The organism is Rhodoferax sp. PAMC 29310, from assembly GCF_017948265.1.
Lineage (GTDB): Bacteria > Pseudomonadota > Gammaproteobacteria > Burkholderiales > Burkholderiaceae_C > Rhodoferax.
The window spans coordinates 2,743,375-2,972,288 of record NZ_CP072852.1 but is presented as its reverse complement, the minus strand read 5'-3'; the positions used below and the strand labels follow the sequence as shown (position 1 = coordinate 2,972,288).

Below are 228,914 nucleotides of genomic sequence, written 5' to 3'. Positions count from 1 at the left end.
GCCCCTTAAAAAAAAGCGGTAGCAGCTATTCATAACGTAGCAAATCCGCGCCTTTGATTTGATTCATAGCACCCGCCTGGTGTTGTGCTCGTCTGTGACTGCAGGGGTTGGGTGTTGATCGTGCCAACTCGGCCTTGTTTCTGCGGTAAGGTTGCCCCTTTTAGCTAGCTTCCAGAATCAAGGATCGACCATGATGTCAGACAAACGCGAGGTGGTGTACGGCACCGAGTACCTACTGATCAGCCTGTGCAACTCTGTGACCAAGGTCCTGAATATCGCCACACTGGGGGAAACCCAGTATTCCGGCATGGTTCAGCGCATTTCCAAGATTGGGCTCAAGCCCGACATCGGTTGCTTTGTGCTGTTTGATGGCGGCTTCAATGGCCTGGTGGTGCTGAACTTCGAGGGTAAGACCGCCATGGAGATTTACACCAAGTACATGCTCAACATGGGCATGCCCGCGGACGAGTTGGCCAAGTCTCACACCTCAGACGAGGTGAGTAATATTCTGGGCGAGCTGATGAACCAGATCGTGGGCGACTTCACCGGCAAGATTCGCCGTGAACTTCAAACCAATATCACCCAGAACCAGCCCAAAATGCTGGTGCTCAACAAGCAGGTGATGCTCAGTGTGGACACGCCGCTGGACCGGCCGGAAATGCGCCGCGTGACGTTCTACACCGAGAGCAACAATATCTTTTACTTGGAACTGGCCATCGACCGCACCGAGTTCATCAAGTTGGTGGATTTTGATGTGAACGAGGTGCCCGACCCGGACGCCCTGATCGCCATGGAGGACGCCAGACAAGGCGCGCCCAGCGTGTCGCCTGCCACCGCTACGGAGGTTGACGACAACGAAGCCCTGATGCGCTCGCTGGGCATGTAACTCACTTCGCCTCCACTTAATCGACCTTTGCCACGGCAACCCAACACTTCATCATGAACATTCACCTGAGTTTGACCCCTTTGATCTCCTTGGTGGCCGGGATTTTGATCTTGGTCATGCCTAAATTGCTGAACATCATCGTCGCCATTTACCTCATTGTCATCGGCGTCATTGGCTTGGTTGGCCCCAGGATGCTGTCATTTAACTGATCATTCTTAGGCAGGTACGGCGTACCTGCTGCACCGGCCGGCCAAGGCGTGATTGAGGTTATTCCTGGCCTTAGCCCATGTGCTGTATGCGTAGGCAGCTATCGATTAAATAGCTGAATTTCCAGCCTTCCCATCAAATCACTCTCTTGCGAAGGCCATGGCTCTGCGGTGTCGACACGTCTTGCGAGCCCCTGCGCAGATGATTTTTGCCTGCTGATGGCCAATGGTAATGAAAACTATTATCGTTCGCATAATTGATTTCAGCAGGAGTGTGTTTCATGATTGTGTGTGTCTGCCATCGCGTCAGTGACAAGGCCATTGCGCAGTGCGCGCGTTCGGGCGCCAGCTTTGACGACATTCAATTGGAGTTTGGTGTGGCCACGCAATGCGGTCAGTGCGAGCAGGGTGCGCGCCGCATCTGGGCCGAGTGCTGCCCCTCCACCACCCTTGCGCATCTGCGCAATGAAAACACGCCACCTGCCTCGCTCATCGCCTGACCAACGGCTGCACTGACTTCAATGCCGCGTAAGTGGCTTCAGTGCAGCCTGGCTGTCTTATCGGCCTCGCGGGCTTCACCGCCGGCCCAATCTCCCTTCCAAAGAAAGAACCCCCATGAATTTTCGTCACACCACGCTCGCCCTGTCCATTGCCCTGGGCGCTCTGGCGGTAAGTGCCACGCCAGCGCAAGCGCAAGCGGCTACACCCACGGCCAGCGCGGCGGCTTCTGTGAACATGAAAGCCGTGGTGGGCCACTATGGCGCGTTGGTGCACGCCACCTACAGCGACACATTGGCGGCTACGCGAGACATGCAGAGCGCGATTGCCGCTTTTGTGAAAACCCCGTCGGCTGACACCTTGGCGGCAGCCCGCACCAGCTGGTTGGGGGCCCGCGAGTTCTAAGGCCAAACCGAGGCCTTTCGGTTTTACGGTGGCCCGGTGGATGACGACAACGGCCCAGAAGGCCGCATGAATGCCTGGCCCATGGACGAGGCTTATGTGGACGCGGTTGAAGGCAAGCCGCAATCCGGCCTCATCAACAACCCCAAATTCAAGATCACCAAAGCCAATCTGGCCAAGTTCAACGAACGCGGCGGCGAGGAAAACATCAGCACCGGTTGGCACGCCATCGAGTTTTTGCTGTGGGGGCAAGACCGCAGCGAGACCGGCCCCGGTGACCGCTCGTTCACCGACTATGTGGACGGCAAAGCCCTCAATGCCAACCGCCGTCGCCAGTACCTGACGGTGTCGACAGCCTTGTTGGTGGACGATCTCTCCGCCATCACCGCGCAGTGGACGCCAGGCGCCAAAAACTATCGCGCCCAATTTGAAAAAGGCGATAAGGAATCGGTGCGGAAAATCATCGTCGGTCTGGGGTCTCTCTCTCGCGGCGAGTTGGCCGGCGAGCGCATGGAAGTGGCGCTGAATTCGCAGGATCAGGAAGACGAACACTCCTGCTTTTCCGACAACACCCACCGCGACATCGTGAACAACGCTAAAGGTATCCAGAACGTGTGGCTGGGCCAGTTCAAACGGCGCGACGGCACCCTGTTGCAAGGCCCCGGCGTGGCCGATCTGGTCGCGTTAAGCCAGCCTGAGGTGGCTGCCCAAACCAGCGCCCAGTTGGCCACCTCGGTGGCAGCTGCGGAAGCCACGGCGCCGTTTGACCGTGCTGTGATTGGCGGCAAAGACGCGCCAGGTCGTGTGCGCATTCAGGCCACCATTGACAGCCTGGTGGCGCAATCCAAGTTGCTGGTCACCTCCGCCACCGCGGTGGGCATCGTCAAGCTGAACCTGGCACAGCCTTGAGTTGTTCATGGCTTTGAAAATATTGTCGCTCCGCCGCCTGGCGGTGGTCGCCACGCTATTGGTCGGCGGCCTGAGTGCCGTCTGGCTGCAAGCGGGCGAAAACCCGGACCCCTTGGGCGAGAAAACCGGTGGTGCGACCACGGTGTACGCCAGCGGCAAAAACGCCTTCTCATTCCCTTTGGCCACGCTAGAGGACGAAGAGCGCACCCGCTTTGCCATTGGCAACTCCTTTTTCAAGCGCAACTGGATCGAGGCACCGGCCTCGACCACCGCGCGTGACGGACTCGGCCCGCATTTCATTTCCCGCGCTTGTGCTGGCTGCCATTTGCTGGATGGGCGCGGTGCGCCGCCGGACTGGTCGCGCACGTTGGGGCCAGACCCTGACCCCACAGTGGCGCTGTTGCTGCGTCTCTCCGTGCCCGGCACACCCGGGCCACACGCGGGTGTGGTGCCAGAGCCCACCTACGGCGACCAGTTCAACAACGCCGCCATTCCCGGCGTCAAGCCCGAAGGCCGGGTAGAAATCACCAGCCAACCCATTCACGGCCGCTTTGCCGATGGCACGCGCTACATCTTGCAGCAGCCCAGTTACCACTTGGTCGATCTGGGTTATGGCCCCATGGCCGCCAACGTGATGGTGAGCCCGCGCATTGCACCGCAGCTCCCCGGCGTGGGCTTGTTGGAGGCCATTCCTGAGGCCGACATTGAAGCCAATGCACGCACTCAGGCGGCCTCAGCAGGCCCCGTCAAAGGGCAGGTCAACCGCGTGTGGGATGCGTTTGCAAAGGCCGAGCGCGTGGGCCGGTTCGGCTGGAAAGCCAATGTGGCCAGTCTGGCGCACCAGACGGCAGGCGCGTTCAACGGCGACATGGGCATTACCACCAGCGTGTTCCCGCAAGAGGGCTGCACCGCCGTGCAGGCAGATTGCCTGGCCGCGCCCAGTGGCGGCCCCACCCAGGGCAAGGCACCCGAGATTGACGACGACAACCTGGCCCAAGTGGTGTTTTACCAAGCCACTCTGGCCCCGGTCGCGCGCCGCCAGGTCAAAGACTCGCAAGTGCTGCGCGGCCAGGCCTTGTTTGCGCAAGCCCAGTGCACCGCCTGCCACCGCCCCAGTTATGTGACCGGCGAGGAGCCGTTTCCGCCGTTGACCAGCGCCAAACTGGCGCGCCAGCGGATTTGGCCCTATACCGACTTGCTGTTGCATGACATGGGCGCCGCGCTGGCCGATGGCCGGCCTGACTTTCAGGCCAGCGGCACCCAGTGGAAAACGCCACCGCTGTGGGGTGTGGGCTTGATCAAGTCGGTGAATGGCCACCAGCGTCTGCTGCACGACGGCCGCGCCAACGGGGTGTTGGAAGCCGTGCTGTGGCATGGTGGCGAGGCCAAACCGGCCCAGGAACAGGTCCTGAAAATGAGCCAGGCTGAGCGCCAGGCCTTGGTCAAATTTGTGGAGTCGCTTTGAACTTTGTGAATCGTTTACCAACTGCGGCCACGCTGGTGTTCGCCCTGTGCGGCGCCAGCTTGTGCGCTGCCCAAACCGCAACCCCAATCGGCGCGCCGGTGTATGCGCCCGTGAACGCCATGCCTTTCTATGGCCTGGAAGACGCCGTACAGGGCATCTATGCCTTCCAGATTCCACCACTGGCGCAGCGTATTCGGGCGCAAAGCGCGCAGCTGGTTCAAGAGACGGACAGCTTCTGTCAGGGCGACACCACCCTTGGTGGCCGTGCGCAGCCAGTGGCAAAACACACAGGTGAGCTGGGAGGTCTTGCTGACGCCGTCAGTCGGCCCCTTGGTGTCGCGGCGTTCGCAGCGCCAGATTGATTTCTGGCCAACCCGTCCCGAACTCATCGCTCGCGCCCTCAAGACCGACCCGCAAACCTTGGTGGACATGGAGCGTGTCGGCACGCCCGCCAAAGGCCTGCCGGCCATGGACTGGATGCTGGCGCAGTGGGCTGCGCCAGGGCAGGGCAAGCCGAGTGCCCGTGACTGCCGGTTTGTGAGTCTGGTGGCACAAGGTATTGCTGAAGAAGCGCTGGCACTGGAAAGCGAGTTCGCGACGCTGGCGACCAAAGACTGGGCTAGTTCGCCCGATGAGGCCACGGCCGCCATGGCCGAGTGGGTGAACCAGTGGTTGGCCGGCCTGGAGCGCCTGCGCTGGGCGCACATCGAAAAACCCATCGTCACCCATCAAACCAGTCAGGCCGACAAAAAGGGCGCGCAGATTATGTTCGCCCGGATCAGCCGCGGGAGTAATCTGGCCGGCTGGCAGGCGCAGTGGCACAACTTGCTGACGCAGGCGCGTTTGACCGAGGCGCAGTACCGCAATCCACCGCCCCTTGGCCAAGCCTTGGTTCCGATTGAAGCCCTGTTGTTGGGCAAAGGGCACCTTGCGCTGGCGGGGCGTTGGGCAGCCGCGCTGGACAAGGTCAGCGCGGCCATGGCGGGGCTCAAGCCGCAGGCCAGCACCGCGGAGTTGTTGGCGGTGACGCAGTTGATGAAAGCAGTCACCGTGCTGTTTCAAAACGAAGTGGCCACTGCGCTGGATATTCCACTGGGGTTTTCGGATGCCGATGGCGACTGAGCGCACTCCCATTACCCCTTCGCGGCGGACCTGGCTGAGCCAGGCTGTTTTGGCGGGACTCGGTCCCTGGCTGGGAAACCCGGTTTGGGCCAGCCCAATTGAGGCCCCGACCACGCTGCTCGCCACCTGGCAAACGCCGGATGCCCATCACATTGGTCTGGTGGATGTGGCTGCAAAGCGGTGGCGCGTGAATCGCTCGCTGGCGGTGCCCACCCGCGCCCATGGGGTGATGGTGGAAAGCAGCGACAGCGTGCTGGCCCTGGCCCGGCGCCCTGGCGACTGGCTGCTGCGCTGGCATCCCCGCACCGGCGAAACGCAGTGGCATTGGATCGGGGGTGAGCGCCGGTTCAACGGCCATGTGGTCGCCAGCCCGCAGGGCGACACCCTGTGGACGACCGAAACTGATCTGGAAACCGCACAAGGCCGCCTCGGCGTGCGTGACAGCCGTAGCCTGGAAAAAACAGACGAATGGGCCACCCACGGCATGGACCCGCACGCCTTGATGGTGCTGCCGCAGGCGTTGGGCCGCATTCCCGCAGGCAGCCTGATGGTGGCCAACGGTGGCATTTCCGCGTTGCCGGAGACCGGTCGCGCCAAACACGACTTGGGGCGCATGGATGCGTCACTGGTCGCCTTGAATCCACAGACCGGCGCGGTGCTAGGGCAATGGCGGCTGGTGGACTCCTATCTGAGCATTCGCCACTTCGCCTGGGACGCGGTCTCTAAACGAGTGGGTATTGCCCTGCAGTCTGAAAACCCTGACGGGGCACAGCGGCAAAGTGCTCCGGTGTTGGCGGTTTGGGACGGGGAACAGCTTCTGCCGTCCGTGGGGCAGCCTGTTTTGCAGGGCTATGGTGGCGACATTTGCGCCCGCCCCGGTGGCGGCTTTGTGGTGAGCTGCCCACGTGCCAACGCCTTGGCATTGTTCACCCCGGCCTCGGCTTGGTCTGTGAATCTGCCTCACCGCGACACCTGTGCGCTGGTGGCTCAAGGCGACCAATGGTGGGCAAGCGGGCCGGACGGCATCTTGAGCGTGGCACCGCATCACGACAATGAGGTGGCCCTGGCTGCGGCGCCCGAAGAACGACTTCAGTTTGACAACCATTGGCAAATCTGGCCCCTAGCGTGAAAGCGCTTCGCCCGGTTTGACGAACTGCGCTGAAGCGGCGTATCGTTTCCCTGTTTAACCTCTACTCCAACACCAAAAAAGGAAATCCCTATGACCGGCGACAAACAAGCCATTGGCCACCTGCAGGCGCAACTGAAAAACGAGCTGACCGCCATCAACCAGTACTTTGTGCACTACCGCATGCTCAAGCATTGGGGCTTTAAGAAGCTGGCGAAAAAGGAATACGCCGAATCGATTGGCGAGATGAAGCACGCGGACCTGCTCATGGACCGCATCTTCATGCTTGACGGACTGCCCAATCTGCAAGACCTGGGCAAGATCAACATTGGTGAAGATGTGCCCGAGATTTTGGCCAGTGACCTCGCGCTGGAGCGTGGCGCCCAAGCCACCATCAAGGACGGCATTGCCTACGCCGAGAGCGTGCGTGACTATGTGTCCCGCGACCTGCTGTTGAAAATCCTGGACGACACCGAAGCGCACGTTGACTTTCTGGAAATCCAGATTGAACTCATTGCCAAAGTAGGGTTGCAAAACTACCAGCAAAGCATCATGGGTGAGATCGAGTAAGCTGGCGGCCTGGACGGTACTTCTGTAAAGAAAATAGGGCGCGAGAGCCCGTGTTTCCTGCGGAAGCCACTCTTTTTTCAATAGCAAAACAGGCCGCAGAATGCGCTCTCTAAAAGAGGGGGTTGGCGGTCTCGTGAAGGATTCTTGTGATCAAGTTTTACTACAACACCGCGCCTAACCCGGCCAAAGTCGCCCTGTTTCTGGAAGAGGCGGGCCTTCCCTATGAAGTGCTCCCGGTGGACACTCGCAAAGGCGAGCAACATGCCCCAGCCTTCACTGCGCTCAATCCCAACGCCAAGGTGCCCGCCATTGAAGACGATGGCGTGGTGGTGTTTGACAGCAATGCCATCCTGCTTTATCTGGCTGAGAAGACGGGCCAGTTTCTGCCCGCCAACCGCCCACAAGACCGCGCCAACATGCTGTCCTGGTTGATGTTTGTGGCCAGCGGCATTGGACCTTTTTCCGGCCAGGCCGTGCACTTCAAACACTTTGCGCCCCAGCCCCAAGAGTACGGGGTCAACCGCTTCGATTTTGAAGCGTGGCGCCACTGGACGATTCTGAACGAGCACCTCGCCACCCACCACTTCATGCTGGGTGATGACTACACGCTGGTTGACATGGCGGTCTGGGGCTGGGCCCGCGCTGCACCCTTTGTGTTGGGTGCCGACGCCTGGGACAAGCTGCCTCACGTCAAACGCCTGCTCGACGAAATCAACGCTCGGCCTGCCGCCCAACGCGCTGAAGCGCTCAAAACCAAGTTCACCTTCAAGGCCGAGATGGATGACGACGCCCGCAAAGCCATGTTCCCGCAAAACGACCGCCTCAAGGCGTGACAGGAGCCGGCGCTTGACTGGTCTTCTGGAACCCGGGCCCGGTGCGGCGCCTGACAAACCCAACGCCCGCACCGAAGCCGCGCTGGCGCGCTTGAGAGCCGCTATGCGCGACATCGAGGCCGAGGTGGCGGCGCACCATGGCGTCTACCCCTACAACCATGGGCGGGTCACCCAGTCCGAGTTGTGCCGCCGGGCCGATGTGAAGAAAGCCACGCTGCAAAACCCCGTGCACAAAGACACCACGCGGGTCGAAATCATGGCCTGGCTGGACACCCTTGCCGGGCAACTGAGCGAAACCCGCGACAGCACCCGCGAACGCGTGACCGCCGCGGCCGATGACCTGAGTGCGCAGGTGCAGGAACTCACCCAGTTGCTGCAAGCCAGCCAGGCCGAACTGGCGGCATTGCGCCAGGAGCACGCCGAACTGACACAAGCACTGCAACAGGCCCGCAGCGGCGCCACTTTCAATGCAGTGCCGCCACGCGGCTGAAGGCCCCATTGCGCAGGGTCTTTCGCTTGAAGGCATCATCGTCGCATGACTCACCTACTTTCATCCGGCTTCACCGCTGTGGTTGTTGGCGCCAGCGGCGCCATCGGACAAGCGTGGCTGGCCGAGCTGCAGGCTGACCCGCGGTGCGCGCGAGCGGTGGGTCTGTCACGCCACAGCACCCCCTCGCTGGTGCTGGAGGACGAAGCCAGTTTGGCGGTCTGCGCCAAAAGCCTGGCCGCCATCGGGCCACTGCACCTCGTGCTCGATGCCACGGGGGCGCTGCATATCGATGGCCGAGGACCGGAGAAGCGGTTGGATGAACTGGACGGCGCTGCGCTTTTGCGCGCCATGCAAGTCAATGCTGTGGGGCCGGCCTTGCTGATCAAGCACTTGGCGCCCCTGCTGGCCACGGGCCAGCGGGTGGTCTGGGCCAAGTTGTCGGCCCGGGTGGGCAGTATTGAGGACAACCACAAGGGCGGCTGGTATGGCTACCGCGCCTCCAAGGCCGCCCTCAATATGTTCCTGCAAACAGCAGCCATCGAACTGGCCCGAAAGCGCCCGCTGGCTGTGGTGGCCGCTTTGCAGCCAGGCACGGTGCGTTCTCGCCTTAGTCAACCCTTTGTGGGCGACCAAGCGCTGGACCCGCAGGTCTCCGCTCAACGGCTTCTGGCCGTACTGGATACTCTGGCCCCCTCAGGCCGCGCCCACTTTGTGGACCACCTGGGGCAGGCGATTCCCTGGTAGGCCGGCATTCCGGCAGCCACCAGGCTGCGGCGCCCGACACCCACGCCTTTGTCGAGATGGCTATTCGCTTCCGCTCCAAATGTGTCTCAGCACATCAAACGCACAGGCAATGCCGGGCTCTTGGCGGCGTTCAGCCAGCGAGATAAAGCTCAGCGAGCAGGGAATCTCCAACGTGCTGTTGACCACCACGCCGTTGCGGTGTTTCTCGGCCAGCGCCACGGAATCGCGGCTCAGGCTCAAGCCCACGCCCGAACGCACCATGGCGAGCATGGAGCTTTCCTGATCCACCATGGCTACGTAATTGGGGGATGTGCCAAGCGGCGCAAAGACCGTTTTCAGGAGCCGATGGTGCACCGACTCGGCCACGGTGCCGACCCAGGGCAGCGGCGCCAAGGCCTCCCAGCTCTTGTCCACGACTCGGCTCTCCCAGCCTGGCGGCGCAATCACCCGATAAGAAAACTGAGTGAGCATTTTTTGAAAGAAAACTGGATCGTTGCTGACGGTCGCCGGCAAGGGTCCCAGAAAGAATCCCGCATCGACGATGTCATGCAAGATCCAATCCGCCACGTTGCCACTCATACCTTGGCGCAGCTCCTTGCCGAGCATGGGAGCGGCCTCTACCAATCCACTCAAAAACGCGCCCAAGCGGGTGAACTCTGGATCGATCACTGTACCGATTCGAAGCTTGCCCCGGACGTGGCCATGCATGTGGTGAATGGTGCGCTGCAAGTCACCCATGGCGTTGAGTACCTGCGTCGCTTTGACATGAAGCGCCAGGCCGTCGGCGGTCAAATCCAGCCCCTTGGCGGTGCGGGTGAACAGCTTCAGGCCGGTCTGCTCGCCCAGTTGTTGCAAACGCAGGCTTAACGCCGGTTGGGTCATGTGAAGCACATCGGCCGCGCGGGTGACATTGCCAACCTCGGCGACGGTGGCAAAACACTGCAAAGTCTTAAAGTCGATCTGACGGCTCACATTATTAGTTTTTCAAATAAAGATCGGTCAATTATTCATTGGATGTCGATGTGGGTCAAGCCTAGACTCCGCTCAAAAACACACTAGGAGACTTATTTTGACCCCCTCAAACATCGATCACTATATCAATGGGCAAATCATCTCTGGCGCCAGTGGTCGCCAGCAAGATGTGTACAACCCCGCCAGTGGCGAGGTAACTGGCCGCGTTTCGCTGGCCAGCTCGGACGAAGTCAGCCTGGCGGTCGCGGCTGCTCAAGCCGCGTTCCCGGCTTGGAGCGCGATGCCCCCCATCCGTCGTGCGAGGTTGATGAACAATTTCCTTGGCTTGCTCAACAAAAACAAAGACGCCTTGGCCCGTGCCATCACACTGGAACACGGCAAAGTGTTCACCGATGCGGTGGGCGAAGTCGAGCGCGGCATCGACATCGTCGAATTCGCCTGTGGCATTCCCCAATTGCTCAAAGGGGACTACACCGAGCAGGTGTCCACCGGTATCGACAACTGGACCTTGCGCCAACCGCTGGGCGTGGTGGCCGGCATCACGCCGTTCAACTTTCCTGTGATGGTGCCCATGTGGATGTTTCCGGTCGCGATTGCGGCGGGCAACACCTTCGTACTCAAGCCTTCGCCGACAGACCCAAGCGCGTCGATGATGTACGCCGACCTGATGAAGCAGGCAGGTTTTCCGGATGGCGTGTTCAATGTGGTCCACGGTGACAAGGTGGCAGTCGATGCGCTGCTGGTGCACCCGGACGTGAAGGCCATCAGCTTTGTGGGTTCCACACCCATTGCCAATTACATCTACGAGACCGGTGCTCACCATGGCAAGCGCGTGCAAGCGCTGGGCGGCGCCAAGAACCACATGCTGGTCATGCCCGATGCAGACCTTGAGAAAACGGTGGATGCCTTGATGGGCGCCGCCTACGGATCGGCCGGAGAGCGTTGCATGGCCATCTCGGTGGCCACCCTGGTGGGCGACGTGGCCGACAAGATCGTGCCAATGATCGCCGAGCGTCTGAAGTCGCTCAAAGTCAAAAACGGTATCGAGCTGGACGCCGAGATGGGTCCTATCGTCAGCGCCGCTGCCCACGCCCGCATCACCGACTACATCGCCTCCGGCGTTGAAGACGGCGCCACGCTGGTGACCGATGGCCGGGGCCTGACAGTTCCGGGCCATGAGAAAGGTTTCTTCATGGGCGGCACCTTGTTCGACAACGTCACGTCTGAGATGAAGATCTACAAGGAAGAAATTTTCGGCCCTGTGCTGGTGTGCGTTCGCGTCGCGAACTTCGCTGAAGGGTTGGACCTCATCAACGCCCACGAATTCGGCAATGGCGTAAGTCTGTTCACCCGTGATGGCAACGCCGCCCGCGAGTTTGCACGGCGCGTGCAGGTGGGCATGGTGGGCGTGAATGTGCCGATTCCCGTGCCCATGGCCTGGCACGGCTTTGGCGGCTGGAAGAAGAGTCTGTTTGGTGACATGCACGCCTATGGCGAAGAGGGCGTGCGCTTCTACACCAAGCAGAAATCGGTGATGCAGCGTTGGCCAGAGAGTATTGCCAAGGGTGCCGAGTTCACCATGCCTGTGGCACGCTAAAGGAGTCCGCCGTGAGCGCCACTGAATACGACTACATCATTGTGGGCGCTGGCACGGCTGGCTGCCTGCTGGCGAACCGGCTGAGTGCCGATCCAGACAAAAAGGTCTTGTTGTTGGAAGCCGGCAAGAAGGACAACTACCTGTGGATTCACATTCCGGTGGGTTATCTGTATTGCATTGGCAACCCGCGCACTGACTGGCTCTACCAGACCGAGCCCGATGCCGGACTGAATGGGCGCCGACTGGGCTACCCGCGTGGCAAGACGCTGGGGGGCTGCTCGTCGATCAACGGCATGATTTACATGCGGGGTCAGGCCCGCGACTACGACAGCTGGGCCGCACAAACCGGGTTGCCGGACTGGACTTGGGAGAATTCCCTGCCCGACTTCATGGCGCATGAAAACCACTACCGGCTGGACGCGGGGTCGGATTCATTGACGACGGATGGCGGCGGGTTTCGCCAACGTCACGGCCATGGCGGCGAGTGGCGTGTGGAGAAGCAGCGCCTGCGCTGGGACATTCTGGAGTCCTTTGCCGACGCGGCGGTTGAGGCCGGTATTGAACGCACCGCTGACTTCAACCAGGGCGACAACGCGGGTGTGGGCTATTTCGAAGTGAACCAGAAATCGGGCTGGCGCTGGAATGCCTCCAAAGCATTTTTGCGCCCGGTGCAGTCGCGCCCCAACCTCACCATCTGGACCGAAGCCCATGTGCAGAAGCTGAATTTCAGAACCGGCACCGGTCAACCGGTGTGTATTGGTGCGCAGGTCTTGCACCAAGGACAGAAGGTCGATGTGTCGGCCCGTGCCGAGGTCATTCTCTCGGCCGGTGCTATTGGCTCGCCCCAAATTCTCCAGCTCTCGGGCATTGGTGACGCCACGCACCTGCGCCAGCTCAACATTCCCGTGGTGATGGATTTGCCGGCCGTTGGCGCCAACCTGCAAGACCATTTGCAGATTCGGGCAGTCTACAAAGTGCAAGGTGCCAAAACGCTCAACACGCTGGCCAACAGCCTGTGGGGCAAGGCCATGATTGGCATGGAGTACCTGTTCAAGCGCTCGGGGCCCATGAGCATGTCACCCAGTCAGCTGGGCGCGTTCACCAAGTCGGATCCGTCGCAACCTTACGCAAACCTCGAATACCACGTGCAACCGCTGAGCCTGGGTGCGTTTGGCGAGGACTTGCACAACTTTCCGGCCTTCACAGCCAGTGTCTGCAACTTGAATCCGACCAGCCGGGGCACGGTGCGCATCATCTCGCCCCAAGCGGCGCAGGCGCCTGCCATTGCGCCCAACTACCTGAGCACTGACGAAGACCGGCGCATTGCGGCTGAGAGTTTGCGCCAGGTGCGCCAAATCGTCAGCCAACCGGCTCTGGCCAAGTACCAGCCGGTGGAGTGGAAGCCGGGCATCGAGTTCCAGTCTGACGAAGCACTGGCCAAGCTGGCCGGTGACATTGCCAACACCATATTTCACCCGGTGGGCACCGCAAAGATGGGGCGGGAAGACGACCCCACAGCGGTGGTCGACCCCTTTCTTCGGGTGCGCGGTGTCAAGCGGCTTCGAGTGGTCGACGCCAGTGTCATGCCAACGATCACCAGTGGCAACACCAACTCGCCGACTTTGATGATTGCGGAAAAAGCCGCTCGCTGGATTCAGCAAGCGCAGGCGTACGAGGCTGCGCACAGCTCGTCCCTTTGACTACTTTCATCGTCAACCCGCTCTCTAATATTTGCTGTGAACCATCAACGCCATGATTGCATCAGACACCTCCTTACTTCCCCTACGCGATGTCAAAGTTGTTGACTTTGGCCAATACATGGCGGGCCCCGCCGTGGCCATGATCCTGGCGGATCTGGGGGCCACCGTGGTGCATATTGATCCTCCGGGCGGCCCTTTGTGGAAGACCCCGGCCAACGCGACGCTGAACCGAAACAAACTCATCGTCACGCTGGACCTCAAGACCCCGCAGGGGCTGGAGCAGGCGCTGGCGCTGATTGAAGAGGCCGACATTCTGGTGGAGAACTTTCGACCCGGGGTGATGTCCCGCATGGGCATTGACCTGGCCACCCTGCGCGTGGCGCGTCCTGAGCTGATCACTCTCTCCATTCCCGGTTTTGCCTCCAACGACGAATTGCGCCGCGACTGGCGTGCGTTTGAAAGCGTGATTGCTGCCCAGTCGGGTGTGTTCACCGACATGGGCTTGAACCGCGTGCTGATGGGCATCAACCCCTCGTTTTCGCCGCTGCCGCTGGCGTCAGCCTACGGCACCATGCTCGCGGCGTCCGCCGTGGTGCTGGCCCTGCAGGCGCGAGAGCGCACCGGGCTGGGTGATCAGGTGGAGGTGCCACTGGCATCGGCGGTCATGGAGGGCCTGAGCTACAACTCCATCAAGATTGACAATTACCCTGAGCGCTACAAGACACAGCGCGAGAAAGAGATTGAGCGCCGGCGCACCGAAGGCCTGCCCATGAACCTGACGTATGACGATTTGCAGGAGTTGCTCGACCCCTTTTACCGCAGCTACAAATGCAAAGATGGCCGCATGTTTTATGTGGTGTGCCCCAGCCACAAGCACCACGCCAAGCGCTGCTTGCAGGCGTTGGGCTTGTATGACGAACTGGTGGCCGAAGGCCTGAGCGAGGAAGAGGACACCTATCTGCCCCTTAGCGAGTGGAAAAGCGATGTTTCGTTGGGTGTCTATCCTTTGCCCAAAGCCTGGGCCGACCGGATTTCCGTGCGCATGAAAAACGTGTTCATGACCCGCACGGCCAAGGAGTGGGAGCGCATTTTTGGGCGCGGCAAATTTCCCGGCGCCCCCCACCGCTGGTTGCAGGAGTGGATCAATGACGACCATGCGGAAACTGCTGGCCTGATGATTGAAGTGGACGACCCCGAGTACGGCCCCATGACCCAACCCGGCCCCATGGTCTGGTTGGAGGAAAGTGCGGCTGCCATGGTTCACCCCAAAGCGCGTCGCGCGGTGAGCTATGACGAGGCTTTGAGAGTCTTGTCGGCCATTGAGACCAAGCTGCCCCGGGTGCGACAGAAAAATGCCCGCGATGGGTGGTTGGATGGGGTTCGCATTCTGGACCTTTGCAACGTGATTGCCGGGCCCCATTCGGTGGCCTATCTGGCGCGTTTTGGGGCCAAGGTGATCAAGCTTGACCCCGCCAAGCCGTTTTACGATTGCTGGAATACGGTCATCTTCGGTATGTCGCACATGCGGGGCAAACGCTCCATGCTGACGGACATCACCCAGCCAGAAGGCCGAGCGATTTTGGAGGCGCTGGTCAAAGCCAGCGACGTCATTGTCTGGAACGCGCCAGACCGGCAAGTCCAGTCCATGGGGCTGGATACCGAGAGTCTAAAAAAGCTCAACCCCGATGCCATTTTCTGCAAGCTCGACTGTTTCAGCGGCCCGCTGCCCGGCCCGCGTTCCGGCTACCTGGGGTACGACGATCTGGTGCAAGCCACGACCGGCATCATGACCCGATTCGGTGGCTCGATGGACACGCCCGAGGAACATGCGCACGTGGGCACGATTGACGTGATGTGTGGCTTTGGCGGCTCATTGGGCATTGCGGCGGCGCTCTACCAGAAGCTCAAAACCGGGCGCACCGGGCGCCCGCGCACCTCGCTGTCCGCTTTGAGCAATCTGGCGCAACTGCCGTTTTGCTACGACTACGCCCGCCGCGGTCTGTTCGATGAGCCGGCCGGCCGCGAAGTGGTGGGACACGACGCTTTATCGCGCTTTTACTACACCTCGTCCGACCGCTTTGTGCTGCTTAGCGCTTATGAGGCCGACTTGCCGCGTCTGGAGCAGGTGCCGGGGCTGGAGGGCATCTCTCAAGTGCCCGCCGACGGGCGTGCGGCGTTTTTGGCACAGGCCTTCATGGGCGCCCGTGCTGCCGACTGGGTGGAGCGACTGCAGGCCGCCGACATCGGTGCGTCGATTTGTGAAAACTTGGAAACCATTCGCGCCTACAACAGCCGCCCGGCCGACGGCACACCAGGTACGGAGCAAGGCAGTTACGCCTTTTCGGTATTTGCGGACCATCCCAGCGGCCATACCGTCACTCAGTTAGACCCTTTCGCGGTGCGCCCGCGTCGCGGCAAGATTTATGCGCTGGAATCGGCCGAAAAATACGGCGCGTCGACCCGTGCCGTGCTGCAGGAGTTGGGCCACAGTGAGGAGCAGATCGACGCCTTGATGGCAGCTGGTGTTGTGAGTGAAAGTTGGAGCGCAAGCTACCTGCCCACCTAATGCAGCGGCGCCTGGCATGCGTCCTCAAACGTAAAAACCTATAAAGATGGAGATATTGATGCAAAACCCCTACGTTAAATTTGAAGGCGTCCAGAAGACCTACGACGGTGAAAATCTGGTCGTCAAAAACCTGAATCTGGACATTGCAAAGGGCGAGTTTCTAACCCTGTTGGGCCCATCAGGGTCAGGCAAGACCACCACGCTGATGATGCTTGCCGGATTCGAGACTGCAACGGAGGGGGAAATCTATCTCGATGGAAAACCGATCAACCGACTGGCACCCGAGCATAGAAACATCGGCATGGTTTTCCAGAACTATGCGCTCTTCCCCCACATGACCGTCGCCGAGAACCTGGCCTTTCCGCTCAAGGTGCGCAAGTACGGCGCCAAAGATATCGACGACCGAGTCAAGCGAACCCTCGATATGGTCGGGCTTGACGGGTTCGGTAACCGACAACCAGCGCAGATGTCTGGCGGCCAGGCACAGCGGGTTGCTGTGGCGCGCGCGTTGGTCTTTGAGCCGAAACTGGTCTTGATGGATGAACCGCTTTCTGCGCTGGATAAGCAGCTGCGAGAGCAGATGCAATATGAAATCAAGCACCTTCATGAAAAACTCGGCATCACCATGGTGTATGTGACGCACGACCAAGGTGAAGCACTCACGATGTCAGATCGTATTGCCGTATTCAATAACGGAGAAATACAGCAGCTCGATACCCCCAATGCTCTGTATGAGGCACCGAACAGCGCATTTGTTGCCAGTTTCATTGGTGAAAATAACCGTTTGATAGGCAAAGTAAAGCATTCAGAAGACCGGCGCGTTGAAGTTGGATTGGATGACGGATCAACTCTTGCAGCGCTTCCTGTCAAAAGTTTTTTGGCGGGGCAAAAATGCATGCTCTCAATCCGCCCTGAGCGAATTTGCATTCAACCGGAGCCCGGTAAGTACGCCAACACCGTTCAAGCCACAGTACGGGAATTGATCTACCTGGGTGATCACATCAGAGTGCGCGCCGAAGCCCTTGGGCGCCATGACTTTATTGTCAAAGTGCCTAACGCCTCCAGCGACAGAAAAATCAGCCTGGGCGACTCCATCGGTTTGGGTTGGCATCTTGACGATTGCCGAGCGCTAGATTGCCCATAACGTTCAATGAACCAAACACTAAGGAGTCAATTTATCGAAATACTTGCTTGAGGATTTAGGAGACAAACCATTTTTGAAAAAAAAGGATCAAAGAAATGAAAACATTCAAAGCAAAAAAACTGACTTTAGCCCTGACCATTAGTGCGGGCCTCGTTACCACCTTATGCACCAACGCAAGTGCCGCAGAAATTGTCGTGGCGTCTTGGGGCGGTGCCTATAGCCAGGCGCAGACTGAGGCGATGGTCAAACCCTTCACGGCCAAAACGGGCACTAAAGTGCTGATGGCTGATTACAACGGTGGCCTGGCCGAGATGCGCGCCCAAGTGAAGACCGGTAACGTGAAATGGGATGTGGTCGACGTTGAGCTGGCCGAGGCGTTGCGCGGTTGCGATGAAGGTCTGTTCGAAAAAATTGACCGAAGCAAACTGCCCGCTGGAGCCGATGGAAGTCCCGCGAAAGACGACTTTTACAAGGGATTGCTGACAACCTGCGCAGTGGCAACAATCTCTTACGCCAACGTTTACGCCTATGACAAAACCAAATTTTCAACAGGCGCACCCACCACGCTAGAAGATTTTTTTGATCTGAAAAAATTTCCAGGCAAACGTTCGCTCAAGAAGAGCCCTACCGTGGCGCTGGAGTGGGCGTTGATGGCAGACGGCGTGCCCGTAGAAAAAGTTTATGAAGTATTGTCTACACCTGCAGGCGTAGATCAAGCGTTCAAAAAGCTCGACACCATCAAATCATCCGTAGTTTGGTGGACAGCAGGAGCCCAGCCGCCACAGCTTTTGGCAAGTGGCGAAGTCGCATTGGCTGCTGTGTACCACGGCAGAATTTACGATGCAGTTCATAAGGACAACAAGCCTTTTGCCATCGTTTGGGACGGTCAAATCGATACGCCCGATCTGTTTGCTGTTGTCAAAGGGTCACAGAACACGCAGGCCGCTTTGGACTTTGTTCATTCAGCGACTTCCACCAAGTCGTTGGCGGACATGACCAAATACCTTCCCTATTCGCCGGCCCGCAAATCGTCCATGAAATTGGTCGACGAAAAAATCATCCCTTGGCTGCCCTCGTCACCCCACGCCGGTCGTTCTATGGTTCTCAATGCCGGATGGTGGTCTGACCATGCTGACGAGCTAAACCAACGCTTCGCCAACTGGCTTGCCAAGTAATTGATCCCTGGCACCGCTAACTCTTTATTGATATAGAACCTTGGCGTACGCATTTCAAGCGTACGCCATTGCGAGGCTCAGATGACACCCACTAGCACCATAAATTCGGCAAATCTCAAGAGTCAACTCAAACGGGCGGAGCGACGTCATCTGATTCGCTCATACAACCTGATTCTTCCACTATTTGCTTTTATTCTCATCAGCTTTTTGATTCCGCTCGGGATTGTTTTTTACAACAGTATCTACGATCCACAAGTGGCCACAGGTCTGCCAAAGACCGTTGAATCACTAAAAGACTGGGACGTTCGCAGCACGCCCTATCCCTCGGAGAATTCGTTTGCGGCCCTTGCCGCCGAAATGAAGACTGCCAGCGACAACCAGACCGCCAGCGGTATTGCGAGTCGGTTGAACTACGAAGGAAGTGGCTTGCGCACGCTGTTCATGAAAACGAGTCGAGAGGTTGAAGACGTCGACGACGGACCTTGGCAAGAGAAATTTATTGCGATTGACAAGAATTGGGCTCAGCCAGAAATATGGTCGGTTATTCGTCAAACTGGTAGTTTCTATACTTCGGGGTATTACCTGAAAGCGCTGGATATGCAGCGAGACCCATTCGACAATATAGAGAAACAACCGGCTGACGCAAGAATATACATTGATGTATTTGCAAGAACCTTGTTCATCAGCGGCTTGGTCACGGTATTTTGTTTTTTACTAGGCTACCCCATTGCCTATTTGCTATCAAAGTTACCCGCTCGCACCAGTAATTTGCTGATGATTTTTGTTTTGCTGCCATTTTGGACATCGATGCTAGTGAGAACTACAGCATGGATTGTTTTGCTTCAAAAGGGGGGGGTCATTAATTCCACGCTGCTTTCCCTAGGGTTGATTTCCGAGCCATTGGATCTGATGTTCAACCGCTTTGGTGTCGTGGTCGCCATGACTCATATTCTTTTGCCCTTCATGATCTTGCCTCTGTTCAGTGTCATGAAGTCGGTCCCTTCTACCTATGTCAGAGCGGCTCGCTCATTGGGGGCGTCACCATGGACCGCATTTTGGAAAATTTATTTCCCTCAGAGCATGCCCGGTGTAAGCGCAGGCGGACTACTGGTCTTTATTTTGGCGATCGGCTACTACATCACACCTACTTTGCTTGGAGGTGCAGGCGACCAAATGATCAGTTACTTTATTGCCGATAACCTAAGTCGATCTCTCAACTGGGGACTAGCGTCAGCTCTAGGCTGCATTTTGCTGGCTGGAATCTTGGTTTTCTATTCCTTTTACGAAAAATATGTAGGGGTGTCAAATGTCAAACTTGGTTAAAGCGCCAGCGAAGTTTTTACCTTACGTTGGGTTGGGTGGGAAAATTTGGCATTATGGATTTCGTGGTGTATGCGCTGCCATATTCTTTTTCCTGCTGGCACCTGTCTTTGTGATTGTGCCTCTCGCCTTCAATTCTGAACCCTATTTCAATTACCCGATTAAATCGTATAGCTTGAGATGGTTTCAATATTTTCTAAATAGCGAAATGTGGTTTATGGCGATTAAAAATAGTATTTTAATCGGCGTATCTGCAACCATAATTGCTACAATTTTAGGCACCATCGCAGCTATCGGTCTGAGTCGAAGGAATCTACCTTATAAAGCGGTAATCATGGCGGTATTAATATCTCCAATGATTGTCCCCGTTGTTATTACTGCAGTTGGAACTTATTTTTTCTACTCTAAGCTTGGTATCGCAAATAGCTTGTTGGGAATTATCTTGGCTCACGCGGCGCTCGGTGTTCCATTTGTTGTTATTACAGTCACAGCCACATTGGTCGGGTTCGATCAGACCCTGGTGCGCGCCGCACGCGGCTTGGGTGCCTCACCGTTTCTATCGTTCAGAAAGGTGACACTACCGCTGGTGTGGCCAGGCATTCTCTCGGGCGCGCTATTCGCATTCACAACATCGTTTGACGACGTGGTTGTTGTATTGTTTTTGGGCGGTGTGCAGGAGCGAACCATACCGAGGCAAATGTGGACCGAATTGCGCGAGCAACTCAGCCCCACTATCTTGGTGGTTGCAACTATTCTCATCGCTCTTTCCGCGCTGCTTTTGGTTACGCTGGAACTACTGCGTCGTCGCAACGCGCGCATGCGGGGTCTGGCCGAGTAAGTTATTTCCCGTCGGGCGCTACATCCGCCGCTTGACCGCCCTGGCAATTTGCCGCAAAGCTTTGGGGCGCTCGGACTCGGCGCCCGCCTTCGGGGTGAGCTGGCGCAGCACGCGGTCAAAGCCGCAGGCCTTGTCCTCCTGGTTGCGCCACCAGGCCCACCAGCCAAAGGTGCGCACGCCCCAAAAGATGGCGCGCTTGCGGATGGCCCCCACCTTCATCACGCCCATGGCCTCCAGAAACACCAGGTCACAGGCTCTTCTGGGGCGCATCTGGTCCCAATACAGGTAGTCATGAATCACAGCCGCGTTGCCGTACTTGCCCCACTTGGGCAGCCACCATTGCATAAACGGCGGAATAGAGGCGAAATCGGTCATAAAGCCGACAGCGACATCAACAACGTCAACCGAGTCTTCCGCGCCCACTTCATAACCAAAATCGCGCATCACCACCCAGGTGTCGCCATCGTCCATGGGGCTGACCAGCAGCACTTGGGTGAAGCGGCTCATGGCAGAGATGGCCAGGCAGCCGTGCTCAACAGAGGGCATTGCGGTGGGCCGCTTGGGTGGCGGGTGTGGTTCATGCGCGAGACTCCTATAGATCAAAGGTGATTGGCGTCACAAGGGGCTGCGCTTCTTGACAGAGACATCGTCCTGGTTCCTTGTCAGCGCGGGCTTGACCGGCCGGTCTGGAGATTCTCACCCGATCGATGCGAATTGACCAGTCTTCGGATTCGCGAGGGGGGTGCAGCCGCTGTGGCTCTCAGTTCAAGCCATTTGTGACTTCAGCCCTCGTGAAGTGATTGCAGATTGCTATGAATTCAGGAGTTGTTGACAGCGACTTTGCTTTGCTCCGAGCATCACATTGCTGTATATCAACTCATCGTCATCGGGCGCCCAGCCCGCCATCACGGCAGCAGGCACACTGCCTGTAGGCGGTTCTGATCGCTCGCATCGACGAGGCCTTTCCCTTGTTGAGCCCGTTGTGCGTTGGGCAGATACGCATGATCGCTGTATGCCCGAGGGCGCGCAGATCGGGCGTTTTTTGGAGCACATCAGCTCCGCAAGCGGGCGGCCGCTGCGGGGTAGGCGGCGCCCGCGAAAGGGCCCCGCAGTTTTCCGGCCAAGGGCTTGATCAATCCAGTGATTCGGTGGTTCAAGCTTAGACACCAGGGGTGTTTAGACATGCTCAACCCATGCCATACTTCGTCTCATGCCGTTGAATTTCTTATCCGTGGACCTTTTGTTGGCATCCACCGGCGAGGGCATCTATGGGGTAGACCTGGACGGCCAGTGCGTGTTCATCAACCCGGCTGGCGCACGCCTGATCGGCTACGAACCCCATGAAGTGCTTGGCCGCAACATGCACGAGCTGACGCACCATGCGCGGTCCGACGGCTCGGCCTACCCTGAAGTCGAGTGCCCGATATTCAATGCTTTTCGCCATAGCCTGCCCTGCCGCATCGATAGCGAAGTGTTCTGGCGTCGCGATGGCACGTCCTTTCCGGTGGAGTATTCGAGCCATTCCATCGTGCAGACTGGCCTGGTCTTGGGGGCGGTGGTGACCTTTGTGGACATCACCGAGCGGCGACGCGCGGCCGACGCCTTGCAGCGTGCCAAGGACGGCCTGGAAGCCAGCGTGCGTGAGCGCACACTGGCGCTGGAAACCGCCTTGCAGCGCGTGCGAGAGCTGGCCGCCTGGTCGGACACGGTGCGCGAAGAGGAGCGAACCCGTATCGCGCGCGAGGTGCACGATGAGCTTGGCAGCCTGCTGGTGGCTCTCAAGATGGACGTGAACTGGATGGACAAGCGCTTGGCCGAGCAGCCGCAGCGCTCGCCCGAGGCGGCGACTGATATCCGCGAGCGCATGCGCTGCAAGTGCCAGAGCATGAGCCGCCTGATCGAGACGGCGGTGGACAACGTGGGCCGCATCATCACCGACCTGCGCCCCAGCATTCTCGACCACCAAGGGCTTTGGGCAGCCTTGGAGTGGCAAGCCCAGGAATTTGTCCAGTCGGCCGAGCTGGAGCTTGACTGGCAGTTGGCGGTGGACGAGGTGCTGAATGGGGCGCTGGATGTTCCTGAGCCGCTGGCCATGGCGGTGTTCCGCATCTTTCAGGAGATGCTGAGCAATGTTGGCCGCCATGCCCGCGCCCATCGGCTGCAGGTGCACATTGCCGTGCAACGTGGCCTGCTGACGCTGGCGGTGCAAGACGACGGCCAAGGCGCGCACCCGCAAGCCTTCGAGGCGGCCGACGCCTACGGGGTGATGGGCATGCGCGAGCGCGCGGGGCACTTCGGCGGCCGCATCGACATCACCAGCGCGCCGGGCGCGGGCACGCGCATGTGCCTCTCGGTGGCGATCCCAATGGAATCCTCCTCATGACCGCAAACGAACCTGGCCTCATGTCCGGCGCCATCCGCGTGCTGATCGGCGATGACCACCGCATTGTGCGCGAGGGCCTGAAGCAAGTGCTGGCCGATGCGCCCGATGTGGCCGTGGTGGCCGAGGCGCCCACCGGCCCCGAGGTATTGGCGCAGGTGGCGGCCTTGCTGGCGCCCGACGGGGCGGGTCTGAGTCTGGTGCTGCTCGACATTGCACTGCCCGGCATCGATGGGCTCGACGTGTTGCAAACCCTCAAGCGGGAACACCCGCGGCTCCCGGTGCTCATGCTCAGCACCTACCCCGAGAAGCAATACGCGGTGCGCTGCATCCGCCTGGGCGCCAGCGGCTACCTGAACAAGAGCGCCGATCCTGACGACATGCTGGCCGCAGTGCGCAAGGTGGCGGGCGGTAGTGTTTATCTGACCGAAGCCACCGCCGAGGCCTTGGCCATCGCGGTTGGCCAGGCCAGGGCGCAGGCCGGGCCGGAAGCGCTGTCGCACCGCGAGCATCAGGTCTACCGCCTGCTCTCTCAGGGGCATAGCGTGGCCCAAATTGGTGCGCAATTGGGCCTGGCGTCCAATACGGTGAGCACTTATCGTGCACGCATCCTGGAAAAAACCGGCACCAAGAACGATGTGGAGCTCGCACTGTATGCCGAGCGCCAACTGCGTGCGGACGTCCTGCGCCCGACCTGAGCCCTGCTCGCCCCGTTTTTGTAGGGCCAGCCCTACAGCGCGTCATGATTGCTGCTGCGAAATGCGGCGATAAGCGGCAAAATTCCGCGCAACTCACCAAGTTGGCCCAGCGCTTGCTCAGCACCCTTGTCTTTAACTCAAGAGGTGTGCCATGTCTGAATTCTTCGATCCCTACAACGCCGACCGTCCGCTCATGATGAAGTGCAGTTGCGGGCGCGACCACACCGTGGCCGAGCACAAGGCTGAACAGAACGGCGCAGAGCAGGCTACCCGCACCCTGCGCGAGCGCAGCGAAACAGCCGAGTTCGAGGCCTACAGCAACGAGTTCATCGAGGCCACGCTGATGAAAGCCTTGTTCCCGCAGGACGAAGTGCGCCGGCGTTTTCTGCGCGCAGTGGGCAAGGGCACGGCGATGGCCGCGATCTCCAGCCTGCTGCCCGTGGCCAGCCTGCAGGCCATGGCCCAGGACAACAAGGGTTCGCTGGAAAAGACCAAGCTCAAGATCGGCTTCATCCCGATCACTTGCGCCACGCCACTCATCATGGCCAAGCCGCTCGGGTTCTACGACAAGCAAGGCCTCGACGTTGAAGTGATCAAGACGGCCGGTTGGGCGTTGATCCGCGACAAAATGATCAATAAGGAATACGACGCCACGCACTTTCTCTCTCCCATGCCGCTGGCGATCTCGATGGGCGCGGGCTCCAACGCAGTGCCCATGAACGTAGCTACGATCCAGAACACCAACGGTCAGGCGATCACGCTGCACAACAAGCACAAGGACAAGCGCGATCCCAAGCAGTGGAAAGGCTTCAAGTTTGGTGTGCCGTTTGAGTTTTCAATGCACAACTTCTTGTTGCGCTACTACCTCGCCGAGGCGGGCATCAACCCGGACACCGACGTGCAGATCCGCGTCGTGCCGCCGCCTGAAATGGTAGCCAACTTGCGCGCCGGCAACATTGATGGTTACCTCGGCCCAGACCCATTCAACCAGCGCGCGGTGTACGACGAGATTGGTTTCCTGCACATCTTGACCAAAGACCTGTGGAGCGGTCACCCTTGTTGCGCCTTCGGCACCAGCACCGAGTTCATTCAGCAAAACCCCAACACCTTTGCGGCCTTGTACCGCGCTGTGCTGACCGCCGCCGCCATGGCGCGCCAAGCGAAGAACCGAGAGTTGATCGCCAAGGTCATTTCGCCCCAGGCCTACCTGAACCAACCCGAGACGGTTGTGGCACAGGTGCTGACCGGCCGTTTCGCGGATGGCTTGGGCAATGTTCTGAGCGTTCCCGATCGCGCCGACTTCGACCCGATGCCCTGGCAGAGCATGGCCGTGTGGATGCTCACGCAGATGCAGCGCTGGGGTTATGTCAAGGGCGAGGTGAACTACAACCAGATTGCCGAGAAGGTGTTTCTGATCACCGACGCGCGCAAGCACATGAAGGACCTGGGCATGCCGTTCCAGGCGGGGTCCGGCTACACCAAGCACACCATCATGGGCAAGGAGTTTGATCCGGCCAAGGCAGCAGCCTACGCCAAGAGCTTTGCGATCAGCAAGGCATGAAACACCACCACCGCGCTTCGCGCGCTCCACTCACTGAGGCGATGCCTGCGTCCCGGCGAAGCCGGTCCCATGGCATTGCTGGGTTGAGACACTTCGGGCTGAACGAGCCCATCTTCTTCGTTGCCGAATGTGCGTCAAGCGCGCGAGAGGTTGCCCCATGAAAACACTCAATCTCAATTTGCGCGCCGGGTTGGTATCCGCGATCCTGTTCGTGCTGTTCATCGGGACTTGGCAGCTCGCAACTGACGCCCCATCGGTGGGCGGCTCGAGCGCCGGGATGACGACTGAAGAGATCGAATACGCCAAGCTGCTGGGCAAAGACCCAGGCGCCGAAAAAACCACTGGTTTCCCCCAGCCGCTGGAAGTGGCCAAGGCGAGCTGGGGCCATCTGGCGGACCCGTTCTACGACAAAGGCCCAAACGACAAGGGCGTGGGCATCCAGCTCGGGCATTCGCTGGCGCGCGTGGCGGCGGGCTTTCTGCTGGCCATGGCAGTGGCCATCCCACTGGGTTTCTTGATTGGCATGTCGCCGCTTCTGCACAAGGCGTTTGATCCGTTTATCCAGGTCTTGAAGCCCATTAGCCCCTTGGCCTGGATGCCACTGGCGCTGTACACGCTCAAGGACTCCAACGTGAGCGGCGTGTTCGTGATCTTCATCTGCTCGATCTGGCCGATGATGATCAACACCGCTTTTGGGGTCGCTTCGGTCAAGCGTGAGTGGCTCAATGTGGCCAGTACGCTGGAGGTGAGTCCGATGCGCAAGGCCTTGCAGGTGATTCTGCCTGCGGCGGCACCCACGATCCTCACAGGCATGCGCATCAGTATGGGCATTGCCTGGCTGGTGATCGTCGCGGCCGAAATGCTGGTCGGGGGTACCGGCATCGGCTATTTCGTCTGGAACGAGTGGAATAACCTCTCGCTCACCAACGTGATTTTTGCGGTGCTGGTGATTGGCGTGGTCGGCATGCTGCTGGACCTCATGTTTGCCCAATTGCAAAAGGCGGTGACCTATGTGGAGTGAATCCAACGATCGACATATCGCCCCCCTGACATCCCCGCGTCCCGTCGCAACCACCCTGGTAAATGCCATGTCCGGTTTTCTGAAGGTTGAGAAGCTGGCCAAGGCCTACCAGGCCGACAAGCCGGTGTTTGCCGATGTCTCGTTCACCATCGACAAGGGCGAGTTCGTCTGCATCATCGGCCACAGCGGTTGCGGCAAGACCACCGTCCTGAACGTGCTCGCCGGCCTCGACACCGCCAGCAGCGGCCACTGTTTCATGGACGGCCGCGAAATCGCTGGTCCCAGCCTGGAGCGCGGTGTGGTGTTTCAAAGCCACGCTCTCATGCCCTGGTTGACTGTGCGGCAAAACATCGGTTTTGCGGTGAAGTCGCGCTGGCCCGAGTGGCGCAAGTCGCAGGTCGCCGAGCAAGTGGAGAAGTACGTGTCCATGGTGGGTTTGGAGTCTGCCATTGAGAAAAAACCCAGCCAGCTCTCGGGCGGCATGAAGCAGCGCGTGGGCATTGCGCGCGCGTTTGCTATTCAGCCAAAGATGCTGTTGCTTGACGAGCCTTTTGGTGCGCTGGACGCGCTCACACGCGGCAGCATTCAGGAAGAACTGATGAGCATCGTGCGTCAGACACAGCAAACCGTTTTCATGATCACGCACGACGTGGACGAGGCTATTTTGCTGGCCGACCGAATTCTGCTCATGACCAATGGCCAGGAACTGCCCGGCGGCGGCTACGTCCCTGGTGGGATGGCCGAGGTGGTGGTCAATCCACTGCCGCGCAGCCGCACACGGGCGCAGTTGCACCATCTCGACGGCTATTACGAACTACGCAATCACATCGTGGACTTTCTTGTGTCACGTGCGAAAGCTCACTAGCCCCTATGCCGCGCTGCGCCCGACCCCCAAAGGGCGGCGCTGGCCGACTTGTAAAGCCGGTCCCGCGCCGTCCGGGATTGGGCTGTCTTCGCGCCAGTGGCTGTTCTATTTATTCGGTTTTCTTTTTCTATTCATCAACAACGAGGCAACACCATGACCCGACTCGCCGTCACTGAAAAAATCATCTCCACCAAAGTGTCAAAAGGCCTGCAATGGGCCGATGTGGCCAAGAAGGTGGGCCAGTCCAAGGAATGGACCACAGCCCTGTGCCTGGGCCAGATGACCGCCACACCGGTCCAGGCCAAGGTGCTGGGCGAGATCTTTGGTCTCTCTGTCGAAGATCAGAAGTGGCTGCAGGTCGTGCCCTACAAGGGATCGATGCCCACCGCGGTGCCCACCGATCCATTGATCTACCGGTTCTATGAATTGATCAGTGTCTATGGCACCACCTTCAAGGAACTCATCCACGAAGAGTTTGGCGACGGCATCATGAGCGCCATTGACTTCAAGATGGACATGAAACGCCAAGCCGACCCGAATGGTGACCGGGTGAACATCGTCATGTCGGGCAAGTTTCTGCCGTACAAGCAGTATTGATAACAGATGCACCCACCCCCGCGCCGCCAGCTTCGCCACCGCTATCGAGCGGGCGATGCTGGCAGCCCGGCAAAGCCGGGTACGGCGGCATCCTTGGTCACCGCACCGCACCGCACCGCGCGCCGTACCTGTACCTGTTGGCGTGAACCCGTCGCTTGCTTGAAGGCCTGCGCATCATCGAAAGTTGAGTGACTCATGGAACTTCGCCCACCGCTTGCGCCTTTCACAGCCGAGACTGCCGTGCAGAAAGTGCGCATGGCCGAAGACGCCTGGAATTCGCGCGATCCTGATCGTGTGGTCAAGGTCTACACCGAAGACACGCGCTGGCGCAACCGGTCAGAGTTCCCGCATGGTCGCGAGCAGGTGCATGCTTTTCTGGTGCGCAAATGGGCCAAGGAGATGGACTACCGGCTCATCAAGGAACTCTGGGCCTGCGCTGACAACCGCATCGCCGTGCGCTTCGTGTACGAATGGCACGACGACACGGGCCAGTGGTACCGCTCCCACGGCAACGAAAATTGGCAGTTCAACGCCCAGGGTTACATGGAGCAGCGCCACGCCAGCATCAACGACCATCCCATTGCCGGTAGCGAGCGCCTGTTCCACTGGCCGCTCGGCATCCGCCCAGACGACCAGCCAGGCCTGAGCGAGCGGGGGCTCTGACCCTGCAGCGGCCCCGAAGCCGATAACCGGTTGATCCGGCAACCCAATCCACCACTGCTTGGTGGCCGTCAGCAGGCTCGGCTTAACGGGGCATTTTTTACCTGTCACTGTCAATTGACCAGCCCCGGCAGGGCAAAGGCTTTTGGCAACGAATAGGAAATTCAACCGCATGAGGCCAAGTATCGCCCCTTGGAAAAGCCCTCGCCCCACGTAGAAACCCGCACCGCGCCCGCAGTAAGGCCGTGCCACCGCCAAAATGCGCTGTTCACAAGAGAGATTAGCGGTGCGCCGGGTATGCCGGGCGCATAGCTACCCGCCAGCGAGGCTGAGTCACCGTTTTGGCAAAACCCCAAGTCCAGGCAAAACCCCAAGTCCAGCCAGTTCACCAGTTGATGCGCTGATCGACATCGTAGTCGGGTGCCGGTTGCGCTGCCAGATCCCAGTCTGCTGGCTCGATTTGCGCCCCGCCATCCATCTTCGCATCCCCACAGCCCTCCCACAACGGTGGCCCGCGCGCCGGGGAAATGTGCGGACGTTCTGAGTCCACCCCGATGTGATCAAGGATCTTCCTGATCTGCGTGCCCTCGGTAATGAACGCGATCAGGCGCATTTGCCCATCGCACATCGGGCACAAGAGCGGGAACACTTCGTAAATACGCGCGATCAGCACCGCCCACAGGTAATGCGCCAGTGAGCGCTTGGCTGGTGGCGCAGGCTCGGGCGTGGGTGGCATCGCGTGGCCCAGCGGTGTCACTCCAGGTGTGCCCTTGCTCATGTTGGCTGGCTCGGTTTGCCTCGTAGGCGGTGGCACCAGCGCCGCAATGCGGGCTATCAGTTCCAGCGGCGTGAGGTGTAGCTCGTCGACTTTGGCGCCACGCTTGTCAGAGCCAGGCTCGCTGTGCTGTTTGGCGCAGCGGTACACCAGCGCTGCACGGTCGTGCGCTTCGATGAGCACACCGGCATCAACCGAGAAGCCGCTGTGCTGGTAGCCCTGCATCTCTTTGGCGTCACAACTCTCCAGCAGGCCCCGACCCACGAAGGCGCGCAGAATGCGTCGGCGAAAATCGGTCTGCACTTGGGCCACAGCGGTCTCATCGATAGCACTGGCCGGGTGAAAGACGATGCCCGGCGGCGAGGATTGGGCATCGGCCTCACCCTCCACCGCCACCGCCACTTCCTCAAACACGCCATCGACCACACAGACGTGGAAGTGCACATGCCCGTTCAGACTGGAGCCGAAGCGATGGATGAAGGCGACTGCGCCAATCTGCAGCGTCGCCTTGTCCACACTTGCCGCACCAGGGCTATGGTCCTGCAGGCTTTGCGCTATGACCCGCAAGAAAATGCGCAGCACCATGCCCAGCACTGCCCCGTCACGCTGCATGAAGTAGCGTAGCCGCTTTGGTACCGAGAGCACCCACTGGCGCACCGGCAGGCGGGGAAAGACGTGGTCCGTCAGATGCGCCGCTGTCTCCACAGCGCAAGCGTGTTGCACGAGGGGCAGGCGCCCCGGCCTTTGCAGGAATAGGCGACAAAGTAGTCGTGTCCACAATCATCACACCACGCCCTGGCAAAGCCGTGGGCAAAGATGCCGCATTCGAGGTATTTGCGAAAGGCCTGACGCACAAAGGGCTTGGGCGTGTGGTTGTCACCCTGGCCGTCGAACTGGCCGCAACTGGCGAGTTCATGCCAGGTCTCGAAGTGTTCGGCTATGGTTTGGTAGAGCAGAGTCCGCTCGGGGTGGCGTGGGTTGTAGAGCTCGGGCTTTGCACCGGCTTGTCCACCCGCATGAGAATGCGCTTGCGTTGGGCGTGCAGTGGCGGGCATGGGGCAGTGCCAGCGTGGGCTGAGTGCCTGATTATACTGGGTTTATATCCAGCTTCTGCGCGTACAGTGCCAACCATTGGGTGCGCCAGATACTCCTGAGTTGATAGCTGTCTGCGCATTCTCCACGCGGGCTGCAGCCCGATTTGACTCAAAAAATACGGCGCTTCTACCCGGGTCATCTTGGGAGAGTTAGGGCGTTCCGAGGCCGAGGTCCAGCGCCTGATGGCCGCCGGCGTGGTCAGCGAAAGTCGGAGCCGGGAGTACCTGCCTTCCTGACGAAGCCAGAGGCTGTTGTTGGTCGTGACGGCCGGATGGGGCGAGTTGGCTCAACCTCGACGAAGGCTTGGCATTGTTTGGCGATGCGTCGTTTGACGTGGTGCTGCAAATCGACACGCTCCAGCACCTGCGAAACGCCGAAGTCATGCTGCGCGAGACCGCTCGCGTCGGCCGCATCGGCATCGTGGCGTTCCCCAACTTCGGCCATTGGCCCAACCGCCTGGCGGCGCTGCGCGGTAGGATGCCTGTGACCAAAGTGCTGCCGTACCAGTGGTACGACACACCCAACATTCGCGTCGGCACGTTGCAGGACTTTGAAGCACTGGCCGTGAAAAACCAGCTTGAAATTCTTGACCTGTTTGGTTTGCAGGACGGTCGTGAAGTCCGCTTTTGGCCCAATGCATTGGCGAGTCGGGCGGTGTTCAAGTTCCAAGGACAGTAGACGATGTCGGGTCAAACAGTTGACTAAGCGCCAGCAGCAGCGGCTTCCTTTGCCCAAGCCTTGCGGTTTTGGCTACAACTGGGCTTCATCAGCTTTGGCGGGCCTGCTGGGCATATCGCCATCATGCACCGCGAGCTGGTTGAACGCCGCCGCTGGATTTCTGAGAAACGCTTTTTGCATGCGCTGAACTTTTGCATGCTGCTGCCCGGCCCGGAAGCGCAGCAACTGGCCACTTACCTTGGCTGGCTGATGCACCGCACCTGGGGCGGCGTGGTGGCGGGCACGTTGTTTGTGCTGCCATCGCAGGTGCTGCTGATTGGGCTGAGCTGGATTTACATAGCCTTTGGTCAGCAACCCATCGTGGCGGGTATTTTTTACGGCATCAAGCCTGCGGTGGTAGCGATTGTGCTGCATGCGCTGCACCGAATCGCGAGTAAATCATTGGGTAATCCATTCATAGCGCCCGTTACATGGGTTCTAGCAGCTATGATTTTTATAGCTGCTTGGTTGTTCAGGCTGCCTTTTCCGCTGGTCGTGCTGATGGCGATGTTGATTGGTGTGGTGCTGTCGCGGGTTGCGCCGGGTGCTCTTGGCAAAGGCGGCGGACATGCAGGCAAGGCCGGTGGAGCGCATGAAGCCGCACTGATTGACGACGACTCACCAACACCGCCGCATGCCAAGTTCAAGCTGTCTCGCTTGGCGTGGGTGCTGCTGGCAGGCGCGTTGCTGTGGCTGCTGCCAATGGCGCTGCTGTTTTTCAATTTTGGCTGGCAAGGCACGCTGACACAAATTGGCTGGTTTTTTACCAAGGCAGCGTTGCTGACTTTTGGTGGCGCGTATGCCGTGTTGCCTTACGTGAACCAGGCAGCAGTCGAGCATTACCAGTGGTTGACCACCGCGCAGATGATGGACGGCCTGGCTTTGGGTGAAACCACGCCCGGCCCGCTCATCATCGTCGTGGCGTTTGTCGGGTTTGTGGCCAGCTGGGGCAAGGCCGTGTTTGGCCCCGAGGCGCTGTTTTTGGGCGCTGCGCTGGGCGCTTGTGTGGGCACCTGGTTCACGTTTTTGCCATCGTTCATTTTTATCCTGGCGGGCGGACCTTACGTGGAGTCAACCCGTGGCAATCTCAAGCTTACCGCGCCGCTGGCGGCAGTCACGGCTGCTGTAGTTGGTGTGATTGCCAATTTAGCTTTGTTTTTTATAGCTGCCGTCGCCCGTCCTTCGGGTGCTGCTGGGCTTGTTGACTGGGTGGCGTTGGGCATGGTGTTGGTTGCAGCGCTGGCGTTTTGGGCCTTGAAGTGGGGCGTGATTCGGGTGATCGTGGCGGCGGCGGCGGCGGCGGGCCTGGTGCTGCGTTTGCTGGGTTGGGCTTGAAGCGGCATTAAGCTAAAGCCCATGCAAGGCGCATCACAAATCCGCAACATCAGTATCTGGCAACGCTTGTTGGGTGACTGGACGTCCACCGTCACGCTCACCACGCTGCGTGCCGATGCGCTGGCGGGGCTGCTGGGCGCGGTGCTGGTCTTGCCGCAGGGCATTGCATTTGCCACACTGGCGGGTTTGCCCCCTGAGTACGGGTTGTAAACGGCGGTTATCCCCTGCATCATTGCTGCGCTGTTTGGCTCCAGCTGGCACGTCATGTCGGGGCCGACCAATACCATTTCACTGGCGCTGTTTGCCATGCTGTCGCCGCTGGCGCTGGCGCTGGCCTTCACGCCTGCCTATGTTCAGTTGGCGCTGGCTGACACGCTGATGGTGGGTGTCATGCAGTTTTTGATTGGCGCGTTGCGCCTGGGCAGCCTGGCCAACTTTATTTCACCGGCAGCACTTTTTGGCTTTACCTCAGGCGCCTCGGTTTTAATAGCGATTTATGCGTTGCCAGAGTTTTTGGGCTTGCCACCGGCCATAGAGCGTGGTGCATTTGCGGTGTTGATGCATGTGGCCACGCTGCTTGGGCAGATCGACCAGGCTTCGTTGCTGGCTGGGGTGACAACGGTGCTGGTGGCGCTGGGTGTGCGCTCCCTGCGCCCTGGCTGGCCCTACATGCTGATCGGTTTGGCCGCAGCAACCGCGCTGGCTTCAGCCACAGGCATGGCGGTGCGCACCATTGGCCAAATCACCACCCCCTGGCCGCACTTTGTACTTCCTCAAATCAGTTGGGCATCGGTGTCCGAGCTGCTCGGCCTGGCCTTTGCGCTGACGATTGTGGCGCTGGGCCAAGCTATTTCAATTGCCAAGGCTGTGGCTGCCAAGTCAGGCCAGCGCATTGATGGGAACCGGGAGTTTCGTGGCCAAGGCTTGTCCAATATCGTCGGTGGGTTTTTCTCTTGCTACGTGTCATGCGGCTCCATGAACCGGTCCATGCCCAACCTTCAAGCAGGCGCACGCACGCCGCTGGCGGCCGGTTTTGCCGCGCTCTTGTTGCTGGTATTGGTGGCCGCCAGCAGCGCGGTGCTGGCCAAAATTTCGATGGCGGCATTGGCCGGTTTGTTGCTTTTGGTGGCGGTGTTTTTGTTTTACTCACCGCGCTGGCGCGAGCTGTTGACGTTAAGCCGAACCGAGTTTGCTGTAGCGCTGGCCACGTTGGTTGCCACCTTGACGATTCGGCTGGAGATGGCGATATTGCTGGGCACGCTGTTGTCGCTGATGACTTTTTTGTACCGCACGTCCAAACCCGCCATACGCACGATGGGGTTTGACACCACAAGCGACAACCGACAGTTTGTCGTGCTTGACGACGCCACTTCAAAAGGCCGCAGCGACGGACCGCCCCTAGCAAGGCCAGCTCCCCCGGGGCTGGAGCCTGCGGCTCCGAACCTGCTTGAGCAGGTTTGGACAGGCTCCAGAAGCGAAGCCTCGGGCAAGCGGCGGCCTGCAAGGTGCAGCGAATTACGCGAAGCGAAGAGCGTGGGGGCCAACCATTTACCCGAATGCCCACAACTCAAACTACTTCGGATGGAAGGCGAGGTTTATTTTGGTGCCACCCAGCATGTGGCCGGCAAGTTGTACGCTCTGCGCCACGAGCCTAACCCGCAAAAGCACCTGCTCGTGATGGGCAAAAGCATGAACTTCATTGATCTGGCCGGTGCTGAGCTGTGGGAGCAAGAACTCAACGCGCGCCGCGCCATAGGCGGCGATTTGTACTTTCACCGCCCGCGCCCAGAGGTGCTTGCGATGTGGCAAACCACAGGCTTCACGCGGCTGCTGGGGCCCGAGCACCAGTTCTCTGACAAGCGGGTGGCGATTGCTACGATCTTCCCCAAGCTCGACCCGACCATTTGCAGCACCTGTACGGCACGTATCTTTTGGGAATGCAAAAGTCTGCCTCATTCACCTGATTCGACCCCATAAAATAACCCGATGCATCCTCGTTTAGCCGTTCTCCCCCAGTATCTCACCCCTAACCACGCCATCAACGTATTTTCAGGCTGGGTCGCTGGCGGTGAACGTGGTTGGGTCACCACTGAAATCATTCGCTGGTTTGTGGGTAAGTACAACGTCAACATGGATGAGGCACTAAACAGCGACATTGCCAGTTACGCCAGCTTCAATGGCTTTTTTACCCGTGCCTTGAAACCTGATGCACGGCCCATTGCTCAGGCTGATCTGATCTGCCCGGTCGATGGCGCGATCAGCCAGTTTGGCCCGATTTCAGGCGACCAGATCTTCCAGGCCAAAGGCCACCGCTATTCCACCACCGCACTGGTGGGCGGTGATGCTGCATTGGCAGCGCAGTTCAACGACGGCAGTTTTGCCACGCTGTACCTCAGCCCCAGGGACTATCACCGCATTCATATGCCGTGTGACGGCCGCCTGACGCAGATGATTTATGTGCCGGGCGATTTGTTCTCCGTCAACCCGACCACCGCGCGCGGCGTGCCGGGTTTGTTCGCACGCAACGAGCGGGTGGTGTGCGTGTTTGAGTCTGCACGTGACCCATTTGTGTTGGTGCTAGTGGGCGCGACCATTGTCGGCAGCGTGGCCACCGTGTGGCATGGTGTGGTTAACCCGCCGCGCCTGCCGGATGTCAAAACCTGGAACTATGCAGATCAAAAGGTGGAACTCAAGCAAGGCGACGAGATGGGCCGATTTTTGTTCGGCTCTACCGTCGTCATGCTTTTCCCCAAAGCACCCTTGGCATTCAATTCGGTTTGGCAGCCAGCCCGCCCAATTCGTTTGGGTGAAGCCATGGCTCAATACCAAGACATTCAGGAGCCCAAATGACCGCACCACTACACAAAGAAATCCCCGCTGACATCCTCAATGCGGCGCAAGCTTTGAGCCAGGTCAGCGCCAAGTGGGACGGCGACATCGTCCAGCAAATCAGCGACTACATCGCCATCCCTGCCAAGTCGCCCGGCTTTGACGCCGACTGGAAGGCGCATGGCTACATTGATACGGTGATGCGCAACGCAGCCGCCTGGGTGGAGGCGCAAAAGGTGGAAGGGCTAATGCTCGAAGTCATTCGTCTTGAAGGCCGTACCCCGGTTCTGTTTTTTGAGATTCCGGCGACACGCGCTGATTCGACGCAGACGGTCTTGATGTACGGCCACCTGGATAAGCAACCTGAATTTACCGGCTGGCGTAGCGACCTCGGGCCGTGGACTGCCAAGTATCAAGACGGCAAACTTTACGGACGCGGCGGTGCTGACGACGGTTATGCGGTGTATGCCAGCATTGCGGCGGTGCAAGCGCTCAAGGCGCAAAACGTGCCGCACCCGCGCATCGTCGGGTTGATTGAGACCTGCGAGGAAAGCGGCTCTTACGACTTGCTACCGTACGTGGACGCGCTGCGCAAGCGCTTGGGCGACGTGGCGCTGGTGGTGTGCCCGGACTCAGGTGCAGGCAACTACGACCAGCTCTGGCTGACCACCAGCCTGCGCGGCATGGGCGGCGGCGTGCTGAAGGTTGAGGTGCTGGACGAAGGCGTGCATTCAGGCGACGCCAGCGGCGTGGTGCCGTCGAGCTTTCGCATCATGCGCCATGTGCTTGACCGGCTGGAGGACAGCGCCACGGGCCGCTTGCTGCCGCAAAGCTTTCACTGCGCCATTCCTGCTGACCGCCTAGCCCAGGCCAAAGTCACCGCAGCCACGCTGGGCGTCGAGCTGTACAAGCGCTTTCCGTGGGCGCACTATGACTGCGAAGGCTCAAGTGCCTTCACGCTGCCGATGACGACTGACCCCGTCGAGGCGTTGCTGAACCGCACCTGGCGCCCCACCTTGAGTGTCACGGGCGCTGAGGGGTTTCCAGCACTCAAAGACGCTGGCAATGTGCTTCGGCCTTACACCGCCTTTAAGTTGTCGTTGCGCTTTCCGCCGCTGGTGGATGCCTCCCAAGCCGTGCAAGAACTTAAAAGGCTGCTGGAAGACAACGCCCCCTACAACGCCAAAGTCACCTTTGAAGGCGGTGGCGGTGCCACTGGCTGGAACGCACCCAGCACCGTAGATTGGTTTGAAAACGCATTGAACGACGCATCGCAAAGCTTTTTCGGCGCACCTTGCGGCACGATTGGCCAAGGCGGCACCATACCGCTCATGAACATGCTGAGCAAGGGCTTTCCCAAAGCACAAATGATGGTTTGCGGCGTGCTCGGGCCCAAGAGCAACGCGCACGGCCCGAACGAGTTTTTGCATGTGCCGTATGCCAAAAAACTCACCGCCGCTGTCGCTCATGTGATGGCGCGTGTGCCGGGCTAGTGCGGAACCTGGGTGTGTTAACAATTAAACGGGCGAGTATCAACCCCCTTGACTGCCTGAGACGGCGATAACCTCGCCTGCTGGGTGGTCGAGGGGAGTGGACGCTCTCACCTCTTGCCCAACCAACCCTTTATCAAGTCGCACTTCGAATTTGAACTCGCGATATCAACCGAGCCTCACCATGTCACCCATCAACGATACCTGTCACGCCTTTTTGCCCTACCCCGATGCGGTTGTGCCGCACGCTGCAACCGGGCCTTTGGCAGGACTTTGCTTTGGCGTTAAAGACTTGTTCGACGTGGCCGGTTACCCCACCGGCGGCGGCCAGCCGTTTGTATTGGCCATGTCGGGTATCAAAACCAAAACCGCACCCGCAGTGCAGCAATTACTGGATGCGGGCGCAAGGTTTGTAGGCAAAACCGTGACCGACGAGCTGGCGTTTTCGATGAACGGCAACAACGCGCACTTTGGCGCACCCATCAACGGTGCGGTGGCTGAGCGCATATCGGGCGGCTCATCGTCGGGTTCGGCATCGGCGGTGTCCAACAACTTGTGTGACTTTGCCTTGGGCAGCGACACCGGTGGCTCCGTTCGCGCCCCCGCCAACCACTGCGGCTTGTACGGCATTCGCCCCACGTATGGGCGCATTAGTTTGGCAGGTGTTTTAGATTTGGCACCTAGCCTGGACACCTGCGGCTATTTTTCGCGTGATGCTGAAACTTTTGCGCGCGTCTCTAGCGTCTTGCTGGGTGAAGACCAGGTTGCCATGCCGACAAATATTCGGCTGCTCAAGCCGCTGGACATATGGGCCATGCTGGACGAAGACGTGATGGCTGCTCAAGCCGATCCCTTGGCGCGTATCGAGGCGGCGCTTGGCAAGGCCACTGAAACGCGGGTCATCCAGGGCGATCTTCAGGTTCCTTACGGGTGCTTTCGTCACATTCTGGGGTACGAGGCTTGGACGGTGAATGGCCCGTTGATTGAACGGTTTTGCCCGCCGCTGGGCCCCGGCATTGCAGAGCGCTTTGCGTGGTGTAAAACTGTGACTGACGAACAGGTAGCCGCAGCGAACGCCCTCCGCGAGCAGTTTAAAAAACAGCTGGCTGACTTGCTAGGCACTGATGGCGTGTTGGTTTTGCCCACAGTCGCTGACATTGCGCCTTTAATCACCGATGGTGGCGAGAAAATGGAAAGCTTTCGTAACCGCTCGCATCAACTGCTGTGCGTGGCGGGTTTGTCGGGGTTTCCGCAAATATCTCTGCCGCTGGGCCAACGCTTGGGTGCGCCGCTCGGCTTGTCGTTGCTGGGCCCGGCGGGCAGTGACATGGGTTTGGTGCGGCTGGCGCAGCGGATCGCAAACGCCACTCAAAGCTAGTTCCTTGCGAAGGCTTTGGCCAGCTCCTGCACACCCGCATCAATCAGGTGGCCGGGTATGGCTGCGTAACCTAGGCGCAAATATGACTGGCTGACGGTTGATGATTTTTTGAAAAAAATATCACCCGGCTCAATCAGCACGCTCCGCGCGGCGCAGGCCTCGGTCAGCAGTTGTGTGTTCAACCCGTCGGGCCCTTTGATCCACGCGCCTGAGCCGCCCTGCGACGGCGTGATGTCAAACTGCGGCAAGTGCTTTGCGAAAGCCTTGGTCAACAGCTCGCGTCGTTCCCGATAGGTCACATTCAATTTGCGAATGAACGCATCATGGTGGCCCTGCGCAATGAACAAGCTGGCGATGTGTGCGTTGTTAGCAGGCGTGTGCCTGATGATGAGGCGGCGCAAGGCCCGCAGCTCGCGTATCAGCTCGGCAGGTGCCACGATGTAGCCAATGCGCAAGCCATGGGCCAGGGTTTTAGACAGGCTGCCAAGGTAGATGACCCGCCCATCGGTGTCCAGGCTTTTTAGCGCCGGCAGCGGCCTGCCAGAAAAGTTCAGCTCGCTTTCGTGGTCATCTTCAAACAGCACCACGTCACGTTTTCTGGCCAGCTCCAAAATTTCTTGCCGACGCTCAAGGGGCATGGTGACCGTCGTTGGGCACTGGTGGCTTGGCGTGACATATACATAGGCGCACTGGCCCATGGCGCGCGACGCAATCAAACCATCTGAATCAATCGGCAAAGCTTTGACATGGTCACTGCGCAGCAAAAAGTTGTTGCGTGCATCCGGGTAGCCGGGGTCTTCAATGCCCACCACCGTTTTGCGGTCCAGCAGCACATTGGCCAACAGGTAGCAGGCCATTTGCGCACCTGCGGTGACCAGGATCTCATCTCGCCTGGCCATGATGCCGCGCGCCGGCAGCAGCCGGTGCTGTATCTGGTCCAGCAGCGCTTCAGAGTCACGGTTGATGTGGTCTTGCGCCCACTTTCTCACAGCGGGTACAAACAGCGCCTGGTGCGCGCAGGCGCGCCAGTCCTTCAATGGCACCAGGCTGGGATCAAACTGGCCATAGACAAACGGGTAGGCAAAGTCTTGCCAGTTGGCCGGCTTGACGATGTTGCGCTGCTCTGCAACGCTGGAGACCAGCCGGGCCTGCCACTGCATGCCGTTCGGTGTGGCCGCTTGTGGCGAGGACTGCAAAGCCTGCCCGAGCAAAATATCGCCATTGACCACCAGCCCACTGCGCGGCGCGGCGATCAAAAATCCCTTGTCCACCAGCACTTGCAAGGCCAGCGACACCGTGTTGCGCGACAAACCTAGAGCGATTGCCAACGCGCGGCTGGTGGGGACTTTGGCACCCGCCGGCACCAAGCCCATCAGGATGGAATGCACCATCATCTCTTTGACCCGGCCTTGCAACGTTGCGCTGCTGCCCGAGAACTGCGGGAATAGTTTGGCCCAAATGCCTGTGATTTCCTGTTTTTTTCGCACCGCGGACCCCTTCAAAAAACGTAGTTCTACTGCACCGTCTTGGCGTTTTGCACCAACAAAGGGTATTCCCGCAAGCGCCTTGGCAACCACATGGTGCGTTTTCTGACGGCGCGATAAAAAACCCTAGGTGTTTTCATTTTGGCACTAAAACAAAATCAATCTGGCACTATTTTTGAAAATCAGATTTGCCTACTATTCGCGTTGGTCACTTGCGCGTTTGCAGGTGCGCCCCTTTCAAACCCAACCACGTCTGCAACTTCTTTACCTGGATGACACCATGAAACACCTGCTTAAAACACTGCTCATCGGCTCGGCCTTCACGCTCACCATGCTTTCGCAAGCCGTGGCTCAAACCAAAGTGGTCATTGGCCACTTTGGCGACCCTGTTCCCTATAAAGCGCTAATTGCCAACGGAGCGCTTGAAAAAGCCACGGGATGGACCATTGAGTGGCGTCAGTTCGCCTCAGGCGCTGAGGTCAATGCGGCCATGGCCTCTGGCGGTATTCAAATTTCTGAAATCGGCTCTACGCCCCTGTCAGCCGGCCTGAGCTCTGGCCTGGACTATCAAATGATTTCTGTGGGCAAAGTCATTGACAGCTCAGAGGCATTGGTTACCCGCAACGGCTCAGGCATTGAAAAGCCAGCTGATTTGAAAGGCAAGAAAATTGCTGTGCCAATTGGTTCAACCGCGCACTTCTCGCTCTTGGGCGCTTTGAAAATGTACGATTTGACGGAAAAGGATGTGACGGTCATGGGCATGTCGCCTTCTGAAATCGCTGCCGCTTGGGCTCAAAACGCGATCGACGCAGCTTTTGTTTGGGTTCCCGTTCAAACCAAATTGCGTGAAAACGGCAAGGTCATGGTCACCGCTGGTGCGGTTGCGAAAACGGGCTTTTCGACCTTCAATGCCTGGGTTGCCACTAACAAATTTGCTGCAGCCAACCGTGCGGGCTTGGTCAACTTTTTGAAGGCCATGAACGAAATCAATGGTGACTACATGAAGAATAAAGCCGCGTGGAACGCTGACTCAGAAAAAATTAAAGCGGTCGCTGCCAGCGTAGGTGTCACGCCAGCTGCTGTCGTGCCCATGCTGGACGGCACCACTTACCCTGATGGCGATTTGAACATGTCAGCAGCCTGGATGGCCGGCGGTGCGGCCACCACCATCAAGTCCACCGCCGACTTCCTCAAGGGTGCCGGCCGTATCAGCGCAGCGGCTGACAGCTACACCAAGTTTGTCAACGCTGAGTTTGCCAAAGCGGCTGCAGGCAAGTAATCCGTCTTGCTCACTTCGCGTGCTGACCTGTTCAGGTAGCAGGTCAGCGCGTGCTTTTAACCCTTGGGGCTCAGCATGTCAGCACTCGCCATCAAAAACGCATCTGTGTTTTATCCGGTTCCCGGTAAACCGTCTGTTCACGCGCTCAAAAACATCAACCTTGAGATTCATGAGAAAGAGTTTGTGGTGGCACTGGGCGCCTCAGGCTGCGGCAAATCAACACTTCTGAACTTGATTGCTGGATTCATGGCACCCAGTGAGGGTGAAATATCTTTGAATGGCCGCGTCGTCACGGGCCCTGGCGCAGACCGCTCGGTGGTGTTTCAAAAGCACGCCTTGTTGCCTTGGTTAAACGTACTGGACAACGTGGCCTTCGGTCTGAAAATTCAAGGCCACGACAGACCCAAGCGCGAAAAAATCGCCAGAGAATTTATCAAACTGTTGGGGCTGGAGCAGTTTGAGCAATCGGCTACTTATGAGCTGTCGGGCGGCATGCAGCAGCGGGTGGGTATTGCCCGGGCACTGACCAGTGACCCGGCTATTTTGCTGATGGACGAGCCGCTGGGCGCGCTGGACGCGCTCACGCGCGAGCGCGCGCAAGAGTTGATTTTGAAAGTCTGGCGCGACACCGGCAAGATGGTATTTTTTATTACCCATAGCGTTGAAGAAGCCCTGTTCATGGGCACCAAGCTGATCGTGATGTCGCCGCGTCCTGGCCGTATTTCACACGTCTTCGACTTGCCATTCAGTCGGCGCTATTTTGAAACTGGCAATGCTAGAGAGATCAAAGCGTCCGCAGAATTTATTGCCCTCAGAGAAGAGATTTTGCAGATCATCTTTGCCGACGAAGCAGGAGCCATTCATGAGTAACACCCCCGAAAATTCTGGCAACGGCCTGTGGGCCAGCCTCATGAAGGCCAAGCCAGCCAAGCCCGGCGAAATATATGGCGTGCCTGGTCAAGGCGACAGTTTGAAAATCAGCGCCGTGGTCATCGCCAGCTTGCTCCTTTTTTGGTGGTTTATTACCTATATCGGTTTCGTCAAGCCTCTTTTCCTGCCGTCCCCAATGGCCGTGATCGACGCTTTTGTGACCATGCTCCGAGATGGTTTTACCGGTGCCAGCTTTTGGGAGCACACCTGGGTCAGCACGTTGCGGGTGTTTGGCGCGTTCTTGCTGGCTTGTGCCATCGGGATTCCGCTGGGTATTGCCATGGGCATGAGCCCGGTTGCACGCGGCATTTTTGACCCGCCGATTGAGTTCTACCGCCCGATTCCGCCACTGGCTTACCTGCCGCTGATGATCATCTGGTTTGGGATTGACGAGTTGTCTAAGGTGCTGCTGATTTTCCTGTCGGTCCTCGCGCCGATGGCTTTGGGCGCGCGTGCGGGCGTCAGGTCGGCCGCCATTGAGCAGATTCACGCCGCCTATTCGTTTGGTGCCACCCGCTGGCAGGTGGTTCGCATGGTTATTTTGCCGTCTGCCATGCCCGAAATATTTACCGCCATGCGTGTGGGCATCGGTTTTGGCTGGACCACGCTGGTGGCGGCCGAAATGGTTGCCGCAACGTCTGGCCTGGGCTACACGGTGTTGTCAGCCTCCCGGTTTTTACAGACGCCCATCGTCATCATGGGGATTGTGGTGATTGCCATCATTGCTTATGCCTTTGACCACCTCGTGCGCTTTGTTGAGCGCCGCGTCGTACCGTGGAAAGGTCGCGGTTAAGTGCGCACCAGATTGATCTAAATCATTGAAAGTTTTTCATGACGATTGAGTATTTAAAGAAAGCCACGCCGCCACAAGCGGCGATTGACAGCGCGACGTCTGAAACGGTTGAGCGCTTGCTGGCTGACATTCAAAAAAATGGCCGTGAGGCGGTTGAAAAATATGCGCGGGATTTTGATGGCTGGCATGGCGACATCGTTGTGGGTGAAGATGACTTTGCCAAAGCCAGCAAAGCCTTGAGTCAAGGTACCAAGGACGACATCGCATTTGCCCACGCCCGCGTCAAAGACTTTGCCCAGCGCCAGCGCGAGTCATTGCACGAGTTTGAAGTGGAGCTGATTAGTGGTTTGATTGCCGGGCAAAAGTTGATCCCGGTCAACACTGCGGGTTGCTATGTGCCGGGCGGGCGTTACGCCCATGCGGCATCGGCCATCATGAGCGTGTGTACCGCCAAGGTGGCTGGCGTGCCCAATATCGTCGCCACCTCCCCAGGCCATAAAGAGGCAGGTGTGAACCCTGCCATCTTGCACACCATGAAGCTCTGCGGCGCTGATACGGTCTTGGCTCTTGGCGGCGTGCAGGGCATTGCTGCCATGGCGTTTGGTTTGTATTCACCCAAACCTGCCGACGTGATCGTGGGCCCCGGCAACCGCTTTGTGGCTGAGGCCAAACGCACCCTGTTTGGTCGTATCGGTATCGACGTGGTGGCCGGGCCGACCGAGTCCGCCATCATTGCTGACGACACCGCCGACGTGAACCTGGTGGCTGCTGACCTGGCAGGGCAGGCCGAGCACGGCCCCGATTCACCGGTCTGGCTGTACACCTCATCGCGCGAACTGGGTATGAAGGTGATTGAACTGATGCCGTCTGTGATTGCAGCCCTGCCCGAGCTGGCACGCAACGCCGCCACCGCTGCTTGGCGCGACTATGGCGAGGTGGTGCTGGTCGGCAGCCGTGAAGAAATGGTTGAAGTCAGCGACCAGTACGCGCCTGAGCATTTGCAGGTATTTGCCAAAGACCTGGACTGGTGGTTAGCCAACCTTACCAACTACGGCTCATTGTTTCTGGGTGAAGAAACCACCGTGGCCTATGGTGACAAGTGCGCTGGCCCCAACCATATTTTGCCGACCCGTGGTGCAGCCCGTTACTCGGGCGGACTGAGCGTGGGCAAGTTCATCAAAACGGTGACGTACCAGCGTCTGACGCGTGGAGCCAGCCGCGAGGTGGGCCAGGTAGCCGCCAGAATTTCACGACTTGAAGGCATGGAAGGCCATGCCCGCACGGGTGACATTCGCCTGAAGAAATACTATCCGCATGAAGCGTTTGAATTGGGAACACTTGCTGGACATCAACACTGATTCCGTGATGTCTGCAACACTGACAGACGCCACACCAACCACCATGTCGCGCGCACCGGATGGTTTGTGGTTTGGCAAAGACCTGAGCACGCCCGAGCCGATTTCTGAGGAAGCGATTGAGCGCGCGGTGGCGCTGATGCGCTCGGGCAGGCTGCACCGCTACGGTGAGCAGGGCTCAGGCTACCCCGAGCCTTCGCTGCTGGAGCAAGACTACGCCGCATACGTGGGCAGCAAGTACTGCGTCGCGGTCAGCTCGTGCGGTGCAGCGATGTTTATTGCGCTCAAGGCGCTTGGCGTGAAGGCGGGCGACAAGGTGTTGACCAGCACTTTTACCCTGTCACCTGTCCCCGGCGCCATTGCCCATGCGGGCGCTGAAGCTGTACTGGTTGAAGCCAGTGGCGACTACATGACCGACATGGCCGACCTGGAGCGCAAGGCAGCCACCAGCGGTGCCAAAGTGTTTTTGCTCTCCCACATGCGCGGCCACATTGCCGACTTGCGTGCGGTGCGGGCCCTGTGCGACAAGCATGGTATCGCCATCGTTGAAGACTGCGCCCACACCATGGGTGCCAAGTGGGACGGCCAGCACACCGGCACTTGGGGGCGTGTAGGCTGCTACAGCGCGCAAACCTACAAGCACATCAATTCTGGCGAAGGTGGCCTGCTCGTCACCGACGACGACGATGTCGCAGCCCAAGCTATTTTGATGTCGGGCTGCTACATGATGTACGACCAGCATATTTTGAAGCCCGTATCCGAGGTGTTTGAGCGCTGGAAATACGTCACGCCCAACTTCAGCATGCGCATGTCCAATCTGGCCGCCGCCTTGCTGCGCCCACAAATTGGCCAATTGGCTGATCGCGGGCGGCGCTGGAATCATATTTACAGCACGCTGGGGCGGGAGCTGACCAAAGCCGTAAACGTGTCTGTTCCTCCGCGCGATGCGAAGGAAGAATTCATCGCCAGCTCGATTCAGTTCACGCTTGATTTAGATCCGCCTCAGATTGAGCGATTCCTCAAAGAATGCAGTTTGCGCGGCCTGTACATCAAGTGGTTTGGCACGCCAACCCCGGTGGCGTTCACCAGCAATTACGAGCACTGGCATTACCTGCAAGCTAAGCCAGACATTCCCAATTCGAAGGCGGTTTTAAACCAGTTGATGGACTTGCGCACGCCGCTGTCATTGACTGACGCCGACTGCCTGCTGATCGGCCAAATCGTCGCCGTCGCAACGGCCATTGCTGGCACTTCAAATTAATTTTCAACCCATTTTAACCACAACAGAAAGTACCCCATGAAACTCACCAACTTCCCCCGCGTTCACATCACCCACGGCCCGACGCCGCTGGAGTTCATGCCTCGCATGACCGAAGCCCTGGGCGGGCCTAACCTGTACATCAAGCGTGACGACTGCACCGGCCTTGGCTCGGGCGGCAACAAAACCCGCAAGTTGGAGTTTTTAATGGCTGATGCCGTCAAGCATGGCGCAGACACCATCATCACGCAGGGCGCCACCCAGTCCAACCACGCGCGCCAAACGGTGGCTATCGCCGCCAAGATGGGCATGAAGTGCGAGATTTTACTGGAAGACCGCACCGGCTCCAAAGTTGAAAACTACAAGCAGTCGGGCAACGTCTTTCTTGACCATTTGTATGGCGCTAATGTGCAAGAATTACCCGGCGGAACCGACATGAACGCCGCCATGGCCAAGTTGGCTGACGAGCTGCGTGCCAAGGGTCAAAAGCCTTACATCATTCCTGGCGGCGGCTCTAACCCGATTGGCGCGCTGGGCTATGTGGTGTGCGCGTTAGAGATGGTCAACCAGTTCAACACGCAGGATTTGCGCATCGACTGCATCACCCACGCCACCGGCAGTGCAGGCACGCAAGCGGGCTTGGTGGTCGGTCTTGAAGGTACCCGTAGCCAGATTCCCGTGCTTGGCATTGGCGTGCGCGCACCCAAAGAAGCGCAAGAAACCAGTGTCTACAACCTGGCCGTTAAAACCGCTGAACTGCTGGGCGTGCCCGGCAGCGTCAGCCGTGAAAGCGTCATGGCCAACTGCGACTACGTGGGCGGCGGCTATGGCGTGCCGACCCCCGGTATGGTTGAAGCCGTGACCATGATGGCGCGTCTCGAAGGCATTTTGCTGGACCCGGTGTATTCAGGCAAAGGCATGGCCGGGCTGATTGACCTGTGCCGCAAGGGTCATTTCAAGAAGGGCCAGAACGTGGTGTTCTTGCACACTGGCGGCTCGGTGGCACTGTACGGCTACATGGATGCGTTCAGTGGTTTGAAGCCGCTTTAAAAATCTGCCCTGATGACAACACTCACGCCGCCAGCGGCCATCGCGTTCGCGAAAACGCTCATCCCCGGCCTGCTGGTCACGGCCCTCGTAGCCATGGCAGCCGCTTTTTTGGGCAGCCACTACAAAGGCTCCATGCTGTTGTTTGCGCTGCTGCTCGGCCTGGCTTTGCATTTCATCAGTGAAGACAAGCGCTGCGCAGCGGGCATCCAGTTTGCGTCGAGCACGGTGCTGCGCCTTGGCGTGGCGTTGCTGGGTTTGCGGCTGACAATTGACCATGTCGTGGCGCTGGGCTGGCAAACCGTGGTGGCGTTGATGGTTGCTGTCACGCTGACGATTGCACTTGGCTTGCTGCTGGCACGGCTGTTCAAAGTCGAAAGCAGTCTGGGCGTGCTGATAGGTGGCGCAACCGCTATTTGCGGTGCATCGGCGGCGTTGGCTATCTCCAGCGTGTTGCCCAAAACCCCCCATTTGGAGCGCGACACCACGCTGACCGTGGTGGGCGTTACCACGTTGTCAACTGCTGCCATGGTGGTCTACCCGCTTATCACGCAGTGGCTGGGTTTTGACGCGGTGATGGCCGGCCAATTCATTGGCGCGACGATTCATGACGTAGCGCAGGTCGTCGGTGCGGGCTACAGCTTGTCGCCCCAGGCGGGCGACGCCGCCACCATCACCAAGCTGATGCGGGTGGCGTTTTTAATGCCGGTTCTGGTGGTTATTTCATTGGTGGTGCGCAAACGCCTGGCCGATGCTGGCAGCGCCGTTAAAACACCGTTGTTGCCCTGGTTTACAGTCGCGTTTGTGGTGCTGATGCTCGTCAACAGCACAGGCTGGGTGCCTAGCGCAGTTCAGTCTGGCGCATCTAATGTGTCGCAGGCGTTTTTGGTATTGGCCATTGCTGGCGTGGGCTTGAAAACATCTTTGAAAGACGTCACTCAGCTTGGCTGGCGGCCTGTAGCAATGATTTTTTTGGTCACGCTTGGCTTGGCATTTTTGACAGGCGGTTACTTGATGGCGACCCACTGACACGCATTAAATGGGGCTGGCAACATGATTGGTGTTTTAGGCGGCATGGGGCCCTTGGCCACGGTTGATTTTTTCAGCAAAGTGCTCGCTGCCACGCCCGCCAAAGGCGATGCAGACCATGTGCCGCTGCTGATTCAGTCAGACCCGCGCATCCCCTCACGGCCTCCCGCTATTTTGGCTGGCGGACGCTCCCCACTCCCCGAGCTGCTGGCCGGGCGTGACCGGCTCATTGCCGCCGGCGTAACGGCTCTGGCCATGCCCTGCAACACGGCTCATTATTGGGCTGCCGATTTGGTGAAAGGTTGCAGCGTGCCTTTCATCAGCATCGTCACGGCCAGCATCGCAGAAGTAGGTAAGCTGGCCGCGCCGGGCGTAACCATCGGCATCATCGCCACCCGCGCTACGCTAGCGGCCAAGATTTTTGATGCGCCGCTGCAAAACGCGGGCTACAGAGCTCTGCTGCCAGATGACGCCACGATAGACTCGTTGATATTGCCTGGCATTGACCTCGTCAAGGCTGGCCAGGCCGCGCGGGGTGGCCAACTGATACAGCAAGCCGTGCAGGCTCTGTTAAGCCAAGGCGCAGGCGCGGTGGTTTTAGCCTGTACTGAAACGCCCCTGGCGTTAGATGCGGTTCAGTCACCCCTGCGCGCCCAGTGTGTAGACACCACCTCTGCACTGGCGCGGGCTTGCGTGGCCTGGTGGCTGGCCGAGCTGGCTAAAAATCGCAAAAACGCCTTCCCCGCCTGATTTTGGGTGTTTTTACCTATCATTTAGCCATCTAGACCAATGAATACGTGCGTAAGTAACTACTGAATTAATAGCAATTAGTTTGTTTTTGCTGGCTTGTTGCGGCGACCTTATCTGCACCGTAGACCCGCATATTGGCCTGCCATACCCGCTGGATCCCCGGCTTGAGGGTGTTGTCTGACTTGGCATGTACGCAGCGCAGCTCAGGGTTGGGCTGCCGGGCACCATGGCGACGGTAGCCTGACGGGGCAATCTGCAGAACTTTGCAGATGGGCTCGACCCCGTAGGTATCGCGATGTTGGTCTACAAAGCCTTTTAAGACTTGAGTCGGCGGCCCGTCTCCGCCAATGCAAAAAAAGCGCGCGCCAGCTTCAGGATTTCGTTGGCTCGGCGTAATTCCTTGACTTCACGCTCAAGTGCTTTGACCCGTTCACGTTCGTCGCTGGTAACACCTGGAGGGGCTCCGGCGTCAACTTCATGCTTGGCGGACCCATTCCTTCAAGGTTTGGGGAACACGGCCAATCTTGGGGGCAATGGACTCAATGGTTGCCCATAGCGAGGGATATTCCCCTCGATCTTCGAGCACCATGCGTACAGTGCGTTGGCGCACTTCAGGTGACGGCTTGTTTGACTTGTTCATGGCCAAATCCACGCAGAGATTTGAGCCTCCACGAAACCTGGGGCGATACGAATAGGAAATTCAACCGCATGAGGCCAAGTATCGCCCCTTGGAAAAGCCCTCGCCCCACGTAGAAACCCGCACCGCGCCCGCAGTAAGGCCGTGCCACCGCCAAAATGCGCTGTTCACAAGAGAGATTAGCGGTGCGCCGGGTATGCCGGGCGCATAGCTACCCGCCAGCGAGGCTGAGTCACCGTTTTGGCAAAACCCCAAGTCCAGGCAAAACCCCAAGTCCAGCCAGTTCACCAGTTGATGCGCTGATCGACATCGTAGTCGGGTGCCGGTTGCGCTGCCAGATCCCAGTCTGCTGGCTCGATTTGCGCCCCGCCATCCATCTTCGCATCCCCACAGCCCTCCCACAACGGTGGCCCGCGCGCCGGGGAAATGTGCGGACGTTCTGAGTCCACCCCGATGTGATCAAGGATCTTCCTGATCTGCGTGCCCTCGGTAATGAACGCGATCAGGCGCATTTGCCCATCGCACATCGGGCACAAGAGCGGGAACACTTCGTAAATACGCGCGATCAGCACCGCCCACAGGTAATGCGCCAGTGAGCGCTTGGCTGGTGGCGCAGGCTCGGGCGTGGGTGGCATCGCGTGGCCCAGCGGTGTCACTCCAGGTGTGCCCTTGCTCATGTTGGCTGGCTCGGTTTGCCTCGTAGGCGGTGGCACCAGCGCCGCAATGCGGGCTATCAGTTCCAGCGGCGTGAGGTGTAGCTCGTCGACTTTGGCGCCACGCTTGTCAGAGCCAGGCTCGCTGTGCTGTTTGGCGCAGCGGTACACCAGCGCTGCACGGTCGTGCGCTTCGATGAGCACACCGGCATCAACCGAGAAGCCGCTGTGCTGGTAGCCCTGCATCTCTTTGGCGTCACAACTCTCCAGCAGGCCCCGACCCACGAAGGCGCGCAGAATGCGTCGGCGAAAATCGGTCTGCACTTGGGCCACAGCGGTCTCATCGATAGCACTGGCCGGGTGAAAGACGATGCCCGGCGGCGAGGATTGGGCATCGGCCTCACCCTCCACCGCCACCGCCACTTCCTCAAACACGCCATCGACCACACAGACGTGGAAGTGCACATGCCCGTTCAGACTGGAGCCGAAGCGATGGATGAAGGCGACTGCGCCAATCTGCAGCGTCGCCTTGTCCACACTTGCCGCACCAGGGCTATGGTCCTGCAGGCTTTGCGCTATGACCCGCAAGAAAATGCGCAGCACCATGCCCAGCACTGCCCCGTCACGCTGCATGAAGTAGCGTAGCCGCTTTGGTACCGAGAGCACCCACTGGCGCACCGGCAGGCGGGGAAAGACGTGGTCCGTCAGATGCGCCGCTGTCTCCACAGCGCAAGCGTGTTGCACGAGGGGCAGGCGCCCCGGCCTTTGCAGGAATAGGCGACAAAGTAGTCGTGTCCACAATCATCACACCACGCCCTGGCAAAGCCGTGGGCAAAGATGCCGCATTCGAGGTATTTGCGAAAGGCCTGACGCACAAAGGGCTTGGGCGTGTGGTTGTCACCCTGGCCGTCGAACTGGCCGCAACTGGCGAGTTCATGCCAGGTCTCGAAGTGTTCGGCTATGGTTTGGTAGAGCAGAGTCCGCTCGGGGTGGCGTGGGTTGTAGAGCTCGGGCTTTGCACCGGCTTGTCCACCCGCATGAGAATGCGCTTGCGTTGGGCGTGCAGTGGCGGGCATGGGGCAGTGCCAGCGTGGGCTGAGTGCCTGATTATACTGGGTTTATATCCAGCTTCTGCGCGTACAGTGCCAACCATTGGGTGCGCCAGATACTCCTGAGTTGATAGCTGTCTGCGCATTCTCCACGCGGGCTGCAGCCCGATTTGACTCAAAAAATACGGCGCTTCTACCCGGGTCATCTTGGGAGAGTTAGGGCGTTCCGAGGCCGAGGTCCAGCGCCTGATGGCCGCCGGCGTGGTCAGCGAAAGTCGGAGCCGGGAGTACCTGCCTTCCTGACGAAGCCAGAGGCTGTTGTTGGTCGTGACGGCCGGATGGGGCGAGTTGAGTTCATTTTAGGTCTATAGCCCCCGTACTGACTGCGCGAGCAGCTATGAATTCGATAGCGGATTGAGCAGCTCCGCCAGATCGCCTTCGGTGAACAAGGGCTGTTTGCGCCCCGTCGAGCCACTGTAAATGCTCTCGCCCAGGGCGGCTTTGCGCTCTTGCAGGGCGAGGATGCGCTCTTCAATCGTGCCCTGGGCCACGAGCTTGACCACCCACAGGCTTTGCGTCTGGCCGATGCGGTGGGCCCGGTCGGTGGCCTGGGCTTCAGCGGCGGGGTTCCACCAGGGGTCGAAGTGAATCACGGTGTCGGCTTGCGGCAGGTTCAGGCCCACGCCGCCGGCTTTGAGGCTGATCAGGAACAGCGGCACCTGCCCGCTGGTGAACTGCTCGATCAGCCCGTCGCGCTCCTGGCTTTGGCCGGTGAGCTTGACCCATTTGATGTCGCGCTTCTTTAGCTCGGCCTCAATCAGCGTGAGCATGCTGGTGAACTGGCTGAACAGCAAAATCTTGCGCCCCTCGGCCAACATCTCGGGCAGCATCTCCATGAGCTGCTCCAACTTGGCCGAGGCTGTGACCTTTTGCGCCGCTTCCAGCTTCAGCAGTTTTGGCGAACAGCAGACCTGACGCAGCTTGAGCAGCGCGTCCAGGATGGTGATGTGGGACTTGGCGAGGCCCTTGCTGTTCAGCGCCTCGCGCACGGTTTTTTCCATGCCCAGGCGAATGGTTTCGTACAGGTCAGCCTGCTGGCCGGCCAACTCCACCCGCATGATGGTTTCGACCTTGGGCGGCAGGTCTTTGGCGACCAGTGCCTTGGTGCGGCGAAGCATGAAGGGCGTGATGCGGGCGCGCAGTTGCATCAAACGCTCGGGGTCGCCCTGGCGCTCAATGGGGTAGCGAAACAACTCATTAAAACGCCCCTGGCTGCTCAGAAAACCGGGCATGAGAAAGTGGAACAGGCTCCAGATTTCGCCCAGGTGGTTTTCCATGGGCGTGCCCGACAGGCACAGGCGGTGCCGGGTTTGCAGTTGGCCCACCACTTGCGCGGCGTTGGTGCTGGCATTTTTGATGTTTTGCGCTTCGTCCAGCACCACCAGATGCCACTTGGCCTCCAGCCAACGGTCGCGGTCGCGCTGCAACAGCGAATAGGGCGCAATGACCAGGTCGTACTCCCCCATGCCGGTGGCGGCTTCGTGCCGGTCTTTGCCGTGCAACACCACACAGCGCAGTTCCGGGCAGAAGCGCTCGGCCTCCTTGCGCCAGTTGCCCATGAGGCTCACCGGCGCCACGATGAGGGCCGGGTGGGTGAGGCGCCCGGCGTTTTTCTCGACTTGAATGTGGGCCAGCGTTTGCAGCGTTTTGCCCAGACCCATGTCGTCCGCCAAGATGCCGCCCAGACCGTGCGCACTCAAGAACTGCAGCCAGTTCAGGCCTTGTTGCTGGTAGGGGCGCAGGCTGGCCTGCAGGTTGGCCGGGGGCGGCACATGCGGCAGTTCTTCGCGCCCGCTGAGTTGCTGCACCATGGCGCTTAAAGACTGGGCGCCTTCCCACTGCGCGCCTTCACCGAGGGCGGCGCCAGTGCGCAAAGCGTCCAGGCGAGAGAGTTTGAGGCTCTCGGCGTTGAAGTCGTGGCCGCGTTCACCCACCAAGTCCAGCAGCGCGGCCATCCAGGGCTTGAGGCCATCGGTGGGCAGGCGCACAAAACCGTCGCTCACGGGCGAGGGCAAATACACATAGGGTGGAATGGTCGGCAGGCCCGTGACCGGGTCCAGCGGGCTGGATGCGGCGGCGGCAATCAGGCTGGGCAGCAGCGGCAAAATGTTGTGGCGCTGGCCACCAATCTCCATGCCCAATGACAACTCAAACCAGGGCGAGGTTTCTTCCTCTTCGGCCTCGGGCTCCAGCTTGACAGCAATGTTGTCGGCGTGGGTGATCCAGCCTTTGAGGGCGTCTTCCATGGTGACGCGAAAACCAGCCTCAATCAGCACGTCAAAGCCGTTGTCGGCCCATTGCAGCCAGTCTTGCTGCTGGCCTTCCAGCGGAATGCCAAACAGGCAGTCCTCGCGGGCGCGCAGGCCCAACTCAAACAGTTGGGCCATGGCGTCCAACTCGGCCTCGCTGTCGCGCTCCAGCAAGGCGCGCCCCTGAGGCGTGGTGATGAGCACTGAGTGGCCCTGGCCCGCCCACCAGCCCCGGTGGCCGTCGTAGTCAAAGCGCAGGCGCGCCTGTAGCAGGCCCAGATAGGGGACTTTGTCCGGCGGTGCGGGTGAAATGTGCAGGCAGGCCGTGGGGGTAATGCCTTTGAGGGTGGTGAGCGCCTCCAGTACCGGCGGTAATGGCAGTGCGCCCAGATGTTGAATCAAGCTGGCTTGGTGTTTCTCCAAAGCCGAGAGTTTGAGCGGCGGGGATTTCACCAGTACGTCGAGCTGGGCCGCCGAGAGGCCCTCTGCGGTGGCTTGGCCCACCAAACCATGCGCGGCGTCTAGGTAGAGCGGCGGGTGGTTCAGACACAGCTTGGCGCTGGGGTGGTTGAGCTTGGCCTTGAGCACCCAGCCAGCCTCGGTGCCAATGGGGCCGGGCACCTCTTGCCAGTGCCAGTTCAGGGGCTGGGGCGGGCCCCATTGAATCGGCTCGCCTGGGCAACTGTCGCCATCGTCCAAAAACAAACGACCGGTGCTGGCCGCCTGCTGCAGGCCCAGCAAACCGGCCTGCCCGTTGGGGGTGGCGGACGAGCTGAAGGCGTAAGTGAAGCGACTCGAATCGGGCATGGCGCGCATGAGCTGCAGCACCTGCCGATCCGCGTCCAGTGCCTGGTCGTACACCGGCTGGCCCTTGTAGGGCGGGGTTTTGATGGTGCGGGGCTTGGCCCAGCCGCCGGTGAGCTTGGTGTAGGAGATAACCGCTTCCATCACCAGCTGCGGCGCGGGTCCGTGGGTGCCAATGATGCTGAGCAGGTACAAGAATTGGTCGGCCCGCTCTCGCGCCGCGCCTTTGGTGGGGGAGGGCTGGGGCTGGCCGCTGGCGTTGTCTAGCGCCTGTAACCAGCGCAGCAGTTGGGCCTCGGCTTGTTCGCGGGCGGCTTCCTGCGCGCGGGCTTGGGCGGCGGCGCGAGCGACTTCCAGTTGTTCGGCATTCGGCGGGGTGAGCAGATCGCTCACGACGCTGGCAATGCCGCTTTCTTCCAGCAGCTTCAAGCCCTGGTCGGCGGCTTCCAGCATCAGCGCCACACCGTGCTTGCATTGGCTGCCCACTGGGCAATTGCAGTCGCTTTCCCAGAAGTCGACCTCGCCGTCGGGCATCAGCGCCATCTCCACCGAAACCTCGTAGGGCAGGCGCTGCGTGCCCTGCACCTCGCCCAGCAGCTGCCAGTGCAGGCGCACGGGTTCAATGTCAAGCGCCACCACTTTTTTGGCGCGGTAAAGCATCAGGCCGCGCTCCCAGGTGGCGTCATTCACCATGGGTTGCAGGGACTGGGGTTGGAACCACAAACCTTGGTTCAAGAAGTCTTTATCAGGCAAATATGGCTCCAGCCCCCGCGCAGTAAGCGCAGGCCGCTATTGAATCAGAAGCAGATCAGGCGACAGTTGTGCCCATGGCGTGGCTGGCCTGCACATCGGCGTGGTAGCTGGAGCGCACCATGGCGCCCACGGCGGCGTGTTTGAAACCCATCTTGTAGGCCTCGGCCTCGAACATTTTGAAGGTGTCGGGGTGCACGTAGCGCTTCACGGTGAGGTGGGAGCTGGTGGGGGCGAGGTACTGTCCGATGGTCAGCATCTCGATGTTGTGGGCGCGCATGTCGCGCATGACCTCCAGAATCTCTTCGTCAGTCTCGCCCAAGCCCACCATCAGGCCGCTCTTGGTGGGTACGTCAGGAAACATGGCCTTGAATTTCTTGAGCAGGTTCAGGGAGAACTGGTAATCCGAACCCGGGCGCGCTTCTTTGTAAAGGCGGGGAATGGTTTCCAGGTTGTGGTTCATCACGTCTGGCGGCGCGGCTTTCAGGATTTCCAGCGCACGGTCATCACGGCCGCGGAAGTCGGGCACCAGCACCTCAATTTGGGTGTTGGGCGAGAGTTCGCGGGTTTTGCGGATGCAATCGACAAAGTGACCGGCACCGCCGTCACGCAAGTCGTCGCGGTCCACGCTGGTGATCACCACGTAGTTGAGCTTGAGCTGGGCAATGGTTTTGGCCAGGTTGTCGGGCTCGTTCACATCCAGCGGGTCCGGGCGGCCATGGCCCACGTCGCAAAACGGGCAGCGTCGGGTGCACTTGTCACCCATGATCATGAAGGTGGCCGTGCCCTTGCCAAAACACTCGCCAATATTGGGGCAGCTGGCTTCTTCACACACGGTCACCAACTTGTTGGCGCGCAGTGTTTCCTTGATTTCGTAGAAACGGGTGGAGGGTGAGCCGGCCTTGACACGAATCCAGTCGGGCTTTTTCAGCACCTCGCCCTGCACCACCTTGACCGGGATGCGCGACAGCTTGGCCGCAGCTTTTTGCTTGGCCGAAGGGTCGTAGTTCTCAAGGGTCTGGGTGTCGCGGACGGTGTCTGACGTGCTCATGGGATTCTCGGTGTTGGGTTCAAGTGCTCAGGGCGCCAGGTGGCTGGCCAGCTTCAGGCTGAAGAAATCGGCCGCCTCCTGCCAGGGCACAGAGACCCCGATTGTAGAAAGGTCCACGGTTTGCAGCCCGGAGTAACCACAAGGGTTGATGCGTGAGTAGGGTTCCAAGTCCATTCCCACATTCAGCGCCACGCCGTGGTAGGTGCAATTGCGGCTCACCTTGATGCCCAGCGCGGCAATCTTGCCTAGGCCAAAGAAGTCAGGGTCGGCACCGCCTGCCATGTTGGCTTTGGTCGGGCGTTGCGGTAAAAGCGCGTGTGCAAACGGGTCGTCCAGCAGCACATAAATGCCCGGCGCCCCGGTGACGCGGTGGCCGGTGACGCCAAAGTGCGCCAGCGTGCGAATGACGGCTTCTTCAATGCGGTAGACGTATTCTTTGATGAAGTAGCCCGCCCGCTTCAGGTCAATCATGGGGTAGCCCATGACTTGGCCGGGGCCGTGGTAGGTCACTTGGCCGCCCCGGTTGGTCTGCACCACGGGTATGTCAGCAGGGTTAAAAATATGTTCCGCTTTGCCCGCCAGCCCTTGTGTATAGATCGGAGGGTGCTCGCAAATCCATAGCGCATCCAGTGTCTCGGCCGTGCGCTGGGCCGTGAACGCCTGCATGGCCGCGTAAGTGGGCAGGTAGTCCACCCGGCCCAGGTGATGGGGGGAGAGGGTCACAGCGGTTTTACAAGACCACTTTGACCATCGGGTGGGTGGACAGCGTGCGGTAGAGCTCGTCGAGTTGTTCGCGGCTGGTGGCGGTCACGGTCACGGTTACGCCCATGTATTTGCCGCCCTTGCTTTCACGCAGCTCGATGGTGGAGGCGTCAAAGTTGGGGTCGAATTGCGCCGCGATGTGGGTCACTGCCTGCACATAGCCGTCCACCTTGAGGCCCATCACCTTGATTGGGAACTGCGACGGGTACTCGATCAGGGACTCGGAAGGAGGAATATCAGTGGGCGCGGTCATGGGGGCGGTTCCTTGTACAGAGGCGGCAGACATCAAGCGGGAGTGCCGGGCTGCGCTTTGGCCAGCTGATAGCCAGCCAGCAATTGCGTATAGATGGGGCCGGGACGGCCGTTTCCAACGGGCTGGCCGTCCAGCAGGGTCACCGCCAGCACCTCCTTGGTGGCGGAGGACAGCAAGACCTCGTCGGCGGCCAGCACTTCGGCGCGGGTGATGCGCCGCAACTTGAAAGGAATGCCCTGGGTGCGGCAAATTTCTTCAATCAGGCCAAAGCGAATGCCTTCCAGCACCAGGTGGTCTTTGGGCGGGCCCATGACAACGCTGTCTTTGACGATCCAGACGTTGCTGGCGGCGGCTTCGCTGAGGTAGTCGCCACGGAACATCACGGTCTCGATGGCGCCAGCGTCAAAGCTGATCTGGCGGGCAAACACAGCGCCCAGCAGACTGGTGCTCTTGATATGGGCTTTTTCCCAGCGGAAGTCAGGGGCGGTAACGCAAGCCACGCCTTCGCTTCGCTGCGCAGCAGTGGGCGGTTTCATGACATTTGTCATGACAAACACGGTGGGGGTGATGTCGGTGGGCATCACATGGTCGCGCATGGCCACACCGCGGGTGACTTGGATGTAGATCAATTGATCAGTATTTTCAACCTTGGCGCCCGCAGAGTCTGCGTAGTCAGCTACTAATTTAAGAGCAATTTCTGCCCATTTCGCGTGGGTGAGCGGGTTGGCCATGCGCAACTCGGTCAGACCCCTGTCGAGGCGGGCCATGTGCTGTTTGAAGCCAAATAACTGGCCGGCATACACCGGCACCACTTCGTACACGCCATCGCCAAAGATGAAGCCCCGGTCCATGACACTGATCTTGGCGTTGGGCAGGGTGGTGAAGTCGCCGTTGAGGTAGCAGGGGAGTGCGGGCAATTGGGTCATGGGTGAATTATGGACGGCAAGGGTGAATGAAGCGTGGCGTGCGGCAAGGCTGGACATGATACAAATGTTTCGTTAAGATAAAAATGAATCAACTGTTTCACTGTTTTGACTTTGCCCTACCGACACCTTACCCAATTGCTGGACAGCCGCTTCGAGAGCCTGAGCCCCGAACTGCAACGCGCGGCCCGCTGGGTGCGGGAGCATCCGGCGGAGCTGGGTTTGCAGTCCATGCGCCAGTCGGCCCAAGCTGCCGGCGTGTCGCCGGCCACCATGACGCGACTGGCCCGCGCCTTGGGGTTGGACGGATTTGAAGCCATGCGACGGCCTTCGATGGCGGCGTTTGCGCAGTCCGTGGCGCGGGGTACCAATGGCCAAAACGAGCCCGAGTCCGTGATTGCCGCTGACGCCACGCTGGACCGGATGCGTGTGGCGCAAAGTGCCAACCTGGCCTCGGCCCATGGCCGCAACAGCGGCCCCGACTTGCGGGCTGCGGCGCAGTCCATTTTGAAGGCGCGCCAGGTGCTTTTTTTGGGGTTGCGTGCCAGTTTCGGCATTGCTTACCATCTGCACTACAGCTGCGACTGGCTTCGGCCCGACACCCGCTTGGCCAGCGACGCCGCCGGCGCTTGGATGGACCAGGTGCTGGCGCTGACGTCGAGTGACTTACTCGTGGCGGTGAGCCAGGCCCCCTACACCCGCCAGACCGTGGAGGCCGTACAAGCGGCCCGCCAGCAAAACGTGCCCGTATTGGCATTAACAGACAGCCCCTTGTCACCTTTGGGCCGTGTGGCGCAGCAGGCCTTGTTGTTTGACGCGGCGTCTCCCTCGTTTTTTCACTCCATGACGGGTGCCCAAGCCTTGGCCGAGGCCTTGATGGCCTGCGTGGCCGAGCAGGGCGGCAACCCGGTTGTGACGCGTCTGACCGAGCGCCAGCAGCGTCTTCAAAGCGCCCAGGCCTACTGGGAAAAGCAGGCGCCACCCCGAGCCGAACGTGTTTTGTTCCCTTCGAAATCACCTGAACCCATATGACCACAACCCCTACGTCCGTCAGCGCGGCGTCTACCAAGGTCTTCCACCGCCAGTTGCACCATGACCTGCCCGTGGCGGTGTTTGGCCAGGGCATCAGACTGACCGATTCCAATGGAAAAACCTATCTGGATGCCTGCGGCGGCGCGGCCGTGTCTTGCCTGGGCCATGGACACCCCGAGGTGCTCGCGGCCATGCACGCCCAGATCGACAAACTTGCCTATGCCCACACCAGCTTCTTCACCACCGAAGTGGCGGAGGAGCTGGCCGATGTGCTGATCGAGTCCGCCCCTGCCGGCATGAGTCACGTCTACTTTGTCAGTGGTGGCTCGGAGGCCATGGAGGCGGCGCTAAAAATGGCGCGCCAGTATTTCGTGGAAATCGGCCAGCCACAGCGCGAGCACTTTGTCGCACGCCGGCAGAGCTACCACGGTAACACCTTGGGCGTGTTGGCGGTGGGCGGCAATGAGTGGCGCCGGGCCCAGTTTCGTCCCTTGTTGATCGATGTGGCCCATGTGTCGCCCTGCTATGAGTACCGGGACCGCGTAGCCACCGAGACCCTCGAAGCCTACGGCCAGCGTTTGGTGCGCGAGCTTGAGGAGACCTTTGAGCGACTCGGCCCCGAGAACGTCATGGCTTTTGTGGCCGAGACGGTGGGCGGTGCCACGGCCGGTGTGCTGACGGCGGTGCCGGGTTATTTCAAAGGCGTGCGTGAGTTGTGTGACCGCCATGGCATCTTGTTGATCCTCGATGAGGTGATGTGTGGCATGGGCCGCACCGGCACTTTGCATGCCTGTGAGCAAGAGGGGGTGGTGCCTGACCTCATGGCCGTGGCCAAGGGCTTGGGCGGTGGCTACCAGCCCATTGGCGCTGTCATGGCCCAGTCCAAATTGGTGGAGACTTTTCGCCAAGGCAGCGGCCTGTTCCAGCACGGCCACACCTACCTTGGTCACGCAGTGGCCTGTGCTGCCGCGCTGGCGGTGCAGAAGGTCATTCAGCGCGACGGTTTGTTGGCGCAGGTGCAGGCACGGGGCACGACTTTGCAGGGCTTATTGCAGGGGCAGTTCGGCAGTCACCCGCATGTTGGCGATGTGAGAGGCCGTGGCTTGTTCTGGGGCATCGAGCTGGTAACCGACCGAGAGAGTAAGCAGTGGTTTGATCCCTCCTTCAAGCTGCACGCCCGCATCAAGCGCGAGGCCATGACCCAGGGTCTGATGGTCTACCCGATGGCGGGCACGGTGGATGGAAAGAATGGCGATCACATCTTGTTGGCGCCCCCATTTGTGGCCAGTGAAGCCGATTTGGCAGAAATCGTCACCCGGCTGTGCACCGCCATTGATGCCGCGATTTCATCGTGCCACGCATAGGCCGTCGCATGCCAATATTAGAAATATTAATGTCAAACAACCATTTTTCACACCGCGGGATTACCCGCTTGCCGCAGAGTCGTATCGGAGTAGCATCGACCTTCACTGTGGGTGTGCAAGGCGCCAGCAACGCGAGTTCAGCGTTGTCAACTCAGTACATGGACCGCATAGCCGCCTATCTACTGAACAGGCGTTCAGCAGTTCCCGCCTCACTTGTCATCAAGTGGGGCCTGGGAATCTCCCCTTAAAGGCGCGAGCCTTTCCATCCTGAACAACAAGGAGTCACTATGAGTACTTTCCTGAAATCTTCCGCATCTGGCTTGAGCCTGATTGCTGCAGCTATAGCCATGGTTGCCCCTGTCGGCACTGCACAGGCGCAGCAAAAATTCATGACCATTGGCACCGGCGGTGTGACTGGCGTGTACTACGCGGCCGGCGGCTCCATCTGCCGTTTGGTCAACAAAGACCGTGCCCGCCACGGCATTCGTTGCTCGGTCGAGTCGACCGGTGGCTCCGTGGTGAATGTCAACACGATCAAGGCCGGTGAGTTGGACTTTGGCGTGGCCCAGTCCGACGTGCAATACAACGCGGTCAATGGCAAGCAGCAGTTTGAGAAAGACGGCAAGCACAGCGATTTGCGTGCGGTGTTCTCCATTCACCCTGAGCCCTTCACCGTGTTGGCGCGCAAGGAAGCCAACATCACCAAATTCGAAGACTTCAAAGGCACTCGTTTCAATGTTGGCAACCCAGGTTCTGGCACGCGCGCGGCGATGGACCAGTTCCTTGAAGGCATGAAGTGGAAGATCAGTGACTTCGGTCTGGCCTCAGAGCTGAAGGCGGACGAGCATGGCGCCGCTTTGTGCGACAACAAGATCGACGGCTTTTTCTATGGCGTGGGCCACCCTTCCGCCAACATTCAGGACCCCGTCACCACCTGTGGTGCCAAGCTGGTTCCTTTGACCGGCCCGGTGGTTGACAAGTTGGTCAAAGACAACAGCTTCTACGCCAAGGTCAATATTCCTGGTGGCTTGTACGCGGGTCACCCTAACCCAACACCTACCTATGGCGTGTTGGCGTCGTTTGTGACATCGGCCAAGGTGCCTGATGCCACTGTTTACGAGTTGACAAAAGCCGTTTTCGAGAATTTTGACGACTTTAAGAAGTTGCATCCCGCTTTTGCCCATCTGGACCCAAAAAACATGATCAAGGATGGTTTGTCTGCGCCGCTTCACCCTGGCGCTTTGAAGTACTACAAAGAAAAAGGCTGGATGTAAGTCCGGTTTGCTGAAGTCAATTTGACTGAAGCCGCAAAAAGCTCTGACTCGTCAGAGCTTTTTGCTTTCGATGAACAGAACAATAAAAAGTTACCGAGAAAAGAGGTGCCCATGAACACGAAAACTGCAAGCACGGCGGCGGCCGACGCTGATGTTAATAAACTGGTTGCTGAAAACGACATTGGCGCGCGCTCCCCCGGCCCCGTCATGAGCCGCTTTTTACTGTATGTGGCGATTGCCTGGTCTGTGTTTCAGCTTTGGATTGCGTCGCCGTTGCCTTTCAGTACAGGCGTGCTGGTTTTCAATGACACCGAAACCCGGGCAATCCACTTGTCCTTCGCCGTGTTTCTGGCCTACATGGCCTACCCGGCTTTCAAGGGCTCGCCGAGTGATCGCATCCCGGTGAGTGACTGGGTCTTTGCCTTGGTTGGTACCTTTTGCGCCGCCTATTTATTTGTTTTCTACCGTGAGCTGGCGACGCGTCCGGGTCAGCCGACCATGATGGATGTTTACACCGGTCTGGTTGGAATGGTTTTGCTGCTGGAGGCCACGCGGCGCGTGCTCGGCTTGCCCATGGTGATCGTGGCACTGGTCTTTCTGGTGTACACCTTTGGTGGTCCGTACATGCCGGACATGATTGCGCATCGCGGCTTTTCACTTAACCGGGCCATGAGCCACCAGTGGTTGACGACTGAAGGCGTCTTTGGTGTGGCGCTGGGTGTGTCAAGCAGTTTCATTTTCCTGTTTGTGTTGTTTGGCTCCTTGTTGGACAAGGCCGGCGCAGGCAATTACTTCATCAAGTCTGCATTTGCTTTGTTGGGTCATATGCGAGGCGGGCCGGCCAAGGCGGCGGTGCTGTCATCGGCGGCCACCGGCATCATTTCGGGTTCGTCCATTGCCAATGTGGTCACCACAGGCACGTTCACAATTCCACTGATGAAGCGTGTGGGTTACCGCGCTGACCAAGCCGGTGCTGTGGAGGTCTCCAGCTCTGTCAACGGTCAATTGATGCCCCCCGTCATGGGTGCTGCTGCATTTCTGATGGTGGAGTACGTGGGCATTCCCTACATTGAGGTCATGAAACACGCCTTCCTGCCGGCGATCATTTCTTATATTGCTTTGCTTTACATCGTTCACCTCGAAGCCTTGAAGGCCAATATGGTGGGGCTGCCGCGCCGAGATACGGGAACGACGAGTTCGCGACTGGTGTCATTTGGACTGACGATTGCCGGCTTTATTGTGCTGTCAGGCGCCGTTTACTGGGGCATTGGCTGGATCAAGACCGTCATGGGTGGCGGCGCCGTCTGGGTGATTGGTGTTGGCCTGTTGACGGCCTATGTTGGCTTGCTTTGGTTTGGCGCCAAACAACCAGAATTGGAGCTGGATGACCCAGACGCGCCAGTGTTTGAATTGCCGGAGACAGGCCCAACAGTGAAATCTGGCTTGCATTACCTGCTCGCGGTCGTCGTGCTGATCTGGTGCTTGATGGTCGAGCAAATGTCGCCCGGATTGTCCGCTTTCTGGGCCACCTTGTTCATGATGTTTGTCATCGTGACTCAAAAGCCAATCATTGCCTACTTTCGTGGCCACGGGGGCGTGGAGCAAGCGACCAAGCAAGGCGGGGCTGATCTGGTGGATGGACTGGCTGCGGGCGCGCGGAACATGATTGGTATTGGCGTGGCCACGGCCGCCGCCGGCATCATTGTGGGTACCGTCTCACTCACAGGTGTGGGCCTGATCATGACAGAGGTAGTCGAGTTGCTGTCGGGTGGCAACCTGATGTTGATGCTGATTTTGGTGGCGTTTATCAGTTTGATTTTGGGCATGGGTCTGCCGACAACCGCCAACTACATCGTGGTGTCTACCCTGATGGCGCCAGTGGTGGTTGAGCTGGGCGCGCAAAGTGGCTTGCTGGTTCCACTTATCGCGGTTCACCTGTTCGTCTTTTACTTCGGTTTGATGGCCGACGTGACGCCGCCGGTGGGGCTGGCGTCGTTCGCGGCGGCGGCCATCGCCAAGGCGGACCCGCTGAAAACGGGTGTTACAGCCTTCTTTTACAGCATGCGGACTGCGATCCTGCCATTCCTGTTCATCTTTAACACGCAGCTACTGCTGATGGACCTGACCGGGCCCATGCATCTGGTCTTGACTGTGGTGAGCGCGACAGTAGCCATGCTGGTGTTCGCGGCGGCAACTCAGGGCTACTTTATTGTTAAGTCACGCTGGTATGAATCGCTGGCGCTGCTGCTGATCACATTCACCCTTTTTCGCCCAGGCTACTGGTGGGACATGGTCTATCCGCCTTACATGGAGGTGCCGGCCTCACAGATGGGGCAGTTGATCGAGGAGGCGCCTGTCAATACATCCAAACGGCTGTGGATAGAGGGCACGAATTTGGATGGGAAAGACATCCGAAAAGGCGTCCTGTTGCCCTTGGGTGAACAAGGCACGGCCCGGGAGCGAATGGCCAGTGCGGGTGTCAATGCCCTGGCTCAAGGTGACGCCATGCTGATTACTCAGGTCAAGTTTGGCAGCAAAGCAGAAAAACTTGGCATGGAGCAGGGCTTCCGTATCGTTTCAGCCGAAATTCCAGCGGACCGTCCGGAAAAGGAGTGGATGTTTATTCCAGCGATTGCCTTGTTGGCCTTTGTGGTTCTCTTGCAGCGTGCTCGCAAGCGCCGCGAGCCAGGCGCTGCGGCAAACCTAGGCAAGACCACTCCCGCATGATGCGCGTTGCCCTCATCCATGCGCTAGCTCATTCGGTAGCGCCTATTAACGAAGAAATGGCGCGCGAGTGGCCGCATTGCGAGCGAATGAATCTGCTGGATGACAGTCTTTCAGCCGATCTGGCCAGAAATGGGGGTGGGTTGGATGCAGATATGCACCGCCGCTTTGAGGATTTGGCCGCCTATGCTGAAAGGACGGGAGCAGCGGCCATTCTGTTCACCTGTTCGGCATTTGGTTCTTGTATTGAGGCTGTCGCCGCGCGTCGGCCCGGAATGCCTGTCCTCAAGCCCAATGAGGCCATGGTTGCAGACGCGGCTGGCGTCGGGCGTCGGGTGGGGTTGATCGCGTCCTTTGCCCCGACCTTGGTGTCCATGCCATCGGAGTTCCCGGCGGGCGTGGCGGTGATTTCCGATATGGCCGAGGGTGCCATGGAGGCGCTCAATAGGGGGCAGACCGAGCGTCATGATGAAATCGTCACCGCTTCAGCGCTGCGCTTGATAGCGCAAGGTTGCGACGTGATTGCATTGGCACAATTCAGCATGGCACGCGCACAAGACGCTGTTCGCAGGGCGGTGAGAGTGCCAGTACTGACCACTCCGGGGAGCGCAGTCGCGTCCTTACGGCGGCGTCTTGGCGCCTAATGGCGACTAAATTGCCCTGAAATAGGACGCCGAGGTGGGTTTCTACGTATAATCGAAGGCTTTGCGGGAAGCGCCGGATGTAACCAGCGCGTAATGTTGGAAGATGATAATGGCGCCTGATGCTGATTTAGACTCAGATGGGTCTGATGATCTGGACTTCAAGCGTCTAACCGCAGAAGAGGTCGAGACATTGCGGCGTTCGTCGCGACCCGTGTCGGCTTGGCGGATTGTTGGTTTGCAGGTGGTGGTTGGCTTTGCGGTTGCTTTGCTGGCTTGGGTAGGCACTGGCTCGCAGGTGGCGGGTTGGTCAGCTGCTTACGGGGCGCTGGCTGTGGTGTTGCCTGCGGTAATTTTTGTTCGTGGCTTGGCTCGCCAGCAGCGAGCACCCGATGCGGGGTCCGCTTTAGGCGGATTTTTTGTGTGGGAAGGGGTCAAGATTGTCCTAACAGTTGCAATGTTGTTTGCGGCGCCAAGGGTGGTTTTGGATTTGAATTGGTTGGCGTTGCTGGCTGGTTTCGTGGTGACGATGAAGGTGTACTGGGTGGCCATGTGGCTGCACTCAGCGCGCAATAAATTGGTCACAAAGATTCATTGAATAGGTTGATTGGTGACATATGGCTGCTGCTGAAAATGCTGGAACACATGGCCCTAAGGCAGGTGAATACATCCAGCACCATTTGCAACATTTGCAGATGGACTTCTCGTTTCAAGGTGTCAAACAAACCAGTTTGGTTGACTTCAGTCTCTTTAATCTCGATTCGCTGTTTTATTCGGTGATTCTGGGTGTTCTGGGTTGTTTTTTCATGTGGCGCGCAGCTCGAAAAATGACATCTGGTGTGCCGGGGCGTTTCCAAGCGGCCGTTGAAATTTTGTCAGAGATGGTTGAGACCCAAGCCAAAGGCGTGATTCACAACGCGGCCAGCCGCAAGCTGGTGTCTCCGTTGGCGTTGACAGTGTTTGTCTGGATTTTCCTGATGAACGCCATGGATATGTTGCCCGTGGATGCGTTGCCCGCCCTGTGGCATAGCGCGGGGCCAGCAATGGGTTTCAAAGACTACATGCGTGTTGTTCCAACCGCTGACCTCTCGACTACCTTGGGTTTGTCGACCAGTGTTTTGCTGATTTGCTTGTTTTATAGTGTCAAAATCAAAGGCTTGGGCGGCTGGTCGCACGAGTTGGTTGCTGCACCATTTGGTGACAAGGTTTATTTGTACCCCGTGAATTTCTTGATGCAGCTGATTGAGTTTGCTGCTAAGACGGTTTCTCACGGTATGCGACTGTTCGGCAACATGTTTGCCGGCGAACTGATTTTCATGTTGATTGCCCTGATGGGTGGCACATGGGCCTGGCAATTCAACCCGCTGGCAGGTGGGTTTTGGCTAGGAATTGGGCATGTGGTCGCTGGAACTGTGTGGAGTCTTTTCCATATTTTGGTGATTACGCTGCAAGCCTTCATCTTCATGATGTTGACGCTGATTTATGTGGGTCAGGCCCACGATTCACACTGATCGTTTTTCTCTTTCTTTATTATTTTTTTCTGTACTTAGGAGCAATCATGGAAAACATTCTCGGCCTCGTGGCACTGGCTTGCGGTTTGATCGTTGGTTTGGGCGCATTGGGCGCATCTATCGGCATTGCGCTGATGGGTGGCAAGTTTCTTGAAGCTTCGGCACGTCAACCAGAGTTGATGAACGAACTGCAAACAAAAATGTTCATTTTGGCTGGTCTGATCGACGCGGCTTTCTTGATCGGTGTAGCTATCGCTCTGCTGTTTGCATTCGCCCAGCCTTTTTCCATCTAATTTTGGCTAATCTTTCACGCTTGAAAGGGCATAAGCTGTGAACATCAACGCAACCCTGTTCCTGCAGGCGATCGTTTTTGCGATTCTGGTTTGGTTCACGATGAAATTCGTGTGGCCTCCGATCACAAAAGCGCTGGACGAGCGGGCACTGAAAATCGCCGACGGATTGGCCGCTGCCGACAAGGCTAAATCAGAGTTATCTTCCGCTAACAAGCGTGTCGAGTCTGAATTGGCAACATCGCGCACCGAAACTGCAGCCCGTTTGGCAGACGCCGAGCGGCGCGGACAGGTTATTGTTGAAGAGGCGAAAGTCAAAGCAACAGAAGAGGGCCAAAAAATTATCGCCGCCGCCAAGGTGGACGCAGAGCAGCAAAGTATCAAAGCACGCGAGGCTCTTCGTGAGCAAGTGGCTGTGCTTGCTGTGAAGGGTGCCGAGCAGATTCTCCGTAAGGAAGTCAATGCTGGTATTCATGCGGACCTACTTGGCCGTTTGAAGACCGAGCTGTAAGAGGATAACCATGGCTGAACTCGCCACTATCGCAAGACCTTACGCTGAAGCCTTATTTCAGGCTTCAGTGGCCGACTTGAATGGCGCGGCGATTTGGATTGACGAGCTGAAAGAGATTGCGGGAAATCCGCAGCTTCAACAGTTTTCTCGCAGTCCAAATGCCAGAGCAGAGCAAGTATTTGAGCTGATTTCAGGAGTGGCCAGTAACGCCCTGCCTGAGATGGCGAAGAATTTCCTGCGCACGGTGATAGCCAATGGTCGGCTGAGCGCATTGCCGGAAATTGCCCGCCAGTTTCGGGCATTGAAAAATGCACAAGGCGGTTCGTCGGATGCAAAGGTCTATAGCGCATTTGCTATCGACGATGCGGCGCTGAAGGATCTTCAGATCAGTCTCGAAAAGCGGTTTGAACGGACACTTAACGTGTCGGTTGAAATGCAGCCGGAATTGATTGGTGGCATTCGTGTGGTAGTGGGTGATGAGGTCCTTGACTTTTCTGTCAAAGCCCGTCTGGAACAAATGAAAGCGGCGTTGACTGAGTGAGGCGTAAGCCCTCCACGTCACGCCCAACTAAAGAAAGAAGGAAAGAGCCATGCAACTCAATCCCGCAGAAATTTCTGAGCTGATCAAGAGCCGTATTGAAGGCCTGTCTGAAAGTGTCAACATTCGCAACCAAGGTACGGTCGTCTCCGTGAGCGATGGCATTTGCCGTATTCATGGTCTGTCCGACGTGATGCAGGGCGAGATGCTTGAATTCCCGGCAGGTAGCGACGGTCTTCCCACCTACGGTCTGGCACTTAACCTCGAGCGTGACTCGGTAGGTTCCGTGATTTTGGGCGAGTACGAGCATATTTCCGAAGGCGACACCGTCAAGTGCACGGGTCGAATTCTGGAAGTGCCGGTCGGTCCTGAGCTGAAAGGTCGCGTGGTCAATGCCTTGGGTCACCCCATCGACGGCAAGGGTCCCATCAATGCTAAGATGACCGACGTCATCGAAAAAGTGGCTCCTGGCGTGATCGCCCGTGAGTCAGTTAGCCAGCCAATGCAAACAGGCTTGAAGTCAATTGACTCCATGGTGCCTATTGGTCGGGGTCAACGTGAATTGATTATTGGTGACCGTCAGACCGGTAAAACAGCTGTCGCCATTGATGCCATCATCAATCAAAAAGGTCAGAACGTCACCTGCGTTTACGTCGCGATTGGCCAAAAGGCCTCTTCCGTCAAAAACGTCGTGCGTTCCCTGGAGCAGGCTGGCGCGATGGAATACACCATTGTGGTGGCCGCCACAGCGTCTGAATCTGCCGCAATGCAGTTTGTCAGCGCTTACTCTGGTTGCACCATGGGCGAGTACTTCCGTGATCGCGGCGAAGACGCCCTGATTGTGTATGACGATTTGTCGAAACAAGCCGTGGCTTATCGCCAGGTGTCGCTGTTGTTGCGTCGCCCACCAGGCCGTGAGGCTTACCCAGGCGACGTGTTCTATCTGCACAGCCGCTTGCTTGAGCGCGCAGCTCGTGTGAATGCTAAATACGTCGAAGACTTCACCAAAGGCGAAGTCAAGGGCAAGACAGGTTCTTTGACGGCATTGCCAATCATCGAAACGCAAGCCGGTGACGTGTCTGCTTTCGTCCCAACCAACGTGATTTCAATCACTGACGGTCAGATCTTCTTGGATACCTCGCTTTTCAATGCCGGTATTCGTCCTGCGATCAATGCTGGTATTTCGGTGTCCCGAGTCGGTGGCGCTGCGCAGACCAAATTGATCAAGAACCTGTCCGGTGGTATTCGTACCGACTTGGCACAGTACCGCGAATTGGCTGCTTTTGCCCAGTTCGCCTCCGACCTGGACGAGGCAACACGCAAGCAGTTGGATCGTGGTGCGCGAGTAACCGAGCTGCTGAAGCAGGCTCAGTACAGCCCACAGTCGATTTCTTTGATGGGTGCGACCTTGTTTGCAGTGAACAAAGGTTTCTTGGATGATATCCCTGTGAACAAGGTTCTGGCCTTCGAGCACGGACTGCATAGCTACCTCAAGGACAAGAGCGCTGCGCTGTTGGCCAAACTGGAAGCAAGCAAAGCCTTGGACAAAGATTCTGAAGCTGAATTGAACGCCGCTGTCGCTGCGTTCAAGAAAACGTTCGCTTAAGGCGACCTGAAGTAACAGCGAAGGACCTTTTTTATGGCAACAGGCAAGGAAATACGCGGCAAGATCAAAAACTTCGAAAGTACGAAGAAGATCACCAGGGCCATGGAGATGATTTCTGTCTCCAAAATGCGTAAGGCACAGGAACGCATGCGGGCTGCAAGGCCCTATGCTGAAAAGGTGCGCAACATCGCTGCCAACTTAGGCCAAGCCAACCCAGAGTACGTTCACGCATTCATGAAAACCAACGACGCCAAAGTCGTGGGCATGATTGTGGTGACAACGGACAAAGGTTTGTGCGGTGGTTTGAACACCAACGTCCTTCGCAGCGTTACTGGCAAACTGCGGGAATTGCAGTCGGCCGGCATGTCCGCGAACACGGTTGCCATTGGCAACAAGGGCTTTGGTTTTTTGAACCGTATTGGAGCCAAAGTTGTGTCGCATGTCACCCAGCTGGGAGACAAACCTCATTTGGATCGCTTGATTGGCCCGGTAAAGGTGCTTCTCGACGCGTATGCCAATGGCGAGATCAGCGCGGTGTACCTTTCGTACACCAAGTTCATCAACACCATGAAGCAGGAGGTCGTGCTCGAGCAACTGTTGCCTTTGTCCGCAGCAAAAATGCAGGCTGAAGCCCAATCGAGTGAAAGCATTTCAGGTGTCAAGCATGGATGGGACTACATCTATGAACCTGACGCGCAATCCATCATCGACGATCTTCTGGTGCGCTACGTTGAGGCGCTGGTTTTTCAGGCAGTTGCAGAAAACATGGCTTCCGAGCACGCAGCTCGTATGGTGGCCATGAAGGGCGCAACAGACAACGCGGGGAATGTGATTAGCGAGTTGAAACTGGTCTACAACAAGACCCGTCAAGCGGCGATCACCAAGGAACTCTCCGAGATCGTCTCCGGAGCTGCGGCAATCGGCGCGTAAGCCCATTGCCTATCAGCTAGCAAGATTCAAATTTATTGGAGCAAAAAATGGCTCAAGCCCAAGGAAAAATCGTTCAGTGTATCGGCCCAGTGGTTGATGTGGAATTTCCACGTGACCAAATGCCAAAAATTTATGACGCCCTCAAACTCGACGGCTCTTCATTGACGCTGGAAGTTCAGCAACAGCTCGGTGACGGCGTTGTTCGTACCATCTCACTGGGTTCGTCCGACGGCTTGCGCCGTGGTTTGATTGTGACCAACACCGCTCAGCCAATCATGGTTCCTGTGGGCACCGCGACCTTGGGCCGCATCATGGACGTGCTGGGTGCGCCGATTGACGAGCGTGGACCGGTTGCTGCTGAAAAGTATGCATCGATTCACCGCAAAGCGCCTTCTTATGACGATCTCAGCCCCTCGCAGGAGTTGTTGGAAACCGGAATCAAGGTGATTGACTTGATTTGCCCGTTTGCCAAAGGCGGTAAAGTTGGCTTGTTCGGCGGTGCTGGCGTTGGCAAGACCGTTAATATGATGGAGTTGATCAACAACATCGCCAAGGCACACTCCGGTTTGTCCGTGTTTGCCGGCGTGGGTGAGCGTACTCGTGAAGGAAATGACTTCTATCATGAGATGGCTGACTCAGGTGTTGTGAATTTGGAGAAGCTCGAAGACTCCAAAGTTGCTATGGTTTACGGTCAGATGAACGAGCCTCCAGGCAACCGTCTGCGCGTGGCCTTGACCGGCTTGACAATTGCGGAGTCCTTCCGTGATGAAGGCCGGGATGTTCTGTTCTTTGTGGACAACATCTATCGCTACACCTTGGCCGGAACAGAAGTGTCGGCTTTGTTGGGTCGTATGCCCTCAGCTGTCGGTTACCAGCCAACATTGGCAGAAGAAATGGGCCGCTTGCAAGAGCGTATTACATCGACCAAAACCGGTTCGATTACGTCCATTCAAGCTGTATACGTGCCTGCGGATGACTTGACCGATCCGTCACCTGCCACGACATTTGCACACTTGGATTCAACTGTTGTGTTGAGCCGCGATATTGCGTCGCTTGGTATCTACCCCGCGGTGGACCCATTGGACTCGACCAGCCGTCAGTTGGACCCTAACGTTGTTGGTGAAGACCACTACGAGACCGCCCGTGCGGTGCAGGGAACGCTGCAACGTTACAAGGAATTGCGCGACATTATTGCAATTTTGGGTATGGACGAGTTGGCTCCAGAAGACAAGCTCACCGTGGCTCGCGCTCGCAAGATTCAACGTTTCTTGTCTCAGCCATTCCACGTCGCTGAGGTGTTTACCGGCTCCCCAGGCAAGTACGTCACTTTGGCCGAAACAATTCGCGGCTTCAAGATGATTGTGGCTGGCGAGTGTGACCACCTGCCTGAACAGGCGTTCTACATGGTTGGCACGATTGACGAAGCCTTCGAGAAAGCCAAGAAGATCTAATATTGCGTGGAGCGGTCGCCCGGCATGCCGGTTTGACTGTTCCTGCTTGACCAGGAAACGACATCATGAACACCATCCACGTTGATGTGGTCAGTGCTGAAGAGTCCATCTTCTCCGGAGAGGCCCGCTTTGTGGCGCTTCCCGGCGAGGCTGGTGAGCTGGGCATTTATCCACGCCACACGCCGCTGATCACACGCATCAAGGCGGGTTCAGTTCGTATTGAAAAAGAAGACGGCAGCGAAGAGTTCATTTTCGTTGCTGGTGGCCTTTTAGAAGTACAGCCCAACTGCGTCACGGTGTTGTCTGACACTGCGATTCGCGGTAAGGATCTGGACGAAGAGAAAGCCAATGCTGCGAAACTGGCCGCTGAAGAAGCGATCAAGAACGCCAAGACTGAGATCGATTTGGCCCGTGCGACCTCGGAGTTGGCTGTCATGGCTGCTCAGATGGCTGCGTTGCGGAAGTACCGCCAGAAGCGATGAGAGAATGACAGGCAGCAACGCCTGTGTCAGAGAGAAGGCCCGCTCGTAAAAGAGCAGGGCCTTTTTTTATGGGCTCCGTCTGGGACGGGTTAGTTGACGATGGGAGCGTCGGGTAGTTCGTTTGGATTGCGCTCACCGGCGCTTAACGGAAAGTGCTGCATCAGTACGGCGGAAACCTCCTCCAATGCATGGGTAAGCCCCCCTTCGTAGTCTCCGCGTCTAAAAGCCCCGCTCATGTTTGTGACGAGACGGCTCCAAGTCCCGGCATTCAACCATGAATTGAGCCCCCTATCCGCCACCACCTCGATTGAATGTTCGACCGCCAACAGATAGATCAACACGCCATTGTTATTGGCGGTGTCCCACACGCGTAGATTTGAAAAAATCTCCAACGCGCGGTCCCGAACCAACTCAGAAGTTGGCGCATTCCGATAGAGATACTGCAAGGGCAATAACGTTTCTACGTAGATACGAATTTCACCAGAATGCCGCCGCTCACTCGCACCAATCCGTTGCTCCAACCGATGCAGTAGCTCAGACGGCAGGACTTGCCGTGTAGTCGCCTCGTTGACCCAACGGTGCTTAAAAAAACGTTTTAATCGCACCATGCTCACCAGCCTCCCGACGCGCCGCCGCCACCAAAGCTACCGCCCCCGCCTGAGCTGAAGCCACCGCCACCAAGGCTCCCACCAAATCCGCCACCAGCTCCCCCCCCGAATCCGCCGCTTCTACCATGTCCTCCGCCGCCACCATGGTCACCGAGGTGGCGGGTGCCAGCAAAAAGCGAAAGAATAAAGGCGGCCATGGCAGCCAATACCGCGACCACCACGCTCGTCGTCACCAGCATGGCAATGCCGCCGGCAACGCCAGCAGTAGCCAAAGAGCCCAGTTGGCTGCCAAGCATGCTGCGTGCGATGCCGCCAACCACCGGCACGGCAATGAACATGAAAATAGCCAAGTTCATCCATTCAAAGCCCGCTTCTGTGGCTCCCCCTGCTGCGGGCAGCGGCAAAGCCTCTCCCTTAATCAAAGCGATGATCTGGGTCACACCCGCGTCCACCCCTCCGGCAAAGTTGCCCTGCTTGAACAGGGGTGTGATTGCCTGATCAATGACGCGGCTGGCCATGAGGTCTGGAATGGCCCCCTCTAGAGTTCTGGCCACCTCAATTCTCACTCGCCGATCTTCTTTGGCAACGATGAGAAGCAGGCCGTCGCCGATATCCTTTCGCCCAATCTTCCAAGCGCTCGCGACTCGATTGGTGTAGCTGGCGATGTCCTCTGGCTGTGTGGTTGGCACCATCAGGACAACCACCTGTGAGCCATGGCTCTGTTCAAACGCAGTCAGTTTGCGTTCCAGCTGCTGGATCTGGGCCGCCTCCAATGTGCCTGTAGTGTCGATCACATGGGCGGTTAAGGCGGGAACGGCCAACTGTGCGAAAGCAACCGTGGGGGCGAGCAGCAGGAAGCCCCACGCGATGGCCGTCGCCATTCGTTTCACCAACGAGTGAACCGCAATATGGCATGACATGGTCAAGAGGCGGGACAAGTAAAGTGCTACTTCTTGGTGAAATCAACCACCGGTGGGGCGGAGATGGCTGCTTCGTTTTGAACCGTAAAGGCTGGCTTGGTTTGGTAGCTGAGCACCATCGCCGTCAAGTTGCTAGGAAAGCTGCGGGTCAGAATGTTGTATTCCTGAACCGCTTTGATGTAGGCGTTCCGTGCCACGGTCACGCGATTCTCTGTTCCTTCCAGCTGCACCCGCAGGTCAGAGAAACCCTGGTTCGCTTTCAGGTTGGGGTACTGCTCAGCCACCACCATCAGGCGGCTCAAAGCGGAACCCAATTCTCCCTGCGCTGACTGAAACTTCTGAAATGCCGCCGGGTCGTTGAGAGTCTCCGGGGTCACCTGTATCGAGGTTGCTTTGGAGCGCGCCTCAATCACCTTCGTCAACGTGTCTTGCTCAAATGCCGCCTCACCCTTGACTGTTGCCACAATATTGGGGACCAGGTCAGCGCGGCGCTGGTACTGATTCAGCACCTCACTCCAGGACGATTTAGTCTGCTCATCCAAACGCTGAAAATCGTTGTAACCACAGCCCTGTAGAGCAACAACCGCCACAAATACAATCAACCAACGTGCCATAAATCCTCCCACATTAAGCTGCAACGGTAGCATAAAGTCGGCAGTACCCCATCCAAATTCGAGTCCTTCCATGAAGGGTGTGCTGGCCGGACTTACAGTCGCTGCAAAATGGAACCCTTCGACGCGTCTTCCTCCATATGCCCAACGTACTTTCCGTTCGTCAGCCCAGTCTGTGTGCTCAGAACAGCGTTGCTATGCCTGTTGCCATCACATTGATGCCACGGGCGACAGCTGTGAAGTCTGAGGGGCGAATGCGAGCAGACCCCTTCTCTGAAAAGGCTTGGATGCTATGAACTATGTAGCACCACGGTGGCTGCCAGGTGGCAATTTGCAGACCATCTGGCCTGCGCTCTATTCCCGGCGGGTCGCGGGCGAGCCACCAACTTACCATCGAGAGCGGTGGACAACGCCAGACCATGACTTTATCGACGTCGATTGGCGCCCAGGCCCCACCGGCGCCCCTCTCATTGTCAACTTCCATGGTCTGGAGGGGTCGTCGGGAAGCCACTACGCGCAGGCACTTGCAGATTTTTCCGCGGCGCGGGGATACGGATTCGTTGTTCCCCATTTCCGTGGCTGCAGCGGTGAAATGAACCTGGGTCCACGGGCCTACCATTCGGGCGACTTTGAGGAAATCGGTTGGATTTTGAACCGTATCCGCCAGCGCCATACCGGCGCCATCTTGGCCGTTGGCGTTTCTCTGGGAGGCAACGCCCTGCTGCGCTGGGCGGAAGAGATGGGGCATGACGCAGCGCGCGTGGTCGATGCAATTGCCAGCGTCTCCTCGCCGGTTGACTTGTCAGCCAGCGGCGAGGCCATTGGCCGAGGTTTCAACCGATGGGTCTACACCCGCATGTTCCTTAACTCGATGAAACCCAAAGCGATGGAGAAATTAAAACAGCATCCGGGTTTGTTTGACGGCGCGGCATTGACCGCGGCAAGCGATCTTTATGAATTCGACAATATCTTCACTGCCCCGTTGCACGGCTTCAAAAATACGCAGGACTATTGGACACGCGCGTCGGCCAAACCTCACTTGAGTCAAATCCGCATTCCCGCCTTGGTAGTCAACGCACTGAACGACCCCTTTGTGCCAGCCTGGAGCTTGCCTCAACAAAGTGAAGCTGGACAATGGGTCACACTATGGCAACCTAAAGAGGGTGGCCATGTCGGCTTTCCGCAGGGTGGCCCGCCGGGTAATGTGCGCTGGATGCCAGGCGCTGTTGGCGGATGGTTGGCCGCACAAGTTTCAGCGCACAACGCATCGCTTACGGAGACAACGACACATGGATGACATCGTCAAACAAGCCTTGTTGAAATGGCCTAATGTGCCTGCCTGTTACGGCTGGTTGGGACTCGACGCAAGGGGAAACTGGTTCATGCGGGACGATCAGGCGCAAGCTCAGGGGCCATTCGCAGGGGGCACGCAGGCAAGCAAAGGCTCACAATTGAAGCATGAGAAGTTGATTGACTTCATTGCTCGCAACTACGATGCGGACGACAAAGGGCAGTGGTTTTTCCAGAATGGCCCGCAGCGGGTTTATGTGGAGTTGGAGGCTACCCCGTTGATTTGGCGAGTGGGCAATAACTTCGCCGTCGAAGATCACCTAGGCCGCTCGGCAACAGTCAAACGCTGTTTGGTGGACGAGGTGGGGTGCGTCTACTTTGAGACTGACATTGGCTTCGGCCTTGTCCACACCGCCGACATGAATGACCTCGCCAATGCCGTCGAGCAAGGGGTTTGGTCCCCTGAGTTAGTCAGTAGGGATAGTTTCGAGGCGCAGTACGGTTTTCGAAAAAGTCCTGAGGTATTGCAAAAACAATAGCAGTCAGAGCTTGTTTTGACTGGGCTCAAGTTCAATAGGGCATAAAAAAACCGGCCAACGGCCGGTTCGTTGCAGGCGTCGGTAAGAACTACTTTCCTTCAGCCGGCGCTACGGGGGCCGTAGGCGCTTTGGGTTCTTCCAGTGAACCACCCGAAGCATTTGTCATATAGACCAACGCGCGACCAATCTCGAGTGTCTCGAAATCACCGCCGCCCTGGGCTCCCATGGCGCCTTTGCCTTTGAGGGCTGAGTTCAATAGTGCCTCATACCCGGTTGAAATTCTGGGCCCCCAGGCTGATGCGTCGCCTACCTTGGGGGCGCCGGCCGCGCCCGTAACGTGACAAGCAGCGCATTGCGCCTTGAAAACTTCTTCGCCGTTTTTGAGGACGCGATTTGCGTCACGAATTTCGATCGTTCCGACTTTCTGAATGCGCGCAGCCAGAGCCTTCTCAAGGTTGACAGCGCCGGCCGCTGGTTTTTTGTCAGAGGTCACGTAGTACACCAAGCCAATAATGGCAAAGATGGGAACAAGGAACGAAAAGAAGACCGCCATCAGCAGTTGCTTTGGGTTCTTGATTGGACCTGTGTGGTCTTCCTCGTGCGCTGTGGCCTGGTTGTTATCGCTCATGTTGTCCTCTAAAAATCGGGGCGTGGAAAGCAGCCAGTAATTATAGCGGGCGACATTTCGAATGCACTTACAATGCAGGCTCACGAGTGCGGCTGTAGCTCAGTGGATAGAGTATTGGCCTCCGAAGCCAAGGGTCGTGGGTTCGATCCCCGCCAGCCGCACCAATCTTTCAGATGGCCAGACCAGTTGTTTCTGAGTCTGGTTGACCTGCCCCAGGGCTAAAAAGCCAAAGCGCTTTGATCCTGAATTCAACGGCTTTCACGTTGCCCCTATGAAACCACCCAGCAGACTACAGTCATTGATTGACGAGGGCCTTATTGACTCCGTTGTTCGCCAGTTGATGAGTGGCAAGGAGGCCATGGTGTTTGTGGTGCGCAACGGGTCGGAGACGATGTGCGCGAAGGTCTACAAAGAAGCGACCCAGCGCAGCTTCCGTCAGGCCGTCGATTACACAGAAAACCGCAAAGTCAAAAACTCACGACAAGCGCGTGCCATGGCCAAGGGCACTCGGTTCGGACGACAGGCCCAAGAGGCCGCCTGGCAAAGCGCCGAAGTTGATGCGCTCTATCGCCTGGCAGACGCGGGTGTTCGTGTTCCCAAACCCTTCAATTTTTTTGAAGGAGTCTTGCTGATGGAGTTGGTGACCGACGAGCATGGGGACTCGGCCCCCCGGCTCAATGACATGGACTTCACGCCTGACCAGGCCAGGGGTCATCATGCCTCGCTGTTGTTGGAGGTGGTAAGAATGTTGTGCGCAGGGGTCGTACACGGCGATCTGTCCGAGTTCAATATCCTGCTGGGCGCTGATGGGCCGGTGATCATCGATCTGCCCCAAGCCGTGGATGCGGCGGGAAACAACCATGCCCAGCGGATGCTGTACCGTGACGTTGACAACCTGCGCGTCTTTTTTGGCCGCTATTGCGCCGAATTGCTGGCGACCGACTTCGGGCCGGAAATGTGGGACTTGTACGTGCGCGGCTTGTTGTCCCCCGACACAGTTTTGACGGGGCATTTTGAGCGCAAGGCGGGTGCGGTTGATGTAAGCGCTGTGATTCGGGAAATTGACGACGCTCAGGCTGAGGAGCAGGCCCGTCGCCTTCGGATGTCAATCGCCAAGCCTGTCTAGCGCTCACTGGGTGGTGTAGTCATCCAAAGCGCGGGCGCTGCGCAGACTGACTTCAGTGCCGCAATGAAGGGCTGGATGTCCCAAATCATTCTTCTGTGTTTTCTTTTTTCCAAGCCAGTGCGGTGTCATACAGGGTGTTGCGGGACGCACCGGTGATGTCTGCTGTGAGCTTGACTGCCGTCTTCAGCGGCAACTCCTCCAGTAGTAGTTTCAAAATACGGTGTTCCGGGCCAACCTCCACAGCCGCCCTAACAGGGTGGAGCACCAACACAAACTCTCCACGGCAGCGATTGGCGTCGGCTTTCAGCCAGGCGGGGAAGTCCTGAGCGGCGACGTTGGCAATGTCTTCAAACTGTTTGGTCAGTTCACGCCCGACCGTCACGGTGCGTTCCCCAAGGGCCGCCAATGCAGCGGCAAGGGCCTCAATGCGATGAGGCGCTTCGAGTAGAACCACGGCACGGGTTTCACTCGCCAGGCCTACAACGGCTGCAATTCGTTCGGTTGATTTGGGGGGTAAAAAACCTGCGAAAACAAAGCTGCCCTGCTCTGCCCCAAGATCAGTGATGCCCGCAACGCTCAGCGTCGTGGTCACACTGCTAGCGCCGGGCAGGGGCAGGGCTCGCAAGCCAGCGCCACGCACGGCAGCCACCAGTCGCGCGCCTGGGTCACTGATGGCAGGGGTACCGGCGTCACTGACATAGGCCACACGAAGTCCTTGGCGCAAGCGGTCGATCACCGCATGGGCGGCTTCTGCTTCGTTGTGTTGGTGGACCGCCAGCAATTGTGATGTTGGCTTGTCTATGCCGTAGGCGCGAAGCATCGACTGCGTGTGTCGGGTGTCCTCGCAGGCGACCACATCGGCGATCTTCAGCACATGGAGGGCGCGCAAGGTGATGTCCGCCAGGTTTCCGATCGGCGTGGCCACCACGTACAAAGCGCAGGGCGGATAATTCTGCCCACCTGCAGCATCCTGGGCGGCATTCAAGGCGGAGGCGTAAGTAGAAATCAATGGTTTTTCCTCAAATCAAGGCGTTCATTCAGGCCCGCACCAGCAAACAGGCGGGTGACGCGGCCGAAGACGCGGCGCTGCTTCATCTTCAGCAAGCCGGGTTGCGGCTATTGGAGCGCAATTATCGGACGCCCGGACGAGGCGGGGGTGAAATTGACCTGATCATGCGGGCGCCTGACGCCACCGTGGTGTTTATTGAGGTGCGACAACGCAAGAGTGCCTCCCATGGCGGCGCGGGCGCCAGCGTAAGCGGTGTCAAGCAGCGCCGTGTTGTGTTCGCAGCGCGCCATTATTTAATGCAGTTGCATGAATTGCCCCCATGTCGCTTTGATGTCGTGCTGCTAGAACAGGGGAAGATTGAGTGGCTGCGTGCGGCTTTTGATGCGGCGTGAGCACAAGCTTGCAGGTGGGCGAGTATCATCCAGCCATGCTAGAGCAACGTATTGAACAACACTTTATCGACAGCGCGGACTTGAAATATCAGGCCGCGCAAGTCTTGAGCAAACCCATCGCAGCTGCTGTACAGGCCATGCTGACCTGTGTCACAGGAGGCGGCAAGGTGCTTGCCTGTGGCAACGGCGGATCAGCCGCAGACGCCCAGCATTTCTCTGCCGAGTTTGTGGGTCGTTACGAACGCGAGCGCCCAGAACTGGCGGCGATTGCGCTGACGACGGACAGCTCCATCATCACCGCCATTGCCAATGACTACGACTTCAACGTGATTTTTTCGCGGCAGGTCCGGGCTTTGGGCCAGCCAGGTGACGTCTTGCTGGCAATTTCAACCAGCGGCAACTCGGCCAACGTATTGGCAGCAATTGAGGCGGCCCACGAACGCGAGATGGTGGTTGTGGGGCTGACGGGGCGTGGCGGCGGAAAAATGATGCAGGCCTTGCGGGACACCGATGTTCATATCTGCGTGCCGCATGAGCGTACCGCGCGGGTTCAAGAGGTGCATATTCTTGCGCTGCACTGCATTTGTGATGCAGTGGACGCCCAGTTGCTTGGTGACCAGGACAATTAATGATGAAATTCAGAGTTCAGAAACGTCTTGCTTTGGTTTTGGCCGTGGCCAGCCTGGCTGGTGCACTGAGCGCGTGCGCGCCATTGGTGTTGGGAGGCGCGTTGGTGGGCGGCATGATGGTCTCCGATCGCCGCACCTCTGGCTCTCAAGTGGAAGACGAGGGCATTGAGTTGCGAGCCAGCAGCCGTATCCGGGAGAACCTGGGTGAGCGCGTGCACGTGAACGTTACAAGCTACAACCGTCAAGTGCTTTTGACCGGTGAAGTCCCCAGCCCTCAGGACAAGCAGTTGGTCGAGCAGGTGGTTGCGCGGGTTGACAACGTGCGCTCCATCGTCAATGAGCTGGGTGTGCTGGGCAACTCCACGTTGACGCAACGCGCGTCCGATACGTTGGTGACCGGCAAAGTGAAAGCCAGCCTGCTCGATGCCAAGGATTTGTTCGCCAATTCGTTCAAGGTTGTCACCGAGCGCGGAACCGTCTACCTCATGGGCCGAGTTACCCAACGCGAGGCGACCCGGGTGACTGACATCGCCCGCGGCACTGGGGGCGTGCAAAAAGTCGTCCGCGTGCTGGAGGTGATTAGTGAGGATGAGTTGAAAAACATGGGCGGTGACTCGACGATACCCGCTCCTCAATAGGTAGTCAACGACACCAGCCGGGATCCGAATGGGCCCCCGGATCAGGTTATCGCAGCCGTTTGATCAGACTGGACGTGTCCCAGCGCTGGCCACCCATGTGCTGGACGTCGGCGTAAAACTGGTCAACCAGAGCTGTTACTGGCAGGCGAGCGCCATTGCGCTTGGCCTCTTCCAGCACCAGACCTAAGTCTTTTCGCATCCAATCCACGGCAAAACCAAACTCGAATTGATCGGCCACCATGGTTTTTCCTCGGTTGTCGAGTTGCCAGCTTTGTGCAGCACCCTTGCCGATCACTTCCAGCACCTGATTCATGTCGAGCCCGGCTTTCTGGCCAAAAGCGATTGCTTCGCTCAGGCCTTGGACCAGTCCTGCGATACAGATTTGGTTGACCATTTTGGCGAGCTGACCTGCGCCACACTCGCCGAGGCGGGTGAAGGCCCTGGAGAACGCCATGGCCACGGGTTGAACCGTGTCAAAGGCGGACTGGTCGCCGCCACACATGACGGTCAGTAGCCCGTTTTCCGCACCCGCTTGGCCGCCGGACACGGGGGCATCAATAAACTGAAGCCCTAGGTTTTTGGCGGCCTGATACAGCTCACGGGCCACACTGGCAGATGCTGTGGTGTGGTCCACAAAAACAGCACCCGGCTTCATCCCCGCGAAGGCGCCGTCGGCGCCCAGGGTCACACTGCGCAAGTCATCGTCGTTGCCAACACAGCAAAAAACGATGTCCGCATCATTGGTTGCAAGTCGTGGTGTTTCGGCATATTTCGAGCCGCTGGATCCCGAAAAATCATTGCACCATGCTATCGATTTTGATGAGGTTCGGTTGTAAACCGAAACTGACTGCCCGGCTTTTGCGAGATGGGCCGCCATGGGAGCCCCCATGACGCCGAGACCCAGAAAGGCCAGTCGACGGGGGGTGACGGGGGCGTAGAGTTTGTCGGCAAGGGTAGTTTTTTTCATACGATGGCAAAGCTTTCGGTATCAGAACCAGGGTGCTGGGTTTTTCCGCGTTGGCTGTTGAGTTTGATTTGCAAGCGCAAATCATTGAGTGAGTCCGCGTTGCGCAACGCGTCTTCGTAAGTGATCGTGTTGCTTTCATAGGCGTCAAACAGGGCCTGGTCAAAGGTTTGCATGCCCAGGTTTCTGCTCTTCTTCATGATCGACTTGATCTCGGTGACCTCGCCCTTGAAAATCAGGTCGGAAATCAATGGGGTATTTAGCATGATCTCCACCACGGCGGCGCGGCCCTTTCCGTCTTGTTTGGGAATCAGTCGCTGAGACACCATGGCTTTCAGGTTGAGTGACAAGTCCATCAGCAGCTGGGATCGCCGTTCTTCCGGAAAGAAGTTGATGATGCGGTCCAGTGCCTGGTTGGCGCTATTGGCGTGCAGCGTGGCGAGGCACAAATGCCCGGTTTCCGCGAAGGCGACTGCGTGCTCCATGGTTTCGCGATCGCGAATCTCTCCCATCAGAATCACATCAGGTGCTTGGCGCAGCGTATTCTTCAAGGCTGCACCCCAGCTGTCTGTGTCCAGTCCAACCTCGCGTTGGGTGACCACGCAGTTCTTGTGCATGTGCACAAACTCGATCGGATCTTCAATGGTGATGATGTGCCCAAACGAGTTGTCGTTGCGCCAGTCCACCATGGCAGCAAGCGAGGTGGATTTGCCGGAGCCGGTGGCGCCAACCAGAATGCACAAGCCGCGCTTGGACAAGGCGACATCCTTCAGAACCTGTGGTATGCCCAGGCCGTCAATGGTGGGCAAAGTAAGCGGAATCACGCGGAGCACCATGCCTACCTTGCCCTGCTGAATGAACGCATTCACACGAAATCGGCCAACGCCGGAGGGTGCGATGGCGAAGTTGCATTCTTTGGTGCGTTCGAACTCGGCGACCTGCTTGTCACTCATGACCGAGCGCGCCAAAGACATCGTGTGCACGGCGTTGAGTGGCTGGGCAGACACTTTGGTGATCTTGCCGTCCACCTTGATGGCCGGGGGAAAGTCCGCGGTGACGAACAGGTCGCTGCCATTGCGACTGACCATCAGCTTAAGCAAGTCGTTGATGAATTTGGTGGCTTGGTCGCGTTCCATGGTGTGCTTATCCCTGCTTATTGCTTGTTATGTTTGATCGGTGAGGCGGGCACTGACCACACGCAGACGAAGCGACAGCTTGCGAGCCAAAAGGGCAATGAGGTTGGCGGCCAACAACGGGTCATCGGACAGCATTTCGTCCAGGGCTTGTGCGCTGATGACGGCCACCTCGCACTCGGTCAGGGCCGTGCACGCGGAAAACCGGTTGCCACTGTCCAGGAGTGACATCTCTCCCAGCAGTTCCCCGGGGATCGCTTCGGCCAGACGCAAACGAGCGCCCCACGGCTGCATGCGGTCGACGGCGATGCTGCCAGACAACACCACCACCATAAAGTTGCCGTACTCGTCTTGGCGAATGATGTCCCGATTGGATGGCACCGTGGCGAAGTCAATATAAGCCTCCATCCGGGCGATCGCCTCGCTGTCCAGGTGGTGCATGAACTTGTCTTTTGACCAGAGGCTTTGCAGCATTTTGGTGCCACGACCGGGCTTCATTCGGGTGGCCCCGATTTCTACCGCGCGGGCCTCCCAGGGAATCAGGAGCGTGGCGTCTACACCAAGGCCGGCAAAGGCAGTGGTAAACAGCACCGAGTCGGACTCCTGTTCGCTGCGGACCGGTTTGAGCCGAAGGCGCAGGTATTCGAGAATGCCTTTCATGGGTAACTCCTGGCGTGGTCGTTGGCTTATCCGGGGAAGTTCTCGGGAATCTTCGCCTTGGCGCGGGCTTCGGCCGGGCTGATGATGTTTCGCTTGACCAGGTCGCTCAGGTTTTGATCCAACGTTTGCATGCCGACACTGTTGCCAGTCTGAATGCTGGAGTACATCTGGGCTACTTTGGCTTCGCGAATCAGATTGCGAATAGCGCTGGTGCCCAGCATGATCTCATGCGCGGCGACCCGGCCCTGCCCGTCTTTGGTCTTGCACAAGGTTTGGGAGATAACGGCTTGCAAGGACTCTGACAGCATCGCTCGAACCATTTCCTTCTCGCTTGCAGGGAACACGTCAATGATCCGGTCAATAGTCTTCGCTGCGCTGGAGGTGTGCAAGGTGCCAAACACAAGGTGGCCGGTCTCGGCCGCCGTCATGGCCAAGCGAATGGTCTCCAGATCCCGCATCTCGCCCACCAGAATGGCGTCTGGGTCTTCGCGCAAAGCAGATCGCAGGGCGGCGGCAAAACTCAATGTGTGCGGCCCCACCTCGCGTTGATTGACCAAACATTTCTTGGATTCGTGAACGAATTCAATGGGGTCTTCGACCGTGAGGATGTGGCCAAACTCGGTTTCATTCAGGAAATTGACCATGGCCGCCAGCGTGGTGGACTTGCCCGAGCCGGTAGGGCCGGTTACCAGCACGAGGCCGCGGGGTTTGAGCGCGAGGTCGGCAAAAATCTTGGGAGCGTTGAGTTGCTCCAGCGTCAAAATCTTGCTCGGAATGGTCCTGAACACGGCGCCTGGCCCGCGCTGGTGGTTGAAGGCATTGACCCGGAAGCGGGCCAGCCCTTCAATCTCGAAGGAGAAGTCAATCTCCAGAAATTCCTCAAAGAGCTTGCGCTGTCCGTCGCTCATGATGTCGTACACCATGGCATGAACTTGTTTGCTGTCCAGCGGTTCTACATTGATGCGTCGCACATCACCATGCACACGGATCATGGGTGGCAAACCTGCCGAAAGGTGCAAGTCAGACGCCTTGTTTTTGACGCTGAATGCCAGCAATTGAGTGATGTCCACGAAAGCTCCCTGTCTTTTGTTACGCTTGCGACGATTATGACCATGATTGAGACCAAGCTACAAGGAGTTCACGACCGCATCGAGGCCGCCTGCCGGGAGGCCGGGCGTGCTGCGACCGATGTCAGTCTGCTGGCGGTGTCCAAGACCTTTCCGGCCGCCGCCGTCGAGGACGCGTTCAGGGCAGGGCAGCGGATGTTTGGCGAGAACTACATTCAGGAGGGCGTAGAAAAAATAGCGGCGCTGCGGGCCTTGCCAATTGAATGGCACTGCATTGGCCCTATTCAAAGCAATAAAACACGGCTGGTGGCTGAGAACTTTGACTGGGTGCACACCGTGGACCGCTTCAAAATCGCCCAACGCCTGAGTGAGCAGCGACCGGCAGGGCTGGCACCGCTGCAAGTGTGTATTCAGGTCAACGTGGACGCAGGGGAAAACAAATCTGGCGTGACCACAGATGAGGTGTTGGTACTGGCAAAGCAAATCACTCAGCTTCCCGGTTTGAGACTGCGAGGTCTGATGAGTATTCCTGAGCCTGCTCCTGATTTTGTAGCTTCTCTCGCTGTTTTGACAAGGGTTAGAGCCTTGTTTGATGTATTAAATCAGGAGGGGCTGGCTTTGGACACCCTGTCCATGGGCATGAGCGCCGATTTGGAGCCCGCGATCCATGCCGGCAGCACCCTTGTTCGGGTAGGCTCCGCCATTTTTGGCGGGCGGGATCGGCCAGCCTAAGTTTGACCCTGCCTACTTGGTGGCGCTCAAGGGCTTGATCGCACCACATTCGGGGGACACAAACTGACCGCTGGCCTGCAAGGTCATGGTCTCTGGCTTGCCCTTGCCCTTGGCCTGGGTTTTGACGTTCATTTTCAGGGCGTAAGACTCTGGGTTCACAAACGTGACTTGGCCCTCACCCGAGGACGCCGGCTTGCTGCACGCGAAAGTGAACTTCATGGTGTTGCCGGCGCGGGGGAGCGCGGTGTGTTGGCAGTCGCCCTGCTGAGCGGTCATATCATTGCGCTCGATCATCTCTTTGGTCATGCAGACCTTGACGGTTGGGCTGCCTGACCCGGCGTTCATGGTGATGCCTTGTTTGGCCATCATGTCTTCAATCATTTTTCGTTGATCGGCGGGCATCTTGGCCAGCTCCTGCTGCGCCACGGCCTGACCTTGCCCTCGAAAAACGTATCTCTTGCTGAGTGTGTAAATTCACGCAAGGAGAACGGAAATGACGAAGACAGCAAGAGCGCGCTACACGCTCGAATTCAAGCAAGAAGCAGTTCGACTGGTCGAAGGTGGCCAGAGCATTGCAGCCGCGGCACGCACGCTGGGAGTGGTCGACCAGACGTTGTTCAATTGGGTCAAGGCGCAGCGCCAGGGCCAGCTCAAGGGAGCTGACAGCAAGGTATTGGTCAGCGCCGAGCAGATGGAGATCAGCCGGTTGCGGGCCGAGCTGGCGCGTGTGAAGATGGAGCGTGACATTCTGGGAAAAGCGACGGCGTACTTCGCAAAGGGATCGATTTGAAGTACGCCTTCATCCAGCGCCACCGCAGCACATGGCCGATCTCGGTACAGTGCCGCGTACTGGGGGTGAGCATCGCCGGGTACCACGAACACTTTGTGCGACTGGCCAGTCCGGCCCAGCTCCGCCACCTGAGCGATGACGCCTTGCTGGTGCACATCAAGGCCATCCATGCCGAGACGCGAGGCGGCTACGGCTGGCCACGCACCTGGAAGGAGCTGCTTGCCCGTGGCATCCGTGTGGGCAAAGAGCGCGTGCAAAAGCTCATGCAGTTGCACGGCATCCGTGCCAAGGGAAAGCGGCGCTTCAAGGTCACCACCGATAGCAATCACGATCTAGCGATCTCACCCAACCTGCTCAACCGGGAGTTCGATGTGGCAGCACCCGACAAGGTCTGGGTGGGTGACATCACGTACATCGCCACGGACGAAGGCTGGTTGTTTCTGGCCGTGGTGATTGACCTGTTCAGCCGCCAAGTAGTGGGCTGGTCGTTACGAGAGGAAATGACGCGGGACATCGTCATTGATGCGCTGCGCATGGCATGGTTCAAGCGGCATCCGGGCAAGCAGGCTGGCCTGATGTTCCATAGCGACCGCGGCAGTCAGTACGCCAGCAAGGACTTCCGGGAAGTGCTCAAGGAGTACGACATCACCAGTTCAATGAGCCGGCGCGGCAACTGTTGGGACAACGCCTGCAGCGAGACGCTGTTTGGATCATTGAAGGTGGAACGGTTATACGGACAGAAGTTCAAGACTCAGCGGGAGGCAAAGGATGAAACGATTGCTTGGATGCTTTGGTATAACCGGACTCGACTGCATTCGACACTGGCCTACGTCAGCCCGGTGCGGTTCGAGCAAAACTGGCTTGCTAATCAGCCCAAGCAAGCCAACTCATGATCTCGGTTATGGGATACGGATTCCAGGGGCAAGGTCAGCCATCGCTTTCTCCATGTCACCTGAACCGGTACTCATATTGTTTTTGATTTCCCAAAGACCCGGTTTCAAGGTTTGCGCGGAGACGCTCAAGGCCGCCCCCGTCAAGGCCAGGGTCAGCAAGATGTGGTGACGTGTTTGCATGGTGACTCCCCAAAAAGTGGAGGAGTGATTGTCCGCAATGTGGGTGCCCCAGGCAAGACCTGCCGGGCGCTGTCAGTGGGGTGAAAATGCCTCAGCGCAGTGGCAGCCGGGTGGAATTTTTGACTTCCTCCATGACCGCATAGGTTCGGGTTTCGCGCACGCCGGGCAGTTGCCAAAGCACGGTGCCCGCAAACTCGCGGTAAGCGTTCATGTCCGACATCCGGGTCTTCAGCAAGTAGTCAAAACCACCAGCGACCATGTGGCACTCCATGATTTCGGGGCGCACCTGGGCAGCGGCCTTGAAGGCGTCGAACACATTGGGGGTGGTGCGATCCAGCAGCACTTCGACAAACACCATCAAGCCAGCGCCGAGCTTGAGGGGATTCAGTCTCGCCTCGTAGCCCAGGATGTAGCCGTCTTTGGTAAGTCGCTGCACCCGCGCCAGCACGGCTGTTGGCGACAGCGACACGGTTTCCGCCAATTTGAGGTTGGAGATGCGCCCGTCTAGCTGCAAGGCGTCCAGGATCTTCAGATCGATGCGGTCAAGGTCAGAGTAAGCGTCAGTCATGACAGTCGGTAGGTTTCAAGATGGATACTGGTTTCGGTGTTGCTGATGCCCCGGATGAGGCGAATGCGCTCCAGCACCTGCGACAACTCAGACAGGTTAGCTGCCCGCAGCTCGGCCAGCAAATCCCAGCGGCCGTTGGTGTCATGCAAGGTAGCGACGCCGGGTTCACCCAAGAGGCTGGCGATGACGGAGCGGGTCTCGTTGCCCTCAACGGCAATGCTCATCCAAGCGCTTATTTCACTCGGTTGGGCGTCGGGGCGAAGGCGCACGGTGTAGCCAACGATGACGCCCGCGTCCTCCAGTTTGGTGACCCGGTTCGTGACGGTTCCGCGAGACACCCCCAGCTTGTTGGCCAAGGTGGCCACACTGGTGCGGGCGTCTTTGCGCAAGAGGGATAAAAGTTGTTGGTCAGTGGCGTCCATATTGGCGTATTGTCATTTGCAGCTGACTAAATGGCAATTATTTGTGTGAAATGATTCATTTTTGTGGATTTACATTGCCAATGCAACTGGGGACACTGTGGTTTCGTCACTTGGGCCTGGATCTAAAAATAATTCACGAACGGGCCCCGGCAAGCCGTCTATAGAGATTCCATCGAGGAATTCATGGCAGTTTGCTGCCAGGGTGAGGAGACAAGTCTTTTATCGTTATCAGCAACGGCCAGGGCCTCGTCTTGGCCCATCAAAGGAACTTTCCATGAAAAAACTTCTGCTGGCCATCGCCATCGGTTCACTGAGCCTGACCTCCTTTGCCCAAGGCAAAGACCTCAAGGTCGCCATTGACCCCACCTACGAACCCTTTACCTTCAAAACCGCTGACGGCACGCCCACCGGCTTTGATGTGGACATCGCCAACGCCCTGTGCACCGAGCTCAAGCGCAAGTGCGTGTTTGTGGAACAAGTCTGGGACAGCATGATCCCTGGCCTCATGGCGCGCAAGTACGACGTCATCATCAGCTCCATGTCCATCACCGCTGACCGCTTGAAGCAAGTTGACTTCTCCGACAAGTACTACAACACGCCAAGCCGCGTGGTGGTGAAGAAAGACGTGCCCTTCTCTGGCCCCGCTTCCATCAAGGGCAAGAACATTGGCGTGCTCAAAGGCAGCACCCAAGAGAAATACGCCATGGCTGAACTGAAGCCCGCTGGTGTGAACGTAGTCGCCTATGAAGCCCAAGACCAGGTCTACCTGGACATCCGCTCCGGTCGACTGGACGGCACCGTGGCCGACATCCTGGAAGTGGGCGGTGGTTTCCTCAGCAAGCCCGAAGGCAAGGACTACACCCTGGTGGGCCCTGAGTTGTTCATTCCCAAGTACTTTGGCACCGGCGCCGGTGTGGCTCTGCGCAAAGGCCAGGGCACGTTAAAGAACGACATCAGTGCTGCCATCAAGACCATCCGCGGTAACGGCGTCTACAAGACGATCAACGACAAGTACTTCAAGTTCGACGTTTACGGCAGCTAAAGTCCAACACGCCCACCCATGAATGACTACTACCTAGCCATCCTGCAGGGCTCCGTGCTCACGGTGGGCGTCTCGCTTTGCGCCCTGCTGGTGTCCATTGTCTTGGGCCTGGCAGGCGCAGCGGCCAAACTCTCGGGGCGACCGGTGCTGGTCGCCCTGGCCACGGTCTACACCACCGTGATTCGCGGCATCCCTGAGCTGGTGCTGATGCTGCTGGTCTTCTACGGGGGCACCATTGGGCTCAATAACCTGATCGAATACCTGGGCAGCGACAACTACGTCGATGTCGACCCCTTCACCGCTGGTGTGATGACCATCGGCTTTATCTACGGCGCCTTCATGACCGAGACCTTTCGCGGGGCCATACTGGCCATCCCCAAAGGTCAGATGGAGGCCGGCTGGGCCTTTGGCATGGGACGCGTGCAAACCTTTATGCGCATCACTGCCCCCCAGATGGTGCGTTATGCGCTGCCCGGCTTCACCAACAACTGGCTGGTGCTGATCAAGGCCACCGCCCTGATCAGCCTGATTGGCCTGCAAGAGATGACTTACCTGGCCAAGCAGGCCAGCGCGGCGACCCGCTCCCCCTTTGAGTTCTTCCTGTTCACGGCCGCTTTGTTCCTGATCTACACCACCTTGTCCCTGGTGCTGCTGCGCAAACTCAACGCCCGCTTCAGTCTGGGCACCCAACGAGGGCAGCTCTGATGCAATGGGCCATCATTTTTGAGCCCCAGAACCTGGCGCTGTACGGCACCGGCATTCTGACCACCCTGAGCCTGTTGGCCTCGTCCCTGGTCGTGGGGGCCGTCTTGGCCCTCATCTTTGCGCTGATGCTGACCGGACCCATCAAGGCCTTGCAGTGGCTGGTCAGCGGCTACACCTTTGTCATTCGCGGCACGCCGCTGCTGATTCAGGTCTACCTGATCTATTACGGCTTGGGCCAACTGGAGTGGATTCAGGCGCGCTGGGACGATGTCTGGCCCTGGACCCACTTCAAAGAGCCGTTCTTCTGCGCCTTGCTGGCGTTTAGCCTGAACACGGCCGCCTACACGGCAGAGATGCTGGCCGGTGCCATTCGCGAAACCAGTGCCGGCGAGGTCGAGGCCGCCCAGGCCTACGGCATGAGCCGCTTCAAGGTGATGCGCTACATCGTGCTGCCCAGCGCCATGCGCCGCACCCTGCCGGCTTATAGCAATGAAGTCGTGATGATGCTGCATGCCACCAGTCTGGCCAGTGCTGTGCCCTCTCTGATTGATGTCACGGGCGCGGCGAGTCGCATTTACTCGGACTACTACCTGCCGTTTGAGGCCTACCTGGCCGCCGCTGGCATTTACCTGGTGGCCTCTTTCTGCCTGATCGGCTTCTTCAAATTCAGCGAGGGGCGTTTGTTGGCTTATCTGGCGCCGCGCCGAAAGTGAGTCTACGCCCCCCCCCCGTTGAGCTGGCTGTAATGCAACCCAGCTAAGTCCTCTATTGATCCCTCTCCATCCCCACGTCATGACATCCAAGCCCCTCAAACTCCAGGTCGAGAACATTCACAAGCGCTTTGGCGCCAATGAGGTGCTCAAAGGTGTCTCGTTGAAAGCCCACGCGGGTGACGTAATCAGCATCATCGGCAGCTCCGGCTCCGGCAAAAGTACTTTTTTGCGCTGTATCAATCTGCTGGAAAAACCCCATGAGGGGCGCATTGTGGTGGCCGGGGAAGACATCAAGCTCATTGCTGGCAAAAACGGTGATCTGGGCGCGGCCGACCCCAAGCAGCTGCAACGCATGCGCACCAAGCTGGCCATGGTGTTCCAGCACTTCAACCTGTGGGCGCACCTGACGGTGTTGCAAAACATCATTGAGGCCCCGGTGCATGTGCTGGGCATGGAGCGTGAGGCTGCCATTCAAGTGGCGCGCAAGTACCTGGAGAAAGTGGGACTGCAAGGCAAAGAAGACAGCTATCCGGCGCATTTAAGCGGTGGCCAGCAGCAGCGCGTGGCCATTGCCCGGGCGCTGGCCATGGAGCCTGAGGTGATGCTGTTTGACGAGCCCACCAGTGCGCTGGACCCAGAGCTGGTCTCGGAAGTGCTCAAGGTCATGCAAACACTGGCGCAAGAGGGGCGCACCATGGTGGTGGTCACCCATGAGATGGGCTTTGCCCGTGAGGTGGCCAACCACCTGATCTTCTTGCACAAAGGTTTGGTTGAGGAAGAGGGCAACCCGGCCGAGGTTTTGTCAAACCCCAAGAGCGAGCGCTTGGCGCAGTTTTTGTCGGGGAGTTTGAAGTAAGCAGTTAGTCTGAACTGACGCCGGATTGCAAGGCTCGCTTGGCCGAAGCTCTTCGGTACAAGACTGGCAGCAACGGAAGCAGCTGCACGCTCAGCATGCTGAGAAGAATCAGCCCACAACCCGCGACGCCCGCCGCATTCAGCCGCTCATCCATCATCAGGTAGCCAAACAAGGCGGCAAACAGCGTTTCCGCCGACAGAAAAATGGCCGCATCGGTGGCCTGGGCAAATCGCTGCGCCACCACCTGCAAGGTAAAGGCCACCCCGACGGACAGCACGCCGGTGTAAAGCAAAGGCCATATCGCCGCGTTCAGACTTTCGTGAGTGATGGGCTCATATGCCAAGGCCAAGCCACTGGCCACTACGCCGCAGACCAGAAACTGCCCGCCGGCCACCAGAAATGGCGCCGACAGGCGATCCGCCACACGGCCAATCAACAGCACATGCAACGCCCAAGGCAAGGTTGAGGCAATGACCCAGGCGTCTCCGGAGACGAAGGACAGCGACCGCACCCCTGACAATAAATAGGCGTCGCCCAGACAAGCCAGTGCGCCAGGCCAAGCTGACCAATGAGGCCTCTGGCGCAGCAACAGCCAGCTCAGCAGAGGCACCATGGGCACGTACAACGCGGTTAAAAAACCTGCGTTGGTCACTGTGGTGCTGACAATCCCGATCTGTTGCATCGCCGCGCCCAGCAACAACAAACTGCCCAGCCCGGCAATTTTCAAACCGTCAATACCCTTGAGCGGTTTGGCGTTCACTCGCAACTGCCGCCACTCCCACCCCATGACCGGTGCCACCACCAGTGCACCGATCAGAAAACGTACGCCGGTGAAGGTCATCGGACCGATATGGGCCATTCCAATGCTCTGCGCCACAAAGGCGGAGCCCCAGATCAGGGCAACAAGAATCAGAATGAGGTTGGCGTTCAGGCGGGACATAGGGAGTTGGAATGGGGGAGTCGTATTGAGAGTGGACGCACCCACTGCGCGACGGCCTACTTACAACCGATCCCACCACCACGATGCTATTGAATAAGTAGCTAAGAAATCAATGGGATAAGACACGGCCCCAAAAGTATTTCAATAGCTTCAGTGTGAACCGCCAAAGTCGGGCGCCCAAACGTCGGCAAGAAGTAGTTTTTGCAAATTGCCATTTAAAACTGGCTAAATGACAAAAAAATGTCAAAAAGCAAGCACTATTGACGATTTACATTGCCATCGATCTTGGGGACACTGGATGTTCATAACCGAGCACTTCATCATGATCTCTACACCTTCTGTCCAAACCCAGTTTCTCAGCGCCCAAGACGTGGCCGCCATCGTAAACAAGCTGGGTGCCTCCGTGGCCTTGAGCCGCATGGCCGATTACATCCAGGAAGACTACCTGCGCTGGGAAGATTTTGACAAATGTGCCCGTGTGGCCAGTCACTCGACCGAAGGGGTTATTGAGCTCATGCCGATTTCCGATGCCAAGACCTACGCCTTCAAATACGTCAACGGCCACCCCAAAAACCACCGCGTGGGCTTGCCCACCGTGATGGCCTTTGGCGTGCTCGCTGATGTGGATACCGGTATTCCTGAATTGTTGAGCGAGCTTACCCTGACCACCGCCTTGCGCACCGCCGCGATGTCGGCCGTGGCGGCACGGGCATTGGCCCGCCCTGGCAGCAAGCGCATGGCCTTGATCGGCAATGGCGCGCAAAGCGAGTTTCAGGCACTGGCGTTTCACCACTTGCTGGGTATTGAGGAAATCTGCCTCTTTGACACCGACCCTGAGGCGACCGCCAAATTGATGGATAACCTGAGCCACACGGCCTTGCGCCTGACCGCTTGCGTCAGCATTGCCGAGGCCGTGCGCGGCGCAGACATCGTGACCACGGTCACGGCGGACAAAACCAATGCGACCATTCTCACGCCGGATCTGATTGAGCCCGGTATGCACATTAACGGGGTAGGCGGTGATTGCCCTGGCAAGACGGAGCTTCACCCCGGCGTGTTGCTGGGCGCCTCGGTGTTCGTGGAGTACGAACCCCAAACCCGTATTGAAGGTGACCTGCAGCATCTGCCTGCTGACTTTGCTGTGACAGAGTTGTGGCAAGTGCTGAGTGGCCAGGTGGCCGGTCGGGCTGACGAGCAGCAAGTTACTGTGTTTGACTCAGTGGGGTTTGCGCTGGAGGACTATTCCGCCCTGCGCTTTATGCGCGACACCGCGCTGGCCTTGGGTGTGGGACAGGCGGTATCCTTGATCCCCGAACTGGTCAACCCCAAAGATTTGTTCAGCCTGATTCGTCCGGCTACAGCGGCCGCCCCACTCTCCAATACCGCCGCATCAGCGGCCATGGCATGACTACAAAAGCTTCGACTTCTCTCGTACCCGGTGGCGTCAGCCTGATTGGCGTGCCGACCGACATTGGCGCTGGCACCCTGGGTGCCCGCATGGGCCCCGCCGCCTTGCGCGTAGCAGGCATCTCTCAAGCCATCGCCCAGTTTGGGGTGGATGTCAAAGATTGCGGCAATATCGATGGCCCCATGAACCCGTGGCTAGACGCGGTGGATGGCTTTCGCCACTTGCCCGAGGTGGTGCAGTGGAACCAATTGCTGCACGACGCCATGTACGCAGAGCTGAAAGACGGCCGTTTGCCCATCATGATGGGCGGTGACCACTGTCTGGGCATTGGCTCCATCAGCGCGGTGGCCAAGCATTGCCGCGAAACGGGCAAGAAGCTGCGTGTGCTCTGGTTTGACGCCCATGCCGACTTCAACACCGCCACGCTGACGCCAAGCGGCAACATTCACGGCATGCCGGTGGCGTGCTTGTGTGGGCATGGTCCCCAGGCCTTGATCGAGATTGGGGGTCATATTCCTGCGCTCAACGCCAAGGACATTCGCCAGATTGGCATTCGCAGTGTGGACGAGGGCGAGAAGCGCTTGGTGCACGACGCGGGCATCGAGGTGTTTGACATGCGCTACATCGACGAGATGGGCATGCGCCACGCCATGGAACTGGCGCTGGTCCTGGTGGACTCGAACACCCATTTGCACGTCAGTCTGGATGTTGACTTTTTGGACCCCTCGGATGCTCCTGGTGTGGGCACCACGGTACGTGGCGGCCCCACTTACCGTGAGGCGCAGTTGTGCATGGAAATGATTGCCGACACCGGACGCCTGGCGTCATTGGACTTGGTGGAGCTCAACCCCGCGCTGGATGTGCGCAACCAGACCGCCGAACTCGCGGTAGACCTGATCGAGAGCCTGTTTGGCAAAAGCACGCTGATGCGCACCAGTAACGGCCGCTAAGCCGCGGCGGAAGAGCGCATCTAGGCAAGGCGACCAGACAGGTCGCCTTTTTTTGACATTCGCCGGTGCCAGCGGTATCGCAGGATTTTGATGAGTTTTCAGGCCTCTGCGATGGCATTCGGATCTTCCACCAGTCGAATGTCGCTGACATTCCATGGTTATCAACGGTGATCGATTCTGGTGGCAGATTGTTCCCATTGAGTTTTTGACTCTAAAGTTGCTGAATATTGGACAAAAATTAATCCGATTGCGTCGAGAAATGGCGACTTCACTCCTCATTCATGGGGTTCTCATGCGCTTGTCCAATCCGTAGCGTCGCGAGCATCGAGTTGTGTCCCGCCACCTTGGTGGCCTCGCCCGCGCATTGAATTGGCCTACCGCGTCTAAGCTCCCGTGGGTGCACACAAAGGCCTGCTGGCTTACCTGGTGCGCCGCTTGTTGGAAAACGGTGCTAACTCCTCCTTTGTGCACCAACTCGCTGACGAGTCGGTGGGCATGCAAGAGTTGCTGATGGCGCCACTGCGGTTGACCTCAGAGAGTGCATTGCCCCTGCCCATCGACCTGTTCGGCACCGATCGTCAAAACCATACGTGAGTCTCTGTTGGCGGCCTATAACGGTCAAGGTGCCAGTGGTGCCTGGGTTTGATGTCAAATCGACCGCTAGCGCTCTAGCTACCAGAGTAAGCAGCTATAAAAAATGAAGCAAAGTGGCCGTCACAGAACGGGTTGCTGTATTGTGCCGCGCTGTCAACGAGATGGAAAAACAGACGCTCTTCTTCTGCGCCTTGCTGGTCAAAGAAGCGGTCACGACCAAGGGAGATGCGATCAGCGAGGTGCGTGAGGCAGTTGATTTCTTGCGTTATTACGCCAGTGAAGCGACGCGCACCAGGAGTCCGGTTGCCATGCCCGGCCCGACGGGTGAGACCAATGAGCTGCGTCTGATTGCTCGCGGCCCCGGGGATGTATCAGTCCGTAGAATTTTCCGCTGGCCATGGGCAATACTGTGTTGGCCAGGCCTGCCGAGGAGACCTAGGGCGTGGCGCTGGAAGCCATCAAACTGATGCACGCAGCCGGTGTGCCGGAAGGTGCGTTGCAGCTCTTGCATAGCCCGGGCGAGACCATGGGCGCTGCCTTGGTGGCCGCACCCGGCGTGGTGTTCACAGGTTCCACGCAGGTGGCCAAAATTATCAACCGGACCCTGGCTGCCAAACGAGCCGGCGACGTGGACAGCGCCATCGCCAACCTGATTACGTCGCAGGCGTTTGAAGTGAACTCGATTGCCGACATGCAACAGGAGATTTTTGGCCCCGTGCTGCACATCGTGCGCTGGAAGGGCGATCCACAAGCTGTCATCGACCAAATCAATGACCTGGGTTACGGCCTCACGATTGGCATCCAGACTCGCATCGACAGTCGCGCCCAAGCCTTAGCCAAAGCGGCGCATGTGGGCAACGCCTATCAACCGCAACCAGATTGGCGCTGTGGTCGGTGTGCAGCCCTTTGGCGGCGAAGGCCTCTCTGGCACCGGCCCCAAGGCCGGCGGCCCGCACTACCTGTACCGCTTCTGCGCCGAGCAAACCATTACAGTGAACACCACGGCGGCGGGTGGCAACGCGGACTTGTTGGCGGTTAAAACATTGCGAGCGTCGGTGCGTGGGCTTGCGACGATGCGTGGATCGCGGTGATGTGGGACTGGCTTCTGGTAAAACAGCGGCCAACAGGAGTCCCCCTATGACCGAATTGACCAAAACCGTTTTGTTCACTGACACCGATGGTGTCGCCCGCTTTCGCGAAGAGCGTGTGGCCTTGAGCGAAGGCAAGCCTGCCGCGCAACTCTCGCCGGTGATGCCATCAACCGGCTATCAGTTGCGCCAAAGCCCGGTGGGTTTCCGTAGTGAATTTCATTGCACTGGGGCACCACAGTGGCTGTTTGTGCTGGAAGGGCAGATGGACATCGGCCTGCGGGATGGCAGCTGGCGCAGTTTTGGGCCGGGTTCGCATTTTTACTCGGCAGATACGCTGCCCGACGGCGCGACGTTTGACGCCAGTCTGCACGGCCATTGCAGCCGCCAAGTGGGCGATGTGCCGCTGGTGACGCTGTTCGTTCGCGGCTAAGGCAGGCTCAAGCTGCGGTCACGGCCCTCAAACAGGTGGTCGTTGAACACCTCCACCCGGCGTACATCACCGAGCGCGTTGCGGCTGGTTTGAACAAACTCTTCGCTAACCAGAATTTGATCCAGCACCACTGGGTAGCCTTGGTGAATGTGGGAGTAAGCCACGTCGCGGCGCAGGGCGGCTTCGCCTTGCACATCCCAGGCGCTGTACAGCGCGGTGTCGCGGGCGCTTCGGTCATAGGCCACTTGTGAAGTCGCGGCAATCAATTGCGTTGTCACACTGTGCGGGCTGTCGTTGAGGTCGCCCCATGAGCACCAGCGGCGCGCGCGTGCGATGCAGCAGTTCAACCACCTTCAGTCGCAGAGCCAAGGCTTCGCCCGCCCGCCCGCATGAGCAGGGCGCGCAGTGAGGCCACGGCCTGCACCTTTGGGTCGTCGGTGTCTTCGGCCAGTTTGCCGTCGGCACCTTGCAAAAACTTGGGGCGTTTGGATTTCAGGTGGGCGGTGATGGCATGAAGTTCTTGGCCATGTTTCATTTGCAACGTCACCAGCAGAGGCGGGCGCTCAAACTGGGTGTGAGGCCCCATGCCAGGCACGTCCACCACGGCGGAGTGGGAAAAGTCGGTCAATGATTCAACGCCCAGCACTTTCAGGCGGGTCGCCAATCCGACGCGAGGTGTTCCTTGGGCGCCTGGTTGATTGGGACCATTTTCCGCACCCGGCGCGGCCACAAAGTCATAGCGCAAGCCGCTTTTGGCCACGGCAGTGCGCAGGGCGTTTTCGTCCCACACCTCTTGCACAGCGAGCACATCGGCGTTCAGGGTTCTGAACCGCTGACCCAACCAGCGCAGCTTGGCGTCAAATTCCCGTTGGCTATAGGGCTTTTGACCGTTATAGAAGTGGCGACCCGGCTGCGCCAGGTTCAGCACGTTACAGGTGGCCACCATCAGCATGGCGTAGCGATTGGGTTCAGCAACTTTGCTCATGGGGTCACTTTAACCACAAGAAAATGACAAGGCCTTGACTTCCCTACCCCCGTTTCGGTGGCGCGCCGGGCACAAAGGTGGGCAAGTCGAGCGTCACGCAAGTGCCCCCCTGGGGCGACGGGCCAACGTTGACCTGGCCGCCGTGCATTTCCACGATGCGTTTGACGATGGCCAGTCCCAATCCCTTGCCACCCTCGCCGGTGGCGGGTGCAGTGCTTTGGCGGCTCTGGTAGAAGCGGTCAAACAGATGGGGCAAATCAGCAGGCGCAATGCCGGGGCCGGTATCGACGACCTTCACTTGCACCCTGTGCCCCATGGGTTGCACTTCCAGGCAAATTCCATCGCCCGCACGACAGAACTTCAAGGCGTTGTCCACCAGATTGGCCAACGCCCGTTCAAAGAGCTCCACGTCCACGGCGGCAAAAGTGATTCCGTCCGAGTGCGTCCAGGTCGCGGGTGAGAGCGCCGGATTGGCCTCCAACTTGACGTTTTGGCGGTTGGCCCGCTCGGCAAATCGCAACACCACGTCGTCAAGTAATTCGGACAGGTCCATCACCTCGGTGCGCAGCTTGAATTCGGGTTCATCGAGTTGCGCCAGGTCACCCAGTGACTGCACCATGCGCGCCGCGTTGCGGGTGTTTCTCAGGGCAACTTCGACCAACTGGCGATCGTCACTGCGTTGTTCATTGCCAGTCCACCGTGTTTCCAATGTTTCAAGGCATGCGGCAGTGGCAGTCAAAGGCGAGCGCAGATCGTGTGACAGGTTGCTCACACCTTCGCGGCGAAAGTGGTCCAGACGGCGCAGCATGCTCCACTGGGTGTGCACGGTGTGCAGCATGGCCTGGATGCCGCCGGTGAGTTGCCCAATCTCGTCGCGGGCAACCGCGGAGCCGCCGTTCAGGTTGGGCGTTCCGCTCGCACTGGTGGTGTTGGCCCAGTCCTCCAGCCCATTGCGGGTGACCTCGGCCACCGAGTCGGTCAGCTTCTTCAATGGTCGTGTGACGGCCGCTGTCACCCACGCCGCCAGCAGCGTGCTTAATGCCACCACAGCCAGAATCAACACCAACGTTGGGCGAGACAAACTCCCTTGCAGCGCTGCCAGATTGCCCTGCTGCAAGCCCTTTTTTCGGCAAACCACATAGAGGTAACCGTTGGAACCTGGCTCTTGGCGAATCAGCGAGCGATGCACTACTCTGGCCGCAATCACCGTCGGGCCGCCCATGTTTTCCGGGTCGTCGCCCAGCACATAAGGCATGGGCGTGGGGTTGGCGGCTTCCATGACCGGACCCATGGCCACCTTGAACCCCACTGGCAAAGCCACTTCGCTGGACGAGGCCACCACCGTACCGCTGGCGTCCAGCAAATAAATTTGGGTGTCGGGCTCAAACAGCACCAGATTGGCAAGGAAGCCATTGAAGTCGCTCTGGAACCGCTCCTGCATGGCGAAAATGTCGGTGTGCTTCTGCAGCACACGATCCAAAAAAGCACTGGCACGGTAGTAGGTGGTCTCGTGCTCAAAACGCTCAAAGGCGTAGAACACAGTCGTGATCACGCCGATGGAGGTCAACACCCCCGTGAGGAAAATAGTGAGCGCAATCTTGAAGCGAACGGTCATGGGCGGCTTACAGCGGCGCGTCGCGCATTTTGTAGCCGGCGCCGCGCACCGTCAAAATCATTTCCGGACGCAATGGGTCAGTCTCCAGTTTGGCTCGCAAGCGGTTAATGTGGGTGGTCACGGTGTGCTCGTAGCCGTCGTGGCTGTACCCCCAGACGGAGCTTAGTAACTGACTGCGAGAGAAAACCTGACCCGGGTGCTGCATGAAATGCAGCAGCAAATCAAACTCCAGCGCGGTGAAATCCAGATCTTTGTCATTCATCTGGGCTTGGCGTCTCGAAGGCAGCAGCGACAGTGCGCCATTGCGCAGCGGCGCTGCCCCGGTTTGGGCGACCTGCGCCGCTTTCAGCAACTCGGACCGCCGAAGCAGCGCTTTGACGCGTGCCAGCAGTTCAGCCAGTGAAAACGGCTTGGTCAGGTAGTCGTCTGCCCCCAACTCCAATCCCAAAACCCGGTCCAACTCCGTGGATTTGGCTGTCAACATCAGGATAGGTGTGTTGCATTCCCGCGCCCGCAGGGTCTTGCACACCTCCAGGCCATCCAGGCCGGGCATCATCAGATCGAGGATGAGCAAATCGTTGCTTTGGGCGGTTTCGCTGGCCAGCGCGGCCAGTCCGTCGACCACGTCTGTGACTTCGTAGCCCGCGCTGCGCAGGTTCAGCACCAGCAGGTTGCGGATGTCGGCCTGGTCTTCCGCGATAAGGATTCTTTTCATTTCCATCGTCCTAAGTCACATGGCGGGAGATTTTCTTACCTGAATGTTAGGTGATTGTGATGTTTGGACAGGCTCTCGTGATCTTGGGTGATCACAGTCAACCCATCGACCACCAACCTGACTCACACCATGATTGCAGCACAACCCGCCCACGCACCCTCCACCTTGTTTGGAGTGCCCCAGTTTGATGGCTCCCAGCCATTGGCGCTGCACTGGGACGACTTGCTGGAGCATCGGGAGTATTTGATCCGCTTTGCCAAACGCAAGTTGCAGGACCCGGCACTCGCCGAAGACCTGGTGCACGACGTCTTTGAAGCCGTGGTCACCGGGCGCGCCACCTTTGCCGGTCGCTCCGCCCTGCGCAGCTGGTTGACGGCGGTGCTGAAAAACAAGATTGTTGACGTCATCCGCCAGCGGGTTCGGTACGACAGCCTGGACAGCGGCGGCGTTGACGACGAAATCACGGAGGTGAGCAGCGATTGGGCGGGACCCGACGCGCTGGCTGAGCAGCGACAACTGCTGCAGCACACCTTGCAGCGCATCGACATGCTGCCACAAGGGCTGCGCGATGTGATGCAGTTTCGGGTGCTTCTGGACGAGTCCTCCGAGGAAGTGTGTGAGCGGCTGAACATCTCCGAGTCGAGCCTTTTTGTGCGCCTGCACCGGGCTCGCAAGCAGTTGCTTTGCTAGATCGATGTCGTTTGTAAGAAAACGGGCCGGCGGGGGACTAACCGTTATGCCAACGCGTTCCGCTGGGGCGCCATCAAATAGGGCCAATATGTGGAGGAGCGCCATCATGTTCAGACGATTGAAAGCCATTGCCTTGGCGGGGCTGGTCTCGCTGGGCCTGCTCAGTCAGGTGGCCGAGGCCAAAGAGGCACCGGTTTACACCTCATTTTTCAGTAGCGTCGCCGTCAGCGGTTATGACACAGTGGCCTACTTCACTGACAAGAAAGCGGTACTGGGTGATGCCAAGTACAAGGCCAACTATCAAGGGGCGGAGTGGCGGTTTTCCACCGCAGCGCATCGGGACGCTTTTGTGGCCGATCCTGAGCGCTATGCGCCGCAGTACGGCGGCTATTGCGCTTGGGCCGTGGCCCAGGGCTCCACGGCCTCGGCAGATCCTTTGCTCTGGCGCGTGGTGAACGACAAGCTCTACCTGAACTATGACGCCGATGTGCAGACCAAGTGGGAGGCGAATATGCCCGCGTTTATTCAACAGGCCAATAAAAATTGGCCAGCGGTGCTCGGGCAGTAGCAGGTGGTCATGACGTATTGCGCCACTTCATCCTCGCAAGCGACGCTTCTGTTCGTGTGCCTTCGGTCACGCGCGGTTGGGTGTCTGGCCTCGACCGACTTCGCTGCGTTGACACCGACATGAGCATCGCGCAAACCTTCAGCGCGTTGGCGGTCGTGGCGACCACGCTGGGCTGTAGCCCACCCAGACCTCGTCTGCCGGCTGAAGGCACGGATGCCTTGCGGCATTCGGTGCGCGTCGGCGCACCACTGAATGCGGCAGTGAGCTACTTGATGGCGGGCGCGGGCCAGCGCATGATTTTCATTCACGGCACACCCGGCTCGGCGCAGGGCTGGGTGGACTACCTGAGCGAACCACTGGCGGAGTCGCAATCGATGGCGCTTGACCGACCCGGTTTTGGCGCCAGTGGCCCCTCTCAATCCGTTGCCAGTCTGGCATCGCAAGCTGCGGCGGTTGTTGCACTCTTGCCGGCCGATGGCGGCAAGGCGGTGCTGGTCGGACACTCCTTGGGGGGCGCGGTGGCCGCCTGGGTGGCGGCGGAACACCCGGACCGGGTCTTCGCTTTGGTACTGATTTCGGCGTCATTGGACCCCGCACAAGAAAAAACTCACCCCTTGCAGCACTTAGGAGAGGTGTGGCCCGTGAGCGCGTTGCTGCCGCGTGCCATGCGCAACGCCAATCAGGAGTTGCTGGCGTTCAAAGAGGAGCTGGAGATGCTGGCGCCGAAGTTGGCACACATTTCGGCCCCAACCGTGATTGTTCACGGAACCGACGATGCCTTGGTCCCTCTTGCCAACGTTGCCTACATGCAGGACAAGCTGACCGGGAGCGCGCAAGTCAAAACGATGGTGCTGCAGGGCCAAAACCACTTTCTTCCCTGGAATTCGGAGTCCAGCGTGCGAGAAGCCTTGTCTTGGGCCTTGCATTCAGGTGCTTGACATGTTGCCCGCTTTTCTTTCCCCTATCGCCACCTGGACCTCCGCCGCGTTGAGCGGCATGGCCGAGCCGTGGATCATTGTTGCTGCTTTGGCCCTGACGACCTTGCTGCTGGAAGACGTGGCCATTGCCGCTGGCGTGGCGGTTGCCACACAGGGCGCGTTGTCGTGGGAGTGGGCATTTGCGGCGGTGGCGGGGGGCATTGCGCTGGGTGATTTAGGCCTCTATGGTTTGGGTGTGGGCGCTAACCGGATTCCGTTGTTGCGTCGCAAATACATCGATGGGCGGGAATCCAAGGCGCGGGACCTGCTTGCGTCGCGCCTACCCAGCGCGGTCCTGATTGCCCGAGTGGTTCCCGGCCTTCGCTTGATTACTTACACCGCTTGCGGATTTTGGCGGGCGCCATTGTGGCCCTTCACGGGCTGGGTCTTTCTGGCTGTGGCTTTGTGGACTGCAGGACTTTTTTGGTTGAGCTCAGAGCTGGGCGATGTGATTGCCGATGCCCTCGCCATTCCTGCGCCGCTCGCTGTGGCCCTTCCCGTCATTGCGCTGGCGCTGGCCTTTCCGCTATGGCGTTGGCTGAGGCACAGTGCGTCACGGGATTAAGAATTTATGGAAACCTTCACTGCCCCCATGCCACCCCTCGAGCCGAAGCCGCATCAAGGCATGCCGCCTTTGGATCAGAGCGGCTCACCCTTGAGCTTCTTTGAGTTCTGGCCCATGTGGGCGTTTTACCCGCCGGTATTTGTCTATGTTTTGTGGCTGATGGTTCGCTACCGCGGCGTTTTGCTGCCCACGGTAGCGAATCCTTCCTTTCCCGGCGGGGGCTTCTTTGGTGAATCCAAGGCCGAGATTCTGGATCTGGCGGTCACCCATGCGCCCGATTGGGTGGCGCCCTTTGTGACGATCGACCGGCCGGATTTTGGCGGGAACGACCAAGCACTGGCGTCCTTGACACAAGCGGCACTGGCTAAATTGATGCAGGCGGGCCTCTCCTTGCCGGTCGTGGCGAAACCCGATCTGGGTTGCCGGGGCGCTGGCGTGAGACTGGTTCGAACGGAGGCGGCCTTGCGAGACTATTTGTCCGCGTTCCCTGCCGGGGCGCGCCTGCTCTTGCAGCGCTATGTGGCGTTTGAAGGCGAGGCCGGCGTGTTCTATTGCCGTCACCCGTACGAGCGGACGGGACAAGTCCCGTCAATCACCCTTAAATATTTCCCCTATGTGCATGGCGATGGCGTTCGCACCCTGCGCGAATTGATTCTGGCTGATCCGCGCGCGGGCAGATTGGCGCACCTCTACCTGCCTCGCCACGCGGCGCGCCTTGATACGGTGCCTGCCAAGGACGAGCCTGTTCGTCTGGCCTTTGCTGGCAGCCACAGTCGGGGCGCTATTTTCCGCAATGGAACCGATTTGGTGACCCCCGCCATGGCGGCCCGCTTTGACATGATTGCCAAAAGCATTCCCGAGTTTTATTTTGGACGTTTTGACATTCGGTTTGAAGACTTTGCCAGGGTCCAGCAAGGTGAGGGTTTCACCATTGTGGAAGCCAACGGCGCAGGCGCCGAAAGCACCCATATCTGGGATCGAAAAACGAACCTGCTTACTGCGTGGGCAGATTTGATGAAGCAATACCGTTTGCTATTTCAAATCGGGCGCGCCAATTTGGACCGGGGCTTCAAGCCTTTGTCCATCGCCGAATTTCGGCAATGGCACCGGCGCGAAAAAACACTGACGCCTCTTTACCCCTCGACGGATTGATCTGATATGCCCACCCCCTCCCACTCCCCCCGCCCCATTGATGCACTCTGGCAGTACAACATGGCCCTGTTGGCCCAAACCATGGCGATGGTTGATGCCCTGCAGGCAGACGCTGCACCCACGTTTCAATACGCACAAGCGGTGGGGCCGCATGTGCGCCACATCCTTGAGCACTACCAAGCCTTGATTGCGTATCTGGACTCCCCTGCGCGGTCATCAGTGGATTACGACGCACGGGGCCGTGACATGCTGGTGCAGAGCCAACCGGAGTCGACCCGGGCCAAAGTGCGGTGGGTGCGGGAGCAACTGGGGGCATTGGCGGCGCGGCCTGACCTGGTGCTCAGTACACCGCTTTCAACGCGCTTGAAAACGGGTGAGGGGGGTGACACGGAGTTGACGGTTCCCAGCACTTTGGGGCGAGAATTGCTCTTTTTGTCGTCTCATACCGTGCACCATTTCGCACTACTGGGGCACTACTGCAAGGCCGCCGGTGTCGAGATGGGCGCCGATTTTGGCAAAGCCCCGGCGACTGTGGCGTTTGAACGCCTCGCGGCCTGACTTTTGAAGGAGAGCGTTGCGCAATGTGTTTGATCGCCTGGCATTGGCAGCCTGATCATGAAACCCCCTTGCTGCTGATTGGCAACCGGGATGAGTTTTATGCCCGTCCAACACAGGCTTTGCAGTGGTGGGAAGACGCCTCGGTTTTGGCGGGGCGTGACCAGCAGGCCGGGGGCACGTGGCTGGGGGTGAATCGGCGAGGCCAAATGGCGGCGCTGACGAACTACCGCGACCCGATGACCCTCAGAGACAACACGCCGTCCCGGGGCGCGCTGGTGGCTGATTTCCTGGAAGGAGACTGGTCGTCGACGTCCTATCTGGACGGATTGGTCGGGCGATGCGCCGACTACAACCCGTTCAACCTTCTGGTGTTTGACGGCTCGCAACTTCTGGGGCTGGAAAGTCGCCATGGGCGCGTGTTGTCAATGCGTCCTGGCACGGGCGCGGTCTCGAATGCCGACTTTCACACGCCATGGCCCAAAGTGAATGGCCTGCAGCGTGGTCTTGAAGCCGCCTTGGCGGGCGACCAAACCCACGACAAGGCGTTGTTGAATCTGTTGCACGACGATCGCTTGGCGGCAGATGATGTGCTACCTCAAACAGGTATTGGTCTGGCGCGGGAACGTGCGCTTTCTTCGGCGTTCATAGCCGCGCCGGGCTACGGGACGCGGGCGTGCAGCATTGTCAGAATTGGCCGCGATGAGGTCAGCTTTTTCGAGGAAAGTTTCAGCGCGCAAGGCCCCATTGGCGTGGAGTTGCAGGTGTTCAGACCACGCGTTTAGCCGATGCCAAAACGCTTTCGACGCTGGGCCATTTCGGGTGATTGCAAATCCATTAATGTCAAAAAATCGATGGTTTTGAAGGTGCGGTCGATGGCGGGTGCGCCACAAATCCAGGCGCCCAGTGCGAGGTAAGCGGATAGCAGTTTCGGCACTTTGATCGAGCCCGAATGGGTCGTGGTCAACTCACAGGCATAGGCGTCAAGCGGGTGGGTGCGCAAGGCTTTTGGCGCCAGGTGGCCTTGCAATTGGCGGTAGGCAGCCGATGCGTCAGCGTGGCTTTGGGAGGTCAGCGAACTGCACCCGAGCAAGTACCGCGCACCGTTGTCTTGCGCGAACATGGCAATGCCGCGCCACAACATACTCAGCACCGAGTAATTTCGATGATCCGCATGAATGCAGGCGCGTCCAAGCTCCAGAATCTCGCCGCGATGCACTTCGAAGGGGGAAAAGTCGAACTCCTGCTCGCAGTAGTAGCCCAATGCACTCGCTGCGGTGACGCCGGTTTGCATGCGGTAGGTGCCGACGATTTGCCCCGTCGAGCGGCGTTCAACCAATAGGTGACGGCAAACTGCATCAAAGGGATCGCAGTCCAGGCCCGTCTCATAGGCGCTGTTCAAGCCTTCATTCAACTCCAGATTGAACACCTGGAATCGAAGCTGTTGGGCCGCTTGTAAATCGTTCAGGTTGGCGGCGAACCGGAGCAGATAGGGCGACTGAGTGGCCGTACGGAGTGACGCCAAGGATCGGGTCATCAGGTTTTGCATGGTAAGTTCCTCGTCGATAACGCCTCGTGGCGTTGCCAGGTCTGAGAATTTTTGTGTGTTTATTAGTCTGCAGTCAGCGTTTTTTCTTACATCGGCGCGGCACGCTGCTGGGCCGGACAAGGTGAGATGGAGAAAATTTCTGAAGACGCGCGGGCGGTTGGGCCGCTGTGGGGGAAAACTCGGTATCCTTCGCGGGATATTGATTTGTTGGGACTCCTTGAATGAAAACAAAAGCGATCGACGCGATCACCAGCTTGCCCTGGGCGCAGGTGCGCCAACTGGGGGCGCGCGTTCGAAGACCGCTTTCCGATGGTCGACTGACCCAGTGGCTGGGGAAGCTCCGAATCGCGGAAAACATGTCGGTGCGGGCCAGCCTTTTGTTGTCCTTTCTTTGCCTGCTGCTGGGCTCTGTGGTCATCGGTGTTTTTTCTCTTGCACAGATGGGGCGCTTGAACGCATCCACACAAACCATTTACGAGCGCGAATACGCAGCGGGCTTGGCGGCCGAACAGGCGCGAAGCCATGTGCTGCGAGTCAGTCGAGCGCAGAAACAGCTCTTGACCGCGACGACTGCCCAGGAGCGGCTGGACTTGGGCAAAGATATAGAAGCGGGTCTGGGCAACATCGCAGCCCAGGTTGCTTTGATCCAAAAGTTGTCTGATAGACCTCAGACACTGGGGGCGAGTCAGAAACTGACCGACGCCACCGGGGCGTGGGCCGGGCGTTTGCGCCAGTTCGTCGCCATGGTGCAGGCACAACCTTTTGCACAACTGGAAATGAGTTGGGAGGTGCCCTTGGCCGACGCCGGCCTCCTCAACGACACTCGAAAGCTGGAGAAACTCGTGGATGACTTGGTTGAGTTGCGTTCGCAATCTGCCCAGGCCACCATCGCCAGTGCCGCGCAGATTTACCAGTCCTCAGTCGCCTGGGTGGCGGGCATCACCCTGGGTTTGGTGTTACTTGCTGTGCTGGTTGGTAGCTGGGTGGTGCGACGACTGGCTCGCCAATTGGGTGGCGAGCCGCTCTACGCCAAATCCATCGCGCATCGCATTGCCGGCGGCGATTTGACGATGAAGATCAAGCTGGCACCCCACGACACCGAAAGCCTTTTGTACGCATTGGGCGAGATGCAGCAACAACTGGCCCAGACCATGTCGGAGATTGCGGGCAGCTCCAGCATGGTGGCCAATGCGTCCCGCGAGATTTCGCTGGGTAATCTGGACCTGTCGCTCCGCACCGAACAGCAATCGGCCTCATTGGAGAAAACCAGTGGTCACATCGGGCAGATGACGGCCATTGCCAAACGATATGCCGAGAGTGCCACCAAGGCGGCCGAGTTGTCCCACAGTGCCAGTCAGGCCGCCGTGCACGGCGGTGCCGTGGTCGAGCGTGTGGTCGCCAGCATGAACCTTATCAGCAAGAGCACCCAGGCCATTCACGCCAATATCGATGTGATTGAGGGTATCGCCTTCAGAACCAATATTCTGGCCTTGAACGCCGCTGTGGAGGCCGCCCATGCGGGTGAGCAGGGGCGCGGCTTTGCAGTGGTAGCGGCCGAAGTGCGGGAGCTGGCCAACCGCAGTGCCAGTGCGGCCAAAGAGATCAACGCCTTGATTGGCCGGTCCACGCAGCAGGTCAAGGAGGGCGAGCAGCAAGCCCGGGCGGCGGGGCAAACCATTCAGCAAATGGCGCAAACAGTGCAGCAAGTCAACACCGTGATGGTCGAAATTTCGGGTGCGTCGCGCGAACAAAGTGCGGGTATTGAGGAGATCAATCAGGTGGTCTCCGAGTTGGATCAGTCCACGCAGCAGAATGCGGCGCTGGTCGAGGAAAGCGCCGCGGCAGCTCAGTCGCTGGAGGAGCAGGCCCAATCATTGGACCAACTTGTCAGTCGGTTCAAGCTGGACGGAAGCGACGAGGACCGCCGGTATTGACGCCCAATTCATGAAAAAAGCAGGCAATTGGTGAGCCCCAAGTTGCGCAGGCTCAGCAGCCTGGCTTGAAATGAGTTCAAATGCGGGTCTTTTTGCCTGCCGGTGAGGCTGGTCATTTTCTGAACACCGCCTGAGCATGGCGCGCCGGCCATCTCCTTTTCCATGAGACGTCTTTTTTCCATTGGGGCTCTGGTGCCCCTGCTGGTGGCCTGCACGGCCTACAGCACACTTCAAAATCGTCCGGTCGAAGACAAGGCGCTAACCAGTGACTACTCCCTCCACCGGGTGGTCCACAACCCCCGATCAAGCGACGTCACCTTGGTGCTGGCCTTCTCGGGCGGCGGCACCCGCGCCGCGGCATTGGCTTATGGGGTGTTGCAGGAGTTGCGGGATACCGAAGTGGTGCTGTCGGGGCAGCCGCGCCGGTTGCTCGACGAAGTCGATGTGATCAGCTCGGTATCCGGTGGCAGCTTCACAGCCGCCTATTTCGGCTTGTATGGCGATGGCGTTTTTGAGGACTTTGAGCGCAAGTTTCTGCGCCGCGATGTGGCCACTGAATTGGTGTCAGCCCTCGTCAGCCCATTTTTCTGGTTCTCCCGTCAGGGGCGGTCTGACCTGGCGGCGGACCTGTATGAGCGCAGCGTGTTCCAAGGGGCCACTTTTGCCGATCTGCAGCGTCGGGATGGGCCCCTGATCATCATCAATGCCACCGACTTGGGCAGTGGCGTTCGCTTCTCGTTCTTGCAGGACTATTTTGATTTGCTGTGCTCGGATTTGAGCAGTTATCCGGTAGCCCGGGCCGTGACCGCCTCGTCGGCCGTGCCCATGCTGTTTTCACCGGTGGTGCTGGAGAACCACGCCGGCTGCGACAGCAATGCCAAGCGTGCCTTGCAGGTGGCACGCCAGCGCCCAGGAAATTCGCCTCAACTCAAGCAGTTGGTGTCAGGCCTCAGCAGTTATGCCCGCAAAGATGAACGAAAGTTCATTCACCTGGTGGACGGTGGCATCACCGACAACCTGGGCTTGCTGGCATTTCAAGAAACCATTGATGTGGCTGGTGGCGCGCGCGCTTTTCTGGAGCATGTCGGTGGATCGGCTGCCCCCAGGTTGGCGGTGATCTCGGTCAATGCCTCCACCAATTCTGGTGCGGCCATTGATGCCAGCTCCTTCAGTCCGACGCTGGAGCAAACAGTGAACGCGGTCACAGACATTCAGTTGCACCGTTCCAATAACGCAACCGTTGAATTGTTTGGTCGCAGCATGAAGCGCTGGGCGGCCGAACTGTCCACAGATGACCACCCCGTGGAGTCCTACTTTGTTCAGGTTGAGCTGCAGGCGGTCACGGAGCCGGTGCAGCGCGCCTTGCTGCAAACCATTCCAACGACGCTGTCATTGGACAGTTTGCAAGTCGACAGTCTGATTGCAGCAGGCCGGCAATTGCTGCGGGAGAACTCGGAGTTTGTTCGCTTTCGACGTGATTTGGCGACGCACAAATAGGGAACTGCCGTGCTTAGCCAGGTAGGCGTTTCTGGGAATGGTTGTTGCCCGCCAGTTGAGGTGTCCTCACTTTGGCGTCGCCTGAACGATCCAGTTTGAAGGTGCTCACCACCTGTGCCAGTCGGCTGGCCTGATCGCTCAAACTTTCTGCGGCGGCGGCACTTTGCTCCACCAAGGCGGAGTTCTGCTGCGTCATTTGATCCAGTGCCGTGATAGCGGAGTTGATGTCGTTGATGCCCTCGCTTTGCAAAGCGGCCGATGTGGTGATGTCTGCAATGGTTGCGTTGACTTTGCTGACCGAACTCACGATGTCTGTCATGGTGTGACCCGCGTCGGCCACCAGTTGCGTGCCGCGTTCCACCCGCTCCACATTGGCACTAATCAGGTCCTTGATTTCCTTTGCCGCCTGAGCGGAGCGTCCGGCCAGACTTCGCACTTCGCTGGCCACCACGGCAAAGCCGCGCCCCTGCTCCCCGGCACGGGCCGCTTCTACGGCCGCGTTCAAGGCCAGAATATTAGTTTGAAAGGCAATGCCGTCAATCACACTGATGATGTCTGAGATTTTGCGAGAACTGGTGTGAATCTCGTTCATGGTGGACACCACCTCGGCGACGACCGAACCCCCTCGGGCGGCCACAGTGGCTGCCGAGTCAGCCAGTCCGTTGGCCTGGCGAGCGGACTGGGCGCTGAGTCGAACGGTGGATGTCAATTGCGCCATGGATTGCGCGGTTTGCTGCAAGCTGGCGGCGGTTTGCTCGGTGCGATGGCTCAGGTCCTGGTTGCCAGCCGCCACCTCCGAGCTCGCCACCTGAATAGAGTCAGACGCCTCCCGAATCCCACCTACAAGCGCGCGCAAGCGAGCCTGCATGGCGCGAATGGCTTCCAGAAGCCGCCCCGTCTCATCGTGAATACGAACTTCGATTTCTGAAGACAGATCGCCGTTGGCAATGCGTTCGGCCACCACCACGGCGCGGCCAATAGGCTGCGTGACACTGCTCGTGATTTGCCAGCTGATCACGCCGCCCAGCATTAGTGCAAACACGACGAGAGCGGCTGACACCAGCTGCGCCCTGTGCTCCAGGCTGATCACCGTGTCGTTGGCCTCGGTGGTCAGCTTTTGTTGCAGCACCACCAGTTCTTCGACTTTGGCTCGCATTTTGACTTCCTCGGGGCGAACCTGGTTGATCAGGGTCAGGACCGCAGCCTCTGTTTCCCGGTTGGCCCCTTGTTGAATCGCCTCTCGGATGGCCGGGATGGCGACTTTGGCAGCAGCCGCCACTTCGGCCAGCAAGGTACGCTCCGCGTCGCTGGCCTTCAACTCAACCAACAATGCACTCAGTTGCTGCTCGGTTTTCAGGTAATTGGCCTCGGCCGCCTGCGCGAGTTTCACGCCGGCTTCGGCCTGCGAGCCATCCAGGTCGGTTTCCATGTTGGCAAACAAGGCCACCGAACGAGACTGGATGGCGAGGGTGTCAATGCGGGTTCGCAGGTCGTTGGCCAGATCAGTCTTGGCGTTGTTCACTTGCACGATGGTTTGCACCTGCTGGCCCAGGCTTCTGACGGCGTAGGCTCCAGTGAGTGCCACGGCAGTCAGAAGGATCAGGATGCTGGAAAAGCCAACAGTCAGTCGTTTGGCCAGAGACAGTGAGCGTAGTGTGCGAAACAGCAATCGGGTCTCCTTGGGTAGATCGCGCGGGCAGGGTCCACGCGGTTTGGCCTTTCAGTGTAGTGGCAAGGTTGGCGAGAACTTCCGAACGATTTAGCGGGTTTTCCCCAAATTAGATTGAGTGAGTAGCTATGAAAATAATAGTGTTCTGTCAATGACGAGAGGACATGCCAGTAGCGCCGACAGGTGGGGATCCGCCCCTTCTTGCGGGGAAAAAAGAGCCTCCGCTAAACTCAAGCGACAAAAAAGACTGGCTTCGGGCCTGAACCAGGTATGGGGCAGGCACTGCGGTTGGATATGACTCCCTGACTTGGACGACTCCTGATTCATGACTCTTGACCAACTGGAAAACTGGCTCGTTCAACTGACGGATGGGGATGCCCGTCTGGCATTGGCACTGCAAATCTTCATCGTTGTTCTGGCGGTGGTGGTTTTCAACTTCTTCTTGCGTCGTATGCTGAAGAAGCTTGAAGATCGCACCCGCCTGACAACAACGCCGTGGGACTATGCGCTGGTTTCGGCGGCGCGCAAGCCGGTGACTGCGTTGGCATGGATCATCGGCATCGCCTTTGCCGCGCGCATTGTTCAGGCCGAATCCAGCTCTGCGGTGTTCGAGGCCATTGCGCCGGCGCGCACGGTCGGTGTGATTGGGTGTATCACCTGGTTTTTGATCCGCTTCATTCGCAATGTGCAAGACGGCGTCATGGCCGCTCGCGAAGCCCGTGGTGAGGGGCTGGACCGCACCACGGTGGATGCGATCGGAAAACTGATGCGTGTCTCGGTGTTGATTACCTCCGTGCTGGTGGGGCTTCAAAGTCTGGGGTTTTCGGTTTCGGGCGTGTTGGCCTTTGGTGGCATTGGCGGTATTGCGGTGGGTTTTGCCGCCAAAGATTTGCTGGCCAACTTTTTTGGCGGGTTGATGGTCTACCTGGACCGGCCCTTCGTGGTGGGGGAGTGGATTCGTTCCCCCGATAAGGAGATCGAAGGCACAGTCGAGGAGATTGGTTGGCGCTTGACCCGCATTCGCACCTTTGACAAACGCCCTCTGTTTGTGCCGAACGCGGTTTTTGCACAAATTGCGGTTGAGAACGCCTCACGCATGTCGCACCGCCGTATCAAGGAGACCGTCGGGGTGCGTTATGACGATGTCGCCGTCGTGGCGCCTATTGTGAGCGATATCCGGGCCATGCTCCGAGCCCATCCAGACATTGCCCAAGACCAGACCCTGATCGTGAATTTTTTGCAGTTTGCCGCTTCGTCGCTGGACATCATGATCTACACCTTCACCACGACCACCAAGTGGGTCGAGTTTCATGAAGTCAAACAAGACGTGATGCTGCGCATCGCGGACATTGTGGCCAGCCACGGCGCGGAAATGGCCTTCCCGACCCGGACCTTGCACGTGATGGGTCAGGGCCATGACGCCGCAGCGGTTTCGGACCAGATGCCATGAACGACCAGCTGGACTGGCGCGGCACGACTGTTTCCTTTCGCCCCGGGGAGACCATTGCGGCGGCCCTGCGCCAATCAGGCATCCAGGATTTCGGACCGGCCATTGGGGGGCTTCGACTGCGCTACTTCTGTGGCATTGGGGCCTGCCAAGCCTGTTTGGTGTCCATCAACGGGGGAAGCCCCGTAGAAGCGTGTTTGACTCCGGCGCGTGCGGGCATGCAGCTGGACTTTGCCACCCCCTTTGCCAAAGTGGTGAGCCATGATTGACCCCGATGTGTTGGTGATTGGCGGCGGACCCGCCGGGGTGGCTGCCGCGACTGAGCTGGCCGACCTGGGTCGGCGCGTGGTGCTGGTGGAGCAGCGGGACCGGCTGGGTGGTGCGATTCACCGGGCGTACGTCGGGCCCGGTGCCAATCCCCTGCAGGGGGTGGCGCGTCACCGCCGAAATTGGGAGGACCTGGCGCAGCGCCTGGTGCAAGCCGGGGATCGGATCGACACCCACTACGAATCGGTTTTTCTGGGCGTCGACGGCGATGGCCGGTTTTTGCTCGACGAGCGGGCGGGCGGACGGGTGATTGCGCTGCGCCCGAAAGCAGTGGTGTTGGCCGTAGGGGCGATGGAGGTGGTGGTGCCGCGCCCGGGATGGGAACTGCCAGGTGTGACCACGGCAGGCGGCTTGCAAGTTCAGATGAAAGAGACGGGCCGAGCCCCGGACGGGCTCATTTTGGTGGCGGGCACCGGGCCTTTGCCTTTTGCCTTGGCCGCGCAGTTGGTTGCCGCAGGCAACCCACCCGTGGCGGTGATGGAGCGGGGACAACCGGGTCGCGCGGCGTGGCATCAACCCCGGGCGGCGCTGGATGGACTGCGCTCGATCGCCAATGTCAAAGACGCGCTGGGCTATGGCGCGAGTTTGCTGCGTGCCGGGGTGCCTTACCTTCAGGGATGGGCGGTGGTGGCGGTTGAAGCCGTTCCTGATGGCTTGCTGGTGACAAGTCAGCACGTGGGTGGCGAAAGAAAGCAGCATCGTGTGCGCCATCTCGCTTTGCACGATGGCCTGGTGCCTCAAGCGCATGGCCTGCCGACCCAGGAGATGGTGGGTGTGCCGGTGATTCGCGCTGGCGACTGTCGGGAAGTTTTGGGCGCCGATGGGGCCCTCAGCGATGGCAGACGGGCGGCACACGCCGTCGCCCGCCTGCTGGGTGTGGCGGTGCCCGAGGGGCGTTTGGAGCAGACCCTGTCTGCGGCGCGGCGAACCCAGCATGCCATGGCCACGTTGTGCGCGGTTGCTGTGCCGTCGCCCGACGCTGAGACCGTGATATGCCGCTGCGAAGGCCTTCGGCGCGGCGATCTGGATGCCTTAAAGGGCGCACAGTCGGCGCGTGAAATTCGCTTGGTGGGGCGATTTGGCATGGGCGTGTGCCAGGGCCGCTTTTGTGCCAGGCATGTGGCTCGACTGGCCGCGGAAATGGACGTGAACTTTGATCCGGCGGACTTGGCGGGTGACGTGCCTCGTTGGCCGCTTCGCCCCGTGTCCCTCAGCGCGCTGGCGGCGTTCAAGGGCGACTAAGCGGCCGCTCAGTTGTCAATACTGGCCAACGAGAACCGCGTGGGCGAGAGCGCTGACAAATCCTGAGTGGGCTCCAGATCGCAAGCCAGGCGGGCGACGGCACCGCCCACCATGGGACCCAGGCAAATGCCATCGCCTTGCATGGCTGTGGCAATGATGAGACCTTCCAACGTGGGGTGCCGGCCAATGATGGGCAGTCCGTCCGACGTGGTGGCTCGAATGCCCGCAAACGTGCGAACTACGCGCTGCCGTGCCAGCGCCGGGTACACGTCCAGTGCCTCTCGCAAAATGGCTGAGACCGTGACTGCATCGGTCTGCCGGTCAGTCAGGCCTTCCTCCCGGCTGCTACCGATCAGAAACTGGCCCGTGGCCAAGGGATCAATCACCAAATTGACGCTGCGTTGGCCCGGCACGGTGGAGCGCTTGGCGGCCAGATAGCCGGCTGACATCAACGGGCCGGGAAAGGCTGCGCCACCCATGGCCGCCCGGTCGGTGACGATGAGCTGTCCCTTGCGGGGAATCATGATGTCGCTCAGTCCCAGCAAGGGGCCGGAGTCAATGCCGGCGGCCACGACCACCCGGTCAGCGAGAATACGACCGGCATCGGTCTCGACCCCAATGACCCGCCCCTGGGACACTGCCAGACGACGAACTGCTGTGTGGCGCTGGGGTGTGATTCCGGCGGCGGCCAGCAGGCGACTCACCACCTGGTAACCAATGGCGTGGCCATCTTGTGGAACTTTGAGACCGGCCAGCACCCGATCGCCCAAGCCGGGGACTTGGCTCAGGAGTTCGGCACGGGTCAAGGCTGTGGTTGGTTCTCCCTCCCCCGACAGGTCTCTCCCCTGGGTGTGAATCAGCGTCACTTCCTCTGGGGTGCGGGCAAACAAATAGGTGGGACGGGTATGGAAGGCGCCGGCCAGCACGCCGTCGGTTACCAGTTGTGCGTACAAATCCCGGGCTTCCCGGGCGAGATGCATCATGGTGCCGGGGCGCTTGCTGGCCACCGAAACGGCCCCATCCGAGGCACCGGTGGCGCCCGACGACGGCGTTCGCGCATCCAGCAGGGTGACGCGAGCCCCGGCCAGCGTCAGGTAGTACGCGGTGGCCGTCCCCACAATGCCCGCGCCAACGATCACAACATGGGGGAGGGCAGTAGAAGGAGTCATGTCAGAAGCGGGCTGAAAAATTCCATTATCGGGGTCAGGCGGACGGCATCCTGGGCGGTCGATGGGTCACGCGAGAGGGGTGGCGCAGCGCGTGCGCCGGGATGTATTCTGTTACTGATCTTGCACAAGCAGTGGAGACTTGGCGGAGGGGAAAAACTACCATGGGTCTTTCAAGGAAATTTCATGGCAATTACTCCCGGCTTCTTCAATAAACGCGATCCTGAGGTGGCGACTCCCCGTCATATTCCGAGCACTCATAACAATGCCAGCTACAGCCCCACGGGCTCGCCCGTGACCCAACCGGCGACGTCGGCGACACCCGCACCTGTTTCGGCGAGCGAGGCGGCCACGGCCCCTGAAGGCGGTAGCAAACTCACAGTGGGGCCCAACATCAAACTCAAAGGGGTTGAGATCACTGATTGCGATACGTTGGTGGTTGAAGGACTGGTTGAGGCGACGATGGATTCGCGCGTCATTCAAATTTCGGAGCGTGGTGCGTTCAAAGGCGCAGCTGAGATCGACATTGCGGAAATCCATGGCCAGTTTGATGGCAATCTGACCGTGCGCCAGAAGCTGACGATCTTCTCAACTGGCAAGGTCAGTGGCAAGATTCGCTATGGCAAGGTGGTGATCGAAGAGGGCGGCCAGCTCACTGGCGAAATCCTCTTTGGCGCTGCCACCCCGTCACCCAAATCCAGCAGCCAGGAAAAACCTGTTTTGTCGGTGGCTAACGGCGCTTGATTGCCCCGCCCTGCGGTTCGACTTGTGCGTGCGCCTCGCGCACGCAGTCTTCCAACTCCGTGAATGCATCCGCCAGATAGTCACCCAGACGGGCAAGGTTGGGGAGCTCGTCGGTGGCGATCAATCCAAAGTACAACTCATCGGCATAGCTGAACAAGGTGATGTTGAGCAGGTTGCTGGGCGGCAAGGTGCTGATCGGGTGCATCTCCTGCATTCTTGCGCCCTTTAAAAACAAGGCGTTTGCCGGCCCCGGTACGTTGGAAACCAAGGTGTTTCCTGTCGGGGGCAGGCGGTCGCTGAGCTTCAGCATTTCGGCAATCTGGCCAAACACCCCGGTGATCAGGGTGTAGGACTCAATCGCATCCGGGCTCACGCTGTCAATCATGGTGCGCACATTGCGCAACGAAAAACCAATGTTGCGCAAGCGAACATAGGGGTCGTCAGTGGGCGCGGAGAGTTCGACCTGGATGATGCCAATCTTGTTGCCCGCAGATTTTTCCCCCTCTTGACGCAAATTGACTGGCATTTGAATCGTGATGGGGCGATCGAGCTGGACGCCCTGGTCTTTCAGGTAGCGGTGCAGGGCCGCGTCCACGCAAGTCAGTGCCACGTGGTTGAGGGTCGAGCGGGTGCGTTCCCTGATGTGTTTGACCCGGGCCATTGACACGGCTGCCGTGGCAAATTGCCGCCCTGATGTGACCTGCCCCGTCAAAGGCGTATCGGCGCTGGCCAGAAAGGGCAGCGCGATGGCGTTTTTGGTGAGCTTGACGCTTTCGAGCAGCAACATGGTGGCCAGGCGACCAATGCCGAGGACGCGTTTGCTGTTACGTGTGACCTGCGTCCAGGCCGATTGGATCACTTCTGCCTTGTGGCGCAGGCGCAGCGGCCCGCCCGTGCCGTGGCGAACGGTCCACACGGGTTGCAAATCAAGATCGTCCGCGCTGGCGGCCAAGCCTTGCGCAGTCCAGCGGGCCATGGTCACTCCGTCGGCGACGGCATGGTGCATTTTTTGATACAGGGCGAAGGTGGCATTCGGCAGTCCGTCGATGACATGCATCTCCCACAGCGGTCGGCTGCGGTCCAGACGCGGTGTGTGCAGCTCGGACACAAAGGCGTACAGCGCCTCCCGGTCGTTCGCGTCCTTGGGAAGCTTGTGATAAAAAATATGTTGCGACAAGTCCACTTCATCCAGAGCCCGCCAGCGCGGCATGGCGGTAAGTGAGAAGTGAATGACCCGGTTAAAGGGGGGCTTCACGTCAGTGAGGCTCAAATACTCCTGGTACAGCTTCTTGACGAAGGTCGCACCCGCTTTGGCCGGCTTTTTGAACAGCAGCAAGCCGCCGACATGTTTGGGGCTGGCGTCAGACTCGGCGATAAAGAAGGCCAGGTCTAACAGGGACAATTTGCTCATATCGGCTCCAGGTCGGTATCAAAAGGGCACAGCCAGCACGCGGGGCGCGGGTCTTAATTTGTTTGCAATTGAAACACGGGTCGGCGCTCGCCCACCGTCAATCCTCGGGCATTGCTCAGCGTGGTGGCTCTCCACGGCGCCAGCGCCTCGCGCTGCGCGTCGTCCAGCCAACCCAGTTGATCCAGCGTTGCGACCGTGGCCGCAAACAGGGCCGGTTTGTTGGCATCAATGATTTTGATCGCCAGGGCCTCACCCCGGCTTTTGCTGCCGACGACCTGAACGCCATCGGCGCCTACCTTGGTGACCCAGTCGCCGCGCCCCGCCTGCATGAAGGCGAGGTCATTCCTGCCCGCGCCTGAGACCAGATCCGGGTGGGTGGTCATGGCTTCGCTCAAGGTGGCAAAGCTGGCGCCAAACTCGGCATCGCGTTCACCACTTGCGAGGCGGGCATAGCCGTAAGCCAGTCGAGACAAAGGCATGGCGTAGTTGGGCGCAGAGCAGCCGTCAATGCCCATGCGAAGGTCTTGCTCATCCATGCCCACCGCACGTGCAACGTCCCGCCGCACGGCTTGCTGCAATGGATGGTTCGGTTCAATGTAGTCGTCCAGGCTTAGCCCGTGTTGTACGCAGTAGGTGAGAAACCCTGCGTGTTTGCCGCTGCAGTTGTTGTGGCGCTCGTCATACACCAGGTCGGTCGGCGGTGCTTGCTCAAGTGTCGCGAAGATACTGGGCACATGGCAGCCGCAACGAAGTGCTTTGTAGGTGAGGCCTGCTTGGTCCAGCATGCTTTGCGCGGTGGACACATGTTTGGCTTCACCGTTATGGCTGGCGCACAGCAGAGCCACTTGTTCCGTGGAATAGCCGAACTGCCGATGCCCACCTGCCTCCAGAAAGGGCAGTGCCTGCAGGGCTTTCAAGGTGGAGCGCGAAAAGGTCAGCCAGTGAGGGTCGCCGGCGTGGGCGGTCAATTTTCCCCGGGTGTTCACCACGGCGATGGCGCCAAAGTGGATGCACTCCAGCGTGCCTCCACGGGTCAGTTCAATCAAGGGAGCGAGATTCATGAGGTGATTGTGGCCCAGCGTCTGGACGATGTTCGGGCATTCCAGTCTAAACCGGGATATCAGGGCGCATGAAGCCTGCTTATGTTCTACTTCGCTCCTTCACCATGCTCCCTCCTACGCACTGACTTTGTTGTCACTTTCGCCATGTTCAAAGACCTTTTTAAAGGGGCGCGCGCGCCGTTGTCTGAGTGGTCCCTGTCCGAGGCCGAGCAACAGGTGCTGGGCACCTTTCCAAGTCGGGAAGATGTCGCCGTGCAACTGGCCAGCGCCACAACCTGGATGCCCCTGAGCCTGGCGCAAGCCCGATTGGTGGTGCTTCATATGCGGCCACGCCGAATGGCGCTGGGCACCGTCTTTATTCAGGAAGGCGACGCCACCAACACCGGGCTCATGTTTTTTGTGCTGAGTGGCGAGGTGATCATTGAGGCCGTCGAATACACCCGGGATGACCCCATGACCGTCACCGTACTGGGTCCGGGCAGCATGTTGGGGGAGTTGGCTTTGCTGGATGGATCGCCGCGGTCGGCGTCATGCACGGCCGGCGCTGAATTGTGTTGCGTCACATTGGATCGACCCGGGCTGCAGGCGCTGCTGGCGGAGCAGCCTGAAATCGGCGCCCGACTGGTCATGGCCATGGCCATGCGTATGGCCGAGCGACTGCGTGACAACACCGTCAAACTGAAAAAATATGTGCAACTCACGCGCATGCTTCAAGACGAGCTGGAGCATCGAAAACTTCGAACACGCTGAGCATGCGGCGACCTTCACTTGCGTTCACTCAGACCAGCTCGCGTCTGTTGCTGTTGGCCGTGCTGCTGGCAACGCTGGCTTTGTGGGTGCTGGACCCCATTGTCTTGAGCAAGTTGCGGCTCGCTCAGTTTGACCAGTTTCAACGCTGGCAGCCGACCCAGGCCGCACCCAGTGCCGTGCGGGTGGTGGATGTCGACGAGGCTAGCCTGGCTGCCTACGGCCAGTGGCCCTGGCCGCGCACCCGGTTGGTGGAGCTGGTGCAGCGCTTGCAAGGCGCAGGCATTGCTGCCATTGCATTTGACGTCTTGTTGGCAGAGCCGGACCGAACGGCGCCCAAAGCCATGGCCCGGCTCTGGCAAAGCGCACCCGCCAACACTCTCCTTCAAACAATGCCAGACCCGGATGAGGCCCTGACTCAGGCCTTGCGTGGCGCCCCAGTGGTGTTGGGCAGTAGCTTGTCCAACAGCGCCTCAATGGCCGCGGGGCATGCGCCCGCCCTGCCGTTTCGCGTGGTCAATGCCGGCACACCGCCTCCCTGGATGCCTGACTTTGGCAGCGCTGTGTGGCCGCTCTCCAATCTGGCGGCGCAGGCGGGTGGCGTGGGCGCCATGAATTTTGCCGCGGACGCCGATGGCGTTTTGCGTCGGGTTCCGCTGATGTTCCGTCTGAACGGGCAATGGGTGCCCAGCTTGAGCGCTGAGACCTTGCGCGTGGCGCAGGGCGCGCGCAACTATGTGGTGCGAAGCAACGAGGCAGGGGTGGAGGAGGTGCGTATTGGCGCCATAGCCGTGCCCACGACGGCGCAGGGTGAGATCTGGTTGGATTTTGGGCAGCACATGCCGGACTTGCTCGTTCCGGCGGCGCAAGTCCTCTCCGGCCAGTTGACCGACGGACAGTTGAAAGGCCATCTGGTTGTGATTGGCAGCACCGCGGCGGGGCTGATGGATGTGCGCAGCAGCCCCTTGGGCCACCTGATGCCCGGGGTTCAGGCCCATGCCATGGCATTGAGTCAAATGCTTTCAGGACAGTACCTGTTGCGTCCGGCCTGGGCGCGGGGCGCTGAAGGGCTGGCGTTGTTACTGGGCGCATTGGTTGCCGGTTGGGTGGCCTTGCGTGTGCCGGTTCGCCGGTCGGCCACGCTGGCGATCGTGCTGGTGGTGGCCTTGTTGGCGGCTGCCTGGTGGGCCTTCATGCGATAACGCTTGCTGCTGGACGCCACCAGCCCGGCGCTGGCGGTACTGCTCACCTTTGGTCTGGCCAGCGGCGTGCGCCACCGCGTGACCGAACGGGAACAACGGTGGCTGCGCCAAGCCTTTTCCCGCTATGTCTCACCGAATCGGGTCAAGCACCTGATGGCCCACCCCGAGCAACTCATCCTGAGCGGAAAACGCCAACAGTGCGCCTTTGTCTTCACCGACCTGGAAGGCTTCACCAGCATGATCGAGGCCAGTGACCCGGCGCAGATTGTGGGTGTGATTAATGATTATCTGGACGCCATGCTGGCCATCATCTTTAAACACGAAGGCACGCTGGACCGCTTCATGGGCGACGCGCTGGTGGTGATGTTTTCCGCGCCCGTACCGCAGGCCGACTATCGTCAACGGGCCCTGGATTGCGCGCTGGAAATGCATGCTTTTGCGTCCCGCTATGCCCGTCAACAGCAGGCCCGGGGGCTGGCTTGGGGGTCGACTCGCATAGGGGTGCACAGCGGCGAGGTCATTGTGGGCAACTTTGGCGGTAAAAACTTGTTTGACTACCGTGCTTTGGGCGACCCGATCAACACCGCAGCCCGACTGGAAAGTGTCAACAAGCATCTGGGCACTCGGGTGTGTGTTTCCGGGGCCATTTTGGACGGCTGCCTTGGTACGGCGGCACGACCGGTTGGGCGCCTGCTGCTCAAGGGCAAAACGGAGGCGCTGCAGGCCTTTGAGCCCGTCGCCGCTATGGACGCTGCTGCGTGCGCCTCACCGGCGGACTATGGCGTTGCCTTTAAGGCACTGCAGCATGGGGCCTTGGCCACCGCCCTGGCTCACTTTGAGGCGTTGGCGGCCCGCCACCCGCTTGACCCGCTGGTGGGTTTGCACCTGGCGCGTTTGCGCCAGGGCGAGTCCGGAGACCTGATCGTGCTGACCGAGAAGTGAGCCCGACCCTATCTCAGGGTGATCTCGACTCTGCGATTGCGCGGCTCGGCCACTTCATCGGCCGTGGGAGCCAGCAGGTTGCGTTCGCCATGCGACTCCACCGCCATCACGGCATCTTGCAGGCCCAGGCTTCGAAGTTGCTCGGCCATTGCGTTGGCGCGTTCCAGTGCCAGAGCCTGGTTAGCGGCACTCGCGCCCTGTGTATCCGTGTGACCGATCACCGAAATGTCCAGCGACGTGCGGCTTTTGGCGCGCGCCAGCAAACGTTCCAGCACCAGTTTTGACTCCGCGGTCAATTCGCTGCCCTGGTTGAAGTACAGCAAAAACTGCTCGGGCAACGGGGGGCGGGCGGCCAAGGCAGCTCCAAAATCCTTTTGGAGCTGCTTGGGCGTAACTTCAAACGGCGGGGTACTCCCATCCAATGCTGCAGCCGTGTGGTCTTGCGTGAGGACTTGCGCGCCTTGCGCGCCAGTCAACGTCACTTGGCCGAGGGTCCCATCGGGGCTGGTTAGCAGCGCCACGTAAGAACGGGGGCCCGCACAAGCACTCAAAAGCGCAGCCAGCGCCAACACCAGAACGGTTTGGGCGGAAATTTTCAAGGGATTCATTGTGCGTCCTCCACTTTGGCCACGAACTGGGTGCCGCGTACGCCAATGATGCCGGTCGGTGTTTTGACCGAGACGGCCGTGGGTTTGAGTTTGGCAATCACGCCAGAGACGTAATTCAGGCTACCTCGCGTCAGCCGGGTGCTCAGCTTCAAGTCGCCCTGGGCTGGGGCGTAGAGGTACTCGTCCACCGTCATCTCGGTGTCGGGCCCAAATGACATGAGGGTGTTGTCCTTGAACGTGACCCCCATGGCCGACGCTGGCATGGTTTTGAGCAGACTGCCCAACGACACCGCCGTGCCCGGTTGCGCCTTGACCGACTGCCCGGCCGTGATCACGAAGGCCTCACCGGTGACCGTTTTGACATAAGCCACGGGCTCGGGGGCAGACTGGGCTGAAGCCGAAAAACGGTGCGCCAGCCAAGATCAGTCCTGAGAGCGTGCGCCAAGTGAAGGGTGAATGTTGCATGGACTTCCTTTGTGTGACGGGGTCTATTTTCACCCGATTGCCGCGCGGCGTGTTTGGGTGTGAAGACGAGAGCCCGGTTGAGTCGGCTCAAAGCAATTTGAGCCCCGGCGGCAGGGCGTCGCCGAGTATTCGGCGTTCGGTGGCTTCGTCCAGTTCGATGTGCTCACGCACCATCGTTACCCAAACCTCGGGCGCGCCCACCACATGCAGGCGCTGGATGATTTGCTCGCGCAACTCCAGCGGCAGATCGCGTGTGCGGTCGTCGGTGACGCGTGCCAGTTGGGTGGCGGCAAAGGCCGCGGGTTCCAGTTGCTTCCAGTCCAGCACCAGCAGAGATTCGACCCAGCCAGCCACCGTGTCCACCGGGACCACGTCATGCAGGTGACCATGAAAGGGCTGGCGTGCGCCAATGCGCCCGAGGGCCCACAAGGTGCGGGCGTCCACGGTCAATTCCTGGGCGCTGGGGGCGGCTTCGCCCGGCGGACCACTGTGCAAGCGCCCGAATAGCCAGGCCCCAATTTCGGTTTTGTACGCCACCGGAATGCGCTCCAGCGAGGCGCCCAGACGCAGCATGTCTTCATCGCTGCCGGGCACGGGCGTGGCGCTGCCGTCGTCGTCCCCGTGTTCGTTGATATGCAGGTTGAAGGCAAAGTCGTCCAGCAGGCGCAGCTGCTCCGTGGCGCCCAGGCCACCGGCCACACGCCGCCACAGTGTCCACCACTCGGCGCAGACCTGTTTGTCCTGCGGGTGTTGCACACCAGCCGGAAACAGGGCCCACAGTTGCTGCAAGCGCCACTCGTCCAACGGGTCGCCAAAACCGGGGCGCAGGCAGTAGCCCATCAGGTTCAGCCACACGCGCTCGTGTTCAGGCGAACGGCGTCGGCCGCGCGCGCGGGGCAGCAGCGCGTCAAACAGCAGGCGAAGGGCGGGGGTGGCCCAGCGCTCACGGTCGCCCAGCTGCTTTTCCAAAAACTGGCGCAGCTGCCGCACTTCTTTCACGGGAACGGCTTGGGTGTTGCTGCCGAAGATGCGGTCAATCTGCGTCACGGCTTGGCGCAAAGCCGTGGCTGGGGCATCCACTTCTGCTTCGCCGTCTTGCGGCTGGTGGCGCAGGTCAAACTCCAGCTTCCAGCGTTGTGTGGGGTCGCTCAGGCTCACGCAGTGCAATTCAAGCGTACCCATTTCGGTGAGGGTCGTGACCAGTTGCACCGGCAAGTTCTGTCGCCCAGCGCTCGCCGCCTCACGTTGCAAAACGGCGGCAATAGGGGGCAAGCGATCAAAGTGCTGCGGGTCCAGGTCCACCAGATCACCGGCCACGGGCGCCGCCGCGTGGCGGGCTTGTGCCAGCGCGCTGAGCAAGTGAAAGCGCACGGGCTGACCAAGGCGCAGCGCAAACTGGCGGTCTTTCAGCAGCACCTCCTGGCCCGGCTCAGTGCCGCGCGGCAGGATGCAAATGCCGTGCGGGGCGGACTGGTTGCCCGCCTCTTCCAGCAGCAGGTAGTAGCTGCGGGCCGCGCCGCCGCCAATCTTGGGCGCCAGGCCTTGCTGGGCCAGCGCGTAGGCCACGGCGCCGCGGGCCACGGCCACATCAGGGTTGTCGTTGTGCAGCAGGCGCAGGGGGGTGCCGCGCCAGTCGGCCAACGTGGCTTGCAGCCGCTGCGCGATGGCGTCGGCGCGAAACACGCCGCCATTGAGCAGCAGCGCGTCCGGCAAGGCGAGGGTGTCTGGGGCGTTGGACTCCGGCAGGCCCAACGCCTGACGCATGGCCGGCGCGTGTTGGCGCAAAAAGTCGGCCAAATGGCGGGTGATGGCCGCGTCCCGAGCGTAGGGCAGGCCGAAAGCGACGATGCCGCTACGCGATTGTTGGGCCTGGTCGGTGGCAGCCACTAGGGGAAAGAAGCCGTCTACTACCCATTGCCGGACTTCGTCGCGGGTCAGGGTGACGGAGCGGCTGGCACCGATCAGGCGCGAACCGCTGCCCAACAGGGTGACGCGCACCTCCAGCGGCGCATCGGCGGCCAGCAGTTGCTCTTTGGCCACGCGACAGCGTTCCATCAACTGCGCCAGTTGGGCGGCTGAGAGGCGGGCGCTGCCGCTAGCGGCGCCGGTGTTCATGCGGCTTTCCACCCAGTGCGCCAGGGCGAGATCCATGTTGTCGCCGCCCAGCATCAGGTGTTTGCCCACGCCAATGCGGGTCAAACGGGGCTCGCCTTCATGCAGTTCAACCTGGATCAGGCTGAAGTCGGTGGTGCCGCCGCCCACATCGGCGACCAACACAAGCTTTGTCGCTCCCAAGGCCGGACTGAGGTCGGCCCGGTGGCGCAGGATCCAGTCGTAAAACGCGGCCTGGGGCTCTTCCAGCAGGCGCAAGTTGGGCAAGCCCGCCTCGCGGGCCGCCTGCAGGGTCAAGGCGCGGGCGGCTTCGTCAAACGAGGCCGGCACGGTCAGCACCAGATCTTGCTGCGTCAGTGGGCTTTTGGGGAAACGGGCGTTCCACGCCGCGTGCACATGGCGCAGGTAACTGGCGCTGGCCGCCACGGGTGAGATTTTGGGCACATCCGCCGCAGCCCCCCAGGGCAGGATGGGCGCGAGCCGGTCCACCCCGGTGTGGGACAACCAGCTTTTGGCGCTGGCCACCAAACGACCAGGCACCTGGGCGCCCAGGTGGCGCGCCCATCGGCCCATCACGGCCGGCGTGGCGTCTGCCGGTTCGGCAGGCGGCCAGGGCAGATGCAGGTCGGCGTCGGCCAACTCACCGGGCGCCGGGTGGTAGCGCACCGAGGGCAGCAAGGGCAGGGCGGCGACTTCGCCCGGCGCCACCAACTGCTCGATGTCAAACAGCTGAATCGGTCCCGCTGGCCCCGCTTTTTTGCGACGACCGGCGCTGGCTTGCGCCGCGTAGGCCACCACCGTGTGGGTGGTGCCCAAGTCAATGCCAACAATGTAGTCGCTCATGCTGGGGTGTGTCAGGCCTTGCCGCGCACGTCGAACTCCACCTTCCAGCGTTCGTCGCTCTGGCTGGCCAGGGCGGTGAGGGCCAGGGTGCCGGTCTCGGTGGCGACGGCGCGCAGGGTCACTTGCACCACCTCGCCCACACGCCTGCCTTCCACCGGCAGGGTGGCTTGAATCTCGCCCAGTTCTTGCAATTCTTCGGGCTGCCAGAAGTCCAGCAAGGTGCCCAGGGTGTCCTGGCGCCGCACGGATGAGCCAAAAAAGCGCAGGTGAACGGGCTCGCCCACCACCAAGCCAAATTCCTGCGTCTGCAAGTCAGCCTCGGTGCCTTCTTCCATGCCAAACGGGGCAATGCACAGGGCCTGAATGGGTGGTTCCATGCCGGGAATGGCGGGCATGCTGGACTCAACTGCCACGTAATAGGCGCGGGCCGTGCCGCCGCGAATGCGCACGCCCTGGCCGCGCCGCACATAGCCGTAGTAGGCCGCACCACGGGCCACCGCCAGGTCCATGTCGGCGCCGGTGAGCATGCGTGCGGGCGCGGCTTGTTCGGCGGTCAACCAGGTGTTGAGGGTGTTCAGGGTGCGCTCGGCCAGCACATCAGATTTGAAAACACCGCCGTTGAAGAGAACGGCCGTGGGGTGCAGGAAGCTCGCGTCGGCGTTCACCGGGCCGGCGAAGCCTTCGAGTTCGGCCGTGGCGCCCGCTTGGCGGCCCAGCAGGGCGGCCAGGTGGCGGGTCACGCCCGCGTCTTGGGCGTAGGGCAGGCCGAGCTGGGTGAGGCCGCTGCGGGTGCGCGTGGTTGGGCGGGCTGCGGCGTCCACGGCCGGGAAGAAGCCTTCCAGAATGGTGTTGCGCACATCGTCCTGGGTGAGCTCCGTGCGGATCGAGCCACCAATGAGCTTGGAGCCGCGGCTGGGCACCACGATGGAGTGCGTGGCCAGCGTGGCGTCGCTCAGCAGCGCTTCTTTGGCGCTGCGGCAGGCGTAGGTGAGGGCGCGCATTTGCCAGGGGTCCAGCGTCTTGCCGTCTGCGGCCAGCTTGCGGGCCACGACGTGGGCCAAAGTCAGGTCCATGTTGTCGCCGCCGAGCAGGATGTGGTCACCCACGGCCACGCGGTGCAGCTCCAGTTGGCCGTCGCGTTCCAGCACGGTGATGAGCGAGAAGTCGCTCGTGCCGCCGCCGACGTCAATCACCAGAATGATGTCGCCCGGTTTGACGTCTTTGCGCCAGCCGCCCGCGCTGGCCTGAATCCAGTGGTACAGCGCCGCCTGAGGTTCTTCCAGCAGGGTCAGGTTGGCGTAGCCGGCTGCGCGTGCGGCCTCGGCGGTTAGCTCACGCGCAGCCGGGTCAAACGAGGCAGGAATGGTGACGGTGACGTCTTGTTGGTCAAACGGCGCGTCAGGGTGAGCCTGGTCCCAAGCTTGGCGCAAGTGCGCCAGGTAGCGGGTGGAGGCCTCCAGCGGGGAGACGCGGGCGACCTCGGGTGGTGCGTCGTTGGGCAATAAGGCGGCCCGCCGGTCCACACCGGGGTGGCACAACCAGCTTTTGGCGCTGGACACGAGTCGAATGGGTGTCAGTGCGCCCCGAGCGCGGGCAAATTCGCCCAAGGCAAAGTCCTGCGTGCTGGACCACGGCAGGTGCAAGTCGCCCCCGGCCAGTTCAGATTCGTGGGGCAGGTACAAAAACGAGGGCAGCAAGGAGCCGCCGTCCACGCTGCCCGGCGCAGTGAGCTGGGGGATGTCGAGCACGCCATAAACAGTGTTCTCACCCTCGCTGGCCTCAATGTCCACGTAGGACAGGGCGCAGTGGGTCGTGCCCAGGTCAATGCCAATGGCGAAGCGGGGGCTGCTCACAGTTCCACCTCGGCTTGCGCCAGCACGGTGGCGTCATGGCCTTCGGCCAGCTTGGGCAGACGTACTTCGGTGGCGCGCCAGCCGCGGTGGCTGAGCTGGCCGGTGAACGGCGCTTGGCCCACCACATTGCCGGTCAGGCGGACGGCGCGGGCGTCAAAGCCCTGAGGCAGGGTCACGCGGCTGCCCTCGGCCTCAAGGCGAACCGGGGCCAGGCTGAAGTGTTCGCGCAGGACTTTGCTGCAGCCCTCATGCATCACGCGGGCGGCGCCGCCAATGTCGGCGTCGGAGTAGCCGCTGAGGTCTTCCTGGGTGAAGTCAATCAGGCGGGCATCACGCTGAAGCAGGGCCAGCAATTGCAGGGCCGCGTCGGGGCTGGCTTCTTTGAGGATCACAGGCGCAGCGGTTGGAGCCGGAGCCGCTGCAGGCGTGGGCGCTTCGGTCGGGGGCGCGGCGGCCTGGCGCAAGGCCAGCACCTGCCCTGCAAAGGCTGGGTTTCCCAGCGTGCTGAAGAAGGCGCCAAAGGCCAGAGGCAGGCGCCGGAAGAAGGACGGGGTTGGGGTCATGGAGGGCTCCAGTGAAGTCCGGCGACAGGCCGGAAGGAAAAGTTGTTGCCCACCCGCCGGGGCTCTGAAGCGCTGGTCACCGGGGTGTCGGCGTCATGGACCACTGCGGGTGGTGGGCGGTTGTGTGGGGGCGCTACGGGCCGCGCGCCTGCCAAAGGCAAATACGGGCCTACCGGCGCAATCCAGTGTAATGCCTGAGGCTGGTCGCGAGGGGAGCCGTGGCTAGGCGTTCAGGGGGCGTGCAGGCGCAGCCAATTGTCAATTTCCAGTACCGCGGCGTCCGTGGCCGCGGTGAGCGCTTGCACGCCGCCTTTGGCGTCGGCACTGGGGGCAGGTCGCCGGACCACCACGCTGTGCTGAATCACGCGGGGTGTTTGGCTGGGTTGGATCAACGTGGCCCGCAAGCGAATCAGGCCCACACTTTGCGCCGGTGCCTCAAACAACTGGCTGAACTCCTCCAGATCAATGCGCAAGGTGGCGGGCGCAGCGGTGCCGGCCAAGCCACTTTCGCCTGGATTGAGAATGGCGCGGGTTTGGCTCAATTGCTCGCTCAAGCGCTGGCGGATGAGCTGGGCTGGTGCCATGCTCCAGCGGGCATGTGCATAGGGTTTGAGTTGCTGACCATTGGCGTAAGACAGCCGGTAGTGCAGTGCCAGGCTCTCCAGTGCGGGGGTGGACTCCACGGTGCCCATGATCAGTGGGGCGCGAGTAGCGGCACTGCTGGCAGCAGTGCCGGTCACAAGGCCGGGGCCAAAGTCATAAACCGCCGGGCGCACCGGTTGAATGGAGTTGGCACAGCCACTCAAAGCCAAAGAAAATACAAGAAACAGGCCTCCAGCCCAGGAGGAGTGGACGGGAGTAGCTATAAATTTTGCAGTGTTCATGGTTGTCCTTGCAGACCTTGTTGTACGGCTGGGGCGGTGAAGCCAGTTTCACCGGGGCCGGGGGCGACAGGGCCATGGCCAAAGATTAACGATTGGGGGTTGTCATTCACGGCGTTGACGGCGCGGCTGACCTGGCGAGCGGCCCGCGCGGTGTCGTCCACAGCCCGGTTCAGGCGGGGCAAACTGGCTGCATTCAGGGTTTGGCCAGTGACGGCCAGCGTCTCCACGCCCAGAGCCAGCTGGTCAAGCGTGCCGCCCGGCGCACTCATGCGATCGGTGACCTTTTTGAAAGCAGCTGCCGAGCGGCGAGCTTCGTCGGCACTGACGCCCACCCGCTCAGACGTGCTTTGAACCACCTTGAGCGTGGCCCGGCTTTCCCCAATCAGCGCGGGCAAGTTTTTGTTGGTGTTGTTGACAAGCTGTTGCAGGCTGAGGGCTGCCTTGCTCATGTTGTCGATGGCACTCATCAAGGTTTTCTGGTTGTCCTCAGACAGCAAAGTGTTGACTTTGTTGCTGCCCGTGATCAGCTGGCCCAGCAGGTCTTCGCCTTGGTCGCTCAACTTGGTCATGAAGTTGCGCCGCATCGGGATGCGCGCAGGTGGCGTGCCGCCCCGAGGTAGCTCGACAATGGATTCACCGGTGTCATCCAATTGCACAAACGCCAGGCCAGTGACCCCCTGAAAACCGAGGGTGGCAAAGCTGGACTCGGTGATGGGGGCTTGGCCGTCAATCGCCACCTGAATCAGCACGTTGCCAGGCTTCTTCGGGTCAAGCGTGATGGCCGTCACTTTGCCGACATTCACGCCCTTGAATCGCACCGAGGCCTGCGGCTGCAGGCCGGTCACGGCGTCGGGGCTGGAGAGTTCGTAGATTTGCAGGTCGCGGGTGTCGCGAGTCAGCCAGACCGACAAGGCGATGACCAAGGCCAGCAACAACACCACAAAGGTGCCGGCCGCAAGGGCGTGGGATTTGTTTTCCATAAGAGGCTCTTTTTACACGCTGGCAGGGGTCGGGCGCAACAGCACGCTGGCGCGCTGGGCCCGTTCACCCTGAAAGTAGTCGTGGATGAAAGGATGGGGATGGCGCATAACGGTCAGCGGTTCGTCACACACCACGATGTGTTTGTCGGCCACCACGGCAATGCGGGTGCTGAGTTCAAACAGGGTGTCCAGATCGTGCGTGACCATCACCACGGTCAGTCCCAGCTCGCGGTGCAATGAACGCAGTAGCTGACAAAACCCGTCCGAACTGCCAGGGTCCAGCCCGGCGGTGGGCTCGTCCAGCAGCAGCAGGGGCGGGTCCATCACCAGGGCACGCGCCAGCGCCACGCGCTTGACCATACCGCCCGACAAATCGGAGGGCATTTTTTGCGCTTGGGAGGGGTCCAAGCCCACCATCTGGAGCTTGACCATGGCCACGTCGTTGATCAACGCCTGCGGCAAGGTGCCGAGTTCTCGCAGGGCAAAAGCGATGTTTTCTAACACGGTGAAGGCGGAAAACAGGGCGCCGTGCTGAAACAGCATGCCAACCCGGCTGGCTGCGCCGTGTGCGCCCATTTGCGAAGCAGGCTCGCCCAGCACGGTGACCGTGCCCCGGGCCGGGCTGGTGAGGCCGAGGATTTGGCGCAGCAAGACGGTCTTGCCGCTGCCCGAACCGCCAACAATGGACAGAATCTCGCCGGCCTCGATGCGCAGGTTCAGGTCTTTGTGAATCGTGAACTCACCCGTGCCGCTTGGGAATGTGGACCACAGGCCCTGGATGTCGACCAAGGGTGGGGCGCTGTGACTCATATGCCAATCTCCTTGAAGACGATGGCAAATAGCGCGTCCACCAAAATCACCATGGTGATGGACGTGACCACCGAGGCCGTTGTGCCGGCGCCCAGACTCTCGGTATTGGGTTTGACCCGCAGACCGTAGTGGCAGCCAATCAGGGCAATCAGCAGGCCAAACACCATCGACTTGCTCAGAGCCAGCGTCAGGTTGGCAATGTCGACCGCGCGCGGCAGGGCTGAGAAGAAATAAGACGGTGTCACGCCCATCACGAGGTCAGCGGCCAGCATGCCGCCAAACAGGGCGGCCATGGTGGTCCACACCGTGAGCAAAGGCATGACCAGCGCTAGCGCCAGCGCCCGTGGCAAGACCAGACGGGCGCCGCGGGGAATGCCCATCACCCGCATGGCGTCCAGCTCTTCGGTGACCCGCATCACCCCAATTTGGGCCGTGATGGCCGAGCCGGAGCGCCCCGCAATCAAAATCGCGGCCAGCACCGGACCCAACTCCCGAATCAGGGATACACCCAAAATGTTCACGATGAAGGTGTCAGCGCCAAACTGCCGCAACTGCAGCGACATCAGGTAGGCCATGACCACGCCAATCAGAAAGCCGACCATGGCCGTGATCGGCAAGGCGGTGGCGCCAATGCGGTAAAGGTGGCCAGATACATCCCGCCACGGCCCCTTGCTGGGTGCCCGTATGAGTTGCACCAAATCCAGCAGCAGCTGTCCAGCCAGCCGCGTCATGTCCCGTAGATGCTCAACCACCACCCACACCGCGGCGCCCAATCCTAGAAATAATTGCCAAAGTGTTGCCGCGGGGACAGCGGGTGGGTCGACGGTGTACTGCGCCACGCGTGTCAGCATGGCTTGGTGAGACTCGTCCATTTGAAGGCCGGCAGGCCATTGGCGTCCCCAGGCGTTCCACAACAATTGCGCGCCGGTATGGTCGAGGCGTGCAAGCCCTCGCAAGTCCCATTGGATTTGTTGATTTTTGGACCCGCCGTGGGCAGACAAACCCGCTTGTATCGGCCCCCAGGCACTGGGCTCAGCCAACCGCGCCGCTGTCCAGCAACCGGACAAAAGCAAGCCGGGTCCATTTGGTGTGGTCTGGGGTGAGAGGCGAGGGGGGGCGTCCGTCATGAAAAGCGTGGAGGGCGGCGAGAGGCCAAGAGTGAGGGTGGGTCATCGTAACGCCAAAGTATCAACATCTAGCCAGGCCGTGACCATGCACGCAGAGGCGCCCGGGGGTCTTGGCTCAAAATCGGGGGGGCAACGGGTCCCGCCAAAATATACGGTAACCCATACATTGGAGAGACATCATGAGTAAGGCGAATCCAAAAAAGACGAGGACGGTGCCCGTATCCACGGCAGAAGTGGTTGCAAAATGAGCTAGTCATTCGACTACATCGTCATCGGTGCCGGGACAGCGGGATGCCTGTTGGCGAATCGGCTGTCAGCTGATGCCACCAAACGGGTATTGCTGATTGAGGCGGGGCCTAAGGACAACTACCACTGGATTCATGTGCCGGTCGGCTATCTGTATTGCATTGGCAATCCGCGCACCGACTGGTTGTTCCACACCGAGCCCGATGCCGGGCTCAATGGTCGCACCCTGCGTTACCCGCGCGGAAAGACGCTGGGCGGCTGTAGCAGCATCAACGGCATGATCTATATGCGGGGCCAGGCCCGTGACTACGACCAGTGGGCTCACCTCACCGGCGATGCAGCTTGGGCCTGGGACCAGGTTTTGCCCAGATTCAAGCAGCATGAGGATCACCACAAGGGCGCCACCCCGCTGCACGGTGCTGGCGGCGAGTGGCGCGTGGAAAAGCAGCGCCTGCGCTGGGATGTGCTGGACGCCTTTGCACTGGCGGCGCAGGAAGCCGGCATTCCGGCCTCCACCGATTTCAATCAAGGGGACAACGAAGGGGTGGGCTACTTCGAGGTGAATCAGAAAGCCGGCTGGCGCTGGAACACGGCCAAAGCGTTTTTGCGGCCAACCTGTGTCGATCGGCCCAATTTTGAGATGTGGACGTCCGCCCAGGTCGCGAAACTGTTGCTGGAAACCCAGGCAGATGGCACGAAGCGATGCACCGGGGTCAGTGTCTGCGTGAATGGCGAGATGGTGACGGCCAAAGCGCAGGGCGAGGTGATTTTGAGCGCGGGCAGCATTGGGTCACCTCACATTCTGCAACTCTCCGGCGTTGGCCCGGCGGCGTTGTTGCATGCACACGGCATCGAGGTTCAGCATGACGCGCCGGGTGTGGGGGCCAACCTCCAGGATCACTTGCAGATCAGGGCCGTTTTCAAAGTTTCGGGTGTGCAAACCCTCAATACCCAAGCCAACTCTCTGTGGGGTAAGGCCAAGATTGGGCTGGAGTACGCTCTGAAACGAACCGGCCCCATGAGCATGGCGCCTTCGCAATTGGGCGCGTTCACCCGCAGTGACCCGGCCCAGACACACCCCAATCTGGAATACCACGTGCAGCCCCTGAGTCTGGATGCGTTTGGTGAGCCGCTGCACAGCTTCAATGCCTTCACTGCCAGCGTCTGTAATTTGAATCCCACCAGCCGGGGCTCGGTGAGACTCAAAAGCCCACACTTTGACGCAGCGCCGGCCATTGCCCCAAATTACTTGAGCACCGAGGTGGATCGCAAGGTAGCCGCGGACTCGCTGCGGGTGACGCGCCACATCGTTGCCCAGCCGGCGCTGAAAAAATACCGACCCCAGGAGTGGAAGCCGGGCACGCAGTTTCAAACGGACGAAGAACTTGCCAATCTGGCGGGCGACATTGCCACCACCATCTTTCACCCGGTTGGGACGACCAAGATGGGCCGGGCGGATGACCCGATGACGGTGGTTGATTCCCGCTTGCGGGTACGAGGCCCAGGTGGTTTGATTGCGGGCTTGCGTGTGGTCGATGCTGGCGTCATGCCAATGATCACCAGCGGCAACACCAACTCGCCGACGCTGATGCTGGCCGAAAAGGCGGCGCAATGGATTGTTCAGGATGCGCAGCAGGTCAGCTAAGTGGGACTGTTTTTGAGGGTAAGTCCTGATGTCAAAGCGCCGCAAATTGATTAAATTAACCCCATTCGACGACGGGCCTATGGCTTGCTGAAGGAAAGGCCCGGGAGACAAAGCCCACAGGGTACAAAAAAAGCGCATCCCAGACGATGCGCTTGAATGAAGGCACCGCTAAAACCGGTGCCTTTTTTCATGCCTTTTTGCCTTCAAGCCCTTGATTTTCATGCGTGACTCGCTATTGAATTTGTAGCGACTGCCCAGCTGATCCGGGTGCGACAATCTCATGATGGATATGTTGATTGTTTCAATGGCTTCGCTGATGGCCGGGTTTGTGGACTCGATCGTGGGCGGTGGCGGCCTGATTTTGACCCCCGCGCTGTTTGCCACGTTTCCCGCCGCTCACCCAGCCACCCTGTTTGGCACCAACAAAGGGGCATCCGTTTGGGGGACCGCCTTTGCCACCTTGCAATTCAGCCGGCGGGTTGAAATGCGTTGGGCGGCGTTGTTGCCTGCTGCGGGGGCGGGCTTCGTGGCCTCGTTCGCAGGCGCCTGGCTGGTCACCATTGTTTCGCCCGAGTTCTTACGAAAATTGTTGCCCGTCATTTTGTTGGCCGTGCTGGTCTACACGTTGGTAAACAAACGCTTGGGCCACACTCACGCGCCGCGTTATGCGGGGTCTCAAGAGGCCTACATTGCCGCTGCCATTGGCGCTGTTATTGGGTTTTATGATGGGTTTTTTGGGCCGGGAACGGGCAGTTTCCTGGTTTTTTTGTTTGTGCGCCTGCTGGGCTATGACTTTCTCAGTGCCTCGGCTGCGGCCAAGCTGATCAACACGGCAACCAACGTCGCCGCCTTGGGGCTATTTGTCATCAAGGGTCACATCTGGTGGCATTTTGTGGTCGTGATGGCCGTGGCGAACGTGGTGGGGAGTTTGCTGGGTACGCGCATGGCACTCAAGCACGGCACGGCGTTTGTGCGCGTCTTTTTCATCATGGTAGTGGGAGCCCTGATTCTTAAAACAGGCTACGACGCGTTTCTGCGCTAAGTGAGCGTCATGTCAGGAATCAATTTGTAACGCGAGATATCATCCGGGATCAGATTGGGAGGGTTGTTCGGACGAACGGCCTGTTTCGCATCAAGAGGCTTTAAGCCCCCGCGGAGAGTAAATGCGTTATCAAGAGTCAAAAGAGCAAAGCGCGGAGTTGCTGCGCCAAGTCATCGCCCTAATGGGGCAGCATGACGCACCATTCAATCCGATTTCGTTCACCGTCTGGTATGAATATGTCTCGGGGATGAATTCCTGGTTGACCCAAGCGGTGGCTCTGGCCATGGCATCCGAGGCGCGCCTGAGTGGGGCGACCCTGCTTCGGCTTTACCAGGAGGGCGTGGCTGAGGTTGACCCCTCGACCATGTACAAGATCGCCAATGAACTGCAGCAAACCATGGCGGGGATGGGCGAGCAAGCCTCGAAAACCGCGCAGCGCGCCGGCCAGTTTGATGAGCAGTTGCAAGGGTTGACGACCGCGTTGGGCAACAGTGATGCCGCAGGCGTCACCACCCTTATCTCGCAGGCGAGGGAAGGAACCGCCCTGATGCGGAGCTCCGTGGGCGAGTTGGAGCAACAAGTGACGGCTGGCCGCCATGAAATAGCGCGGCTGCAAAATGAGTTGGTTCGGGTCCGCGATGAGGTCTTGCTGGACCCCCTCACACAGATTCTCAATCGCCGCGGCTTTGACGAGAAGTTGGCTGTGATGATCGCTCAGGCCCCTGAGCCTGGTTGTTCACATGGTTTGGTCATGCTTGACATCGATTTTTTCAAGCAAGTCAATGACACACATGGCCACGTGATGGGCGACCGTGTGCTTCAAGCCATAGGGGATGTGTTGCGATCCTGCGCCGCTGAAAAAGCGTACTCGGTGGCGCGGTATGGTGGCGAGGAGTTTGCAATTTTGATGCCCGACGCGTCCCTGGAACAGGCTCAGAAGATGGCCGAGTTGGTCCGCCAGCGCACGCGGGCCATGCGGATTCGAGATCGTCGAACCAAGGAAGTGGTGCTCAGCGTCACGGTGTCCGGTGGGGTTGCCGTCATGCAGCTAGGCGATGACAAGCAGCGTTGGATCCATCGGGCGGACTCTGCGCTTTACCAGTCAAAAAAAGCGGGGCGGGATCGCGTGACTTGCGCCTGAGCGCCCGGTCAGCGAGCGGTGCGAGTCGCGTCTGTCGGATCCGGCAGCTTCTCTTGTGGCGGCGTATCAGGGCGGAGTGGCGGCCACGGAATGTCAGCCGCTAATCGCTGTTTTCCAGCAGGGGCGCCAATTTTTCCGATTTTGACGGCGGCCATGTCTTCCTCGCTGGGGTATTGGCCCAAGAGCCAGTAGTCAAAAACGCGTCGCGCGATGGGGGCCGCATGAGCCGAGCCAAAGCCGGCGTTTTCAACAATCACTGCCACGGCAATTTTAGGGTCATCCGCCGGCGCAAACGCGACGTAGAGCGAGTGATCACGCTGGTGCTCCTCCAGCTTGGCGGCGTTGTATTTGATTTTTTTACTGAGTCCCACGGCCTGCGCGGTGCCCGTTTTACCGCCCGAAAGATAGCCAGCGCCAGCAAACACGAATCGTGAGGTTCCGTCCTGCGTCACGCCGACCATGGCTTTTTGAATGACATCGAGGTTTTGCTGTTTGTATCCCAAATCCAGTGGCGGATCCGCACGTACCTCCACCTGGGCGTGGGTGCTGGCGTCACGAGTTGCGATCACGAGTTGCGGCTTTCGGGAAATGCCATTGCCGGCCACAGTGGCCATGGCGTGCGCCAGCTGCAGCATGGTGAAGCTGTTGTAGCCTTGCCCAATGCCCAGTGAAATCGTCTCTCCGGCATACCATTTCTGTTGGTCGCGATTTTTGTAATAGGCGCGTTTCCAGTCCTGGCTGGGCAAAATGCCTCGCACCTCGCCATTGATGTCGATACCGGTGATCTGCCCAAAACCGAGCGGCTTCATGAAATCATGAATGGTATCGACGCCCATTTCATTGGCCAGCGTGTAGAAGTACACGTTGCTCGACTCCACAATGGCACGGCGCATGTCCATAATGCCACCTCTTTCATTCTCCGGGCTGCCAAATCGACGACCCCCGAACATGAAAAACAGCGGGTCGTTGATCAAAGTGGTGGCGGACCTTTTTCCTGTTTCCAGCGCCGCCAGCGCCATGAACGGTTTGTACGTTGACCCAGGGGGGTAGGTGCCGCGAAGCGCTCGGTTGAGCAGCGGCTTGTCGGGCGACTCATTCAGGCCTTTCCAGCTTTCGGAGTCAATGCCGTCCACGAACAGGTTAGGGTCGAATGTGGGTTTGCTGACAAAAGCAAGCACCTCTCCCGTCTTGGGATCCAAAGCCACCAAGGCGCCTCGGCGATCACCAAACATTTCCTCGATCATGCTTTGTAGCTTGATGTCGATGGATAGCATGACCGTGTCACCCGGTGTCGAAGGCGCACTGGCCAAGCGCCGCGTGGCATAGCCACCCGCCGATGTCTCCATCGAGTCCACTCCGGTGGTGCCGTGCAGTCGCGTCTCAAAGCTTTGTTCCACACCGAGTTTTCCGATGTACTCGGTGCCACGGTAGTTGGCCTGTTCTTCCGAGTCATCAAGCCGGTCCTTCTCAGCCCGGTTGATTCGGCCGATGTAGCCAATGACGTGACTCGCCAGTTCGCCAAAGGGGTAGTTTCGAAACAGGCGGGCTTTGATTTCCACGCCAGGAAACCGATAGCGCTGTGCTGCAAAGCGCGCCACCTCTTCGTCGCTCAGGCGATTGCGCAAAGGCAAAGACTCAAAGCTTTTCCCCTCGTCCCGCAAACGCTTGAAGCGACGCCTGTCACGCGGCGTGATCTCCACCAGTTGGGACAACTCGTCAATCGTCTTTTCCAAGTCACCCACACGAGATGGCGTGATCTCCAGCGTGTAAGCCGAGTAGTTGGTGGCCAGGACGACCCCATTGCGATCCAGAATCAAGCCACGATTGGGAACCACGGGAACCACGGCCGTGCGGTTGCTCTCGGCCTGCTCAAGCAGATCCTGATGTCGAACCACCTGGAGGTACACCAAGCGCGATACGACGAGCGAAAAGCAGAACACCACGAGCAGGCTGGCGGCCGCGACGCGGACTCGAAACCGCGATAGATCGGCTTCGACGTTGCGCAAAACTGTCATGGATTGACCGTCACCATGTCAAAGTGGTCGATGTGCATCGGGGTTGGGGGCTCTCCTTTGCGGCACCAGCAAAAGAACGCTTATCACGGGCCAGAGCATCGACTCAATGGCGGGTGCGAGCAAGATCCAGAGGCCTGGGAATTTGCCAGCGGCCAGCAAGCGAACCACCAACTCGATGGCATGGGCCGCCACAAACAAGGGCAGCACTTGCAGGGCTTGCGACGGCACGCCGAACCAAAGCAGTCGACGATGGATCGAAATGGCCAGAAAACTCAACACGGTATAGGACAGTGCGTGCTGCCCCAGCATGGAGCCTTGGTGCACGTCAACCAGTATGCCAAACAGAAACGCGGCGCCAATGCCCACGCGTCGCGGCTGATGGACCGTCCAGAACACCAGCGTCAGGGCCAAAAAGTCAGGCATCCAGGCGGCGCGACCCCACAGCGCCATATTGAGAAGCATGCTGAGTGCCAGTGCGAATAGCATGCTGCCCCAAATAAACAAGGGATTGACGGGCAACAAGAGTTGCTGCCCAGGGCGCATGATCATGAGCGCAGCCCTCGCAGTGAGGTGGGTCCGGCGGCGGGACTCTGGGGACGTGGGGCAATTTGGGTACCCACAGGCGTCAGAATCATCACATGCCGCACACCCGTCACCAGCGCCAAGGGCGCACAGGTGATTCTTGCAAATGCGGTGTCTGCGCGACGTTCGACCTTCTCGACACGGGCTACGGGCAAGCCAGCGGGGTAGACGCCGTCGACACCGCTGGTCGTCAACTGATCGCCTTCCTGAACATCGGCGCTGGCGGCCATGAATCGCAATTCCAGGGAGTTGGCCCGAGCGCTGGGGTCACCGAAGACCAGTCCACGGGCGCCGGTGCGGGTGTTGAGCACGGGAATGGCCTGGTCGCGGTCGATGATCAGGGTCACCTCGCTGATCATGGGGTAGACGCGGGTCACCTGACCCAGAATACCGTGTTCATCCAGCACCGGTGAGCCGGGCAAGGTGCCGTCGACCGAGCCCCGGTCCACAATAACTTTGTGGCTGTAGGGGTCTGCGGCGTCGTAAAGTACTTGCGCTGTTTGTGCGGGTGTTGTCAGTCGATCGCGCAATCCGAGTAGCTGTCTCAGCCGTGCGTTCTCCAGTGCCAATTGTTCGGCTTGGTTGGCGCGCTGAGATTGAAGGGTAAGTTGGCGCTGAGCGGTCTCCTCATTGGCTTGTGCCAGCTTGAGCGACTCAAAATATTGGCCGCCTGTTTGCGCCCAGATCACCGGTTGCATGACGGTCCATTGGACGGGGTAGAGCACAGTGGCCACGGCGACGCGCAGTGGTTGGGCAATTTGCAGTCGAGTGTCGGCTACCATCAGGAACAACGCCAGCGCGCTGAAGAACGTCAGTTTGGACAGGGCCGAGGGGCCCTGTCTGAAAAATGGGGGAGGTGCTCCGTCCAGCGTACCAAGTGGCATCGCCGCTTCCCGACGTTATTCGTGGGTGAAAATGGAGCCCAAGCGGTCCATTTGTTCCAATGCGATGCCGCAACCGCGCACTACGCAGGTCAGCGGGTCTTCCGCCACGAGGACGGGCAGACCTGTCTCTTCGTTTAACAAGCGGTCCAGATCGCGCAGTAGCGCACCACCACCGGTGAGCATCATGCCCCGGTCAGCAATATCTGCACCCAGTTCAGGGGGTGTCTGCTCCAGCGCGTTTTTGACGGCTGAAACGATGTTGTTGATGGGGTCGGTCAGAGCCTCCAAAATTTCGTTGCTGGAGATGGTGAAGCTGCGCGGCACTCCCTCGGAGAGATTGCGACCACGAACTTCCATTTCGCGAACCTCGCTGCCGGGAAATGCGGAACCAATATTTTTCTTGATGGCTTCGGCGGTGGGCTCGCCAATCAGCATGCCGTAATTGCGGCGAATGTAGTTGATGATGGCGTCGTCAAATCGATCGCCGCCCACCCGGACACTGCCCTTGTAAACCATGCCACCCAGGGAGATCACGCCGACCTCGGTCGTGCCGCCGCCGATATCCACCACCATGGAGCCACTGGCTTCACTAACCGGCAAGCCCGCGCCAATGGCTGCGGCCATGGGTTCTTCAATCAGGTAGACATCTCTGGCTCCGGCGCCCAATGCCGATTCACGAATGGCGCGGCGCTCTACCTGTGTGGAGCCGCACGGGACGCAAATGATGATGCGGGGACTGGGCCGAAAGATGCTGCGCGGGTGCACCATCTTGATGAACTGCTTGAGCATCTGCTCTGTCACCGTGAAATCGGCAATGACGCCGTCTTTCATGGGGCGAATAGCTTCAATATTGCCTGGGACCTTGCCCAACATGGCTTTGGCTTCTTTTCCGACGGCCTGAATGGTCTTTTTGCCCTGAGGTCCGCCTTCGTGTCGGATGGCGACGACGGAAGGTTCGTCAAGCACAATGCCTTTGTCACGAACGTAGATCAGGGTGTTGGCGGTGCCAAGGTCAATGGCGAGGTCAGTGGAGAAATACTGACGAAATGCTCCGAACATTAAAATTCCTCTCGGGTGTGACTTGCGCTTCGGCGAGCCACCACCACTGGTTGACGGGTTCAAAATTAGTATGCTTCTGGCCAGAAATTGCACTTTTTCAAGGGCGCGACCAAAGGCGGGATAATACCTCATCCCTTATAAAAAACCCGACCGGCCGCGCTTCTTTGCAAGCGCGTTACACCCGGTTTCCATTGAAAATTTGCCATGTCCCTGACTTCTAATGACATCGCCCGCATCGCCAATTTGGCAAGGCTTGAGCTCAAACCCGACGAGAGTGAGCGCATGCTGACTCAAATTAACGGATTTTTCGAAATCGTGGAGAAGATGCGCGCTGTCGACACCGCGGGCATCGAACCTTTGGCGCACCCCGTGGCGGTCATTCAGGACATCGCACTGCGCTTGCGCGATGACGTGGTGAGTGAACCCAACAACATCGAGGCAAACCAGCGCAACGCGCCCGCCGTGGAGCAGGGGCTGTTCCTGGTGCCCAAGGTGATCGAATAAAAAGAACGCATGATGACGAACGACACATCGGAACTCCATCACCTGACCGTCACGCAATTGGCTCGCCAACTGCGTGATCGCAAGGTCTCAGCCGTCGAAACGGCAAAGCATTTCCTGACGCGGGCGAAGGTCCATGCCGACTTGGGTGCCTTTCTTGATATCAACGAGGAAGCAACACTTGCCCAGGCGCGTCAAGCCGATAATTTGTTGTCAAAAGGACAGGCTGACACGCTGCCAGCCTTGATCGGTGTGCCGTTGGCCCACAAGGACATCTTTGTCACGCGTGACTTTGTCACGACCGCTGGCTCCAAAATGCTCACGGGCTATCGCTCACCGTTTGACGCCACGGTTGTCCAGCGACTGGCGGCTGACGGCGTCGTCACGTTGGGTAAGTTGAATTGTGATGAGTTCGCAATGGGCTCGGCCAATGAAAACTCGGCTTATGGCCCCGTCAAAAATCCTTGGGACACGACCCGGACGCCGGGTGGATCATCTGGCGGCAGTGCTGCGGCGGTGGCAGCCCGGTTGGCGCCGGCATCCACCGGCACGGACACAGGCGGCTCAATTCGCCAGCCCGCCTCGTTTTGCGGCATCACCGGCATCAAGCCAACTTACGGGCGCGCGTCGCGTTACGGCATGGTGGCTTTTGCATCCAGCTTGGACCAAGCCGGTCCCATGGCGCACACGGCCGAAGACTGTGCCGTGTTGCTTTCCTCCATGTGCGGCCCCGATCTGGACCGCGACTCCACGTCGCTTGATGTGCCTGCCGAGAATTTTGGTCGTCACCTGAACGACCCGTTGGACGGATTGCGAGTGGGCGTGCCGGCGGAGTTTTTTGGCGACGGTCTGGCGCCCGATGTGCGCAGCGCCGTGGATGCCGCCTTGAAGGAGTTGGAAGCGCTGGGGGCCCGCTTGGTGCCGATTTCGCTGCCGCGCACGGAGTTGTCGATTCCGGTTTACTACATCATCGCACCCGCCGAAGCGTCCAGCAACCTCAGCCGATTTGACGGCGTCAAGTTTGGCCACCGGGCAGACAAGTACACCGATTTGATCGACATGTACAAGAAAACCCGTGCTGAAGGGTTTGGCGACGAGGTGAAGCGCCGCATCATGACTGGCGCTTACGTTCTGTCTCATGGCTACTACGACGCTTACTACCTGCAGGCGCAGAAGATTCGTCGCATGATCGCCGACGATTTCCAGCAAGCCTTCAAAGTCTGCGATGTCATCGCCGGGCCGGTGGCGCCGACGGTGGCCTGGAAGCTGGGTGAAAAAAACAAGGATCCAATCGCCAATTATTTGGCAGACATCTTCACCTTGCCCGGCTCACTGGCGGGCCTGCCGGGCATGAGCTTGCCGGTGGGCTTTGGTGCGGGCCATATGCCTGTGGGGCTGCAGTTGATTGGCAACTATTTTCAGGAAGCGCGCCTGCTCAATGCGGCGCACCGTTTTCAGCAAGCCACCGACTGGCACACACAGACGCCGGAGGGCTTTTGACATGAGTGAAACCGTAAATCCATTTGAAGCCCAACAACAGGGCCGTCCGACCGGCCCACTGGTGTCCGGCTATGAAGTCATCATCGGCTTCGAAACCCACGCCCAGTTGTCCACCGCCAGCAAGATATTCAGCCGGGCCGCCACTGCGTTTGGTGCTGCGCCCAACACCCAGGCCTGTGCCGTGGATTTGGCATTGCCGGGCACCTTGCCCGTGATGAACAAGGGCGCGGTTGAGCGCGCCATTCAGTTCGGCTTGGCCGTCAACTCCCTGATTGCGCCGCGCAGCATTTTTGCGCGCAAGAATTACTTTTACCCGGATCTTCCCAAGGGCTACCAAATCAGCCAGTTTGAAATCCCAGTGGTGCAGGGTGGGGATGTTGAGTTCTTTTTGGGCGGCGAAAAACGTTCCGTCCGTTTGGTGCGTGCCCATCTGGAAGAAGACGCCGGCAAGTCTTTGCACGAAGACTTTATTGGTCAGACCGGCATTGACCTGAACCGTGCTGGCACGCCCTTGCTGGAAATCGTGACCGAGCCGGATATGCGCTCCAGTGCCGAGGCCGTGGCTTATGCCAAAGAGCTGCACAAAATTGTGACCTGGATCGGCATTTGCGACGGCAACATGCAAGAGGGCAGCTTTCGCTGTGACGCGAACGTTTCCGTGCGCAAGCCAGGCGAAGCGCTCGGCACCCGGCGTGAGGTCAAGAATTTGAACAGCTTCAAGTTTATGCAGCAGGCCATCGATTACGAAATTCGGTGGCAGATTGAGCAGATTGAAGATGGCCACGCCATTCAGCAGGCCACCGTGTTGTTCAACCCGGACACAGGCGAGACGCGTGCCATGCGCACCAAGGAAGATGCGGCTGATTACCGCTACTTTCCTGACCCTGATTTGCCGCCCTTAGTGATTGCGGATGAGTGGGTGCAGCGGGTACGATCAGAAATGACGGAGTTGCCGCGCGTCATGGCACAGCGTTTTGTGGCGGACTACGGGCTGTCGGAGTACGACGCCAATGCCTTGACGCAATCGAGAGCCATGGCGACTTATTTTCAAAGCGCCGCTGCCATTTGCGGGCAACCCAAGTTGGCTGCAAATTGGACGCTGGGGGAGGTCTCTGCCCTGATGAATCGACTTGACGTCGATATTGATGACGTGCTAATTCCCATTCCAACGGCGCTGGGTGAGCTGCTCAAGCGAGTCGCCAATGGTGGTTTGACCAGCAGCTCAGTCAAAGTGGCATTTGCCGAAATGTGCACGCGGCAGATGTCCGCGATTGACGATCTTGCAGCCTTCATTGATCAAATCATTGAAGACAAAGATTTGAAGCCGATGAACGACTCTGGCGAGTTGGAAAAGATCGTTGACGACGTGTTGGCGGCCAACCCGAAAAATGTGGAAGAGTACAAGGCCGGCAATGGCAAAGCATTAAACGCCTTGGTCGGTCAAATCATGAAGGGCAGCAAAGGCAAGGCCAACCCGCAACAGGTCAACGACCTCCTGCGCAAAAAACTGGGTTGAAATCTGGCGTCCTGCCCAATGGGCGGGGCGCGCCAGCTTATTTGGCGGCGGAGGAGTGAAGACTCCACAACTGCTTCAGACGCACCAATTCTTCGTCAAACCGGGCGTTGATTCGCCGTGTTTCAGCGTCCAGGTCGCTCACAAACCGTCGCTGGACGACCAAGCTCTGGGTGAGGTCTTCAGACTGCCGGCGAAGGGATGGCGGTGCCTTGCTGGGGTCTTTGGCGTAAAACTCGAATTCGGTGCCCAGGGCAGCTTGTTGGCGCAGCAGTTCTTCCATGCGGCTTTCTACTGCGTGCCTGACAACGCCGACTTGCGTCTGTGCTTCCTGCCGCTCTTTGTCGTGGACGGATTGGTTGGGGTAACGAATTAACAGCGCCTTGTCCCGGCGCTTTTCTTCATTCAGCCGCGACCGCTCCTCCAATTCAAGTTTGCGCTTGACCTCCAGCTCGTTTCGTTCCTGGGCGGTCAGGGTAGGGCCAACGCGCGATTTCACAGTGCCGCTGGGGTTAAGTACGACTTGCTCCCGGTCATTGCAGGCAGCAATCGGGCGGTCGGAGGTGAGCTTGCGGCCTTGGGCGTCCGTACAGGTGTAGATGCCTTGTATGGGGGTGGACTGGGCCATGGCGGGCACTGAGCCAACGACACCCATCAGCAGCACACCTTGACTGGCGCTCGCGAGACCGCGCCTCAACAAAAGCATCACTGATCGGGGCATGTCTATCCTTCGGTTACACCATAACGTTGACGGTAAGCCATCACGCGCTGATGGTCGGCGGCCAAGCCGTCAGCACTGTGGCTTTCCAGATATTGCATTAGATCAGAGAGCTTCGCAATCGCGCAAACCTGCATGCCCAATTGGTTCTTGACGTACTGCACTGCGCTGTGATCCACGTCCTGTCCGTTTTCGGTGGCTTTCTCCTGGCGGTCCAGCGCAATGACCACCGCGTGGGCTGTGGCGCCAGCGGCTTCGATGATGCGGATGGATTCCCGCACCGCGGTGCCGGCAGACATCACATCGTCAACAATCAGTACGCGGCCTTTCAAAGGCGCGCCGACCAAGGTGCCGCCTTCGCCGTGGTCTTTGGCTTCCTTGCGGTTGTAGCTGAAGGGCACGTTGCGTCCCAGGCGTGCCAACTCAATGGCGAGCGCAGCGCCCAACGGGATGCCTTTGTAGGCGGGGCCAAAGATCATGTCGAATTCGATACCGCTGGCCAACAGGCGCTGCGCATAAAATTGGGCGAGTCGGCCCAGTTTGGAGCCATCGTCGAACAGGCCGGCATTGAAGAAGTAGGGGCTCATGCGACCCGCTTTGGTTTTGAATTCTCCAAAGCGAAGCACGCCACCTTCTATCGCAAACTGCACAAAATCCTGGGCCAGCGCATCATGTGATGGGGTGGCCTCAGCGCTAGTTGTCACACTCTCAGACATGAGGAAATCCTTGTTTAAATTAACCAGCCTCAACCTCAACGGTATCCGCTCTGCCACCACCAAAGGCCTGGAGGCCTGGATGACCAGCGTGAACCCGGATTGTATTTGTGTGCAAGAGGTCAAGGCGCAAGCCGCCGACGTTGAAGGCCGCTTTGAAGCCTTGGCCGGCCTGAATGGCCACTTCCATTTTGCGCAGAAGAAAGGCTACTCCGGCGTGGGCGTCTACACCCGCCATGAGCCCAGCGACGTCATCGTGGGTTACAACTCGCCCGAGTTTGACTTGGAGGGTCGCTACGTGGAGTTGCGCTTCGACACGCTCTCAGCCAAGCGCTCCATCATCAGTTGCTATTTCCCTAGCGGTTCTTCCGGGGACGAGCGTCAGCAGGCCAAGTACCGGTTTTTGGACGAGATGTACCCGCATTTGCAGCGACTCAAGGCCGAGCGCGAGTTTGTGTTGTGCGGCGACATCAATATTGCGCACCACGAAATTGATTTAAAAAACTTCAAGGGCAACCGGAAAAACTCCGGGTTTTTGCCCGAAGAGAGGGCCTGGATGACCAAGCTGCTGGACGAAGTCGGCATGGTGGATGTGTACCGCAGCCTGCACCCAACGACGACCGACGAGGCCTACACCTGGTGGAGCAACCGGGGTCAGGCCTATGCCAAAAACGTGGGATGGCGGCTGGATTACCATTTGGCGACACCAAGTTTGGCGTCGGGTGCTAAAACCGTGGAGATATACAAGACTGAAAAGTTCTCAGACCACGCGCCGCTGACGATCGAATACGACTTCAAGCTTTAACGGCGAAGGTTGGGGTGCGCCCAGCGCAGTTTCGACCCATCAGGAACGGCCGTGTCGGCTAGCTAGAGCGCAGGCCATGGGGTGCCCGGCTGATGTTGGCGCTGCGCAGCGCAGCGCAGGGCGATGACAGGTTCCGACCGAGAGCGGCCTGTCAGCGCGTTGCCATGATGGCTCGGCTTAGACATACATCAGCCATTCGTCGGCGGTGTCAGGAGCAAGGGAGCTGTCATTTAACGGAAGTGCGCACATTTTTCAACGGCCCCGTTCGAGTGCCGTGACAGCGGGGCATCGCGGCTTCGAACGACTGCTACGCCTTGACCGAGAGCGTGTCAAAACGTTTGTAGAAATTTTTCAATTTGTCGCTGCGCCGGTTATTGACGCTAAAACGATCTGTCAACATCGGCGTTCCAGCCCGCTGCCGGAGATTTCAGTGCCAAATCCACATGATCCATGAACTCGTCGAGCTTGACTGGCTTGGTCAGGTAGCCGAAAAAACCAGCCGCAAGGCTCTTCTCGATGTCGCGGGGCAGTGCGTTGGCGCTGAGTGCAATGATAGGAATATGCGCTGTCGACGGGTCGCTTCGCAGGACTTTCATCGCTTCAAGTCCGCCGATGCCGGGCAGGTTGATGTCCATCAGGATCACATCCGGCTGATAGGCGCGCGCATATTCGATGCCTAAATTGCCGTCCGCCGCGCTCAGCACCCGTAGGTCGGAGCGTCGGGCAAGGAGCTGCTCGATCAGCTCTAGGTTGGCCGGATTGTCTTCCACATAGAGCAGCGTGCGCGCCTGCGTTCCCTCTGGCACCGGTGGCCGCGCGAGCACCACCTGCGCGGCATCCTCAATGTCAAGCTGACGTGCCGTTTTCAGCTTGAATTCGATCCAGAACGCGCTCCCCACCCCCACAGCGCTCTCCACGCCAATAGTGCCCCCCATCAGTTCCACCAAGCGCTTGGCCACGACCAGGCCGATGCCCGTGCCTTCTTCTGGGCCGGACTCCCTTCCGAGACGATTGAACGGCTGAAAGAGCTGCGCCATCTGTTCGGGCGTCAGTCCAGTGCCAGTGTCCTGGATGTTGATACGAATCGAGTTTGCAGCCACCACGGCGCACGTCAAGATGACCGAACCACCCGGTTTGTTGTACTTGATTGCGTTTGAAAGAAGGTTGATCAGCACCTGTTTCATCCGGGTTCGATCAGCCTCGATGAAATAGGCGGATTCAAGTGGCGAAAACGTCATTTTGATACAGCGTTTGGTGGCCAGCGGTTCGACCATGGCGCGACATTCGTCCATGACTTCGACCATAGAGACCGGCTCCAGCGACAACACGATCTTGCCCGATTCGATCTGCGCCAGATCGAGGATCTCGTTGATCAGCTCCAGCAGGTACCAACCCGCAATGAGAACCTGGTCCAGACTTCGTTTCTGACTCACCGTCGGCGCAGGCGAGTCGGATTCAATAAGCTGGGCAAAACCGAGAATTGCGTTGAGCGGCGTGCGCAATTCATGACTCATGCTGGATAGAAAATCTGATTTCCCCAGGTTCGCTTTTTCCGCTGCGGCCGTGGCTCGCTCCAGCTCAGCGTTCTTCTCATGCAGCACCTGATCTAGCAATTTGCGCTCGGTGATGTCGCGTGCTGCGGCGAACACGCCAAGGACCATGCCCTTGGCATCCGTGTATACGGCGGCGTTGTAGAGTACGTCCATGATCCGTCCAGTCTTGTGACGAATGGCGAGCGGGTAATTGCGTACCAATCCCTCCGAGAAGGTCCTTTGATAGCCCTTGCGCGCTTCTTCGGGCTCGGTGAAGTAGCTTGAGAAGTCCGTGCCAATGAGCTGCTCGCGTGGCACGCCGGTCGCCTGCACGGAGGCGTCATTCACGTCGGTTATCTTGCCTTGCGCGCTGATGGTGACCAAGGGGTCCAGACTCGCTTCAATCAAGCTGCGGGCGTACTGAGAAAGCGATTCGGCGACGACCTTTGCTTTCGTCAGTTCGGTGGTTCTTGACAGTACCTGTTCGGCAAGGTTGTCGCGGTGTTTTCCAAGTTCCACTGCGGCCGCCTCGACGCGCTGGATCATGGCGTTGAACTCCTCAGCCAAGTCGCCGATCTCATCGTTTTGAACCAACTTCAAACGGTGTGCGTAATTGCCAGCCGCCAGCTGTTTTGTCCCTTGTTCAAAAATACGCAAAGGTTGCAGGATGCGGCGACTGACAAGAAGCCAGACAAAGACGATGAGTGCGCCCATTGCCAGAATGACCATTCCGATCGACGTTTGCATACGGAGCAAGGCCGTCTTCGCTTGCTCCCGATTGCCGCGAATCAGTTCATGTGCAATATCGATGACTTCCTGGGTCACCACCAAGAGCGAAGCAACGGCGCGCGTCTCCATCGCCACCTCAAGCTCTGAGCCGGGGGTAGTGGATCCATCCGGGGTTGAACGCGTTCTACTCGTCAGTCGCGGATAGATGATTTGCATCAAATCAATCTTCTTCCGAAGGCGCTCCAAACTCGACTCCTCAAGGGTCGTCGTGGTGGGCATACGGTCAATCTCACTGCTGATACTGGCCATCTTGCGCTGCCATTGGTCTTGGCTACGCAACTCATGAAACAAGGCGGTTTCCACCGCGACTTGGCGCAACTGGGTGGCGCTGTTGATCAAATCCTGGCCGGCACTGATATCACTCGTTGCTTGGTCAACATTGCGCACCGAGATCAACGTTATGCCAATCGAGCCTGAAATGGCGAGGGCCGCTATTACCAGCAAGCCGTTGATCTGGGTGCGTATCTTCAAGGCAACTCCTAGTGCACGACCGTCACCGCGGCCGGCAGCACAGCTTCGAGATTTTGATACTTCATGGAATTCAGATAATTTGGCGTTGGCCCAGGTTTCACGAGTCCCTTTTGCATCGCCCAGCGCGTCTGGTCATCCAGCGCCAGCAGCATGGCCTGGTCGAGGGAGAGGACGTAGTCTTCAGGTTCGAACAGTTGCGCCATGGTGGCGTCATCAATCTTGGTTGCGTCCCCAATTGCCCGGCGCGCCGCGACCGGATTGGTGCGAATTGACTGATTGGCAGCAACCAGCGCGCTTAATATCCGGTTAATTTCCTGCGGATGGCTATCGATGTACGAGGGCTTTCCCACCAGAAGGAACCGGAACGCATAGATATCCTCCCCATAAAACACCTTCATGTGCTCGCCCATCTTCTCTTTGAGTTTGGCCAAAAACGGTTGATACACCACGGCTGAGTCGATTCCACCATCCTCAAAGGCGCTGGCTAGCTCATCTGTCCTAAGGTCGACCAGATTGACCTTGTTGCTTGGAACGCCGTGGACTTGCAGCATGGCGTCCAGGAAGTAGGTCAAGTTGGTACCGAGGGTCACGCCGATGGACTTGCCACGCAGGTCTTCGACTTTGTCGATGCCACGGTCACTGTGCACAATGATCGCCAATGCCCGACGGGCCTGCGAAATACCGGCGAGCATGGCGATATCGGAACCATTGAGTAGCGCGAATACGACAGGGGTATCGGCCACCACCGCCAGATCCGAATTCCCATCGAGAAGAGACTGCAAAGCGTCTTTGCCCAGCTCGAAGGGTTGGCTAACGACATCCACGCCAGAGTCAAGGAACAGGCCCTGAGCCGAAGCGACAAGCATCAGCGCGCTGTTGATCTGAGTTGGCACCGCGATCGTCACCTTGGTTCCCGCCATGGGGGGTGCAACGGGCGAGCGCAACGCCAAGAACGTCACCCCCCCGGCAACCAGTGTCGCGAGAACCAGCAGGACACCACGCCATTTCAGTGCCCCTGTATCTCCATCGTGGGAAGCTATTTTCATATTTTTGCCTCCTGTACAGTCAAAAAAACAGGCTACAGAATCCCGGCTAACGCGCCACAGATTCATATAGACCGTCGCCCAAATTGTCACACGATGCGCCAGTTGTAGGGAAAATAATGGATCGAGGGCAGCCAACTTCAAGAGACTGGCGGATGTGATCCAGTTTGGTTGCAGACCTCACGGCGACTTGAAACGAGCAGAATGATGTCTGTAGAAGACTGACAGGCTGAAATCTTGCATGACACCGACTTTTTCGGTAGGAATACTGATGAATTGGGAGGTTGGCGTCGGGGGCTAAAGCCGTGGAAATCCACAAAACGGAAAAATTCTCAGACCACGCATCGCTGATGTGTTGAATACACTGGTCGCTTTAAGCGGTTTAAGCCGCCTGCTTGGGGTGGATCGGTTCTCCCGAGCGGCTGGGCATCGTACAAAGGAGGGGCATGAAGGTTGGCGTATTGGCCCAAATGACAGGGACTCAAATCGATACCATTCGCTACTACGAGCGCGAAGGTTTGTTGCCGGTGGCTGCGCGAACGGAGGGCAACTACCGCATCTATGACGAGGTGCATGTCGAGCGCTTATCCTTTGTGCGGTATTGCCGCAGTCTGGACATGACGCTGGACGAGATTCGTGTGCTGCTGCGTTTCAAGGACTCGCCCGCTGACAACTGCGCCGCCGTGAATGAGCTGCTGGACGAGCACATTGGCCACGTCGCTGAGCGCATGCGAGACCTGAAGCAACTGGAGAAACAGCTAAAGACCTTGCGTGCCCAGTGTCAGGACGCCCAGGATGCGGCGCACTGCGGCATTTTGACGGGCTTGTCCGGCATGGCGCGTCAGTAACCCGCCCTCAAGCCCGGCTCGACGGGCCACGTTCATGGCGCTCACCGAGGGTGTCCCGAATTTTGTGTAAACGGCGGTTAAGTTAGACGCGCGGCATGCGCTCGTCAAACTGAATGGTAAAGCGGTTCAGAGCAGCCTTCCAATCCCGAATCGGCATCGTCCATTTCTGGCTGATGTTGTTCAGTGCCAGATAGAACAGCTTGAACACTGCGTCCTCAGTTGGGAACGAGCCGCGGGTCTTGGTTATTTTGCGCAGGCTCATGTTCACGGACTCAATGGCGTTGGTCGTGTAAATCACTTTTCGGATGTCTGGCGGGTATTCAAAGAACGGTATCAAGCGTGTCCAGTTGCGCCGCCAGGAGCGCCCAATCGGAGCGAAGGAATCGTCCCATTTGACCTCGAATGCCGTGAGTTGTCGCTCAGCTTCGGATTCAGTGGGCGCAGCGTAAATCAGCCGCAAATCCGCGGCGACTTCCTTGCGCTGTTTCCACCCCACGAAGTTCAGGCTGTGACGCACCATGTGAACAATGCAAAGCTGCACCGTCGCCTTGGGGAAGACTGCCTCAATGGCGTCAGGGAAACCTTTGAGCCCATCTACGCAGGCGATAAAGATGTCAGCCACGCCCCGATTCTTCAGTTCAGTCACCACCTGCAGCCAGAACTTGGCCCCTTCGGTTTGGGCCATCCACAGGCCCAGTACCTCTTTGAGGCCGTCCAGGTTGACGCCAATGGCCAAGTACAGGGCCTTGACCCGCACAGTACCGTTGTCGCGCACCTTGACGTGAATGCAGTCCATGTAGACGATGGGGTACAGCGCCTCCAAGGGGCGCGACTGCCAGGCTTTGACCTCGTCCATGACGGCGTCGGTCACGGATGAAATCAGGGTAGGAGACACTTCGGCGCCGTACATCTCCTGCAGATGGCCTTGAATCTCGCGTACCGTCATGCCTCGGGCATACAGCGACAGTATCTTGTCGTCAAAGCCGCTCCAGCGGGTCTGGTGTTTGCCAATCAGTTGGGGCTCGAAGGTGCCGGCGCGGTCACGGGGGATTTCTATGGGTAGCTGGCCAAAATCGCCTTTGAGCGTTTTCTTGCTGCACCCGTTGCGGGTGTTGCCCGCTTCATTGGCAACCAACTGGTTCTTGCCGTGACCCAGGTGGCCGGTCAATTCGGCTTGCAAAGCTCGCTCGACCAAGGCTTTGGTGAGCGGCGTCAAGAGGCCATTCTGGCCAATCAGGTCTTCGGGCTTTTTGTAGTCGGCCAACAGGGCGTCAATCAGCTCGGCGGGTAAGGGTTTCATCTCTACGGTCATCTCGGCTCCATGCAAGACAGCAGTTTCCTGCCAAATAACCGTTTACACAAAACTTCTTACACCCTCCGCTCACCCCGGCGGGATGCCGGCTCATGTCGTTCGCAAGGGCAGCGACACCTCCAGTTGACGCGTTGTCGAGCGATCAGTCTGGCGTCGGGTAGCCGTGTGTTTTATGCATCATTCTTGCCGCTTACCTCCGTCTATCAAGCGCAACTCGCTATTGAATATGGAGCAAATCGGCAATCGGTTCCATGGGCTGAGCAAGCCGTCAATACAAGCCTCGGCCCCGCGCGTGCAGTCTGGCCAGGCCCAGCAAGGCATCCGTGAAAGGCGTGGCGACGCCGGTAAGTGTGCCCAGTTCCTTGACCACGGTGACCAGTCCGTCCAGTTCCACGGACTTGCCCGCTTCCACGTCTTGCAGCATGGAGGTTTTGAAGGCCCCCAGTTTTAAGGTGACCGCATGGCGGTCTTGAGGCTGTTGGTCGATGGGGATGCCAATGCGCGCGCCAATCTCTTTGGCTTCCAGCATGACGCGAGACACAAAGTTACGCACCAACTCGTCGCCCAGAATCAGGTCGGTGGTGGCGCCGGTGATAGCGCTGATCGGGTTCACCGTCATATTGCCCCACAACTTGTACCAAATGTCCTTTTGGATCTGTTCGGACACGCTGGCCTTGAAGCCCGCTTCGTTCAGCAAGGCTGCCAATTGCACCACGCGGGGTGACTGGCCGCCAGCGGGCTCGCCAATGATCAGGCCATTGCCAAAGTGGTGGCGAATCACGCCGGGTGCGTCGATGGAGGAACTGGCATGCACCACACAACCCACGACGTTGGCCGCGGGGATGGCCTGGCCGATTTCGCCCGTCGGATCAATCGCCTGCAGCGGGGTGCCGGCCAGCGCTTGGCCAAACCCGCTGAAAAACCACCATGGCACGCCGTTCATGGCTGTCAGAACCACCGTGTCTGGCCCGATCAGTGGGGCAATTTGCATCGCCACATCGCGCAATGCAGGTGCTTTGACGGCAATGACGACGAGGTCTTGCACGCCAAGTTCAGCCGGGCTGGCGCTGGCTTGCACCGGCACGGTGCGCGCTTCACCCGCCTCTTGCAGTTGAAGCCCGTTCTGCTGCAGGGCCTGCAGGGTCGCGCTACGCGCCACGACGCTCACCTCACAGCCCACTTGGGCGAGCTTGACGCCGATCCAGCCGCCAATGGCACCCGCGCCATAAATGCAAACTTTGGTGAATGATTTTTGAGTCATTTTTTTCTTAAGCCCTTTGTGGATTTGCACAAGCAGCTATAAAAATAATAGCTGTTGGCGTTTGAATCAAGTTGAGTGCTGAGGCCATTCTTGCAGAGGAGATGGTGGAGTCGCTTTGGATGGCCTTTGTTGACTGTTAATTCATACAGTATCATGCCTGCCATGGCCAAAGATAAATCCGTTTTCGTCTGCTCAGAATGTGGCGGCACCAGCCCCAAGTGGTTGGGCAAGTGCCCCAGTTGCAACGCCTGGAACACCTTGGTCGAGTCCGCGGCTGAAAGCAACGCTCCCGCTAAAAACCGCTTTGCGGCGCTGGCCAAAACCGCCGAGATTGCCACGCTGGGCGACATCGATGCCGTCGACATGGCGCGCACACCCACCGGCCATGAAGAGCTGGACCGGGTGTTGGGCGGCGGCATGGTGGAAGGCGGCGTGGTCTTGATTGGCGGCGACCCCGGTATTGGCAAGTCGACCCTGTTGCTTCAGGCGCTGGATTCCTTGCAGCGAAGTGGACAGAGCACTTTGTATGTGACAGGCGAGGAAAGTGGCGCCCAAGTCGCTCTGCGTTCCCGCCGACTGGGCCTGGACAACTCGCAGGTCAAGGTGCTGGCTGAAATCCAGTTGGAGAAAATTCTCGCTACGCTGGATGCCATGCGACCGGACATCGCGGTGATTGACTCCATTCAAACCGTGTACTCCGATCAGCTGACTTCCGCCCCTGGCTCGGTGGCGCAAGTCCGTGAATGTGCCGCGCACTTGACCCGTGCCGCCAAATCCAGCGGTGTGTGCATTGTGTTGGTGGGCCATGTGACCAAAGAAGGCGCGCTGGCCGGCCCGCGTGTGCTGGAGCACATGGTGGACACCGTGTTGTACTTTGAAGGCGACACGCACAGCAGCTTCCGCTTGGTGAGGGCGATCAAAAACCGGTTTGGCGCTGTGAATGAGATTGGCGTGTTCGCCATGACCGAAAAAGGGCTGAAAGGGGTTTCCAACCCCAGTGCCATTTTTCTAAGCCAACACTCGGAACCCGTGCCGGGAAGCTGCGTCATGGTCACGCTGGAGGGCACGCGCCCTATGCTGGTCGAGATACAAGCGCTGGTTGACACCGGCGGCCCATCACCCCGGCGCCTGAGCGTGGGGCTGGACAAAGACCGCCTCGCCATGTTGTTGGCTGTGCTGCACCGCCACGCCGGCGTGGCGTGCATGGACCAGGATGTGTTTGTGAACGCCGTGGGCGGCGTGCGCATCAGCGAGCCCGCCGCCGACTTGGCCGTGTTGCTCGCCATCACGTCCAGCTTGCGGGGCAAGCCGCTGCCCAAGGGATTCTTTGCGTTTGGAGAGGTGGGGTTGGCCGGCGAAGTGCGACCGGCGCCAAGAGGTCAAGAGCGACTGAAAGAAGCGGCCAAGCTGGGGTTCAGTGTGGCGGTGGTGCCAAAGGCCAATGTGCCGAAAAAACCGATTGACGGTTTGACCATTCACGCCGTCGAGCGGGTCGAGCAAGCGATGGAAGTGGTGCGCTCTCACACGTGAGAACTTTGGCGAGCGAGCCATCACGCGATGGCTGCAGGTCGATTCAAGAGGGGATCAGTGCTGGCTCGGAGCTGGGCCACGACCGGCCAAGTGGCGGAATGTGATCCGACCCTTGGTCAAGTCGTAAGGCGACAACTCCAGTGACACTTTGTCGCCCGCCAAAATACGGATGTGGTGCTTGCGCATTTTTCCGCCGGTGTAGGCGATGAGCTGGTGGCCGTTGTCCAGGGTCACGCGAAAACGCGAGTCTGGCAAAACGTCGGTCACCATGCCGCTCATCTCAATCAGTTCTTCCTTAGCCATTGTCTTTACTCCGTTAAGTCTTAAAAATCTCATGCTCCGGCTTGGGCCAGACCATTGGGTCAAATTATTCGGGGCGAGCCAGCACCACCAATTTGGCAGTGCCCGCAGGCCGCTTAAACTCAGTTTAAACGCTCATTCACCCAGATCACGCCTTGTTGAGTGGCGTAATTCAGGGCCGCTGTGTCGCAGCCAAAGCTAGGCGTGAAACGCATTACCCGGTCATGTGTGCCGCGACCGCGACCCGACCGGATGGAGACCGATGCGGCAAAACGCCCGTCATCGAGTTGTTTGCTGAGAGGCGAGACGAGGTACTTGCCCATCTCGATATTACTTATCATTTTATTCATTCATCCATGCGCCGTGACACTCCGTCACGGTTAGCAACTAAAAAAACTGGAAATTCGGCCTGTTTGAGGCCGCTACGTACTTGGTCCGGATCATTTTTGCCACGTTTGTGAGCCAACGTGGCAGCCCTTGAATGGCGTGATGTCAACGGATGTACGGTTGGCAATGCTGATGTGGCAATCAGCAATGGAGGCATTTGGGTGGCGCTCCGTGCACTGTGTCATCCGGGAAGTTGGAGATGCTGGGTTTGCTATGGTGCAAACCAGAAAATTGTCACGCTATATAAGCGATAAACCTAACCAGGTGGCGGATTATACCCTTTGGCGCCTAAGGTGGCAATGCGGGGGCGTTTGGCTGCTTTGATGTCACCACTTTCGCCGGGCTAACATTGACGCAACGACGGAGAACAGCATGGGAAATGAGGATCGTGAGACGCGACGGAGCGTGCCCGAACACAGCCGGCGCCTTAGCAGCCCGTCAAACAGTCTGAAATGGGGGCCTTTGGGCATCGTTGTTTTTTGGATGGTCGTGATGGGCGCGCTCTATCTGGCCATGACGCATTACCTGAAGCCCAGTCCAGTGATTGTGTCGGCCACGGGGGACTTGATCATTCCCAGAGCCCGCGACGGGCATTTTTACGCCCTCGGCGCCATCAACGGACAAGCGGTCACCTTTTTGGTGGATACAGGGGCATCGCTGGTGACGGTCAGTGAAACGTTTGCGCAATCCGCTGGACTGGCGCCAGGCATGCCCACCGTGTTTCAAACGGCCAATGGCACGCTCAACGGACGCACGGTGCCCGACGTTCCCGTCACACTCGGGCCCTTGACGGTGTCGGGCGTTCGGGTGGGCGTTGGCTTGGTGGGCGGCGTGCAGGACAAAGCCCTGCTGGGTCAGAGCTTCCTGGCGCGGTTTGACATCACCCTGACCAAAGAGCAGATGATTTTGCGGGCCCGCTGATCGCCGCGCCAAGCCGCTCCATGCCCCGTAAAATGGTGCCCAACCTGCAGCCTCTGTCCATCCACAAGGAATTCACATGAACCCAATGCCCCCCTCTATGTCTGACCGCGATGGAAAAATTTGGATGGATGGGCAGATGGTGGACTGGCGTGACGCCAAGGTCCATGTTCTGACCCATACGCTGCACTACGGTTGCGGTGCGTTTGAAGGCGTCCGCGCCTACAACGGTGCCAATGGCACCGCCATTTTTCGGCTGGCAGAGCACACCGAGCGACTGTTCAACAGCGCCAAAATCCTGAGAATGAAGATTCCCTTCACCCAAGCCGAGGTCCATGAGGCTCAAGTTGCGGTGGTGCGTGAGAACAAGCTGGGGTCCGGCTACCTGCGTCCGCTGACCTGGATCGGCGACAAGAAACTGGGTGTGAGCCCCAAGGGCAACACCATTCATTTGATGGTCGCGGCCTGGCCTTGGGGCGCGTATCTGGGCGATGAGGGGATGAAGCGCGGCATTCGCGTGAAAATTTCCAGCTACACCCGTCACCACGTCAACATCACCATGACGCAGGCCAAGGCAGTGAGCAATTACACCAACTCGATTCTGGCCAATATGGAGGCCACAGACGACGGCTACGACGAGGCCATGCTGCTGGACGCCAACGGCTTCGTCTCAGAAGGCGCAGGTGAGAACCTGTTTGTGATCAAAAACGGCGTGGTTTACACCCCCGACCTGTCTGCGGGAGCCCTGAATGGGATCACCCGCAATACGGTGTTCCACATCTGCAAAGACCTGGGGCTCGAAGTCGTGCAAAAGCGCATCACCCGCGACGAAGTCTATATTTGCGACGAGGCCTTCTTCACCGGAACGGCGGCCGAAGTGACCCCTATTCGCGAGCTGGACCGTATCGAATTGGGGCGGGACGATTACGTCGGCACCCGCGGCCCCCTCACCGAAAAAATTCAGGCGGCGTACTTTGACATCGTCAATGGCCGCAACCCCAAGTACGCCCACTGGCTGACCCCGGTTTAAGCCGTCCTGCCACCATGAGGGCGTTCAGCGCGCGCATGGCTTCAACCCCCTATTTTGAGTAAAAAAATGAGCAAATCAAGCATTGAACTGTTGGCCAAAGACCTGAATCTCCAAGGGGGCGTGTATTGCCCCAGCCCCTTGGCCGATATGAAAATCTGGAGCGGCCACCCCAAGGTCTATCTGGACGTGGCGCGCACCGGTGAGGCCAAGTGCCCCTATTGCGGCACGGTTTACAAACTCAAGGAAGGCGAGCACTTCGCCGCTCATTGAGTCGTTGGTGAGCGCACCCAAGTCCCTCATCATTGCGCCCCAGTGGATTGGCGACGCGGTGATGACCGAGCCGCTGATGCGCCGACTGGCTGCGCGCGGCGAACAGCTGACGGTGGGTGCTTTGCCGTGGGTGGCGCCGGTGTACCGGGCCATGCCGCAGGTGTCGGCCGTGATCGAGTTTCCGTTCGCCCATGGCGGGCTGCAATTCAGTGCGCGTCGTCGACTGGCCAGCGCCATGGAGGGCGAGTTTGATATCGCCTATGTGTGCCCCAACTCCCTAAAAAGCGCGCTGCTGCCGTTTTTGGCGAGCATTCCAAAGCGAGTGGGCTACTTGGGCGAAGCGCGAATTGGCCTCTTGAGCCATCGGCTGAAGAATCCGCCCAAGACCAAACGCCCTCCCATGGTGGCTTTTTACTCGGCTCTGAGCGGCGCCACGTCAGAGCTTGCGAATGACACCCCGCAGTTGCACTTCGATGCCGCGGACGTTGAGCACGCTTTGGGCTCGATGGGCCTGGTGCGGGGCCGGTATTACGTGTTCGCGCCCGGCGCGGAATTTGGCACTGCCAAGCGATGGCCTGCGGCCCACTTTTCAGAACTGGCCCTCCAGCTTGATTTGCCGGTCGTGTTGCTGGGGTCCGGTAAAGAGTTGGCACTGTGTGAGGAGATTGCGGCGCCAGTCAACCAGGCGCAAGCGGGTCAATGCCTGAATCTGGCGGGAAAAACATCGTTGGCCCATGCGTTTTCGGCCATCGCGGCAGCGAAGGCCGTGATCAGCAATGACTCCGGACTGATGCATGTGGCTGCGGCGTTTGGTGTTCCGCAAGTCGCCATTTTTGGGTCGAGCAGCCCGCTGCACACCCCGCCGTTGAATGGCCACGCACAGGTTCTGTGGTTGAAAAATGACCCTGCCTACCAGCCTGCGCTGGACTGTGCCCCCTGCTTCGAGCGCACCTGCCCCTTGGGCCACACTCGCTGCCTGAACGACGTCACTCCCGCAAAAGTGCTCTCTCTTCTATAGCTTCTTGTGCAAATAGATCAAGGGCCAAAAGCCAGTTTGGCATAAAAAAAAGCCACCCGAAGGTGGCTTTGTAAAAGTTCCCGAAGGAACGTCGTTGGACTCTTAAAGGTTTGAAACTCGTTTCCCTCTCTGGTCGGTTTCAATACTTGATCACTGTGACAGCAGTGGTGCAACTTTACTAAGTCCACCGCGCTGCGACCATCCCACATTTGGGGGATACTGCGGAAATTTTCCACAAAAGTGTCTCATTTTGAGACTATTAGCGACTGTTTTTGGCTGATAAAGGCAAAGACACCACAAAACAGGCGCCGCCGCCCGATCGGTTCTCGCAGGCCACCGTGCCACCGTGGCGCAGCACGATTGATTTCACCAAGGCCAGCCCCAATCCCACGCCACCGTCGCGCTCGGTCGCCCCGGGCAAGCGGTAAAACGGCTCAAAAATTCGTTCCTGCAAGGCGGCAGGCACGCCAGGTCCGCGGTCGCAAACCCGAATCACCACTTGGTCGCCCTCTTGCGCCAGCGTCACAGCAATCTCTCCCGCCGTGTGGCGGCGGGCGTTCTCCAGAAGATTGCGAACGGCGCGCCTCAGCAGCTTGGCCACGCCTTGTACCGGCAGGTCTTCAAGCGCGGGTGCTTGTTTTGCCTCGCCAGCGGCTGACGCCTGCTGCACGTCCAGGTCGGCATCGACCCGGGCGCACTCCTCGGCGATCAAGCCCAAAAGGTCCACTGACTCGATGGTCCCCATGTCGGCCTCGCGGGCGTCCAGGCGACTCGCCAAAAGAATTTCTTCAATCAACTGGTCCAACTCGGTAATGTTTCTCTCAATTTCCGTCCTGAATGCGGGTGACGGGGAGGCGCCCATCAACTCCAGCCCCATGCGAATGCGGGTCAGCGGTGAGCGCAGCTCGTGTGAGGCGTTGGCTAACAGTGATTTTTGTGAGGCCAGCAGAGATTCGTGCGACTTGACCAGGGTCTCCACCCTTTCGGCAGCCACATTGAACCGTTTGGCCAAAAAGGCCACCTCGTCTTGTCCCGCTTCGGGAATGCGCAGCGACAGGTCGCCCGCTCCCCATTGCTCTACCCCGTTCTGCAGCTTTTCAAGCCGTCGGGTGAGTTTGCGGATGATGGGGTAGGTTGCCAGGGCCACGGCCAAGCTAACCAGAGCGAGCATCCAAAAAAAACCAAACGGTGGTCGACTCCAAGAGGGCGTCGGCGCGCGTGGCAAATGCAGCAAGACCGTTTGACCGTCCAGCATGCGGACCAAAAACTCAGGGCCAGAGCCGTAACGTCCACGCGGTTCGGGCCAGTGCGCGGTCCCCTCTCTATCATCGTCTTCCTCGGGGCGTGCTCCCATCGTTCCTGATCGCCTACCGTCTGGCGTGCGCATCCGGCGCGGATGGCCACTGCCGATGATTTGCCCCTGCGCGTTGCGGACAAAAACATCGCGAAGCGGCGGTTCAGCTGCCAAACGCCAGGCCCAGGCCACCAACAAGGTCAATACCGCCACTGCCAGCACCACCGCTAGCCAGATCCGGACATAGAGCTTGTTGAACATGCTCAGTCCTGCTGGCGGGCGAAGACATAGCCAACGCCCCGCACCGTGAGGATGCGTTTCGGATTCTTGGCATCCTGCTCGATGGCGGCGCGGATGCGTCCCATGTGCACGTCAATAGACCGGTCAAAGGCGTCCAGCTCCCGCCCCCGAACGGCTTCCATGATCTGGTCTCGACTCAAGACCCGACCGGCCCGTTCCGCCAAGGCCACCAGCAAATCGAATTGATAGGAGGTCAGGTCACAGGGCTGCGAGCCGACGCTGACGGTGCGCGCATCTCGGTCAATTTCCAGCGTGCCAAAAAGAAGGGTCTGAGTGCTCGTTGACGGGCCATCCACGCGGCGGCGCAGCACGGCTCGAATGCGGGCCAGCAACTCGCGTGGCTCAAACGGTTTGGGTAGGTAGTCGTCGGCCCCGATCTCCAGACCGATGATTCGGTCCATCGGATCCCCCTTGGCCGTCAACATCAACACCGGGACCTGCGCCAGCGGTCCGGGCAGGGTTCGAATGCGCCGGCAGACCTCAAGGCCCTCCATGTCGGGCAACATCAGGTCAAGAATCACCAGATCAGGGGGCGTGGCCTCCAATGCCGTCAAGCCTTGCTGCCCGTCACCCGCCACGCGGACGCTGAACCCGTTTTGGGTCAGGTACTCGCTCACCATGCTCGCCAGTCGGGCATCGTCTTCAATCATCAAAAGGTGTTGGCTCATGCGCACAGTCTAGAGGGCACTCGCATCGGGCGTTTAAAGCGTCCGTAAAGTTTTCGTAAACCTCTATTGACCGTCCAGCGCCTGGATGCGCCAAATCTCGCTCGCGTATTCGCGAATTGTCCGATCCGACGTAAAGGCGCCCATGCCAGCAATGTTGTGAATCGCACTGCGTGTCCACGCGGCAGGCTGGCGATACAGCTCATCTACCCGCTCCTGGCAAGCCACGTAGGCCGCGTAATCGGGCAGTAGCTGGTAGTAATCGCTGTCCAGCAACACCTGTGTCAGATGGCGGTAGCGATCGGGCTCCTCGGGGGAAAACGCGCCCTCGGCCAGTCGGTCAATGGCATTGCTGAGGTCAAAATTGGTCTCGTAGTAGCTTCGGGGGGCATAGCCTTGACCCCGCAACTCGGCTACCTGCTCGGTGCGATGGCCAAAGATGAAGAAGTGCTCCAGACCCACGTGCTCCGCCATTTCGATGTTGGCGCCGTCCCAGGTGCCGATGGTCAGGGCGCCGTTGAGGGCGAACTTCATGTTGCCGGTGCCCGAGGCCTCGGTGCCTGCTGTTGAAATCTGCTCTGATAAATCCGCCCCCGGGATGATGACCTCGGCCAGCGACACGCGGTAGTTGGGCAGAAACACCACCTTCAGTCGGTCGCCCATCAGTGGATCGGCGTTGACCACCCGGGCGACGTCATGAATCAGGCGGATGATGAGCTTGGCCATGTCGTACGCAGATGCCGCCTTGCCGCCAAAAATCACGGTACGCGGCACCCAGGGGGCCTGCGGCTGCGCCAAGATGAGATGGTAGCGGGTGATGACGTGCAAGACGTTAAGCAACTGTCGTTTGTACTCGTGAATCCGTTTCGCCTGCACGTCAAACAAGCTGGTGGGGTTCACCTGAATGCCCGTGCTGCGGGCGATCAGCTCAGTCAGACGTTGCTTATTGTGTTGCTTGGCGTCTCGCACAGACTCTTGAAACTGGGTGTCGTCGACCAAAGGTCGAAGCTGGGCCAGTTGATCGAGGTCGCCCCGCCAAGTCGGGCCGATATGGCGGTCGATCACGGCCGACAAGGACGGATTGGCTTGCGACAGCCAGCGGCGCGGCGTGATGCCATTGGTCTTGTTGCAAAAGCGCTCCGGGTACATCTGCGCAAAGTCAGAAAAAATGGTGTCGACCATGAGCTGGCTGTGCAGTGCAGAGACCCCGTTGACCTTGTGGCTGGCGACCACGGACAGGTGCGCCATGCGTACCCGCCGGACACCGCGTTCCTCAATCAGCGAGGTGCGGCGAAACAAGGCGTGATCATGCGGAAAGCGGTGATGCACCTCAGCCAGAAAATGCGCGTTGATGTCGTAGATCAACCGCATGTGCCGGGGCAACACGCGGTTAATCAGTTCAATTGGCCAAGTCTCCAGCGCCTCCTCCATGAGAGTGTGGTTGGTGTACGAGAAGATCTGGGTGCAAAGGGTCCACGCCTCCTCCCACTCCACCTTGTGCTCGTCCAGCAGCAAGCGCATCAGCTCTGGCACGGCCAGTGCCGGGTGGGTGTCGTTGAGGTGAATGGCGACCCGATCCGCCAACTGGACGAAGTCACTGTGCTTCTTTATGTGACGTCGCAAGATGTCTTGTAAAGACGCGCTGACGAAAAAGTACTCTTGACGCAAGCGCAATTCGCGCCCATGGTCGGTGCGATCGTCCGGGTACAGCACGCGGGACACGTTCTCTGAATGGTTCTTGTCCTCCACGGCTTGGATGTAATCCCCTCGGTTGAACGCGTCCAGATTGACCCCGCCAGACGCCCGTGCTGACCACAGGCGCAGGGTGACCACGCTGCGCATCTCATGGCCCGGCACACCCGTGTCATAGGCCGTGGCAATGACGTCGTTGGTGTCCTCCCACACGCATTTCTCACCCTTCAGTACCAAGTGCCCGCCATACCGAATGGTGTAGCTGAACTCGGGCCGCATGAGCTCCCAGGGATAGCCGTTGACCAGCCAGTAGTCGGGCTCCTCCACTTGCTGGCCCAGTTCGATGCGCTGCGCGAACATGCCGTATTCATACCGAATGCCGTAGCCCATGCCAGGTAGGCCCAGAGTGGCCATGGAGTCCAGAAAGCAGGCCGCCAAACGACCCAGGCCACCGTTGCCCAAGCCCGGCTCCGGTTCGATATCAATCAGCGCGTCGAAGTCCACGCCCAGCAAGGCGCAGGCCTCCTTGAGCGGCTCAAAGATGCCGGCCGACAAGATGGCGTTTGTCAGGGCTCGCCCGGTAAGAAACTCCATGGATAGGTAATAGACCCGTTTGGCATTCTGCGCATCGGCGCTTGCCAGCGACTCTCGCCAGGGGTTCATGATGCGGTCCCGCACCACATGAAAAACGGCAAACAGCCAGTCCCGCTGTGTGGCTGATGGCCGGTCTTTGCCCACTGCATAAACCAGCCGGTCGGCAATGGCGTGGCGCAAATCCTCGACGGTGTTGCCGGGTGGCTCAATTTGAAACAAGTCTGCGTCAGGCATGGTCACTCCTTGTTTGGCAGGTTGTGAGGGCCAGCGCTGGCTGACGGCCGCAGTGCCTGGTACAAGGCCAGGTACTTCTGCGCGGCGCTTTGCCAGTCGAACCGCAAAGTCATTCCTTGTTGCTGCACCTGCGCCCACTCCGCTGGTCGGGCAAACAGCACAAATGCGCGGCGCAGGGCACTGGACAAGCCCTGCGCACTCAACTCGTCAAACACAAAACCGGTGGCGCTGCCATCGTCCAGGTTTTCCAGTGAACAATCCGCCACCGTGTCTGCCAGGCCACCCACACCGCGCACCAGTGGCAACGTGCCATATCGCAAGCCATATAACTGCGTCAAACCGCAGGGCTCAAACGCAGATGGCACCAGAATCACGTCGGCACCCGCCATCACGGCATGGGCCGTGGCCTCGTCATAACCAATCTGCACACCTACTTGCCCCGGATACAACGCCTTGGCCTGAATAAACGCCTGCTCCAGCACCGCATCCCCCTGTCCCAACAAAGCCAACTGGCCGCCCCTGTGAACTAGGTCCGCCAGCACTTCGGGCAGCAGGTGCAAGCCCTTTTGCTCGGTCAGGCGGCTCACCACACCAAACACCAGCGCCTTCGCAGACACCTCCAAGCCCAGACTGGCCTGCAAGGCGGCTTTGGCCACCGCCTTGTTGTCAAGCGTAGCGCCGTCATACGGGGTTGTCAAAAAGGCGTCGTTCTCAGGGCTCCAGATGGCATAGTCCACCCCGTTCAAGATGCCACTGAGTACATGGGCGCGCTCGCGAAGCAGGCCGTCGAGACCGCAGCCCTGCTCCGGCTGAGTGATCTCACGGGCATAAGTGGGGCTCACGGTGGTGAGTCGGTCGCTGTAACGCAGCGCGGCTTTCAGGAAAGACACCTGACCAAAGTACTCTAGGCCATCGACATCAAAGCAAGACGCTGGCAGACCCAGCGCGCGAAGCGAGGTGGCCGTAAACAAACCCTGGTAAGCGAGGTTGTGAATGGTGGTGAGTGTTGCCGGTGTTGCCTCTCCCGCGTCGGACCAGGCCTGCACATAGGCGGGCGCCAGGCCAGCATGCCAGTCATGGCCATGAATTACATCGGGGGTCCAGTCGGGGTCCAGGCCTTGGCCCAGGCAGGCCGCCGCCCAGCCCAGCGCGCCAAAACGCAAGGCGTTGTCCGACCAGTCCCGCCCATCCGGCCCAAGGTAAGGGTTGCCCGGCCGGTCAAACAGGGCCGGGGCGTCCAGCAGGTAGACCGGCACCGCCAGTCCTGGCAACTCGGTGCGCACCACGTCTGCCATTGGCAGGACCGGCGCCGGGCCCCACGGGGTTTCATCGCCGGGCAGCCGGGCGACCGCGTGGCGCTCGGTCACGACGGACATGAGGGCTGGAAAGCCGGGCATCAGCACCCGCACGTCGCAACCCAACGCGCGCAGGGCGGGAGTCAGACCCGCGCTGACGTCGGCCAATCCGCCGGTTTTCAGAAATGGATACAGCTCAGCGCAGACGTAGAGAACTTTCACAAGGCCTCTCGCTTCAGAATGTCCACCATCGCGCTGGTCACCAGCACCACCCCCGCTTCGCTGCGGTAAAACCGCCGGGCATCGGCCTGCGCATCAAACCCAATGGTGGTGCCCTCAGGCAGATGGCAGCCTTCATCCACAATGACCTTGCGCAAGCGGCAACGCCGGCCAACCTCGGCGCCGGGCAGGATGATCGACTGGTCCACCTCGCTGTAGGAATGAACCCGTGCACCGATGAAGAGAACCGAACGGCGCACCAGCGCGCCGGATACGATGCACCCGCAAGCCACCAAGGTATCCACCGCCATGCCGCGTCGCCCATCGTCGTCGAAGACAAACTTGGCCGAGGGCAGGGTTGGCTGATCGGTCCAGATCGGCCAGGACTGGTCGTACAAGTCCAGCTCGGGGGTGGTGGCCGTCAAATCAATGTTGGCCGCCCAATACGCGTCCACCGTGCCCACGTCGCGCCAGTAGGAGGGGGCCTCGGTGCTGATCTTGACGCAGGACATGGCAAACGGGTGGGCCACTGCATCGCCGCGCGCCACCATGGCCGGGATCAGGTCTTTGCCGAAATCGTGGCTGGAGGCGTCGTTCGTCACGTCTGCATTCAAGGCGGCAAACAAGTAGTCGGCATTGAACACATACACACCCATGCTGGCCAGGGCATGGTCGGGGCGCTGCGGCATGGGGGTGGGGTGTTCGGGTTTTTCGTGAAAACCGACGATGCGCCGGGTGTCATCCATCGTCATGACACCGAAGGCAGACGCTTCCGCGAGCGGCACCTCAATGCAGGCCACTGTGCATTGCCCGCCCTGGGCCACATGGTCTTCAATCAGGCTGGCGTAATCCATCTTGTAAACATGGTCCCCGGCCAACACCAGAATGTAACGGGCACGGTGGGTGGCCAGGATGTCCAGGTTCTGGAACACGGCGTCGGCTGTGCCCTGGTACCACGAGCCATGGTCATCGCGCTGCTGCGCGGGGAGCAGGTCAATGAATTCGTTGAATTCGTTGCGCAGGAAGGACCAGCCGTGTTGCACATGACGCATCAGGCTGTGGGACTTGTATTGGGTCATGATGCCAATCTGGTGCACCCCCGAATTCAGACAGTTGGACAGCACAAAGTCGATGATGCGGAACTTGCCGCCAAACGGCACCGCCGGTTTGGCGCAATGCTCGGTCAGGCCCTGCAGGCGCGACCCCCGCCCGCCCGCCAACACAAGGCCAATGGTGTGTCGAACCGGGTGGTGGGGGTCATCGATTTTCATGGTCGTCACTCCTTGGAGGAATCAGTAAGCGCTCACCGGTGAGTGGGCAGGTTTCGCCCATGGGCGCGGGTCATTTCTGCCAGGCGGCGGGCGGGTTCATTCATCACTTGGGACCAGTTGAAACGCCACTCCCAGCAATCCTGCGCCATGCCGGGCGTGTTCATGCGGTGCCCTCCATCCAGGCCCAGTACGTCCTGAAAGGGAACCACCACCGTGTTCGCCACAGACTGCGAGAGCGACTGAATCATGGCCCAGTGAATCTCGGTGTCCGCCAGCGGCCCCAAGTAGGCGCGGGCCGCTTGCCGTTGAAAGGTCTGAGCGCTGTTCCACCAGCCCACGGTGGTGTCGTTGTCGTGTGTGCCGGTGTAGGCCACCGTCTGGCGCTCGTAGTTGTGAGGCAGGTAGGGGTTGGCCGACGTGTCATCAAACGCGAACTGCATGACCCGCATGCCGGGAAATCCACAGGCCTCGCGCAGAGCGGTGACCTCGTGTGTGATGAGTCCCAAATCTTCGGCAATCACCGGCAAGGTCGTGTACACCCCGGCTGAGCGGGCCAATGACTCGAACAGTACCGTGCCGGGCCCCGCGCGCCAGTGCCCGGCCATCGCCGTGGGCTCGGTCGCGGGAATCTCCCAGTAAGTCTCGAACCCGCGAAAGTGATCCAGCCGAACCACATCAACCAGTTTGAGCAGGCGACGAAGTCGGCCTCGCCACCAGTCATAGTCATCCTCTGCCATGGCCTCCCAGCGGTACAGGGGGTTGCCCCATCGCTGACCCGTGGGACTGAAATAGTCGGGTGGCACACCTGCCACCACGGTGGGCTCGCCTTCGGCATCGAGCCGAAAGAGCGGGGCATTGAGCCACACATCTGCACTGTGATGCGCTACAAAAATAGGAGCATCTCCCGCAATCAAAACGTGGCGTTCATGTGCATAAGCCTTCAAACTTTGCCACTGCATCATGAAGCGCCACTGAGTGAAACTGAAAAACCCTAAATCGTCCAGCATGTGACTACCGGCTTCGGCCAATGCCTGTGGCTGCGCGCAGGCCAGTGACCGGGGCCACTGTGTCCAGGGCTTGCCATGGCGCAGTTCCAACGCCATGAACAGCGCATAGCCCTCGAGCCAGTCGGCCTGCTCGATGCGAAATTGCGCCAGCTCGGCCTGCTCAGCTGGCAGCGCCCGTTCGGTGAAGCCCCGCCAGGCGTCCCGCAGGCGGGCCATGCGGTAAGGACCGATTCGGTCGAAGTCGCAGCGACCGGCCTCGAACCGGTGCTCGGTGCCAGGGGTCAGCCAGCCCCGGCGAACCAGGTCATCCAGGTCAATCAGCAAGGGGTTTCCCGCCGAGGTGGATGGGCTGTTGTAAGGCGAATGGCCTTGCCCCACAGGCGAGAGCGGCAGAATTTGCCACAACGTCTGCCCGGCTGACACCAACCAGTCAACAAAATGGTAGGCGGCCTCGCCCAAGTCACCCGAGCCGTGCGGGCCTGGCAGTGATGTGATGTGCAGCAACACGCCGCTGCGCCGCTGCGAAAAAATGGGGGAAGTGGCGTGGTTCACGGTTTGTTCCCTGTGTCGTTGGTCGGCAGGGTTTGCACCCACCCCGCCACACAACGGGGTGGAACCAGCGCAGTCCCTCGACAGCGAGGCGTGATTTCCCCACAGTCCTGGGGCAGTGCCACGGCCGCGGCGCTGTTCAGCGCCCAATGCCACTCGCCAGGCGGCAAGGCAAAAGTCACCGCCTCGTTGGCGGGGTGAAACGCCAACAACCAGCGCTCCACCGGCGCTTGTCCCGCATGTGCCCCCTCGTGAACCTCCACCAGACAGGCAAAGCTGCGTGACTGGGTGTCATCCCAATCTGCGGCGCTCAGGGCCAGGCCATCGGGCCGGCGCCAATGAATGTCTGCTGGCTCGCCCGCGTCCAGTGCGCCAGCCCCGGCGAACCAACGCGCATGGTGCAGTGCCGGGTGCGCATGGCGCAGGTGAATCAGTTGAGCCACAAACGCAGTCAGTTCGGTGTCCACGTTCGTCCAGTTCAACCAGCTCGTTTCGTTGTCCTGGCAATAGGCGTTGTTATTGCCGTGTTGCGAGTGACCCAGCTCATCGCCTGCCAGCAACTGGGGCGTGCCCTGGGCACAAAACAGGGTCGCCAGTAAGGCGCGTCGCCATTCGCCTCGCACTGCAAGCACGGTGGCGTCACTGCTGGGTCCTTCCACCCCGGCGTTGGCGCTCAGGTTGTGGTCGTGCCCGTTCTGATTGCCCTCGCCGTTGGCGGTGTTGTGTTTGTCGCGGTAGGCGGTGAGGTCGGCCAGCGTCATGCCATCGTGGGCGGTGATCAGGTTCACGCTCGCCAGTGGACCCCGGCCGCTGGGCTGAAAGCGGTCGTTGGAGCCGGTCAGTCGGCGTGCCATGTCCCCGCGTGTGCCGGAAAAGCCCAGCCAGAACGCCCGGCTGGTGTCCCGAAATCGGTCATTCCACTCCTGCCACGGCGCGGGAAAATGGCCCAATTGGTAGCCTTCCGGGCCCATATCCCAAGGCTCGGCAATCAGCTTGATGCCTGCCAGAACCGGGTCTTGTGCCATGGCGGCGAGCAAGGCCGAACGCGGGTTAAAGCGCTGGCCCAGCGCTGGATCACGCCCCAGCGAGGTGGCAAGGTCGAATCGAAACCCATCCACGCCAAAGGCCTGTACCCACCAGCGCAGGCTGTCCATGACCAGTTGCACCACTCCTGCTTTTCCCATATCAAAGCTGTTGCCACAGCCGCTGAAATTGAGGTGTTGTCCGTCTCCATCCCGCGCATACCAACCTGCGCTGCCCAGGCCGCGCCAACTCAAGGTCGGCCCAAAGGTGTCGCTCTCGGCGCTGTGGTTGTAGACCACATCCAGCACCACCTCCAGACCCTGCTGGTGCAACTGGTCCACCATCCAGCGAAACTCGGCACGCTCGTCGGTGAACTCGCCACTGGCGTACTCGGGCATGGGAATGAAATAGCCCAGTGTGTTGTAACCCCAGTAGTTGCGCAGGTCCTTGTGAAGCAAATGCGATTCCGTGATGTGAAGCTGCACGGGTAACAGGCACAGCGTGGTGATGCCCAGCCGCTGGTAATGCGCCAGCATGGCGGGGCTCGCCACGCCGGCGAAGCAGCCCCGCCATGCTGGCGGCACAGCTGGGTTCTGGCAGGTGAGCCCTTTCACATGCGCCTCATAAAGCACCGCACGTGCGGGCGGCACCTGCGGCCTTGGCGCCACTGCCGCACCAGCCTGCAGTTCTTGCGCCCAGTCCAGTACGCGAGCTTTGGGCACACGGGCGGCATTGTTTTCAGGGTCGGGGCGGGCGTGCAGCACTTGAGCGTTGGGCGCGGGGAGGCTCTGGTAATCGCGCTCCAGCGACAGCAGGGCAGTGCCACCCGCCATCGCACGCGCAAAGGGGTCGATGAGCAGCTTGGCCGGATTAAAGCGACGCCCGTGCTCCGGTTCATAGGGCCCGTGCGCCCGCAGGCCGTACAACTGCCCGCACACCAGTCCCGGTGCAAACCCGTGCCAGACGCCACCGGTCCTCGCGGGCAGCGCAAAGCGAGCGGTTTCCTCGTGGCCTTGCTCGTCGAACAGACATATCTCTACTCGCTCGGCGTCCTCGGCATACACCGCGAAGTTCACCCCGGCCGCGCCCTGTTGCGACACCAGACTGGCGCCCAGTGGCCAAGGCTGCCCCATCCCGCACGGCACCTCCTGGGCGGGTGTGCGGGCAGGGATCATACGGCGCTCTCAGGGGCTAGCCAGAGTACGCCCAAAGGAGGCAAAGTCAGCAGCAGAGAGTAGGGTTGTCCTTGCGCGGGTTGTGCCTCAGCGTGGCAACCGTCGCCGTCGCCGTCGCCGTCGCCGTCGGCTCCACTGGCGAGGCCGCTGCCGCCAAAGTAGCTGGCTTCGGTGTTCAGTAGTTCCTGCCAGCGACCGGCGTGCGACACGCCTACCCGGTAGCCATGGCGGACCACGGGCGTCAAATTGCAGACCACCACCACTTGGTCTTCGGGAGTGTGGCCGCGGCGTACCCAGCTGTAGATGGAGTGCGCCTGGTCATGCACATCCAGCCAGGCAAAGCTCTCCGGCTCGTCGTCTCGGGCATGCAGGCCAGGGTGGCTGCGGTACAGGCGATTGAGTTCGCGCACCAGTCGCTGAATGCCCGCATGCTCCGGGGTGTCCAGCAAGGCCCAGTCCAACTCAGCGTCGTGGTTCCACTCTCGCAGCTGGCCCAGCTCCGCCCCCATGAAGAGTAATTTGCGCCCGGGGTGGGCGTACATCAAAGCGTACAAGGCACGCAGGTTGGCTCGCTTTTGCCACGGGTCGCCCCACATCTTGCTGTACAAGGAACCCTTGCCATGCACGACCTCGTCGTGCGACAAGGCCAGCACATAGTGCTCGCTGTAGGCGTACATCATGGCAAAGCTGACGCGGTGATGGTGGTGCGCACGGTGCACCGGGTCCAGGGAAAAGTAAGACAGGGTGTCGTGCATCCAGCCCAGATTCCATTTGTAGTGAAAGCCCAAACCCCCGCTCCAGGGCGGCGCGGTGACACCGGCAAAAGCGGTGGACTCTTCGGCCAGGGTGATTGCGCCCGGCGCCTCCTGGCCCAGCACCCGGTTGACTTCGCGCAGAAAGGCAGTGGCTTCGTAGTTTTCCCGGCCACCGTCCTTGTTGGGAATCCATTCGCCCGGCTTGCGGCTGTAGTCCCGGTAGAGCATGGAGGCCACGGCATCCACGCGCAAACCATCAATCCCGTAGCGTTCAATCCAGAACAGGGCGTTTCCCACCAGAAAATTGCGCACCTCATGGCGGCTGTAGTTATAAATCAGGGTGCTCCAGTCCGCGTGCACCCCTTCGCGCGGGTCCGCGTGCTCAAACTGGGCCGTGCCATCAAACCAGGCCAGCGCATGGTCGTCGTCCGGGAAATGCGCGGGCACCCAGTCCAGCAGCACCTGCAGGCCGGCATCGTGGGCCGCTGCCACAAAGTCCCGGAACGAGGTCATGTCGCCGTAGCGCGCCGTGGGCGCGTAGAGCCCGGTCGGCTGGTAACCCCAAGAGCCGTAGAACGGGTGCTCGCTGATGGGCAGCAACTCGAGGTGCGTAAAACCCAAATCTGCCACATACGGCACCAGGGTTTGCGCCAGAAACTCCCAATCCGGCCAATGGCCATGGGGGCGCCGCCAGGAGCCCACATGCACCTCGTAAATGCTCATGGGCGCGGTCAATGCGTTGGCGTCGGCGCGTTGGCCCGGCGGCCGCTGCACCGGTTCGGGCAGCCGGCTCACCACGCTGGCGTGGCCTGGGCCGGGCTCGGCACGCAAGGCATAGGGGTCGGCCTTGAGGGTGGACAGGCCGTCGGCGCCCAACACGGCAAATTTGTAGAGTGCGCCCACTCCAACGCCGGGCACAAAGAGCTCCCAGGCGCCGCATTCAACGCGGTGACGCAGGGGGTGCTTGCTGTCATCCCAGCGATTGAAATCGCCCACCACCGCTACCCGCCTGGCATTGGGCGCCCAGACGGCAAAGGAGGTGCCGGCTATGCCGTCACGCGTGCAAGGGTGCGCGCCCAGCTTTTCCCAAGGCCGCAAGTGCTGGCCCGCCGCCAGCAGCCACATGTCTGTCTCGCCCAGCCAAAACTCACTGGGGTGCGTGGTGGCAGAGTGGTTCAGCATGGTGTGGGGCATGGCGGTTAATTTGCTAGGGTCGTTGAGTTCGGGAAGCCAGCCAGATCAGCACCAGCACTGGCACGCCCAGCAATGCCGTGGCCGTGAAGAAATTCTCATAGCCAAAGGCATCCACATACCGGCCGGAATAACCAGCCAGGAACTTGGGAGCCAACAGCATCATGGAGCTGAATATGGCGTATTGCGTGGCCGAGTAGTTGATATTTGTCAGACTGGATAGATACGCAATAAACGCCGCCGATGCAATACCGCTCGCCATGTTGTCGGCAGAGACCACGAAAATGAGGGCAGTCAGGTCATGTCCACGGGTGCTCAGCGCCGCGAACAGCAGGTTGGTGGCGGCACTCAAAACGGCCCCCAGCATCAACACCCGCATCACGCCAAAGCGCATAGACAATACGCCGCCCAAAAAGGCGCCAACCAGGGTCATGATGACGCCGTAAATCTTGGTGACCGCCGCCACCTCGTCTTTGGTGAACCCCATGTCCACATAAAACGGGTTGGCCATGATGCCCATCACCACGTCACTGATGCGGTAAATGGAAATCAGGGCCAGGATCAACAGCGCCTGCTTGCCGTAGCGGGTCAAAAAGTCGGCAAATGGCTCAATTAAGGCACCTTTAAACCACTCTGCCATGTTTCGGGCCGGCGTGAGCACGCGGTGAATAGGTTCTGGCGAGAACAGCACGGTCAGCATGCCCAGCGACATGCTGGCCGCCATCACCAGATAGGCCATTTGCCAAGCGTCTTGCTGGTACCCAACGACACCTGCCACCTCGGCACGGGCCGCCAGCCATAGCGCGCCGGCGCCGGCCCAAATCATGGCCAGCCGGTACCCGGTCTGGTAGGCCGCCGCCAACGCCGCCTGGCGGTCGACGTCGGCCGACTCGATTCTGTACGCATCCAGCGCAATGTCTTGTGTGGCCGATCCAAACGCCACCGCCAGCGCCGCCCACACCACAGGCTCCAGCGCGACCTTGGGGTCGTTAAAAGACAAGGCCACCAGGCCCCCCATCACCATCAGTTGCGCCAGCAACAGCCAGCTGCGTCGGCGCCCCAGCCAACGGGTCAACAGCGGGATCGGCATGCGGTCTACCAACGGAGCCCACACCCATTTGAAACCATAGGCCAGCCCCACCCAACTCAAATAACCAATCGTGGTACGGTCAATTCCAGCCTCCCTTAGCCAGAAACTCAGGGTGCCAAACACCAGTAACAAGGGCAGGCCGGCCGAGAAGCCCAGCAGCAGCATGCGCATGGTGGGGGGCTCTAGATAAACCTTGAGTGTGGCGCCCCAGGAGGGTTTTATTTGTGGCAAATCGGTGGCTGAGGACGTCATGGACGAATAATACGCGCCGCACCCCTCTCTTTTTGACGGAGAACATCCATGAATCAATCGCTGACCCGCTGGCTCCCACGTCGCTTGACCTTGCAATGTTTTGCCATGTTGTTGGCCCTCTCCGCCGCCACTCTGCCGGTGGCCTTGGCCCGAGAAGGCGTGAATGTCGGTGGCAACTCCGCCTTTAGTAAACTGGTGTCGGCCGACAACGTAGAGCAGTCTGCCGCCCAGGAGTACGCCAGCATGCTGAAAAAGGCTGCCGCCGAGAATGCCTTAGTCAGCTCGGGGGACCGCCAGGTGCGCCGTCTGCGTGCCATTGCGGACAAGATCATTCCCTTTGCCAACGACTGGAACCCCCGCGCTCGACATTGGCGCTGGGAAGTGAACCTGATTGAAGGCAAGTCCATCAACGCTTTTTGCATGCCGGGAGGAAAAATTGTCTTTTACACCGGCCTCTTGAACCAGCTCCAACTCAACGACGCCGAAGTGGCCATGGTGATGGGCCATGAAATTGCCCATGCGCTGCGCGAGCATGCCCGGGCTCGCATGGGCAAAAACGCCGCCACCGGCATTGGCGCCAGCCTGTTGGGCCAGATTTTCGGGTTCGGTGACATAGGCCGCACCGTGACCAACTACGGCGCGCAATTGCTGACCCTGCAGTTCAGCCGCACTGACGAGTCCGATGCCGATCTGGTCGGCATGGAGCTGGCCGCCCGGGCCGGCTTTGATCCCCGGGCCGGTGTGACCTTGTGGCAAAAGATGGCGGCAGCCAATAGCGGCGCGCCCCCGGAGTGGCTGTCCACGCACCCGTCAGGAAATACCCGAACTGACGACATCGTGAGCAACTTGCCCCAAGTGATGCCTTTGTACGAGCGGGCGCGCGGCAAGTAGTTTGCCGCCATCGGCCATCCTGCCAACGAGGTCGGAGGGGCTCCGCGACTGCGACTTGATCTTGCTCTTTATTTTGTAGCTGTCTGCGCTTGATTCACCTGGGTAGCAGGCCCAAAAGGCATATAAGGCATATGTTTTTTGAGGCTGAGGGTACACGGCCGCCTTGTTTCTCCTCCCTCTGGGGCTCTAGAAGGTCGGATGGGCCTGAGCAGCAAAGGTGCTACTTAATCAATAGCTGTTCTCGCATGGTTTAACTGGGCTGCAGCCATATACGCCACATGAACTTTGAAGGCGGAAGCAGCCGGTGTGCGTCCCCTTTTTTGCCGGCAACCTCCGTAAGGACAAAGTGGGGCGGTCTGCGGGAGGTGGTGGCTATGGCTACCATAGGCGGCCTATGAATGAACAACTTCAAAAAACAATGGAACTCCTGACAGGCACCCTGTTGGGCTATGGCATGAATGTGGTGGGCGCGATCATCACGCTGATCGTGGGCTATCTAATTGCGGGTTGGTTAAGCCGCCTGGTGGGCCGCGCGGTGCGCAAGTCCGACAAGATTGACCCGGTGTTTCACGGATTTCCGGGAAAATTGGTACGGGTGGGCGTGCTGGTGTTCACGTTGATTGCGGTGTTGAACCGTTTCGGCGTGGAGACGACCAGCTTGATTGCCTTGCTGGGCGCCGCAGGACTGGCCATTGGCCTGGCCTTGCAGGGCACGTTGAGCAATGTGGCCGCCGGGGTGATGTTGCTGTTTTTCCGCCCCTTCAACGTGGGCGATGCGGTTCGGATCAATGGCGAGGTGTATGTCATTGATGCCCTTGGGTTTTTCATCTGCAAGGGACATTTGCCGGACGGGCCGGCGGTGTTTTTGCCGAATTCACAAATATGGGGCCATACCATCGTCAACCTGTCGGTGACCGACAAAGACATTCGCCGCCTCGACGAGGTGTATGGCATTGCCTATGGCGACGACATCAACACCGCCTTGGCCATCCTGAACCAGATCGCCCTGGACGAGCCGCGCGTGCTGCGCGACCCGGAACCACTGATCAAAGTGGAAAGCCTGGGCGACAACTCGGTGAACATCATGTTTCGCGTCTGGACCGCGCGCACGGACTGGTGGGCCACCAAATTGGACTTGGTGCAGCGTTGCAAAGAAGGGCTTGAGCAAGGCGGCTGCTCCATTCCTTACCCACAGCGTGACGTGCACCTGCATCAAGTGGTCGCCAAAGCCGTTCCTTGAACGTGATACGGCGCTGGCCCGGTTCGGTGTGAGTGCTTGATATTCGTCAATACTGGTGATGCTCCCCTTGGTCAAAATGAATTTGACCAAGGGGAGGGTTTGCATGATCGGTATCAGTAGCGTCGGGGCCGAAGCCCGGCTCCATCAAAACAGTGTTGAACGACTGAAGCCCGCAACCCAGCGGGCTTTTGTGTCTCAGTTTATCTTTTGCTTTCGAATTCTGCTGCCGGTCTTTACTGGGGCAGCGCCCTGTCTGGGTGCGACGCCCGTGAACCCCTTGTGACAGATTCCATGAATCAGAACGACGATGCCGGCTTGAGCGCGCCTGAAGCGGCACAGCGACTTCGACAGGACGGACCGAACGCTTTGCCCTCGGCGCAGCGCCGAAAGTGGCGCCACATCGCGCGCGAAACGCTGCAAGAGCCCATGTTCATGTTGTTGCTGGCCGCCGGCACCCTGTATTTGTTGTTGGGAGATTTGCACGAGGGGCTGGTGTTGTTTGGTCTCGTGCTGGTGGTGCTGGCCATGACTCTGTATCAAGAGGGCAAGACGGAGCGGGCGCTGGACGCATTACGGGATCTCAGCAGCCCCCGTGCGATGGTGCTGCGAGACGGCCAGCCGGTTCGAATTGCCGGCCATGAAGTCGTGTGTGGCGACGTGTTGTTGCTGGCCGAGGGCGACCGGATTGCCGCCGACGCGGTGCTGATCGATGGCAGCGAGGTGCGAGTCGATGAATCTCTTCTGACCGGGGAAGCGGTGCCCGTGGACAAGGACGCCCGTGCCGATGCCGCCCTGTTTTCTGGCACGCTGCTGGTAAGAGGGCATGGCCGCGCCCGCGTGACGGCGACTGGCGAGCGCAGTGAGATTGGCCGTATCGGCCACGTGCTGGGCACCCTGGGCAATGAGCCCTCGCCCCTGAAGCAGCAAACCGCTCATTTGCTCAAGGTGCTGGCACTGCTGGCACTGGCCGCCAGCGTGCTGCTGGTGCTGGCGCATGGCTGGATACGGGGCGACTGGATGGCGGCCCTGCTCGCTGGTATTGCGCTGGCCATGGCCATGTTGCCGCAGGAGTTCACGGTGGTTTTGACGGTGCTGCCGGCTTTGGGCGCCTGGCGCCTGGCGAAGAAAAATGTCTTGACCCGGCGCATTGCCGCCATCGAGACGCTGGGGGCGACCTCGGTTTTGTGCGTGGACAAAACCGGCACCTTGACCGAGAACCGAATGACCGTCGTTGAGCTGTATGCCCAGGACGGTGCGGCGGCGCCAGCCGAGTCCCTGGTTGTGGACTATGCCCATTCGAGCGAGCTGCCTGAGGCGTTTCACACCCTGGTGGAGTACAGCATTCTGGCCAGCGTGGCGGACCCGTTTGATCCGATGGAAAAAGCGTTTCATCGGCTGGGCCAGCACTTTCTGAAAGACACGGAACACCTGCACCATGACTGGACCCTGATGCAGGAGTATGGGCTCACGCCCGAGCTTCGCGCCATGTCTCATGTGTGGCGGGCAACGACCGGTGAGGCGCATGTGGTGGCGGCCAAGGGCTCACCCGAGGCCATTGTGGATTTGTGTCATTTGGGAAGAGACGCGCAGGCGCGCATTGCCCGTGCCGTGGAGTCCATGGCGGCCAAAGGTTTGCGGGTGCTCGGGGTGGCTCAGGCACGTTTTGTGGGTGAGCATTGGCCAGCCGTTGAACATGACTTTGATTTCGAGTTCATTGGTCTGCTGGGTCTGGCCGACCCCTTGCGGCCCGAGATCGCTGCGGCCGTGGCGCAATGCCACACTGCCGGCATTCGTGTGTTGATGATCACCGGGGACTACCCGGCGACTGCCCGAGCTATCGCGGCCGAAGCGGGGCTGGTATCTGCCGGGGATGCTTTGGATGGCGTGTTGACCGGTGAGGAACTGGCCACCCTGAGCGATGCGGCCCTACAGGCTCGCCTCCAAGCCGTGGCCGTGTGCGCACGCATCGCGCCAGCGCAAAAGCTGCGCATTGTGCAAGCCCTTCAAGCCACGGGCGAGCGGGTGGCGATGACCGGCGACGGGGTGAATGATGCCCCCGCCCTGAAGGCGGCCCATGTGGGCGTGGCCATGGGCGGGCGGGGGACCGACGTGGCGCGAGAAGCCGCCTCGTTGGTGCTGCTGGATGACAACTTTGCCTCCATCGTGGGGGCCATTCGACTGGGTCGGCGTATTTTTGACAACCTGCGCAAGTCCATGTCATACATCCTGGCCGTGCACGTGCCGATTGCGGGCATGGCGTTGCTACCCGTTCTGTTCGGCTGGCCAACGATGTTGTATCCTCTGCACATCGCGTTCCTTGAGTTGGTGATTGACCCGGCCTGCTCCATGGTGTTTGAAAACGAACCCACCGAGGGCGATGTGATGCAACGCCCGCCTCGCGATGCGCAAGCGCCCTTGTTTGGCGGTGCGGCATTGGGGCTGGCTTTGGTCCAGGGAATTGGGGTGTTGTTGGTCGTACTGGGCGCCTACGCCTGGGCTGCCGATGCCATGACGGAGGACCAGGCACGTGCTTTTGCCTTCGTCACGCTGGTCAGCTCCAATCTGGCGTTGATACTGTCCAACCGCGCCCGGGCTCGCTCGCTGTGGGCGTCCCTTTGGGTGCCCAATCGAACTTTATGGATTGTGATTGGGGTGACCCTCGTCCTGCTCGGCGTAGCCGTCTACTGGCCGGCGGCCGCCACCTTGTTTGCCTTTGAGCCGCTGGTGGGGGTGGGTCTGGGCACGGCGTTGTTGCTGGGCATGGCCAGCGTGTTCTGGTTTGAGGCCATCAAGTTCAGTCGCCGCCGCACGGCCTGATTACAGCGTGCGCGTGGCCAGCGCCTTGATTTCCTTGCGCACCTTCTCCAGGCTGACCTTCACCTTGATTTTTTCGGCGTTGACCGGGGCCTGAATGGCGAACTGGGCGTCTCCCGTGTCGCGGGGCACGTATTTGCTCAGCGGCATGCCGTTGGGCTGGATGATTGTCAGCACCTGCGGGGTGTTGGCACGCAGGCCGCGGGCGATGGCCACGGCCGTTTCGCCATTGACCAGCTCGACGTAAGTGCCTGGCGGGTAAAAGCCAATGGCCGTTGTCATGGCAGAGCCCAGTCGCTTGGCGTCGTCGGCGGTGTTGAGAAACAAGGCCTTGGCCGCGCCCAGCGGGGAGGTCGCCTGGCGGGTTTTGCGCGGCGCCATTTTGGCCACAAAACTGTCGGCCGTGCACAAAATACGCTGGCTCAAGGACTCTTTGACCTGGCCAGTCGTGGCGTCCTGCTCATGGTGCCAGCGCACGATGTCGAGCTGGTCTTCGTCCATCAGTCCAAACGCACGCAGGATGTGCAGACTGCGTTGCGGATGTTCCTTGATTAGCTTGCGCTGTGCGTCGTTGGGCGGAGTGCTCTGGTTGGCCAGGCTGTCCTGGTCGCGCGCCATGCCAATGTTCATGATGAGCGCGGAGCGGAACAACACCTGCCGGTTGGACAAGGGCATGTCCATTTTTTCGGCGGTCAGTTCACACACGACTGCAGTCAGCAGGGCGTGGGTCGCGCAATAGCCTAGGGACAACTCGGGCAGCGCCTGAAACAGGGTGAACAGGCATTCGTCGGGCTCGCTGCGCAACAGTTCGCGTGCACGCTTTTCAATGCCTTCCAGCCGCTCCAGCGCGTTCAACGTGGCCTCGCCTTGGTACAGCATGCCGCGCAGCAACTCCTGCAAGTCCAGCCAGCCACCTTGTACCTCTTTGCCCACCACGTAGTCAATTTCCTCGATCACGGCGGGCAGGCAGAAACGCGAAATGGCCTCCCCCGAGGCGCCGTCACGCAGCATTTGACGAATCACCCGCTCGTGGCTGCGTTGCCAGGCCCGGGCGTCGGCCTCGGTGGTGCTGGCTTGGTGAACGCGCAGCAGGTCTTTGTCGGCGTCGGAGTCGATGCTTTGCCCGCGCTTGAGCAACAAACGGCCATCGGGCGCCCACACATCCACGGGGATGGGTTGGTTCAGGGCCAGCAACTCGACGGTGATTGGGACGTACTTCATCAGTCCGCCACCACCACGGGCACGCGCTGGGCCAAGCGGCACATCAACTCATAACCGACCGTGCCGGCACACGCCGCCACCTCGTCAATGCAAAGCACGGTGCCGTTGGCGGCGCGGCCCCATAAAGTCACCTCACTGCCAAAGCCGGCGGGCACGCCGGCTTTGGTGAGTGGGTCGAGGTCTACCGTGATCATGTCCATGCTGACCCGGCCGACGGTGCGAGTGCGCACACCGTTGACTAGCACTGGCGTGCCAGTGGGGCAGATGCGCGGGTAACCGTCAGCGTAGCCGCAGGCCACCACGCCAATGCGCATGGCTTGTGTGGCGGTGAAGCTGGAGCCGTAGCCGACGCTATCGCCTGCCTGCAGGTCTTGGGTTGCAATAATTTTTGCACTTAATGTCATGCCCGGCTGCAAGCCCCAGTGGGCGGCGTTGTGCTCGGGGTGGTCGGGTGAGCTGCCATACATGGCAATGCCGGGGCGAACCCAGTCCGAGGCGACCAGCGTGTCCGGGTGCGCGCTGGCCTGCGCCGCGCTGATCGGGAAGCGCAGCGTGGCGGCACTGTTGCTCACGGTGCGCTCTCCGGGAAGGTCCCGGGTGACGCTGGCAAACGTCGCCATCTGGTCGGCCACGCCCGTTGCACCATCGGCGTCACTGAAGTGGGTCATGAGCGAGATTTCGTCAACCTGGGGCAGGGCGTTGAGCCGCGTCCATGCCGAGCGGTAGCGCTGCGGCGTGAAGCCCAGTCGGTTCATGCCCGAGTTCATCTTGAGGAAGACCCGGTGCGGCACATTGGTTTTGTGGGTGGCCAGCATGTCCACCTGTTCGTCGCAGTGCACGGTGTGCCACAAGTCCAGGCGCGAACACAGCTCCAGGTCGCGCAACTCAAAGACACCTTCGAGCAGCAGGATCGGGCCGCGCCAACCCAAGGCCCGAACACGCTTGGCTTCGTCCAGGTCCAGCAGCCCAAAGCCGTCGGCGCCGCGCAGCCCCTCAAAAGCGCGCTCGATGCCATGGCCGTATGCATTCGCCTTGACGATGGCCCACACGCGGGCGTCGGGTGCAGCCTGTCTGGCGCGGCCCAAATTGTGGCGAAGCCCTTCAGGATGGATTGTGGCGAGGATGGGGCGTGGCATGGCGCATGTAAGGAATTGAAAGAGACGCAGGATTTTGACATTGGGCGGCGTGCTATAAACCCCCACCGTTCGGAGCATCACAATAACACCTACCGTGTCAGAGCAACTGATGCGCGACTTGAGACAATGAAACGCGGCTTTTACACCATCATGTCGGCGCAGTTCTTCAGCTCGCTGGCCGACAACGCCTTGTTCGTGGCCGCTGTCCAGTTGCTTCGGGGAACCCATTCCCCTGAATGGCAGCAAGCGGCATTGGTGCCTATGTTTGCCCTGTTTTACGTTATTTTGGCGCCTTTTGTCGGCGCTTACGCGGACTCCAAGCCCAAAGGGCAGGTCATGTTGATGAGTAATTTCATCAAGGTGATTGGTTGTCTGATGATGCTGTTTGGCTCCCACCCGCTCATGGCTTATGCGATTGTGGGCCTGGGGGCTGCGGCCTATTCCCCGGCCAAATACGGCATCCTGACCGAGCTGCTACCCGCCTCCCAGCTCGTCAAGGCCAACGGCTGGATCGAAGGGCTGACCATTGCCTCAATTATTTTGGGCGTGTTGCTGGGGGGGCAACTGGTGGGGCCCGTCGCCTCAACCTGGTTGTTGTCCTTTGATTTCCCCCTAGTCTCCACGGGAATCGATACACCGCCCGAGGCCGCCATTTCGGTGCTAATCTTTATCTACCTGCTGGCGGCCTGGTTCAATACCCACATTCCGCTGACCGGTGTGGAGATGCGACCCATGCCCAAGCGCATCACCACCTTGCTGCCTGACTTCTGGCGCTGCAACCTGCGCCTGTGGCGCGACAAGCTGGGTCAGATTTCATTGGCGGCCACTACCTTGATCTGGGGCGTGGCTGGTAATTTGCGCTTTATCGTGTTGGCTTGGGCATCGGTGGCCCTGGGGTATTCGGTGACGCAGGCCTCGGCCCTGCAAGGGGTGGTTGCTATTGGTATGGCCGTGGGCGCCGTCGTTGCCTCCATGCGAATGCGTCTGGAAGACGGTCCGCGGGTGATCACTCTGGGCATTGTCATGGGCCTGTTGATCATCATGCTGATCTTCATCACCAACGTCTGGGTCGCCGCACCCTTCCTCATCTTGTTGGGCGCCCTGGGTGGCTTTTTGGTGGTGCCCATGAATGCGCTGTTGCAGCACCGCGGCCACAACCTGATGGGTGCGGGGCGCTCTATTGCGGTGCAAAACTTTAATGAGCAGGCCTGCATTTTGTTGCTGGGCGCGGGCTACAGCTTGTCCACCGGGCTGGGCCTGCCCACTTTCGCGGCCATCACCGGGTTTGGGGTCATCATTGCTGGCTTCATGTGGTTGATCAAGCGCTGGTATGACCGCAATTGCATCGTTCACCGCACGGAGATCGAGCACCTGATGAACATCGCCCGCCACGACAACCTGCACGGCTGATGTCCGGCAGTGCGCTGGCGGCGTCGGCCCTGCTGCTGAATGCCTTTGTCTATGGTGTCTCTTGGTGGCCGCTGCGCCTGCTGCAAGCTAAAGGCTTGCACCCGATGTGGGCCACGGCCCTTATTTATGTCTTTGCTCTGATCGTCTTGGCTCTGGTGCGCCCGCAGGCGTGGCGCGGTTTGGTGAAGCACCCGGCCCTGTGGTGGTTGGTGCTGGCCTCGGGCTTGACCAACGTCGGGTTCAACTGGGCGGTGACGGTGGGCGACGTGGTCCGTGTGGTGCTACTTTTCTATTTGATGCCGGCCTGGGTGGTCTTGCTGGCCTGGCCTTTGCTGGGCGAAAAACCCAGTGCCCCCTCTCTGTTGCGCCTGGCTCTGGCGCTCACCGGGGTGGTGATTGTGCTGAAAACGCCGGAGTCCGCCTGGCCCGTTCCCCAAAGCATGGCGGACTGGCTGGCCTTGATGGGCGGGTTCAGCTTTGCGCTGACCAACATCTTGCTGCGCAAATTGAACCAGACGCCAGAGGCCTCGCGCATGCTGGCCATGTTTGGCGGTGGCACCATCATGGCTTTGAGTGCCGCCACACTGGGTATGGGGCTGGGCGTGGTCACACCGCCGCCGCACGTTGGGTCATGGATCGGACTGGCCCTGCTAGTCAGCGTGGCGTTTTTGGCGGGCAACTTGGCCTTGCAATATGGGGCGGCCCGGCTCAACGCCAGCACCACCTCGCTCATCATGCTCGCCGAGGTGGTGTTTGCCAGCGTGTCCTCCGTCATTCTGGGCGCGGGCGACCTGTCGGCCCGCACCGTGGTTGGCGGCAGCTTGATCCTATTGGCCTCACTGCTCGCGGTGTTGTCATTTGCACGACGCTGATTCACGGGCCACAGTGAGACACTAGGCGTATCACCAACAACCGGGGAAAGAGCATGAGCACTGTGTACGACTTCGAGGCCCTTCAAATCAACGGCAAGTCCGTGGCGCTGAATCAATTCAAGGGCAAGGTCATGCTGATCGTGAACACCGCCAGTGCCTGCGGCTTCACACCACAATTTGCCGGGCTGGAAGCGTTGCATGAAAGCTATGGCAAAAAAGGACTCGTGGTGCTAGGCTTTCCCTGCAACCAGTTTGGCGCGCAAGACGCGGGAGACAACGCGGAGATCGCCGAGTTTTGCCAACTGAACTACGGCGTCAGCTTCCCGATGATGGCCAAGATCGATGTCAATGGTGAGGCCGCCCACCCGCTGTACCAATGGCTGTCCGCCGAGGCGCCGGGCTTGCTGGGCAGCAAATCCATCAAATGGAACTTCACCAAATTTCTGGTGGCCAAGGATGGCACGGTGCTCAAACGCTATGCGCCCACTGACACGCCGGAGAGCATGAGCGACGACATCGAGGCGGCACTGGCGGCCTGAGGACGGCTACTTCTATCAGCCGCTTTGAGGGCGGGAGCAGTCCCACGCGATGGATTCCCCTCGGACTGGTCTGGGCCACTGGTTCATCGCCACTCTCAGCCTGAACGTTAACTACCGGGTGATCAGCATGGAGCGTAGCTGAGTTAACCCAAGCCCCGACGGGCCAACCTCTGCATGGCGCGCGCCTATGCGGGTACTGTGATGCTGTAGGGCACAGCCCTCAGCGAAGGTCACAGCACTACTCGGCCGCTGGAGCTGTTCGGCGCACCGTCCACGAACACGTGGGCCAGCTCGGCGCCGGGATCCAAGTCCACCGGGAAGACCCCACGCAACACAACCATGCGGCCGTCCGGCCCTGGTGGCCGAGCGTTCCCCATTCATTCTCTTTTGAGGTTGAGGAGCACTCCTATGGGTGAAAACACTCATAGCCGCTGGGGACGCTCGCGAGATATCCTTGCGTTGCTTTATTCTTGAAGGTGAGCGCGCTTACAGTCAAGGCAAAGCGAACCACCTGCCCGGTTCCCTATGGCCTACTTTTGGCCTTTACCGAAGTCAATATCCACCCAAGGAGCTACTCATGATGAACCGTCGCCAACTCGCCCCAATCCTGGCTGCCTTGACCTTGGCCACCGCCACCTTGAGCCCAGTGGTCCTCGCTGCGCCGGCGGTCGCGTCTGCCGACGCAGAAGAAAAGGTGGTCTATCACATTAATGACAGCGCCAACGCCATTGCAGCGATGCGCAATGTCGGCAACCACATCGATGCCAGCCCCAAAGTCAAGATCGTGGTGGTGACCCACAGCCAAGGCATTGATTTTCTACTCGCCGATGCCAAAGACAAGAACGGCAACCCCTACGAACCCATCGTGCAAAGGCTGAAAGACAAAGGAGTCGATTTCCGGGTCTGCAACAATACCTTGGTCAGTCGGAAAATCGATGCCTCCAAGGTCATCGCTGAGGCGTCGATCGTGCCTTCAGGCGTGGCCGAGATCGGGCGCTTGCAGTCCAAAGAAGGCTATGCCTACCTGAAGCCTTGAGCGCAGACGACCCACTTGGAGTCAAAAAGCCGAACCTTCTGGGTCGGCTTTTTTTTGTTGCAGATTGCCGCTTGACGGAGCCGATCGGCGTGGCGCACACCGCTCCTATTTCAGGGCTGCGAAGAAACTCAAGGACCCCGTGCATGGGCACATCAACTGCTAAGGCATCCTCAGTTGATCAGGTCACCGCCAGCGCCTGCGGCTTCACCCCGCAGTTTGCCGGGCTGGAAGAGCTGCAAAAACCTATGGGAAAAAAGGCTTGGTCGTGCTGGGCTTTCCCTGCAACCAGTTTGGCGCCGTCCTCAAACGCTATGCCCCCACGGACACGCCCGAGAGCATGAGCGAGGACATTGAGGCGGCGCTGGCGGCCTTAGGACGGCTACGGCCTTCAGCCGTTTGGCGGCGTTTTCGGTCAGTCAGTAACGACAGGCATCAGTCGCGAGGCACTACCGCATCGCCGCGAAGATTTTTGGATGGATCGGCCAAATCGGCGATAAAAAGAGAGCGCCTAAAGGCTGCTGGAGTCAAATGTCGATGCGTCTCGAAGGCAGTTGCACAAATGCAAGACTGAATGCAGACTTGCTTTTTGGGCGCGTTGAAGAATGCCGATTTCACGATAAAAAGTATGCTCTTCAAGCGATATAGCCCGGACCTCTTTGGGTAAAGGTAAATAGGTTTCAGCCATAGGGATTAGAGCGACACCAAGACCGCTTGCCACCATGCGAACAATCCCCTGAATATCGTCAAGCTCTACTGAGTCGTGCACAGCCAAGTGCTTCGACTGAAGAAATCGCTCTACCTGCCGGCCACCAAATGAGGTCCGCTCATAGCGCAGAAAAGGGGCCGATTGAATCAGGTCAGACCAATCGTTTGTGGTCGTGGTCGCGGGCGCGATAAACACGAATGGTTCCCTTATCAGTGGATGCCACTTCAACTCTGGCAGCAGACCAAAGGGTGGACGAATCATGATTGCCAAGTCGATTTCTCCGGCATCAAGCTGGTTCATCAACTGCATCGAAACACCCGGTATGACTTTTATCGGTAGCGTCGGGTGACTTTTTCGGAGTGCACGCAATGCTCTCGTGAGCAAAGTTGATTGCACAGACGAAATGGCACCGATTCGCAACAAACCGTGGTCTGTCAATTCATTTGGAAGATCAGCAAGTTCGTTGAAAAGCCGAACTATTTCCTCCGCCTTAGACAGAATGGTGCTACCCGCCGCATTCAGTGTTGCCGAGCGTGCAGTTCTGTCAAATAGCGGAAAGCCAAGCGACTCTTCCAAGCGTTTGATCTGGCTGCTCACCGCGGACTGGGTTAGCCCAATGCGGTCGCCTGCCGCAGCAAAAGTCCCCAGCTGGCTGACGGCAATTAGCGTGCGAAGTTCTGTAATCATTGTTTGAGCAGCATTTATATTTGGTCTTAGGTCAAATATATATCGCTTTTAAGAATACTTCGCAAGTCGTAAAGTGGATCCAATCCAAATCATTTTGACGACTTTTAGGGATACTTAATGAGCACTGTTCAATCTGCCATGCCTCCATTTCATCTCGCTTTTCCTGTGCACGACATTGCAGTGGCGCGCAAGTTCTACGGTGAGGTGTTGGGATGCTCGGAAGGTCGAAGCAGCCCTGACTGGGTTGATTTCAACTTTTACGGTCACCAAATCGTCGCCCATTTGGCTCCCAACGAATGTGGCCATAAGGAAGCGAGTCCAGTTGATGGTCACGACGTGCCGGTTCGCCACTTCGGGGTGATTTTGTCCATGGCGCAGTGGCAAGAGATGGCCGCAAAGCTGGTAGCCGTTGGCACGAAATTCGTCATTGAGCCCTACGTTCGGTTCAAAGGCGAGGTTGGAGAGCAGGCAACAATGTTTTTCCTGGACCCATCGGGCAACGCAATTGAATTTAAGGCTTTTGCCAACATGGATTCCCTATTTGCAAAATGATGAGTGACGGGGAAATCCGCGTGATGCGCGCGAAGACTGGACGGGGTGATGCGCCGTTGCTCGGTCTTGTGACATTTCCCGTTTCCTTTTCAACATGGATGTGCGCTGCTATGTGACTGCTTGAGAGCAGGGGATGCCAATGCCATTCGACGGCAATGTGTCTGCAACGAACTTCCGTCATGCGGTGTCAGTACGGAACCTTTCCCCGGCAGTGCGCGCTTGGTTTGCCTACACCCGATCAGCTTTTAGCGCTGCCGCCGCGAATTCTACAAACACCTGCACGCGTGTCGAGAGTTGGTGGCGCTGGGGATAAACCGCATAGATGTCGGCGCCGGGCGTGTCGTACTGCGGCAGAACCTGGACCAGGCGGCCACTGGCCAAGTAGCGCCGGATGTCGAATTCAGCTCGCATGAGAACACCAAGTCCACCGAGCGCCCAGTTGACTGCGATCTCGCCGTCGTTGGTCGATAGATTGCCGCGCACCTTGACCATCTCAACACGTTTCTTTTCCCCGGCGCCCGAGGAGAGGCGCCACACGCCATAAGATTCTTCGCCCTGCCGGATCACAATGCAATTGTGTCGAACCAACTCGTGGGGCCGTGTGGGTTGATCGTGCCCGGCAATGTACTTGGGAGAGGCGCATATCAAGCGCCGGTTCGAGGCGAGGTAGCGTGCCAACACACGGGCATCCGGTGGCTCGCCGAAACGAACACAGACGTCAAAACTATCGTCTGTGAGAGGCGGTGGGTGCGCTGAAAGCTGCAGTTGAACGTGCACTTCGGAATACTTTTCCGAGAAGCGAGCGATGATGGGGGCGACATGCATTCTTCCAAACCCAAGGGTTGCGTTGACGCGCAGCAGTCCTTTGGGGGCATCTTTGTCGTGGGCCATGAGCTGGTTCAGGTCGTCGATGTCGGCCAGGATCCTTCTTGCTTTGTCAAACAACACCTCTCCCTCCGGCGTCAAGCTCATGCGCCTGGTGGTTCGATTCAACAGCGAGAACCCGAGCCTAGCCGCCATTTGGAGTAGTCGTTTGCTCACCGCTGACGTCGTGATGCCGAGCTCCCGAGCGCCAGCGCTTAGGCTTGCGCTGGACGCTACAGCGGCAAAGAAACTGATTTCAGATGGTTGGATCGTGTTGCTCATGAAGGTGGATCGCCAACCTTTGGTTGAGACCGGTTCCACCTTACCCTTCAAAGATGTGCCATCGGCTTTTTAGAATTTCTACACACCAAACCGGAGATCATCATGAAAAGTGGCACCAAAGTACTCAAGATCGCAGCGATCCCAGGCGACGGCATCGGCAAAGAAGTCATGCCTGAGGGCCTGCGCGTCCTTGATGCGGCGTCAAGGCGTTTTGGCTTCGAGCTAGAGCTCACGCCCATCGAGTGGGCAAGCTGCGACTACTACGCCAAGACCGGCGCGATGATGCCCGTCGATTGGAAAGATCAACTCCAGGGCCACGACGCGGTCTATTTCGGGGCAGTCGGCTGGCCGGCCACGGTGCCCGATCACGTTTCGCTGTGGGGTTCTCTGCTGAAATTCCGCCGTGAGTTCGACCAGTACATCAACCTGCGTCCGGTGCGGCTGTTCGATGGTGTGCCGTGCCCGCTGGCCGGGCGCAAGGCTGGGGACATCGACTTCCTCATCGTGCGGGAGAACACCGAGGGCGAATACACCAACCTCGGCGGCATGATGTACGCCGGAACCGACCGCGAGATCGTGATCCAGGAGTCCGTGTTTTCGCGCTTCGGCACGGACCGGGTGCTGAAGTACGCGTTCGAGCTCGCAAATAGCCGGGCCCGCAAGCACCTGACGGTTGCGATCAAGAGCAACGGCATTGCGATCAGCATGCCTTGGTGGGATGGTCGTGCCGACGCCGTTGGCACGGGCTACCCCGAGGTCACGGTCGACAAGCAGCACATCGACATCCTCTGCGCCCGCTTTGTGCTGCAGCCGAATCGGTTTGACGTGGTGGTTGCGAGCAACCTGTTCGGCGACATCCTGTCCGACCTCGGCCCGGCCTGTACCGGCACGATCGGCCTGGCGCCGTCGGCGAACCTGAATCCGGAGCGTAACTTTCCGTCGCTGTTCGAGCCAGTGCACGGCTCGGCGCCTGACATCTATGGTCAGAACATCGCCAATCCGGTCGCGATGATCTGGTCCGGCGCGCTGATGCTCGACTTCCTGGGCCATCGTGAGGCGCACAACGCGATCGTCAAGGCGATCGAAACGGTGCTGTCGAGCGGCCCGCGCACGCGCGACCTCGGCGGCAGCGCGTCAACCACCGAGATGGGCAAGGCTATTGCCGAACTGGTCTGAATGGGGGACGCATTGCCAGCTTGTTTGCAGGTCATTAACACGTCTGGCCGCCAGCACGGTGCGGACATCATGTGCGCTCTTGGTCGAGATGGGCCAGAACAACTCTTGAAGTCGACGCCACATTGCCGACCAACGCCTCCCGCTTCCGTGGCACGCCGTGACGTTTAACTTGCTACTGACTGGAGGTGCGAATCAGTGCCAGTGCCGGTGATGGTTCGGCAAACTTGCGCTCGAACGGGTGGGCCAGCATGCCCACGGATCGGATGATGCGTTTCACGTAGTTACGGGTTTCTTTGTACGGTGGCACACCCTTGTAGCGCTCCACGGTGCCTTCGCCGGAGTTGTAGGCGGCGGCGACCAAAGACACGTCACCTTCAAAATAAGCCAGCAACCAGCGCAGGTAGGTGAGGCCGCCGCGAATGTTTTGCGCGGGGTCGTAGGGGTTTTTCACGTTGAAGCGCGCGCTGGTGTCGGGAATGAGCTGCATCAGGCCCTGGGCGTTTTTGGGCGATAGCGCTTGCACGTCAAAGTTGGATTCCGCGGCAATGATGGCCAGCGCCAGTTGGGGCTCGATTTTGAACTGCGGCGCCAGCTTCATGACCAGGTCCATGATTTTTCGCGGGGCAATCAGGGCGTAGTCCACCTTGGGCATAGGCGGCGCGGCGGCCTCAATCACGGGCTGTGGTGCGGTCTCTCGCATGCACTCGGGGGTTTCGGTCGGAGTGTTGCCCACGGCTTGGAGCATGGTTTTCGCGCCGTCCAAGCCTTGCTCGGCGGCGGCATGGAAGAAGTAGGCGGCCATGCCGTCTTGCCGGGGAACCCCGCGGCCGTTGGCGTACATCCAGCCCAAGTTGTACTGGGCCACGGCGTCGCCCAGAAATGCGCTTTGGCAGTAGATCTTCGCGGCTTGGTCCAAGTCGCGCGGCACGCCTTCACCATGCTCTAGCGCAATAGCCTGCTGGCGCAAGGCCTCGCCAGCCGCCTCGTCCTCAGAGGCTGCCATCGCGGGCAGGGCCGCACAAGCAGTTACCAGCAAAACAGTGGAAAAGAGGCTGCGCATAAGACTCAGTATCGGTCTTTCAAACGCGCCTGGCTTGCGCTTTGTCAGAGCGCGACAGTGCCCAGCTTGGCCGCCGCTTCACGCAGGCAAGCCTCGGTCGTGTCCCAGCTCAGGCAGGCGTCGGTGATGGACACGCCGTAGCGCAGGTCGGCCGGCTTGCCCAGTTTTTGATTGCCTTCAAGCAGGTTGGACTCCAGCATGACGCCCTTGATGGAGCGGTTGCCATCGGCGATCTGGTTCACCACGTCTTTCAGCACCAGGGTCTGCAGGGCGTGGTTTTTGCGCGAGTTGGCGTGGCTGCAATCGACCACGATGTTGGCCGGCAGCTTGGCGGCGATGAGCGCCGCTTCGGCTTGGGCCACGGCCACCGAGTCGTAATTGGGCACGGGCCCGCCGCGCAAAATCAGCTGGCCTTGGGCGTTACCGCGGGTTTGGGTGACCGCGACTTGACCTTGGCCGTTGATGCCCAAAAAGGCGTGGGGCTGGGCGGCGGAGAGCATGGCGTTCAATGCCACATCCAGGTCACCGTCGGTGCCGTTTTTGAAGCCAACGGGGCTGGACAGGCCGCTGGCCATTTCGCGGTGGGTCTGGCTCTCGGTGGTGCGCGCGCCAATGGCGCTCCAGGCAATCATGTCGCCCAGGTACTGCGGGGTGATGGGGTCCAGCGCCTCGGTGCCGCAGGGCAGGCCGAGCTCGTTCAGGTCGACCAGCAACTGGCGCGCCAGATGCAGCCCTTCCTCAATCTGGAAGGAGTCGTCCATGTGCGGGTCGTTGATCAGGCCTTTCCAGCCCACGGTGGTGCGGGGCTTCTCAAAGTAGACCCGCATCACGATGAAGAGCTGGTCTTTCAGCTCTTCGGCCAGGGCCTTGAGTTTTTTGGCGTATTCCATCGCGGCTTTGGGGTCGTGGATGGAGCAGGGGCCCACGACCACGATCAGGCGCTTGTCGCGCCCGCTCAGGATTTCGGTCAACGCCGCCCTGGCGGCGTTGACGTTTTGCATGGCCGCGGCGCTGGCGGCAATGTCCAGGTGCAGCTGGCTGGGCGGCGGCAGCGTGCGCTGCGCCAGGATGTTCAGGTTTTCAAGGGCGGTGGGAAAGGTCATGGCAGCAGCGGTTAAGTAACTTGTGAATGAAATATGCTCTTTGCCCTCGCTGATTATGCGCAAGCAGCTATCAATATTGCAGTGAGTCGTCGAGAATCTCGATCCAGTGGCGCACCGGCGTGGCGGTGCCGCTTTGCAAATGGGTGATGCAACCGATGTTGGCGGAGGCAATGACCGCTGGCTTGGCGTCGCCAAAGGTGGTGGCCAGATGGCCGAGTTTTCGGTCGCGCAACTCGTAGGACAGCTTGGGGTTGAGTACCGAGTAGGTGCCTGCCGAGCCGCAGCACAGGTGCGCCTCACAGCCGGTGACCTTGACCGTGAAGCCCAAGTCGCCCAAGTGCTGCTCGACGCCGCCGCGCAGTTGTTGCCCGTGCTGAAGTGTGCAGGGCGGGTGAAAGGCGATGGGGGCAGCCGTGGGTTTGACGCGGTCTTTCAGGGCGGCGGCCAGTTCGGGCAGCCACTCGCTCACGTCGCGGGTCAGCTCGCTGACGCGGGCGGCCTTGCCGGCGTAAAGCGGGTCGTCTTTCAAAATGTGGCCGTATTCCTTGACGGTGACGCCACAGCCCGAGGCGTTCATGATGATGCCTTCCACGCCGGGGCGGCCGTCCTGGTCTTGCACATGGGGCCACCAGGCGTCGATATTGGCCCGCATTTCCGCCTTGCCACCGTCCTGGTCGTTCAGGTGAAATTTGACCGCGCCACAGCAACCGGCTTTGGGGGCGATGACAGTTTGGATGCCCGCGGCGTCGAATACGCGCATGGTGGCGCTGTTGATGTTGGGCATCATGGCGGGTTGCACGCAGCCAGCCAGCATCAGTACCTTGCGCCCATGCACGCCGGTGGGCAGTTTGCCGGCGTTTTGCTTGGCCGGCACCTTGGCCTTTAGTGAGGCGGGCAGCAAGGGTCGCACCAACTGGCCCATGGCCATCGCGGGGGCAAACAGGGGCGAGGGCAAACCTTCCTTCAGCGCCCAGCGCAGGGCGCGCTCACCCAGCGGGCGCGGCACTTTGGCGTCGACCAGCTTGCGGCCAATGTCCACCAGGTGACCGTAGTCCACGCCAGAGGGGCAGGTGGACTCGCAGTTGCGGCAGGTCAGGCAGCGGTCCAGGTGCATCTGGGTTTTGCGGGTGGGTGTGGCGCCCTCCAGCACCTGTTTCATCAGATAAATGCGGCCGCGTGGGCCGTCCAGCTCGTCACCGAGCAGCTGGTAGGTGGGGCAGGTGGCGGTGCAAAAACCGCAGTGCACGCATTTGCGCAGAATGGCTTCGGCCGCGTTGCCGTCCGCCGTGCCTTGGTATTCAGGAGCCAGGTTGGTTTGCATGGGGGCGTGCCGTTCAGAAGTCGGGGTAAAGGCGGGCGCGGTTGAAAATGCCCGCGGGGTCGAATTCGGCCTTGAGCCGCTGGTGAATGCCGTCCAAGGGTGGTTTTAATGCATCAAATCGGGGTGTAACCTTGGAATTATCGCCACAAGAAGCTATGAATAGCGTAGCACTTCCGCCCACCTCGGCTGCCGCTTGACGCAGCGCTGGGGCCGCGCTTTCGGGTGCCCACAGCCAGCGCTGGCCACCGTGCCACTCCACCAACTGGGCGTAGGGCAGCGGCAAGGCTGGCGCGGTTTGCGGCAGCGACAGGCGCCACAAGCCCATCTCTGGCGCGGGCCGGGTAAAGAAAGGCAGGGTTTGGTCGCGGCAGGCGGTCCAGTCGGCTCCCGCCTCGGTGTTGTCCATCACGCGGACTTCGCCGCCCAACGCGTGCATGTCGGCAATCAGGCGCGGGCCGGCTGATTGCACGGCGGCAATGGCGCCGCGCAGGCGCACAAACAAAAAGTCGCGCACGGGGGTGGCCGTGTCGTCCCGCACCCAGCAGCTCGCGCTCAAGGGCAGGGGCTGGCCGCCCCAGCGGTTGAGCAGGTCCAAAGCCTGTTGTTGGTTGAGCCCCGCGCACATGAGAGTGGCTTCCGCCGGGGCCACGGGCAGTACTTTGAGCGAAATCTCGGTGAGCACGCCCAGCGTGCCGAGAGCGCCCACCATCAGGCGGGATACGTCGTAGCCCGCGACATTTTTCATGACCTGGCCGCCAAAAGTCAGGGCTTCGCCCCGGCCGTTGATCAGGCTCACGCCCAGCACAAAGTCGCGCACTGAACCCACGCTGGCACGCGCCGGGCCACTCAAACCTGCGGCCACCATGCCGCCGCAAGTGGACGCGTCGGCCCCGGCAAAGCGCGGCGGCTCGAAGGCCAGGCACTGGCCGCGTTCGGCCAGGGTGGCTTCCAGATGGACCAGCGGCGTGCCGGCGCGCACGGTCACCACCAGCTCGGTGGGTTCGTAACTGGTGATGCCGGTGTGAGGCCTTAAGTCCAGCACGTCCCCTTGCAGGGTTTGACCATAAAAGTCTTTGCTGCCGCCGCCGCGAATGCGAAGCGGTGTGCCGTCAGCGGCAGCGGCGAGGATGCGGTCGGTCAGTTGACGAAGCGAGGAGTCCATGGGGCAGTGGCCTTGATTGATGCGCAGGAGATGGCGTGGATGGTAAAGCGCCACTCTGGGGGGTAGTGTGAATTTTTTGAAACCAGCCGGTGCAAAAACTTAGTCCACGAAAAGATTCACCGGCAATCCGGGCACGTCCACCGGCATTGAAAACACACAGCCTGACAGTGGCAGGGCGGCCAGTTCGTCAGCGCTTCGGCCATGGCGGGCGGTGGTGATGAACAGGGTTTTCAGGTCGTCGCCGCCAAAGCAGGGCATGGTGGGGCACTGTGCCGGGGTCTCAATCTCGTCCAGCAAGCGACCGTCGGATGAGAACTTGCAGATGCGCCGGCCTTCAAACATGGCCGCGTAGTAATTGCCTTGCACGTCTACTGCCGCGCCGTCGGGGCGGCCCTGGTAGCCGCCGTTGGCGGGGCTGGGTTCAAACTGCCAGCCCTCGGGTTTGCCGGGTAGTTGTTGAAATTGCCGGTGCCCGGTCATGGCGGCGCTGGTGGGGTCAAAGTCCCAGACGTGCACGACGTGGCGCGGGGTGTCAGACCAGTAAAGCGTGTGGCCGTCAGGGCTCCAGCCCAGGCCGTTGGCGGTGAGCGCGTCGCCCGCCTTGCGTTCAATGTGGGGTGTGCGGCCATCGCGGCAGTCCACCATGTACAGGGCGGCGTTCATCGACTTTTTGGGCTCGTCGATGGTGCCGACCCAGAAGCGCCCTAGCGCATCGCACTTGCCGTCGTTGGCCCGCATTTGGCTCGTATCGTAGTCCAGCGTGGCAATGCGCTGCAATTCCCCACCCCATTGGTGCGCTCGAAAAATGCCGTGGCGCAGGGCAATGACCCAGCCCCCACTGGCTGCAGGCGCCATACAGCCGGGCTCTTCGGGCATGTCCCAGGTGTCCACCACGCCGCCGACGGTGTCCGTGCGCAGCAACTGCTTGCCCGGAATGTCCAGCCAGTAGAGCCGTTGCTCTTGCGGGTGCCAGAAGGGAGACTCTCCCAGTTCATTGGGGCTGGTGGTGACGGCCTGCCAGGGGGTGTTGTTGGTTGTCATAAGGCTTTCTCCACGTGAATGCTCATTTCGGTGCTGAGGGATTCGCCAGGTTGAAGGATGCGAATACCCAGTTCTTCGGCGCTGGCCACGCCAGCCGCCAGCAGGTTGATTGCGTTGTTGACATGGCTGACCGGCTCGATGGCGATGCTGGGCAGCTGTGCATGGGTGTACACCACCAGGCGGCTTTGATTGGCGCTGACGCGAATGGCCAGGGCCTCGTCGTGCAGGTGCAGCACGCCGGGCCAGCCGTCGAAGCAGTGGTCCACTTTGAGTGTGGCGCAATCCGTGTCCAGCCCGGTGGCGGGCAGGCGGTGGGTGGGCAACTTGTCGTCGCCCATTTCCCAGCGGCCAGTGGCGTTGAACGAGACGTGACTGCCAGGGCGTTTGACGAAGAAGGGGTGCCAGCCCAAGCCCACCGGCGCAGGGGTGTCGGATTGGTTGGTGATGCTCAGACTCATCTCCAGCATGTCGCCGGTCAAACGAAACGCTTGGGAGGCATCAAAGGCAAACGGCCAAGAGGCGTCCGGGCGGTGCTCCATGCTCATCAGCACGAACCCTTCGCTTTGCTCCAGCACCTGCCAGGGGCGCTGCCAGCCCAGACCGTGAATCGCGTGTGGCTCGGGCTCGAAGTTTTTCACCAAGGGGTGGCTGGTGCCCTGCCATTGCAAGGAGGCCTGGCCAATGCGGTTGGAAAACGGTACCAGAGGGTAGCTGCTGGCGTCGCGGGCGCTTGTGGCATGGGGTGCCGGACGCAACACCGGCGTGTCGCCCAGCCAAAAACCGACCAAGCTGCCGCCCAGCTCAGGGGCAATATCGCAACGCAGTGTGCCGGCGTTGAGTTGGATGAGTGTGGTCATGGTGAGGGTCTCCTTGAGTGTCATTGTGCACTGCATGTCCCCATGAAAAAACCCACCGGCGCCTGAGGCCCCGGTGGGTTGGATGATCGGTCACGCTGCACTGGGCAGCGAGAGGGCGATCAGCGGTTGTAAGCGGTTTCGCCGTGAGACGTGATGTCCAGGCCTTCGCGCTCGTCTTCTTCGCTGACACGCAGTCCCAGAACAACGTCGACCAGTTTGTAGGCGATAAAAGCCACCACACCGGACCAGACGATGGTGATTAACACACCTTCGGCCTGCACCCACACCTGGTGAGCGATGGAGAAGTCAGCAGCACCCGTGCCACCCAGGCTAGGCGCGGTGAACACACCCGTCAACAAAGCACCCACAATACCTCCCACGCCGTGGATACCAAACACGTCGAGCGTGTCGTCCGCACCCAGCATTCGCTTCAGGCCACCGATGCCCCACAAGCAGATGAAACCAGCCAACACGCCGATGATGATGGCGCCCATGGGGCCAACTGTGCCGCAAGCGGGTGTGATGGCCACCAGGCCGGCAACTGCGCCAGACGCCGCGCCCAGCATGGAGGCTTTGCCTTTGTGCATGGCTTCACCAATCGACCAGGACAACACCGCACCTGACGTGGCCAGCAAGGTGTTGATGAATGCCAAAGTGGCACCGCCATTGGATTCCAGATTGGAGCCAGCGTTGAAGCCAAACCAGCCCACCCACAACATTGATGCACCGACCATGGTCAGTGTCAGGCTGTGAGGCGCCATGGCTTCTTTGCCGTAGCCAATGCGCTTGCCCACCATGTAAGCACCCACCAGGCCAGCAACAGCGGCATTGATGTGCACCACGGTGCCGCCAGCGAAGTCCAGCGCGCCTTTGCCCAGCAGGTAGCCACCGGAGCCCCACACCATGTGGGCAATGGGCAGGTAGCTGAAAGTGAACCACAATGCACTGAACAGCAGCACAGCGGAGAACTTCATGCGCTCGGCAAACGAGCCGACGATCAGTGCGCAGGTGATGCCAGCAAAAGTAGCCTGGAAGGCGATGAAAATGAACTCAGGAATCTTCACGCCGACCGTGAACGTGTCCGCCAGCGATGCCGGTGTCACGCCTTTGAGGAACAGCTTGCTGAGGTTGCCCCAGATCAGTCCTTCTCCCCCGAAGGCCACGCTGTAGCCGTACACGGCCCACAGCACGGAGATCATTGAGAAAACGACCATGACTTGCATAAGCACGGACAGCATGTTTTTGCTGCGCACCAAACCGCCATAGAACAGGGCCAGGCCCGGGACGATCATCATGATGACCAGCACGGTGGAGATCATCATCCAGGCGGTGTCGCCTTTGTCAACCGTGGGGGCTGGCGCGGCCGCAGCGGGGGCGGCTTCGGCCACCGCTGGAGCGGCTTCAACAGCCATGGCGGCTGGCGCGGCGGCTGCATCGGCAGCCGCCGCGGTAACAGCGGGTGCGGCTTCGGTCTGGGCCAAGGCAATGGCACCACTTCCGAGCAGGCTCACACCCAATACAAGGGAGGCAAGTAGTTTTTTCATGGTTCTTTCTCGTGTCTGATGAATGGGGTGGCTTTACAGGGCTTCTTTGCCAGTCTCGCCCGTGCGGATGCGAACCACTTGCTCGATGGCGGTCACAAAAATCTTGCCGTCGCCAATCTTGCCGGTGCGGGCGGACTCTTCAATGGCTTCAATCACTCGCTCGACCAACTCGTCTGAGATGGCGGCTTCAATCTTCACCTTGGGCAAGAAATCAACCACGTATTCCGCGCCACGGTACAGCTCAGTGTGGCCTTTCTGGCGGCCAAAACCTTTGACTTCAGTGACAGTGATGCCCTGCACACCGATGGTCGACAGTGCTTCACGCACTTCGTCCAGCTTGAAGGGTTTAATGATGGCGGTAACGAGTTTCATAGATTCTCCTGGGCATGGAAACAATGGCGTGGTTCAGTCACCACGTTTGCGATAACTGCGCCAACAAGGTTGGGGATAACGAGGTAAAGCAGAGTTCATGCCAACTATTGCCACCTTTGTTGCGTATTGGCCTCACGCACCGGCGAGCAGATGCGCTAGTATGCATGTATAAATAAACAGTACGCACTTAATTGGTGCAATTGATTTCGAGGTGCACCTAAATGGCTGCACCTTTTTGGAGAGGGTGGTCTCATGAGTCTTTCTTTGGTGCAAAGCCGTGCCCTATTGGGCCTAGATGCCGCAGCGGTGACAGTTGAAGTTCATCTGGCCAATGGTCTGCCTAGTTTTACTTTGGTGGGCTTGGCTGATGTTGAGGTCAAGGAGGCTCGCGAACGGGTTCGCTCGGCCATTCAGAACTCGGGGTTGGAGTTTCCCCATAACAAACGCATCACAGTCAATCTCGCGCCAGCCGACTTACCCAAGGACTCAGGGCGCTTTGATTTGCCGATCGCCCTGGGCATCTTGGCCGCCAGCGGGCAAATTGACGGCGCGCGGTTGGCGGGTCATGAGTTCGCCGGCGAGTTGTCCTTGTCGGGCGAGTTGCGCCCCGTGAGGGGTGCGCTGGCCATGAGCCTCGCCTTGCATGCGGGCGGGGTTCAGACCCGCCTTGTGTTGCCCCCCGAAAGCGCGACAGAAGCCGCCTTGGTGCCCAATGCCCACGTCTTTGAAGCCCGCCATTTGCTTGACGTGGTTCAGTATTTCTTGCCCGCCAACCCGGATGTGCCGGCGATAGATGCCAGTGCTGGTTGGTCGCGCGTGACGGCAAGAACCGAGATGCAAGCGGCTCATTACCCCGATATGGCTGACGTCAAAGGGCAGCCTGGCGCGCGGCGCGCGCTGGAAATCGCGGCCGCTGGTGGCCACAGTTTGTTACTCAGTGGGCCGCCAGGCTCGGGCAAATCCATGCTCGCGCAGCGTTTTGCAGGCCTGTTGCCGGCCATGACAACGACGCAAGCGCTGCAATGTGCGGCCGTGGCCTCGCTGGGCGGGCGCTTTGCGCTGGAGAAGTGGGGCCAACGTCCGACGTGCAGTCCGCATCACACGGCCAGTGCGGTGGCCTTGGTGGGTGGCGGGTCACCGCCCCGTCCGGGCGAAATTTCGCTGGCGCATCACGGGGTCTTGTTCCTGGACGAACTCCCAGAGTTTCCGCGGGCGGCCTTGGAGGCTCTGCGTGAGCCGCTGGAGTCCGGTTTGATCACAATTTCGCGTGCGGCGCGGCGAGCTGAATTCCCGGCACGCTTTCAGTTGATTGGCGCCATGAACCCCTGTCCCTGTGGCTATTTGGGGTCGACGCAAAGGGCTTGTCGCTGCTCCCCTGATCAGGTTTCGCGCTATCAGGGCAAGTTGAGCGGTCCTTTGATGGACCGCATTGACCTGCATGTGGACGTGCCCTCCGTTCTAGCCTCGGAGTTGCTACATGCGGCACCGGGCGAGGCCAGTGCCGTGATTCGCGAACGCTGCACACAGGCAAGGGCAGGCGCTGTGCAACGCCAGGGCAAATCCAATCACGATCTGCAGGGGCAGGAAATTGATGCATACGTCTTGCTGGACGAGGCTGCCGCAAAGTTCTTGAACGTGGCCGCCGCCCGATTGGGTTGGTCAGGGCGCAGCACACATCGGGCGTTGAAGGTCGCGCGCACCATTGCCGACTTGGCAGGTGCTCAGACAACCCAGGTGGCCCATGTCGCCGAGGCCATGCAGTACCGCCGCGCGTCTCGGGCCAATACCTGAAGGTTTTTAAGCCGGCTAGCGGCGGGGAGGCGGACGAGTGATCCTGGCCTTTTGGGCGGCCGGCAAGAGGCCGGTGAACAGCGCGGTGACGCCCGCCAAGCGGGTCCGGGCTTCGGTTTCGCCCAGTGGATGCGACAACAAGGTCATCATGTCAGAGCGCAAGTACCACAGGGCCTGGATGTCGGGTGCATAAAGTACGCGGCCCCAGATGCGGGCCTGATCCGGGCCAGGAGGAATGCCCTGAAAACAATCCAGCATCGCTTGGCGAACCTCTTGAACGCGTGTCGCTGATGGCCGGGCAGGCGCCGGCTCGACAAACAGGCTCATCAGGCTGGTAGCAAATTTTGATCGTTTCCAACTCATGGGCTTGTGACGCGGTCTCGGTTAGTGGGATGAGCAGCCTGCCAAAATTGCAGTTTGCTTCAAGGATGGGCGATTGAACCATCAACTTTTGCCGGCAGTCGTATCATTTCGTCATGACCTGTAACGGCTTACTGCAGGCATCGCTGTCCGCTATTGAAATCATAGCTGCTTGCGCAGAGCCCGCCAAGGGTTGATAACAAATTGATACATATATGGTGACTTCGTACATGGTTTCTACCGCGCATGGCCACGACCGGCGCTTGGTTGGCTGGTTGTCTTTGGCGCAGCTGATCAGCTGGGGTAGTCTGTTTTACACCTTCGCCCTGCTCATGGAGCCGGTCGAGCGGGAGTTGGGGCTGAGTCGGGCGGAGTCGTCGCTGGCCTTCAGTCTGGCGCTGCTGGTCGAGGGGCTGGTGGCTTATCCGGTGGGGCGCTGGATTGACCAGGGTCATGAGCGTGTAGTGATCACTGTCGGCTCAGTGCTGGCCGCGATTTTTTTGGTCTTGCACAGCCAGGTCAGTACCCTCGCCGGCTTCTACGCGGTGTGGGCGGGGCTGGGCGCGGCGATGGCGGCCACCTTGTATGCCCCTGTCTTTTCGGTTGTCACACGCCGCTTCCCCCATGACTTTCGTCGCGCCATCATCACCCTGACATTTTTGGGGGGGCTGGCCAGCACGGTGTTCATTCCGCTGACGGCCGGGTTAATCAGCGGTTTGGGTTGGCGCCATGCCTTGTGGGTGCTAGCGGTGTTGCATGTGGTCGTATGCGCTCCGTTACATTTCCGTTTTTTGCGGCATGCTCCCAAAACCGCGAAAGGCGAGGCGCAATCCAGTGGAGCCATGCCGCGCCAGCTCTCACACTACCTGCTGAGTGCACCGTTTTGGTTGATTGCCACGTTTGTGGTGTTGATGATGGCGGTGACGGTTGCCTTGCCGGCCCACATGATCAGCCTGCTGCGTGAGAACGGCTTGGAAGAAGCGTGGGTCATCGCCATACCCGCCAGCATTGGCGCCATCCAGGTGTTGGGCCGGGTGCTGCTGTATTTCTTTGAACGCCATCTGGACCTGCACCTGGCCAATCGACTGATCCCCTGCTTGATTCCCTTGGGTTTGCTGGCGCTGCTGGCGGCGCCCGTGGCGGGGAATTGGCACGTCGCCATGGTGCTGCTGTTTGTCAGCTTGTACGGTTTGGGCAATGGCTTGCTGACCATCGTCAAAGGCACGGCGATGGCGCAGTATGTGAGTCGGGACCATGTGGCCAGTTTGAATGGCGCCTTGGGTGTGCCACTGGCGCTGGCCCGCGCCGCCGCGCCGCTGTTGTTGGGCGTGCTCTGGTCGGCCGAAGCAGGCTACGCCCAGGGGCTGTGGATGCTGCTGGGTTTCAGCGTGATGGGCACGGTGGCCTTGGCGGCGGCGCAGCGCTTGTCGTTGCGCCGCGCCTGACCTCGCTGTTGATTACATATTGGGCGCCAGCAAGCGTTGCAGTGCTTGCTCGTTCATCTGACGACGTGCCGCCAAGTCTTTGAGCTGGTCGTCCCCAATCTTGCCCACGCTGAAGTAGGTGCTGTCCGGGTGGCCCAGGTAGAAACCACTCACGCTGGCGGCCGGGGTCATGGCCAAGCTCTCGGTCACGGCCATGCCAATGTCCTCGCACTGCAGCAGCTCAAACATCTCTTTTTTGACGCTGTGGTCAGGGCAGGCCGGGTAGCCAGGCGCGGGGCGAATGCCTTTGTATTTTTCGGCAATCAACTCCTCGGCCGTCAAAGCCTCGCTGGGCGCGTAGCCCCACAAGTCGGTGCGAACCCGGTGGTGCAAACACTCGGCAAAGGCTTCAGCCAGGCGGTCTGCCAGTGACTTGAGCATGATCGAGGAGTAATCGTCCAGGTCGTCGGTGAATTGTTTTTCTTTCTTGTCCACACCCAATCCGGCAGTCACGGCAAACACGCCGGCATAGTCGCCAGAGACTCCTTTGGGCGCGACAAAGTCGGCCAGGCAGCGGCTGGGGCGCATCACGCCTTCGATGACGTGTTTTTCAGCCTGTTGGCGCAAGCCATACCAGGTCATGGCGACCTCGCTGCGGCTTTCGTCGGTGTAGAACTTGATGTCATCATCGTTCACCGTGTTGGCGGGGTAAATGCCAATCACGGCGTTTGCCGTCAGCCACCGGCCTTCGATCAAGCGCTTGAGCATGCGCTGCCCGTCGGCGTAAACGCGCACAGCCTCCGTGCCCACCACCTCGTCTTTCAGGATGGCGGGAAATGGTCCGGCCAGATCCCAGGTCTGGAAGAACGGGCCCCAGTCGATGAACTTGGCCAGTTCGGTCAGGTCAAAATTCTTGAACACGCGCCGGCCGATAAATTTCGGCTTGGTGGGTTGAAAACTCGACCAGTCGACAGTGGTCTTGTTGCTGCGGGCCTTGGCCAGCGGCCACATGGGGGTCTGCTTTTTGTTGGCGTGCTGGTGGCGAACTTTTTCGTAGTCCGCGTTCAGCTCGTTGATGTACTGGGTAGCCTGGTCTGACAGCAGACCCTGGGCCACGCTCACACTGCGGGAGGCATCGGGCACGTAAACCACCGGGCCTTCATAGTGCGGGGCAATTTTCACGGCCGTGTGCACCCGGCTGGTGGTGGCGCCGCCAATCATCAAGGGAATCTTCTTGATGCGGAAGTAATCGTCCTTTTGCATCTCGCCGGCCACGTACTGCATCTCTTCAAGGCTGGGCGTGATCAGGCCGGACAGGCCCACAATGTCTGCCCCCTCGACCTTGGCGCGGGCCAGAATTTCGTGGCAGGGCACCATCACACCCATATTGACCACGTCAAAGTTATTGCACTGGAGCACCACGGTCACGATGTTTTTGCCAATGTCGTGCACATCGCCTTTGACGGTGGCAATCACGATCTTGCCTTTGGTACGCACATCGCGCCCGGCGGCCTCGTCCAGGCGCTTTTCTTCTTCAATATAGGGAATCAGGTGGGCGACGGCCTGCTTCATGACGCGGGCGCTTTTCACCACCTGGGGCAAAAACATCTTGCCTTGACCAAACAGGTCGCCGACGATGTTCATGCCGGCCATCAATGGGCCTTCAATCACATGCAGCGGCCGTCCGCCTTTGGCGAGCACATTTTGGTAAGCCTCTTCGGTGTCCACCACGATGAAGTCGGTCACGCCATGCACCATGGCGTGGCTTAGACGCGCCTCTACCGTGGCCGGTTTGTCAGCCGTGCCGCGCCATTCCAGTTTCTTGGTCTCGTCCTTGGCCGCGCCTTTGGCGGTGTCGGCAATCTCGACCAGCCGCTCGCCCGCATCGTCGCGGCGGTTGAGAACCACGTCTTCCACGCGCTCGCGCAACTCGGGTTCCAGGTCGTCATAGACGCCCACCATGCCGGCATTGACGATGCCCATGTCCATGCCCGCCTGAATCGCGTGGTACAGAAACACGGTGTGAATGGCTTCGCGAACCGGGTCGTTGCCCCGAAAGCTGAAGGACACGTTGGACACGCCACCCGACACCTTGGCGCCAGGCAGGTTCTGCTTGATCCAGCGGGTGGCGTTGATGAAGTCCACCGCGTAGTTGTTGTGTTCTTCAATGCCGGTAGCAATGGCGAAGATGTTGGGATCAAAAATGATGTCTTCCGGCGGAAAATCGACCTCGTCCACCAAAATGCGGTAGGCCCGCTCGCAAATCTGAATCTTGCGCTCGTAGGTGTCGGCCTGACCCTGCTCGTCAAATGCCATCACCACGGCGGCGGCGCCATAGCGGCGCAACAGCTTGGCTTGGTGCTTGAACGCGTCCACGCCCTCTTTCATGCTGATGGAATTTACCACCGCCTTGCCCTGCACGCAGCGCAGGCCCGCTTCGATGATGCTCCACTTGGAGGAGTCAATCATGATCGGCACGCGGCAAATGTCGGGCTCGGAGGCAATCAGGTTCAGGAAGCGCACCATGGCGGCCTGGCTGTCCAGCATGGCCTCGTCCATGTTGATGTCGATGATCTGCGCGCCGTTTTCGACCTGCTGGCGTGCCACGCTCAAGGCCTGCTCGTACTCGCCATTCAGAATCATGCGGGCAAAGGCTTTGGAGCCGGTGACGTTGGTGCGTTCACCAATGTTCACAAACAGCGAATCTTCACCAATGTTGACCGGCTCCAGGCCGGACAGTTTCATGGGGGGGACGAGAATTTCAGACATGCGGCTCACCTGTGGATGACAAATTTCAGGTGAGCGTCGTTGGGAATCTCCAAGCCTGACAGGTCGGGCGACCTGCTGCAACGCTCCTTGGAAGGCCTCTATTTTAAGGGGATTGCTTCAATCTCTGCGTTGGGGCGATCTCAGTTTGGAAAAACCACCTGGTTTTTGCTTGATCCAAGCGCCCCGTAAGAAATAACTTTTATGCTGAGAGATAGCCTTTTCGCTTGGTGAAAAGACTATCCCATATAGTGGCACGATAAATTTACTCACATTCCGAAGAGGACGACGACCATGAGCGCATCGAAAATCATCTACACACTCACGGATGAGGCGCCATTGCTGGCGACTTATTCTTTTCTGCCCGTCATTAGGACCTTTGCCGCGCCCGCAGGCATCGACATCGAAGAAAGCGACATTTCCGTTGCCGCCCGCGTGCTGGCTGAGTTCCCGGAGTCCTTGTCGGACGCGCAGAAAGTACCCAAAACACTGGCCGAGTTGGGCAAAAAAACCTTGCTGCCCGAGACCAACATCATCAAGCTACCCAACATCAGTGCCTCCGTGGGCCAGTTGATTGCCTGCATCCGCGAGTTGCAGGGCAAGGGCTATGCGATTCCCGACTTCCCCGAAGACCCGAAAACAGACGACGACAAGGCGGTTCGTGCGCGCTATGCAAATTGCATTGGCAGTGCCGTGAACCCGGTGTTGCGCGAAGGCAATTCGGATCGCCGCGCGCCCAAGGCCGTCAAGGAATACGCGCGCAAGAACCCGCATTCGATGGCGCCGTGGAGCCAGGCCTCCCGGTCACACGTTTCGCACATGCACCATGGCGACTTCTACCATGGCGAAAAGTCCATGACGCTGGACAAGGCCCGTGATGTCAAGATGGAACTGATCACCACCAGCGGCAAGACCCTGGTGCTCAAGCCCAAGGTGTCGCTGTTGGCCGGCGAGATCATTGACAACATGTTCATGAGCAAGAAGGAGCTGGTCGTCTTTTACGAGAAAGAAATTGACGACGCCTACAAGACCGGCGTGATGTTCTCGTTGCACGTCAAGGCCACCATGATGAAGGTGTCGCACCCCATCGTGTTTGGTCACTGCGTGAAGATTTTCTACAAGGATGCCTTTGCCAAGCACGGCGCCTTGTTTGACCAGATCGGTGTGAACGTCAACAACGGCATGGCCAACCTGTACGACAAGATCGCCACGCTGCCGCAATCCACCCGCGAAGAAATTCAGGCCGATTTGCACGCGTGTCACGCCAACCGTCCTGAGTTGGCCATGGTCGATTCGGCCAAGGGCATTACCAACTTCCATTCGCCCAACGACATCATTGTGGACGCCTCCATGCCCGCCATGATTCGCAATGGCGGCAAGATGTGGGGTGCCGACGGCCGCCTGAAAGACGTGAAGGCCGTGATGCCCGAGTCCACCTTTGCGCGCATTTACCAGGAGATGATCAACTTCTGCAAATGGCACGGCAACTTCGACCCCAAGACCATGGGCACCGTGCCCAACGTGGGCTTGATGGCCCAGCAGGCCGAAGAATACGGCTCGCACGACAAGACCTTTGAAGTCGCTGAAGGCGGCGTCGCCAACATTGTGGACCTCGCCACCGGTGAAGTGCTGCTGTCGCAGAACGTGGAGATGGGCGACATCTGGCGCATGTGCCAGGTCAAAGACGCACCGATTCGCGACTGGGTCAAACTGGCCGTCAACCGTGCCCGCAATTCCGGCATGCCCGCCGTGTTCTGGCTGGACCCGTACCGCCCACACGAGGCAGAGCTGATCAAGAAGGTTGATGTCTACCTCAAAGAGCACGACACCACGGGTCTGGACATCCAGATCATGTCGCAAGTGCGTGCCATGCGCTTCACGCTGGAGCGCGTGAACCGGGGTTTGGACACCATTTCAGTGACCGGCAACATCCTGCGCGACTACCTGACCGACTTGTTCCCCATCATGGAGCTGGGCACCAGCGCCAAGATGTTGTCCATCGTGCCGTTGATGGCCGGTGGTGGCATGTTCGAAACGGGTGCGGGCGGCTCGGCCCCCAAGCACGTCAAACAGTTGGTGGAAGAAAACCACCTGCGCTGGGATTCGCTGGGCGAATTCCTGGCATTGGCGGTCTCGCTGGAAGACCTGGGGCAAAAAACCGGCAACAAAAAGGCCACGATTCTGGCCCAGACCCTGGATGATGCCACCGGCCAGTTTCTGGACCACAACAAGGGCCCTTCCACCCGCACGGGCGAGTTGGACAACCGGGGCAGCCATTTCTACCTTGCCATGTACTGGGCGCAAGCGTTGGCCGCACAGACCGACGACAAGGAGCTGCAAGCGAAGTTCGCACCGCTGGCCAAGGCGCTGGCCGATGGCGAGCAGCAAATCGTGGCAGAACTCAAAGAAGTGCAAGGCAAGCCCGTGGACATTGGTGGCTATTACCTGGCGGACCCCGTGAAGGTTTCCGCCATCATGCGCCCCAGCGCCACCTTCAACGCCGTCTTGGCTGCGGCGCAGGCTTGATCGTTGTCTGCGGCTCATTGGTGCGACGGCACCGGTGAGCTGAACAACAAAAAGGGCAGAAGGATTGAATCCTTCTGCCCTTTTCTCGTGGCGTGCGCAACGGTGTTTTTCTGGGCTCAGGCCGCTTCTTTGTAGAAAAGACCGCGCCCAATCTGACGGCCCGGCAGGGGTTTCACGGCATCGAAAATAGCCCCAATGTGCTCTGGCGTCGTGCCGCAGCAGCCGCCCACGATGTTGACCAGGCCTTCGGCGGCAAATTCATGCACCAAGCGGCTGGTGTCGGCGGGGGTTTCATCAAAGCCGGTGTCGCTCATGGGGTTGGGCAGGCCGGCGTTGGGGTAGCAACTGATGAAGGTGTCCGGCGCCACGCGGGCCAGCTCCTGAATGTAGGGGCGCATCAGGGTGGCACCCAGCGCGCAGTTCAGGCCCACGGCCAGCGGCTGGGCATGGCGCACGCTGTGCCAGAAGGCGGTGACAGTCTGGCCGCTCAGAATACGGCCCGAGGCATCCGTCACGGTGCCGCTGATGATGATGGGTAAGCGCTGGCCCGACGCCTCAAAGTATTCGTCAATCGCAAACAATGCGGCTTTGGCGTTCAGGGTGTCAAAAATGGTTTCCACCAGCAGCACGTCGGAGCCGCCTTCCACCAAGGCTTCAACCTGCTCGTAGTAAGCGGCGCGCAGCGTCTCAAAGTCCACATTGCGGGCGCCCGGGTCGTTCACGTCCGGGCTGATGCTGGCGGTTTTGGGCGTGGGACCCAGGGCGCCGAGCACAAAACGGGGTTTGTCAGGGGTTGAGTATTTGTCGCAGGCGGCGCGCGCCAGTTTGGCAGACTCCAAATTCATCTCGCGGGCCAGGTCAGCCATGTCGTAATCCGCTTGGGCCACCGTGGTGGCGCCAAAGGTGTTGGTCTCAATCATGTCGGCGCCCGATGCCAGGTAGCGCTCGTGAATGTCAGAAATCACGTCTGGGCGGGTCAGCGACAGCAGTTCGTTGTTGCCTTTCACGTCTTTGTGAAAATCCTTGAAACGCTCGCCGCGGTAATGCTCCTCGCCCAGTTTGAAGCGCTGGATCATGGTGCCCATGGCGCCATCCAGAATCAAAATGCGTTGAGCCAGTAGGTCTGGCAGGGCTTGGGCACGGGTATATTGAAGAGGTTTCATAGCGGCTCCATTGTAGAAAATGTCACAAGCCCTCGGTGGCACGCGGTGTTTGGTGCGGCTGTTGCCAACGAACACTCAGAACACAGTCAGCGCAAAGGGTCCTACAAACCCCGGACAATAGGGGGCTTGAAAATTTCTCCCTGGTGTATTTTTACAAGCCAAATAAGCCTCTAGCCCCCGGTAGTTCTGCGCAAGCAGCTATCTAATCAATAGCGTCACGTTTTGTCCATTCAGCTCATTCTTCAAGAAGTCTTTGGTTACGACCAGTTCCGCGGCCCGCAGCAAGCCATCATGGAGCACGTGGTGGGCGGTGGCGATGCGCTGGTGCTGATGCCCACCGGCGGCGGCAAGTCACTGTGCTACCAGATTCCGGCCATTGCCCGCCAGCAGGCCGGGCAAGGCATCACGGTGGTGATTTCTCCCCTGATTGCCCTGATGCACGACCAAGTGGGCGCCCTGCACGAGGCCGGCGTGAGCGCCGCGTTTCTCAATTCCACGTTGTTGGGCGAAGAGGCCTCGCAGGTGGAAAAGCGGCTGTTGCGGGGTGACATCACCCTGCTGTACGCGGCCCCGGAGCGGGTGACAACGCCACGTTTTCTGGCGCAACTCGATTCCCTGTACGAGCGCGGCCAACTGGCGTTGTTTGCCATTGACGAGGCGCATTGCGTGAGCCAGTGGGGCCATGACTTCCGGCCCGAATACCGCGCCTTGACGGTGTTGCATGAGCGGTATGCCAACGTGCCCCGTATTGCGCTCACCGCCACGGCGGACGCGCTAACGCGGCAAGACATTGTTGAGCGCTTGCAACTGCAGGACGCCGGGCAATTTGTCAGCAGTTTTGACCGGCCCAACATCAGCTACACCATAGTTGAAAAGCGCGAAGCCTCGCAGCAGTTGCTGCGATTCATCGGCACCGAACATGCGGGCGACGCTGGCATCGTCTATTGCCAGTCGCGCCGCCGGGTCGAAGAAGTTGCGCAAATGCTGTGTGACCAGGGAGTTAATGCGCTGCCCTACCACGCGGGGCTGGATGTGGCGGTGCGCCAGACCAACCAGGACCGTTTTTTGCGCAGTGAAGGCATTGTCATGGTCGCCACCATCGCCTTTGGTATGGGCATCAACAAGCCCGATGTGCGCTTTGTGGCGCACCTGGACATGCCCAAAAACATTGAAGGCTACTACCAGGAAACCGGCCGCGCCGGTCGCGACGGCGAGCCCGCCAATGCCTGGATGTGCTACGGCCTGCAAGACGTGGTGAACCAGCGCCGCATGATTGACGAGAGCCCGGCGGGCGAGGAATTCAAGCAGGGCCTGCGCGGCAAGCTGGACGCGCTTTTGGGCCTGGCCGAGGCCACCGATTGCCGGCGCGTGCGGCTGCTGGCTTACTTTGACGAAGCCAGTGAGCCTTGCGGCAACTGCGACAACTGCCTGCAACCACCCGCCGTGTGGGACGGCACGGACGCCGCGCGCAAGCTGCTCAGCACCATTTACCGGCTGCAGCAATCCGGCGGCACCAGCTATGGCGCGGGCCACATCATGGATATCTTGCGCGGCAAAACGACCGAGAAGGTCACCCAGCGCGGGCATGAGTCCTTGAGCACCTTTGGCATTGGCGCCGAATTGTCCGAGCTGCAGCTGCGGGGCGTCTTGCGCCAGCTGATCGCCATTGGCGCAGTGGCGGTGGATGCCGAAGCCTTCAACACCTTGCAACTCACGGATGGCTCGCGGGCCGTGCTCAAGGGCGAGGTGGCGGTGCGTCTGCGCGAATCCCTCTCAAGCCCCGCAGTGCGAAAGCCCCGGCGCAGCGCCACGGCGGCACCCAAGGTGCCGGCGTCGCTGGACGCCGACGGGCAGGAGCGCTATGTGGCCCTTAAGGCCTGGCGCGCCGAGGTGGCCAAAGAGCACAACCTGCCGGCCTATGTCATCTTCCACGACGCGACGCTGGCGGCCATTGCCGAGCGAGCACCGCAGTCATTGGATGACTTGCAGGGCATCACCGGCCTGGGGGCGAAAAAGCTGGAAGCTTACGGCGAAGAAGTGCTGCGGGTGGTGGCCGCCTGATCGGCGCCAGTGGGGCTGCTATTCAGGTCTGTCCCGCGCCGTTACGCACGAAGTGACGCAACCAGACTTCTGTTCGAATTTTGTCGCGGGCATCATAGTCGCGAATGGCTTGCCCGAGTTCGCCTACATCGTTTGTTTCCAGGTCCGCGCCGATGTCCGTCAAGCGCATCGTGTACCACGCAGTGATGCCGCCCTCTGGAGCATCGCTGAACCGGGGGAAATCAGGCGCCAGCGACTGGTCGGCTTGCCAGCGCTTGGGAAGTGATGGCTCCAGGGCGAGTGCGCGAGCCAGACCCACGATGTCGACCGCGCCGCTGGCCACAGCGTCTTGGGCCTGCGTGCGCGTTTTGAAGCCGCCTGTCAGCATCAGCGGCTTGCTCGTCACCGCGCGGGCCCGCTTCGCAAATTCAATGAAATAGGGGCCCTGCCAGGTGCCGTCGGAGGCGGCCTTGGCACCCGGGAAGTAGGTTCCACCGCTGATGTCGATCAAGTCGACTGATGTCTGATCCAGCGCCGCGACCACCTCGAGCGCATCGTGCTCGTCAAAACCGCCCTCCAACTGGTCTGAGGAGTTGAGCTTCACCGCGATGGGGAAGTCGGGTCCGACAGCGGCGCGGGTGGCTGCGATGGACGCCAGCAGAAGCCGCATGCGGTTGGCAATGGCGCCACCATAGTCGTCGCGCCGCTGGTTAAACAGTGGCGAAAGAAACTGGCTGAGAAGAAACCCGTGCGCGGCGTGGATTTGCACACCGCCGAAACCGGCCTGTTGCGCCAGTCGCGCGGTCTTCGCAAATTCCGACGGCAATTGACGAATCTCAGCCAATGGCATTTCAGCGCAGCTCAGACCGGGCAGATCAAGCGCGCTTGGGCCTTTGGGGGTGCTGGTGGGCGAGTAAGCCAACGCCCCGGCATGACCGAGTTGCAGCCAAAGCCCGGTGCCGTTTTCGCCGCCCTGTTGGGCCAACGCCTGAAAGCGGCCCACGTCGGAGGCGTCGTTCAGCACCAGATTGCCGGGCTTCTCTGCGTAGCCCGCGCTGCCTTGCACCTCGCCGATGATAGAGATGGCCAAGCCCCCTTCAGACCAACGCTGGTAGAGCCGGTTCTGCGCTGGTGTGGGGTGCCCCGTGCCATCACCCAAGGAGTCCGACATCGCAGATTTTGCAATCCGGTTCTTCAGGATGACCCCACAGGGCAGTCTCAGTGGGTTGAACAAAATTCCAGGGTCTTGCTTTGAATCTTTCATGGGCAAATTCTATGGGTCGTGCCCCTACCCACGACATTCCACTGCCGCAACACACCGTTGCCGTGAGATTCAATGCTTCGGTGGAGCGAAGCCGGCGGGTATCTTTTGCCTGGCTTCGGTTTTCATCGAAGAAAACAGCTCGACGCCCTTGTAAAGCCTCAATAAGACGCTGCTATTGTCATAGCAGAGCATCGGGCGCTAGCGTCGCTAGCGTCGCTGGTGGTTGGTCGGCGAAGGCCTCAAACGCTTGAATGGGCAGCGGCCGGCTGAAGAAATAACCCTGGTAGGCGTAGCAACCCTGGCTGGCCAGAAAGTCGCGCTGGGCCGCGCTCTCCACCCCCTCGGCAATCACCGACAGCCCCAGGCTGTCTGCCAGTGCCACCACCATCTTGGCAATGGCCGCGTCATTGGCGTCTGTCAGGATGTGGGTCACAAAGCCTTGGTCAATCTTGAGCTGGTCCAGCGGCAGGCGTTTCAGGTACGAGAGAGACGAATAGCCGGTGCCGAAGTCGTCCAGGGAAAATCCGACACCTTGAGCCTTCAACGTGGTCATCTTGCTGATCACGTCTTCGATGTCCGTCACCAGCAGACTTTCAGTCAGTTCGAGCTTGAGACGCTCCGGGTTGGCCCCGGTCTGGGCCAGCACGCTCATCACCTGCTCGACAAAGTCCGGCTGGTGAAATTGACGGGCGCTGACGTTGACGGCGATGGAGAGGTGGGCGCGCTCGGGCCGAAGAGCCCACAGTGCCAGTTGCTGACAGGCCGCCTCCAGCACCCAATGGCCCAGGGCAAAGATCAGTCCGGTTTCTTCCGCCAGGGGAATGAAGTCTGCCGGTGACACCATGAGGCCATCGTCCGGCTGCCAGCGCACCAGCGCCTCGACGCCAGTCAACGCGCCGTTGGCGCCAACTTGGGCCTGGTAATGCAGCACAAATTGGTCGGTGCGAACGGCTTCCCGCAAACGCACCTCAAGGGCAGCTCTGGCGTCCACCACGGCTTGCATTTGAATGTCAAAGAAGCGCAAGGCGTTGCGACCCGCCATCTTGGCCTGGTACATCGCCAGGTCGGCGCGTTTGAGGGGCTCTTCGCCATTTTCGCGCAGGCTGCCTCCAAACAAGGTGACGCCGATGCTGGCCGTGCAATGGCATTCCTGGGCGCCGAGTTTGTGAGGGACGTTCAGGGCGGCAATAATTTTCTCGCCGACGACTTCGGCTTGGCTGCTTGCCTGCCGGTCGTCCTCGTCAAGGTACTCCAGCATCACCACGAACTCGTCGCCGCCCAGTCGCGCAACGGTGTCGCCCGCTCGCACACAACTGCTCAGGAGCTTGGCCACCCGCTCAAGCAACAGGTCACCCAGGTGGTGGCCGCGCGTGTCGTTGATCGTCTTGAAATTGTCCAGATCGACAAACAGCAGGGCGCTTTTGCGTTTGTGGCGGGCTCCGGTGACCATGGCCATGCTCATGCGATCGACCAGCAAGCGCCGGTTGGGCAGGCCGGTCAACGCGTCAAAAAAGGCCAGCCGTTGGACTTTTTCTTCTGACGCCCGGCGCTGCGAAACGTCGACGAAGGTCGCGACGTAGTGAGTCGCTTGTCCCGTCTCGTTTTTGACGCCGGTCACGGTGAGGCCCTGCGCAAACACCTCGCCATTTTTGCGTTGGCTCTGAACTTCGCCCCGCCATGCCCCGGTGCGCGCCACGGTGCGCCACAAGCCCCGGAAGAACGAGGGGTCATGGTGGTCGCTAGCCAGCAGCTTCAGGCTCTGGCCTACCGCCTCCGTGGCAGAAAAACCGGTCATCTCTGTGAAGGCCTGATTGACCCGCAAAATCACCTGATCTTCGTTGAAAATACAAATGCCTTCTTGCCCCTCAAAGGCCGTAGCGGCAATGCGGAGGTCCAGTTCGGCTTGCTTGCGATCGGTGATGTCCCGGGTGACCGACAGATTCACGATCTGGCCCTGGTCGTGCAACGGTGTGGCGTGTGTCGCCATCCATTTTCGGCGCCCCTGGAGGCCCACCGCCTCATACTCCAGTTGCACGGTTTTTCCGGCCAGCACCTGCTGGTGCAGGTCAGAGAAGGCTTGGCAGTATTCGGGTGCAATCAGGCTTAGTACCGGCTTGCCGAGCACGTCGCCCAGCGATGTCGCCTCAACCATTGTCAGGCCGGCAGGGTTCATTTCGATCAGGTTGCCCTTGGCGTCCACCACCTTGATGCATTCCGGTCCGGTTTCAAATATGGCGCGCAGGCGTGACTCGCTGCGATGCGAGGCCTGCTCCGCCACCAGTCGACGTCGGTCATGGCGCGTCCAGCCGACGGCGACGGCAATCAGGGTCAGTATGGCCGCCAGCAGCAGCAGGCTGTTGCGAATCACTGATTCGTGCCAGCGCGCCAATACCGCTGGCATCGACAAACCATAGGTGACGACCACCGGGTAGTCATTGAGCGAGCGATAACTGTAGACGCGCTCAACGTTCTCGGTGTCGCTCTCTTGACGTGCCGTTCCCGTGGGCCAGCTTGGCAGTGCCTCTCGAAACAGTGGCGATTGCGCCCAATCCCGGTTGATGACCGACATTGTGTACGGGGAAGTCACTGCAACTTGACCGGAGGCCAGAAACATCGTCACAATGCCATCGTTGCCCCGGTCAATGGAGTCGTAGAACGCTTGGACGTAGGACGGAAGAACAGAAGCCACAATCACGCCGGCGAATTTGCCGTCTGGCGTGCTGATACGCCGGCTGACGGGCAAAACCCATGGCCCATCAGGTGTGCTCTTTTCAAGGCCGCCAAACACCAACTCCCGGTCCGCACCACGAACATGGCGTAGAAAGTACTCTCGGTCGGAAATGTTACCTGGTGATGCATTTGGGGTCGATCGGGTCGACCATACCAGCGACCCGTTGGCATCACTCACCTCAATCGCATCCAGCAGGCGGTCCGATGGGAGAAGGTCAAGCAGTTGTTCCTGGGTCGCTTGTGGTGAAGACAGGCGCCTGTTCAGCAAGTGGTCAACTTGCACCAAGCGGCCCTGCACCCGCAGCAAGGTTTGACGGGCGTGTTCCTCCAATACGCGGGCCAGATTCTGTGTTTGCGCCTCGGCCACATGCAGCGCAAGGGTTCGCTCGCGCATCAGGCCATAAAGCGTGAGCAAGGCCAGTGCCAGGCAGGCCGCGGCCGCCATGAGCGTGAGGCCAAATTGCGGTGTCCGTTTCATGCTATCGCAAAACCCCGGCTTCCCTGTAGAAGCGCTGTGCCCCAAGATGCAATGGAATGCCCGACTCTTGCGCCGCACGCTGCAAAGTAATCAGCCGGCCTTTGACATGTCCACCCGCCAGTGCTTTTTGGGCGGCCGGTTGAAACAGGGACTTTGTGACTTCATAGATCAAATCGTCTCTGATCTTGTCACTGGTTACCCACAACGCACCCACAGCCAGCGTCTGAGCCGCTGCGGTACCCGGGTAGGTGCCCGCTTCAATAGTGTCGGTCTGAAAGAAAGGACTGGCGGCGCGCAGGCGAGTCGCGGCCGGGCCGTCAATGGGCAACAGCGCCAGTTCAAAACCGCTGCTGGCCAGGTCTGAGATCGCCTGGGCCGGCGCCCCAGCGGTCAAAAAGAAGGCGTCCAGCATGCCGGCTCTCAATCGGTCACTTGCCATGCCGGGTTTGATGTATTCGGCCTGAACATCGGACTCCTTGAGGCCGTAGGCATTGAGCACTTGTCTGGCGTTGATCAGGGTTCCGGAACCAGCCTCATCCAGCGCCACGCGCTTGCCTCTGAGGTCGGCCACGGTCTTGATGCCCGAACCTTTTTTTACCACGATGTGAATGCTTTCCGGGTACAGGTTGGCGATCAGGCGCAAACTCGGGACTGCGGCTTTGTCCGCGAAAATGCCCGTGCCGGCGTAGGCCCAACTGGCCACATCCGCTTGGACAAAGCCTGACTCCAGTGTGCCGTTGGCCACACCAATGACGTTGCCCAAAGATCCATTGCTGGCCTGCGCTGTGACCAGAATTTTGCCTGGCTGACTCACCAACTGGGCCACCAATACACCCACAGGGAAATAAGTGCCGACCGTTCCACCGGTGCCAATGCACAAATACTGTTGGGCATGTACGCTGCTCAGCGTAGCAGCCATGCCGATGAGGCCCCACAACAGTCGTTTTAAATGCATGGCAGTTTCCCTGGCTCGATAGTGAGTGCATTGTGAACGATGTTGCGTGAAACGATCAACGTCGACTCACCTCAACCGAAGGCCTTCCTGCGTTCGGACTGTTTCGTTTGCCACCGCATATGGTGGATTCCACGCCCCAGGTCGGGTAAGCTGACTTCGTCAGCGCAAGTCTGCCGGTTTGGCAGGGTGTGGGCTGGCGGTCCGTCAACCAGGATCAATGCCGCCATGCCACTGAAAACCATCTCCAAAGCCCAGGGCCTTGCCTTGGCACTGTTACTCGCAAGCGCTTTGCCCCTTCAGGCGCAAGATCACCCGATGCCAACGCCAAGTACCGGGCTAATGCCCAATCCGAACTTGGGAAGGCCTTTGTACTCTCAAAACTGCGCGAGTTGTCACGGGGCGATGTTGCAGGGGTCGGACAAAGGCCCGCCATTCCTGCACAAGGTATATGAGCCATCGCACCATGGCGATGCCGCTTTTCAAATGGCGGTCAAAAATGGAGCACGCGCCCACCATTGGCGATTTGGCGACATGCCGCCTGTGGCTGGACTGGATGCCGACGAAGTGGCCTACATCACGGCCTATATTCGAGCGACGCAGCGCTAGGCGGGGATTCAGTAGCCCCTTGCTAGGCCCGAGCGCGTTACTTGCCCAGAATCGGGAACAGCTTAATCAGTCCGTCAGACATGACCTCGACGGCGAGGGCGGCCAAAATCAAACCCATCAGACGGGTCATGACGTTGATGCCGGTTTTCCCCAGGAAGCGGGCGATGGGGTTGGCCAACGAAAAGCAGACAAAGGTGGCCACCGCAATCACGACGCCATAGCCCACCAAAGTCGCCAGTTGCCAAAAGTTGGTCGCTTTGGCGGCGTAAATCACCACGGTGGACATGCTGGCCGGACCGGTGAGCAAGGGAATGGTCAGGGGCACCACCGCAATGCTGGCCCGGGCGGCCGCAATGTTGAGCTCTTCCTCGTTGGTCTTGGCCTCAGCGGGTTGCGCATTCAGCATGGACAAGGCGGCAGTCAGCAGCAGCAAACCGCCTCCGACTTGGAAGCTGGCCAGCGAGATACCGAAAAACTTCAGAATGTCCAGACCCATGATGGCGCAAGTCGCAATCACCACGAAAGTGCTGAACGAGGCCATCCAGATCGTGTGTTTTCGCTGGGCCCGGTTGAAGTCCTGGGTGTAGTGAATGAAGAACGGAACAATGGCCAGCGGGTTGACGATGGCCAGCAAAGTGATGAGGGGTTTGAGGTCCATGGCGTGCGGTCAGAGAAACCGAGACTCTAAGGAGATAGGGCATGACCTGCCTTATTTGGTGTTGTGGCCTATGTTCTGGCGCTACCATCGTCGCTCTGTCCGGGGCTGCAAAGGCTGGCGCCACGGACTGGCAAAATTTTAAATCAATCATTGATAAAGGTCACCTCGGAGCCCCGGGGTGGAACGACAGCTATGACAGACACGAAAGCATTTGGGCGCCGCCAATTGATTGAAACCGCCATGAATCGCGCCCATGCTGGCACCCATCCGGCTGCCGACCCGCCGGTCCGGGTGACGCAGGCCGCACCGGAGGCGACGGAGCCGGTCGCGGCTGCCACACCTTTGCCTGACCCTGTTGAAGACCGGGAGATGCTGGCTCGCAGCTTGGTGAAACGCTGGCGCCAGGCATGGATGCAGCGCGATGTGGAGACTTATCTGGCCAGTTATGGGCCGACATTCACCCCGCCCAAGGGACAGAGCCGGGCGAAGTGGGAGGCTGCGCGGCGCGACAACCTGTCGAGTCGCACCTCAATTGAGGTGGCGGTCGGCGAGCTGCGCACCGAGCCTGTTGGCGAGCAGCAAATGGCCGTTCATTTTCTGCAGGGCTACACCTCGCCCACTTACCAGGAAAAAGCGCAGCCCAAAACATTGTTGCTGGACCAGATGGACGGGCAATGGCAAATTGCCGGCGAATGGTCAGGTGCGTTTCAGAAGGTGTCCGCGCGCGCCGAGTAGACGGGCCGGTTTGGCCTACCGGCGACCAGCGACGTCGACCAAGGCGCCTGTGGTGTAGCTGGCCTGCTCTGACAGCAACCGCACGATGGACTGCGCCACTTCCCTGGCTGAACCCGCCCGTTGCATGGGCACCATAGGCACCAGCCGGCCGGCGCGGTCAGGTTGTCCGCCGGAGGCATGAATATCGGTGTCAATGATGCCGGGGCGTACCGCGTTGACACGAATGCCCTCGTTGGCCACTTCCTGCGCCAATCCCATCGTGAATGTGTCGATGGCGCCTTTGGTGGCCGCATAGTCGACATACTGGCCCGCACCGCCCAAACGAGCGGCGACGCTGGAGACGTTGACAATGCAGCCGCCGGCGCCACCGTGGCGGGTGCTCATTCTCAAAATGGCTTCCCGGGCGCACAGAAAGCTGCCCAGCACGTTGATGTCAAAGAGCCGGCGCAGACGCTCCGTGGTGACTTCGTCGACCCGGCTGGCGACATCCACCACACCGGCGTTGTTGACCAGGGCGGTGAGCGGCCCCAGCTTGGCGTCAATCCGCTTGAACAGGGCTAGCACCTCGGCTTCCACACCCACATCGGCCTGAATTGCCATGGCTTGTCCGCCGCCGGCCCGAATGAGCCGAACCATTTCATCAGCGGCCAGTGAGTTGTGGGTGTAATTGACCGCGACGGCATAGCCGCGTTCAGCGGCCAGCAGGGCAGTGGCTGCGCCAATGCCGCGCGAGCCACCGGTGACTAAAAGAACTTGATGCATGGTGTGGGTGCCTGGATGGGGGAAGTGCGGTAAAACCGGGACTTGGATTCAATCGTAGCGCTTGTTACTTAATACCTAGGGTATGACATGAAGTGGACGTCATTTTTTAAGCATTTGATGGCTGTAGCCCTTTCAAATAGAGCGCAGGCTGCTACAGTTTGTATAGCGTTTTCGGGGCTGGCGAGCGCGGCTCCCTACAGTGGTCCACTGTTTGATGCGCATCTTCATTACAACCAGGAGGCGTGGAACGGGCAAGACGGGCCGCATCCCCCGGCCGATGTGCTGGCGCGCATGCAGCGTAATGGGGTGCGGGCTATTGTGGCCAACTCCCGGCCTAACGACGGCACGTTGACCCTGACCGCGGCGCGGGACGCGACCCGACAAGCTGGCGTGCAGGTTGTGCCTTTTGTGCGGCTGTACCGCAACCGGGCGGACTACACCAACTGGTTCCGGGACGAGACCATTTACACCATGGTGCAGACCGAGTTGGCTCGTGGCACGGCCGCTGGCCCCTATCGCGGGCTGGGCGATTTCACTTGTACAACAGTGCCGACGCCAAGGGTGTGGTGGCTCAGCGACTCATGGCGCTGGCAGACACCCAGGGTTTGGCCGTGTTGGCCCACGTGGATGATGTCGCCATCGATTTGTTGTTGGCCGCAACGCCTAGTCAGGGTAAAAACGTGCGGCTGATCTGGGCACACACCGGCATTGAAGGCGCACCGATCGAGCGGGTGGAGCAACTGTTGAAGCAGTACCCGGGCTTGATGGGGGAGTTGTCCTACCGCCCCGGCTTGACCTGCGGCGAAGCCCTGTGCCCGGCATGGCGTGCCTTGTTGCTCAAGTACCCCACCCGCTTCTTGTTGGGCTCAGACACCTGGGCCAATCAGCGTTGGCAGTCCTACGACGACATCATGCAAACTTACCGAGCCTGGCTGGGCGACCTGCCCTTTGATGTGGCGCAGCAGATTGCATGGGCCAATGGGGCCGCCTTGTTTGGCGTGAAGCGTCCGGCGCCCTGAGGTCCCGTCACCGCGACGAATGCTCAATGTAGCGTTTGCGCCAGAAGTAAATCAGTAGGCCCAGCCCGGTGCTGGCCATCAGGCTCATGGCCAGCCAGAACCCGTTGCTGCGGTGCAGCAGCGGGATGAATTCAAAGTTCATGCCGAAAATGCCGGCGATCAAATTCAGTGGCAAAAAAACCGCCGTGAGCACGGTGAGTGTTCGCATGATCTCGTTGGTGCGGTGGCTTTGTGCGTTGAAATGCATCTGCACCGCGGTTTCGGCGCTTTGCTCCAGCCGCTGAACGTGGTGAACCACCCGCTCAATGTGCTCCAGCACGTCCCGGCTGCGAACTTGAAGCAAGTCGCGCTCGCGTTGGCTCTCGGGCGTGGCCGCTTCGGGCCAGGTTTTGATGGCCTCAATCCAGTCCTGCAAGGCGGCGCGCTGGTCTTCACAAATTTCGTCCAGCTGGTGCAGTGACAGGCGCGCATCCAGCAAGGCGCCCCAGTTATTGAAGCGGGCCTTGGGGTTCAATAAGTCGGTTTGCCAATGGTCCAGCTGGTGAGTGAGTTCCCGGCGCAACTCCAGAAAACCGTCCACCATCTGATTGATGATGCGCAGCATCAGGTCCGCCGAGCCGCTGGGCATGCGTGCACCACCGGCGTGGCTGGTGAGGGCAGCTGCCGCCGTCAGCAACTTGGCGGCGTAGGCGTCTCGCACGGCGCAATCGGTGGGGTGCACGGTCAGCAAAACATGGTCGAACACCGCAAAACCGACCGGGCTGGTGTCAATGCGGCGCAAGATCGGCGGGCCGCTGCGTTTGGTCGCTCGGGCGGGGGCGTTGGGGGGGGGCGCCGGGGCGGACTCTGCTGAACCCGCCGCCAGCCGTCGAAACACCATCACGTCATAGAGTGATGTGTAGTCATAGCGCGATGGCAACTGCTTATTGAGTAGGTCCGAGATGTGCAAATCAACCAACTGGGTGCCGGCCAAGGACTGCAAGACCGCTTGAATCTGACCCTGACTGGCCTCGAATTCGTGTCTGGCGCAGGCGATCCAGACAAAGCCTTGTTCAGGCACCCGCACCTCATGCAGTACGGCCAGATCGTCGGCTTCGGCGACTTGGTGGCCGTTGATGGTGAAAATGCGCATTGTGAACCGTGAAGGCCTATTTTTTGCAGTAAATTGGCGTGTAACCGCCGTCAATCACGCGAGAGTAGCTATGCTTTTTGAAGCAGTCTTGCCGCGTCGCGGGCAAAGTAGCTCAGCACACCGTCGGCGCCTGCCCGCTTGAAGGCCAACAGGCTTTCCAGCATCACCGCATCATGGTCCAGCCACCCGTTTTGAGCCGCCGCCTTGAGCATGGCGTATTCGCCACTGACTTGGTAGGCGAATGTTGGCACCTTGAACTCGTCCTTCACCCGGCGTACCACGTCCAGATAAGGCATGCCGGGCTTGACCATCACCATGTCTGCGCCTTCGGCAATATCCATGGCGACCTCACGCAAGGCCTCGTCCGAGTTGCCCGGGTCCATTTGGTAGACCTTTTTGTTGCTTTTTCCCAGGTTGCCGGCGGAGCCCACAGCGTCGCGAAATGGGCCATAGAAGGCACTGGCGTATTTGGCGCTGTACGCCATGATGCGGGTGTGAATAAGACTGTTGGCTTCCAGCGCTTGCCGAATTGCGCCAATGCGGCCATCCATCATGTCGCTGGGCGCCACAATATCGACGCCGGCTTGCGCTTGAGTCAGTGCTTGCTTCACCAACACCTCAATGGTGGCCTCATTCATGATGTAGCCGTTCTCGGCCGGGTCGGGGTCGGGCAGGCCATCTTGTCCGTGGGTGGTGAAGGGGTCTAGTGCCACATCGGTCATGACACCCAGATCCGGAAACTCTTTCTTGAGCGCCCGCACGACGCGGGGTACCAAGCCGTCCGGGTTGAAAGCTTCTCGCCCGTCAGGCGTTTTTAATGCCCCGTCCACCACCGGAAACAGGGCCATGACCGGAATACCCAACTTGACGCAGTCCTCTGCGACGGGCAACAACAGGTCCAAACTCAGGCGCTCGACCCCAGGCATGGAAGCAATGCCCACCCGTTGATGTTGTCCATCAACAACAAAAACGGGGTAAATCAAATCGTGAGCGGTCAGCGAGTTTTCGCGCACCAAATTGCGGGTGAAAGCGTCGCGACGCAGGCGACGAGGGCGACCCAGGGGGTAAGGAGCATGCATAGTCATGTTGAAAAGTGTACTTGTGGAACGGTTTTTGTCATCGCTGTGAAAAATACTTTAGCCCTTTTCTTGAAGTGGACAGGGTTTTTTGCTAAATTACGTGCAGACAGTTCGCTGTCTCCCGCTTTTCCTCCCTGAGCGGGGCCTTGATGTGTGACAGCAAATAGGCTTACCACCCCAGCCCTCGTGCTGGGGTTTTTTTGGCCTAAACTGAAGCGATGCTCTGGGTCAAATCACTTCACATCGTCTTCGTTGCCAGCTGGTTCGCGGGACTCTTTTATCTGCCAAGAATTTTTGTCAATCTCGCGATGGTGCCCGCCGGGTCTGTCGCCGAGCGGGACCGTTTACTTCTCATGGCGGGTAAATTGCTTCGCTTCATGACGATTCTGGCCGTGCCAGCGATCGCCTTGGGGCTGGTCCTATGGCTTCACTACGGGTTTGGTCGTGGCCCTGGCAACGGCTGGTTGCATGCCAAGCTCTTCTTTGTGATTCTGGCGCTGGGCTACCACCACGCCTGCAGCGTCATGCTGAAGAAGTGGCAAAAGGGCGAGCCGCCACGCAGCCATGTCTGGTATCGCTGGTTTAACGAAATCCCCGTGATTTTGTTACTGGTCATTGTCGTGTTGGTCGTGGTCAAGCCGTTTTAACGCGACCGCCAGATGCATAAGACCTCGGCGTGGCCCTTGGCGCTGGTTTACACAGGCCTCATCGTCTATGCCAGCCTGTATCCCTTCTCCGAATGGCGCTATCAGGGGATCGTCCCCTGGGCGTTTATGGAAGCGGGTTGGCCCAAGTACTGGACCGGGTTTGATGTCGCCTCCAACGTGCTGGGTTACGGTCCCCTTGGGTTTCTTATGGCATTGAGTGCTTTGCGTACCGGGCATGGGCGCATCGCTGTGGCTGGGGCGACAGCTTTGGCGGCCCTGTTGTCTTTCTCCATGGAGTCCTTTCAGGGATTTCTCCCCTCCCGTGTGCCCTCCAACGTTGATTTGGGTCTCAATGTCATCGGGGCTTGGATAGGCGCAATGTTGGCGTGGGGGATGGAGAGACTTGGGATTATCGATCGATGGAGCCGCTTTCGCGCCCGCTGGTTTGTTGCCGAAGCGCAGGGCGGTTTGGTCTTGCTGGCGTTGTGGCCGGTCGCCCTGCTGTTTCCTGCGGTGGTTCCTTTTGGCCTGGGTCAGGTGTTGGAGCGGGTTGAGGGAGCACTGGTTGACGTTTTGATCGATACGCCGTTTCTGTCCTGGCTGCCCGTACGTGAGGTGGAGTTGGCACCTGTCGTGCCAGGGTTGGAGTGGATATCCGTCACGCTGGGACTTCTTATTCCCTGTTTGCTGGGTTTTGGCATTATTCGGGCCTTTGGTCGCCGATTGCTCTTCATGGGGGTCGTCTTGGCCGTCGGAGTCGGCACCACGGCGCTATCAGCCGCTTTGAGTTACGGCCCGGTCCATGCTTGGGAATGGTTTGGTTTGCCCGCCAAAGCTGGCCTGATGACGGCGTTTGTTATTGGCCTCATGTCACTGCCTGCGCCACCCCGAGCCACGGGGGCGCTTCTGGTTCTGGCATTGGGGGTTTACCTGAGCTTGCTGAACCAAATGCCAACCAACCCTTACTTTGCCCAGACCTTGTCGGCGTGGGAGCAGGGGCGATTCATACGGTTTCATGGATTGGCTCAATGGCTGGGATGGATTTGGCCCTATGCGGCTTTGGCGTATGTCATGCGCAGAATTCTGGTGCGCGAGCCAAAAACCTAGAATCTATGCATGACAGAAATCAAACACGATGAATCAGCAAGCGACGCGCCGCCTCCTCAGAGCGCAAGTTACTACAAACGACATATCTTTTTCTGCTTGAACGAGCGAACAGCCGGCGAAGAGTGCTGTGCCACGCACAACGCCCAAGCCGCATTTGACCGGTGCAAGTCCCAGATCAAGGCGGCAGGCTTGTCGGCGCCTGGGCAAGTGCGCGTCAATAAGGCGGGTTGTCTGGATCGTTGCGCGGCCGGGCCGGTCGCGGTGGTGTACCCTGAAGGGGTGTGGTATTCCTATGTCGATCATGATGACATCGACGAAATCGTCGAATCGCACTTGAAAAATGGCAAAGTGGTGGAGCGTCTTCTGACTCCTGCTCACTTGGGCCGTTGAATGTTCTTTGGGTGTCTAACACCTTTCGCCCAGGTCGTCTAACGTGCCTGGGCTTCTTAACTAACGCATGAAAAAAATACTCTTATCCCTAGCTGCGGCAGTCTGCTTTGCGGCTGTCGCCCAAACGCCTCAGGCGCCCGAAATCGCAGCTCGCTCATACCTGTTGTACGACGTGACGGCCAATCAGATTCTGGCAGAAAAAGACATCGATTCGGCCGTTGAGCCAGCATCGCTGACCAAGCTGATGACCGCTTACCTGGTGTTTGATGCGCTTCGCAATAAAAAGCTGGATTTGCAGCAAACCTTGCCCGTGAGCGAGCGCGCCTGGAAAATGCCCGGGTCGCGCATGTTTATTGACCCCAAAATGATGGTTCCGGTGGAAGACCTCATCAAGGGAATGATTGTTCAAAGTGGCAACGACGCCACGGTCGCGCTGGCAGAAGGGGTGGGCGGCAGCGTTGAGCGCTTTGTGCAGATGATGAATGAGCAGGCCAAATTGCTGGGCATGAAATCCAGCAGCTTTAAAAATCCCGAGGGACTGACAGAAGCGGGTCACACCACAACAGCACGTGACCTGAGTACGTTGGCGACCCGATTGATGCAGGATTTCCCAACGTTTGTCGGCTACTACGCGATTAAAAAGTACCGATACCCGGGAACACCGGCTGCCAATGACAATAATCGAAATCTATTGCTTTACCGTGATCCGTCAGTTGATGGATTGAAAACGGGGCACACCAACGCAGCTGGATATTGCCTCATTGCGACCGCCAAACGTGACTTTCCTGGTCTTGGAACTCCTGGTGCTGCGCCTGGCTCGCCTGAGTCGGTGGGCGGTCGCAGACTGCTGTCTATCGTTTTAGGGGCCTCCAGCGAAAATGCGCGGGCCAATGAATCCCAGAAACTGTTGAACTGGGGTTACACCGCGTTTGAGGCCGTGAAACTATTTGATGCCAATCAACCGGTGGTTTCGCCGCCGGTATGGAAAGGTCGTGACGCGGTGGCCAAGCTGGGCCAAGCTCACGCCATTGTGGTGGCCGTTCCTGCCGGCAGCGCAGGAAAGGTGAAAACCCAAGTGGTTCGACCTGATCCATTGGTTGCCCCCATTAAAAAGGGACAACAGATTGGCGTGCTCAAGATCACCAACGGAGATCAACCCCTGGCAGAGGTGCCGTTGATCGCGCTGGAAATGGTCGAAGAAGCGGGGTTAATCGGCCGTACCTGGGATGCCATTCGCTTGTGGATCAAGTAAGTGAGGACGGGGATTCACATTTGCACTTCGTAGGGGTTGCGGGTTTGCCCTTCGACTGATATAGTCGGGTGCTTTTCGGAATTTCCGAAGGGATTCACGTTTTCGAAGTATTTAAGTCTTAGCTATGAAAATAGCTATCAAACGTTTAGGGACGTTTTTCAATGCCAACCATTAATCAGTTAGTTCGCCATGGACGCGAGGTCGAAGTGATCAAGTCCAAAAGCCCTGCGATGGAAAATTCGCCGCAGCGCCGTGGTGTTTGCACCCGTGTTTACACCACAACACCTAAAAAGCCAAACTCGGCTCTGCGTAAAGTTGCCAAAGTGCGCTTGACCAACGGGTTTGAGGTTATTTCCTACATCGGCGGCGAAGGCCACAACCTGCAGGAGCACTCGGTTGTGCTCGTGCGTGGTGGTCGTGTCAAGGATTTGCCAGGTGTTCGTTATCACATCGTGCGCGGTTCGCTCGACTTGCAAGGCGTGAAAGATCGCAAGCAGTCACGCTCCAAGTACGGTGCGAAGAAGCCAAAGGCCAAATAAGCTAACGCTTGGTCTGAAAAAACATGGTGCTGTTTCCCGCGTGGCGCGGTGATTCGGCGTAGTGACCCGCTGTTGGGTCGAGTAAGTAAAAACCAAAATGGTTTTTGCGGTGTCTGCCAAGATGCCAACTGAAGCAAATAAGAGGTGAAATAATGCCACGTCGTCGCGAAGTCCCTAAACGTGAAATCCTGCCGGATCCAAAGTTCGGCAATGTCGAGTTGTCCAAATTCATGAACGTGATCATGGAAGGCGGCAAAAAAGCAGTCGCTGAGCGCATCATTTATGGCGCGCTGGAGCAGATCGAGAAGAAGAACCCAGGTAAAGACCCCGTTGAAGCCTTCACAATGGCCATCAACAACGTCAAGCCTATGGTTGAGGTGAAGTCCCGCCGTGTCGGTGGTGCCAACTACCAAGTGCCAGTTGAAGTCCGTCCCGTTCGTCGCTTGGCTTTGTCCATGCGCTGGATTAAAGAAGCTGCACGCAAGCGCGGCGAAAAATCCATGGCCCTTCGCTTGGCAAATGAGTTGATGGAAGCCACCGAAGGCCGTGGCGGCGCAATGAAAAAGCGTGACGAAGTTCACCGCATGGCAGAAGCCAACAAGGCCTTCTCTCACTTCCGTTTCTAAAACGGTTATTGCGCGGCTTTCTCGGCTGCATGCAATCTGGGGCGCGCTTTATGCGCGCCTTTGTAGCTTGCAAATCACGTGAAAGTCGCTCGCTGCGCCGCGTTGTTGCGGGTAGCGCATTCGAAGATACAGATCAACCAAGGATCCATCATGGCTCGCCATACCCCCATTGAGCGCTACCGCAACATCGGTATTTCGGCTCACATTGACGCTGGTAAAACCACCACTACCGAGCGCGTCCTTTTTTACACTGGTGTGAACCACAAAATTGGTGAGGTTCATGACGGCGCTGCCACCATGGACTGGATGGAGCAAGAGCAAGAGCGTGGCATCACGATCACTTCTGCTGCCACAACTTGCTTCTGGAAGGGTATGGATAAGTCCTTGCCTGAGCACCGCATCAACATCATTGACACCCCCGGACACGTTGACTTCACGATTGAGGTTGAGCGTTCGATGCGGGTGTTGGACGGCGCTTGCATGGTCTACTGCGCTGTGGGCGGCGTGCAGCCCCAGTCGGAAACCGTTTGGCGTCAGGCTAACAAATACAAAGTGCCACGTTTGGCCTTTGTCAACAAGATGGACCGTACCGGTGCCAACTTCTTCAAAGTCGTGGACCAGATGAAACTGCGCCTGAAGGCCAGCCCTGTTCCCATGGTGATCCCAATCGGCGCTGAAGAAAACTTCACCGGCGTGGTTGACTTGATCAAAATGAAGGCCATCATCTGGGACGAAGCGTCTCAGGGCATGTTGTTTGACTACAAAGAAATTCCAGCCGAATTGGTGGAAGTGGCCAAGGAATGGCGTGAAAAGATGGTCGAGGCTGCTGCCGAAGCCTCTGAAGAGTTCATGAACAAGTACCTTGAAGAAGGCGACTTGACGGAAGACGAAATCAAACTCGGCATCCGTACCCGTACGATCGCCAGCGAGATTCAGCCCATGTACTGCGGTTCGGCATTCAAGAACAAAGGCGTGCAGCGTATGCTGGACGCGGTGATCGAATTCATGCCTTCACCGGTGGACATTCCTCCCGTCAAAGGCATGGACGATGATGAAAATCCAGTCGTGCGTCAAGCCAGCGACAGCGAGAAATTCTCGGCTTTGGCATTCAAACTGATGACCGATCCGTTTGTAGGTCAGCTGACCTTCGTTCGCGTCTACTCGGGTGTTTTGAACAAGGGTGACAGCGTTTACAACCCGATTCGCGGCAAGAAAGAGCGCATCGGGCGTATCGTGCAAATGCACGCCAACAACCGCGAAGAAGTCAGCGAAATTCGCGCTGGCGACATCGCCGCTTGCGTTGGCCTGAAAGACGTCACTACGGGTGAGACATTGTGCGATCCAAGCGCGATCATCATGTTGGAGCGCATGGTGTTCCCTGAGCCAGTGATTACACAGGCCGTGGAACCCAAGACCAAGGTTGACCAGGAAAAAATGGGTATTGCCTTGCAGCGTTTGGCTCAAGAAGATCCTTCGTTCCGCGTCAAGACCGACGAAGAATCTGGCCAGACTCTGATCGCTGGTATGGGCGAGTTGCATTTGGAAATTATTGTTGACCGCATGAAGCGCGAGTTTGGCGTTGAGGCCAACGTTGGCAAGCCACAAGTGTCTTACCGCGAAACAATTCGCAAAACTGTGGAAGACGCCGAAGGTAAGTTTGTGCGCCAATCCGGTGGTAAGGGCCAGTACGGCCACGTAGTGTTGAAGATCGAACCCAATGAGCCAGGCAAAGGTATTGAGTTTGTCGACGCCATCAAGGGTGGCACGGTTCCTCGCGAGTACATTCCTGCGGTCGAAAAAGGCATCAACGAAGCGGTTACTCAAGGCGTTTTGGCTGGTTACCCCGTCGTTGACGTGAAGGTGACACTGCATTTCGGTTCATACCATGACGTGGACTCGAACGAGCTCGCGTTCAAGATGGCTGCCATTTTCGGATTCAAGGAAGGCTGCCGCAAAGCAAACCCCGTGATTCTGGAGCCCATGATGGCTGTCGAAGTGGAAACCCCAGAAGACTACGCTGGCAACGTGATGGGCGACTTGTCCTCGCGTCGCGGCATGGTCCAGGGCATGGAAGACATGGTTGGTGGCGGTAAAGCCATCAAGGCAGAAGTGCCGTTGTCTGAAATGTTTGGTTACTCGACCACCCTGCGCTCCATGTCGCAAGGCCGTGCAACCTACACGATGGAATTCAAACACTACTCGGAAGCTCCGCGTAATGTGTCTGAAGCCATCATGGCTGCTCGCGCAAAATAATTTAAAGCTGTCTGCGACGGTGTGCCGCCCTGTTCCCGTGCGGGGCGAACCAGCAACATCGTGCAAACATTAAACCTCTACACGGGAATTTGCTCTTTGGAGAATTGAAAATGGGAAAAGAAAAATTCGCGCGTACCAAGCCCCACGTCAACGTGGGCACCATCGGTCACGTTGACCATGGCAAAACCACGCTGACTGCGGCCATCACCACGGTGTTGGCGGCAAAATTTGGCGGCACCGCCAAAGGCTACGATCAAATTGATGCAGCACCCGAAGAAAAGGCCCGCGGTATTACCATCAATACCGCTCACGTGGAGTACGAGACCGCTAACCGTCACTACGCACACGTTGACTGCCCAGGACACGCTGACTATGTGAAAAACATGATCACCGGTGCTGCCCAGATGGACGGCGCGATCCTGGTCTGCTCCGCAGCTGACGGCCCTATGCCTCAGACCCGCGAGCACATCTTGTTGGCTCGCCAGGTTGGCGTGCCTTACATCATCGTGTTCCTGAACAAGTGCGACATGGTGGACGATGCCGAGTTGCTCGAGCTCGTCGAGATGGAAGTTCGCGAGTTGCTCGACAAGTACGATTTCCCTGGTGATGACACACCGATCATTCACGGCTCCGCCAAACTCGCCATGGAAGGCGACAAGGGTGTCTTGGGTGAAGAAGCCATCATGAAATTGGCCGATGCACTGGACACCTACATTCCCCTGCCAGAGCGTGCTGTTGACGGCGCGTTCCTGATGCCAGTGGAAGACGTGTTCTCTATCTCTGGACGTGGCACCGTGGTGACCGGTCGTATCGAGCGCGGTATCGTCAAAGTCGGCGAAGAGATCGAAATCGTTGGTATCTCTGATACACAGAAGACAACTTGCACCGGCGTGGAAATGTTCCGCAAATTGCTCGACCAAGGTCAAGCAGGTGACAACGTTGGTATCTTGTTGCGTGGCACCAAGCGTGAAGACGTGCAGCGCGGCCAAGTGCTGTGCAAGCCAGGTTCGATCAAGCCCCACACTCATTTCACTGGCGAGATCTATGTCTTGTCCAAAGATGAAGGCGGTCGTCACACACCTTTCTTCAACAACTACCGCCCCCAGTTCTACTTCCGTACCACGGACGTGACCGGTGCGATCGAGTTGCCAGAAGGCAAAGAGATGGTGATGCCTGGCGATAACGTGTCGATCACTGTGAAGTTGATCAACCCGATCGCCATGGAAGAAGGCTTGCGCTTCGCTATTCGCGAAGGCGGCAAGACTGTTGGCGCCGGCGTGGTTGCCAAGATCATCGCGTAATTCGCAAAGAACAAAGGAATTACCATGGCTAACAAGCAAAAAATTCGTATTCGCCTGAAAGCGTTCGACTACAAGTTGATCGACCAGTCGGCCGCTGAAATTGTTGACACCGCCAAGCGCACCGGCGCGATTGTCAAAGGACCAGTTCCTTTGCCAACACGCATGAAGCGCTTTGACATTCTGCGTTCACCGCACGTCAACAAAACCAGTCGTGATCAGTTTGAAATTCGCACGCACCAGCGTCTGATGGACATTGTTGATCCAACAGACAAAACTGTAGATGCCTTGATGAAGCTGGACCTGCCCGCAGGTGTGGACGTCGAGATCAAGCTGCAGTAAAACAACGAAGTCATTGCGCAAGCAATGGATTTTTGAGAGTTCGTGTAGAGGCCAACTTGCTGAAAAGTTTAGTTGGTTATATACTCAACGGCTCTGTTGGGGTTGCTGCGCAATTTCAACAGAGTTTTATTAACAGTCTTCCATGTCAAAAACATTGTGGCCAATTGCAGTCGCAATGGTGGAAGTTACGGAGAAAAAAATGAGTCTTAGCAATCGCTTAGGGTTGCTGGGGCGCAAGGTTGGCATGATGCGCCTATTTACCGACGAAGGGGATGCGATTCCCGTCACGGTAGTAGATGTTTCCAACAACCGCGTGACCCAGGTTAAAACCCAAGAGAATGATGGCTATGTCGCCTTGCAGGTGACATTTGGCGCGCGGAAAGCTTCTCGCGTTACCAAGCCAATCGCTGGACACCTTGCAAAAGCAGGTGTTGAGGCTG

206 protein-coding genes, 1 tRNA gene, 9 pseudogenes, 1 riboswitch and 1 other annotated feature (1 of these 218 running past the window's edge) are annotated in these 228,914 nt (G+C 59.4%); of the genes and pseudogenes, 129 read left to right on the top strand and 87 right to left on the bottom strand.

Translation table 11 applies throughout. The features are described 5' to 3' along the window. Window positions 1–190 precede the first annotated feature (190 nt). The 12 genes and pseudogenes from J8G15_RS13770 to J8G15_RS13715 all read left to right on the top strand — a co-directional run bounded on the left by J8G15_RS13770 (window position 191) and on the right by J8G15_RS13715 (window position 9,251). Window positions 191–886: a DUF3334 family protein gene (locus J8G15_RS13770; protein WP_210542716.1), complete on the top strand. Its 696-nt coding sequence runs from the start codon at window positions 191–193 to the stop codon at window positions 884–886. A gap of 53 nt (window positions 887–939) precedes the next feature. After that, a complete protein-coding gene (locus tag J8G15_RS13765) occupies window positions 940–1,095 on the top strand; it encodes a DUF3096 domain-containing protein (protein ID WP_210542715.1) in 156 nt (51 codons plus the stop codon). Between the two features lie 278 nt (window positions 1,096–1,373). Then, entirely contained in the window at window positions 1,374–1,592 is a 219-nt protein-coding gene (locus J8G15_RS13760) for a bacterioferritin-associated ferredoxin (protein ID WP_210542712.1), read from the top strand. Window positions 1,593–1,707: 115 nt separating this feature from the next. Then, window positions 1,708–2,901: pseudogene (locus tag J8G15_RS13755) on the top strand (imelysin family protein). Window positions 2,902–2,908: 7 nt separating this feature from the next. Next, window positions 2,909–4,366, top strand: a complete 1,458-nt coding sequence (locus J8G15_RS13750; protein WP_210542711.1) for a di-heme oxidoredictase family protein — start codon at window positions 2,909–2,911, stop codon at window positions 4,364–4,366. Next, a complete protein-coding gene (locus tag J8G15_RS13745; RefSeq protein WP_210542709.1) occupies window positions 4,363–4,728 on the top strand; it encodes a hypothetical protein in 366 nt (121 codons plus the stop codon). Before J8G15_RS13750 ends, J8G15_RS13745 begins: the two co-directional genes overlap by 4 nt. After that, window positions 4,658–5,488, top strand: a complete 831-nt coding sequence (locus J8G15_RS13740; protein ID WP_210542707.1) for a hypothetical protein — start codon at window positions 4,658–4,660, stop codon at window positions 5,486–5,488. The genes J8G15_RS13745 and J8G15_RS13740 overlap by 71 nt, the downstream gene beginning before the upstream one ends. Beyond that, entirely contained in the window at window positions 5,478–6,617 is a 1,140-nt protein-coding gene (locus J8G15_RS13735; RefSeq protein WP_210542704.1) for a DUF1513 domain-containing protein, read from the top strand. Before J8G15_RS13740 ends, J8G15_RS13735 begins: the two co-directional genes overlap by 11 nt. Window positions 6,618–6,707: 90 nt before the next feature. After that, window positions 6,708–7,184: a bacterioferritin gene (bfr, locus tag J8G15_RS13730; protein ID WP_210542702.1), complete on the top strand. Its 477-nt coding sequence runs from the start codon at window positions 6,708–6,710 to the stop codon at window positions 7,182–7,184. A gap of 146 nt (window positions 7,185–7,330) precedes the next feature. After that, window positions 7,331–8,017 (top strand): glutathione S-transferase family protein, encoded by a 687-nt coding sequence (locus tag J8G15_RS13725; protein ID WP_210542700.1) that lies wholly within the window; start codon window positions 7,331–7,333, stop codon window positions 8,015–8,017. A 13-nt stretch (window positions 8,018–8,030) separates the two neighbouring features. After that, entirely contained in the window at window positions 8,031–8,507 is a 477-nt protein-coding gene (locus tag J8G15_RS13720; RefSeq protein ID WP_210542698.1) for a hypothetical protein, read from the top strand. Between the two features lie 45 nt (window positions 8,508–8,552). Continuing rightward, entirely contained in the window at window positions 8,553–9,251 is a 699-nt protein-coding gene (locus tag J8G15_RS13715; RefSeq protein WP_210542697.1) for an SDR family NAD(P)-dependent oxidoreductase, read from the top strand. Window positions 9,252–9,311: 60 nt separating this feature from the next. On the opposite strand, the gene J8G15_RS13710 is transcribed toward J8G15_RS13715, so the two are convergent. Continuing rightward, the gene (locus J8G15_RS13710) at window positions 9,312–10,223 is read right to left on the bottom strand and encodes a LysR family transcriptional regulator (protein WP_240538285.1); all 912 of its coding nucleotides are present in this window, start codon (window positions 10,221–10,223) and stop codon (window positions 9,312–9,314) included. A 97-nt stretch (window positions 10,224–10,320) separates the two neighbouring features. Here J8G15_RS13710 and J8G15_RS13705 point away from each other — a divergent pair, with 97 nt between their 5' ends. The 7 genes from J8G15_RS13705 (at window position 10,321) to J8G15_RS13675 (ending at window position 20,563) form a co-directional block, all read left to right on the top strand. After that, window positions 10,321–11,820, top strand: a complete 1,500-nt coding sequence (locus J8G15_RS13705) for a CoA-acylating methylmalonate-semialdehyde dehydrogenase (RefSeq protein WP_210542695.1) — start codon at window positions 10,321–10,323, stop codon at window positions 11,818–11,820. An 11-nt stretch (window positions 11,821–11,831) separates the two neighbouring features. After that, a complete protein-coding gene (locus tag J8G15_RS13700) occupies window positions 11,832–13,520 on the top strand; it encodes a GMC family oxidoreductase (RefSeq protein WP_210542694.1) in 1,689 nt (562 codons plus the stop codon). A gap of 52 nt (window positions 13,521–13,572) precedes the next feature. Next, window positions 13,573–16,086, top strand: coding sequence for a CoA transferase (locus J8G15_RS13695; protein WP_210542693.1), 2,514 nt, complete (start codon window positions 13,573–13,575; stop codon window positions 16,084–16,086). A 46-nt stretch (window positions 16,087–16,132) separates the two neighbouring features. Next, the gene (locus J8G15_RS13690) at window positions 16,133–17,230 is read left to right on the top strand and encodes an ABC transporter ATP-binding protein (RefSeq protein WP_370627425.1); all 1,098 of its coding nucleotides are present in this window, start codon (window positions 16,133–16,135) and stop codon (window positions 17,228–17,230) included. A 95-nt stretch (window positions 17,231–17,325) separates the two neighbouring features. After that, the gene (locus J8G15_RS13685) at window positions 17,326–18,405 is read left to right on the top strand and encodes an ABC transporter substrate-binding protein (RefSeq protein ID WP_210542691.1); all 1,080 of its coding nucleotides are present in this window, start codon (window positions 17,326–17,328) and stop codon (window positions 18,403–18,405) included. An 81-nt stretch (window positions 18,406–18,486) separates the two neighbouring features. Beyond that, window positions 18,487–19,728: an ABC transporter permease gene (locus J8G15_RS13680; protein ID WP_210542690.1), complete on the top strand. Its 1,242-nt coding sequence runs from the start codon at window positions 18,487–18,489 to the stop codon at window positions 19,726–19,728. Further along, a complete protein-coding gene (locus tag J8G15_RS13675; RefSeq protein ID WP_210542689.1) occupies window positions 19,712–20,563 on the top strand; it encodes an ABC transporter permease in 852 nt (283 codons plus the stop codon). The genes J8G15_RS13680 and J8G15_RS13675 overlap by 17 nt, the downstream gene beginning before the upstream one ends. 18 nt (window positions 20,564–20,581) lie before the next feature. On the opposite strand, the gene J8G15_RS13670 is transcribed toward J8G15_RS13675, so the two are convergent. Then, window positions 20,582–21,109: a DUF1353 domain-containing protein gene (locus J8G15_RS13670; RefSeq protein ID WP_210542688.1), complete on the bottom strand. Its 528-nt coding sequence runs from the start codon at window positions 21,107–21,109 to the stop codon at window positions 20,582–20,584. A 664-nt stretch (window positions 21,110–21,773) separates the two neighbouring features. On the opposite strand from J8G15_RS13670, the gene J8G15_RS13665 reads away from it, so the two are divergent. From J8G15_RS13665 to cynS, 6 genes are all read left to right on the top strand, one after another. After that, the gene (locus tag J8G15_RS13665; RefSeq protein WP_210542687.1) at window positions 21,774–22,946 is read left to right on the top strand and encodes a PAS domain S-box protein; all 1,173 of its coding nucleotides are present in this window, start codon (window positions 21,774–21,776) and stop codon (window positions 22,944–22,946) included. Window positions 22,947–22,966: 20 nt separating this feature from the next. Continuing rightward, entirely contained in the window at window positions 22,967–23,641 is a 675-nt protein-coding gene (locus J8G15_RS13660) for a response regulator transcription factor (RefSeq protein WP_210547590.1), read from the top strand. Between the two features lie 151 nt (window positions 23,642–23,792). Next, window positions 23,793–25,202 (top strand): CmpA/NrtA family ABC transporter substrate-binding protein, encoded by a 1,410-nt coding sequence (locus J8G15_RS13655; RefSeq protein WP_210542685.1) that lies wholly within the window; start codon window positions 23,793–23,795, stop codon window positions 25,200–25,202. Between the two features lie 157 nt (window positions 25,203–25,359). Next, window positions 25,360–26,223: a nitrate ABC transporter permease gene (gene ntrB / locus J8G15_RS13650; RefSeq protein WP_210542684.1), complete on the top strand. Its 864-nt coding sequence runs from the start codon at window positions 25,360–25,362 to the stop codon at window positions 26,221–26,223. Between the two features lie 67 nt (window positions 26,224–26,290). Next, entirely contained in the window at window positions 26,291–27,088 is a 798-nt protein-coding gene (locus J8G15_RS13645; RefSeq protein ID WP_240538283.1) for an ABC transporter ATP-binding protein, read from the top strand. 153 nt (window positions 27,089–27,241) lie between these two features. After that, on the top strand, window positions 27,242–27,685 hold the full coding sequence (gene cynS / locus J8G15_RS13640; RefSeq protein WP_210542680.1) for a cyanase: 444 nt from the start codon (window positions 27,242–27,244) through the stop codon (window positions 27,683–27,685). Between the two features lie 41 nt (window positions 27,686–27,726). Here the strand turns inward: cynS and J8G15_RS13635 are convergent, their stop codons facing one another. Next, window positions 27,727–27,882 (bottom strand): hypothetical protein, encoded by a 156-nt coding sequence (locus J8G15_RS13635; RefSeq protein WP_210542678.1) that lies wholly within the window; start codon window positions 27,880–27,882, stop codon window positions 27,727–27,729. Here J8G15_RS13635 and J8G15_RS13630 point away from each other — a divergent pair. Beyond that, complete coding sequence (locus J8G15_RS13630; RefSeq protein ID WP_210542676.1) at window positions 27,881–28,348, top strand: nuclear transport factor 2 family protein; 468 nt, start codon at window positions 27,881–27,883, stop codon at window positions 28,346–28,348. The genes J8G15_RS13635 and J8G15_RS13630 overlap by 2 nt on opposite strands. 382 nt (window positions 28,349–28,730) lie before the next feature. Here J8G15_RS13630 and J8G15_RS13625 read toward each other — a convergent pair. Continuing rightward, a pseudogene (locus J8G15_RS13625) lies at window positions 28,731–30,175 on the bottom strand (transposase). 325 nt (window positions 30,176–30,500) lie between these two features. Between J8G15_RS13625 and J8G15_RS13620 the strand changes: the two are divergent. The 6 genes and pseudogenes from J8G15_RS13620 to J8G15_RS13595 all read left to right on the top strand — a co-directional run. Continuing rightward, window positions 30,501–30,893 (top strand): annotated as a pseudogene (locus J8G15_RS13620) (methionine biosynthesis protein MetW); the annotation flags it as partial. Between the two features lie 60 nt (window positions 30,894–30,953). Further along, the gene (gene chrA, locus J8G15_RS13615) at window positions 30,954–32,267 is read left to right on the top strand and encodes a chromate efflux transporter (protein ID WP_210542674.1); all 1,314 of its coding nucleotides are present in this window, start codon (window positions 30,954–30,956) and stop codon (window positions 32,265–32,267) included. A 21-nt stretch (window positions 32,268–32,288) separates the two neighbouring features. Beyond that, window positions 32,289–34,244: pseudogene (locus tag J8G15_RS13610) on the top strand (SulP family inorganic anion transporter). A gap of 9 nt (window positions 34,245–34,253) precedes the next feature. Further along, complete coding sequence (asd, locus tag J8G15_RS13605) at window positions 34,254–35,117, top strand: archaetidylserine decarboxylase (protein ID WP_210542672.1); 864 nt, start codon at window positions 34,254–34,256, stop codon at window positions 35,115–35,117. Continuing rightward, entirely contained in the window at window positions 35,114–36,589 is a 1,476-nt protein-coding gene (locus J8G15_RS13600) for a M20 family metallopeptidase (RefSeq protein ID WP_210542671.1), read from the top strand. The genes asd and J8G15_RS13600 overlap by 4 nt, the downstream gene beginning before the upstream one ends. Before the next feature lie 181 nt (window positions 36,590–36,770). Then, on the top strand, window positions 36,771–37,964 hold the full coding sequence (locus tag J8G15_RS13595; RefSeq protein WP_210542669.1) for an amidase: 1,194 nt from the start codon (window positions 36,771–36,773) through the stop codon (window positions 37,962–37,964). On the opposite strand, the gene J8G15_RS13590 is transcribed toward J8G15_RS13595, so the two are convergent. Further along, complete coding sequence (locus J8G15_RS13590) at window positions 37,961–39,451, bottom strand: PLP-dependent aminotransferase family protein (RefSeq protein ID WP_240538282.1); 1,491 nt, start codon at window positions 39,449–39,451, stop codon at window positions 37,961–37,963. The two genes, J8G15_RS13595 and J8G15_RS13590, sit on opposite strands and share 4 nt — an antisense overlap. 277 nt (window positions 39,452–39,728) lie before the next feature. Between J8G15_RS13590 and J8G15_RS13585 the strand changes: the two genes are divergently transcribed. From J8G15_RS13585 to J8G15_RS13550, 8 genes are all read left to right on the top strand, one after another. After that, the gene (locus J8G15_RS13585) at window positions 39,729–40,727 is read left to right on the top strand and encodes an ABC transporter substrate-binding protein (RefSeq protein ID WP_210542668.1); all 999 of its coding nucleotides are present in this window, start codon (window positions 39,729–39,731) and stop codon (window positions 40,725–40,727) included. Between the two features lie 75 nt (window positions 40,728–40,802). Then, entirely contained in the window at window positions 40,803–41,597 is a 795-nt protein-coding gene (locus tag J8G15_RS13580; protein WP_210542667.1) for a taurine ABC transporter ATP-binding protein, read from the top strand. Continuing rightward, the gene (locus tag J8G15_RS13575) at window positions 41,590–42,450 is read left to right on the top strand and encodes an ABC transporter permease subunit (RefSeq protein WP_210542666.1); all 861 of its coding nucleotides are present in this window, start codon (window positions 41,590–41,592) and stop codon (window positions 42,448–42,450) included. The genes J8G15_RS13580 and J8G15_RS13575 overlap by 8 nt, the downstream gene beginning before the upstream one ends. 38 nt (window positions 42,451–42,488) lie before the next feature. Beyond that, window positions 42,489–43,808 carry a histidinol dehydrogenase gene (gene hisD / locus J8G15_RS13570; RefSeq protein ID WP_210542665.1) on the top strand — a complete coding sequence of 440 codons (1,320 nt, stop codon included), beginning with the start codon at window positions 42,489–42,491 and terminating at the stop codon, window positions 43,806–43,808. Further along, window positions 43,765–45,066, top strand: coding sequence for a DegT/DnrJ/EryC1/StrS aminotransferase family protein (locus J8G15_RS13565; RefSeq protein ID WP_240538280.1), 1,302 nt, complete (start codon window positions 43,765–43,767; stop codon window positions 45,064–45,066). The genes hisD and J8G15_RS13565 overlap by 44 nt, the downstream gene beginning before the upstream one ends. Window positions 45,067–45,102: 36 nt before the next feature. Continuing rightward, on the top strand, window positions 45,103–46,113 hold the full coding sequence (locus J8G15_RS13560) for a D-cysteine desulfhydrase (RefSeq protein ID WP_210542664.1): 1,011 nt from the start codon (window positions 45,103–45,105) through the stop codon (window positions 46,111–46,113). Between the two features lie 12 nt (window positions 46,114–46,125). Next, complete coding sequence (locus tag J8G15_RS13555) at window positions 46,126–47,139, top strand: YeiH family protein (RefSeq protein ID WP_210542663.1); 1,014 nt, start codon at window positions 46,126–46,128, stop codon at window positions 47,137–47,139. Between the two features lie 24 nt (window positions 47,140–47,163). Then, window positions 47,164–47,889, top strand: coding sequence for an aspartate/glutamate racemase family protein (locus tag J8G15_RS13550; protein WP_210542662.1), 726 nt, complete (start codon window positions 47,164–47,166; stop codon window positions 47,887–47,889). Window positions 47,890–47,995: 106 nt separating this feature from the next. On the opposite strand, the pseudogene J8G15_RS13545 reads toward J8G15_RS13550, so the two are convergent. From J8G15_RS13545 to J8G15_RS13515, 7 genes and pseudogenes are all read right to left on the bottom strand, one after another. Then, window positions 47,996–48,529 (bottom strand): annotated as a pseudogene (locus J8G15_RS13545) (transposase); the annotation flags it as partial. Then, window positions 48,134–48,250: a sequence feature (AL1L pseudoknot), on the bottom strand. It overlaps the preceding pseudogene by 117 nt. 281 nt (window positions 48,530–48,810) lie before the next feature. Then, a pseudogene (locus J8G15_RS13540) lies at window positions 48,811–50,255 on the bottom strand (transposase). Between the two features lie 368 nt (window positions 50,256–50,623). Next, on the bottom strand, window positions 50,624–54,094 hold the full coding sequence (locus J8G15_RS13535; protein WP_240538277.1) for a DEAD/DEAH box helicase: 3,471 nt from the start codon (window positions 54,092–54,094) through the stop codon (window positions 50,624–50,626). A 55-nt stretch (window positions 54,095–54,149) separates the two neighbouring features. Further along, window positions 54,150–55,142 carry a lipoyl synthase gene (lipA, locus tag J8G15_RS13530; protein WP_210542659.1) on the bottom strand — a complete coding sequence of 331 codons (993 nt, stop codon included), beginning with the start codon at window positions 55,140–55,142 and terminating at the stop codon, window positions 54,150–54,152. A gap of 27 nt (window positions 55,143–55,169) precedes the next feature. Next, window positions 55,170–55,808: a lipoyl(octanoyl) transferase LipB gene (lipB, locus tag J8G15_RS13525; RefSeq protein ID WP_240538566.1), complete on the bottom strand. Its 639-nt coding sequence runs from the start codon at window positions 55,806–55,808 to the stop codon at window positions 55,170–55,172. A 64-nt stretch (window positions 55,809–55,872) separates the two neighbouring features. Further along, the gene (locus J8G15_RS13520) at window positions 55,873–56,157 is read right to left on the bottom strand and encodes a YbeD family protein (protein WP_240538276.1); all 285 of its coding nucleotides are present in this window, start codon (window positions 56,155–56,157) and stop codon (window positions 55,873–55,875) included. A gap of 32 nt (window positions 56,158–56,189) precedes the next feature. Then, complete coding sequence (locus J8G15_RS13515; RefSeq protein ID WP_210542653.1) at window positions 56,190–57,083, bottom strand: D-amino acid aminotransferase; 894 nt, start codon at window positions 57,081–57,083, stop codon at window positions 56,190–56,192. A gap of 105 nt (window positions 57,084–57,188) precedes the next feature. Here J8G15_RS13515 and J8G15_RS13510 point away from each other — a divergent pair, with 105 nt between their 5' ends. The 14 genes from J8G15_RS13510 to J8G15_RS13445 all read left to right on the top strand — a co-directional run bounded on the left by J8G15_RS13510 (window position 57,189) and on the right by J8G15_RS13445 (window position 71,434). Beyond that, window positions 57,189–58,112, top strand: coding sequence for a MurR/RpiR family transcriptional regulator (locus J8G15_RS13510; RefSeq protein WP_210542651.1), 924 nt, complete (start codon window positions 57,189–57,191; stop codon window positions 58,110–58,112). Next, window positions 58,109–59,476, top strand: a complete 1,368-nt coding sequence (locus J8G15_RS13505) for an aspartate aminotransferase family protein (RefSeq protein ID WP_210542649.1) — start codon at window positions 58,109–58,111, stop codon at window positions 59,474–59,476. The genes J8G15_RS13510 and J8G15_RS13505 overlap by 4 nt, the downstream gene beginning before the upstream one ends. Window positions 59,477–59,763: 287 nt before the next feature. Beyond that, the gene (locus J8G15_RS13500) at window positions 59,764–60,750 is read left to right on the top strand and encodes a TAXI family TRAP transporter solute-binding subunit (protein ID WP_210542647.1); all 987 of its coding nucleotides are present in this window, start codon (window positions 59,764–59,766) and stop codon (window positions 60,748–60,750) included. Window positions 60,751–60,861: 111 nt separating this feature from the next. Next, on the top strand, window positions 60,862–63,477 hold the full coding sequence (locus J8G15_RS13495) for a TRAP transporter permease (protein WP_210542645.1): 2,616 nt from the start codon (window positions 60,862–60,864) through the stop codon (window positions 63,475–63,477). After that, window positions 63,474–64,118, top strand: coding sequence for an aspartate/glutamate racemase family protein (locus J8G15_RS13490; protein WP_210542643.1), 645 nt, complete (start codon window positions 63,474–63,476; stop codon window positions 64,116–64,118). Before J8G15_RS13495 ends, J8G15_RS13490 begins: the two co-directional genes overlap by 4 nt. Before the next feature lie 109 nt (window positions 64,119–64,227). After that, window positions 64,228–64,713 (top strand): ATP synthase subunit I, encoded by a 486-nt coding sequence (locus tag J8G15_RS13485; RefSeq protein WP_210542641.1) that lies wholly within the window; start codon window positions 64,228–64,230, stop codon window positions 64,711–64,713. Between the two features lie 19 nt (window positions 64,714–64,732). After that, entirely contained in the window at window positions 64,733–65,626 is an 894-nt protein-coding gene (gene atpB / locus J8G15_RS13480; protein ID WP_210542639.1) for a F0F1 ATP synthase subunit A, read from the top strand. Window positions 65,627–65,673: 47 nt separating this feature from the next. Beyond that, a complete protein-coding gene (gene atpE / locus J8G15_RS13475) occupies window positions 65,674–65,919 on the top strand; it encodes a F0F1 ATP synthase subunit C (protein ID WP_210542638.1) in 246 nt (81 codons plus the stop codon). A gap of 37 nt (window positions 65,920–65,956) precedes the next feature. Further along, complete coding sequence (locus J8G15_RS13470; RefSeq protein WP_210542636.1) at window positions 65,957–66,427, top strand: F0F1 ATP synthase subunit B; 471 nt, start codon at window positions 65,957–65,959, stop codon at window positions 66,425–66,427. 10 nt (window positions 66,428–66,437) lie between these two features. Continuing rightward, window positions 66,438–66,968, top strand: a complete 531-nt coding sequence (locus J8G15_RS13465) for a F0F1 ATP synthase subunit delta (RefSeq protein WP_210542634.1) — start codon at window positions 66,438–66,440, stop codon at window positions 66,966–66,968. A gap of 49 nt (window positions 66,969–67,017) precedes the next feature. After that, window positions 67,018–68,571 (top strand): F0F1 ATP synthase subunit alpha, encoded by a 1,554-nt coding sequence (gene atpA, locus J8G15_RS13460; protein ID WP_210542633.1) that lies wholly within the window; start codon window positions 67,018–67,020, stop codon window positions 68,569–68,571. Window positions 68,572–68,604: 33 nt separating this feature from the next. After that, window positions 68,605–69,501: a F0F1 ATP synthase subunit gamma gene (gene atpG / locus J8G15_RS13455; RefSeq protein ID WP_210542631.1), complete on the top strand. Its 897-nt coding sequence runs from the start codon at window positions 68,605–68,607 to the stop codon at window positions 69,499–69,501. Between the two features lie 47 nt (window positions 69,502–69,548). Further along, the gene (gene atpD, locus J8G15_RS13450) at window positions 69,549–70,952 is read left to right on the top strand and encodes a F0F1 ATP synthase subunit beta (RefSeq protein WP_210542629.1); all 1,404 of its coding nucleotides are present in this window, start codon (window positions 69,549–69,551) and stop codon (window positions 70,950–70,952) included. A gap of 65 nt (window positions 70,953–71,017) precedes the next feature. Further along, the gene (locus tag J8G15_RS13445) at window positions 71,018–71,434 is read left to right on the top strand and encodes a F0F1 ATP synthase subunit epsilon (RefSeq protein ID WP_210542628.1); all 417 of its coding nucleotides are present in this window, start codon (window positions 71,018–71,020) and stop codon (window positions 71,432–71,434) included. A gap of 89 nt (window positions 71,435–71,523) precedes the next feature. Here the strand turns inward: J8G15_RS13445 and J8G15_RS13440 are convergent, their stop codons facing one another. The 3 genes from J8G15_RS13440 to J8G15_RS13430 form a co-directional block, all read right to left on the bottom strand. Continuing rightward, a complete protein-coding gene (locus J8G15_RS13440; protein ID WP_210542626.1) occupies window positions 71,524–72,042 on the bottom strand; it encodes a TPM domain-containing protein in 519 nt (172 codons plus the stop codon). Between the two features lie 2 nt (window positions 72,043–72,044). Next, complete coding sequence (locus J8G15_RS13435; protein ID WP_210542624.1) at window positions 72,045–72,923, bottom strand: YgcG family protein; 879 nt, start codon at window positions 72,921–72,923, stop codon at window positions 72,045–72,047. 65 nt (window positions 72,924–72,988) lie between these two features. Continuing rightward, the gene (locus J8G15_RS13430; protein WP_210542622.1) at window positions 72,989–73,576 is read right to left on the bottom strand and encodes a LemA family protein; all 588 of its coding nucleotides are present in this window, start codon (window positions 73,574–73,576) and stop codon (window positions 72,989–72,991) included. Between the two features lie 289 nt (window positions 73,577–73,865). Between J8G15_RS13430 and J8G15_RS13425 the strand changes: the two genes are divergently transcribed. Both J8G15_RS13425 and J8G15_RS13420 read left to right on the top strand, forming a co-directional pair. Then, window positions 73,866–74,870 (top strand): YheT family hydrolase, encoded by a 1,005-nt coding sequence (locus tag J8G15_RS13425; protein WP_210542621.1) that lies wholly within the window; start codon window positions 73,866–73,868, stop codon window positions 74,868–74,870. Continuing rightward, the gene (locus J8G15_RS13420) at window positions 74,863–75,402 is read left to right on the top strand and encodes a DUF2946 family protein (RefSeq protein ID WP_210542620.1); all 540 of its coding nucleotides are present in this window, start codon (window positions 74,863–74,865) and stop codon (window positions 75,400–75,402) included. Before J8G15_RS13425 ends, J8G15_RS13420 begins: the two co-directional genes overlap by 8 nt. A gap of 88 nt (window positions 75,403–75,490) precedes the next feature. Here the strand turns inward: J8G15_RS13420 and J8G15_RS13415 are convergent, their stop codons facing one another. Beyond that, window positions 75,491–76,030, bottom strand: a complete 540-nt coding sequence (locus tag J8G15_RS13415) for a cytochrome c5 family protein (protein WP_210542619.1) — start codon at window positions 76,028–76,030, stop codon at window positions 75,491–75,493. An 88-nt stretch (window positions 76,031–76,118) separates the two neighbouring features. Here J8G15_RS13415 and J8G15_RS13410 point away from each other — a divergent pair. Together J8G15_RS13410 and J8G15_RS13405 are read left to right on the top strand one after the other, a co-directional pair. Then, window positions 76,119–76,194 (top strand) — tRNA-Arg (locus J8G15_RS13410). A gap of 107 nt (window positions 76,195–76,301) precedes the next feature. Continuing rightward, the gene (locus J8G15_RS13405; protein WP_210542618.1) at window positions 76,302–77,156 is read left to right on the top strand and encodes a PA4780 family RIO1-like protein kinase; all 855 of its coding nucleotides are present in this window, start codon (window positions 76,302–76,304) and stop codon (window positions 77,154–77,156) included. 85 nt (window positions 77,157–77,241) lie between these two features. On the opposite strand, the gene rsmI is transcribed toward J8G15_RS13405, so the two are convergent. Further along, complete coding sequence (rsmI, locus tag J8G15_RS13400; protein ID WP_210542617.1) at window positions 77,242–78,165, bottom strand: 16S rRNA (cytidine(1402)-2'-O)-methyltransferase; 924 nt, start codon at window positions 78,163–78,165, stop codon at window positions 77,242–77,244. Between rsmI and J8G15_RS13395 the strand changes: the two genes are divergently transcribed. From J8G15_RS13395 to J8G15_RS13385, 3 genes are read left to right on the top strand one after another with little or no spacing between them, the layout of a single operon-like run. Further along, window positions 78,165–78,557 (top strand): YraN family protein, encoded by a 393-nt coding sequence (locus tag J8G15_RS13395; RefSeq protein WP_210542615.1) that lies wholly within the window; start codon window positions 78,165–78,167, stop codon window positions 78,555–78,557. The two genes, rsmI and J8G15_RS13395, sit on opposite strands and share 1 nt — an antisense overlap. 35 nt (window positions 78,558–78,592) lie before the next feature. Further along, on the top strand, window positions 78,593–79,186 hold the full coding sequence (locus tag J8G15_RS13390) for a phosphoheptose isomerase (protein ID WP_210547586.1): 594 nt from the start codon (window positions 78,593–78,595) through the stop codon (window positions 79,184–79,186). A gap of 2 nt (window positions 79,187–79,188) precedes the next feature. After that, a complete protein-coding gene (locus J8G15_RS13385; RefSeq protein ID WP_210547585.1) occupies window positions 79,189–79,824 on the top strand; it encodes a BON domain-containing protein in 636 nt (211 codons plus the stop codon). Window positions 79,825–79,870: 46 nt separating this feature from the next. On the opposite strand, the gene J8G15_RS13380 is transcribed toward J8G15_RS13385, so the two are convergent. From J8G15_RS13380 to J8G15_RS13365, 4 genes are read right to left on the bottom strand one after another with little or no spacing between them, the layout of a single operon-like run. Further along, window positions 79,871–80,791 (bottom strand): NAD(P)-dependent oxidoreductase, encoded by a 921-nt coding sequence (locus tag J8G15_RS13380; RefSeq protein WP_210542613.1) that lies wholly within the window; start codon window positions 80,789–80,791, stop codon window positions 79,871–79,873. Continuing rightward, window positions 80,788–81,924: a PilT/PilU family type 4a pilus ATPase gene (locus J8G15_RS13375; protein ID WP_210542612.1), complete on the bottom strand. Its 1,137-nt coding sequence runs from the start codon at window positions 81,922–81,924 to the stop codon at window positions 80,788–80,790. Before J8G15_RS13375 ends, J8G15_RS13380 begins: the two co-directional genes overlap by 4 nt. 27 nt (window positions 81,925–81,951) lie before the next feature. Then, on the bottom strand, window positions 81,952–82,581 hold the full coding sequence (locus J8G15_RS13370) for a cyclic nucleotide-binding domain-containing protein (RefSeq protein ID WP_210542610.1): 630 nt from the start codon (window positions 82,579–82,581) through the stop codon (window positions 81,952–81,954). Between the two features lie 26 nt (window positions 82,582–82,607). Further along, on the bottom strand, window positions 82,608–83,651 hold the full coding sequence (locus tag J8G15_RS13365) for a type IV pilus twitching motility protein PilT (protein ID WP_210542608.1): 1,044 nt from the start codon (window positions 83,649–83,651) through the stop codon (window positions 82,608–82,610). A 36-nt stretch (window positions 83,652–83,687) separates the two neighbouring features. On the opposite strand from J8G15_RS13365, the gene J8G15_RS13360 reads away from it, so the two are divergent. Next, entirely contained in the window at window positions 83,688–84,380 is a 693-nt protein-coding gene (locus tag J8G15_RS13360) for a YggS family pyridoxal phosphate-dependent enzyme (protein ID WP_210542606.1), read from the top strand. 12 nt (window positions 84,381–84,392) lie between these two features. On the opposite strand, the gene J8G15_RS13355 is transcribed toward J8G15_RS13360, so the two are convergent. Next, the gene (locus tag J8G15_RS13355) at window positions 84,393–84,782 is read right to left on the bottom strand and encodes a DUF3617 domain-containing protein (RefSeq protein WP_210542605.1); all 390 of its coding nucleotides are present in this window, start codon (window positions 84,780–84,782) and stop codon (window positions 84,393–84,395) included. Window positions 84,783–84,873: 91 nt separating this feature from the next. Between J8G15_RS13355 and J8G15_RS13350 the strand changes: the two genes are divergently transcribed. Further along, a protein-coding gene (locus J8G15_RS13350) for an IS3 family transposase (RefSeq protein WP_210542005.1) occupies window positions 84,874–86,063 on the top strand; the annotation gives its coding sequence in 2 pieces (ribosomal slippage) (window positions 84,874–85,132 and window positions 85,132–86,063; 1,191 coding nt in all). Window positions 86,064–86,069: 6 nt separating this feature from the next. On the opposite strand, the gene J8G15_RS13345 is transcribed toward J8G15_RS13350, so the two are convergent. The 3 genes from J8G15_RS13345 to J8G15_RS13335 all read right to left on the bottom strand — a co-directional run bounded on the left by J8G15_RS13345 (window position 86,070) and on the right by J8G15_RS13335 (window position 87,233). Further along, window positions 86,070–86,243 carry a hypothetical protein gene (locus tag J8G15_RS13345; protein WP_210542603.1) on the bottom strand — a complete coding sequence of 58 codons (174 nt, stop codon included), beginning with the start codon at window positions 86,241–86,243 and terminating at the stop codon, window positions 86,070–86,072. 91 nt (window positions 86,244–86,334) lie between these two features. After that, a complete protein-coding gene (locus J8G15_RS13340) occupies window positions 86,335–86,811 on the bottom strand; it encodes an Lrp/AsnC ligand binding domain-containing protein (protein WP_210542601.1) in 477 nt (158 codons plus the stop codon). Then, on the bottom strand, window positions 86,808–87,233 hold the full coding sequence (locus J8G15_RS13335; protein ID WP_210542599.1) for an Lrp/AsnC family transcriptional regulator: 426 nt from the start codon (window positions 87,231–87,233) through the stop codon (window positions 86,808–86,810). Before J8G15_RS13335 ends, J8G15_RS13340 begins: the two co-directional genes overlap by 4 nt. A 274-nt stretch (window positions 87,234–87,507) precedes the next feature. On the opposite strand from J8G15_RS13335, the gene J8G15_RS13330 reads away from it, so the two are divergent. From J8G15_RS13330 to J8G15_RS13315, 4 genes are all read left to right on the top strand, one after another. Beyond that, on the top strand, window positions 87,508–88,275 hold the full coding sequence (locus tag J8G15_RS13330; RefSeq protein WP_210542597.1) for a transporter substrate-binding domain-containing protein: 768 nt from the start codon (window positions 87,508–87,510) through the stop codon (window positions 88,273–88,275). Between the two features lie 18 nt (window positions 88,276–88,293). Further along, the gene (locus J8G15_RS13325) at window positions 88,294–88,980 is read left to right on the top strand and encodes an ABC transporter permease (protein ID WP_210542594.1); all 687 of its coding nucleotides are present in this window, start codon (window positions 88,294–88,296) and stop codon (window positions 88,978–88,980) included. Next, window positions 88,980–89,693, top strand: coding sequence for an ABC transporter permease (locus J8G15_RS13320; RefSeq protein ID WP_210542592.1), 714 nt, complete (start codon window positions 88,980–88,982; stop codon window positions 89,691–89,693). Before J8G15_RS13325 ends, J8G15_RS13320 begins: the two co-directional genes overlap by 1 nt. A 79-nt stretch (window positions 89,694–89,772) precedes the next feature. Beyond that, window positions 89,773–90,549 carry an ABC transporter ATP-binding protein gene (locus J8G15_RS13315; protein WP_210542590.1) on the top strand — a complete coding sequence of 259 codons (777 nt, stop codon included), beginning with the start codon at window positions 89,773–89,775 and terminating at the stop codon, window positions 90,547–90,549. 4 nt (window positions 90,550–90,553) lie between these two features. On the opposite strand, the gene J8G15_RS13310 is transcribed toward J8G15_RS13315, so the two are convergent. Beyond that, entirely contained in the window at window positions 90,554–91,489 is a 936-nt protein-coding gene (locus J8G15_RS13310; RefSeq protein ID WP_210542588.1) for a DMT family transporter, read from the bottom strand. Between the two features lie 322 nt (window positions 91,490–91,811). Between J8G15_RS13310 and J8G15_RS13305 the strand changes: the two genes are divergently transcribed. From J8G15_RS13305 to J8G15_RS13290, 6 genes are all read left to right on the top strand, one after another. After that, a complete protein-coding gene (locus J8G15_RS13305; protein WP_210542586.1) occupies window positions 91,812–92,897 on the top strand; it encodes an ornithine cyclodeaminase in 1,086 nt (361 codons plus the stop codon). Beyond that, window positions 92,894–93,847 (top strand): arginase, encoded by a 954-nt coding sequence (gene rocF, locus J8G15_RS13300; RefSeq protein ID WP_210542584.1) that lies wholly within the window; start codon window positions 92,894–92,896, stop codon window positions 93,845–93,847. The genes J8G15_RS13305 and rocF overlap by 4 nt, the downstream gene beginning before the upstream one ends. A gap of 393 nt (window positions 93,848–94,240) precedes the next feature. Beyond that, entirely contained in the window at window positions 94,241–94,441 is a 201-nt protein-coding gene (locus J8G15_RS21595) for a proline dehydrogenase family protein (RefSeq protein ID WP_240538275.1), read from the top strand. 161 nt (window positions 94,442–94,602) lie between these two features. Further along, entirely contained in the window at window positions 94,603–94,908 is a 306-nt protein-coding gene (locus tag J8G15_RS21590; RefSeq protein ID WP_255555767.1) for a hypothetical protein, read from the top strand. Next, window positions 94,884–95,480: an aldehyde dehydrogenase family protein gene (locus tag J8G15_RS21885; protein WP_255555719.1), complete on the top strand. Its 597-nt coding sequence runs from the start codon at window positions 94,884–94,886 to the stop codon at window positions 95,478–95,480. The genes J8G15_RS21590 and J8G15_RS21885 overlap by 25 nt, the downstream gene beginning before the upstream one ends. Window positions 95,481–95,578: 98 nt before the next feature. Further along, a complete protein-coding gene (locus tag J8G15_RS13290; protein WP_210542582.1) occupies window positions 95,579–95,962 on the top strand; it encodes a hypothetical protein in 384 nt (127 codons plus the stop codon). On the opposite strand, the pseudogene J8G15_RS13285 reads toward J8G15_RS13290, so the two are convergent. The 3 genes and pseudogenes from J8G15_RS13285 to J8G15_RS13275 all read right to left on the bottom strand — a co-directional run bounded on the left by J8G15_RS13285 (window position 95,959) and on the right by J8G15_RS13275 (window position 99,277). Then, window positions 95,959–96,947: pseudogene (locus J8G15_RS13285) on the bottom strand (endonuclease/exonuclease/phosphatase family protein). The gene J8G15_RS13290 and the pseudogene J8G15_RS13285 sit on opposite strands and share 4 nt — an antisense overlap. A 43-nt stretch (window positions 96,948–96,990) precedes the next feature. After that, the gene (locus tag J8G15_RS13280) at window positions 96,991–98,562 is read right to left on the bottom strand and encodes a HAMP domain-containing sensor histidine kinase (RefSeq protein WP_210542579.1); all 1,572 of its coding nucleotides are present in this window, start codon (window positions 98,560–98,562) and stop codon (window positions 96,991–96,993) included. Window positions 98,563–98,569: 7 nt separating this feature from the next. Next, the gene (locus J8G15_RS13275; RefSeq protein WP_370627424.1) at window positions 98,570–99,277 is read right to left on the bottom strand and encodes a response regulator transcription factor; all 708 of its coding nucleotides are present in this window, start codon (window positions 99,275–99,277) and stop codon (window positions 98,570–98,572) included. Window positions 99,278–99,406: 129 nt separating this feature from the next. Between J8G15_RS13275 and J8G15_RS13270 the strand changes: the two genes are divergently transcribed. The 7 genes from J8G15_RS13270 to J8G15_RS13240 all read left to right on the top strand — a co-directional run bounded on the left by J8G15_RS13270 (window position 99,407) and on the right by J8G15_RS13240 (window position 104,569). Further along, window positions 99,407–99,967, top strand: coding sequence for a sigma-70 family RNA polymerase sigma factor (locus tag J8G15_RS13270; protein WP_210542574.1), 561 nt, complete (start codon window positions 99,407–99,409; stop codon window positions 99,965–99,967). Between the two features lie 106 nt (window positions 99,968–100,073). After that, window positions 100,074–100,535, top strand: coding sequence for a YHS domain-containing (seleno)protein (locus J8G15_RS13265; RefSeq protein ID WP_210542573.1), 462 nt, complete (start codon window positions 100,074–100,076; stop codon window positions 100,533–100,535). Window positions 100,536–100,654: 119 nt separating this feature from the next. Beyond that, window positions 100,655–101,473: an alpha/beta fold hydrolase gene (locus tag J8G15_RS13260; RefSeq protein ID WP_210542571.1), complete on the top strand. Its 819-nt coding sequence runs from the start codon at window positions 100,655–100,657 to the stop codon at window positions 101,471–101,473. Window position 101,474: 1 nt separating this feature from the next. Beyond that, window positions 101,475–102,077 carry a DedA family protein gene (locus tag J8G15_RS13255; RefSeq protein WP_210542569.1) on the top strand — a complete coding sequence of 201 codons (603 nt, stop codon included), beginning with the start codon at window positions 101,475–101,477 and terminating at the stop codon, window positions 102,075–102,077. A 6-nt stretch (window positions 102,078–102,083) separates the two neighbouring features. Then, window positions 102,084–103,229, top strand: coding sequence for a hypothetical protein (locus J8G15_RS13250; RefSeq protein ID WP_210542567.1), 1,146 nt, complete (start codon window positions 102,084–102,086; stop codon window positions 103,227–103,229). Between the two features lie 6 nt (window positions 103,230–103,235). Further along, complete coding sequence (locus J8G15_RS13245; protein ID WP_210542565.1) at window positions 103,236–103,787, top strand: hypothetical protein; 552 nt, start codon at window positions 103,236–103,238, stop codon at window positions 103,785–103,787. A 23-nt stretch (window positions 103,788–103,810) separates the two neighbouring features. Then, complete coding sequence (locus J8G15_RS13240) at window positions 103,811–104,569, top strand: NRDE family protein (RefSeq protein WP_210542563.1); 759 nt, start codon at window positions 103,811–103,813, stop codon at window positions 104,567–104,569. Here the strand turns inward: J8G15_RS13240 and J8G15_RS13235 are convergent. Beyond that, window positions 104,566–105,333: a GNAT family N-acetyltransferase gene (locus J8G15_RS13235; RefSeq protein ID WP_210542561.1), complete on the bottom strand. Its 768-nt coding sequence runs from the start codon at window positions 105,331–105,333 to the stop codon at window positions 104,566–104,568. The genes J8G15_RS13240 and J8G15_RS13235 overlap by 4 nt on opposite strands. 221 nt (window positions 105,334–105,554) lie before the next feature. On the opposite strand from J8G15_RS13235, the gene J8G15_RS13230 reads away from it, so the two are divergent. Both J8G15_RS13230 and J8G15_RS13225 read left to right on the top strand, forming a co-directional pair. Beyond that, window positions 105,555–107,267, top strand: coding sequence for a methyl-accepting chemotaxis protein (locus J8G15_RS13230; protein WP_240538274.1), 1,713 nt, complete (start codon window positions 105,555–105,557; stop codon window positions 107,265–107,267). A gap of 162 nt (window positions 107,268–107,429) precedes the next feature. Further along, window positions 107,430–108,764 (top strand): patatin-like phospholipase family protein, encoded by a 1,335-nt coding sequence (locus tag J8G15_RS13225; RefSeq protein ID WP_210542560.1) that lies wholly within the window; start codon window positions 107,430–107,432, stop codon window positions 108,762–108,764. Window positions 108,765–108,777: 13 nt separating this feature from the next. On the opposite strand, the gene J8G15_RS21925 is transcribed toward J8G15_RS13225, so the two are convergent. After that, on the bottom strand, window positions 108,778–110,433 hold the full coding sequence (locus tag J8G15_RS21925; RefSeq protein ID WP_210542559.1) for a methyl-accepting chemotaxis protein: 1,656 nt from the start codon (window positions 110,431–110,433) through the stop codon (window positions 108,778–108,780). Between the two features lie 325 nt (window positions 110,434–110,758). On the opposite strand from J8G15_RS21925, the gene J8G15_RS13215 reads away from it, so the two are divergent. The 3 genes from J8G15_RS13215 to J8G15_RS13205 are packed head-to-tail and all read left to right on the top strand — an operon-like array spanning window position 110,759 to window position 113,449. After that, entirely contained in the window at window positions 110,759–111,883 is a 1,125-nt protein-coding gene (locus J8G15_RS13215; RefSeq protein WP_210542558.1) for a mechanosensitive ion channel family protein, read from the top strand. Beyond that, a complete protein-coding gene (locus J8G15_RS13210) occupies window positions 111,880–112,149 on the top strand; it encodes a 2Fe-2S iron-sulfur cluster-binding protein (RefSeq protein WP_210542557.1) in 270 nt (89 codons plus the stop codon). Before J8G15_RS13215 ends, J8G15_RS13210 begins: the two co-directional genes overlap by 4 nt. Further along, a complete protein-coding gene (locus J8G15_RS13205; RefSeq protein ID WP_210542556.1) occupies window positions 112,142–113,449 on the top strand; it encodes an FAD-dependent oxidoreductase in 1,308 nt (435 codons plus the stop codon). Before J8G15_RS13210 ends, J8G15_RS13205 begins: the two co-directional genes overlap by 8 nt. Before the next feature lie 8 nt (window positions 113,450–113,457). On the opposite strand, the gene J8G15_RS13200 is transcribed toward J8G15_RS13205, so the two are convergent. Beyond that, window positions 113,458–114,618 carry an FAD-binding oxidoreductase gene (locus J8G15_RS13200; RefSeq protein WP_210542555.1) on the bottom strand — a complete coding sequence of 387 codons (1,161 nt, stop codon included), beginning with the start codon at window positions 114,616–114,618 and terminating at the stop codon, window positions 113,458–113,460. A gap of 183 nt (window positions 114,619–114,801) precedes the next feature. Between J8G15_RS13200 and J8G15_RS13195 the strand changes: the two genes are divergently transcribed. Further along, the gene (locus J8G15_RS13195) at window positions 114,802–115,359 is read left to right on the top strand and encodes a polymer-forming cytoskeletal protein (RefSeq protein ID WP_210542554.1); all 558 of its coding nucleotides are present in this window, start codon (window positions 114,802–114,804) and stop codon (window positions 115,357–115,359) included. Here J8G15_RS13195 and J8G15_RS13190 read toward each other — a convergent pair. Together J8G15_RS13190 and J8G15_RS13185 are read right to left on the bottom strand one after the other, a co-directional pair. Beyond that, window positions 115,346–116,770 carry a wax ester/triacylglycerol synthase family O-acyltransferase gene (locus J8G15_RS13190; RefSeq protein WP_210542553.1) on the bottom strand — a complete coding sequence of 475 codons (1,425 nt, stop codon included), beginning with the start codon at window positions 116,768–116,770 and terminating at the stop codon, window positions 115,346–115,348. The two genes, J8G15_RS13195 and J8G15_RS13190, sit on opposite strands and share 14 nt — an antisense overlap. Window positions 116,771–116,823: 53 nt before the next feature. Beyond that, window positions 116,824–117,831, bottom strand: a complete 1,008-nt coding sequence (locus tag J8G15_RS13185; protein ID WP_210542552.1) for an asparaginase — start codon at window positions 117,829–117,831, stop codon at window positions 116,824–116,826. Window positions 117,832–117,975: 144 nt separating this feature from the next. On the opposite strand from J8G15_RS13185, the gene J8G15_RS13180 reads away from it, so the two are divergent. The 3 genes from J8G15_RS13180 to J8G15_RS13170 are packed head-to-tail and all read left to right on the top strand — an operon-like array spanning window position 117,976 to window position 120,722. After that, window positions 117,976–118,581, top strand: a complete 606-nt coding sequence (locus J8G15_RS13180) for a cyclic nucleotide-binding domain-containing protein (RefSeq protein WP_210542550.1) — start codon at window positions 117,976–117,978, stop codon at window positions 118,579–118,581. A gap of 2 nt (window positions 118,582–118,583) precedes the next feature. Then, the gene (locus J8G15_RS13175) at window positions 118,584–119,780 is read left to right on the top strand and encodes a CHASE2 domain-containing protein (protein ID WP_210542548.1); all 1,197 of its coding nucleotides are present in this window, start codon (window positions 118,584–118,586) and stop codon (window positions 119,778–119,780) included. Window positions 119,781–119,783: 3 nt separating this feature from the next. Beyond that, window positions 119,784–120,722: an adenylate/guanylate cyclase domain-containing protein gene (locus J8G15_RS13170; RefSeq protein ID WP_210542546.1), complete on the top strand. Its 939-nt coding sequence runs from the start codon at window positions 119,784–119,786 to the stop codon at window positions 120,720–120,722. A gap of 8 nt (window positions 120,723–120,730) precedes the next feature. On the opposite strand, the gene J8G15_RS13165 is transcribed toward J8G15_RS13170, so the two are convergent. The 9 genes from J8G15_RS13165 to J8G15_RS13125 form a co-directional block, all read right to left on the bottom strand. Beyond that, complete coding sequence (locus J8G15_RS13165) at window positions 120,731–121,330, bottom strand: OmpA family protein (protein ID WP_210542545.1); 600 nt, start codon at window positions 121,328–121,330, stop codon at window positions 120,731–120,733. After that, a complete protein-coding gene (locus J8G15_RS13160) occupies window positions 121,327–121,701 on the bottom strand; it encodes a FecR domain-containing protein (RefSeq protein WP_240538273.1) in 375 nt (124 codons plus the stop codon). The genes J8G15_RS13165 and J8G15_RS13160 overlap by 4 nt, the downstream gene beginning before the upstream one ends. A gap of 181 nt (window positions 121,702–121,882) precedes the next feature. Continuing rightward, window positions 121,883–124,750: an Hsp70 family protein gene (locus J8G15_RS13155; protein ID WP_210542543.1), complete on the bottom strand. Its 2,868-nt coding sequence runs from the start codon at window positions 124,748–124,750 to the stop codon at window positions 121,883–121,885. An 11-nt stretch (window positions 124,751–124,761) separates the two neighbouring features. Then, entirely contained in the window at window positions 124,762–126,603 is a 1,842-nt protein-coding gene (locus J8G15_RS13150; RefSeq protein ID WP_210542541.1) for an Hsp70 family protein, read from the bottom strand. Continuing rightward, window positions 126,600–127,166 (bottom strand): DUF2760 domain-containing protein, encoded by a 567-nt coding sequence (locus J8G15_RS13145; RefSeq protein ID WP_210542539.1) that lies wholly within the window; start codon window positions 127,164–127,166, stop codon window positions 126,600–126,602. Before J8G15_RS13145 ends, J8G15_RS13150 begins: the two co-directional genes overlap by 4 nt. A gap of 230 nt (window positions 127,167–127,396) precedes the next feature. Beyond that, window positions 127,397–128,050, bottom strand: a complete 654-nt coding sequence (locus J8G15_RS13140) for an ABC-type transport auxiliary lipoprotein family protein (protein WP_210542537.1) — start codon at window positions 128,048–128,050, stop codon at window positions 127,397–127,399. Beyond that, entirely contained in the window at window positions 128,047–129,030 is a 984-nt protein-coding gene (locus J8G15_RS13135) for an MlaD family protein (RefSeq protein ID WP_210542535.1), read from the bottom strand. The genes J8G15_RS13140 and J8G15_RS13135 overlap by 4 nt, the downstream gene beginning before the upstream one ends. 12 nt (window positions 129,031–129,042) lie before the next feature. Beyond that, entirely contained in the window at window positions 129,043–129,840 is a 798-nt protein-coding gene (locus J8G15_RS13130; protein ID WP_210542533.1) for an ABC transporter ATP-binding protein, read from the bottom strand. After that, entirely contained in the window at window positions 129,837–130,967 is a 1,131-nt protein-coding gene (locus J8G15_RS13125) for an ABC transporter permease (protein WP_210542531.1), read from the bottom strand. The genes J8G15_RS13130 and J8G15_RS13125 overlap by 4 nt, the downstream gene beginning before the upstream one ends. 298 nt (window positions 130,968–131,265) lie before the next feature. On the opposite strand from J8G15_RS13125, the gene J8G15_RS13120 reads away from it, so the two are divergent. The 3 genes from J8G15_RS13120 (at window position 131,266) to J8G15_RS13110 (ending at window position 135,041) form a co-directional block, all read left to right on the top strand. Further along, window positions 131,266–132,858 carry a GMC family oxidoreductase gene (locus J8G15_RS13120; protein WP_240538272.1) on the top strand — a complete coding sequence of 531 codons (1,593 nt, stop codon included), beginning with the start codon at window positions 131,266–131,268 and terminating at the stop codon, window positions 132,856–132,858. A gap of 283 nt (window positions 132,859–133,141) precedes the next feature. Then, on the top strand, window positions 133,142–133,900 hold the full coding sequence (locus J8G15_RS13115; RefSeq protein ID WP_210547581.1) for a TSUP family transporter: 759 nt from the start codon (window positions 133,142–133,144) through the stop codon (window positions 133,898–133,900). 121 nt (window positions 133,901–134,021) lie between these two features. Then, window positions 134,022–135,041, top strand: a complete 1,020-nt coding sequence (locus J8G15_RS13110) for a GGDEF domain-containing protein (protein WP_210542530.1) — start codon at window positions 134,022–134,024, stop codon at window positions 135,039–135,041. 8 nt (window positions 135,042–135,049) lie between these two features. On the opposite strand, the gene mrdA is transcribed toward J8G15_RS13110, so the two are convergent. From mrdA to J8G15_RS13090, 4 genes are read right to left on the bottom strand one after another with little or no spacing between them, the layout of a single operon-like run. After that, window positions 135,050–137,056: a penicillin-binding protein 2 gene (gene mrdA, locus J8G15_RS13105; RefSeq protein ID WP_210542528.1), complete on the bottom strand. Its 2,007-nt coding sequence runs from the start codon at window positions 137,054–137,056 to the stop codon at window positions 135,050–135,052. Between the two features lie 18 nt (window positions 137,057–137,074). Next, window positions 137,075–137,605 carry a rod shape-determining protein MreD gene (gene mreD / locus J8G15_RS13100; RefSeq protein ID WP_210542527.1) on the bottom strand — a complete coding sequence of 177 codons (531 nt, stop codon included), beginning with the start codon at window positions 137,603–137,605 and terminating at the stop codon, window positions 137,075–137,077. After that, window positions 137,602–138,522 carry a rod shape-determining protein MreC gene (gene mreC, locus J8G15_RS13095; protein ID WP_210542525.1) on the bottom strand — a complete coding sequence of 307 codons (921 nt, stop codon included), beginning with the start codon at window positions 138,520–138,522 and terminating at the stop codon, window positions 137,602–137,604. Before mreC ends, mreD begins: the two co-directional genes overlap by 4 nt. Before the next feature lie 15 nt (window positions 138,523–138,537). Next, on the bottom strand, window positions 138,538–139,581 hold the full coding sequence (locus tag J8G15_RS13090; protein ID WP_210542523.1) for a rod shape-determining protein: 1,044 nt from the start codon (window positions 139,579–139,581) through the stop codon (window positions 138,538–138,540). 204 nt (window positions 139,582–139,785) lie between these two features. On the opposite strand from J8G15_RS13090, the gene gatC reads away from it, so the two are divergent. The 3 genes from gatC to gatB are packed head-to-tail and all read left to right on the top strand — an operon-like array spanning window position 139,786 to window position 143,098. Continuing rightward, the gene (gene gatC / locus J8G15_RS13085) at window positions 139,786–140,085 is read left to right on the top strand and encodes an Asp-tRNA(Asn)/Glu-tRNA(Gln) amidotransferase subunit GatC (protein WP_210542521.1); all 300 of its coding nucleotides are present in this window, start codon (window positions 139,786–139,788) and stop codon (window positions 140,083–140,085) included. Window positions 140,086–140,097: 12 nt separating this feature from the next. Next, window positions 140,098–141,582 (top strand): Asp-tRNA(Asn)/Glu-tRNA(Gln) amidotransferase subunit GatA, encoded by a 1,485-nt coding sequence (gene gatA / locus J8G15_RS13080; protein ID WP_210542519.1) that lies wholly within the window; start codon window positions 140,098–140,100, stop codon window positions 141,580–141,582. A gap of 1 nt (window position 141,583) precedes the next feature. Then, a complete protein-coding gene (gatB, locus tag J8G15_RS13075) occupies window positions 141,584–143,098 on the top strand; it encodes an Asp-tRNA(Asn)/Glu-tRNA(Gln) amidotransferase subunit GatB (RefSeq protein ID WP_210542518.1) in 1,515 nt (504 codons plus the stop codon). Between the two features lie 37 nt (window positions 143,099–143,135). On the opposite strand, the gene J8G15_RS13070 is transcribed toward gatB, so the two are convergent. Continuing rightward, entirely contained in the window at window positions 143,136–143,816 is a 681-nt protein-coding gene (locus tag J8G15_RS13070) for a DUF4124 domain-containing protein (protein ID WP_240538271.1), read from the bottom strand. A gap of 2 nt (window positions 143,817–143,818) precedes the next feature. Beyond that, complete coding sequence (gene pyrE, locus J8G15_RS13065; protein WP_210542515.1) at window positions 143,819–144,529, bottom strand: orotate phosphoribosyltransferase; 711 nt, start codon at window positions 144,527–144,529, stop codon at window positions 143,819–143,821. A gap of 10 nt (window positions 144,530–144,539) precedes the next feature. Between pyrE and J8G15_RS13060 the strand changes: the two genes are divergently transcribed. Next, window positions 144,540–145,331, top strand: a complete 792-nt coding sequence (locus tag J8G15_RS13060) for an exodeoxyribonuclease III (protein ID WP_210542513.1) — start codon at window positions 144,540–144,542, stop codon at window positions 145,329–145,331. Window positions 145,332–145,711: 380 nt separating this feature from the next. Here J8G15_RS13060 and J8G15_RS13055 read toward each other — a convergent pair whose 3' ends face one another. Together J8G15_RS13055 and J8G15_RS13050 are read right to left on the bottom strand one after the other, a co-directional pair. Next, window positions 145,712–147,970: an ATP-binding protein gene (locus J8G15_RS13055; protein WP_210542511.1), complete on the bottom strand. Its 2,259-nt coding sequence runs from the start codon at window positions 147,968–147,970 to the stop codon at window positions 145,712–145,714. A gap of 161 nt (window positions 147,971–148,131) precedes the next feature. Then, window positions 148,132–149,310 carry an ABC transporter substrate-binding protein gene (locus J8G15_RS13050; RefSeq protein ID WP_210542509.1) on the bottom strand — a complete coding sequence of 393 codons (1,179 nt, stop codon included), beginning with the start codon at window positions 149,308–149,310 and terminating at the stop codon, window positions 148,132–148,134. 302 nt (window positions 149,311–149,612) lie between these two features. Between J8G15_RS13050 and cadR the strand changes: the two genes are divergently transcribed. Beyond that, window positions 149,613–150,014, top strand: a complete 402-nt coding sequence (gene cadR, locus J8G15_RS13045; RefSeq protein ID WP_210542507.1) for a Cd(II)/Pb(II)-responsive transcriptional regulator — start codon at window positions 149,613–149,615, stop codon at window positions 150,012–150,014. 82 nt (window positions 150,015–150,096) lie between these two features. On the opposite strand, the gene J8G15_RS13040 is transcribed toward cadR, so the two are convergent. Both J8G15_RS13040 and J8G15_RS13035 read right to left on the bottom strand, forming a co-directional pair. Beyond that, on the bottom strand, window positions 150,097–151,326 hold the full coding sequence (locus tag J8G15_RS13040; RefSeq protein WP_210542506.1) for an IS256 family transposase: 1,230 nt from the start codon (window positions 151,324–151,326) through the stop codon (window positions 150,097–150,099). Between the two features lie 268 nt (window positions 151,327–151,594). Then, a complete protein-coding gene (locus J8G15_RS13035) occupies window positions 151,595–152,587 on the bottom strand; it encodes a 2-dehydropantoate 2-reductase (protein WP_210542504.1) in 993 nt (330 codons plus the stop codon). Window positions 152,588–152,749: 162 nt separating this feature from the next. Here J8G15_RS13035 and radA point away from each other — a divergent pair, with 162 nt between their 5' ends. Continuing rightward, window positions 152,750–154,117 (top strand): DNA repair protein RadA, encoded by a 1,368-nt coding sequence (gene radA / locus J8G15_RS13030; protein ID WP_210542502.1) that lies wholly within the window; start codon window positions 152,750–152,752, stop codon window positions 154,115–154,117. 54 nt (window positions 154,118–154,171) lie between these two features. On the opposite strand, the gene infA is transcribed toward radA, so the two are convergent. Further along, window positions 154,172–154,420 carry a translation initiation factor IF-1 gene (gene infA / locus J8G15_RS13025; RefSeq protein ID WP_210542500.1) on the bottom strand — a complete coding sequence of 83 codons (249 nt, stop codon included), beginning with the start codon at window positions 154,418–154,420 and terminating at the stop codon, window positions 154,172–154,174. A 119-nt stretch (window positions 154,421–154,539) separates the two neighbouring features. Continuing rightward, entirely contained in the window at window positions 154,540–154,767 is a 228-nt protein-coding gene (locus J8G15_RS13020) for a hypothetical protein (RefSeq protein WP_210542498.1), read from the bottom strand. Between the two features lie 409 nt (window positions 154,768–155,176). Here J8G15_RS13020 and J8G15_RS13015 point away from each other — a divergent pair, with 409 nt between their 5' ends. The 4 genes from J8G15_RS13015 (at window position 155,177) to waaF (ending at window position 158,040) form a co-directional block, all read left to right on the top strand. After that, window positions 155,177–155,725 (top strand): TIGR02281 family clan AA aspartic protease, encoded by a 549-nt coding sequence (locus J8G15_RS13015; protein WP_210542496.1) that lies wholly within the window; start codon window positions 155,177–155,179, stop codon window positions 155,723–155,725. 76 nt (window positions 155,726–155,801) lie between these two features. Then, the gene (locus J8G15_RS13010; RefSeq protein WP_210542494.1) at window positions 155,802–156,752 is read left to right on the top strand and encodes a branched-chain amino acid transaminase; all 951 of its coding nucleotides are present in this window, start codon (window positions 155,802–155,804) and stop codon (window positions 156,750–156,752) included. Window positions 156,753–156,818: 66 nt separating this feature from the next. After that, entirely contained in the window at window positions 156,819–157,022 is a 204-nt protein-coding gene (locus J8G15_RS13005; RefSeq protein WP_210542492.1) for a zinc-finger domain-containing protein, read from the top strand. A 61-nt stretch (window positions 157,023–157,083) separates the two neighbouring features. Beyond that, window positions 157,084–158,040, top strand: a complete 957-nt coding sequence (waaF, locus tag J8G15_RS13000) for a lipopolysaccharide heptosyltransferase II (RefSeq protein WP_240538563.1) — start codon at window positions 157,084–157,086, stop codon at window positions 158,038–158,040. A 259-nt stretch (window positions 158,041–158,299) separates the two neighbouring features. Here waaF and J8G15_RS12995 read toward each other — a convergent pair whose 3' ends face one another. The 9 genes from J8G15_RS12995 to J8G15_RS12955 all read right to left on the bottom strand — a co-directional run bounded on the left by J8G15_RS12995 (window position 158,300) and on the right by J8G15_RS12955 (window position 172,646). After that, window positions 158,300–159,595, bottom strand: coding sequence for a cell wall metabolism sensor histidine kinase WalK (locus J8G15_RS12995; RefSeq protein ID WP_210542489.1), 1,296 nt, complete (start codon window positions 159,593–159,595; stop codon window positions 158,300–158,302). Between the two features lie 2 nt (window positions 159,596–159,597). Further along, window positions 159,598–160,302, bottom strand: a complete 705-nt coding sequence (locus J8G15_RS12990; protein WP_210542487.1) for a response regulator — start codon at window positions 160,300–160,302, stop codon at window positions 159,598–159,600. A 63-nt stretch (window positions 160,303–160,365) separates the two neighbouring features. Beyond that, complete coding sequence (locus J8G15_RS12985; RefSeq protein WP_210542485.1) at window positions 160,366–162,819, bottom strand: glycogen/starch/alpha-glucan phosphorylase; 2,454 nt, start codon at window positions 162,817–162,819, stop codon at window positions 160,366–160,368. A 2-nt stretch (window positions 162,820–162,821) separates the two neighbouring features. Next, entirely contained in the window at window positions 162,822–164,336 is a 1,515-nt protein-coding gene (glgA, locus tag J8G15_RS12980) for a glycogen synthase GlgA (RefSeq protein WP_210542483.1), read from the bottom strand. Further along, the gene (gene glgC, locus J8G15_RS12975) at window positions 164,333–165,604 is read right to left on the bottom strand and encodes a glucose-1-phosphate adenylyltransferase (protein WP_210542481.1); all 1,272 of its coding nucleotides are present in this window, start codon (window positions 165,602–165,604) and stop codon (window positions 164,333–164,335) included. The genes glgA and glgC overlap by 4 nt, the downstream gene beginning before the upstream one ends. A gap of 32 nt (window positions 165,605–165,636) precedes the next feature. After that, window positions 165,637–167,163 (bottom strand): 4-alpha-glucanotransferase, encoded by a 1,527-nt coding sequence (gene malQ / locus J8G15_RS12970; RefSeq protein WP_240538270.1) that lies wholly within the window; start codon window positions 167,161–167,163, stop codon window positions 165,637–165,639. Further along, window positions 167,160–169,358, bottom strand: coding sequence for a glycogen debranching protein GlgX (gene glgX / locus J8G15_RS12965; protein ID WP_210542480.1), 2,199 nt, complete (start codon window positions 169,356–169,358; stop codon window positions 167,160–167,162). Before glgX ends, malQ begins: the two co-directional genes overlap by 4 nt. Beyond that, on the bottom strand, window positions 169,355–171,307 hold the full coding sequence (gene glgB, locus J8G15_RS12960) for a 1,4-alpha-glucan branching protein GlgB (protein ID WP_210542478.1): 1,953 nt from the start codon (window positions 171,305–171,307) through the stop codon (window positions 169,355–169,357). The genes glgX and glgB overlap by 4 nt, the downstream gene beginning before the upstream one ends. A gap of 13 nt (window positions 171,308–171,320) precedes the next feature. After that, the gene (locus J8G15_RS12955; RefSeq protein WP_210542476.1) at window positions 171,321–172,646 is read right to left on the bottom strand and encodes an MFS transporter; all 1,326 of its coding nucleotides are present in this window, start codon (window positions 172,644–172,646) and stop codon (window positions 171,321–171,323) included. Window positions 172,647–172,694: 48 nt separating this feature from the next. On the opposite strand from J8G15_RS12955, the gene J8G15_RS12950 reads away from it, so the two are divergent. The 3 genes from J8G15_RS12950 to J8G15_RS12940 all read left to right on the top strand — a co-directional run bounded on the left by J8G15_RS12950 (window position 172,695) and on the right by J8G15_RS12940 (window position 177,594). Next, a complete protein-coding gene (locus J8G15_RS12950; protein WP_210542474.1) occupies window positions 172,695–173,537 on the top strand; it encodes a M48 family metallopeptidase in 843 nt (280 codons plus the stop codon). Between the two features lie 418 nt (window positions 173,538–173,955). Beyond that, entirely contained in the window at window positions 173,956–174,777 is an 822-nt protein-coding gene (locus tag J8G15_RS12945; RefSeq protein WP_210542472.1) for a mechanosensitive ion channel family protein, read from the top strand. A gap of 291 nt (window positions 174,778–175,068) precedes the next feature. Then, entirely contained in the window at window positions 175,069–177,594 is a 2,526-nt protein-coding gene (locus J8G15_RS12940) for a cation-translocating P-type ATPase (protein WP_210542470.1), read from the top strand. Here the strand turns inward: J8G15_RS12940 and J8G15_RS12935 are convergent, their stop codons facing one another. Together J8G15_RS12935 and alr are read right to left on the bottom strand one after the other, a co-directional pair. Further along, window positions 177,595–178,812 carry an HD-GYP domain-containing protein gene (locus J8G15_RS12935; protein WP_210542467.1) on the bottom strand — a complete coding sequence of 406 codons (1,218 nt, stop codon included), beginning with the start codon at window positions 178,810–178,812 and terminating at the stop codon, window positions 177,595–177,597. It abuts the gene before it with no gap. Further along, entirely contained in the window at window positions 178,812–179,948 is a 1,137-nt protein-coding gene (alr, locus tag J8G15_RS12930; RefSeq protein ID WP_210542466.1) for an alanine racemase, read from the bottom strand. The genes J8G15_RS12935 and alr overlap by 1 nt, the downstream gene beginning before the upstream one ends. A 126-nt stretch (window positions 179,949–180,074) precedes the next feature. Here alr and lplT point away from each other — a divergent pair, with 126 nt between their 5' ends. The 3 genes from lplT to J8G15_RS12915 are packed head-to-tail and all read left to right on the top strand — an operon-like array spanning window position 180,075 to window position 182,769. After that, window positions 180,075–181,358 carry a lysophospholipid transporter LplT gene (lplT, locus tag J8G15_RS12925; protein ID WP_210542465.1) on the top strand — a complete coding sequence of 428 codons (1,284 nt, stop codon included), beginning with the start codon at window positions 180,075–180,077 and terminating at the stop codon, window positions 181,356–181,358. Continuing rightward, on the top strand, window positions 181,358–182,230 hold the full coding sequence (locus J8G15_RS12920; RefSeq protein WP_210542464.1) for a DMT family transporter: 873 nt from the start codon (window positions 181,358–181,360) through the stop codon (window positions 182,228–182,230). Before lplT ends, J8G15_RS12920 begins: the two co-directional genes overlap by 1 nt. 53 nt (window positions 182,231–182,283) lie before the next feature. Next, entirely contained in the window at window positions 182,284–182,769 is a 486-nt protein-coding gene (locus J8G15_RS12915; protein WP_210542463.1) for a glutathione peroxidase, read from the top strand. Window positions 182,770–182,999: 230 nt separating this feature from the next. Here J8G15_RS12915 and J8G15_RS12910 read toward each other — a convergent pair whose 3' ends face one another. Next, window positions 183,000–183,146: a hypothetical protein gene (locus J8G15_RS12910; RefSeq protein ID WP_210542462.1), complete on the bottom strand. Its 147-nt coding sequence runs from the start codon at window positions 183,144–183,146 to the stop codon at window positions 183,000–183,002. Between the two features lie 200 nt (window positions 183,147–183,346). Here J8G15_RS12910 and J8G15_RS12905 point away from each other — a divergent pair, with 200 nt between their 5' ends. After that, window positions 183,347–183,805 carry a DsrE family protein gene (locus J8G15_RS12905; RefSeq protein ID WP_240538269.1) on the top strand — a complete coding sequence of 153 codons (459 nt, stop codon included), beginning with the start codon at window positions 183,347–183,349 and terminating at the stop codon, window positions 183,803–183,805. A 185-nt stretch (window positions 183,806–183,990) separates the two neighbouring features. Continuing rightward, window positions 183,991–184,175: pseudogene (locus tag J8G15_RS12900) on the top strand (hypothetical protein); the annotation flags it as partial. A gap of 138 nt (window positions 184,176–184,313) precedes the next feature. On the opposite strand, the gene J8G15_RS12895 reads toward J8G15_RS12900, so the two are convergent. Next, window positions 184,314–185,198: a LysR substrate-binding domain-containing protein gene (locus J8G15_RS12895; RefSeq protein ID WP_210542461.1), complete on the bottom strand. Its 885-nt coding sequence runs from the start codon at window positions 185,196–185,198 to the stop codon at window positions 184,314–184,316. 117 nt (window positions 185,199–185,315) lie between these two features. Here J8G15_RS12895 and J8G15_RS12890 point away from each other — a divergent pair, with 117 nt between their 5' ends. Beyond that, window positions 185,316–185,750, top strand: a complete 435-nt coding sequence (locus tag J8G15_RS12890; protein ID WP_210542460.1) for a VOC family protein — start codon at window positions 185,316–185,318, stop codon at window positions 185,748–185,750. A gap of 228 nt (window positions 185,751–185,978) precedes the next feature. Here the strand turns inward: J8G15_RS12890 and J8G15_RS12885 are convergent, their stop codons facing one another. After that, the gene (locus J8G15_RS12885; RefSeq protein ID WP_210542459.1) at window positions 185,979–186,896 is read right to left on the bottom strand and encodes a LysR substrate-binding domain-containing protein; all 918 of its coding nucleotides are present in this window, start codon (window positions 186,894–186,896) and stop codon (window positions 185,979–185,981) included. 102 nt (window positions 186,897–186,998) lie between these two features. Here J8G15_RS12885 and J8G15_RS12880 point away from each other — a divergent pair, with 102 nt between their 5' ends. Beyond that, window positions 186,999–188,072, top strand: a complete 1,074-nt coding sequence (locus J8G15_RS12880) for a tartrate dehydrogenase (RefSeq protein ID WP_210542458.1) — start codon at window positions 186,999–187,001, stop codon at window positions 188,070–188,072. Window positions 188,073–188,244: 172 nt separating this feature from the next. Here J8G15_RS12880 and J8G15_RS12875 read toward each other — a convergent pair whose 3' ends face one another. The 8 genes from J8G15_RS12875 to glnK form a co-directional block, all read right to left on the bottom strand. Then, window positions 188,245–189,132, bottom strand: a complete 888-nt coding sequence (locus J8G15_RS12875) for a transglycosylase SLT domain-containing protein (RefSeq protein WP_210542457.1) — start codon at window positions 189,130–189,132, stop codon at window positions 188,245–188,247. A gap of 44 nt (window positions 189,133–189,176) precedes the next feature. Beyond that, on the bottom strand, window positions 189,177–190,235 hold the full coding sequence (locus tag J8G15_RS12870) for a 3-deoxy-7-phosphoheptulonate synthase (RefSeq protein WP_210542456.1): 1,059 nt from the start codon (window positions 190,233–190,235) through the stop codon (window positions 189,177–189,179). A gap of 70 nt (window positions 190,236–190,305) precedes the next feature. Next, window positions 190,306–191,556 carry a glycolate oxidase subunit GlcF gene (gene glcF, locus J8G15_RS12865; RefSeq protein WP_210542455.1) on the bottom strand — a complete coding sequence of 417 codons (1,251 nt, stop codon included), beginning with the start codon at window positions 191,554–191,556 and terminating at the stop codon, window positions 190,306–190,308. Window positions 191,557–191,569: 13 nt separating this feature from the next. Further along, complete coding sequence (gene glcE, locus J8G15_RS12860) at window positions 191,570–192,718, bottom strand: glycolate oxidase subunit GlcE (protein ID WP_210542454.1); 1,149 nt, start codon at window positions 192,716–192,718, stop codon at window positions 191,570–191,572. Window positions 192,719–192,817: 99 nt separating this feature from the next. Continuing rightward, entirely contained in the window at window positions 192,818–193,759 is a 942-nt protein-coding gene (locus J8G15_RS12855; RefSeq protein ID WP_210542453.1) for an SMP-30/gluconolactonase/LRE family protein, read from the bottom strand. Then, complete coding sequence (locus J8G15_RS12850) at window positions 193,756–194,616, bottom strand: aldose 1-epimerase (protein WP_210542452.1); 861 nt, start codon at window positions 194,614–194,616, stop codon at window positions 193,756–193,758. Before J8G15_RS12850 ends, J8G15_RS12855 begins: the two co-directional genes overlap by 4 nt. Before the next feature lie 119 nt (window positions 194,617–194,735). Then, window positions 194,736–196,160, bottom strand: coding sequence for an ammonium transporter (locus J8G15_RS12845; RefSeq protein ID WP_210542451.1), 1,425 nt, complete (start codon window positions 196,158–196,160; stop codon window positions 194,736–194,738). Between the two features lie 33 nt (window positions 196,161–196,193). After that, window positions 196,194–196,532: a P-II family nitrogen regulator gene (gene glnK, locus J8G15_RS12840; RefSeq protein ID WP_210542450.1), complete on the bottom strand. Its 339-nt coding sequence runs from the start codon at window positions 196,530–196,532 to the stop codon at window positions 196,194–196,196. A 252-nt stretch (window positions 196,533–196,784) separates the two neighbouring features. Between glnK and J8G15_RS12835 the strand changes: the two genes are divergently transcribed. Further along, window positions 196,785–198,323: a YifB family Mg chelatase-like AAA ATPase gene (locus J8G15_RS12835; protein WP_210542449.1), complete on the top strand. Its 1,539-nt coding sequence runs from the start codon at window positions 196,785–196,787 to the stop codon at window positions 198,321–198,323. Between the two features lie 15 nt (window positions 198,324–198,338). Here the strand turns inward: J8G15_RS12835 and J8G15_RS12830 are convergent, their stop codons facing one another. Then, a complete protein-coding gene (locus tag J8G15_RS12830; RefSeq protein ID WP_210542448.1) occupies window positions 198,339–198,650 on the bottom strand; it encodes a hypothetical protein in 312 nt (103 codons plus the stop codon). Window positions 198,651–198,898: 248 nt separating this feature from the next. Between J8G15_RS12830 and J8G15_RS12825 the strand changes: the two genes are divergently transcribed. Further along, on the top strand, window positions 198,899–200,128 hold the full coding sequence (locus tag J8G15_RS12825; protein ID WP_240538267.1) for an MFS transporter: 1,230 nt from the start codon (window positions 198,899–198,901) through the stop codon (window positions 200,126–200,128). A gap of 12 nt (window positions 200,129–200,140) precedes the next feature. Here the strand turns inward: J8G15_RS12825 and metH are convergent, their stop codons facing one another. After that, window positions 200,141–202,876, bottom strand: coding sequence for a methionine synthase (gene metH / locus J8G15_RS12820; RefSeq protein ID WP_210542447.1), 2,736 nt, complete (start codon window positions 202,874–202,876; stop codon window positions 200,141–200,143). Window positions 202,877–202,900: 24 nt separating this feature from the next. After that, window positions 202,901–202,971: riboswitch (S-adenosyl-L-homocysteine riboswitch) on the bottom strand. A gap of 196 nt (window positions 202,972–203,167) precedes the next feature. Here metH and J8G15_RS12815 point away from each other — a divergent pair. Beyond that, window positions 203,168–205,399 carry an NADP-dependent isocitrate dehydrogenase gene (locus tag J8G15_RS12815; protein WP_210542446.1) on the top strand — a complete coding sequence of 744 codons (2,232 nt, stop codon included), beginning with the start codon at window positions 203,168–203,170 and terminating at the stop codon, window positions 205,397–205,399. A gap of 116 nt (window positions 205,400–205,515) precedes the next feature. On the opposite strand, the gene J8G15_RS12810 is transcribed toward J8G15_RS12815, so the two are convergent. Beyond that, entirely contained in the window at window positions 205,516–206,562 is a 1,047-nt protein-coding gene (locus J8G15_RS12810; protein ID WP_210542445.1) for a homocysteine S-methyltransferase family protein, read from the bottom strand. A gap of 291 nt (window positions 206,563–206,853) precedes the next feature. On the opposite strand from J8G15_RS12810, the gene recQ reads away from it, so the two are divergent. Next, a complete protein-coding gene (recQ, locus tag J8G15_RS12805; RefSeq protein WP_240538562.1) occupies window positions 206,854–208,623 on the top strand; it encodes a DNA helicase RecQ in 1,770 nt (589 codons plus the stop codon). Between the two features lie 22 nt (window positions 208,624–208,645). On the opposite strand, the gene J8G15_RS12800 is transcribed toward recQ, so the two are convergent. The 3 genes from J8G15_RS12800 to J8G15_RS12790 all read right to left on the bottom strand — a co-directional run bounded on the left by J8G15_RS12800 (window position 208,646) and on the right by J8G15_RS12790 (window position 214,029). Then, a complete protein-coding gene (locus J8G15_RS12800) occupies window positions 208,646–209,866 on the bottom strand; it encodes an NADH:flavin oxidoreductase/NADH oxidase family protein (RefSeq protein WP_210542443.1) in 1,221 nt (406 codons plus the stop codon). Between the two features lie 178 nt (window positions 209,867–210,044). Beyond that, window positions 210,045–213,074: an EAL domain-containing protein gene (locus J8G15_RS12795; RefSeq protein ID WP_210542442.1), complete on the bottom strand. Its 3,030-nt coding sequence runs from the start codon at window positions 213,072–213,074 to the stop codon at window positions 210,045–210,047. Between the two features lies 1 nt (window position 213,075). Continuing rightward, window positions 213,076–214,029 carry a TAXI family TRAP transporter solute-binding subunit gene (locus J8G15_RS12790; protein ID WP_210542441.1) on the bottom strand — a complete coding sequence of 318 codons (954 nt, stop codon included), beginning with the start codon at window positions 214,027–214,029 and terminating at the stop codon, window positions 213,076–213,078. A 225-nt stretch (window positions 214,030–214,254) separates the two neighbouring features. On the opposite strand from J8G15_RS12790, the gene J8G15_RS12785 reads away from it, so the two are divergent. Continuing rightward, on the top strand, window positions 214,255–214,635 hold the full coding sequence (locus J8G15_RS12785; protein ID WP_210542439.1) for a cytochrome c: 381 nt from the start codon (window positions 214,255–214,257) through the stop codon (window positions 214,633–214,635). A 37-nt stretch (window positions 214,636–214,672) separates the two neighbouring features. On the opposite strand, the gene J8G15_RS12780 is transcribed toward J8G15_RS12785, so the two are convergent. Next, entirely contained in the window at window positions 214,673–215,293 is a 621-nt protein-coding gene (locus tag J8G15_RS12780; protein ID WP_210542438.1) for a MarC family protein, read from the bottom strand. Between the two features lie 192 nt (window positions 215,294–215,485). Between J8G15_RS12780 and J8G15_RS12775 the strand changes: the two genes are divergently transcribed. Further along, on the top strand, window positions 215,486–216,028 hold the full coding sequence (locus J8G15_RS12775) for a hypothetical protein (RefSeq protein WP_210542436.1): 543 nt from the start codon (window positions 215,486–215,488) through the stop codon (window positions 216,026–216,028). Window positions 216,029–216,043: 15 nt separating this feature from the next. Here the strand turns inward: J8G15_RS12775 and J8G15_RS12770 are convergent, their stop codons facing one another. Further along, window positions 216,044–216,790, bottom strand: coding sequence for an SDR family oxidoreductase (locus J8G15_RS12770; protein ID WP_210542434.1), 747 nt, complete (start codon window positions 216,788–216,790; stop codon window positions 216,044–216,046). Window positions 216,791–216,907: 117 nt separating this feature from the next. On the opposite strand from J8G15_RS12770, the pseudogene J8G15_RS12765 reads away from it, so the two are divergent. After that, window positions 216,908–217,809, top strand: a pseudogene (locus tag J8G15_RS12765) (amidohydrolase). 7 nt (window positions 217,810–217,816) lie between these two features. Here J8G15_RS12765 and J8G15_RS12760 read toward each other — a convergent pair. Next, on the bottom strand, window positions 217,817–218,941 hold the full coding sequence (locus J8G15_RS12760; protein WP_210542433.1) for a magnesium transporter CorA family protein: 1,125 nt from the start codon (window positions 218,939–218,941) through the stop codon (window positions 217,817–217,819). A 68-nt stretch (window positions 218,942–219,009) separates the two neighbouring features. Then, window positions 219,010–220,026, bottom strand: a complete 1,017-nt coding sequence (hemB, locus tag J8G15_RS12755) for a porphobilinogen synthase (RefSeq protein ID WP_210542432.1) — start codon at window positions 220,024–220,026, stop codon at window positions 219,010–219,012. A 212-nt stretch (window positions 220,027–220,238) separates the two neighbouring features. Between hemB and J8G15_RS12750 the strand changes: the two genes are divergently transcribed. The 10 genes from J8G15_RS12750 to rplC form a co-directional block, all read left to right on the top strand. Next, a complete protein-coding gene (locus tag J8G15_RS12750) occupies window positions 220,239–220,667 on the top strand; it encodes a CopD family protein (protein WP_210542430.1) in 429 nt (142 codons plus the stop codon). 12 nt (window positions 220,668–220,679) lie between these two features. Beyond that, the gene (locus J8G15_RS12745) at window positions 220,680–221,774 is read left to right on the top strand and encodes a VanZ family protein (protein WP_210542429.1); all 1,095 of its coding nucleotides are present in this window, start codon (window positions 220,680–220,682) and stop codon (window positions 221,772–221,774) included. 9 nt (window positions 221,775–221,783) lie between these two features. Next, window positions 221,784–222,164: a ferredoxin gene (locus tag J8G15_RS12740; RefSeq protein ID WP_210542428.1), complete on the top strand. Its 381-nt coding sequence runs from the start codon at window positions 221,784–221,786 to the stop codon at window positions 222,162–222,164. 67 nt (window positions 222,165–222,231) lie between these two features. Next, the gene (locus tag J8G15_RS12735; protein ID WP_210542427.1) at window positions 222,232–223,416 is read left to right on the top strand and encodes a D-alanyl-D-alanine carboxypeptidase family protein; all 1,185 of its coding nucleotides are present in this window, start codon (window positions 222,232–222,234) and stop codon (window positions 223,414–223,416) included. Window positions 223,417–223,577: 161 nt separating this feature from the next. Continuing rightward, the gene (rpsL, locus tag J8G15_RS12730) at window positions 223,578–223,955 is read left to right on the top strand and encodes a 30S ribosomal protein S12 (RefSeq protein WP_210542426.1); all 378 of its coding nucleotides are present in this window, start codon (window positions 223,578–223,580) and stop codon (window positions 223,953–223,955) included. A 152-nt stretch (window positions 223,956–224,107) separates the two neighbouring features. Then, window positions 224,108–224,581, top strand: a complete 474-nt coding sequence (rpsG, locus tag J8G15_RS12725) for a 30S ribosomal protein S7 (RefSeq protein ID WP_114968651.1) — start codon at window positions 224,108–224,110, stop codon at window positions 224,579–224,581. Window positions 224,582–224,731: 150 nt separating this feature from the next. Beyond that, entirely contained in the window at window positions 224,732–226,834 is a 2,103-nt protein-coding gene (fusA, locus tag J8G15_RS12720) for an elongation factor G (protein ID WP_210542425.1), read from the top strand. A 110-nt stretch (window positions 226,835–226,944) separates the two neighbouring features. Beyond that, window positions 226,945–228,135, top strand: coding sequence for an elongation factor Tu (gene tuf / locus J8G15_RS12715; protein ID WP_210542424.1), 1,191 nt, complete (start codon window positions 226,945–226,947; stop codon window positions 228,133–228,135). A gap of 24 nt (window positions 228,136–228,159) precedes the next feature. After that, window positions 228,160–228,474 (top strand): 30S ribosomal protein S10, encoded by a 315-nt coding sequence (gene rpsJ, locus J8G15_RS12710; protein WP_210542423.1) that lies wholly within the window; start codon window positions 228,160–228,162, stop codon window positions 228,472–228,474. A gap of 199 nt (window positions 228,475–228,673) precedes the next feature. Continuing rightward, window positions 228,674–228,914: the 5' portion of a 50S ribosomal protein L3 gene (gene rplC, locus J8G15_RS12705; RefSeq protein WP_210547576.1), read on the top strand. Its footprint extends 446 nt past the window's final position; 241 of the gene's 687 nt are visible here — the first part of the coding sequence; the start codon lies at window positions 228,674–228,676; its stop codon lies beyond the right edge, outside the window.

Bases quoted from the DNA above. Each gene is read 5' to 3' on its own strand.
- J8G15_RS13770 (WP_210542716.1), top strand. From the start codon at position 191: ATGATGTCAGACAAACGCGAGGTGGTGTACGGCACCGAGTACCTACTG.
- J8G15_RS13765 (WP_210542715.1), top strand. From the start codon at position 940: ATGAACATTCACCTGAGTTTGACCCCTTTGATCTCCTTGGTGGCCGGG.
- J8G15_RS13760 (WP_210542712.1), top strand. From the start codon at position 1,374: ATGATTGTGTGTGTCTGCCATCGCGTCAGTGACAAGGCCATTGCGCAG.
- J8G15_RS13750 (WP_210542711.1), top strand. From the start codon at position 2,909: ATGGCTTTGAAAATATTGTCGCTCCGCCGCCTGGCGGTGGTCGCCACG.
- J8G15_RS13735 (WP_210542704.1), top strand. From the start codon at position 5,478: ATGGCGACTGAGCGCACTCCCATTACCCCTTCGCGGCGGACCTGGCTG.
- bfr (WP_210542702.1), top strand. From the start codon at position 6,708: ATGACCGGCGACAAACAAGCCATTGGCCACCTGCAGGCGCAACTGAAA.
- J8G15_RS13715 (WP_210542697.1), top strand. From the start codon at position 8,553: ATGACTCACCTACTTTCATCCGGCTTCACCGCTGTGGTTGTTGGCGCC.
- J8G15_RS13695 (WP_210542693.1), top strand. From the start codon at position 13,573: ATGATTGCATCAGACACCTCCTTACTTCCCCTACGCGATGTCAAAGTT.
- J8G15_RS13690 (WP_370627425.1), top strand. From the start codon at position 16,133: ATGGAGATATTGATGCAAAACCCCTACGTTAAATTTGAAGGCGTCCAG.
- J8G15_RS13685 (WP_210542691.1), top strand. From the start codon at position 17,326: ATGAAAACATTCAAAGCAAAAAAACTGACTTTAGCCCTGACCATTAGT.
- J8G15_RS13680 (WP_210542690.1), top strand. From the start codon at position 18,487: ATGACACCCACTAGCACCATAAATTCGGCAAATCTCAAGAGTCAACTC.
- J8G15_RS13675 (WP_210542689.1), top strand. From the start codon at position 19,712: ATGTCAAACTTGGTTAAAGCGCCAGCGAAGTTTTTACCTTACGTTGGG.
- J8G15_RS13670 (WP_210542688.1), bottom strand. From the start codon at position 21,109: ATGCCCTCTGTTGAGCACGGCTGCCTGGCCATCTCTGCCATGAGCCGC.
- J8G15_RS13665 (WP_210542687.1), top strand. From the start codon at position 21,774: ATGCCGTTGAATTTCTTATCCGTGGACCTTTTGTTGGCATCCACCGGC.
- J8G15_RS13660 (WP_210547590.1), top strand. From the start codon at position 22,967: ATGTCCGGCGCCATCCGCGTGCTGATCGGCGATGACCACCGCATTGTG.
- J8G15_RS13655 (WP_210542685.1), top strand. From the start codon at position 23,793: ATGTCTGAATTCTTCGATCCCTACAACGCCGACCGTCCGCTCATGATG.
- ntrB (WP_210542684.1), top strand. From the start codon at position 25,360: ATGAAAACACTCAATCTCAATTTGCGCGCCGGGTTGGTATCCGCGATC.
- J8G15_RS13645 (WP_240538283.1), top strand. From the start codon at position 26,291: ATGTCCGGTTTTCTGAAGGTTGAGAAGCTGGCCAAGGCCTACCAGGCC.
- cynS (WP_210542680.1), top strand. From the start codon at position 27,242: ATGACCCGACTCGCCGTCACTGAAAAAATCATCTCCACCAAAGTGTCA.
- J8G15_RS13630 (WP_210542676.1), top strand. From the start codon at position 27,881: ATGGAACTTCGCCCACCGCTTGCGCCTTTCACAGCCGAGACTGCCGTG.
- J8G15_RS13635 (WP_210542678.1), bottom strand. From the start codon at position 27,882: ATGAGTCACTCAACTTTCGATGATGCGCAGGCCTTCAAGCAAGCGACG.
- asd (WP_210542672.1), top strand. From the start codon at position 34,254: ATGCATCCTCGTTTAGCCGTTCTCCCCCAGTATCTCACCCCTAACCAC.
- J8G15_RS13600 (WP_210542671.1), top strand. From the start codon at position 35,114: ATGACCGCACCACTACACAAAGAAATCCCCGCTGACATCCTCAATGCG.
- J8G15_RS13595 (WP_210542669.1), top strand. From the start codon at position 36,771: ATGTCACCCATCAACGATACCTGTCACGCCTTTTTGCCCTACCCCGAT.
- J8G15_RS13585 (WP_210542668.1), top strand. From the start codon at position 39,729: ATGAAACACCTGCTTAAAACACTGCTCATCGGCTCGGCCTTCACGCTC.
- J8G15_RS13580 (WP_210542667.1), top strand. From the start codon at position 40,803: ATGTCAGCACTCGCCATCAAAAACGCATCTGTGTTTTATCCGGTTCCC.
- J8G15_RS13575 (WP_210542666.1), top strand. From the start codon at position 41,590: ATGAGTAACACCCCCGAAAATTCTGGCAACGGCCTGTGGGCCAGCCTC.
- hisD (WP_210542665.1), top strand. From the start codon at position 42,489: ATGACGATTGAGTATTTAAAGAAAGCCACGCCGCCACAAGCGGCGATT.
- J8G15_RS13565 (WP_240538280.1), top strand. From the start codon at position 43,765: ATGAAGCGTTTGAATTGGGAACACTTGCTGGACATCAACACTGATTCC.
- J8G15_RS13560 (WP_210542664.1), top strand. From the start codon at position 45,103: ATGAAACTCACCAACTTCCCCCGCGTTCACATCACCCACGGCCCGACG.
- J8G15_RS13555 (WP_210542663.1), top strand. From the start codon at position 46,126: ATGACAACACTCACGCCGCCAGCGGCCATCGCGTTCGCGAAAACGCTC.
- J8G15_RS13550 (WP_210542662.1), top strand. From the start codon at position 47,164: ATGATTGGTGTTTTAGGCGGCATGGGGCCCTTGGCCACGGTTGATTTT.
- lipA (WP_210542659.1), bottom strand. From the start codon at position 55,142: ATGAGCACGTCAGACACCGTCCGCGACACCCAGACCCTTGAGAACTAC.
- lipB (WP_240538566.1), bottom strand. From the start codon at position 55,808: ATGCAGGCGTTCACGGCCCAGCGCACGGCCGAGACACTGGATGCGCTA.
- J8G15_RS13520 (WP_240538276.1), bottom strand. From the start codon at position 56,157: ATGACCGCGCCCACTGATATTCCTCCTTCCGAGTCCCTGATCGAGTAC.
- J8G15_RS13515 (WP_210542653.1), bottom strand. From the start codon at position 57,083: ATGACCCAATTGCCCGCACTCCCCTGCTACCTCAACGGCGACTTCACC.
- J8G15_RS13505 (WP_210542649.1), top strand. From the start codon at position 58,109: ATGACCACAACCCCTACGTCCGTCAGCGCGGCGTCTACCAAGGTCTTC.
- J8G15_RS13500 (WP_210542647.1), top strand. From the start codon at position 59,764: ATGAGTACTTTCCTGAAATCTTCCGCATCTGGCTTGAGCCTGATTGCT.
- J8G15_RS13495 (WP_210542645.1), top strand. From the start codon at position 60,862: ATGAACACGAAAACTGCAAGCACGGCGGCGGCCGACGCTGATGTTAAT.
- J8G15_RS13490 (WP_210542643.1), top strand. From the start codon at position 63,474: ATGATGCGCGTTGCCCTCATCCATGCGCTAGCTCATTCGGTAGCGCCT.
- J8G15_RS13485 (WP_210542641.1), top strand. From the start codon at position 64,228: ATGGCGCCTGATGCTGATTTAGACTCAGATGGGTCTGATGATCTGGAC.
- atpB (WP_210542639.1), top strand. From the start codon at position 64,733: ATGGCTGCTGCTGAAAATGCTGGAACACATGGCCCTAAGGCAGGTGAA.
- atpE (WP_210542638.1), top strand. From the start codon at position 65,674: ATGGAAAACATTCTCGGCCTCGTGGCACTGGCTTGCGGTTTGATCGTT.
- J8G15_RS13465 (WP_210542634.1), top strand. From the start codon at position 66,438: ATGGCTGAACTCGCCACTATCGCAAGACCTTACGCTGAAGCCTTATTT.
- atpA (WP_210542633.1), top strand. From the start codon at position 67,018: ATGCAACTCAATCCCGCAGAAATTTCTGAGCTGATCAAGAGCCGTATT.
- atpG (WP_210542631.1), top strand. From the start codon at position 68,605: ATGGCAACAGGCAAGGAAATACGCGGCAAGATCAAAAACTTCGAAAGT.
- atpD (WP_210542629.1), top strand. From the start codon at position 69,549: ATGGCTCAAGCCCAAGGAAAAATCGTTCAGTGTATCGGCCCAGTGGTT.
- J8G15_RS13445 (WP_210542628.1), top strand. From the start codon at position 71,018: ATGAACACCATCCACGTTGATGTGGTCAGTGCTGAAGAGTCCATCTTC.
- J8G15_RS13440 (WP_210542626.1), bottom strand. From the start codon at position 72,042: ATGGTGCGATTAAAACGTTTTTTTAAGCACCGTTGGGTCAACGAGGCG.
- J8G15_RS13435 (WP_210542624.1), bottom strand. From the start codon at position 72,923: ATGGCGACGGCCATCGCGTGGGGCTTCCTGCTGCTCGCCCCCACGGTT.
- J8G15_RS13430 (WP_210542622.1), bottom strand. From the start codon at position 73,576: ATGGCACGTTGGTTGATTGTATTTGTGGCGGTTGTTGCTCTACAGGGC.
- J8G15_RS13425 (WP_210542621.1), top strand. From the start codon at position 73,866: ATGAACTATGTAGCACCACGGTGGCTGCCAGGTGGCAATTTGCAGACC.
- J8G15_RS13420 (WP_210542620.1), top strand. From the start codon at position 74,863: ATGGATGACATCGTCAAACAAGCCTTGTTGAAATGGCCTAATGTGCCT.
- J8G15_RS13415 (WP_210542619.1), bottom strand. From the start codon at position 76,030: ATGAGCGATAACAACCAGGCCACAGCGCACGAGGAAGACCACACAGGT.
- J8G15_RS13405 (WP_210542618.1), top strand. From the start codon at position 76,302: ATGAAACCACCCAGCAGACTACAGTCATTGATTGACGAGGGCCTTATT.
- J8G15_RS13395 (WP_210542615.1), top strand. From the start codon at position 78,165: ATGGTTTTTCCTCAAATCAAGGCGTTCATTCAGGCCCGCACCAGCAAA.
- J8G15_RS13390 (WP_210547586.1), top strand. From the start codon at position 78,593: ATGCTAGAGCAACGTATTGAACAACACTTTATCGACAGCGCGGACTTG.
- J8G15_RS13385 (WP_210547585.1), top strand. From the start codon at position 79,189: ATGAAATTCAGAGTTCAGAAACGTCTTGCTTTGGTTTTGGCCGTGGCC.
- J8G15_RS13380 (WP_210542613.1), bottom strand. From the start codon at position 80,791: ATGAAAAAAACTACCCTTGCCGACAAACTCTACGCCCCCGTCACCCCC.
- J8G15_RS13375 (WP_210542612.1), bottom strand. From the start codon at position 81,924: ATGGAACGCGACCAAGCCACCAAATTCATCAACGACTTGCTTAAGCTG.
- J8G15_RS13370 (WP_210542610.1), bottom strand. From the start codon at position 82,581: ATGAAAGGCATTCTCGAATACCTGCGCCTTCGGCTCAAACCGGTCCGC.
- J8G15_RS13360 (WP_210542606.1), top strand. From the start codon at position 83,688: ATGACCATGATTGAGACCAAGCTACAAGGAGTTCACGACCGCATCGAG.
- J8G15_RS13355 (WP_210542605.1), bottom strand. From the start codon at position 84,782: ATGCCCGCCGATCAACGAAAAATGATTGAAGACATGATGGCCAAACAA.
- J8G15_RS13345 (WP_210542603.1), bottom strand. From the start codon at position 86,243: ATGCAAACACGTCACCACATCTTGCTGACCCTGGCCTTGACGGGGGCG.
- J8G15_RS13340 (WP_210542601.1), bottom strand. From the start codon at position 86,811: ATGACTGACGCTTACTCTGACCTTGACCGCATCGATCTGAAGATCCTG.
- J8G15_RS13335 (WP_210542599.1), bottom strand. From the start codon at position 87,233: ATGGACGCCACTGACCAACAACTTTTATCCCTCTTGCGCAAAGACGCC.
- J8G15_RS13330 (WP_210542597.1), top strand. From the start codon at position 87,508: ATGAAAAAACTTCTGCTGGCCATCGCCATCGGTTCACTGAGCCTGACC.
- J8G15_RS13325 (WP_210542594.1), top strand. From the start codon at position 88,294: ATGAATGACTACTACCTAGCCATCCTGCAGGGCTCCGTGCTCACGGTG.
- J8G15_RS13320 (WP_210542592.1), top strand. From the start codon at position 88,980: ATGCAATGGGCCATCATTTTTGAGCCCCAGAACCTGGCGCTGTACGGC.
- J8G15_RS13315 (WP_210542590.1), top strand. From the start codon at position 89,773: ATGACATCCAAGCCCCTCAAACTCCAGGTCGAGAACATTCACAAGCGC.
- J8G15_RS13310 (WP_210542588.1), bottom strand. From the start codon at position 91,489: ATGTCCCGCCTGAACGCCAACCTCATTCTGATTCTTGTTGCCCTGATC.
- J8G15_RS13305 (WP_210542586.1), top strand. From the start codon at position 91,812: ATGATCTCTACACCTTCTGTCCAAACCCAGTTTCTCAGCGCCCAAGAC.
- rocF (WP_210542584.1), top strand. From the start codon at position 92,894: ATGACTACAAAAGCTTCGACTTCTCTCGTACCCGGTGGCGTCAGCCTG.
- J8G15_RS21590 (WP_255555767.1), top strand. From the start codon at position 94,603: ATGGAAAAACAGACGCTCTTCTTCTGCGCCTTGCTGGTCAAAGAAGCG.
- J8G15_RS13290 (WP_210542582.1), top strand. From the start codon at position 95,579: ATGACCGAATTGACCAAAACCGTTTTGTTCACTGACACCGATGGTGTC.
- J8G15_RS13280 (WP_210542579.1), bottom strand. From the start codon at position 98,562: ATGACCGTTCGCTTCAAGATTGCGCTCACTATTTTCCTCACGGGGGTG.
- J8G15_RS13275 (WP_370627424.1), bottom strand. From the start codon at position 99,277: ATGAAAAGAATCCTTATCGCGGAAGACCAGGCCGACATCCGCAACCTG.
- J8G15_RS13270 (WP_210542574.1), top strand. From the start codon at position 99,407: ATGATTGCAGCACAACCCGCCCACGCACCCTCCACCTTGTTTGGAGTG.
- J8G15_RS13265 (WP_210542573.1), top strand. From the start codon at position 100,074: ATGTTCAGACGATTGAAAGCCATTGCCTTGGCGGGGCTGGTCTCGCTG.
- J8G15_RS13260 (WP_210542571.1), top strand. From the start codon at position 100,655: ATGAGCATCGCGCAAACCTTCAGCGCGTTGGCGGTCGTGGCGACCACG.
- J8G15_RS13255 (WP_210542569.1), top strand. From the start codon at position 101,475: ATGTTGCCCGCTTTTCTTTCCCCTATCGCCACCTGGACCTCCGCCGCG.
- J8G15_RS13250 (WP_210542567.1), top strand. From the start codon at position 102,084: ATGGAAACCTTCACTGCCCCCATGCCACCCCTCGAGCCGAAGCCGCAT.
- J8G15_RS13245 (WP_210542565.1), top strand. From the start codon at position 103,236: ATGCCCACCCCCTCCCACTCCCCCCGCCCCATTGATGCACTCTGGCAG.
- J8G15_RS13240 (WP_210542563.1), top strand. From the start codon at position 103,811: ATGTGTTTGATCGCCTGGCATTGGCAGCCTGATCATGAAACCCCCTTG.
- J8G15_RS13235 (WP_210542561.1), bottom strand. From the start codon at position 105,333: ATGCAAAACCTGATGACCCGATCCTTGGCGTCACTCCGTACGGCCACT.
- J8G15_RS13230 (WP_240538274.1), top strand. From the start codon at position 105,555: ATGAAAACAAAAGCGATCGACGCGATCACCAGCTTGCCCTGGGCGCAG.
- J8G15_RS13225 (WP_210542560.1), top strand. From the start codon at position 107,430: ATGAGACGTCTTTTTTCCATTGGGGCTCTGGTGCCCCTGCTGGTGGCC.
- J8G15_RS13215 (WP_210542558.1), top strand. From the start codon at position 110,759: ATGACTCTTGACCAACTGGAAAACTGGCTCGTTCAACTGACGGATGGG.
- J8G15_RS13210 (WP_210542557.1), top strand. From the start codon at position 111,880: ATGAACGACCAGCTGGACTGGCGCGGCACGACTGTTTCCTTTCGCCCC.
- J8G15_RS13205 (WP_210542556.1), top strand. From the start codon at position 112,142: ATGATTGACCCCGATGTGTTGGTGATTGGCGGCGGACCCGCCGGGGTG.
- J8G15_RS13200 (WP_210542555.1), bottom strand. From the start codon at position 114,618: ATGACTCCTTCTACTGCCCTCCCCCATGTTGTGATCGTTGGCGCGGGC.
- J8G15_RS13195 (WP_210542554.1), top strand. From the start codon at position 114,802: ATGGCAATTACTCCCGGCTTCTTCAATAAACGCGATCCTGAGGTGGCG.
- J8G15_RS13190 (WP_210542553.1), bottom strand. From the start codon at position 116,770: ATGAGCAAATTGTCCCTGTTAGACCTGGCCTTCTTTATCGCCGAGTCT.
- J8G15_RS13185 (WP_210542552.1), bottom strand. From the start codon at position 117,831: ATGAATCTCGCTCCCTTGATTGAACTGACCCGTGGAGGCACGCTGGAG.
- J8G15_RS13180 (WP_210542550.1), top strand. From the start codon at position 117,976: ATGTTCAAAGACCTTTTTAAAGGGGCGCGCGCGCCGTTGTCTGAGTGG.
- J8G15_RS13175 (WP_210542548.1), top strand. From the start codon at position 118,584: ATGCGGCGACCTTCACTTGCGTTCACTCAGACCAGCTCGCGTCTGTTG.
- J8G15_RS13165 (WP_210542545.1), bottom strand. From the start codon at position 121,330: ATGAATCCCTTGAAAATTTCCGCCCAAACCGTTCTGGTGTTGGCGCTG.
- J8G15_RS13155 (WP_210542543.1), bottom strand. From the start codon at position 124,750: ATGAGCGACTACATTGTTGGCATTGACTTGGGCACCACCCACACGGTG.
- J8G15_RS13145 (WP_210542539.1), bottom strand. From the start codon at position 127,166: ATGACCCCAACCCCGTCCTTCTTCCGGCGCCTGCCTCTGGCCTTTGGC.
- J8G15_RS13140 (WP_210542537.1), bottom strand. From the start codon at position 128,050: ATGAACACTGCAAAATTTATAGCTACTCCCGTCCACTCCTCCTGGGCT.
- J8G15_RS13135 (WP_210542535.1), bottom strand. From the start codon at position 129,030: ATGGAAAACAAATCCCACGCCCTTGCGGCCGGCACCTTTGTGGTGTTG.
- J8G15_RS13130 (WP_210542533.1), bottom strand. From the start codon at position 129,840: ATGAGTCACAGCGCCCCACCCTTGGTCGACATCCAGGGCCTGTGGTCC.
- J8G15_RS13125 (WP_210542531.1), bottom strand. From the start codon at position 130,967: ATGACGGACGCCCCCCCTCGCCTCTCACCCCAGACCACACCAAATGGA.
- J8G15_RS13115 (WP_210547581.1), top strand. From the start codon at position 133,142: ATGGATATGTTGATTGTTTCAATGGCTTCGCTGATGGCCGGGTTTGTG.
- J8G15_RS13110 (WP_210542530.1), top strand. From the start codon at position 134,022: ATGCGTTATCAAGAGTCAAAAGAGCAAAGCGCGGAGTTGCTGCGCCAA.
- mrdA (WP_210542528.1), bottom strand. From the start codon at position 137,056: ATGACAGTTTTGCGCAACGTCGAAGCCGATCTATCGCGGTTTCGAGTC.
- mreD (WP_210542527.1), bottom strand. From the start codon at position 137,605: ATGATCATGCGCCCTGGGCAGCAACTCTTGTTGCCCGTCAATCCCTTG.
- mreC (WP_210542525.1), bottom strand. From the start codon at position 138,522: ATGCCACTTGGTACGCTGGACGGAGCACCTCCCCCATTTTTCAGACAG.
- J8G15_RS13090 (WP_210542523.1), bottom strand. From the start codon at position 139,581: ATGTTCGGAGCATTTCGTCAGTATTTCTCCACTGACCTCGCCATTGAC.
- gatC (WP_210542521.1), top strand. From the start codon at position 139,786: ATGTCCCTGACTTCTAATGACATCGCCCGCATCGCCAATTTGGCAAGG.
- gatA (WP_210542519.1), top strand. From the start codon at position 140,098: ATGACGAACGACACATCGGAACTCCATCACCTGACCGTCACGCAATTG.
- gatB (WP_210542518.1), top strand. From the start codon at position 141,584: ATGAGTGAAACCGTAAATCCATTTGAAGCCCAACAACAGGGCCGTCCG.
- J8G15_RS13070 (WP_240538271.1), bottom strand. From the start codon at position 143,816: ATGCCCCGATCAGTGATGCTTTTGTTGAGGCGCGGTCTCGCGAGCGCC.
- pyrE (WP_210542515.1), bottom strand. From the start codon at position 144,529: ATGTCTGAGAGTGTGACAACTAGCGCTGAGGCCACCCCATCACATGAT.
- cadR (WP_210542507.1), top strand. From the start codon at position 149,613: ATGAAGGTTGGCGTATTGGCCCAAATGACAGGGACTCAAATCGATACC.
- J8G15_RS13040 (WP_210542506.1), bottom strand. From the start codon at position 151,326: ATGACCGTAGAGATGAAACCCTTACCCGCCGAGCTGATTGACGCCCTG.
- J8G15_RS13035 (WP_210542504.1), bottom strand. From the start codon at position 152,587: ATGACTCAAAAATCATTCACCAAAGTTTGCATTTATGGCGCGGGTGCC.
- radA (WP_210542502.1), top strand. From the start codon at position 152,750: ATGGCCAAAGATAAATCCGTTTTCGTCTGCTCAGAATGTGGCGGCACC.
- infA (WP_210542500.1), bottom strand. From the start codon at position 154,420: ATGGCTAAGGAAGAACTGATTGAGATGAGCGGCATGGTGACCGACGTT.
- J8G15_RS13020 (WP_210542498.1), bottom strand. From the start codon at position 154,767: ATGAATAAAATGATAAGTAATATCGAGATGGGCAAGTACCTCGTCTCG.
- J8G15_RS13015 (WP_210542496.1), top strand. From the start codon at position 155,177: ATGGGAAATGAGGATCGTGAGACGCGACGGAGCGTGCCCGAACACAGC.
- J8G15_RS13010 (WP_210542494.1), top strand. From the start codon at position 155,802: ATGAACCCAATGCCCCCCTCTATGTCTGACCGCGATGGAAAAATTTGG.
- J8G15_RS13005 (WP_210542492.1), top strand. From the start codon at position 156,819: ATGAGCAAATCAAGCATTGAACTGTTGGCCAAAGACCTGAATCTCCAA.
- waaF (WP_240538563.1), top strand. From the start codon at position 157,084: ATGACCGAGCCGCTGATGCGCCGACTGGCTGCGCGCGGCGAACAGCTG.
- J8G15_RS12995 (WP_210542489.1), bottom strand. From the start codon at position 159,595: ATGTTCAACAAGCTCTATGTCCGGATCTGGCTAGCGGTGGTGCTGGCA.
- J8G15_RS12990 (WP_210542487.1), bottom strand. From the start codon at position 160,302: ATGAGCCAACACCTTTTGATGATTGAAGACGATGCCCGACTGGCGAGC.
- J8G15_RS12985 (WP_210542485.1), bottom strand. From the start codon at position 162,819: ATGCCTGACGCAGACTTGTTTCAAATTGAGCCACCCGGCAACACCGTC.
- glgC (WP_210542481.1), bottom strand. From the start codon at position 165,604: ATGAAAATCGATGACCCCCACCACCCGGTTCGACACACCATTGGCCTT.
- glgX (WP_210542480.1), bottom strand. From the start codon at position 169,358: ATGATCCCTGCCCGCACACCCGCCCAGGAGGTGCCGTGCGGGATGGGG.
- glgB (WP_210542478.1), bottom strand. From the start codon at position 171,307: ATGCCCCACACCATGCTGAACCACTCTGCCACCACGCACCCCAGTGAG.
- J8G15_RS12955 (WP_210542476.1), bottom strand. From the start codon at position 172,646: ATGACGTCCTCAGCCACCGATTTGCCACAAATAAAACCCTCCTGGGGC.
- J8G15_RS12950 (WP_210542474.1), top strand. From the start codon at position 172,695: ATGAATCAATCGCTGACCCGCTGGCTCCCACGTCGCTTGACCTTGCAA.
- J8G15_RS12945 (WP_210542472.1), top strand. From the start codon at position 173,956: ATGGAACTCCTGACAGGCACCCTGTTGGGCTATGGCATGAATGTGGTG.
- J8G15_RS12940 (WP_210542470.1), top strand. From the start codon at position 175,069: ATGAATCAGAACGACGATGCCGGCTTGAGCGCGCCTGAAGCGGCACAG.
- J8G15_RS12935 (WP_210542467.1), bottom strand. From the start codon at position 178,812: ATGAAGTACGTCCCAATCACCGTCGAGTTGCTGGCCCTGAACCAACCC.
- alr (WP_210542466.1), bottom strand. From the start codon at position 179,948: ATGCCACGCCCCATCCTCGCCACAATCCATCCTGAAGGGCTTCGCCAC.
- lplT (WP_210542465.1), top strand. From the start codon at position 180,075: ATGAAACGCGGCTTTTACACCATCATGTCGGCGCAGTTCTTCAGCTCG.
- J8G15_RS12920 (WP_210542464.1), top strand. From the start codon at position 181,358: ATGTCCGGCAGTGCGCTGGCGGCGTCGGCCCTGCTGCTGAATGCCTTT.
- J8G15_RS12915 (WP_210542463.1), top strand. From the start codon at position 182,284: ATGAGCACTGTGTACGACTTCGAGGCCCTTCAAATCAACGGCAAGTCC.
- J8G15_RS12910 (WP_210542462.1), bottom strand. From the start codon at position 183,146: ATGGGGAACGCTCGGCCACCAGGGCCGGACGGCCGCATGGTTGTGTTG.
- J8G15_RS12905 (WP_240538269.1), top strand. From the start codon at position 183,347: ATGATGAACCGTCGCCAACTCGCCCCAATCCTGGCTGCCTTGACCTTG.
- J8G15_RS12895 (WP_210542461.1), bottom strand. From the start codon at position 185,198: ATGATTACAGAACTTCGCACGCTAATTGCCGTCAGCCAGCTGGGGACT.
- J8G15_RS12890 (WP_210542460.1), top strand. From the start codon at position 185,316: ATGAGCACTGTTCAATCTGCCATGCCTCCATTTCATCTCGCTTTTCCT.
- J8G15_RS12885 (WP_210542459.1), bottom strand. From the start codon at position 186,896: ATGAGCAACACGATCCAACCATCTGAAATCAGTTTCTTTGCCGCTGTA.
- J8G15_RS12880 (WP_210542458.1), top strand. From the start codon at position 186,999: ATGAAAAGTGGCACCAAAGTACTCAAGATCGCAGCGATCCCAGGCGAC.
- J8G15_RS12875 (WP_210542457.1), bottom strand. From the start codon at position 189,132: ATGCGCAGCCTCTTTTCCACTGTTTTGCTGGTAACTGCTTGTGCGGCC.
- J8G15_RS12870 (WP_210542456.1), bottom strand. From the start codon at position 190,235: ATGACCTTTCCCACCGCCCTTGAAAACCTGAACATCCTGGCGCAGCGC.
- glcF (WP_210542455.1), bottom strand. From the start codon at position 191,556: ATGCAAACCAACCTGGCTCCTGAATACCAAGGCACGGCGGACGGCAAC.
- glcE (WP_210542454.1), bottom strand. From the start codon at position 192,718: ATGGACTCCTCGCTTCGTCAACTGACCGACCGCATCCTCGCCGCTGCC.
- J8G15_RS12855 (WP_210542453.1), bottom strand. From the start codon at position 193,759: ATGACAACCAACAACACCCCCTGGCAGGCCGTCACCACCAGCCCCAAT.
- J8G15_RS12850 (WP_210542452.1), bottom strand. From the start codon at position 194,616: ATGACCACACTCATCCAACTCAACGCCGGCACACTGCGTTGCGATATT.
- J8G15_RS12845 (WP_210542451.1), bottom strand. From the start codon at position 196,160: ATGAAAAAACTACTTGCCTCCCTTGTATTGGGTGTGAGCCTGCTCGGA.
- glnK (WP_210542450.1), bottom strand. From the start codon at position 196,532: ATGAAACTCGTTACCGCCATCATTAAACCCTTCAAGCTGGACGAAGTG.
- J8G15_RS12835 (WP_210542449.1), top strand. From the start codon at position 196,785: ATGAGTCTTTCTTTGGTGCAAAGCCGTGCCCTATTGGGCCTAGATGCC.
- J8G15_RS12830 (WP_210542448.1), bottom strand. From the start codon at position 198,650: ATGAGCCTGTTTGTCGAGCCGGCGCCTGCCCGGCCATCAGCGACACGC.
- J8G15_RS12825 (WP_240538267.1), top strand. From the start codon at position 198,899: ATGGTGACTTCGTACATGGTTTCTACCGCGCATGGCCACGACCGGCGC.
- metH (WP_210542447.1), bottom strand. From the start codon at position 202,876: ATGTCTGAAATTCTCGTCCCCCCCATGAAACTGTCCGGCCTGGAGCCG.
- J8G15_RS12815 (WP_210542446.1), top strand. From the start codon at position 203,168: ATGAGCGCATCGAAAATCATCTACACACTCACGGATGAGGCGCCATTG.
- J8G15_RS12810 (WP_210542445.1), bottom strand. From the start codon at position 206,562: ATGAAACCTCTTCAATATACCCGTGCCCAAGCCCTGCCAGACCTACTG.
- recQ (WP_240538562.1), top strand. From the start codon at position 206,854: ATGGAGCACGTGGTGGGCGGTGGCGATGCGCTGGTGCTGATGCCCACC.
- J8G15_RS12800 (WP_210542443.1), bottom strand. From the start codon at position 209,866: ATGAAAGATTCAAAGCAAGACCCTGGAATTTTGTTCAACCCACTGAGA.
- J8G15_RS12795 (WP_210542442.1), bottom strand. From the start codon at position 213,074: ATGAAACGGACACCGCAATTTGGCCTCACGCTCATGGCGGCCGCGGCC.
- J8G15_RS12790 (WP_210542441.1), bottom strand. From the start codon at position 214,029: ATGCATTTAAAACGACTGTTGTGGGGCCTCATCGGCATGGCTGCTACG.
- J8G15_RS12785 (WP_210542439.1), top strand. From the start codon at position 214,255: ATGCCACTGAAAACCATCTCCAAAGCCCAGGGCCTTGCCTTGGCACTG.
- J8G15_RS12780 (WP_210542438.1), bottom strand. From the start codon at position 215,293: ATGGACCTCAAACCCCTCATCACTTTGCTGGCCATCGTCAACCCGCTG.
- J8G15_RS12775 (WP_210542436.1), top strand. From the start codon at position 215,486: ATGACAGACACGAAAGCATTTGGGCGCCGCCAATTGATTGAAACCGCC.
- J8G15_RS12770 (WP_210542434.1), bottom strand. From the start codon at position 216,790: ATGCATCAAGTTCTTTTAGTCACCGGTGGCTCGCGCGGCATTGGCGCA.
- J8G15_RS12760 (WP_210542433.1), bottom strand. From the start codon at position 218,941: ATGCGCATTTTCACCATCAACGGCCACCAAGTCGCCGAAGCCGACGAT.
- hemB (WP_210542432.1), bottom strand. From the start codon at position 220,026: ATGACTATGCATGCTCCTTACCCCCTGGGTCGCCCTCGTCGCCTGCGT.
- J8G15_RS12750 (WP_210542430.1), top strand. From the start codon at position 220,239: ATGCTCTGGGTCAAATCACTTCACATCGTCTTCGTTGCCAGCTGGTTC.
- J8G15_RS12745 (WP_210542429.1), top strand. From the start codon at position 220,680: ATGCATAAGACCTCGGCGTGGCCCTTGGCGCTGGTTTACACAGGCCTC.
- J8G15_RS12740 (WP_210542428.1), top strand. From the start codon at position 221,784: ATGACAGAAATCAAACACGATGAATCAGCAAGCGACGCGCCGCCTCCT.
- J8G15_RS12735 (WP_210542427.1), top strand. From the start codon at position 222,232: ATGAAAAAAATACTCTTATCCCTAGCTGCGGCAGTCTGCTTTGCGGCT.
- rpsL (WP_210542426.1), top strand. From the start codon at position 223,578: ATGCCAACCATTAATCAGTTAGTTCGCCATGGACGCGAGGTCGAAGTG.
- rpsG (WP_114968651.1), top strand. From the start codon at position 224,108: ATGCCACGTCGTCGCGAAGTCCCTAAACGTGAAATCCTGCCGGATCCA.
- fusA (WP_210542425.1), top strand. From the start codon at position 224,732: ATGGCTCGCCATACCCCCATTGAGCGCTACCGCAACATCGGTATTTCG.
- tuf (WP_210542424.1), top strand. From the start codon at position 226,945: ATGGGAAAAGAAAAATTCGCGCGTACCAAGCCCCACGTCAACGTGGGC.
- rpsJ (WP_210542423.1), top strand. From the start codon at position 228,160: ATGGCTAACAAGCAAAAAATTCGTATTCGCCTGAAAGCGTTCGACTAC.